The 227,870-nt window shown below is 64.3% G+C and carries 226 protein-coding genes, 3 tRNA genes and 4 pseudogenes (1 of these 233 running past the window's edge); 99 read left to right on the forward strand and 134 right to left on the reverse strand.

The genetic code is table 11. From position 1 onward, the window contains the following. Positions 1 to 103: 103 nt before the first annotated feature. The 7 genes from DFR67_RS05000 to DFR67_RS05030 all read right to left on the reverse strand — a co-directional run bounded on the left by DFR67_RS05000 (position 104) and on the right by DFR67_RS05030 (position 7,999). On the reverse strand, positions 104 to 976 hold the full coding sequence (locus DFR67_RS05000) for a Bax inhibitor-1/YccA family protein (protein ID WP_110468348.1): 873 nt from the start codon (positions 974 to 976) through the stop codon (positions 104 to 106). A gap of 147 nt (positions 977 to 1,123) precedes the next feature. Then, positions 1,124 to 1,885, reverse strand: a complete 762-nt coding sequence (locus DFR67_RS05005) for an SDR family NAD(P)-dependent oxidoreductase (protein ID WP_110468349.1) — start codon at positions 1,883 to 1,885, stop codon at positions 1,124 to 1,126. 30 nt (positions 1,886 to 1,915) lie between these two features. Beyond that, on the reverse strand, positions 1,916 to 2,632 hold the full coding sequence (locus tag DFR67_RS05010) for a TetR/AcrR family transcriptional regulator (protein WP_110468350.1): 717 nt from the start codon (positions 2,630 to 2,632) through the stop codon (positions 1,916 to 1,918). Beyond that, positions 2,583 to 4,871 (reverse strand): MMPL family transporter, encoded by a 2,289-nt coding sequence (locus DFR67_RS05015; protein WP_110468351.1) that lies wholly within the window; start codon positions 4,869 to 4,871, stop codon positions 2,583 to 2,585. Before DFR67_RS05015 ends, DFR67_RS05010 begins: the two co-directional genes overlap by 50 nt. Positions 4,872 to 4,956: 85 nt before the next feature. After that, positions 4,957 to 6,126: an SRPBCC family protein gene (locus DFR67_RS05020; RefSeq protein WP_110468352.1), complete on the reverse strand. Its 1,170-nt coding sequence runs from the start codon at positions 6,124 to 6,126 to the stop codon at positions 4,957 to 4,959. A gap of 4 nt (positions 6,127 to 6,130) precedes the next feature. Further along, positions 6,131 to 7,309, reverse strand: coding sequence for an oxygenase MpaB family protein (locus DFR67_RS05025; protein WP_110468353.1), 1,179 nt, complete (start codon positions 7,307 to 7,309; stop codon positions 6,131 to 6,133). A gap of 15 nt (positions 7,310 to 7,324) precedes the next feature. Further along, positions 7,325 to 7,999: a TetR/AcrR family transcriptional regulator gene (locus DFR67_RS05030; protein ID WP_110468354.1), complete on the reverse strand. Its 675-nt coding sequence runs from the start codon at positions 7,997 to 7,999 to the stop codon at positions 7,325 to 7,327. 150 nt (positions 8,000 to 8,149) lie between these two features. Between DFR67_RS05030 and DFR67_RS05035 the strand changes: the two genes are divergently transcribed. Continuing rightward, positions 8,150 to 8,223 (forward strand) — tRNA-Leu (locus DFR67_RS05035). A gap of 10 nt (positions 8,224 to 8,233) precedes the next feature. Here the strand turns inward: DFR67_RS05035 and DFR67_RS05040 are convergent. The 6 genes from DFR67_RS05040 to DFR67_RS05065 all read right to left on the reverse strand — a co-directional run bounded on the left by DFR67_RS05040 (position 8,234) and on the right by DFR67_RS05065 (position 14,360). Beyond that, positions 8,234 to 8,659, reverse strand: coding sequence for an ATP-binding protein (locus DFR67_RS05040; RefSeq protein ID WP_110468355.1), 426 nt, complete (start codon positions 8,657 to 8,659; stop codon positions 8,234 to 8,236). After that, complete coding sequence (locus tag DFR67_RS05045; protein ID WP_110468356.1) at positions 8,649 to 8,987, reverse strand: STAS domain-containing protein; 339 nt, start codon at positions 8,985 to 8,987, stop codon at positions 8,649 to 8,651. Before DFR67_RS05045 ends, DFR67_RS05040 begins: the two co-directional genes overlap by 11 nt. Continuing rightward, on the reverse strand, positions 8,987 to 10,966 hold the full coding sequence (locus tag DFR67_RS05050) for a glycosyltransferase (RefSeq protein WP_110468357.1): 1,980 nt from the start codon (positions 10,964 to 10,966) through the stop codon (positions 8,987 to 8,989). The genes DFR67_RS05045 and DFR67_RS05050 overlap by 1 nt, the downstream gene beginning before the upstream one ends. Further along, a complete protein-coding gene (locus DFR67_RS05055) occupies positions 10,963 to 12,207 on the reverse strand; it encodes a PP2C family protein-serine/threonine phosphatase (protein WP_110468358.1) in 1,245 nt (414 codons plus the stop codon). Before DFR67_RS05055 ends, DFR67_RS05050 begins: the two co-directional genes overlap by 4 nt. Then, positions 12,204 to 13,193 carry a glycoside hydrolase family 26 protein gene (locus DFR67_RS05060; RefSeq protein ID WP_110468359.1) on the reverse strand — a complete coding sequence of 330 codons (990 nt, stop codon included), beginning with the start codon at positions 13,191 to 13,193 and terminating at the stop codon, positions 12,204 to 12,206. Before DFR67_RS05060 ends, DFR67_RS05055 begins: the two co-directional genes overlap by 4 nt. A gap of 177 nt (positions 13,194 to 13,370) precedes the next feature. After that, positions 13,371 to 14,360 carry a hypothetical protein gene (locus DFR67_RS05065; protein WP_146240372.1) on the reverse strand — a complete coding sequence of 330 codons (990 nt, stop codon included), beginning with the start codon at positions 14,358 to 14,360 and terminating at the stop codon, positions 13,371 to 13,373. Between DFR67_RS05065 and DFR67_RS31550 the strand changes: the two are divergent. From DFR67_RS31550 to DFR67_RS05080, 3 genes and pseudogenes are all read left to right on the forward strand, one after another. Continuing rightward, positions 14,361 to 14,570, forward strand: a pseudogene (locus DFR67_RS31550) (AfsR/SARP family transcriptional regulator); the annotation flags it as partial. Between the two features lie 110 nt (positions 14,571 to 14,680). Next, positions 14,681 to 15,000 (forward strand): annotated as a pseudogene (locus tag DFR67_RS31045) (AfsR/SARP family transcriptional regulator); the annotation flags it as partial. A gap of 30 nt (positions 15,001 to 15,030) precedes the next feature. After that, positions 15,031 to 17,406: an ATP-binding protein gene (locus tag DFR67_RS05080; protein WP_245937794.1), complete on the forward strand. Its 2,376-nt coding sequence runs from the start codon at positions 15,031 to 15,033 to the stop codon at positions 17,404 to 17,406. On the opposite strand, the gene DFR67_RS05085 is transcribed toward DFR67_RS05080, so the two are convergent. Continuing rightward, a complete protein-coding gene (locus DFR67_RS05085) occupies positions 17,407 to 18,123 on the reverse strand; it encodes an LpqN/LpqT family lipoprotein (RefSeq protein ID WP_110468363.1) in 717 nt (238 codons plus the stop codon). A gap of 352 nt (positions 18,124 to 18,475) precedes the next feature. On the opposite strand from DFR67_RS05085, the gene DFR67_RS05090 reads away from it, so the two are divergent. Next, a complete protein-coding gene (locus DFR67_RS05090; protein WP_020108824.1) occupies positions 18,476 to 18,679 on the forward strand; it encodes a cold-shock protein in 204 nt (67 codons plus the stop codon). A 143-nt stretch (positions 18,680 to 18,822) separates the two neighbouring features. Here DFR67_RS05090 and DFR67_RS05095 read toward each other — a convergent pair whose 3' ends face one another. From DFR67_RS05095 to DFR67_RS05110, 4 genes are all read right to left on the reverse strand, one after another. After that, on the reverse strand, positions 18,823 to 19,026 hold the full coding sequence (locus DFR67_RS05095; RefSeq protein WP_110468364.1) for a hypervirulence associated TUDOR domain-containing protein: 204 nt from the start codon (positions 19,024 to 19,026) through the stop codon (positions 18,823 to 18,825). Between the two features lie 74 nt (positions 19,027 to 19,100). Next, positions 19,101 to 20,621 carry an amino acid permease gene (locus DFR67_RS05100; protein ID WP_110468365.1) on the reverse strand — a complete coding sequence of 507 codons (1,521 nt, stop codon included), beginning with the start codon at positions 20,619 to 20,621 and terminating at the stop codon, positions 19,101 to 19,103. Positions 20,622 to 20,833: 212 nt separating this feature from the next. Then, positions 20,834 to 21,763 carry a serine/threonine-protein kinase gene (locus tag DFR67_RS05105; RefSeq protein ID WP_342766711.1) on the reverse strand — a complete coding sequence of 310 codons (930 nt, stop codon included), beginning with the start codon at positions 21,761 to 21,763 and terminating at the stop codon, positions 20,834 to 20,836. 73 nt (positions 21,764 to 21,836) lie between these two features. Then, a complete protein-coding gene (locus tag DFR67_RS05110) occupies positions 21,837 to 23,516 on the reverse strand; it encodes a DUF7800 domain-containing protein (RefSeq protein ID WP_211324948.1) in 1,680 nt (559 codons plus the stop codon). A gap of 107 nt (positions 23,517 to 23,623) precedes the next feature. Between DFR67_RS05110 and DFR67_RS05115 the strand changes: the two genes are divergently transcribed. From DFR67_RS05115 to DFR67_RS05125, 3 genes are read left to right on the forward strand one after another with little or no spacing between them, the layout of a single operon-like run. Then, a complete protein-coding gene (locus DFR67_RS05115; protein ID WP_110468367.1) occupies positions 23,624 to 24,136 on the forward strand; it encodes a mycothiol transferase in 513 nt (170 codons plus the stop codon). 55 nt (positions 24,137 to 24,191) lie between these two features. After that, positions 24,192 to 24,638: a MarR family winged helix-turn-helix transcriptional regulator gene (locus tag DFR67_RS05120; RefSeq protein WP_110468715.1), complete on the forward strand. Its 447-nt coding sequence runs from the start codon at positions 24,192 to 24,194 to the stop codon at positions 24,636 to 24,638. Between the two features lie 26 nt (positions 24,639 to 24,664). Further along, positions 24,665 to 25,087 (forward strand): organic hydroperoxide resistance protein, encoded by a 423-nt coding sequence (locus tag DFR67_RS05125; RefSeq protein ID WP_110468368.1) that lies wholly within the window; start codon positions 24,665 to 24,667, stop codon positions 25,085 to 25,087. A gap of 55 nt (positions 25,088 to 25,142) precedes the next feature. On the opposite strand, the gene DFR67_RS05130 is transcribed toward DFR67_RS05125, so the two are convergent. From DFR67_RS05130 to DFR67_RS05150, 5 genes are all read right to left on the reverse strand, one after another. Then, positions 25,143 to 25,427: a hypothetical protein gene (locus DFR67_RS05130; protein ID WP_110468369.1), complete on the reverse strand. Its 285-nt coding sequence runs from the start codon at positions 25,425 to 25,427 to the stop codon at positions 25,143 to 25,145. A 22-nt stretch (positions 25,428 to 25,449) separates the two neighbouring features. Then, a complete protein-coding gene (locus DFR67_RS05135) occupies positions 25,450 to 26,181 on the reverse strand; it encodes an SIMPL domain-containing protein (protein WP_245937737.1) in 732 nt (243 codons plus the stop codon). Next, positions 26,175 to 27,104, reverse strand: a complete 930-nt coding sequence (locus DFR67_RS05140) for a serine hydrolase (RefSeq protein ID WP_146240374.1) — start codon at positions 27,102 to 27,104, stop codon at positions 26,175 to 26,177. Before DFR67_RS05140 ends, DFR67_RS05135 begins: the two co-directional genes overlap by 7 nt. Before the next feature lies 1 nt (position 27,105). Further along, entirely contained in the window at positions 27,106 to 28,608 is a 1,503-nt protein-coding gene (locus DFR67_RS05145; RefSeq protein ID WP_245937738.1) for a serine/threonine-protein kinase, read from the reverse strand. Between the two features lie 180 nt (positions 28,609 to 28,788). Further along, positions 28,789 to 29,526, reverse strand: coding sequence for a TetR family transcriptional regulator (locus DFR67_RS05150; RefSeq protein WP_245937739.1), 738 nt, complete (start codon positions 29,524 to 29,526; stop codon positions 28,789 to 28,791). A 126-nt stretch (positions 29,527 to 29,652) separates the two neighbouring features. Between DFR67_RS05150 and DFR67_RS05155 the strand changes: the two genes are divergently transcribed. From DFR67_RS05155 to DFR67_RS05175, 5 genes are all read left to right on the forward strand, one after another. Continuing rightward, positions 29,653 to 30,738 carry a ferredoxin reductase gene (locus DFR67_RS05155; RefSeq protein ID WP_110468373.1) on the forward strand — a complete coding sequence of 362 codons (1,086 nt, stop codon included), beginning with the start codon at positions 29,653 to 29,655 and terminating at the stop codon, positions 30,736 to 30,738. Positions 30,739 to 30,817: 79 nt separating this feature from the next. Then, positions 30,818 to 31,933: a fatty acid desaturase family protein gene (locus DFR67_RS05160; RefSeq protein WP_110468374.1), complete on the forward strand. Its 1,116-nt coding sequence runs from the start codon at positions 30,818 to 30,820 to the stop codon at positions 31,931 to 31,933. A gap of 53 nt (positions 31,934 to 31,986) precedes the next feature. Further along, entirely contained in the window at positions 31,987 to 32,187 is a 201-nt protein-coding gene (locus DFR67_RS05165) for a hypothetical protein (protein WP_110468375.1), read from the forward strand. Further along, positions 32,168 to 33,652, forward strand: a complete 1,485-nt coding sequence (locus DFR67_RS05170; RefSeq protein ID WP_110468376.1) for an MFS transporter — start codon at positions 32,168 to 32,170, stop codon at positions 33,650 to 33,652. The genes DFR67_RS05165 and DFR67_RS05170 overlap by 20 nt, the downstream gene beginning before the upstream one ends. A 64-nt stretch (positions 33,653 to 33,716) precedes the next feature. Further along, positions 33,717 to 34,238 carry a DUF4395 domain-containing protein gene (locus DFR67_RS05175; protein ID WP_110468717.1) on the forward strand — a complete coding sequence of 174 codons (522 nt, stop codon included), beginning with the start codon at positions 33,717 to 33,719 and terminating at the stop codon, positions 34,236 to 34,238. On the opposite strand, the gene DFR67_RS05180 is transcribed toward DFR67_RS05175, so the two are convergent. The 5 genes from DFR67_RS05180 to DFR67_RS05200 form a co-directional block, all read right to left on the reverse strand. Beyond that, entirely contained in the window at positions 34,221 to 35,174 is a 954-nt protein-coding gene (locus DFR67_RS05180; RefSeq protein WP_110468377.1) for a Ppx/GppA phosphatase family protein, read from the reverse strand. The genes DFR67_RS05175 and DFR67_RS05180 overlap by 18 nt on opposite strands. Continuing rightward, positions 35,171 to 35,707 carry a DUF501 domain-containing protein gene (locus DFR67_RS05185; protein WP_110468378.1) on the reverse strand — a complete coding sequence of 179 codons (537 nt, stop codon included), beginning with the start codon at positions 35,705 to 35,707 and terminating at the stop codon, positions 35,171 to 35,173. Before DFR67_RS05185 ends, DFR67_RS05180 begins: the two co-directional genes overlap by 4 nt. Further along, positions 35,707 to 36,261 (reverse strand): FtsB family cell division protein, encoded by a 555-nt coding sequence (locus DFR67_RS05190; protein ID WP_245937740.1) that lies wholly within the window; start codon positions 36,259 to 36,261, stop codon positions 35,707 to 35,709. The genes DFR67_RS05185 and DFR67_RS05190 overlap by 1 nt, the downstream gene beginning before the upstream one ends. Before the next feature lie 32 nt (positions 36,262 to 36,293). Then, entirely contained in the window at positions 36,294 to 37,580 is a 1,287-nt protein-coding gene (eno, locus tag DFR67_RS05195; RefSeq protein ID WP_110468380.1) for a phosphopyruvate hydratase, read from the reverse strand. A 127-nt stretch (positions 37,581 to 37,707) separates the two neighbouring features. Next, entirely contained in the window at positions 37,708 to 38,475 is a 768-nt protein-coding gene (locus DFR67_RS05200) for a lytic transglycosylase domain-containing protein (protein WP_110468381.1), read from the reverse strand. Positions 38,476 to 38,788: 313 nt separating this feature from the next. On the opposite strand from DFR67_RS05200, the gene efeU reads away from it, so the two are divergent. Genes efeU through efeB form a run of 3 tightly spaced genes read left to right on the forward strand, consistent with a single transcriptional unit; the run spans position 38,789 to position 42,281 of the window. Further along, complete coding sequence (gene efeU, locus DFR67_RS05205; RefSeq protein ID WP_342766714.1) at positions 38,789 to 39,676, forward strand: iron uptake transporter permease EfeU; 888 nt, start codon at positions 38,789 to 38,791, stop codon at positions 39,674 to 39,676. A 33-nt stretch (positions 39,677 to 39,709) separates the two neighbouring features. Next, positions 39,710 to 40,930 (forward strand): iron uptake system protein EfeO, encoded by a 1,221-nt coding sequence (efeO, locus tag DFR67_RS05210; protein WP_110468383.1) that lies wholly within the window; start codon positions 39,710 to 39,712, stop codon positions 40,928 to 40,930. 16 nt (positions 40,931 to 40,946) lie between these two features. Further along, entirely contained in the window at positions 40,947 to 42,281 is a 1,335-nt protein-coding gene (efeB, locus tag DFR67_RS05215; protein WP_110468384.1) for an iron uptake transporter deferrochelatase/peroxidase subunit, read from the forward strand. 77 nt (positions 42,282 to 42,358) lie between these two features. Here the strand turns inward: efeB and DFR67_RS05220 are convergent, their stop codons facing one another. Together DFR67_RS05220 and mfd are read right to left on the reverse strand one after the other, a co-directional pair. After that, entirely contained in the window at positions 42,359 to 43,033 is a 675-nt protein-coding gene (locus tag DFR67_RS05220; RefSeq protein ID WP_110468385.1) for a nucleoside triphosphate pyrophosphohydrolase, read from the reverse strand. Further along, positions 43,030 to 46,692 (reverse strand): transcription-repair coupling factor, encoded by a 3,663-nt coding sequence (mfd, locus tag DFR67_RS05225; RefSeq protein WP_245937741.1) that lies wholly within the window; start codon positions 46,690 to 46,692, stop codon positions 43,030 to 43,032. The genes DFR67_RS05220 and mfd overlap by 4 nt, the downstream gene beginning before the upstream one ends. Positions 46,693 to 46,837: 145 nt before the next feature. On the opposite strand from mfd, the gene DFR67_RS05230 reads away from it, so the two are divergent. Genes DFR67_RS05230 through DFR67_RS05240 form a run of 3 tightly spaced genes read left to right on the forward strand, consistent with a single transcriptional unit; the run spans position 46,838 to position 49,091 of the window. Continuing rightward, positions 46,838 to 47,731 (forward strand): SDR family NAD(P)-dependent oxidoreductase, encoded by an 894-nt coding sequence (locus DFR67_RS05230; RefSeq protein WP_110468386.1) that lies wholly within the window; start codon positions 46,838 to 46,840, stop codon positions 47,729 to 47,731. A 5-nt stretch (positions 47,732 to 47,736) separates the two neighbouring features. Next, on the forward strand, positions 47,737 to 48,252 hold the full coding sequence (locus tag DFR67_RS05235) for a GNAT family N-acetyltransferase (protein WP_110468719.1): 516 nt from the start codon (positions 47,737 to 47,739) through the stop codon (positions 48,250 to 48,252). A gap of 56 nt (positions 48,253 to 48,308) precedes the next feature. Beyond that, positions 48,309 to 49,091: a dioxygenase family protein gene (locus DFR67_RS05240; protein WP_110468387.1), complete on the forward strand. Its 783-nt coding sequence runs from the start codon at positions 48,309 to 48,311 to the stop codon at positions 49,089 to 49,091. A 78-nt stretch (positions 49,092 to 49,169) separates the two neighbouring features. On the opposite strand, the gene DFR67_RS05245 is transcribed toward DFR67_RS05240, so the two are convergent. From DFR67_RS05245 to fabG, 5 genes are all read right to left on the reverse strand, one after another. Continuing rightward, complete coding sequence (locus DFR67_RS05245; protein ID WP_110468720.1) at positions 49,170 to 49,856, reverse strand: TetR/AcrR family transcriptional regulator; 687 nt, start codon at positions 49,854 to 49,856, stop codon at positions 49,170 to 49,172. A 336-nt stretch (positions 49,857 to 50,192) separates the two neighbouring features. Next, positions 50,193 to 51,305: a DUF222 domain-containing protein gene (locus DFR67_RS05250; RefSeq protein WP_110468388.1), complete on the reverse strand. Its 1,113-nt coding sequence runs from the start codon at positions 51,303 to 51,305 to the stop codon at positions 50,193 to 50,195. A 440-nt stretch (positions 51,306 to 51,745) separates the two neighbouring features. Beyond that, entirely contained in the window at positions 51,746 to 52,027 is a 282-nt protein-coding gene (locus DFR67_RS05255) for a hypothetical protein (RefSeq protein WP_146240375.1), read from the reverse strand. A gap of 97 nt (positions 52,028 to 52,124) precedes the next feature. Further along, positions 52,125 to 52,196: transfer RNA gene (locus DFR67_RS05260), tRNA-Gln, on the reverse strand. Between the two features lie 67 nt (positions 52,197 to 52,263). After that, positions 52,264 to 53,073, reverse strand: coding sequence for a 3-oxoacyl-ACP reductase FabG (fabG, locus tag DFR67_RS05265; RefSeq protein WP_110468390.1), 810 nt, complete (start codon positions 53,071 to 53,073; stop codon positions 52,264 to 52,266). Between the two features lie 102 nt (positions 53,074 to 53,175). Here fabG and glmU point away from each other — a divergent pair, with 102 nt between their 5' ends. The 3 genes from glmU to arsC are packed head-to-tail and all read left to right on the forward strand — an operon-like array spanning position 53,176 to position 56,028. Beyond that, complete coding sequence (gene glmU, locus DFR67_RS05270; RefSeq protein WP_110468391.1) at positions 53,176 to 54,699, forward strand: bifunctional UDP-N-acetylglucosamine diphosphorylase/glucosamine-1-phosphate N-acetyltransferase GlmU; 1,524 nt, start codon at positions 53,176 to 53,178, stop codon at positions 54,697 to 54,699. After that, on the forward strand, positions 54,696 to 55,676 hold the full coding sequence (locus DFR67_RS05275) for a ribose-phosphate diphosphokinase (RefSeq protein WP_110468392.1): 981 nt from the start codon (positions 54,696 to 54,698) through the stop codon (positions 55,674 to 55,676). Before glmU ends, DFR67_RS05275 begins: the two co-directional genes overlap by 4 nt. A 10-nt stretch (positions 55,677 to 55,686) precedes the next feature. Then, on the forward strand, positions 55,687 to 56,028 hold the full coding sequence (arsC, locus tag DFR67_RS05280; protein ID WP_110468393.1) for an arsenate reductase (glutaredoxin): 342 nt from the start codon (positions 55,687 to 55,689) through the stop codon (positions 56,026 to 56,028). Positions 56,029 to 56,045: 17 nt separating this feature from the next. Here the strand turns inward: arsC and DFR67_RS05285 are convergent, their stop codons facing one another. Further along, positions 56,046 to 56,525, reverse strand: coding sequence for a limonene-1,2-epoxide hydrolase family protein (locus DFR67_RS05285; RefSeq protein ID WP_110468394.1), 480 nt, complete (start codon positions 56,523 to 56,525; stop codon positions 56,046 to 56,048). 243 nt (positions 56,526 to 56,768) lie between these two features. On the opposite strand from DFR67_RS05285, the gene DFR67_RS05290 reads away from it, so the two are divergent. Further along, positions 56,769 to 57,401 carry a 50S ribosomal protein L25/general stress protein Ctc gene (locus tag DFR67_RS05290; protein WP_110468395.1) on the forward strand — a complete coding sequence of 211 codons (633 nt, stop codon included), beginning with the start codon at positions 56,769 to 56,771 and terminating at the stop codon, positions 57,399 to 57,401. Here DFR67_RS05290 and DFR67_RS05295 read toward each other — a convergent pair whose 3' ends face one another. Continuing rightward, complete coding sequence (locus DFR67_RS05295) at positions 57,402 to 58,343, reverse strand: DMT family transporter (protein ID WP_110468396.1); 942 nt, start codon at positions 58,341 to 58,343, stop codon at positions 57,402 to 57,404. A 66-nt stretch (positions 58,344 to 58,409) separates the two neighbouring features. Between DFR67_RS05295 and DFR67_RS05300 the strand changes: the two genes are divergently transcribed. The 5 genes from DFR67_RS05300 to DFR67_RS05320 all read left to right on the forward strand — a co-directional run bounded on the left by DFR67_RS05300 (position 58,410) and on the right by DFR67_RS05320 (position 63,080). Then, complete coding sequence (locus DFR67_RS05300; RefSeq protein WP_110468397.1) at positions 58,410 to 59,015, forward strand: TetR/AcrR family transcriptional regulator; 606 nt, start codon at positions 58,410 to 58,412, stop codon at positions 59,013 to 59,015. Then, the gene (gene pth / locus DFR67_RS05305) at positions 59,012 to 59,587 is read left to right on the forward strand and encodes an aminoacyl-tRNA hydrolase (protein WP_110468398.1); all 576 of its coding nucleotides are present in this window, start codon (positions 59,012 to 59,014) and stop codon (positions 59,585 to 59,587) included. The genes DFR67_RS05300 and pth overlap by 4 nt, the downstream gene beginning before the upstream one ends. Positions 59,588 to 59,684: 97 nt before the next feature. Further along, positions 59,685 to 60,701 carry a beta-ketoacyl-ACP synthase III gene (locus DFR67_RS05310; protein WP_110468399.1) on the forward strand — a complete coding sequence of 339 codons (1,017 nt, stop codon included), beginning with the start codon at positions 59,685 to 59,687 and terminating at the stop codon, positions 60,699 to 60,701. Between the two features lie 145 nt (positions 60,702 to 60,846). Then, a complete protein-coding gene (locus tag DFR67_RS05315) occupies positions 60,847 to 62,442 on the forward strand; it encodes a peptide chain release factor 3 (RefSeq protein WP_211324964.1) in 1,596 nt (531 codons plus the stop codon). Next, positions 62,442 to 63,080, forward strand: a complete 639-nt coding sequence (locus DFR67_RS05320; protein WP_110468401.1) for a hypothetical protein — start codon at positions 62,442 to 62,444, stop codon at positions 63,078 to 63,080. Before DFR67_RS05315 ends, DFR67_RS05320 begins: the two co-directional genes overlap by 1 nt. 6 nt (positions 63,081 to 63,086) lie before the next feature. On the opposite strand, the gene DFR67_RS05325 is transcribed toward DFR67_RS05320, so the two are convergent. The 12 genes from DFR67_RS05325 to DFR67_RS05380 all read right to left on the reverse strand — a co-directional run bounded on the left by DFR67_RS05325 (position 63,087) and on the right by DFR67_RS05380 (position 77,390). Next, the gene (locus DFR67_RS05325) at positions 63,087 to 65,153 is read right to left on the reverse strand and encodes a neutral/alkaline ceramidase (protein ID WP_110468402.1); all 2,067 of its coding nucleotides are present in this window, start codon (positions 65,151 to 65,153) and stop codon (positions 63,087 to 63,089) included. A gap of 50 nt (positions 65,154 to 65,203) precedes the next feature. Further along, the gene (locus DFR67_RS05330; protein WP_245937742.1) at positions 65,204 to 66,520 is read right to left on the reverse strand and encodes a D-arabinono-1,4-lactone oxidase; all 1,317 of its coding nucleotides are present in this window, start codon (positions 66,518 to 66,520) and stop codon (positions 65,204 to 65,206) included. Next, positions 66,517 to 67,746 carry an alanine racemase gene (locus DFR67_RS05335; protein ID WP_110468721.1) on the reverse strand — a complete coding sequence of 410 codons (1,230 nt, stop codon included), beginning with the start codon at positions 67,744 to 67,746 and terminating at the stop codon, positions 66,517 to 66,519. The genes DFR67_RS05330 and DFR67_RS05335 overlap by 4 nt, the downstream gene beginning before the upstream one ends. Positions 67,747 to 67,772: 26 nt before the next feature. Then, positions 67,773 to 69,026 (reverse strand): MFS transporter, encoded by a 1,254-nt coding sequence (locus DFR67_RS05340; protein ID WP_110468404.1) that lies wholly within the window; start codon positions 69,024 to 69,026, stop codon positions 67,773 to 67,775. Continuing rightward, positions 69,023 to 69,673 carry a TetR/AcrR family transcriptional regulator gene (locus DFR67_RS05345; protein WP_110468405.1) on the reverse strand — a complete coding sequence of 217 codons (651 nt, stop codon included), beginning with the start codon at positions 69,671 to 69,673 and terminating at the stop codon, positions 69,023 to 69,025. Before DFR67_RS05345 ends, DFR67_RS05340 begins: the two co-directional genes overlap by 4 nt. Positions 69,674 to 69,793: 120 nt before the next feature. After that, positions 69,794 to 70,795, reverse strand: coding sequence for an enoyl-CoA hydratase/isomerase family protein (locus tag DFR67_RS05350; RefSeq protein ID WP_110468406.1), 1,002 nt, complete (start codon positions 70,793 to 70,795; stop codon positions 69,794 to 69,796). 14 nt (positions 70,796 to 70,809) lie between these two features. Then, positions 70,810 to 72,618 carry an ABC-F family ATP-binding cassette domain-containing protein gene (locus DFR67_RS05355; RefSeq protein ID WP_084834440.1) on the reverse strand — a complete coding sequence of 603 codons (1,809 nt, stop codon included), beginning with the start codon at positions 72,616 to 72,618 and terminating at the stop codon, positions 70,810 to 70,812. Next, the gene (locus tag DFR67_RS05360) at positions 72,615 to 73,553 is read right to left on the reverse strand and encodes a 4-(cytidine 5'-diphospho)-2-C-methyl-D-erythritol kinase (RefSeq protein WP_110468407.1); all 939 of its coding nucleotides are present in this window, start codon (positions 73,551 to 73,553) and stop codon (positions 72,615 to 72,617) included. The genes DFR67_RS05355 and DFR67_RS05360 overlap by 4 nt, the downstream gene beginning before the upstream one ends. A gap of 24 nt (positions 73,554 to 73,577) precedes the next feature. Continuing rightward, positions 73,578 to 74,441: a 16S rRNA (adenine(1518)-N(6)/adenine(1519)-N(6))-dimethyltransferase RsmA gene (rsmA, locus tag DFR67_RS05365; protein WP_245937743.1), complete on the reverse strand. Its 864-nt coding sequence runs from the start codon at positions 74,439 to 74,441 to the stop codon at positions 73,578 to 73,580. A gap of 34 nt (positions 74,442 to 74,475) precedes the next feature. Next, entirely contained in the window at positions 74,476 to 75,597 is a 1,122-nt protein-coding gene (locus tag DFR67_RS05370) for a resuscitation-promoting factor (RefSeq protein ID WP_146240376.1), read from the reverse strand. A gap of 49 nt (positions 75,598 to 75,646) precedes the next feature. After that, positions 75,647 to 76,546 (reverse strand): TatD family hydrolase, encoded by a 900-nt coding sequence (locus DFR67_RS05375; RefSeq protein ID WP_110468410.1) that lies wholly within the window; start codon positions 76,544 to 76,546, stop codon positions 75,647 to 75,649. Between the two features lies 1 nt (position 76,547). Then, positions 76,548 to 77,390 (reverse strand): PhzF family phenazine biosynthesis protein, encoded by an 843-nt coding sequence (locus DFR67_RS05380; RefSeq protein ID WP_110468722.1) that lies wholly within the window; start codon positions 77,388 to 77,390, stop codon positions 76,548 to 76,550. A 69-nt stretch (positions 77,391 to 77,459) separates the two neighbouring features. Here DFR67_RS05380 and DFR67_RS05385 point away from each other — a divergent pair, with 69 nt between their 5' ends. Further along, the gene (locus tag DFR67_RS05385; protein ID WP_110468411.1) at positions 77,460 to 78,494 is read left to right on the forward strand and encodes an alpha/beta fold hydrolase; all 1,035 of its coding nucleotides are present in this window, start codon (positions 77,460 to 77,462) and stop codon (positions 78,492 to 78,494) included. Here DFR67_RS05385 and DFR67_RS05390 read toward each other — a convergent pair. Beyond that, positions 78,482 to 78,892: a TIGR03668 family PPOX class F420-dependent oxidoreductase gene (locus DFR67_RS05390; RefSeq protein ID WP_110468412.1), complete on the reverse strand. Its 411-nt coding sequence runs from the start codon at positions 78,890 to 78,892 to the stop codon at positions 78,482 to 78,484. The two genes, DFR67_RS05385 and DFR67_RS05390, sit on opposite strands and share 13 nt — an antisense overlap. An 87-nt stretch (positions 78,893 to 78,979) precedes the next feature. On the opposite strand from DFR67_RS05390, the gene metG reads away from it, so the two are divergent. Then, positions 78,980 to 80,533 (forward strand): methionine--tRNA ligase, encoded by a 1,554-nt coding sequence (metG, locus tag DFR67_RS05395; RefSeq protein WP_110468723.1) that lies wholly within the window; start codon positions 78,980 to 78,982, stop codon positions 80,531 to 80,533. Positions 80,534 to 80,540: 7 nt separating this feature from the next. After that, entirely contained in the window at positions 80,541 to 81,716 is a 1,176-nt protein-coding gene (locus DFR67_RS05400) for an aminodeoxychorismate synthase component I (protein WP_245937744.1), read from the forward strand. 5 nt (positions 81,717 to 81,721) lie between these two features. On the opposite strand, the gene rsmI is transcribed toward DFR67_RS05400, so the two are convergent. Further along, positions 81,722 to 82,570, reverse strand: a complete 849-nt coding sequence (gene rsmI / locus DFR67_RS05405; protein ID WP_110468414.1) for a 16S rRNA (cytidine(1402)-2'-O)-methyltransferase — start codon at positions 82,568 to 82,570, stop codon at positions 81,722 to 81,724. Positions 82,571 to 82,640: 70 nt separating this feature from the next. On the opposite strand from rsmI, the gene DFR67_RS05410 reads away from it, so the two are divergent. Beyond that, positions 82,641 to 84,218, forward strand: a complete 1,578-nt coding sequence (locus DFR67_RS05410) for a dolichyl-phosphate-mannose--protein mannosyltransferase (protein ID WP_110468724.1) — start codon at positions 82,641 to 82,643, stop codon at positions 84,216 to 84,218. Between the two features lie 91 nt (positions 84,219 to 84,309). On the opposite strand, the gene DFR67_RS05415 is transcribed toward DFR67_RS05410, so the two are convergent. From DFR67_RS05415 to DFR67_RS05430, 4 genes are all read right to left on the reverse strand, one after another. Next, complete coding sequence (locus tag DFR67_RS05415; protein WP_110468415.1) at positions 84,310 to 86,031, reverse strand: BCCT family transporter; 1,722 nt, start codon at positions 86,029 to 86,031, stop codon at positions 84,310 to 84,312. A 107-nt stretch (positions 86,032 to 86,138) separates the two neighbouring features. Then, positions 86,139 to 86,513, reverse strand: coding sequence for a GntR family transcriptional regulator (locus DFR67_RS05420; RefSeq protein ID WP_110468416.1), 375 nt, complete (start codon positions 86,511 to 86,513; stop codon positions 86,139 to 86,141). Between the two features lie 2 nt (positions 86,514 to 86,515). Further along, a complete protein-coding gene (locus DFR67_RS05425; RefSeq protein ID WP_425451254.1) occupies positions 86,516 to 87,673 on the reverse strand; it encodes an arginine deiminase in 1,158 nt (385 codons plus the stop codon). Between the two features lie 136 nt (positions 87,674 to 87,809). Then, positions 87,810 to 89,012, reverse strand: a complete 1,203-nt coding sequence (locus tag DFR67_RS05430) for an MFS transporter (protein WP_110468418.1) — start codon at positions 89,010 to 89,012, stop codon at positions 87,810 to 87,812. 156 nt (positions 89,013 to 89,168) lie between these two features. On the opposite strand from DFR67_RS05430, the gene DFR67_RS05435 reads away from it, so the two are divergent. Both DFR67_RS05435 and DFR67_RS05440 read left to right on the forward strand, forming a co-directional pair. Continuing rightward, positions 89,169 to 90,002 (forward strand): oxygenase MpaB family protein, encoded by an 834-nt coding sequence (locus DFR67_RS05435; RefSeq protein WP_110468419.1) that lies wholly within the window; start codon positions 89,169 to 89,171, stop codon positions 90,000 to 90,002. 52 nt (positions 90,003 to 90,054) lie between these two features. Next, entirely contained in the window at positions 90,055 to 92,217 is a 2,163-nt protein-coding gene (locus tag DFR67_RS05440; RefSeq protein ID WP_110468420.1) for a molybdopterin-dependent oxidoreductase, read from the forward strand. Between the two features lie 23 nt (positions 92,218 to 92,240). Here the strand turns inward: DFR67_RS05440 and DFR67_RS05445 are convergent, their stop codons facing one another. Further along, positions 92,241 to 93,767 (reverse strand): MFS transporter, encoded by a 1,527-nt coding sequence (locus tag DFR67_RS05445; RefSeq protein WP_245937745.1) that lies wholly within the window; start codon positions 93,765 to 93,767, stop codon positions 92,241 to 92,243. Between the two features lie 70 nt (positions 93,768 to 93,837). On the opposite strand from DFR67_RS05445, the gene DFR67_RS05450 reads away from it, so the two are divergent. From DFR67_RS05450 to DFR67_RS05465, 4 genes are all read left to right on the forward strand, one after another. After that, entirely contained in the window at positions 93,838 to 94,413 is a 576-nt protein-coding gene (locus tag DFR67_RS05450; protein WP_110468422.1) for a TetR family transcriptional regulator, read from the forward strand. A gap of 186 nt (positions 94,414 to 94,599) precedes the next feature. After that, positions 94,600 to 95,475: a nitrilase-related carbon-nitrogen hydrolase gene (locus DFR67_RS05455; RefSeq protein WP_110468423.1), complete on the forward strand. Its 876-nt coding sequence runs from the start codon at positions 94,600 to 94,602 to the stop codon at positions 95,473 to 95,475. A 31-nt stretch (positions 95,476 to 95,506) separates the two neighbouring features. Then, positions 95,507 to 96,928 carry a dihydropyrimidinase gene (gene hydA / locus DFR67_RS05460; protein WP_110468424.1) on the forward strand — a complete coding sequence of 474 codons (1,422 nt, stop codon included), beginning with the start codon at positions 95,507 to 95,509 and terminating at the stop codon, positions 96,926 to 96,928. Positions 96,929 to 96,972: 44 nt separating this feature from the next. Then, complete coding sequence (locus DFR67_RS05465; RefSeq protein ID WP_110468425.1) at positions 96,973 to 98,061, forward strand: TIGR03842 family LLM class F420-dependent oxidoreductase; 1,089 nt, start codon at positions 96,973 to 96,975, stop codon at positions 98,059 to 98,061. Here the strand turns inward: DFR67_RS05465 and DFR67_RS05470 are convergent. Beyond that, the gene (locus DFR67_RS05470; RefSeq protein WP_158539901.1) at positions 98,039 to 99,043 is read right to left on the reverse strand and encodes a TauD/TfdA family dioxygenase; all 1,005 of its coding nucleotides are present in this window, start codon (positions 99,041 to 99,043) and stop codon (positions 98,039 to 98,041) included. The genes DFR67_RS05465 and DFR67_RS05470 overlap by 23 nt on opposite strands. Before the next feature lie 183 nt (positions 99,044 to 99,226). Between DFR67_RS05470 and DFR67_RS05475 the strand changes: the two genes are divergently transcribed. Beyond that, positions 99,227 to 99,682: a VOC family protein gene (locus tag DFR67_RS05475; RefSeq protein ID WP_110468427.1), complete on the forward strand. Its 456-nt coding sequence runs from the start codon at positions 99,227 to 99,229 to the stop codon at positions 99,680 to 99,682. A gap of 87 nt (positions 99,683 to 99,769) precedes the next feature. Here DFR67_RS05475 and soxR read toward each other — a convergent pair whose 3' ends face one another. Next, complete coding sequence (gene soxR, locus DFR67_RS05480; RefSeq protein ID WP_110468725.1) at positions 99,770 to 100,246, reverse strand: redox-sensitive transcriptional activator SoxR; 477 nt, start codon at positions 100,244 to 100,246, stop codon at positions 99,770 to 99,772. Between the two features lie 52 nt (positions 100,247 to 100,298). On the opposite strand from soxR, the gene DFR67_RS05485 reads away from it, so the two are divergent. Then, positions 100,299 to 100,832 (forward strand): NADPH-dependent FMN reductase, encoded by a 534-nt coding sequence (locus DFR67_RS05485; protein ID WP_110468428.1) that lies wholly within the window; start codon positions 100,299 to 100,301, stop codon positions 100,830 to 100,832. Position 100,833: 1 nt separating this feature from the next. Further along, positions 100,834 to 102,324, forward strand: coding sequence for a DHA2 family efflux MFS transporter permease subunit (locus DFR67_RS05490; RefSeq protein WP_110468726.1), 1,491 nt, complete (start codon positions 100,834 to 100,836; stop codon positions 102,322 to 102,324). Positions 102,325 to 102,379: 55 nt separating this feature from the next. Here the strand turns inward: DFR67_RS05490 and DFR67_RS05495 are convergent, their stop codons facing one another. Both DFR67_RS05495 and DFR67_RS30405 read right to left on the reverse strand, forming a co-directional pair. Next, complete coding sequence (locus tag DFR67_RS05495; protein WP_170135194.1) at positions 102,380 to 103,249, reverse strand: universal stress protein; 870 nt, start codon at positions 103,247 to 103,249, stop codon at positions 102,380 to 102,382. Between the two features lie 462 nt (positions 103,250 to 103,711). Further along, the gene (locus DFR67_RS30405; protein ID WP_158539902.1) at positions 103,712 to 103,870 is read right to left on the reverse strand and encodes a hypothetical protein; all 159 of its coding nucleotides are present in this window, start codon (positions 103,868 to 103,870) and stop codon (positions 103,712 to 103,714) included. A gap of 47 nt (positions 103,871 to 103,917) precedes the next feature. On the opposite strand from DFR67_RS30405, the gene DFR67_RS05500 reads away from it, so the two are divergent. Next, positions 103,918 to 104,373: a DUF5994 family protein gene (locus DFR67_RS05500; RefSeq protein ID WP_110468430.1), complete on the forward strand. Its 456-nt coding sequence runs from the start codon at positions 103,918 to 103,920 to the stop codon at positions 104,371 to 104,373. An 8-nt stretch (positions 104,374 to 104,381) separates the two neighbouring features. Here DFR67_RS05500 and DFR67_RS05505 read toward each other — a convergent pair whose 3' ends face one another. Next, positions 104,382 to 106,010 carry an AMP-binding protein gene (locus DFR67_RS05505; RefSeq protein ID WP_110468431.1) on the reverse strand — a complete coding sequence of 543 codons (1,629 nt, stop codon included), beginning with the start codon at positions 106,008 to 106,010 and terminating at the stop codon, positions 104,382 to 104,384. A gap of 84 nt (positions 106,011 to 106,094) precedes the next feature. Between DFR67_RS05505 and DFR67_RS05510 the strand changes: the two genes are divergently transcribed. After that, a complete protein-coding gene (locus tag DFR67_RS05510) occupies positions 106,095 to 106,955 on the forward strand; it encodes a helix-turn-helix transcriptional regulator (protein ID WP_170135195.1) in 861 nt (286 codons plus the stop codon). Here DFR67_RS05510 and DFR67_RS05515 read toward each other — a convergent pair. Next, entirely contained in the window at positions 106,952 to 107,878 is a 927-nt protein-coding gene (locus DFR67_RS05515) for an NAD-dependent epimerase/dehydratase family protein (RefSeq protein ID WP_110468432.1), read from the reverse strand. The genes DFR67_RS05510 and DFR67_RS05515 overlap by 4 nt on opposite strands. After that, on the reverse strand, positions 107,875 to 109,680 hold the full coding sequence (locus DFR67_RS05520) for an ABC transporter ATP-binding protein (RefSeq protein ID WP_245937746.1): 1,806 nt from the start codon (positions 109,678 to 109,680) through the stop codon (positions 107,875 to 107,877). The genes DFR67_RS05515 and DFR67_RS05520 overlap by 4 nt, the downstream gene beginning before the upstream one ends. Positions 109,681 to 109,780: 100 nt before the next feature. Here DFR67_RS05520 and DFR67_RS05525 point away from each other — a divergent pair, with 100 nt between their 5' ends. Continuing rightward, entirely contained in the window at positions 109,781 to 110,347 is a 567-nt protein-coding gene (locus tag DFR67_RS05525; RefSeq protein ID WP_110468434.1) for a TetR/AcrR family transcriptional regulator, read from the forward strand. An 11-nt stretch (positions 110,348 to 110,358) separates the two neighbouring features. Here the strand turns inward: DFR67_RS05525 and DFR67_RS05530 are convergent, their stop codons facing one another. Beyond that, entirely contained in the window at positions 110,359 to 112,602 is a 2,244-nt protein-coding gene (locus DFR67_RS05530; RefSeq protein ID WP_245937797.1) for a SulP family inorganic anion transporter, read from the reverse strand. A gap of 171 nt (positions 112,603 to 112,773) precedes the next feature. Here DFR67_RS05530 and DFR67_RS05535 point away from each other — a divergent pair, with 171 nt between their 5' ends. Next, positions 112,774 to 113,976, forward strand: a complete 1,203-nt coding sequence (locus DFR67_RS05535) for a trans-sulfuration enzyme family protein (protein ID WP_110468436.1) — start codon at positions 112,774 to 112,776, stop codon at positions 113,974 to 113,976. Here the strand turns inward: DFR67_RS05535 and DFR67_RS05540 are convergent, their stop codons facing one another. The 6 genes from DFR67_RS05540 to DFR67_RS05565 form a co-directional block, all read right to left on the reverse strand. Continuing rightward, complete coding sequence (locus tag DFR67_RS05540) at positions 113,977 to 115,203, reverse strand: MFS transporter (protein WP_110468437.1); 1,227 nt, start codon at positions 115,201 to 115,203, stop codon at positions 113,977 to 113,979. A 200-nt stretch (positions 115,204 to 115,403) separates the two neighbouring features. Beyond that, entirely contained in the window at positions 115,404 to 116,666 is a 1,263-nt protein-coding gene (locus DFR67_RS05545; protein ID WP_110468438.1) for an amidohydrolase family protein, read from the reverse strand. 51 nt (positions 116,667 to 116,717) lie between these two features. Beyond that, on the reverse strand, positions 116,718 to 117,362 hold the full coding sequence (locus DFR67_RS05550) for a GntR family transcriptional regulator (protein ID WP_110468439.1): 645 nt from the start codon (positions 117,360 to 117,362) through the stop codon (positions 116,718 to 116,720). Between the two features lie 20 nt (positions 117,363 to 117,382). After that, positions 117,383 to 118,438, reverse strand: coding sequence for an isopenicillin N synthase family dioxygenase (locus DFR67_RS05555; protein ID WP_110468440.1), 1,056 nt, complete (start codon positions 118,436 to 118,438; stop codon positions 117,383 to 117,385). Between the two features lie 26 nt (positions 118,439 to 118,464). After that, a complete protein-coding gene (locus tag DFR67_RS05560; RefSeq protein WP_245937747.1) occupies positions 118,465 to 119,349 on the reverse strand; it encodes an ABC transporter permease in 885 nt (294 codons plus the stop codon). After that, a complete protein-coding gene (locus tag DFR67_RS05565; protein WP_110468729.1) occupies positions 119,346 to 120,152 on the reverse strand; it encodes an ABC transporter ATP-binding protein in 807 nt (268 codons plus the stop codon). The genes DFR67_RS05560 and DFR67_RS05565 overlap by 4 nt, the downstream gene beginning before the upstream one ends. 215 nt (positions 120,153 to 120,367) lie before the next feature. Between DFR67_RS05565 and DFR67_RS05570 the strand changes: the two genes are divergently transcribed. Continuing rightward, positions 120,368 to 121,567, forward strand: a complete 1,200-nt coding sequence (locus tag DFR67_RS05570; protein ID WP_110468441.1) for a nitrate ABC transporter substrate-binding protein — start codon at positions 120,368 to 120,370, stop codon at positions 121,565 to 121,567. 32 nt (positions 121,568 to 121,599) lie between these two features. Next, on the forward strand, positions 121,600 to 122,568 hold the full coding sequence (locus DFR67_RS05575; protein WP_110468442.1) for a 2OG-Fe(II) oxygenase family protein: 969 nt from the start codon (positions 121,600 to 121,602) through the stop codon (positions 122,566 to 122,568). A 79-nt stretch (positions 122,569 to 122,647) separates the two neighbouring features. Here DFR67_RS05575 and DFR67_RS05580 read toward each other — a convergent pair whose 3' ends face one another. From DFR67_RS05580 to DFR67_RS05600, 5 genes are read right to left on the reverse strand one after another with little or no spacing between them, the layout of a single operon-like run. Beyond that, positions 122,648 to 122,974 carry a DMT family transporter gene (locus DFR67_RS05580; protein ID WP_110468443.1) on the reverse strand — a complete coding sequence of 109 codons (327 nt, stop codon included), beginning with the start codon at positions 122,972 to 122,974 and terminating at the stop codon, positions 122,648 to 122,650. Then, positions 122,974 to 123,339, reverse strand: coding sequence for a DMT family transporter (locus DFR67_RS05585; RefSeq protein WP_110468730.1), 366 nt, complete (start codon positions 123,337 to 123,339; stop codon positions 122,974 to 122,976). Before DFR67_RS05585 ends, DFR67_RS05580 begins: the two co-directional genes overlap by 1 nt. A gap of 23 nt (positions 123,340 to 123,362) precedes the next feature. Then, positions 123,363 to 124,547, reverse strand: coding sequence for a lipase family protein (locus DFR67_RS05590; RefSeq protein ID WP_146240378.1), 1,185 nt, complete (start codon positions 124,545 to 124,547; stop codon positions 123,363 to 123,365). 36 nt (positions 124,548 to 124,583) lie between these two features. Continuing rightward, positions 124,584 to 126,098: a bifunctional 3-(3-hydroxy-phenyl)propionate/3-hydroxycinnamic acid hydroxylase gene (locus DFR67_RS05595; protein WP_110468445.1), complete on the reverse strand. Its 1,515-nt coding sequence runs from the start codon at positions 126,096 to 126,098 to the stop codon at positions 124,584 to 124,586. Beyond that, positions 126,083 to 127,432: a nucleotide disphospho-sugar-binding domain-containing protein gene (locus tag DFR67_RS05600; RefSeq protein WP_110468446.1), complete on the reverse strand. Its 1,350-nt coding sequence runs from the start codon at positions 127,430 to 127,432 to the stop codon at positions 126,083 to 126,085. Before DFR67_RS05600 ends, DFR67_RS05595 begins: the two co-directional genes overlap by 16 nt. A gap of 345 nt (positions 127,433 to 127,777) precedes the next feature. Between DFR67_RS05600 and DFR67_RS05605 the strand changes: the two genes are divergently transcribed. Next, entirely contained in the window at positions 127,778 to 128,830 is a 1,053-nt protein-coding gene (locus tag DFR67_RS05605) for a type III polyketide synthase (RefSeq protein ID WP_110468447.1), read from the forward strand. A gap of 44 nt (positions 128,831 to 128,874) precedes the next feature. Here DFR67_RS05605 and yidC read toward each other — a convergent pair whose 3' ends face one another. From yidC to DFR67_RS05620, 3 genes are all read right to left on the reverse strand, one after another. Then, positions 128,875 to 129,801, reverse strand: coding sequence for a membrane protein insertase YidC (gene yidC, locus DFR67_RS05610; protein ID WP_110468448.1), 927 nt, complete (start codon positions 129,799 to 129,801; stop codon positions 128,875 to 128,877). 122 nt (positions 129,802 to 129,923) lie between these two features. After that, the gene (locus tag DFR67_RS05615) at positions 129,924 to 130,238 is read right to left on the reverse strand and encodes a DUF6412 domain-containing protein (RefSeq protein ID WP_146240379.1); all 315 of its coding nucleotides are present in this window, start codon (positions 130,236 to 130,238) and stop codon (positions 129,924 to 129,926) included. A 34-nt stretch (positions 130,239 to 130,272) separates the two neighbouring features. Then, complete coding sequence (locus tag DFR67_RS05620) at positions 130,273 to 130,632, reverse strand: ArsR/SmtB family transcription factor (protein ID WP_110468450.1); 360 nt, start codon at positions 130,630 to 130,632, stop codon at positions 130,273 to 130,275. Between the two features lie 64 nt (positions 130,633 to 130,696). Here DFR67_RS05620 and DFR67_RS05625 point away from each other — a divergent pair, with 64 nt between their 5' ends. Further along, positions 130,697 to 132,634, forward strand: a complete 1,938-nt coding sequence (locus DFR67_RS05625; RefSeq protein ID WP_110468451.1) for a heavy metal translocating P-type ATPase — start codon at positions 130,697 to 130,699, stop codon at positions 132,632 to 132,634. Between the two features lie 51 nt (positions 132,635 to 132,685). Here DFR67_RS05625 and DFR67_RS05630 read toward each other — a convergent pair whose 3' ends face one another. Further along, the gene (locus tag DFR67_RS05630) at positions 132,686 to 133,228 is read right to left on the reverse strand and encodes a CGNR zinc finger domain-containing protein (protein ID WP_110468452.1); all 543 of its coding nucleotides are present in this window, start codon (positions 133,226 to 133,228) and stop codon (positions 132,686 to 132,688) included. Positions 133,229 to 133,316: 88 nt separating this feature from the next. Here DFR67_RS05630 and DFR67_RS05635 point away from each other — a divergent pair, with 88 nt between their 5' ends. After that, entirely contained in the window at positions 133,317 to 134,402 is a 1,086-nt protein-coding gene (locus tag DFR67_RS05635) for an EamA family transporter (protein ID WP_110468453.1), read from the forward strand. Here the strand turns inward: DFR67_RS05635 and DFR67_RS05640 are convergent. Beyond that, the gene (locus DFR67_RS05640; protein ID WP_110468454.1) at positions 134,295 to 136,634 is read right to left on the reverse strand and encodes a transketolase-like TK C-terminal-containing protein; all 2,340 of its coding nucleotides are present in this window, start codon (positions 136,632 to 136,634) and stop codon (positions 134,295 to 134,297) included. The two genes, DFR67_RS05635 and DFR67_RS05640, sit on opposite strands and share 108 nt — an antisense overlap. Positions 136,635 to 136,785: 151 nt before the next feature. Here DFR67_RS05640 and DFR67_RS05645 point away from each other — a divergent pair, with 151 nt between their 5' ends. The 5 genes from DFR67_RS05645 to DFR67_RS05665 all read left to right on the forward strand — a co-directional run bounded on the left by DFR67_RS05645 (position 136,786) and on the right by DFR67_RS05665 (position 140,939). Then, on the forward strand, positions 136,786 to 137,481 hold the full coding sequence (locus tag DFR67_RS05645) for a type 1 glutamine amidotransferase domain-containing protein (protein ID WP_110468455.1): 696 nt from the start codon (positions 136,786 to 136,788) through the stop codon (positions 137,479 to 137,481). Between the two features lie 77 nt (positions 137,482 to 137,558). Next, a complete protein-coding gene (locus DFR67_RS05650) occupies positions 137,559 to 138,578 on the forward strand; it encodes an LLM class flavin-dependent oxidoreductase (RefSeq protein WP_110468456.1) in 1,020 nt (339 codons plus the stop codon). Between the two features lie 532 nt (positions 138,579 to 139,110). Continuing rightward, positions 139,111 to 139,473: a histone-like nucleoid-structuring protein Lsr2 gene (locus tag DFR67_RS05655; RefSeq protein ID WP_110468457.1), complete on the forward strand. Its 363-nt coding sequence runs from the start codon at positions 139,111 to 139,113 to the stop codon at positions 139,471 to 139,473. Positions 139,474 to 139,748: 275 nt separating this feature from the next. Next, on the forward strand, positions 139,749 to 140,183 hold the full coding sequence (locus tag DFR67_RS05660; protein WP_110468458.1) for a DUF6153 family protein: 435 nt from the start codon (positions 139,749 to 139,751) through the stop codon (positions 140,181 to 140,183). A 102-nt stretch (positions 140,184 to 140,285) separates the two neighbouring features. Next, positions 140,286 to 140,939 carry a DUF305 domain-containing protein gene (locus DFR67_RS05665; protein ID WP_245937748.1) on the forward strand — a complete coding sequence of 218 codons (654 nt, stop codon included), beginning with the start codon at positions 140,286 to 140,288 and terminating at the stop codon, positions 140,937 to 140,939. A gap of 63 nt (positions 140,940 to 141,002) precedes the next feature. Here the strand turns inward: DFR67_RS05665 and DFR67_RS05670 are convergent, their stop codons facing one another. Beyond that, the gene (locus tag DFR67_RS05670) at positions 141,003 to 142,475 is read right to left on the reverse strand and encodes an APC family permease (protein WP_245937798.1); all 1,473 of its coding nucleotides are present in this window, start codon (positions 142,473 to 142,475) and stop codon (positions 141,003 to 141,005) included. Between the two features lie 244 nt (positions 142,476 to 142,719). Here DFR67_RS05670 and DFR67_RS05675 point away from each other — a divergent pair, with 244 nt between their 5' ends. The 3 genes from DFR67_RS05675 (at position 142,720) to DFR67_RS05685 (ending at position 146,368) form a co-directional block, all read left to right on the forward strand. After that, positions 142,720 to 144,300, forward strand: coding sequence for an acetyl-CoA acetyltransferase (locus DFR67_RS05675; RefSeq protein WP_110468461.1), 1,581 nt, complete (start codon positions 142,720 to 142,722; stop codon positions 144,298 to 144,300). Beyond that, complete coding sequence (locus tag DFR67_RS05680) at positions 144,300 to 146,036, forward strand: DUF3556 domain-containing protein (protein ID WP_110468462.1); 1,737 nt, start codon at positions 144,300 to 144,302, stop codon at positions 146,034 to 146,036. Before DFR67_RS05675 ends, DFR67_RS05680 begins: the two co-directional genes overlap by 1 nt. Before the next feature lie 140 nt (positions 146,037 to 146,176). Further along, on the forward strand, positions 146,177 to 146,368 hold the full coding sequence (locus tag DFR67_RS05685; protein WP_110468463.1) for a ferredoxin: 192 nt from the start codon (positions 146,177 to 146,179) through the stop codon (positions 146,366 to 146,368). A gap of 85 nt (positions 146,369 to 146,453) precedes the next feature. Here the strand turns inward: DFR67_RS05685 and DFR67_RS05690 are convergent, their stop codons facing one another. Continuing rightward, positions 146,454 to 147,875 carry a DUF1254 domain-containing protein gene (locus DFR67_RS05690; protein WP_245937749.1) on the reverse strand — a complete coding sequence of 474 codons (1,422 nt, stop codon included), beginning with the start codon at positions 147,873 to 147,875 and terminating at the stop codon, positions 146,454 to 146,456. 240 nt (positions 147,876 to 148,115) lie between these two features. Here DFR67_RS05690 and DFR67_RS05695 point away from each other — a divergent pair, with 240 nt between their 5' ends. Beyond that, complete coding sequence (locus DFR67_RS05695; protein WP_245937750.1) at positions 148,116 to 149,228, forward strand: polyprenyl synthetase family protein; 1,113 nt, start codon at positions 148,116 to 148,118, stop codon at positions 149,226 to 149,228. A 51-nt stretch (positions 149,229 to 149,279) separates the two neighbouring features. Here the strand turns inward: DFR67_RS05695 and crtI are convergent, their stop codons facing one another. Both crtI and DFR67_RS05705 read right to left on the reverse strand, forming a co-directional pair. Then, entirely contained in the window at positions 149,280 to 150,863 is a 1,584-nt protein-coding gene (crtI, locus tag DFR67_RS05700) for a phytoene desaturase family protein (protein ID WP_110468465.1), read from the reverse strand. Then, positions 150,860 to 151,795 (reverse strand): phytoene/squalene synthase family protein, encoded by a 936-nt coding sequence (locus DFR67_RS05705; RefSeq protein WP_110468466.1) that lies wholly within the window; start codon positions 151,793 to 151,795, stop codon positions 150,860 to 150,862. The genes crtI and DFR67_RS05705 overlap by 4 nt, the downstream gene beginning before the upstream one ends. A gap of 105 nt (positions 151,796 to 151,900) precedes the next feature. Here DFR67_RS05705 and DFR67_RS05710 point away from each other — a divergent pair, with 105 nt between their 5' ends. The 7 genes from DFR67_RS05710 to DFR67_RS05740 all read left to right on the forward strand — a co-directional run bounded on the left by DFR67_RS05710 (position 151,901) and on the right by DFR67_RS05740 (position 158,775). Beyond that, entirely contained in the window at positions 151,901 to 152,860 is a 960-nt protein-coding gene (locus tag DFR67_RS05710; protein WP_425451247.1) for a pseudouridine synthase, read from the forward strand. Positions 152,861 to 153,053: 193 nt separating this feature from the next. Beyond that, the gene (locus tag DFR67_RS05715; protein ID WP_245937799.1) at positions 153,054 to 154,469 is read left to right on the forward strand and encodes an APC family permease; all 1,416 of its coding nucleotides are present in this window, start codon (positions 153,054 to 153,056) and stop codon (positions 154,467 to 154,469) included. Then, on the forward strand, positions 154,466 to 155,830 hold the full coding sequence (locus DFR67_RS05720) for an FAD-binding oxidoreductase (protein ID WP_170135196.1): 1,365 nt from the start codon (positions 154,466 to 154,468) through the stop codon (positions 155,828 to 155,830). The genes DFR67_RS05715 and DFR67_RS05720 overlap by 4 nt, the downstream gene beginning before the upstream one ends. A gap of 50 nt (positions 155,831 to 155,880) precedes the next feature. Continuing rightward, complete coding sequence (locus DFR67_RS05725) at positions 155,881 to 156,765, forward strand: pentapeptide repeat-containing protein (protein WP_110468469.1); 885 nt, start codon at positions 155,881 to 155,883, stop codon at positions 156,763 to 156,765. Positions 156,766 to 156,896: 131 nt separating this feature from the next. Beyond that, positions 156,897 to 157,277, forward strand: a complete 381-nt coding sequence (locus DFR67_RS05730) for an ArsR/SmtB family transcription factor (RefSeq protein ID WP_110468470.1) — start codon at positions 156,897 to 156,899, stop codon at positions 157,275 to 157,277. Continuing rightward, complete coding sequence (arsB, locus tag DFR67_RS05735) at positions 157,274 to 158,359, forward strand: ACR3 family arsenite efflux transporter (protein ID WP_110468471.1); 1,086 nt, start codon at positions 157,274 to 157,276, stop codon at positions 158,357 to 158,359. The genes DFR67_RS05730 and arsB overlap by 4 nt, the downstream gene beginning before the upstream one ends. Further along, positions 158,356 to 158,775 carry an arsenate-mycothiol transferase ArsC gene (locus DFR67_RS05740; protein ID WP_110468472.1) on the forward strand — a complete coding sequence of 140 codons (420 nt, stop codon included), beginning with the start codon at positions 158,356 to 158,358 and terminating at the stop codon, positions 158,773 to 158,775. The genes arsB and DFR67_RS05740 overlap by 4 nt, the downstream gene beginning before the upstream one ends. 9 nt (positions 158,776 to 158,784) lie before the next feature. On the opposite strand, the gene DFR67_RS05745 is transcribed toward DFR67_RS05740, so the two are convergent. Beyond that, positions 158,785 to 159,249, reverse strand: a complete 465-nt coding sequence (locus DFR67_RS05745; RefSeq protein WP_110468732.1) for an ArsI/CadI family heavy metal resistance metalloenzyme — start codon at positions 159,247 to 159,249, stop codon at positions 158,785 to 158,787. Positions 159,250 to 159,346: 97 nt separating this feature from the next. Here DFR67_RS05745 and DFR67_RS05750 point away from each other — a divergent pair, with 97 nt between their 5' ends. Beyond that, positions 159,347 to 159,706: an Rv2640c family ArsR-like transcriptional regulator gene (locus tag DFR67_RS05750; RefSeq protein WP_110468473.1), complete on the forward strand. Its 360-nt coding sequence runs from the start codon at positions 159,347 to 159,349 to the stop codon at positions 159,704 to 159,706. Here DFR67_RS05750 and DFR67_RS05755 read toward each other — a convergent pair. After that, entirely contained in the window at positions 159,703 to 160,560 is an 858-nt protein-coding gene (locus DFR67_RS05755) for a helix-turn-helix domain-containing protein (protein ID WP_110468474.1), read from the reverse strand. The two genes, DFR67_RS05750 and DFR67_RS05755, sit on opposite strands and share 4 nt — an antisense overlap. A 49-nt stretch (positions 160,561 to 160,609) precedes the next feature. Then, positions 160,610 to 161,047: a hypothetical protein gene (locus tag DFR67_RS05760; protein ID WP_110468475.1), complete on the reverse strand. Its 438-nt coding sequence runs from the start codon at positions 161,045 to 161,047 to the stop codon at positions 160,610 to 160,612. Between the two features lie 349 nt (positions 161,048 to 161,396). Between DFR67_RS05760 and DFR67_RS05765 the strand changes: the two genes are divergently transcribed. From DFR67_RS05765 to DFR67_RS05775, 3 genes are all read left to right on the forward strand, one after another. Then, positions 161,397 to 161,882 (forward strand): hypothetical protein, encoded by a 486-nt coding sequence (locus DFR67_RS05765; protein WP_245937751.1) that lies wholly within the window; start codon positions 161,397 to 161,399, stop codon positions 161,880 to 161,882. Beyond that, entirely contained in the window at positions 161,879 to 162,364 is a 486-nt protein-coding gene (locus tag DFR67_RS05770; protein WP_110468476.1) for a GreA/GreB family elongation factor, read from the forward strand. The genes DFR67_RS05765 and DFR67_RS05770 overlap by 4 nt, the downstream gene beginning before the upstream one ends. A gap of 522 nt (positions 162,365 to 162,886) precedes the next feature. Beyond that, on the forward strand, positions 162,887 to 163,354 hold the full coding sequence (locus DFR67_RS05775; RefSeq protein WP_146240380.1) for a hypothetical protein: 468 nt from the start codon (positions 162,887 to 162,889) through the stop codon (positions 163,352 to 163,354). A gap of 20 nt (positions 163,355 to 163,374) precedes the next feature. Here the strand turns inward: DFR67_RS05775 and DFR67_RS05780 are convergent, their stop codons facing one another. After that, positions 163,375 to 164,028, reverse strand: a complete 654-nt coding sequence (locus tag DFR67_RS05780) for a hypothetical protein (protein WP_110468478.1) — start codon at positions 164,026 to 164,028, stop codon at positions 163,375 to 163,377. Positions 164,029 to 164,410: 382 nt separating this feature from the next. Between DFR67_RS05780 and DFR67_RS05785 the strand changes: the two genes are divergently transcribed. From DFR67_RS05785 to DFR67_RS05795, 4 genes are all read left to right on the forward strand, one after another. Further along, complete coding sequence (locus DFR67_RS05785; RefSeq protein WP_110468479.1) at positions 164,411 to 164,644, forward strand: hypothetical protein; 234 nt, start codon at positions 164,411 to 164,413, stop codon at positions 164,642 to 164,644. Positions 164,645 to 164,731: 87 nt separating this feature from the next. Further along, on the forward strand, positions 164,732 to 164,899 hold the full coding sequence (locus DFR67_RS30410; protein ID WP_158539903.1) for a hypothetical protein: 168 nt from the start codon (positions 164,732 to 164,734) through the stop codon (positions 164,897 to 164,899). Next, positions 164,896 to 165,237, forward strand: coding sequence for a hypothetical protein (locus DFR67_RS05790; RefSeq protein ID WP_110468480.1), 342 nt, complete (start codon positions 164,896 to 164,898; stop codon positions 165,235 to 165,237). The genes DFR67_RS30410 and DFR67_RS05790 overlap by 4 nt, the downstream gene beginning before the upstream one ends. 5 nt (positions 165,238 to 165,242) lie before the next feature. Further along, positions 165,243 to 165,479: a hypothetical protein gene (locus tag DFR67_RS05795; protein ID WP_146240381.1), complete on the forward strand. Its 237-nt coding sequence runs from the start codon at positions 165,243 to 165,245 to the stop codon at positions 165,477 to 165,479. Positions 165,480 to 165,545: 66 nt separating this feature from the next. Here the strand turns inward: DFR67_RS05795 and DFR67_RS05800 are convergent, their stop codons facing one another. From DFR67_RS05800 to DFR67_RS31055, 13 genes and pseudogenes are all read right to left on the reverse strand, one after another. Beyond that, positions 165,546 to 165,833: a hypothetical protein gene (locus tag DFR67_RS05800; RefSeq protein WP_110468482.1), complete on the reverse strand. Its 288-nt coding sequence runs from the start codon at positions 165,831 to 165,833 to the stop codon at positions 165,546 to 165,548. Continuing rightward, on the reverse strand, positions 165,826 to 166,239 hold the full coding sequence (locus DFR67_RS05805; protein ID WP_110468483.1) for a hypothetical protein: 414 nt from the start codon (positions 166,237 to 166,239) through the stop codon (positions 165,826 to 165,828). Before DFR67_RS05805 ends, DFR67_RS05800 begins: the two co-directional genes overlap by 8 nt. Positions 166,240 to 166,446: 207 nt before the next feature. Beyond that, positions 166,447 to 167,295 (reverse strand): phage major capsid protein, encoded by an 849-nt coding sequence (locus DFR67_RS05810; RefSeq protein ID WP_110468484.1) that lies wholly within the window; start codon positions 167,293 to 167,295, stop codon positions 166,447 to 166,449. Positions 167,296 to 167,468: 173 nt separating this feature from the next. Next, complete coding sequence (locus DFR67_RS05815; RefSeq protein WP_110468485.1) at positions 167,469 to 167,969, reverse strand: hypothetical protein; 501 nt, start codon at positions 167,967 to 167,969, stop codon at positions 167,469 to 167,471. Beyond that, positions 167,962 to 168,300, reverse strand: a complete 339-nt coding sequence (locus tag DFR67_RS05820; protein ID WP_110468486.1) for a hypothetical protein — start codon at positions 168,298 to 168,300, stop codon at positions 167,962 to 167,964. The genes DFR67_RS05815 and DFR67_RS05820 overlap by 8 nt, the downstream gene beginning before the upstream one ends. Then, positions 168,293 to 168,469, reverse strand: coding sequence for a hypothetical protein (locus tag DFR67_RS30415; RefSeq protein WP_158539904.1), 177 nt, complete (start codon positions 168,467 to 168,469; stop codon positions 168,293 to 168,295). Before DFR67_RS30415 ends, DFR67_RS05820 begins: the two co-directional genes overlap by 8 nt. Next, a complete protein-coding gene (locus tag DFR67_RS30170) occupies positions 168,466 to 168,681 on the reverse strand; it encodes a hypothetical protein (protein WP_146240382.1) in 216 nt (71 codons plus the stop codon). The genes DFR67_RS30415 and DFR67_RS30170 overlap by 4 nt, the downstream gene beginning before the upstream one ends. Before the next feature lie 50 nt (positions 168,682 to 168,731). Continuing rightward, on the reverse strand, positions 168,732 to 169,232 hold the full coding sequence (locus DFR67_RS31050) for a hypothetical protein (protein ID WP_245937752.1): 501 nt from the start codon (positions 169,230 to 169,232) through the stop codon (positions 168,732 to 168,734). Between the two features lie 402 nt (positions 169,233 to 169,634). Next, positions 169,635 to 169,811 (reverse strand): annotated as a pseudogene (locus DFR67_RS31555) (helix-turn-helix domain-containing protein); the annotation flags it as partial. 130 nt (positions 169,812 to 169,941) lie between these two features. Further along, positions 169,942 to 170,247 (reverse strand): hypothetical protein, encoded by a 306-nt coding sequence (locus DFR67_RS30175; protein WP_146240383.1) that lies wholly within the window; start codon positions 170,245 to 170,247, stop codon positions 169,942 to 169,944. A 20-nt stretch (positions 170,248 to 170,267) separates the two neighbouring features. Then, positions 170,268 to 170,450, reverse strand: a complete 183-nt coding sequence (locus DFR67_RS05830) for a hypothetical protein (protein WP_110468488.1) — start codon at positions 170,448 to 170,450, stop codon at positions 170,268 to 170,270. Then, positions 170,447 to 170,635, reverse strand: coding sequence for a helix-turn-helix domain-containing protein (locus tag DFR67_RS31560; RefSeq protein WP_110468489.1), 189 nt, complete (start codon positions 170,633 to 170,635; stop codon positions 170,447 to 170,449). The genes DFR67_RS05830 and DFR67_RS31560 overlap by 4 nt, the downstream gene beginning before the upstream one ends. A 67-nt stretch (positions 170,636 to 170,702) precedes the next feature. Then, positions 170,703 to 170,906 carry a helix-turn-helix transcriptional regulator gene (locus tag DFR67_RS31055; protein WP_110468490.1) on the reverse strand — a complete coding sequence of 68 codons (204 nt, stop codon included), beginning with the start codon at positions 170,904 to 170,906 and terminating at the stop codon, positions 170,703 to 170,705. A gap of 193 nt (positions 170,907 to 171,099) precedes the next feature. Between DFR67_RS31055 and DFR67_RS05845 the strand changes: the two genes are divergently transcribed. Next, positions 171,100 to 172,335: a tyrosine-type recombinase/integrase gene (locus tag DFR67_RS05845; protein ID WP_170135197.1), complete on the forward strand. Its 1,236-nt coding sequence runs from the start codon at positions 171,100 to 171,102 to the stop codon at positions 172,333 to 172,335. A gap of 52 nt (positions 172,336 to 172,387) precedes the next feature. Here DFR67_RS05845 and DFR67_RS05850 read toward each other — a convergent pair. Continuing rightward, positions 172,388 to 172,460: transfer RNA gene (locus tag DFR67_RS05850), tRNA-Ala, on the reverse strand. Positions 172,461 to 172,506: 46 nt separating this feature from the next. After that, entirely contained in the window at positions 172,507 to 173,658 is a 1,152-nt protein-coding gene (sepX, locus tag DFR67_RS05855; protein ID WP_110468491.1) for a divisome protein SepX/GlpR, read from the reverse strand. A gap of 210 nt (positions 173,659 to 173,868) precedes the next feature. Between sepX and DFR67_RS05860 the strand changes: the two genes are divergently transcribed. From DFR67_RS05860 to DFR67_RS05870, 3 genes are read left to right on the forward strand one after another with little or no spacing between them, the layout of a single operon-like run. Then, entirely contained in the window at positions 173,869 to 174,426 is a 558-nt protein-coding gene (locus DFR67_RS05860) for a winged helix-turn-helix domain-containing protein (RefSeq protein WP_110468492.1), read from the forward strand. A 38-nt stretch (positions 174,427 to 174,464) separates the two neighbouring features. Next, positions 174,465 to 175,535 (forward strand): serine hydrolase domain-containing protein, encoded by a 1,071-nt coding sequence (locus DFR67_RS05865; protein ID WP_110468493.1) that lies wholly within the window; start codon positions 174,465 to 174,467, stop codon positions 175,533 to 175,535. Positions 175,536 to 175,578: 43 nt separating this feature from the next. Next, entirely contained in the window at positions 175,579 to 176,151 is a 573-nt protein-coding gene (locus DFR67_RS05870) for a dihydrofolate reductase family protein (protein ID WP_110468734.1), read from the forward strand. Positions 176,152 to 176,340: 189 nt separating this feature from the next. Here the strand turns inward: DFR67_RS05870 and DFR67_RS05880 are convergent, their stop codons facing one another. From DFR67_RS05880 to DFR67_RS05890, 3 genes are all read right to left on the reverse strand, one after another. Further along, positions 176,341 to 176,994 carry a GNAT family N-acetyltransferase gene (locus tag DFR67_RS05880; RefSeq protein ID WP_110468495.1) on the reverse strand — a complete coding sequence of 218 codons (654 nt, stop codon included), beginning with the start codon at positions 176,992 to 176,994 and terminating at the stop codon, positions 176,341 to 176,343. Between the two features lie 9 nt (positions 176,995 to 177,003). Further along, positions 177,004 to 178,269 carry a molybdotransferase-like divisome protein Glp gene (gene glp / locus DFR67_RS05885; RefSeq protein ID WP_110468496.1) on the reverse strand — a complete coding sequence of 422 codons (1,266 nt, stop codon included), beginning with the start codon at positions 178,267 to 178,269 and terminating at the stop codon, positions 177,004 to 177,006. Between the two features lie 183 nt (positions 178,270 to 178,452). Continuing rightward, on the reverse strand, positions 178,453 to 179,400 hold the full coding sequence (locus DFR67_RS05890; RefSeq protein WP_084835563.1) for a UTP--glucose-1-phosphate uridylyltransferase: 948 nt from the start codon (positions 179,398 to 179,400) through the stop codon (positions 178,453 to 178,455). A 29-nt stretch (positions 179,401 to 179,429) separates the two neighbouring features. On the opposite strand from DFR67_RS05890, the gene DFR67_RS05895 reads away from it, so the two are divergent. From DFR67_RS05895 to DFR67_RS05915, 5 genes are all read left to right on the forward strand, one after another. After that, entirely contained in the window at positions 179,430 to 180,077 is a 648-nt protein-coding gene (locus tag DFR67_RS05895; protein ID WP_425451248.1) for a 5-formyltetrahydrofolate cyclo-ligase, read from the forward strand. Between the two features lie 81 nt (positions 180,078 to 180,158). Next, complete coding sequence (locus DFR67_RS05900; protein WP_110468498.1) at positions 180,159 to 180,524, forward strand: FmdB family zinc ribbon protein; 366 nt, start codon at positions 180,159 to 180,161, stop codon at positions 180,522 to 180,524. Between the two features lie 95 nt (positions 180,525 to 180,619). Further along, on the forward strand, positions 180,620 to 181,291 hold the full coding sequence (locus tag DFR67_RS05905) for an SAF domain-containing protein (protein ID WP_110468499.1): 672 nt from the start codon (positions 180,620 to 180,622) through the stop codon (positions 181,289 to 181,291). Between the two features lie 99 nt (positions 181,292 to 181,390). Beyond that, positions 181,391 to 182,320, forward strand: coding sequence for a large-conductance mechanosensitive channel protein MscL (gene mscL, locus DFR67_RS05910; RefSeq protein WP_110468500.1), 930 nt, complete (start codon positions 181,391 to 181,393; stop codon positions 182,318 to 182,320). Positions 182,321 to 182,407: 87 nt separating this feature from the next. Beyond that, on the forward strand, positions 182,408 to 183,334 hold the full coding sequence (locus DFR67_RS05915) for an alpha/beta fold hydrolase (RefSeq protein ID WP_342766712.1): 927 nt from the start codon (positions 182,408 to 182,410) through the stop codon (positions 183,332 to 183,334). Positions 183,335 to 183,356: 22 nt separating this feature from the next. Here the strand turns inward: DFR67_RS05915 and DFR67_RS05920 are convergent, their stop codons facing one another. Beyond that, a complete protein-coding gene (locus DFR67_RS05920; RefSeq protein WP_110468501.1) occupies positions 183,357 to 183,602 on the reverse strand; it encodes a three-helix bundle dimerization domain-containing protein in 246 nt (81 codons plus the stop codon). Positions 183,603 to 183,724: 122 nt separating this feature from the next. Here DFR67_RS05920 and DFR67_RS05925 point away from each other — a divergent pair, with 122 nt between their 5' ends. Both DFR67_RS05925 and DFR67_RS05930 read left to right on the forward strand, forming a co-directional pair. Further along, positions 183,725 to 183,928: a hypothetical protein gene (locus tag DFR67_RS05925; protein ID WP_146240384.1), complete on the forward strand. Its 204-nt coding sequence runs from the start codon at positions 183,725 to 183,727 to the stop codon at positions 183,926 to 183,928. 179 nt (positions 183,929 to 184,107) lie between these two features. Next, on the forward strand, positions 184,108 to 185,154 hold the full coding sequence (locus tag DFR67_RS05930; RefSeq protein ID WP_110468503.1) for a zinc-dependent alcohol dehydrogenase family protein: 1,047 nt from the start codon (positions 184,108 to 184,110) through the stop codon (positions 185,152 to 185,154). An 86-nt stretch (positions 185,155 to 185,240) separates the two neighbouring features. On the opposite strand, the gene DFR67_RS05935 is transcribed toward DFR67_RS05930, so the two are convergent. The 9 genes from DFR67_RS05935 to DFR67_RS05980 form a co-directional block, all read right to left on the reverse strand. Beyond that, on the reverse strand, positions 185,241 to 187,112 hold the full coding sequence (locus tag DFR67_RS05935; protein ID WP_158539906.1) for an AAA-type ATPase lid domain-containing protein: 1,872 nt from the start codon (positions 187,110 to 187,112) through the stop codon (positions 185,241 to 185,243). 37 nt (positions 187,113 to 187,149) lie between these two features. After that, a complete protein-coding gene (locus DFR67_RS05940; RefSeq protein ID WP_158539907.1) occupies positions 187,150 to 188,922 on the reverse strand; it encodes an HNH endonuclease signature motif containing protein in 1,773 nt (590 codons plus the stop codon). Between the two features lie 167 nt (positions 188,923 to 189,089). Further along, positions 189,090 to 189,893 (reverse strand): siderophore-interacting protein, encoded by an 804-nt coding sequence (locus tag DFR67_RS05945; protein ID WP_158539908.1) that lies wholly within the window; start codon positions 189,891 to 189,893, stop codon positions 189,090 to 189,092. Positions 189,894 to 190,025: 132 nt separating this feature from the next. After that, positions 190,026 to 190,673: an MspA family porin gene (locus DFR67_RS05950; protein WP_110468507.1), complete on the reverse strand. Its 648-nt coding sequence runs from the start codon at positions 190,671 to 190,673 to the stop codon at positions 190,026 to 190,028. A gap of 76 nt (positions 190,674 to 190,749) precedes the next feature. Then, positions 190,750 to 191,355 (reverse strand): MspA family porin, encoded by a 606-nt coding sequence (locus tag DFR67_RS05955; RefSeq protein ID WP_110468508.1) that lies wholly within the window; start codon positions 191,353 to 191,355, stop codon positions 190,750 to 190,752. Between the two features lie 578 nt (positions 191,356 to 191,933). Next, positions 191,934 to 192,581 (reverse strand): MogA/MoaB family molybdenum cofactor biosynthesis protein, encoded by a 648-nt coding sequence (locus DFR67_RS05965; RefSeq protein WP_245937754.1) that lies wholly within the window; start codon positions 192,579 to 192,581, stop codon positions 191,934 to 191,936. A 60-nt stretch (positions 192,582 to 192,641) separates the two neighbouring features. Then, the gene (locus tag DFR67_RS05970) at positions 192,642 to 194,294 is read right to left on the reverse strand and encodes a S1C family serine protease (protein ID WP_110468736.1); all 1,653 of its coding nucleotides are present in this window, start codon (positions 194,292 to 194,294) and stop codon (positions 192,642 to 192,644) included. Positions 194,295 to 194,499: 205 nt separating this feature from the next. Then, the gene (locus tag DFR67_RS05975; protein WP_110468510.1) at positions 194,500 to 195,903 is read right to left on the reverse strand and encodes a sensor histidine kinase; all 1,404 of its coding nucleotides are present in this window, start codon (positions 195,901 to 195,903) and stop codon (positions 194,500 to 194,502) included. Positions 195,904 to 196,017: 114 nt separating this feature from the next. Continuing rightward, the gene (locus tag DFR67_RS05980) at positions 196,018 to 196,704 is read right to left on the reverse strand and encodes a response regulator transcription factor (protein WP_084838963.1); all 687 of its coding nucleotides are present in this window, start codon (positions 196,702 to 196,704) and stop codon (positions 196,018 to 196,020) included. Between the two features lie 151 nt (positions 196,705 to 196,855). Between DFR67_RS05980 and DFR67_RS05985 the strand changes: the two genes are divergently transcribed. After that, a complete protein-coding gene (locus DFR67_RS05985; protein ID WP_110468737.1) occupies positions 196,856 to 197,674 on the forward strand; it encodes a mycofactocin-coupled SDR family oxidoreductase in 819 nt (272 codons plus the stop codon). 10 nt (positions 197,675 to 197,684) lie between these two features. Here DFR67_RS05985 and bluB read toward each other — a convergent pair whose 3' ends face one another. The 5 genes from bluB to mrf all read right to left on the reverse strand — a co-directional run bounded on the left by bluB (position 197,685) and on the right by mrf (position 200,926). After that, a complete protein-coding gene (gene bluB / locus DFR67_RS05990; protein WP_110468738.1) occupies positions 197,685 to 198,308 on the reverse strand; it encodes a 5,6-dimethylbenzimidazole synthase in 624 nt (207 codons plus the stop codon). Positions 198,309 to 198,328: 20 nt separating this feature from the next. Then, positions 198,329 to 198,952, reverse strand: a complete 624-nt coding sequence (locus DFR67_RS05995; RefSeq protein WP_110468511.1) for a trimeric intracellular cation channel family protein — start codon at positions 198,950 to 198,952, stop codon at positions 198,329 to 198,331. 148 nt (positions 198,953 to 199,100) lie between these two features. Then, positions 199,101 to 199,274: a 50S ribosomal protein L32 gene (gene rpmF / locus DFR67_RS06000; RefSeq protein WP_110468512.1), complete on the reverse strand. Its 174-nt coding sequence runs from the start codon at positions 199,272 to 199,274 to the stop codon at positions 199,101 to 199,103. Between the two features lie 24 nt (positions 199,275 to 199,298). Continuing rightward, positions 199,299 to 199,565, reverse strand: coding sequence for a type B 50S ribosomal protein L31 (locus DFR67_RS06005; RefSeq protein WP_110468513.1), 267 nt, complete (start codon positions 199,563 to 199,565; stop codon positions 199,299 to 199,301). Next, positions 199,562 to 200,926, reverse strand: coding sequence for a ribosome hibernation factor-recruiting GTPase MRF (gene mrf, locus DFR67_RS06010; protein WP_245937755.1), 1,365 nt, complete (start codon positions 200,924 to 200,926; stop codon positions 199,562 to 199,564). The genes DFR67_RS06005 and mrf overlap by 4 nt, the downstream gene beginning before the upstream one ends. Before the next feature lie 107 nt (positions 200,927 to 201,033). Here mrf and rpmB point away from each other — a divergent pair, with 107 nt between their 5' ends. From rpmB to DFR67_RS06045, 7 genes are all read left to right on the forward strand, one after another. Further along, on the forward strand, positions 201,034 to 201,270 hold the full coding sequence (gene rpmB, locus DFR67_RS06015; RefSeq protein WP_110468514.1) for a 50S ribosomal protein L28: 237 nt from the start codon (positions 201,034 to 201,036) through the stop codon (positions 201,268 to 201,270). Continuing rightward, positions 201,271 to 201,435: a 50S ribosomal protein L33 gene (rpmG, locus tag DFR67_RS06020; protein ID WP_110468515.1), complete on the forward strand. Its 165-nt coding sequence runs from the start codon at positions 201,271 to 201,273 to the stop codon at positions 201,433 to 201,435. Beyond that, positions 201,435 to 201,740 carry a 30S ribosomal protein S14 gene (rpsN, locus tag DFR67_RS06025; protein WP_110468516.1) on the forward strand — a complete coding sequence of 102 codons (306 nt, stop codon included), beginning with the start codon at positions 201,435 to 201,437 and terminating at the stop codon, positions 201,738 to 201,740. The genes rpmG and rpsN overlap by 1 nt, the downstream gene beginning before the upstream one ends. Positions 201,741 to 201,790: 50 nt before the next feature. Beyond that, complete coding sequence (gene rpsR / locus DFR67_RS06030; protein ID WP_110468517.1) at positions 201,791 to 202,036, forward strand: 30S ribosomal protein S18; 246 nt, start codon at positions 201,791 to 201,793, stop codon at positions 202,034 to 202,036. 57 nt (positions 202,037 to 202,093) lie between these two features. Then, positions 202,094 to 202,558, forward strand: coding sequence for a hypothetical protein (locus tag DFR67_RS06035; RefSeq protein ID WP_110468518.1), 465 nt, complete (start codon positions 202,094 to 202,096; stop codon positions 202,556 to 202,558). Between the two features lie 13 nt (positions 202,559 to 202,571). Further along, positions 202,572 to 202,859, forward strand: a complete 288-nt coding sequence (locus DFR67_RS06040; protein ID WP_110468519.1) for a transcriptional regulator — start codon at positions 202,572 to 202,574, stop codon at positions 202,857 to 202,859. Between the two features lie 77 nt (positions 202,860 to 202,936). Next, a complete protein-coding gene (locus tag DFR67_RS06045) occupies positions 202,937 to 203,887 on the forward strand; it encodes an AEC family transporter (RefSeq protein ID WP_110468520.1) in 951 nt (316 codons plus the stop codon). A 4-nt stretch (positions 203,888 to 203,891) separates the two neighbouring features. On the opposite strand, the gene DFR67_RS06050 is transcribed toward DFR67_RS06045, so the two are convergent. Beyond that, positions 203,892 to 205,058 (reverse strand): serine hydrolase domain-containing protein, encoded by a 1,167-nt coding sequence (locus DFR67_RS06050; RefSeq protein WP_110468521.1) that lies wholly within the window; start codon positions 205,056 to 205,058, stop codon positions 203,892 to 203,894. A gap of 144 nt (positions 205,059 to 205,202) precedes the next feature. Between DFR67_RS06050 and DFR67_RS06055 the strand changes: the two genes are divergently transcribed. Continuing rightward, entirely contained in the window at positions 205,203 to 205,844 is a 642-nt protein-coding gene (locus DFR67_RS06055; RefSeq protein ID WP_110468739.1) for a DUF1707 SHOCT-like domain-containing protein, read from the forward strand. Between the two features lie 12 nt (positions 205,845 to 205,856). Here DFR67_RS06055 and DFR67_RS06060 read toward each other — a convergent pair whose 3' ends face one another. From DFR67_RS06060 to DFR67_RS06070, 3 genes are all read right to left on the reverse strand, one after another. Then, positions 205,857 to 206,903 (reverse strand): fatty acid desaturase family protein, encoded by a 1,047-nt coding sequence (locus DFR67_RS06060; protein ID WP_110468522.1) that lies wholly within the window; start codon positions 206,901 to 206,903, stop codon positions 205,857 to 205,859. Positions 206,904 to 207,069: 166 nt separating this feature from the next. After that, complete coding sequence (locus DFR67_RS06065) at positions 207,070 to 209,073, reverse strand: VWA domain-containing protein (protein ID WP_110468523.1); 2,004 nt, start codon at positions 209,071 to 209,073, stop codon at positions 207,070 to 207,072. 31 nt (positions 209,074 to 209,104) lie between these two features. Continuing rightward, complete coding sequence (locus DFR67_RS06070) at positions 209,105 to 210,520, reverse strand: sigma 54-interacting transcriptional regulator (protein WP_425451250.1); 1,416 nt, start codon at positions 210,518 to 210,520, stop codon at positions 209,105 to 209,107. Between the two features lie 145 nt (positions 210,521 to 210,665). On the opposite strand from DFR67_RS06070, the gene DFR67_RS06075 reads away from it, so the two are divergent. Beyond that, positions 210,666 to 211,898, forward strand: coding sequence for a CaiB/BaiF CoA transferase family protein (locus DFR67_RS06075; RefSeq protein ID WP_110468740.1), 1,233 nt, complete (start codon positions 210,666 to 210,668; stop codon positions 211,896 to 211,898). Between the two features lie 13 nt (positions 211,899 to 211,911). On the opposite strand, the gene DFR67_RS06080 is transcribed toward DFR67_RS06075, so the two are convergent. Both DFR67_RS06080 and DFR67_RS06085 read right to left on the reverse strand, forming a co-directional pair. Further along, the gene (locus tag DFR67_RS06080; RefSeq protein ID WP_110468741.1) at positions 211,912 to 212,595 is read right to left on the reverse strand and encodes a sulfite exporter TauE/SafE family protein; all 684 of its coding nucleotides are present in this window, start codon (positions 212,593 to 212,595) and stop codon (positions 211,912 to 211,914) included. A 156-nt stretch (positions 212,596 to 212,751) separates the two neighbouring features. After that, a complete protein-coding gene (locus tag DFR67_RS06085) occupies positions 212,752 to 214,563 on the reverse strand; it encodes a long-chain-acyl-CoA synthetase (RefSeq protein WP_425451255.1) in 1,812 nt (603 codons plus the stop codon). A 246-nt stretch (positions 214,564 to 214,809) separates the two neighbouring features. On the opposite strand from DFR67_RS06085, the pseudogene DFR67_RS06090 reads away from it, so the two are divergent. The 3 genes and pseudogenes from DFR67_RS06090 (at position 214,810) to DFR67_RS06100 (ending at position 217,501) form a co-directional block, all read left to right on the forward strand. Further along, positions 214,810 to 215,813: pseudogene (locus DFR67_RS06090) on the forward strand (methionine ABC transporter ATP-binding protein). Further along, a complete protein-coding gene (locus DFR67_RS06095; protein WP_110468525.1) occupies positions 215,810 to 216,526 on the forward strand; it encodes a methionine ABC transporter permease in 717 nt (238 codons plus the stop codon). The pseudogene DFR67_RS06090 and the gene DFR67_RS06095 overlap by 4 nt, the downstream one beginning before the upstream one ends. Positions 216,527 to 216,595: 69 nt before the next feature. Continuing rightward, complete coding sequence (locus tag DFR67_RS06100) at positions 216,596 to 217,501, forward strand: MetQ/NlpA family ABC transporter substrate-binding protein (RefSeq protein ID WP_110468526.1); 906 nt, start codon at positions 216,596 to 216,598, stop codon at positions 217,499 to 217,501. Positions 217,502 to 217,580: 79 nt separating this feature from the next. Here the strand turns inward: DFR67_RS06100 and purH are convergent, their stop codons facing one another. The 4 genes from purH to DFR67_RS30420 form a co-directional block, all read right to left on the reverse strand. Then, a complete protein-coding gene (gene purH, locus DFR67_RS06105; RefSeq protein WP_110468527.1) occupies positions 217,581 to 219,146 on the reverse strand; it encodes a bifunctional phosphoribosylaminoimidazolecarboxamide formyltransferase/IMP cyclohydrolase in 1,566 nt (521 codons plus the stop codon). Beyond that, a complete protein-coding gene (gene purN, locus DFR67_RS06110; protein WP_110468743.1) occupies positions 219,143 to 219,751 on the reverse strand; it encodes a phosphoribosylglycinamide formyltransferase in 609 nt (202 codons plus the stop codon). Before purN ends, purH begins: the two co-directional genes overlap by 4 nt. Before the next feature lie 80 nt (positions 219,752 to 219,831). After that, a complete protein-coding gene (locus DFR67_RS06115; protein WP_110468528.1) occupies positions 219,832 to 221,388 on the reverse strand; it encodes a cell division protein PerM in 1,557 nt (518 codons plus the stop codon). A 247-nt stretch (positions 221,389 to 221,635) separates the two neighbouring features. Next, a complete protein-coding gene (locus DFR67_RS30420) occupies positions 221,636 to 222,970 on the reverse strand; it encodes a DUF5336 domain-containing protein (RefSeq protein ID WP_158539909.1) in 1,335 nt (444 codons plus the stop codon). 163 nt (positions 222,971 to 223,133) lie between these two features. Between DFR67_RS30420 and DFR67_RS06130 the strand changes: the two genes are divergently transcribed. After that, positions 223,134 to 223,559, forward strand: coding sequence for an MmcQ/YjbR family DNA-binding protein (locus tag DFR67_RS06130; protein ID WP_211324952.1), 426 nt, complete (start codon positions 223,134 to 223,136; stop codon positions 223,557 to 223,559). A gap of 22 nt (positions 223,560 to 223,581) precedes the next feature. Here DFR67_RS06130 and DFR67_RS06135 read toward each other — a convergent pair whose 3' ends face one another. The 3 genes from DFR67_RS06135 to DFR67_RS06145 form a co-directional block, all read right to left on the reverse strand. Beyond that, positions 223,582 to 225,564: an acetoacetate--CoA ligase gene (locus tag DFR67_RS06135; RefSeq protein WP_110468531.1), complete on the reverse strand. Its 1,983-nt coding sequence runs from the start codon at positions 225,562 to 225,564 to the stop codon at positions 223,582 to 223,584. A gap of 95 nt (positions 225,565 to 225,659) precedes the next feature. Next, positions 225,660 to 226,469 (reverse strand): SDR family NAD(P)-dependent oxidoreductase, encoded by an 810-nt coding sequence (locus tag DFR67_RS06140; protein WP_110468532.1) that lies wholly within the window; start codon positions 226,467 to 226,469, stop codon positions 225,660 to 225,662. Between the two features lie 84 nt (positions 226,470 to 226,553). After that, on the reverse strand, positions 226,554 to 227,870 hold the 3' portion of the coding sequence (locus DFR67_RS06145; RefSeq protein ID WP_110468744.1) for a phenylacetate--CoA ligase family protein. It continues 93 nt past the right edge of the window; only the last 1,317 of its 1,410 coding nucleotides appear in the window; the start codon falls outside the window, past its right edge; the stop codon is at positions 226,554 to 226,556.

The raw sequence follows: 227,870 nt of genomic DNA on the forward strand, positions 1-227,870 counted from the left end.
CGGCGGACAAGGCATGGCCATGGTCCTCGAGCGCCTGAGCTGAACCTCAACCAAACAAAAGAGCCCGCGACCGAATGGTCGCGGGCTCTTCTGGTGTCGAATGCTAGTCCGAGTTGAAGTAGCTCAGCAGGCGCAGGATCTCGACATACAGCCAGACCAGGGTGACGGTCAGGCCGAGCGCGATGCCCCAGGCCGCCTTCGACGGAGCGCCGGAACGGATCAGCTGATCCGCCGCATCGAAGTCGATGAGGAAGCTGAACGCGGCGAGCGCGATGCAGACGAGCGAGAAGATGATCGCGATCGGTCCGCCGTCGCGCAGGCCCAGCCCGGAACCACCGTTGAAGAAGCCGATGATCAGGTTGCCCAGGATGAGCACCAGGACGCCGATCAGGCCGGCGAAGATCATGCGGGTGAACCGCGGGGTGACGCGGATGGCACCTGTCTTGTAGACGATCAGCATGCCGCCGAACACACCGAATGTTCCGAGAACGGCCTGGCCGATCAATGCACCGGCGCTGACGTCACCGGCGACCACCCAGTTGGCGAAGACGTACGAGATGGTGCCGACGAACAGGCCCTCGAGTACCGCGTAGCTGAGCACGATGGCCGGGTTGTCCTGCTTTCGACCGAAGGTCGCGACCAGTACGAGCGCCAGGCCACCGAGCGCGCCGACGAGCATCAGCGGCATGGCCAAGGACTCGTTGACACTGGTGAAGTAGTACGACAGGGCGGCCGACAGAATCAGCACACCGAGGGTGGCTGCGGTCTTCGTGACGACGTCGTCGATGGTCAGGGTTCGGGTCCCGGCCGGTTGCCCCGGACGCGCGTACGGATCGGCCTGTGGCTGACCCGCGTGCTGATTCCACTGTGCGGCCTGGCCGGCGCCGGCCGCACCAGCGCCAAAGCCGGCGTACCCGCCTGGGCCTTGGTTGCTGCGCACAACACCACGCATCACCGGATTGCTGCTTTCACGCACCGTTTCTGGTCCCTTCTCATGACTGACTGATGTTCGCTCAACGAGCGATGTGACTTTCGAGTTCCGACTTTACCTTCTCTTGACTCTTGCTGCAGACAGGCCGAGGCCCGTGGTCACGGCGCATCTGTCCGCTGCCGATCGCCGCGCTCAGCCCCAGCGACTGTGCCCGCCGTCCGCAGGGATCGTCACGCCGCTCAGGTAACTGGCGTCCTGGCTCGACAGAAAAACCGCAATCCGGCCGATATCGGCCTCCGCGTCCCCGATACGCCCGAGCGGGATGCTTTTGATGAAGGCGTCGGCCTCCTCCGGGTAGGTGTCGGTCCACCACTGCAGTGACGGCGTCATGGCGTGTGGCGCGATCGCATTGACCCGGATGTTGTCCTTACCCCACTCGCAGCCCGCAGCGCGGGTCAGCGACCTTGTCGCCTCTTTGACCGCGGCATAGGGCCCGAAGGTCGCCATGTCCCACCGGACGGCGGCGGACGTCACGAGATTGATGATCGATCCGCCTCCCCGAGCGACCATCAGCGGATGGCACGCCTTCATGAGCCGCAACACCGCCAGCGGGCCGGTCTGGAAAAACCGTGTGAAGTCGTCGTCGCTCACATCCAGCAGCGGGATGGGCATGGCGTCGTTGGCGTTGTTCACCAGGATGTCGACACCCCCGAGGCGCTCGGCACAGGCGGCAACGATCGCAGCGCAATCATCTCCGTCACTGACGTTGCCCTTGAGATATTCGGCGCGGACCCCGTTTGCCTGCAACTGTTCGGTCGCAGTTGCGAGCGGCTTGGTGTGCCGTCCGCAGATGAAGATGTCCGCGCCTTCTTTGCTCAGTGCCTGAGCGATGCCCAGGCCCACTCCCTTGCCGCCGCCGGTGATCAGTGCAACTTTTCCATCGAGTACGCCCATGCGGCAGACACTAGCGAAACTAGAACATGTTCACTCGGGATTCGGCAGTGCGATCCGGTCCCCGGCTCGTGACCGCTGCTCGAGGACGAACGTCCTGATCTCGTGCGGGCCCACGTCACCACCGATGACGTCTTTGATCGCCCGCCCCAGACACACCGACGTCAGGACCCGATCGGCGAGTTCGTAGTTCTCGCCCAGTGCGACATATGGCTTGGCGATCATGAGCGCTGCGACGCCGTGCGCCGCCGTCCACAATTCCATCACCACCGGCGTGGGGTCGCCCTTGTCGACGAAGCCCTCATCCATCAGGCGCTCGATGGTCTCGGCGAAGTGCACGAACGCCGATTGACTCAGCACTGCGTCGGCGTCGGTGCCCTCGGCACAGACCTTCATGGTGGCCACCCGGTACAACTCGGCGTTCTCGACGGCGAACCGCACGTACGCCATGCCCTGTGCGTGCGCGGCCTCCCAGGTGTTGTCGTGCTCGGCGCCTGCCTGCCTCATCACCTCGTCGAGCCGCGTGAAGTAGTGCGCGACGACCTCACCGATCAGGGCGTCCTTGTCCGCGAAGTGGATGTAAATGGACGGCGGCGTCACTCCCACCCGGTTGGCCACCGCCCGGATCGAGACCGCCGACTCGTCACCGCTGGAGAGCAGCAATTCCGTTGCCGCCTCGAGTATCTCCGTGCGCAGTTGCTCACCTGAGCCCCGCGGAGACCTCCGTCTTCGGAGTCGATCGACTGTCATGACCACCTTCTTCACTCAACCCGAATCTGTCGTGGAATCTGCGTAGCGGCGCGGGCGCCCACCAGTTTGCCCGGCCGGCGATCTTCATGAAGGCCGGAACGAGCAACATCCTGATCAGGGTGGCGTCCATCAGTACGGCCAGGGCCAGGCCCAGTCCGAACATCCTCATGAAGGACACCTGGGAAAACGCGATACCCGCGAAGACCACGGCCATCAGCAGGGCGGCCGCGGTGACCACCCGGCCGGTGCGGGCCAGTCCGTAGGCGACGGCGTGATCGTTGTCTGCACGCGTGCGGCCTGATTTGAGCCACTCCTCACGGATCCGCGAGAGCAGGAACACCTCGTAATCCATGGACAATCCGAACGCGATACAGAACATGAGCACCGGCATGTTGGCTATCAGCGTCCCGGTGGTCGTGGTCCCGAGTCCGCCGAGATTGCCGTCCTGGAAGATCCACACCATCGCGCCGAATGTCGCCGTCAGCGAGAACACGTTGAGCACCAACGCCTTCAGAGGCAGCACCACAGACCCGGTCAGCAGGAACAACAACACGAACGTGGTCACGACGATCACCGCGAACACCTCGGGCAGGTGATCGATGATGCTGTCGACATTGTCGACGTTCTGCTGCGCCAGACCACTGAACAGCGCGGTCGCATCACCCGGCGGCGACACCGCGCGCAGCGCGTCGAGTTGGTCACGTCCACTGTCCGAGAACGGGTCCACCGTGGATGACACGGTGATCAGCGCAGCGTCGCCCTCAGCCATGTTCGGACCGGGGCCGCCCGCGCCCTGCCCGTCGACAAAGGACCCGACGGGGGTACCTACGGCGGTCACGTTGGCGACCTGCGACAGAGCCTGCCCGTAGTCGGTGAGCGCGGCGTCGTCGAATCCCCGGGTGTCCGGGATGACGATCGTGACCGTGGCAGATGCATTCTGCGCATAGTCTTCGCGCAACTCATCTCCGAGCACATGGGTGGAGGCAGAGGTCGGGAGCACCCTGTCGTCGGGATAACCGAACTTGATCCCGAGGAACGGCGCGCCCAGCACGAGCAGCAGCACCACCACGGACAGTCCCACCGGTACGGCGTGACGCAACACGAACCGGGTCGAGCGATACCACATGGATTCTTCGGGCTCGGGAACCTTTGGTTCGCTGCGCCCCAGCCATTTCCGGATCGGTTTGCGTACGTCCAGTGCATCGATCCGGGGGCCGAGCAGAGCGATGATCGCCGGGGCGATGATGAGCGCGGCAGCAGCGGCCAACGCCACCACCGCCAGGCCTGCGTACGCGAACGAGCGCAGGAAGTACATGGGGAAGATCGCCATGGCAGCCAGCGAGAGCGCCACCGTCACTGCGGAGAAGAGTACGGTCCGTCCCGCGGTCTTCACGGTCACCGTCAACGCGTCGTCGCGGTCCCGCCCGCCCTGCACCTCTTCGCGATAACGGTTGATGATCAACAGGGTGTAGTCGATCGCCAGCGCCAGACCCAGGGCGGTGGTGAGGTTCAGCGCGAACACGGACACGTCCGCGAACACGGTGAATCCCCTCAGCACAGCGGTGGTTCCGATGATCGCGAAGATGCCGATCGCCAGCGGCAGTACTGCCGCGATCAACCCGCCGAACACCCAGATCAGCAGCAGGAAACTGATGGGGATCGCAATCGCTTCGGCGATGAACAGATCATGGCTCGTCTGTTCGTTCACCTGCGAATAGACCAGGGCCTGACCGCCCACCAGCACGTCGACGCCGGGGTACTGCGCGGCGAAGGACCGGTCGGTGAAACGGTCGTCGATCTTTTTCCCGTTTTCTTCTGCCTCTTTGTCGCCCCCGGACACCGTGGTGACGACCAAACCCGAAGCGCGGTCACGGGAGACCAGAGCCCCCGCCGCTTCCGGGTTGGTCCAGGCGGACACGATGGGATCCTCGACGAAGCTCATCTCATCCAGTTCTCGGACGATCGCCTCGCCCGCCGCACGTGCGGTGGGGCTGTCAACGATGTCCGCGGTGCCGTCCTGATGCACCCGGATGACGACCTGCAGGCCGCCGCGCGCGAAGGTGTCGCTCAGGACCTGATTGGCCTGAGCCGACTCGGAGTTTGGATCGGAGAAGCCGCCGCCCGAAAGATTGGCCGCGACAGATGAGCCCAACACGCCGCAGATGATGAGCACCAGCAGCGCGCCACCGAGAACACGTTTGGGTGCGGAGATCACACCACGAGCAAGTGACGACAGCACTGGGACTTCCCTTCGGTGAATTCCTGGGTGATCGCCGTTAAGTTAACAGCACTATCTTAGGGTCGTCAATCAGTGCGTCGACCGATCATGGGCCAGAGGAGAGGTCGATCTCACCGACGGTCTTCGGCGCTTCCAGGACGATGTCGTAGCCGTGGCCGAACGCGGCGAGTCGATGTTTAGGGATGTCGAAGGTTCGCTTGTTGAGCAACGCCGACCGGATCTGCGCCGGAAGGCGAACCGAGGCCCGCACCCAGAGCGGCTTGAAGTCTTGCGGCATCTGTTCCAGCAAACGGTCCGAGGCGATCCCGAACACCTGCGCCATGGCTAGGTAGTCAGCGCGGAAGTCTTTGTAATGGTGAGTATTCCGATAGTTCTGGAGATATACGTCTGAGAGCGACCTCGGCAGGTCACTCTCGATGTGCGCACGCACTCCCGCGAGCATGCCGCCGATGATCGGCACGATGGGTCGCCTCGAATCGGTCTGCTCGCACCGCGACCAGGCCACCTGCCACGGCTTGTCGACCACGCCGCCGCACCTGTAGTTCTGCAGATTTCGCGCATAGTGGATGTGGAAGTCGGGGATGAGACGCAGTGCCCAGTCGGGGTACTGCAACACACCGCGGTCGACGAGACCGATCATCTCTTCGGTGACGATTGCGTACACCCTGGCGAACCACTGTTTCGGATCTTCGTCAACGCGCAATTCGGCTGCGATCGACTGTTGTTCGGCCAGCGTCGAGATCGCTGTCGCTCGTAGCGGTTTCAGATCAATGCAGCGAATCTCGCCGGCTGCGGCGGGAGATGGGGCATCCGCCGGCGGCCGGATGGCTTCGTCCGCGAGGTCGCGTAGCGATTTCTCCAGTTCACCGCGGAGCCCCCGCTCGACGAGAGCGCCGATTCCCGGAACGACGAAGTCCATCTCGACTGTCCATGTGATCCGGCACCCGGCGTCGATGCGGGAAAAGTCTATGCGGCCCTGATGATGTCGGACGGTCGCCGGACCGGCGTACACGTGGTACTCGAACCACTCCGGCTGCGCCGCAGCGACCACAACCTCCCGAAGCACCGACCGCACCGGCGCCGGGGTGATCACCGTACGCAGTGCACCTGCACGGTCGTAGCGATCGTCGACGCCGGGATCGTTCCCGACGATCTCGGCGCTCGACCACCGATTCATCTGGTCCGGATCGGTCATCAGCCGCCAGGCCTGCTCGATCGTGCAGGGCAGATCCTGGGTCAGCTCCAACGTCCGCACCGGGTCAGGCCACCGTTCTGACTCTGTCGATCTCTGCGGAGTTCATTCCCAAACCGCGCATGACCGTGCGCATCTCCCGATTCACCACCTGATCTTCATCGCCGAGCAACCCGATCGCCCGGACGACCTCCCGCAATCGCACAGCAGGACGTGCCACATCCACCAGATGATGCAGCGGCGTGCGACGCAGACCCATCTTGCCTGCAGCAGGCCTGCCCACCCACCGGGTCGAGATGGACGAGAAAGACATGGACAGCATCGGGCGCAGCATGACGTTCAGGACGTCGGTGACCGAGCCGGGAACGAGCGGGAGCTCGATCCGGTAGCCCTCTCGCAGCAGAGCCCTGGTCAGGGTCTTCGAGGACTCGTCGGGCTCGAGCTCGAATTGGGCCCCGATCTCGAACAACTGCCTCGCTGCAGCGAAGCTCTTGGGCAGCAACGCATCGTCGACACCGATCACCCATCCGATCCAGCGCCACAGATGCGCAATCGCCTCACGCTCGGCCGCTGAATACTTGATTCCGAAGTCGCCGGCCACCGTCATCGGCAGCGCCAAGAACCCCCCTCCGATCGTGAGCGCGCAGTAGGTCTGATTGATGGGGACGCCCCACTCGGCGACGTTCCACTCGCCATCGGCCAGGAGGCTGTGCCGCACCATGGCGTGGATGAGGCGGATCTTCAGCGTCTGTGACCAACCCTGACCACCCGGGGCCATCTGGCCTGGTGCGGTCGCGAGGGCAACCCAGCGACCGGTGCTGAGCACTCGGTCATAGGTGTGGTCGGCGAGCTGACCCGTGGCCACCAAGGGTCGGACGAATCCCCGGGCCTGATAGCCGTAGATCAGCGATTGGTACAGCGTGCTCGACTGCAGGGTTCCGAACTTCCACCACGCGCGCCCACCTGCCTCGGCGACCGCCTCGTCGAACCAGGGCGGTGGTGACGACGCTGCGTCGAGAAGTGCGCGCAACGCTGGCGGTGCCTCATCCATACGACCGAGAGGATCGTCGAGAATCCGCACGACGTCACGCCATCCGAAGTCAGCGAGACCGACCATTTCCGATATCGCCGCTTGGGCGAGCGGATCGCCCCGACTCAGCCCGCCGTCGAGTTTGTCCACGAGCTCGGGGTGGCGTGCCCGGACACTGTCCCAATTCAGTGCACCAGTGATATCGGAAGCATCCATAAAGACATGGTGTCTTTATTGTTCCAGCACGTCAAGCATCCGCACTTCGTTCGAGATAGGTAGCTGCATCTCCGGCAACCGGATGCCGGCCCCGCCGGCGCCCGCGAACCCCTCCCAGACCAGATCGGTCACGTGATCGACGAGTTCGGCACGGTCCATCGTTCTCGCTTTTCCCCACCAGGCGACCGTCGTCCAAATGGCCCCCACCAACGCGCGCGCCCACGGCGCTGCCGCCCGCGGATTCCCACCGACCTGCTCGAATCCGACCTGAAGGACCTGTTCGAGGAAACCTGTGACGTGCGAGTCCCCTACGCCAGACTGCATTCTGGGCGCCAGGACGGCCGCGAGCCTGCTGTTCTCTTCCATCCAGCGGGCAAGCACGTCGACCGTTGCCCGCGTCTGCGCGCGGGGCTCCTCGACGTCGTTGAGCGCCGAAGCGATCCCCACGATGATGCGATCGGTGTGCCGTCGGGTCAGCTCGGTCAGGAGATCGTCACGATCTGCGAAGGCGGCGTAGACCGCCGACCGGGTCAGCCCGGCCCTGCTCGCCACTCCGGCCAGACCAAAATCGGTTCCATGAGTGGCGATCTCGGCTTCGGCGGCGTCGAGCAACTGCTCGCGGCGAGCTTCGGGGTCGACCCCGGGACCCGGTGGTCGGCCTCGGCTACGTCGGGAAGAAACGTCAGACATGGCTATGAGTCTGCCATTCCATAAGTAGGTCTATGGCACGCGGCACCCATCTTGACCATGGTCGATGTCACGTTTCTCGGGTGTTGTGGCGCCCCATCCCACGCGCGGTGAAACGGCCATGAGATTCTGTTGAGGTTCGCCGAACGGCTCGCCCCCATAGCCCAATCGGCAGAGGCAGCGGACTTAAAATCCGCCAAGTGTCGGTTCGAGTCCGACTGGGGGCACTGAGATCAGTCACAGGGTGCGATGCCGAACCAGCGTCCACTGATTGCGATGACCCGCCCGGCGATACGACAGTTCGTCGAGCACGGTGAGAGCAATCGCGAGACCGCGGCCGCGCTCGGACAACTCGTCCGGCAACTCGACGGATTTCAGGTCCACCCGGGCCTGCTCTCCATCGTCGGAGAGGTTCGCGTAGAGGCTGTCCGGGCGCACTTCCAACTCGACACGGAGCGACACCTGTCCCCCATCGGTCTTCGTCGCGTGCTCGATGATGTTGGCGGCGATCTCTGCCAGAGCCAACTCGAATTGCATCGCATCCATATCGTCCACCGGAGCTGCGGTCAGCAGCTCCGACAGGAGCTGATGCACCCGTTCCACCGTTTCCGGCTTGGCGAACTCTTCGAGCACCCGCACCACGGGCGGCGTGTCAGCTGACATCGAACGCGCTGTCGGCCGACGGATGCGAACGCAGCACGCGATTGAGATTGGTCAGCGACAACACCGACTCGACCTGACTGGACGGCGCGGCGATACGCAGATCACCGCCGGCCTGCCGAGCCACCTTCAGACCGGAGATGAGCGCGCCGAGGCCTGATGAGTCGATGAAGTCGGTCGCCGACAGGTCGATGACGATCTTGGTCGACCCCGACTCCACCAGCTTGTGCAACTGTTCGCGCATTGCCGGAGCGGCGACCATGTTGAGCCTGCCCTGCGGCCGGAGAACCACGGCACCCCCGGCGGTGGTGCGCGTTTCGTAGCTGGTCATCATTCTCCTTCTGTGGTCGACCCGCGATAGCGGACCGCTTGGATCACGACACTGAGTACAACGAGGTCGAACAGCACCCAGAAGAGGTTCACGCCGACACCGAGCACCGAGACCGACCCGCGGTACAGCTGCACGATCCCGATGAACGACGCCACCACCAACACGGTCATGGCGACGAGCTGAGGCCTGATGAGGTGCCACGGCACCGCCTCCTGGTTCTGCCGTGTCTTCGGCGTCACGGCGAATCCGAGTGGGCGTTTGAAATAGACGTTGCGAAAAGCCGTGGTGCACGACTTGATCCATACCGGGAACAGCGCAAGGCTGTACTGCTGACCACGCCAGGTGGACTTACCGCGCCCGATGATGAAGAACAGCAATTGATTGAGCAGGAGGAATGGGATCAACCGGATGAAGAAGTCGAAGCTCAACGCCTGCACGGGAAGAATACCGAGGATGAGGTAGACCGCCGGTGCCGCAATGTATGCCACGGCCGCGAACCCGGCGAGATAGCTCCACATGGTGGCCCAGTACATGAGCCGCTGCGGGATCGACAGACCCTTCTGCACCAGCGGGTTCTCCCGCAGCATCACCTGGATCGTGCCCTGTGCCCACCGAAGCCTCTGCGTGATCATGGTCTTGGCGTCTTCGGGCGCAAGTCCGAGCGCGAGTACCTCATCGTGGTAGGCCGACCGCCAACCCATCCCGTGCAGTCGCATGCAGGTCGCCATGTCCTCGGTGACCGAGATCGTCGCCAGCGGCAACATCGGCTGCGCTTCGTCGTCCCGACCGACGTCCACCGCGCGGATCATCGCCCGGATGGACTCCAGTGCCCCGAGCGGGGACCAATCACGACTGGCCAGGGCTGCGAACGCGTCCTCGTCGAGAGGCGCTGCACCCGACTCCTGCTCGGCGAGCTCGGTGAGAGCGGCGATCGCCTCGAGGTCTGCCCGGATCAACTCCATGTCGGATTCGACCAGTCCCCTCGCCGCCACGTCCACCCGCTGCTGGAAGTCGTAGGTCACGTCGGCGAGTGGCTTCTTCGCCTTGAGGTCGGCGCGAGCGATCCGAACTGCCTCGTCCACCGCGTCCAATGCGACGATCGTTTCGAGGTTGCCTTTTCCCACCTGCTTGCGGGTCTTCTTGATCACCGCTTTGGCTGCACGCAGCGATTCCTCGATGCCCTCCTCGATGGCGCGCACGTACCCGGTGATGCCCAGTTGCATCAGTGCCTCGCGCCGCAACACCGCGTTGGAGCCGCAGAAGAAAGCAGCATTCCAACCGTCCTTGCCTTGCTGGATCGGCCCGTAGAACAGCGGCGCCTGGCTACCGAGCGGATCATTGGGCGGAACGTTGACGAAGTACTGCGGGGTCTGCACCAACGCCATCAACTCGTCCTCGAAATAGCCGAGGGTGCGGTCGAGAATTTCCGGCTCGGGAATCTGATCGGCGTCGAGGATGAGAATGAACTCGCCATCTGTCTGCAGCAGTGCGTTGTTGAGATTGCCTGCCTTGGCATGTCGCGGTTTGTCGACCCAACTCTCGGTGCGGGTCAGATAGCCGATGCCGTGTTCTTTGGCCACCTGAGCCAGCTCGGGTCGGTCACCATCGTCGAGTATCCACGTGGTGTGCGGATACCGGACGCGCAGAGCGGCACGTGCCGTGTCCATCACCATCTCGATCGGCTCGTTGTAGGTGGTGATGAAGATGTCGACTGTTGCACCCTGCGGCGGCGGGCCTGGGTCGCCGCGCCGCCGCAGACGCCACATGGTCAACCCGAACAACAAAGAGTCGATGAGGCTGTACGTCTCGGCGACCACGAGTGGTACTGCGATCCACCATGCTTCCCAGTTCACCGAGACGAGCCAGCGCCAGACCACGTAGTTGATGCCGAGGATCGCCGTCACCACGATCAACAGTCGGAGCCACGGCGACGGAGTGGTCCCGAGGTCATGTTCGGCCTGCACGCGGCGCTGCGTCATCCGGAGTCGTCCCGGCGTACCGCCACCACCGTCACGTCGTCGAGTGGAGCACATTTGGCCGCGAGGCTCGCCACCGCGGAGCACAGAATCTGCGGGTCGGAATGCCCGCGGGCGAAGTCCCCAACCGTGCCGGCGTCGCTGTCCTCGGACAGCAGGTCCAGGAGACCGTCGGACACGATGATCAGCATGTCGCCGGGGTCGAGGGTGACGGCCTCCGATGTCCACTCGTCGTCGATCAGGACGCCCAGCGGCAGGCCGCATCCGGGCAACGCTTCGACATCCCCGTTCTTCCGGGAGACGAGGGCGAGCCCGTGCCCGGCATCGATGTATTCGACCTTGCCCGTCGACCGCTCGAGTCGGGCGTGGAACAGCGTCACAAAACTCTCGGTGCTGGTGAGGTCATCAGCCACATGGTTGGCCACCAGCGAGACCGCTTCGCCCAGACTCGTTCCCGGACAAGCGTGGTCCAGCGCCTTGGAGGCGCCCCTCAATGCGGATCGGACGCTCGCCGTCAGGATCGCCGCGCCCAGCCCTTTCCCCATCACGTCCGCGACCGTGAACACCACGCCGTCACCGGTGAGGTAGTGATCGTAGAAGTCGCCGCCGACGGCATAGGCGGGCGCACACATCGACCGCACCGAATACCCGTCCACCCCACGCATCGGGGCGGGTAGCAACTGCCGTTGGACGGCGGCCGCGCGCTCCAGATCGTCGGCACGCTCGAGTTCGCGTTGTGCCCAAGCAGCCAGTTCGCGAAATGTCGCCTGCTGTGAGTCGTCGAAGTTCCGGGGTGAGGTGTCGTAGACGCAGAACGTTCCGACCGGTTGATGACCCGGACCGTACAGGGGGTAGCCGGCGTAGAACCTCACACCGCCATCGCCACCGACTCCCGGTAGCCGGGCGAACTCGGGTACCCGCGCCAGGTCGTCGACGATCAGTGCCGGATCAGCGGGCTCGGTGTAAGTGCGCGCCACCGTTGTCTGACAGACGGTCTCGGCGCGCGGCACCTCTGACAACGGCAGTCCCTCCACCATCTTGAACCACAATCGATCTCGATCGAGAAGCGCGACCGACGCCATCGGCACCCCGAATACGAGCCGGGCCATCCGGGTGACCCGTTCGAATCGGTCTTCGGGCGGAGAGTCCAGAATCTGCAGCTGATCGAGAGAGCGCAATCGCCTTTCCTCGGCTTCCGGCGGAAGGACGAGCTGGATCTCTGCGATCTGGGTGTCAATACTCATCGGTTCAACGCTTTCTGCAGTGCCTCGGTCATGGCCGCCGCCGATCCGGGAGAACTCGCGATCCTCCAGTCGGCTTCTTTGTCGAAGTCGAACCACACAAATCCTGAAACGTTTGCCGCTCCTTCCAAATAGTCGACGAGGTCCGCGATCCAGCCGGGTTTGGAGCCACCTTGCTCCGCGCTGCCCACTTCGGTGACGAGAATCGGTTTATCGGGGGCAAAGCCTCGAATCTGGGCAAACGATTCACCGAACAGGTTTTTAGGTGAGGTCCATTCTCCGCCGGGAATCGACGTACCCCAGTTGTATCCGTCGATGCCGATGACGTCGACGACATCGTCACCGGGGTACCACTGCACCAGATTCTCGCCGGCGACGATCACGTTCGGCGCCCATATCCATCGCACGTTCCGCACGTTCTTCGTGGCGAAGATGCCATGCACATGCCGCCACGCCTGCACGTAGGTTTCGGGCGAGGTGCCTCCGGCCGGACTCCACGGATACCAGGTGCCGTTCGGTTCGTGGGCGAAACGCAGATACACCGGTTGCCCCCAGGCAGCGAGTTCGTCGGCCCATCGGTACAGGTAGTCGTCGTGCGCCCCCGAGATGAGCGACGCCATCGTGAACGCAGATCGGTCATAGCTGTCACCGCCGAGATGCTTCCAGGGTTCCCAGGTGACGACCGGGTCGGCGCCCGCGTTGCGCACGACATCGAGACCTGCGATCGGAGGGGCCGTCGTGAAGTCGGCGAAGGCCAGCACGATACTGGGCCGTTCCCCGACCAGGTCGGCCACCGCGGCCACCTCCTGACCCGCAGACAGTCCACCCGGAGTACCGACTCCGAACCGCAGGCACGTGGACGCGGAACTATCGACGGATGTCGTGTCGACCGTGCACGGCGACTCCGTGGAGCATGCGAACAAGCCTGTGGATGCAGCCAGCACGCTGCAGATCACCGCAGTCAACCGAAACGCCGGAAACGATCGCATTCTCACCCCCTGTCGATGATCACCACCCACCGCGCGCGATTATGCGGTGCGGGCGACGTCCTTTTCCCGACAAGACGCATCTGCCATTGTTCCCCATTTGATCCGATCAGGTACGAGCAACTCGGCTCGCAGGCAATTTCGGCACTCAAATGAACGCGACACAGACCTCTGTCGGGCTCAGCCGACGTCCTGAATTCCCAAAGTCGGCAGGAAGTAGCAGGTACCACTCGAATGGGTCACAGACCCGAGGACCAGTGACAGCACCGTTCCCGAACCGGTTTTGACGATTGCTGCCCTGGTTCCGGCCTGCGGAAGTGCTTCCAGAGCAATTTCGAGTGGCGCGATCAGCGCATTCGCCACCGGCCTCAGCAATACCGGGAGCTCGGCGATCTGAGACTTGATCGGGTTGAGAACTGCGCTGGTCAAACTACCCATCGGCACAAACCCACCCTTGAATGTGTCGACATTGAACCAGGCGACATTCATACCGGATTTATCGCCGCTGTCATTGACTATGCCTGCCGGAACGAAGCCGTACAGCACCTCACCTCTCTTGACCGCGTTGAGGTCGAAAGGATTGTCTGGATCGAGGGGGTTGGGCAGCGAGAGATCACCTATGGGCGGAGTCGTCGGACCCGGCGCAGCACCTGCAACCGCAGGTACGAGGCCCAGCGGCGTGCCCGGGACCTGCGAACAGTTGAGTGCGGCGGTCGGCCACAGGAATGGATCGATGCCCAGTTCGGACAATTGTTCATTCGCAGTCTCGATGAGTCCGAGAATATCGGTCGGCAGCGCCGCCTCGGTCGACTCGATCGCTGCCAACGGGTCAGGTTTGGCTTCCGGTTCGGCCTGCGCAACCGGCGTTGCCACCAGCGCAATTGCCGCCGCACCCACTGCACCAACCGTTATGAACCGCCGAAAACTGGCAAGCATCAAAACACCCCTATCTTTCGCTTCTACGATGACGAAATTCAGCAGAACACAAATTAGTTGACGAATTGCGAAAACGTGCGACACCGATTCAAAGCGATATGTACTCGAGTTCCGCCTGTGTCCGCGGTGAAGCGACCGGCTACTCCGGACGCCGGTACGATCGGGCTGCGAACCATCACGCCGATCACATAACGCGCATAGAATCCGCGCGTGGAATACCTGCTGCTCGGGCACATGGAAGTCGGCGACGCCGGCCGCCCGCTGCCGCTCGGAGGAACAAAACAACGCGCCGTCCTGGCGATCCTCGTTCTCAACGCCGGGACCTGCGTGGACGTGGATCGACTGACCGAATTGGTGTGGGATGACAACCCACCGGCCAAACCGATCACGTCACTGCGCGCCTACGTCGCGAATCTGCGCCGTACCCTCGACGGGGGTGCCCGCGCAGGGCGTCTTCTCACCGATGCCACGGGTACCGCCTCGAAACCCACGCCGACAACGTCGACATCACGCAGTTCGAGAAGCTCACCGCTTCCGGACGTAAAGCACTCACGGTGGCCGATCCGGTTGCCGCCGAGCGCCACCTGCAGGCGGCCCTCGATCTGTGGCGCGGACCAGCGCTCGCCGACTTTCGGCATCAACGTTTCGCCGACAACGAGGTCCACCGGCTCAGCGCGTTGCGGTCGGTCGCCATCGAGGGCTTTTTCGAAGCAGGACTGCTGCTCGGCCGCGACTCCACCTGATCGCCGGACTCGAGGACCAGCTCTCGACGGATCCCCTTCATGAACGAATCTGGGGCCAGTTGATGCTCGCGCTGTATCGATCGGGACGCCGGGCCGAGGCGCTACGCGCTTATCACCGCGCCCACACGGAACTCGATACGGAGCTCGGCGTCCGGCCGGGCATGGCCCTCGAACGACTGCGCGACGACATCGCACGCCAGTCCCCCGATCTCGACTACGCCCCGCTGCGGGTCGAGATCGCGCCTGTGAACGGCGACACCGATCTACGCCACGGTGTCATCGGCCGGTCCACCGAACTGTCGCGACTGCAGGGCCTCCTGGACCGGACGACGCGCGGTCATGGTGCGGTAGCGGTGATCCGCGGAATCTCCGGGATGGGCAAGACGACACTGGCCTCTGCAGTGATCGAGGACGGCACGCGTCGAGGCATGCCGTCGGCGTGGTCCGGACAACCGGCCGACGTCCGCGAGCCTCCGATGTGGGCGTGGCTACGCATCATTCGCCGCCTCGCCGAACGCGCTGACCCTCCGGCGCTCGAACGGGCGCGGGCGATGGCTCCGAACATCTTCGGTGCGCCCAGCGGGCACGAGACGACACCCCCTGTCCACACGACCGCAGGCTATGTCGAATCCCGCTTCGAGGCGCCCGCGGAGATCGCTTCGGTGATTGCCCGGTTGATCGGCGACACCCCGACCATCGTCGTGCTCGACGATCTCCACCGCGCAGACAAAGCCAGTCGTGCCGTTCTCGACGTGGTCACGGGCAGCCTCCAGGAGATCCCGCTCCTCATCGTCGTGACGTGGCAAGACGGGGCAGCGGATCGTCCGCTGCGGCCCCGCGTGTTCGACCGGCTCCTGAGCAGGTCCGACGTCGTGGTCATCGGTCTCGGGCCCCTCAGCGACGACGCTTCGGCCGACCTGGTGCGCGCGGAGACGGGCGTTCAAGCGACCCCGGTCTTCGTCGAGTCGCTGCAACGACGCACCGGCGGCAACCCCTTCTACATTCGCGAACTGGTCCGCCTGCTGCACAGCCAGGGGCATCTGCACCCGACAACCACAGAAGTGGAGATCGACGGGATGCCGGACGCTGTTGTGGGAGTGGTGCGCCGACGTATGTCCGACCTGCGTGGGCGCACGCGCGAGGCCCTCGGGGTCGCCGGGATGATGGGCGTGACGGTCGAGTCACGGTTGCTCGCCGATGTCCTCCAGACCACCCGGAAGGACCTGCGTGGGCGTCTGGCCCCGGCATGCCGATTCGGCCTTCTCTCGGTGAGTACCGACTGGCCCCAGCGGTACTGGTTCAGCCACGACGTCGTACGCGAAGTGGCCGCATCCGAGTATCCACCGGATCGAAAAAAGCTGGCACATGCGCGGATTGCCCGAACATACGCCGGTCTCGCAGACACCGCAGGCTATGACCGCGCCATCGCTGCCGCCGAGCACGCCTGGCGCGCAGGCGGCGAACTCGAGCCCGAAGTAGCGTCCGATCTGCTCGACACTGCCGTGCGCCTTTCGGTCTCGCGGTCGGAGTATGCAGAGGTCGCAGAACTCACCGAGCGCGCCCTGGAGATGACACGAAGGCTGCCGGAAGGTGACTCTCGATTGGAGCGCCAGGCCCGGTACTGGCGACAGCGGGCATCGGTGCTGGCGGTACTGCGAGGCCATGGTTCCGAAGACGCCACCGCCGCGCTCACCAACGCGTTCGATGCCGGTCTTGCGATGTCCGGCAACAGTGGGTTCACAGCAGCGGTGGCGCTACGGTGCGCACTGCTGGTCACCACTGCCAACTACGCCGAGGCCGGCGCGCTCGGCGAAGGATTGCTCACGCTCTACGCCGGCACGGGCGATCCGATCGCGGGTGCCGCAGGCTATTACAACCGCGCGGTCGCCGCGTTCATGGCCGGTGACCTCGATGCTGCCCTACGGGCTGCAGATGACCTGGTCGACGAGGTGCCCGCACAGACGCAGGACAACATCCTTTCGTTCGACGTACGTGTGTTCGGGGTGGCCGCGGAGGTGTACGCGTTGCGCGGCGATGTCGATCGTGCCCGCGCCGTGGCGCAGAACGGGATCGACATCGCCCGCGCACGCGGTAACGGCTTTGCGGCGGCGATACTGTCGGTGAATCTGCTCCAGGTGAGCGCGATTGTCGGTGACGTCGCGGGAACGGGACACGCTGCTGCCGAACTCATCACCGACTTGCAACAAGTGTCGGGAACGGCAGATCTGCTGGGGTCAGCCCACCTCATCCAGGCCTGGGCACGCGCGCTCGAACCCGGCGGGCCGGACACCACATCGCAGATACGTGACGCGCTACTCGAACACACCGCCGGCGGCACCAGGATATTCGTGCCGCTCTACCTCATGCTGCTCGCCGAGGCCGAGGCCGAACACGGTCATCTCGAGCAGGCCCGGAGCACCCTGCACCGCGCTGCGATGACGGCCCGGGCGTCGGGCGAGCGGGTGTGGGAACAGCGGTTGCCCGCACGCCGGGGTATCCGGCCTGCGGGCAACCGCCTCACCGAGTCGACAGGCTGATCAGGGTTCGATGGTCGCCGTGTCGATGGTGTTGGCGGCATCTCCCAGGATTTCGGCTTGCGCCTGATCGCTCGTTCCGTTGAGTTGCAAGATGTAGGTGGCCCCGTCGGCGGTGGTGATGACCACGGTCTTCTGCGCGCTGAGCGCCGCCGTGCCCTCCAGGTCGTAGGTCGCCGCGATCTCGTAGGCCGGGAAACTCGACAGGGTGGCTTCTCGTTCGTCGACGATCTCCGCGCTCGGCAAGTTCTTGAGTTCACCACCTGCTGCCTCGATCAGTGCTGCCCCGTCGACATTCCCCCCCAACCTCGACAGCAACGCCACGAAGTTGGGTGTGTAATCCGACCCTGAAGCGTCGTCTCCGGTGTAGACGATCGCGGCGTAGGCGTAGTCCGGGGTGTCGTCCCCGGCCGGCGACCATCCCTCCGGGATCGGCAGATCGATGGCAGGAGCGTCCGGATCACCCATCTTGATGGGCGTCTCGGTGATGTTGTTGTCCTTGATGTAGTCGGCGATCGTGTAGTTCGTACCGGCAGCGTTCTCGAGGTCCCGCGGTTCGAGGGATTCACTGGTGGTTTGCGACGAACTCGTGGCCGCAGCCGACGACGTGGTCGAGGACGCGCTGCCGTCCGAGCTGCTGTCGCTGCCGCACCCGGCAAGAGTCAGCGCGAGCGCCACAGCCACGACAGCGGTGGCCGATCCGATCTTCGAGAGGTTCATCGCTGCAAGATAGCGATCTCGGATTGGAACGCGATTGGATCACACAAAACAGCGTCAAGCATCCCCGCCAGCAGCGAATGATATTCGGATCGTCTGCGCCACAACCGAAGTCGGCGACCTATAACCGAACGCACCGACAGCCCCCGCAGACATCGACGGCGACGCTCCGGGCTCCGAGCGGCTCGCGACCTCGAGGCCGCGTCACCGACGCGGCACGCCCGACATATGCCCTCTCACCTGCGACGAAAAAATCAATGTCGATCAGCGCTATCGGTTTCGCCCGATCCGTGCAACACTATGTGCAGGGGCGTGTTCATGCGTTCTGCAGGAAAAAAGAGAGAAGTACTTTAATATGGCACAGGGAACTGTGAAATGGTTCAACGGCGAAAAGGGCTTCGGCTTCATCGCCCCCGATGGCGGTTCGGATGACGTCTTCGTTCATTACTCCGAGATCCAGGGCGGCGGCTTCCGCACCCTCGAGGAGAATCAGCGAGTCGAGTTCGAGATCGGCCAGGGCGCAAAAGGCCCGCAGGCCACCGGAGTAACCGCGATCTAGATCGCCAAACTTCAAAAAAGTGAGCTGGCTGAGCGAAGCAATCGCCGCCAGCTCACTTTTTTTGTCTTTATAAGACCCCGGCACCAAGCACCGTCAACGGCGTGAAGATCCGGTGACCAGGGGACTCTCGACTCGTCGTTCGATCACTTCGCCTTCAACGACGACTCTTTGTGAGCGGCCTGCTTGCCCGATTTCGACGACTCCACGATCCAATAGGGGTCGTCATCGCTGGCTTTGAACTTCTGACCATCGAAGGTGAACTCTTTGGTCCGTTTCTCGACGGCCTTGCCCTCAGTAGCGCCCTGCGACGTGTTCCACGACACGGTGTCGTTCTTTTTTATGCCCATGAACCCGAGGGTAGCGATACCGCCACCCCCGGGCCAGGCGTTGTCACCACCGAGTCAGGCCTTGCCGCCTCAGTTCACTTGCCACCGTCGTCGTCACGAGGTGTGCGATCGTGCTCGGGAAACGGGACCGGCGGGACGATACCGGGAACAACCGGATACTCGCCGGTGTAACCCACCCGAGCCTCCGCCATGGTCAAAACCTTTCCGCGTACCGCGAACCAACCACCGATGAGAGACGGGATGATCACCACGATGGCGACGATGTTCCAGTAGTTGTCGTAGCACATCAGCACCGTGACGGCGGTGAGGAATATGAGCGTCGCGTAGCTCGTCCACGGCGTCCAGGGCAAGCGGAAGGCGGGCCGCTGCAAGATGCCTTTCTTCTCCCAGCGGTAGAGCTGGATCTGGCACAACACGATCATGCCCCAGGTGGAGATGATCCCGAGTGCGGACAGATCCAGAGCGATGTTGAACGCCTCCTCCGGCACAACCAGGTTCAGCAGGATTCCGAGCAACGTCAGCACACCCGTGAGTGCGATGCCGCCGAAAGGTACGCCGTTCTTGTTCATCTTTCCGGTGAACTGCGGAGCACTTCCGTTCATCGCCATCGAGCGCAGGGTGCGGCCGGTCGAGTACAGGCCTGCGTTCAGGCTCGAGAGTGCGGCGGTCAACACCACCATGTTCATGATCCCGCCCGCAGCGGGCATACCGATCGCCGCAAAGAACGTCACGAACGGACTCTCCCCCGGCGCGTAGTCGGTGTACGGCAACAGCAACGCGAGCAGGATCAACGAACCGACATAGAAGATCGCGATGCGGAAGATCACCGAGTTGATGGCCCGCGGCATGATCTTTTCCGGATTCTCTGTCTCACCGGCCGCCGTGCCCACGAGTTCCACTGCGGCGTAGGCAAAGATGACCCCCGAGGTGACGAGCACCAACGACCACAGGCCCGTGGGGAACAGTCCCCCGTTGTCGCTGAGAACACTGAAACCCGTTGCCTTGTCGTTGATCTCGAAGCGTCCCGCCAAGAATATGGTGCCCACGACCAAAAATGCCACGAGCGCGAACACCTTGATGATCGATGCCCAGAACTCCATCTCGCCGAACCACTTCACCGAGACCATGTTCAGCAGAAGCACGAAGATCAGCGCGACCAAGGCGATCGACCACTGGGGAACGCCGTCGAACATGCTCCAGTAGTGGACATAGAGCGCAATGGCCGTGACATCGACAATGGCGGTCATCGCCCAGTTGAAGAAGTACAACCAGCCGGTGACGAAAGCTGTTTTCTCACCGTAGAATTCGCGAGCATACGAGACAAAGGATCCCGACGACGGGCGGTGCAGCACCAATTCGCCGAGGGCACGCAGGATGAAGAACACGAAAACACCACAGATCGCGTACACGATGAACAGTCCTGGTCCGGCGTCTCGCAGGCGACTGCCCGCACCGAGGAACAGTCCCGTGCCGATGGCACCGCCGATCGCGATCATCTGGATCTGCCGAGGTTTGAGACCCTTGTGATAGCCCTCGTCTTCGTGGGCCAGGGCGGAGTTGTCGTAACCCGAACTCTCTACCGGAGTAGTACTCATCGTCGTAATCCTCACGATTGTCGGCAGCACGACGGGGTCGCACGGCTCAAGGTTCTTCAGAGCGGCGATGGACCGAACCTGAAGGTGCGTCTCAGTTGTCTATCCAACTGTTTAGATAAGACGTGTGCAACGTTAACCGCGGTGCGCAATTCACGACACTTGAGGCTCGTAAACACTGCGTAAGATCGGACATCGCGCTACGCGAACCGAGTTCAACGACCTCTGCCCCGAAATCGTGACCACGCGAACGGGCGGGCCGAGTCCGGTGGCACCGGCACGTCCCGCAGCGCATTCTCGATCAGACCGATGAACTCCGAGCACCTCTGGTACCGCTCGGCCGGTTTCTTGGCCAGCGCCTTGGCGACGATCGAGTCGACCGCCACCGGTATCCAACTGCGCCGCTCGCTGAGCTTCGGAGGAATGCCGGCGATGTGAGCGTGCACGATCCCGAATGTCGTGGGATACGGGAACGGCGGCCTGCCCGTCACCAGCTCGACCACGGTGCAGGCAAGCGCATAGACATCCGTGGCGGTCGACAGCTGTTGCCCCTGAAGCATTTCGGGCGCTGCATACGGTATCGACCCGACGATACGTCCATTCTGCGCGACCGGACGGGTGTCGTCCAGGAACCGCGCGATACCGAAATCTGTGAGCACAGCAGATATTTCGTCATCGTGCCCGATGAGGATGTTCGACGGCTTCACATCGCGATGGAGTACGTCCATGCGATGCGCATAGTCCAAGGCGTCCGCAATCTGGGTGAGCACCCGCAGCATCAGCGGCAGTCGTACCTGCCCATGGGCTGTCGGAACGAGCACCGCCGCGGTGGTCCCCTCCACGTACTGCATCGTCATCCACAATGCACTGTGACCGCGGTGCGGCCCGAGGACCTCGCCCGTCATCTCGCCGCTGCGGTACATCGCCACGATGTGGGGATGCTCGAGGGCGCGCGCGATCTCGAACTCTCGCTCGAACCGCGTTCGCGCGACCTCGACGTCGGTGAACTCCGTGTCGAGGATCTTGAGGGCTTCGATCCGGTCGGCCACCGGATTGTGCACTTTGTAGACCTCGCTGGTCCCGCCGCTGCCCAGATGGGCACGCACGGTGAGACCGGCAACTCGGGTACCCGGAACGAGGATCACCGGCACAGCGTAGAGCCCCGCTGCCCGTACGGCGCGTTGAAGCGATCGTGGGGTCAGGCCTGCGGAGAAGCCATCAGGGCGTCAGCTCCATCTCATGGGTGCGGGTGAGGCGTTGCGCGCCGTCCGTGCCGGTCGACGCGTGATCGATCTGCACCGACGCCCGTTCGCCGTCGAGCCGCAACGACATGACGCCGTTGTCGAACCACGGGCCGGCTTTCGCCTGCCAGGTGATCGGGACGTCGCCGACGCCGGCACGTCGGGCGAGGAATCGCATGAACTTCACGATGGGTTTGCGGATGGCCACCCGATTCACCGCACGGATCGGCCGCTCGAGCGGGTTCCGGAACGGGGACATGGTCAGCTGATACAACGCGGTCCGCTCGGTTCCCCGATCGGTCAGATCGGCTTCGGCGACGTACGAGCAGTGCACATCTCCCGACAGCCACAGAATGCTGGCGGGAGGCTGTGTGTGGTCCACGAGTTCGTCGACCAAACCGACCATGTTCCGGAAGGAGTTGCCGAACGCGGCCCAGTGTTCGAGATCGAGTTCGAGTCGCAGCTTCTCCCCGACCTTCGCAAACCGCCTTCCCCACGCACCTTGAGCCACCGCCTCGTTCCACTGCTCGAGATGGTGCAGCGCAGGCAGCATGAGGTACGGGAGCGAGGTCCCGAAAACGATGTGCCGCGCCGAGGTCTCCTTCGCCCGATCGCTGAGCCAGGCCCATTCGACGTCGTCGAGCATTGCCCGGCGGTCGGGATTCAGATCGCGAGAGCAGCGCGAATCGATCATGATGATTCGAGTGTTCCCCAGATCGCGCACGTAACTCCAGCGCGCCGACTCGGGCTCACTGTCAGCGCGAATCGCGAAGTCCGCCAACATCTTTTCCCGCTCGGCACTGTTCGCTGCGCCCCGGATGGCGCCGTAGAGGTCGTCCTTGGCGAGCTCGTCCGGTGAGAGATTGCCCAGGTGCTGATAAATCCAGTAGGAAGAGAACGCGCCGATCACACGTCGTCGCCACCACGATTTCTGCTCCATGGTCTTGCGCCAGTCCAGCGACGAGTTCCAGTCGTCTCGCAAGTCGTGGTCGTCGAGGATCATGCAACTCGGGACCGATGCCATGAGGCCGCTGACCTCATCCACGCCCCACGACTCGCGATAGAGCCACGTGTATTCCTCGAAATCGCAGATCTCCTCGGCGACCTCATCCCCGAGCTCGGGATCATTCTGGGTGGCACGCCGATCCCGGAGGAGCACCTTGATCTCGGGCGACGGGTCATCGGCGTAGACCTGATCGCCGAGCAAGAGCAGCAACTGCGGCCACTGATCCGGGTTTTGGCCGGCCACCCGATCGGCCAATCCGGCGAGCCCATCGGCGCCGATCGCCTTGAGCGTCTCGTCGTCATAGGTGTCCCCACGTCGACACGAACCGAACGCCACCGTCACGGGCTCGTCGACCGCCGCGGTGCGCAGGCGACCTCCGGAGCGGACCGTCACGGACGCCTCACCCACATCGGCGGCCGCAGACAATGTCACCGAGTAATCGATGAGGGCGCCCGACGGCAGATTGATCAACTGGACGATCGCGAAGTGATGACCCTTGACCTCCCAGGTCTGTTCCATCCCGGACTGGCCGGTCGATGCGGTGACCTCCACGGCACACTCACGATCTGTCTCGACCCACACCGTGGCACGCGTGGTGTCGACGAAACGCAGGATGGGGCCGAGGACAAGCGCAGGGCTTTCGATACTCACGGCTACCACGGTCGCACGCGCGTGCCCGCCGCGCACTGTTTGCCGGTCAGGGGTGCGTAGTGGAGCACGAAACGGGTACTCGGTGACTTTCAACGGGAAGGAAACCGGTGAAGCAGTCCGACATCTTGGTCGACGCATTCGACCGAATACACGAAGTTGTCCATGCCGTCTTCGAGGACCTGCCACCTGAGGCCCTGACGTATCGCATCGATCCTGACGCCAACACGATCGCGTGGTTGGTCTGGCACCTCACCCGGGTGCAGGACGATCACGTCGCAGGTGTCGCCGGTTCCGAACAGGTGTGGACCTCCAACGGGTGGGCCGAGCGCTTCGGGCTGCCGTTCGACTCGTCTGATATCGGCTATGGCCAGTCGTCAGCCGACGTCGCCGCCGTCCCGGCCGAGCGCGAGCTGCTTCTCGGCTATCACGATGCGACGCACAAGCGGACGCTCGAGTACCTGCGTTCGCTGTCGCCCGCGGATCTCGACGTCGTCGTCGACGAGAACTGGACTCCGGCGGTCACCCTCGGAGTGCGACTGATCAGTGTCATCGCCGACGATCTGCAACATGCGGGTCAGGCCGCGTATGTCGCGGGCGTGTACCGAAGACTGCAGAGCTGATGAGCTGATCAGCATTTAGCTTGTGCACAACTGAATTGTGGGCTATCTTTTGGTGGTGACCGCACTTCATCTCGATCGCCAACTGTGCTTCGCGCTGTACTCGGCCTCGCGGGCCACCACCGCCGCCTACCGTCCGCTGCTCGATCAACTCGGACTCACCTATCCGCAGTACCTCGTCCTGCTCGTGCTGTGGGAAGACGAGCGGGTCACCGTCCGCCGACTGGGCGAGCGGTTACACCTCGATTCGGGCACGCTCTCGCCGCTCCTGAAGCGACTCGAGGCCATCGGATTCGTTCAGCGCCAGAGGTCCGTCGCCGACGAGCGGTCTGTCGAAGTGACACTCACCGAGTCCGGTCGTGAACTCGAATCCCAGGCACTGTGCATCCCCGAAAACCTGTTCGGGGCATCAGGTCTCACGGTCGACGAGATCGAAAACCTTCGAGATGCGGTCCAGCGACTCACACATGTCCTACGCGACGCCGGCACATCCGCCGACTCGTGAATGATCCACGACGAAAGGCACCACCGATGAAAGCGATCTACACCGCCGAAGCACTGGCAACCGGCGAAGGCCGCGACGGCCACGCACGCACCTCCGATGGCAAGGTCGATCTCGACCTGTCGATCCCCAAGGAGATGGGCGGCAACGGGATCGGTACGAACCCCGAGCAACTCTTCGCCGCCGGTTACGCAGCGTGCTTCCACTCGGCCCTGCGTCTGGTCGCCGGCCAGGAGAAAGCAGACGTCACCGACTCGACCGTCGGCGCACGGGTGTCGATCGGGAGCCTGGACAACGGAGGTTTCGGTCTCGCCGTCGAGCTCGAGGTGACGCTGCCGAATCTGGACCACGAAACCGCCCAGAAGCTGGCCGACAAAGCGCACGAGGTGTGCCCCTACTCCAACGCCACGCGCGGCAACATCGACGTCGACGTGGTTGTGACCGACGACTGATCGCCACGCCGCGAACTTCGGCCCGCTTCACCGCTTGGGTGGGGCGGGCCGACTTTCATTTTCCTGCGGCCGAGCGCACCTCGGCCACCAGTGCTTCGATGGCAGACTTTCCGATCTCGTCAACGGTGAGGCTCATGAACGACGACATCGCCAGCAGAACGTCGAACTGCGGGGGCTTCTTCGGTTTGCCCAGCAACGACGTCTTCTCTTTGATGGTGCACTCACGGAACGTGGACACCGGGTTGCGTGCCGCCTCGTCTTTGCCATAGTGACGGAATTTCGCGACCGTCGCGCCGTCGAACACGATCGACTCGCCGTTCATCCCAACAACTTCACTCATCGCCCCCACCTCTCGCGCACTGTCATTTGAGTTGCCACTTCACCGTGACCGCAAAACTCACGGTCTGCTGACCCGGTTCGAGTGGGACGGCACTGCTGTCCATGGTCGACCGTTGTTGCTCACTGACCTGCACCTGCTGCCCTGACGAGGTCTCGTCGATGGTCAGCACCTTGCCCAATTCGTCGCCCGACAGTCCGGCGTATTGATTCGCCCGATCGCGGGCGTCCTTGAACGCCTGCTCCCGGGCGTTGACAACCAGATCCGAGTCGTCGTCGATGACAAACGCGACGTTGCTGATCCGGGTCGCGTTGCCGCCGGCCTCGACAGCGACCTCGAGGACATTCGAGGCCTTGGTGAGGTCGGTGATGTCGACGCGCAACGAGTTGGTCGCCCGGTACCCGGAGATCTCGCTGGACCCACCCGGCAGCGGATTCGAGTAGTCAGGACTCAAGGTGACCTGCTGCGTCTGGATGCTCTCGCGTGGAACCCCGGCGTTCACCACCGCCTCAGTGATCGCTGCGATCTGCTGATTGGCCGCGTTGATGGCGGTCGAGACGTCGCTGCCGGTGGTCTCGACGCCGAGGTTCACGCGCAGGGTATCGGGCGTCCCCTCGACCTCGCCGTTGCCGACGACCGTCACCGACCGCTGATTCCCCGGGTCCGACGGCTCGTCGTCGCCGCAGCCCGCCAGCCCTGCGATCAGGACGACGGACCCGGCGAGAGCGATGGCGGTCCTGCGCGCCCGGCTCAACACTGCCCCGCAGGCAACTCGTCGAGATTCTCGGCGATCCACGCGCCGACATCGTCGAGGACGGCGGTCCCGTCTTCGAAGGTCCCGTTGTCAGGTGTTGTGGCGAGGGTGACCACAACATCGCCGGATCCGGCAGGAACGACGGCCATCTGACGCACCAAGTAGTTCCCTTCGGCGTCGGGTTGCGGTCCCCACCCGCCCTTGACCGCGGTCCCCTCGATCGACTGGGCACCCCATTGCTGAGTTCCACTGACCTCGCGCATCAATGCCAGGATCCCCTCGCTGTCGGGCATACACGGGAACTGCGACGCGAACTGCGCCTGATCAACCAGACTCCACTCGGTTTGCCCGAAGGCCGTGAATCCGGCCCGGACCTTCTGCGACTGCACCACCGTGGTCGTATCGCCTGCCTCACGGAGCACCTCGGTCACCGCGGCCGCGGCCTCGACCGGCGTGCCCAACATGCCCCAGAGCCGTTCTGCGGCAGCGTTGTCCGAGTTCATTATCGCCAAGTCGATGTCGGGCTGCGCAGCCGCGCCGTTCTCACGCAAGGCCGCATACGCGAGTGGGACCTTGATGGTCGACCACGACACCTCAGTCGGCAGATCACCGAAATACTGGGCGGGCGCGGTCCCGTTGACCGGCCCGATCGCTATACCGACGGAGCCGGGTTGCTCGTTCAGCATCGCCTGCAGACTCTGCGTCAGCCGCCGCGAGAACCCCGGTACATCGGCGGCGATCGCCGATGTCCTGGTCGCCGGGTCTGCCGACGGGTTGGGGCTGGGCACGGTGACGGTGGTGGTCGACGTCGAGGTCGAGATCGACGCCGGCGGGTCATCGGAACCGGTGCAGGCCACCGATGACTGAGCCACACAGACAGCAGCGATGGCGAGTACGGACGCTCGCATGCCACGCGATCCCGTCACGTCAGAAAAGATGGACAACAGCGTTCTCTCCGCCCGTGCAGGTGACCGCAGGACCGGCCGGCGTGCACATCATCACATACGTGACGCCCGTGACCGGGCTGGTCGCCAAGATCTGCCGCGGCTGCGCCGGTGCCCCGCTGCCCGCATAGCTGATCCGGACTTCCTCCGCGAAAGCGCAACTCGTCACCGCTGACCCGATCGCCGAACCGGTGAGCGTGCCGACCTGGCCGTAGACCGCGGGACACGGAGTGGAGCCAGGCGGCGGGCCGGCAGGTACCGGAGCGGGGGCCTGAGTGTTCTGGACCTGACCACCAGCGGTCTCGGTAACCGTGCTCACCGCGACCGCAGGATCGCCGTCGGCATCGTCCTTGGAGCCCGTGTACCAGAGGAGCAGAGCCGCAAGCCCGCCCAGGGCGAGCACGATCAATCCCACAAGCACGCCGATGATGACCTTCGACTGGGATCCGTTTCCTGACCCGCCCTGCTGCGGGCCGGTGAAGTACTGCTGCTGACCTGTCCCGAAGGTGGGTGGTGGGGCCACCGGGCCGCTGTACACGGTCGGGTTGTACTGAAGGCCAGCCCCCGCAGGCGCCATACCGGCGACCGTCGGCGGCGCGTACGGAAATCCGGCACCCGAGTACCCGGTCGCGATGGTCTGCGGCGCCGGGATACTCGAACCGGTGAGTGCGGCGCGAGCCGCGGTCGCGAGCTGACCGGCGGTCTGGTAACGATGCTCGGGCTGTTTCTCGAGCCCCTGCGCGATGACCTGATCGAATCCGGTAGGGACCCCTGGGCGGACCCGAGAAGGCTGCGGCGCCGGGTTCAGCACATGTGCCTTGACCGCTGAACTGATCGTGTCGGCCTGATACGGCGTGGAACCCGTGAGACATTCGTGCAGCACGCAGGTCAGCGAATACACGTCCGCCATCGGGGTGAGCCGGGCATTGTCGAACCGTTCCGGTGCCATGTACCGATAGGACCCGATGGCGAGCCCCGCGGCAGTCAACTGAGAATCGTCACCGGAGTGGGCGATCCCGAAATCGACGAGGTAGGCGAAGTCACCTTCTGCCAAAATGATGTTCTCGGGCTTGACGTCACGATGGATGAGCCCGTCGGCATGGGCGGCGTCGAGGGCGCCGGCGACCTGCTCGACGATCGTGACGGCGCGAGCGGGGTCCATGGCGCCGCCCTCGCGCAGCGCCGCCCGCAAATCCTGACCCGCCACGAGGCGCATGTCGATGTAGAGGACGCCGTCGATCTCGCCCCAGTCATGGATTGGGATGACGTGCGGTTCCTGCAACCGCGCCGCAGCATGGGACTCGCGGCGAAAGCGCTCCTGGTACGTCGGATCTTGCGCCAGGTCCAGGTTCAGCAGTTTCAAGGCGACCGTACGGTCCTTCGCGGTGTCGTAGGCGCGGTACACCTCACCCATACCGCCTCGACCGATCAGGGCATCGAGGCGGTACGCCCCGAATCGAGTGCCCGTCCGCGAACCTTCGACCATTGGTTTGCCTCCCAGCATGTCTGGTCTAGCTTCGCTGCGCTTCGTCTCCGAAACCTGCGCGGCCGGCTCTGGCTGCTCAAGGGAAACAATGTTAATCGGGTACGACACCGCACGCAGCCCTGTGGTCTGAACAGATGGCACCCGCTCCGACCCTTGCGGACCTGAGTCGGCTGCGTCCGCTCACTCGTGCGAGGGCTGCCAGCGACCCATCCCGAGAAAAGCGATGACCAGCTGTTTTTCCGTTCGAAGAATGAGCTCGTCCTCTTCTCTGGTGTTGCGGCGGTCGAGCTCGACCAGTTCCGCGACCGCGTGGAGCATCACCGTGACGATGAGATCTCCGGCAACCTCCAGATCATCGGCAGGCCATTTGGCCAGTTCCGGTATCCGAGACAGGTCGATGGCCAGCTCGCGGGAAAACAACTTCAGCTCCGTGTCGATCGCTCGGCGAACCTCACTGATCCCGCCGTACTGTTCGCGCACCAGAAAGCGGAACTGCGCCTCGTTGGCGCGAGCCTGCCGCACCAGCACCGCCAGCGACTCCTTCGCCGTGGGTACAGCCGCCCGGGCCGCGAGGTCGCGCCTGCCGTCGCGCAGCATGCGGCGCAACGTCCGCATCGAATCCTCGACCAGCGTGACCCCGACCTCCTCCATCGACGCGAAATGTCGATAGAACGCGGTAGGGACGATTCCGGCGCGCTTGGTGACCTCGCGCAGGCTGATCGAGGCGAAACTGCGCTCGCCCACGAGTTCGAGGGTCTGATCGAGCAGAGCCTGGCGGGTCCTGCTCTTCTGTTCAGCCCTGGTGCGGGTCGCGTCGTCGAGTCGCTCGACCGACGGTGGAACACGCCGGGTACTGCGAGTCCCCGAGCTGTGGTGTTTCGACGTCCGCGACACGCAGGTCAGTGTACGTCTGTGCACCCGCTGGGCTGCGGAGGCACCAAGCCGGACGTGATGGCGGTTACACATTCATTCCTTGACTTCATGGGGTCAGGTGATGCCACACTGTCTGTGTACAGATGTGCACTGAAATGAAAGGACACACGGATGACCAAGTCGCTTTCCGGATTCTTCGGTTCGGTGCTCGAAGCAGCCCTGACACCTCACCCCGTCGACCGCTATCTCGAACTCGTCGATCCGCGCATCACCTGGACCGACCTGCGCGCCGAAGTGATCGCGGTCGATCGCCGGTCACCCCGCTCGGTCACGATGACCCTGCGTCCGACCCGGCAATGGACCGGCTTTGATGCCGGACAGTTCGTGCAGCTCAGCACCGTTATCAAGGGCGTTCGGCACAGCCGTTGCTACTCGCCCGCAAACAGCGCCCACAGCCCTGACACCATTGAATTGACCCTCACCAGCCACGAAGACGGCTTCGTCTCCAAGCACCTGCGCGAGACCGTCAGGACAGGACAGGTACTGGGCCTGCAGCCGGCAACAGGCACCTTCACGCTTCCCGCCGAACGCCCCGACAGCCTTCTGTTCATCAGCGGCGGCAGCGGCATTACACCCGTACTCTCAATGTTGAGAACACTTGTAGCCGAGAACCACCGCGGAGACGTCACCTTCGTGCATTACACGCGAAGCGAAGACGACCACCCGTACGCGGCTGAACTGGCGGACATCGCCTCGGCCCGTCCCGATTGGACCATCACCACCCACTTCACTCGGCCCACCTCCGATGCGGATACCGATGGCCATTTCCGGTCCGATCATCTGAGCGGGATCGATCTGAACGCGACACAGGTGTTCCTCTGCGGGCCACCCGCTCTGCACGAGTCGGTCTCGGACCATCTCGCCGCTGCCGACGCCGAGGCCAATCTGCACACCGAACAATTCGTGCTCGTCACACCGGCAGACGTGGACGACGACGCTCCGGCGCACGGGCAGCTCAGCTTTGCCACGAGCGGCAAGGACGCCGAGAACGACGGCACGTCAATTCTCGAGCAAGCCGAGAACGCCGGTCTCACACCCGAATTCGGCTGCCGCATGGGTATCTGCTTCTCATGCACCGCGGTGAAGAAGTCCGGTCTGACCAAGAACATCCTCACCGGTGAGACCGACACCGAATCCGACAAACACATCCAGCTGTGTATCAGCAAGCCCGTCGGCGACTGCGTCATCGACATCTGACGCTCGTCGACATCTGACCGTCGTCGGACGTTTTCAGTCCAGCCCCAGCACCACCTCGACAGCTATCCAAGGAGTCACCATGACAACCACGGAACTAGTCCTCACCGAAGATCAGGTCGACGAGCTCGGCCGCGAGCTCGACGCCCTCAAGGCCCGCGTGGTCGCCGACCTCGGCGACAAGGACCGCGACTACATCTACTCGATCATCAAGGCCCAGCGCACCCTCGAGGTCGCAGGCCGCGCACTCATGTATTTCCCGTTCATCCCTCCCGCGTGGTTGGCAGGCGTGGGCGCGTTGAGCGTGTCGAAGATTCTCGACAACATGGAGATCGGCCACAACGTCATGCACGGCCAGTACGACTGGATGCGTGAGCCGAGCCTCAACTCGCGCGAATTCGAATGGGACACAGTCTGTCCTGCGGATCAGTGGCGTCACAGCCACAACTACATGCACCACACCTTCACCAACATCGTCGGCCAGGATCGCGACATCGGGTACGGGATCCTGCGCATGGACCGTGACCAGAGCTGGAACCCCTACTATTTGGGCAACCTCGTCTACGCCAGCGCGCTGATGATCCTGTTCGAGTGGGGCGTAATGCTCCACGACCTCGAGGCGGAGAACATCGTCCAGGGCAAGCGCAAGTGGACCGACATCAAGGGCCTGGCCAAGGGAATGTGGCGCAAGGCCAGCCGCCAGGTCCTCAAGGACTACGTTGTGTACCCGGCTCTCACCGGCCCGTTCTTCGTCACGACCCTCGTCGGCAACGCCAGTGCCAACATCGTCCGTAACCTGTGGACCTTCTCGATCATCTTCTGTGGCCACTTCCCCTCGGGTGTACAGACTTTCACCCAGGAGGAGACGGCCAACGAGACCCGCGGCCAGTGGTACCTGCGCCAGATGCTCGGCTCGGCGAACATCACCGGCACTCCGCTGTTCCACATCATGAGCGGAAACCTCTCGCACCAGATCGAACACCACCTGTTCCCCGACATCCCGGCCAACCGTTACCCGGAAATCTCGGGTGAGGTCAAAGCGCTGTGCGAACGGTACGGATTGCCTTACAACACCGGCAGTTTCAGTCACCAGATCGGTTCGACCTGGCGCAAGATCGCGCGCCTGTCGCTGCCGAATTCCTGGGTGGCCGACGACGCGCAGTTCAGTGTTAAGGTCGAGTCGAAAGTTGCCGCCTAGGGGGCCGCTCGGGGGGTCCGGGTCGGGTGTCGGCATCGGAACGGAAGGCTCATATGGTCTCGCAGTTCGAGCGGAACAAGGACATCGCCCAGGAGTTGATCGAGTCGACCGCCCACCGGGTGGGCCGGATCGCCTCGATCATCACCGGGGCAGTCATCGACGTCACCCATGAGATCGGTGATCTGATCACCGACGGGATCGAGATGCGCGAAGCGGCTCGTAAGGCGCGGCGCGATGACACCACAGACGTTTAAGCGCCGGAACCTGGCGATGGCGATCCTCGCCTTCGCCATGTTCATGGACTTGATGGATGTGACGATCGTCAACGTCGCGATCCCCTCCATCCGCGATGATCTCGGCGCCAGCCCGGCCCAGATCGAGTGGCTGGTCGGCGGATATGTGCTGGCGTTCGCCGGCGTCCTGATCACCGCAGGCCGACTCGGTGATCGCTACGGCAGGCAACGGATCTTCCTGATCGGCATCGTCGGCTTCACCTTGGCCTCGGTGCTGGCCTCGACCGCACAGACCGGCAGCATCCTGGTCGCCTCCCGCGTACTCCAGGGATTCTTCGCCGGCCTGATGGTCCCGCAGGTCCTGGCCAACGTGCAGGTGCTCTATCGCCCGAAGGAACGGGCGCCGATCTTCGCGATCCTCGGTGTGATCACGGCGATGGCCGCGGTGATCGGTCCGGTGCTCGGCGGCTGGCTGGTCACCAACAACCCCCTCGGCGGCGAGTGGCGGTCCATCTTCTTCATCAACGTCCCGATCGGCATCATCATCGCCGTCGCCGGATATTTCCTGGTTCCCAACACCAAGTCCGAGAAGGTCACCGATCTCGACCTCGTCGGGGTGGTACTTGCGGTCGGTGGAGTGCTGCTGCTCGTGTATCCGCTGGTGGAGGGACGACAGCTCGGTTGGCCTGCGTGGTCCTTCGTGATGATGGCATTGTCCCCCGTCGCGCTGACGGCGTTCGTCCTGCAGCAGAAGCGGCGGACCGCCGAGGGCAGCGCACTGATCCCACTGCGGCTGTTCGGCAACCGAGGGTTCGTCGGCGGCTCGGCCATCCAGTTCCTGTTCCAGGGGTCCATCACCTCGTTCTTCCTGATCCTTGCCCTCTACGTGCAGGTGGGCCTGGGCTTCGAGGCCATCACCGCCGGTGCGATGACCCTGCCGTTCAGCATCGGTGCCGTACTGGCCGCCGGGGTTGCAGCGGCGCTGACGACGAAGCTGGGCCGCAGTCTGCCCCTCATCGGCGGAGTGATGATGAGTGCCGGCACGGCATGGACCATCCAGGTCATCCGGTCGTCGGACGCGGCCTTCTCCAGCTGGGACACCGTCATCCCCATGGGCCTCGCCGGTCTGGGATTGACGATCATGCTCGTGCCGCTGCTCGACATCGCCCTCTCGACCGTCGACGTCAACGATTCCGGCGCCGCGTCGGGCACCTTGAACACCTTCGCCCAGGTCGGTGGAGCGGTCGGGGTTGCGGTCACCGGCGTGCTGTTCTTCGGTGAGGCGGGCAGATACTCCCAACCCGAGCTACTGCACGCATTGTCCGTCGCGGCCTGGGTGCCCATCATCGGCTATGCCCTGTGCGCCCTGGCGAGTTTTCTGCTCCCGGGCCTCGGCGCCGTCCGCAAGCACGCCGAAGAACAAGAACGGATTGCCGAGATCGAAGAGGCTCGGCTCGCCGCCCAAGCCCCTGCCGCCGCCCCATGATGGGGTTCGGGTCACGGTGAGTTCAAAGGTGGGAGACGAAGGTTTTGGTGCGTAGCGTGTGCCTGTGCTGACTTTTCCGAACCCCGTCAACGACTACGCTGCGCGATCCACCGCTGGTCTCGTGGTCCTGCTGGCCGTGGTCGCGATCGTTGTGGACAACCCGTTGGTCTACGCGGTGCTGGCCATCGGCTTCGCGCTGCGCGTGGCGTCGGGTCCGACACTGTCGCCCTTCGGTCAGCTGTCGGTCCGGGTGATCGTGCCGCACGTGATCAAGAAGACCAAGCTCGTTCCCGGACCGCCGAAGCGCTTCGCGCAAACGATCGGGCTTCTCGTCAGTGGAACAGCGCTGGTGCTCTCACTGCTCGGCTACGGCCTGGCCGCCCAGATCACGACCGGCGTTCTGATCGTCGCGGCGCTGCTCGAGTCCGTACTGGGGTTTTGTCTGGGCTGTGCTGTCTTCGGCTTTCTTCAGCGGCGGGGAGTCATCCCGGACAGCGTGTGCGAGGCATGCAACAACATCTCGCTGAGAGATTCTGACCCGGGCATTTCTGAGCCGGCGGCCCGCGGGTCAGTCGTCAGCGAGTAGCGACAGCGCGATTCCGTCGAGTATGTCGTGCTCCGAGACGACCAACTCGGTGATCGACGTCTTCTCCGCGATGATGCGGGCCAGTTCCAGAGTGATCAGCGACCCTCCACCGATCACGTCGACACGACCTTCGTGCATGGGTCCGAGGGCCGCCCGCTCGCTGCGGGGCATCCGGACCAGACGCCGGCAGACGTCCGCCAGCGTCCCGAAGTCGACGCGCGAGAGGTGGATCAGCTCGGGGTCGTAGTCGGGTAGGTCGGCGGCGAGTGCAGCCAGCGTGGTCATCGTGCCTGCGACTCCGACGAGGGTACGGGCACCGTCTACCTGGACGCGCGAAAAAGCCTCGCCGAGAAGTTCTTCGATGATGGACCGCGCGGCGGCAATCTCTTCATCGGTCGGCGGATCGCTGTGCAGGCATCGCTCGGTGAGGCGGACGCAGCCGATGTTCGCAGAATAGGCGGCGTGAACACCGTTCACGTCCCCGAAGACGACCTCCGTGGAACCTCCCCCGAGATCGACCACCACGAACGGGCCTTCGGCCTGGTCCAGATCGCCGACGGCGCCGGCGAACGACAGCCGCGCCTCTTCATCGCCGGTGATCACTTCGGCGACGGTTCCCGGCACCACCTGTCCGAGCAGATCGCGGGTCATGGCGAAGAACTCGTCGCGGTTGGCGGCATCTCGGGACGCCGACGTCGCCACCATCCGGACTGCGGTGACGCCATGCTGCTTCATCGTCGCCACGTAGTCTGCGAGGGCGACGCGGGTTCGTTCTATCGCCTCGTCGGCGAATGAGCCTGTGGCGTCGACACCCTGACCGAGTCGGACGACCCGCATCTCGCGGTGCAGGTCGACGAGCCCCGAGTCACCTGCGCGCGCGACGAGTAGCCGGATCGAGTTGGTACCGCAGTCCACTGCGGCGACGATCTCCGTCATTCTTCGACCGGTGACCGCGTGGGCGGCCAGTCCGCAGGTATCGCCGTACCGCGCAACCCGGCGTCCGCGGCCAGCGAGACCGCCTCGTCGCCGAGAGGATTCACTCCTGGGCCCTTCGCCAGCGAGTGCGCGATCAGAACGTGTAGGCATTTGACGCGATCGGGCATACCGCCGCCGGTGAAATCGGTTCCGAGTTCCTCGATGGCGTCGCGTTCTGTCAGATACGACTCGTGCGCTCTCCGATAGTGCGCCGCCAGTTCCGGATCGTCGAGGAGCCGGGCACTCATCTCCCGCATCACCCCACCCGATTCTTGGCGACTCGCCTCGGCGGTCAGCCGCGGGTCGGTCAGATAGAACAGCGTCGGGAACGGCGTCCCGTCCGGCAACCGCGGGGCGGTCTTGACGACCGCGGGCTGCCCATCGGGGGTCCGGTAGGCGATCTCGAGCACACCACGCGGTGCGCGCCCGAGCTGCCGCGCCACGACATCGAGATCATCTTGCGAGACAACAGACTTCGGTTCGGGAGTAGACATTATTTCTCGGGCACCGATACCGAATTCCACAGGTTGGTGTACCAGGGGTTACCGGCCTGCTTCTCTGCCTTGCGTTCTTCGTCCGATTTGCCCGGCGGCACGGGGTACTGCATCAGCAACGGCTTCTCCCCCGGCATCACGAACTGCAGGCGTTCGCGCGCCTGCGCCTCGATGTACGCCGGATCGTTTTGCTCGGCGACCTTTTCCTCGTAATCCCGCACCTCGCTCTGGAGTTGCGCATTGCTCGAGCGGAGCTCGTCGAACTCGGTCTGCTGAGAGAAATAAGTGCGCATCGGAACGGCGAGGGTCAGTGCAAGCAGGCTCAACACCGCCGCCAGCACCACCGCGCGTTTGGGGTTGATGCTCTCCCATTTCGACGACAACGCAACGGCCCCACGTGGCAACGTCATCGACGGCTTCGCGGACGTCCGAGTGGACGCCCGCACCCGGGACGCGGCCGGCCGGGCCGCACTGCGCCTACCGGAACGGGTGGGCGTACCGGAACGGGTGGGACCGGTGGCCCCATCCCGCTTCCGGTTCCGTCTCTCAGCCATCACTTGGCGACCATCGACTTTCGGAGTTCCGCTCAGCCCTCGAACGAGAACCGGGGGAAGGCGAGGTCGCCCGCATACCGTGCGGCGTCACCGAGACCTTCTTCGATGCGCAGCAGCTGGTTGTACTTCGCGACGCGCTCGCTGCGGGCGGGGGCGCCGGTCTTGATCTGGCCACAACCACACGCCACGGCGAGATCGGCGATGGTGGTGTCCTCGGTCTCACCCGATCGGTGGCTCATCATCGTCTTGTAGCCGTTGTTGTGGGCCAGGGCCACGGCATCCAAGGTCTCGGTGAGCGTGCCGATCTGGTTGACCTTGACCAGCAGCGCGTTGGCGGCGCCGCGGTTGATGCCGTCTTCGAGCCGCTCGGGATTGGTGACGAAGAGGTCGTCGCCGACGAGCTGGACCTTGTCGCCGATGGCCTCGGTCAAGGCGACCCAGCCGTCCCAGTCGTCTTCCGAGAGCGGATCCTCGATCGACACCAGCGGGAAGTCGTTGATCAGCTGCTCGTAGAACGCCGTCATCTCCGCAGCGGTGCGGTTGGTGCCCTCGAACGCGTAACCGGTTCCCTCGGTGTGGAACTCGGTGGCTGCGACGTCAAGCGCGAGCGCGACGTCGGTGCCCAGTTTGAGGCCGGTCTTGCCGATCGCCTCGCTGATGAGCTCGAGTGCCGCCTTGGTGCCCGCGATGTCGGGGGCGAAACCGCCCTCGTCACCGAGGCCCGTCGACAGTCCCTTTGCCTTGAGAACGGACTTGAGTGAGTGGTAGACCTCGGCACCCCAGCGCAGCGACTCCTTGAACGTCGATGCCCCGATCGGCGCGACCATGAACTCCTGGACGTCCACTCCGCTGTCGGCGTGTGCGCCGCCGTTGATGATGTTCATCATCGGCACGGGCAGGATGTGCGCGTTGGGTCCGCCGATGTAGCGGAAGAGCGGGAGACCCGCCGACTCGGCGGCACCCTTGGCGACTGCAAGGGAAACGCCCAAGAGCGCGTTGGCGCCGAGGCGTGACTTGTCCGGGGTGCCGTCCAGGTCGAGCAGCGCCTGATCGACCAGACGCTGATCGTCGGCCTCGATGCCGATCACGGCAGGTGCGATCTCGCCGAGCACGGCCTCGACCGCTTTGGTCACGCCCTTGCCGCCGTAGCGCTCTCCACCGTCACGGAGTTCGACCGCTTCGTGTTCACCGGTCGACGCACCCGACGGCACTGCTGCACGAGTGAACGTGCCGTCATCGAGCACCACTTCCACCTCGACTGTTGGGTTGCCCCGCGAATCGAGGATCTCGCGCGCTCCGACCTGATCGATGCTGGCCACGGCATAACTCCTTCGGGTCTTGAACTCACCGCCGACAACGCAGGTGGTCTCGGCTTATCGCTACAGAGCCTAATGCCCAACACTGTCCGCCATCGACTGACGCACCGGTAGAGCCGTCAGTTAACGATCAGTAGGCGACGTTGACCGAGTACGCATTGGCATGATCACGCACGTCGAGGACGTACTGCATGGAGTTGTTGTAGACCTTGACCGCCTTCTCCCAGCCCTCCGGCGTGGTGAGGTCGCCACCGGAGACACAGAGGTACCGGGCCGCCGACAGCGCGGCGTCGTCGATGTTGTCCATGTCGGCGCGACCGTCCCCGTTGGCGTCGACCCCGAACCGCTCCCAGGTGGCAGGAATGAACTGGAACGGACCCATGGCGCGGTCGAGCTGATCGTCGCCGTCGAGGGTGCCGGAATCGGTGTCGGCGATGCGCGCGTTTCCGGAGGTTCCGTCCAGTGGTACGCCGCGGATCTCCGGGGAGACGTCGCCATTTGCAGCGATCTGCGAGCCGCGGTAGGTCCCGTGCTTGCTCTCGACTCCGGCGATGCCTGCGAGTGTGGTCCACGAGATGCCGCATTCGGGATGCTGCTGCCGCTGGATCTCTGCCGCGTTGCCATAGGCCTCGAGCGATACCAGAGGGATCTTCGTCTGCTCCGCGATCGGGGTCGCCCAATCCCGTAACAGCTCAGCCGTCCGGCCGGGGGTGTTGATGTCGAAGTACGGAAGCGGCGCGCCGGGGTTGGGCGGGATGCCCTCCGGGATGGCCACCTTCGGCTTCGACGGAAGGTCGAGGCAGCTCGTGGTCAGCAGCACGCTCGACGCCAGTGCGATCGACGCCGCAACCCGACCGATGAACGAACTCCCGCCACCGATCGCCTTTCGACGCTCCATTGCCGCCACCGTGATCCTCACCGTCTCCAAGACTGGAGTACTTTTCCTCGTGCGCGTTCGGCCCACCTGATGTGGCCGTCGTTCCACTGTGCCTGATGGATGCGTCGATTACGGGTATCGAATCGCCGTCGTCGGCCAAAGCGGATACAAGACCCCATGTCCGTTATGTACGAATTTGCAGGTCAGCGCGAAATCTGGACATTCTCCCCAATACGGACCAACTCCCGGGCGGACGCAATGGTTCCCCGGTTTGCGCGCTACGATCGCCCGGTTAGGCAATGCGACCCTAACGATCCGTAAAGGAGCTGACGTGTTGAACATTGCTGCTGGCAGCTCCGGACCCTCGGTCGCGACCCAGCTCTTCGGCAGCGGCCTCATCGGCGTCCGAGAGGGTCTTGAAGCCGGCATCGTGGTGATGATCCTGGTCGCGTTCCTCGTCAAGTCCGATCGGCGCGATGCACTGAAGTGGGTCTGGCTAGGGGTCGGCGCCGCGATCGCGATGGTGTTGATCATCTTCGCGGTGATCCACTACGGAACCTCGACCGTCACCGGGCTGACCGCGGAAGCGATCGCCGGGGTCTCCTCGCTCGCGGCCGTGGTGATCGTGACCTTCATGGTGCTGTGGACGAAGCGCGCGGCGGCATCGATTTCCGGCGAACTCAAGGAGTCGATGGCCCGGGCCCTGGAGGTAGGCGCCGGCGCGGTGGTGCTGCTCTCCTTCCTGGCCGTCGGTCGCGAGGGTGTGGAGACCGCGCTGCTCATGGTCGGTTACGCCGAGAACACCTCGGGCAGTAGTTGGCCGCTCGTGGGTTTGATACTCGGTGTCCTGATCGCCGTGGTCCTCACGGTGCTGCTCTATCAGGGCACCGTCCGGATCAACTTCCAGAAGTTCTTCACCTACACCGGCATCTTCCTGGTCTTCGTCGCCGCCGGCATGCTCGCCTACGCCATCCGCGCCCTGCAAACCGTCGGCTGGTTGCCCGGCATGTCGAACACGGCGTTCGACCTGACCTCCTGGTACGACCAATCATCCTGGTACGGAACCGTTCTTGCCGGGATCTTCAATTTCCGCCCCGACCCCACCGTGCTGCAGGTGGTCGGGTGGGCGGCCTACGTCGCCGTCGTCATGACCGCGTTCCTGTGGCCGCGACGGACAAAGCCTGCACCAGTTCGACCAACTCCCACGTCGGCCGTCGCCTAGCTCCGGTCACCTAAGAAAGGCAGTACTCCCCACATGAAACGAACCCGATCGACGAAGGTCGTGGCGCTGATGTGCGCGGCGGTCGCCGGCCCACTCGTCTTGGCGGCCTGTACCGACAAGACCGAGGCGTCCGAGGGTGACATCGCCGTGTCCACCACCGACGACAGCTGCGATCTCGCCAGCACGGACGCGGAGACCGGCAACGTCTCGTTCAACGTCACCAACAACGGCAACAAGGTCACCGAGTTCTACGTCTACGGCAACAACAATCGGGTCCTCGGCGAGGTCGAGAACATCGGGCCAGGCCTGACCGGCAAGCTCACCGTCGAAATCGTCGAGCCCGGAAAGTACGAAACCGCCTGCAAGCCGGGCATGGTCGGCTCCGGCATCCGCACCGAACTCAACGTCACCGGTGAGACCAAAGAAAAGGCCAAGACTCCTGCGGACGTCGAGCAGGCCAAGGCCTCCTACCTCGATTACGTCCGAGGCCAGGTCAATGGGCTGGCGGCGCAGACCGCGACCTTCACCGCCGCGGTGAAAGCAGGCGACCTCGAGGCCGCCAAGAGCCAGTTCGGTCTGACCCGTACGTTCTACGAGCGCATCGAGCCGGTGGCCGAGTCGTTCCCCGACCTCGACCCCGCGATCGACATGCGGTGGGACGATACCGAAGACGGCGCGCAACCCTTCACCGGTTTCCATCGTCTCGAGCGCTTCCTGTGGGCTCCGCAGCAGGCCGACATCGGCGACAACCCCGGCGATGTGACCCAGGCCGACTTCGACAACGCGATCGCGACCGACAACAAGGCGGAAGCGGACAAGGCCGCGGATGCATTGCTGGCCAACGTCAACACCCTCAAAGAAGAAGTCGACAAGACCGACTTCACCTTCGAGACCGGTTCGTTCGTCAAGGGCCCGCAGGCGCTCATCGACGAGGTCGCGGCCACCAAGGTCGGTGGCGAGGAAGACCGTTACAGCCACACCGACCTGTGGGACTTCGCGGCCAACGTAGACGGCTCTGAAACGCTGATCGCGGCGATGCAGCCGATCATCTCGGCGAAGAACCCCGAGCTCATGGACAAGATCACTGCGCAGTTCGCGGAGGTCCGCACCTCGATCGAGAAATACCAGACCGCCGACGGCTTCCAGTCATACGACCAGGTCCCCGAGGAGGCCCGCAAGACCTTCTCCGATCAGATCGATGCGCTCTCGCAGAGCTTGAGCCTCGTACCAGGACTGGTGATGGGCCAGTCGTGACCCAGGCAGCACACTCATGACCGAACCCGGGGGCACCGGCCCCGAAGAGACCGCGCCATCAGGCGCCGAGCACCGCACTGGCGTGACCCGCCGGGTGGTGCTCGGCGCTGCCGGCGTCGGTGTGGTCGCTGCTGCAGCGGCCGGAGGTGTTGCGGTGGGCAGGTCGACCGCAGCCGAATCCGCAGCCGATGCAAGCGCCCACGTCGTCCCCTTCTACGGGACACGGCAAGCGGGCATCATCACCGAGGCACAGGACCGGCTGCACTTCGCCTCGTTCGATGTGATCACCGACAACCGCGACGAGCTGATCGACATGCTCAAGCGATGGACCGCCGCAGCCGAGCGGATGACCCGGGGGCTGGACACCGTCGAAGGCGGCGCCCTCGAGCTGGGTGACTACACTCCCCCGGCTGACACCGGAGAAGCGCTGGGGCTCTCGGCGGCTTCGCTGACCCTGACCATCGGCTTCGGGCCAGGGCTGTTCGGCCCCAGCGCAGCCAACCCGACGGGCGTCGACCGCTTCGGTCTCGCGGACCGCAAACCGCCTGCCCTGCAGGATCTGCCGGCCTTCGTCGCCGACGCGATCGAACGTCCACGCAGTTTCGGCGACATCGGCGTCCAGGCGTGCTCCGACGATCCCCAGGTGGCGGTGCACGCCATCCGCAATCTCGCGCGTATGGGATTCGGGGTCGTCAGCGTCCGCTGGTCCCAACTCGGCTTCGGCCGGACCTCCTCGACCACCACAGCGCAGGCGACACCGCGAAACATGTTCGGGTTCAAGGACGGCACCTCGAACATCAAGTCCGATGACACTGCAGCGCTCGACCAACACGTCTGGGTCGCAGGCGCGGACAATCCGCCAGGGGCACAGTGGATGACCGGTGGCTCGTACCTGGTGGCCCGCCGGATCAGGATGGACATCGAACCGTGGGATCGGGCGATGTTGCTGGAACAAGAGCAGATCGTCGGACGATTCAAGGGCAACGGCGCACCGCTCGGCAAGGTCGACGAGTTCGACGACCCCGACTTCAACCTCGGCGACGGCACCGGACCATTGATCGGCCGCACTGCCCACGTGCGACTGGCACATCCGGACAACCTCGGCGGTGTCCGGATCCTGCGGCGCGGATACAACTTCACCGACGGATCAGACGGGTTCGGTCACCTCGACGCCGGTTTGTTCTTCATCGCCTACTGCCGCGACGCGCACACCCAGTTCGTCCCGATGCAGCGGGCGTTGGCGAGCAAGGACGCCATGATGGAGTACCTCATGCACACCGGGACGGCGTTGTTCGCCTGTCCCCCCGGGCTGCAAGAAGGCGAGTACTGGGGCCAGCGACTCTTCGAATGACCCGCCCGACCCCGGTTTTGGTGGGTTGTGGCGACTGAACTCCCAGGTCAGCTTCGCCGGAACCCACCAACATCGGGCTAGCGGGGATAGTGGGTGCGCCAGAAGTCCGCGTTCTTGAGTTCACCGGGTGCAGCGGCGGTTTCAGCGAGTCGGATCTCTGCCATGAAGGCGAGCACCGACTGACGGAGGTCATCCTCGATGCTCGGCCCTTCTGCGGTGACCCGGATGTCGGTGACGTTCCGCGGCAGGAGGTCGCGCGGAAAATGCGCTGCGTCAAGACGTTCGAGAACCTTCTGGGCCAATGCGAGTGACGGCTGACCGGTCGCGATGCCGTCCAACACCGATCCCCGCGCCTTCTCCGCAGCCTTACGTGTCTCCCACTCCTCGAGTTGCGTCTGCAGATCGATCTCGCTGCCGCTGAGAACACCTTGCGTGCGTGCGGAGATCTTCGTGGTGAAAGCCCTTGCCACATCATCGATATCGAAGGGCCGGTCGGCGCGGTCGGCGGCTATCCGGGCGTGGAAGAGCACCTGCAGGAGGATGTCGCCCAATTCCTCGAGCAGGTGATCGCGATCGCCCGAATCGATGGCGTCGAGGAGTTCGTAGGTCTCCTCCACCAGGTAGCGCCGCAGAGATTCGTGGGTCTGGTCCCGCTCCCAGGGTCCGTGGCGCCGCAGCCGGTCCATCAGCTCGACCGCTGCCAGCAACTCGTACCCGTTGGGCTGCCCGACGCCGCCGGACTCGTCGGTCATTTCTTGCCCGCGGCCTCTGCCGTCGCCTCGCCGGGCAGGCGCATGTTGACCGAACCCGGCGTGCGGCCGTCCACCACCAGCATCAGGTCGGCGACCACTTGCACCAGGTCGACGTCGCGCACCCTGTCGCTGCCGATGCCGCCGGTCCGTGGAATCGGTAGCCCGACCACTCCCGTGGTAGCCCGGTAGACGACGCTCGGGTACAGCCTCTTGAGCCGGACCTGTTGCGAATCGAGGAGCTTGAGCGGCGAGACCTTGATCTGGCTGCCCGCAACACCGACCTCGGTGACACCGAGTTCACGCGCGAGTTGCCGCAGCTTCGCGACGGAGACCAGCCGCGAGACCTCGGGCGGCAGCGGACCGTAGCGGTCGACGAGTTCATCGACGACGCCGGCGATCTCTTCCGCGGTGTCGGCCGACGCGAACTTCCGGTACGCCTCGAGGCGCAACCGGTCGGAGTCGACGTAATCAGGTGGGATGTGGGCATCGACAGGAAGGTCGATCCGGACCTCGCGGTCTTCTTCTGCGGCGATCGGCCTGCCATCGGCTGCTGCTCGATAGGCTTCGACGGCCTCGCCCACCAGCCGGACGTAGAGGTCGAACCCGACGCCCGCGACGTGACCCGATTGCTCCGCGCCCAGCACGTTTCCGGCGCCGCGCAACTCGAGGTCCTTGAGGGCCACCGCCATGCCGGCGCCGAGCTCGTTGTTCTGCGCGATGGTCGCGAGGCGGTCGTACGCGGTTTCGGTCAGCGGCTTGTCACCGTTGTAGAGGAAGTAGGCGTAACCGCGTTCCCGGCTGCGGCCGACGCGGCCACGCAGCTGATGGAGCTGCGAGAGTCCGAGCACCTCGGCCCTGTCGACGATCAGGGTGTTGGCGTTGGAGATGTCCAGACCCGTTTCGATGATGGTGGTACACACCAAAACGTCGTACTCGCGGTCCCAGAAGCCGGTGACGGTGCGTTCGAGCAGATCCTCGCCCATCTGACCGTGCGCCACCACGACCCGGGCCTCGGGAAGCATCTCCTTGATCTGGGCCGCGGTCTTGTCGATGGTGCTCACGCGGTTGTGTACGTAGAAGACCTGTCCGTCGCGGAGCAATTCGCGACGGATGGCGGCCGCAACCTGCTTCTGCTGATAGGCGCCGACGTAGGTCAGCACCGGATGCCGCTCTTCCGGAGGGGTCAAGATCGTTGACATCTCACGGATTCCGGCCATCGACATCTCGAGCGTTCGCGGGATCGGAGTCGCCGACATGGTCAGCACGTCGACGTGGGTACGCAGCGCCTTGATGTGCTCCTTGTGCTCGACACCGAACCGCTGTTCCTCGTCGACGACAACCAGACCGAGGTCTTTCCAGCGGACACCTGACGCCAGCAGTCGGTGGGTTCCGATGACGATGTCCACGCTGCCGTCGGCGAGTCCGTCGATGACCTTGCGCGATTCCTTGGTGTCGGTGAAACGCGACAGCCCCGCGACCGTGACCGGGAACCCCTGCATGCGTTCGGTGAAGGTGGCCAGGTGCTGTTGCGCGAGAATGGTTGTCGGCACCAAAACAGCGACCTGCTTGCCGCTCTGCACGGCCTTGAACGCGGCGCGCACCGCGATCTCGGTCTTGCCGTATCCGACGTCGCCGACGACGACGCGGTCCATCGGTACGGGTCGTTCCATGTCGGCCTTCACCTCACCGATGACCGTCACCTGGTCCATCGTCTCGGTGAACCCGAAAGCGTCTTCCATCTCGCGCTGCCAGGGTGTGTCGGGCTCGAAGGCGTAACCGGGCGCGGCGTGCCTGGCAGCGTAGAGCTGCACGAGCTCACCCGCGATCTCCCGAACAGCTTTGCGCGCTTTGCGTTTGGTGTTCTGCCAATCCGAGCCGCCGAGCTTCGACAGCGACGGGGTCTCGCCGCCGACGTAGCGCGAAAGCTGATCGAGCGAGTCCATCGGCACGAACAATCGGTCGCCGGGATGGCCGCGTTTGCTGGGCGCGTACTCGATCACCAAGTACTCGCGGCGCGCGCCGCCGATGGTCCGTTCGATCATCTCGACGAACTTGCCGATGCCGTGCTGGTCGTGCACCACCATGTCGCCGGCGGTCAACGCCAACGGGTCAACCTGGTTGCGGCGCTTGGCGGGCAGCCTGCGACCGTCTTTGGCCCCGGTGATCCGCGCACCGGTGAGGTCAGGCTCTGTGGCGATCACCAGTCCGGCGTCCGGCAACACCAGCCCCGAGGTCAGTGCACCGCGCAGGACGGAGACGATGCCGGGTTCGGGCAATTCGCCGGCCTCGCCCAGCTTTGCCGCGACATCGGCCTCACCGAGGCGTTCGACGATACGTTCGGCGGTGCCCGCTCCGGCCGCGACGATGGCCGCACGATTTCCGGCGTTGATGTGCACACGCAGCGCAGCAAAGGTTTTCGCGACCTCGCCCTCATCGCCGCGAGGCGCGGGGCCGGCAGCGAGAGTGAGTTCCGTGCCGATACCGATCGGGCTCAGCGTCCACCACAACCGGTCGGCAGCGACGGTCTGCGCGTGCACCTCGGTGAGTGACCGGTAAGCACTGTCCTCGAGATGCAGGACCTCACCGAGGTCGATGGGTGCCTCCGCGCCGCCACCGGCGGCAGTCCAGGACGCCTCGAGGAACTCTGCACCGGTCCGGGCCAGATCCGAGGCGCGGGTCCGGACCTTCTCGGGATCGAGGACCAACACGTGGGTGCCCGTGGCCATGACCTCGGTCAGCAGTTGCATCTGCCCCGGCACCAGCGCCGGGATGAGGGCTTCCATGCCCTCGGTCGCGATCCCGTCGGAGAGTTTGGTGAGCATCTCCACCAGCGGGCCGGTGGAACCCTTCTCGGCGTCTGTACCCGACGCGGACACCCGCTCGGCGAGGTCGGCGGCCCGCATCCGGACCCCGTCGGTCAGCAGCAGTTCACGGCACGGATGAATGTGGACCAGCTTCATGTCCACTTCGGGCTGGCTGCGCTGATCGGCAACCGAGAACGCACGCTGCTCAGTGATCTCGTCGCCCCAGAACTCGACGCGCACGGGGTAGTCCGTCGTCGTCGGGAACACGTCGAGGATGCCGCCGCGGACGGCGAACTCACCCCGTTTGCCGACCATGTCGACGCGGGTGTAGGCGAGTTCGACCAGCTTTGCGATCAGGTCGTCGAAGTCGACTTCGGCTCCCTCGCGCAGCGTGATCGCATCGAAGTCGCCCAAACCGGGCGCCATTGGCTGCACGAGCGAGCGGACGGTGGTCACCACGACCTTCAGTGGTGGACCGTAGCTCTCGTCTTCGGGGTGGCGGAGACGGTGCAACACACGCAGGCGCTGACCGACGGTGTCCGCTGACGGGGACAGCCGCTCGTGCGGCAGTGTTTCCCAGGACGGGAACTGACTGACCGTCTTGCCGATCATGTCGCGTAGTTGGGCGGTGAGTTCGTCGGCCTCGCGCCCGGTGGCCGTGACCACGAGGATCGGGCCCGGCGCGGCGGCCGCCATCGCGGCGATCACGAACGGCCGCGCGGCGGGCGGTCCTACGAACTCTTGTTCCGGCGTTCCGAGCTTGGCCACGAGACCGGTGAGCGCGGCGTCGGACGCCGCGATCTGTGCCAGTCCCGACAGCTGTCCCGTGAAAAATGCAGCAGAGGGCCCAGTCACAACAACCAGTTTACGGGTGCCGTCCGACACCCGACCACGCAGTGTCTCCCCTGCGTGGACGGTCCTGAGGTGACCGGGCTTGGTGAAGCGGCGAGGCCGTAGTCCACGACCCCGCCGAGGCCGCGTTCTCCACTAAGCTGGCGGGATGACAACACGCTGGTCTGCGGCGAACCTGCCTCGGATGGACGGCAAGCGCGTCGTCGTCACCGGCGCGACCAACGGCATCGGCTGGGAGACCGCGCGTGGCCTCACGCGGGTGGGTGCTCAGGTGGTGCTGGCCGTCCGGGACCTCGAACGGGGCAAGGAGCGCGCCGCCCAGCTCGCGGCCGAGACCACCGGAGCCCGTACCGAAGTGGTCGAACTAGACGTCGCCGATCTGGCATCGGTCAGGCGGTGCGCCGAGGGGCTGGGGAAAGTCGACAGCCTCATCAACAACGCAGGCGTGATGGCGCGCGAACACACACAGACCGTCGACGGATTCGAAATGTGCTTCGGCACCAACTTTTTGGGGCCTTTCGCGTTCACCAATCTGCTACTGCCGAACATCGCCGAAAGGGTGGTGATCGTGGGGTCGACCTCACACAAGACCGGAACGATCAGACTCGACGATCCACATTTCGAGCGACGCGGGTGGAGCCGACCGAAGGCATATTCGCAGTCGAAGCTCGCAGACATGCTGTGGGCCCTGGAACTCGACCGCCGACTGCGGGCCGCGGGGTCGCGGGTCTCGACGGCGATCGCCCATCCGGGCTGGGCAACCACAGGCATTCTCGGGGTCACCGGCATCGGCCCGATCGACAAGATCATCGAGGGGGCGGGAAACGTTCTGGCGAACAGCCCTGCCCAGGGCGCGGCGATGACGCTCTATGCCCTCACTCCTGAGGTGCCCTCGGGTGCGTACGTCGGACCTGACGGCAGGTTCGGTCTGCGCGGTGGACCCGTCTTTGTCGGGCGCACCCCAGCCGCCTGCGATTTTCGCACCGCGGGTCTGCTCTGGGAGCACGCAGAGGACGCAACGGGCACCAGGTTCGCTCTGTGACGATCATGATTCGCCCCGCTACAGCGCCCGATTGCGTCGCGGTGGCCGAGATCTACAAGTACTACGTCGACCACACGGTGATCACCTTCGATTACGACGCCCCGACTGCGGCCGACTGGAAGATCAAACGCGCCGACCTCCATGCCGCACGACTGCCGTTCCTCGTCGCCGAGGACGAAAACGGAACCGTCGTCGGCTTCGCCTACGTCGGTCAGTATCGGGTGAAGCGGGCGTACGACTGGACGGTGGAGAACACCATCTATCTGAGCCCGGATCACACCGGAAAGGGGTACGGCAAGACGCTGCTGCGGGCCCTTCTCGATGCGGTTGCCGCCACCTCCGTCCGCCGGGTCATCTCGGTGATTGCCGACAGTGCAGGCACCGGATCTGTCGCACTGCATGCCAAGGCCGGCTTCGAAGAGGTGGGCCGACTCAAGCGGGTGGGTTACAAGCACGGGATCTGGGTCGACTGCATCCTGATGCAGTTCGACCTCGACGATTCGGATGCGCCACCGACCTGAGCTGCGCCTGCGGTTCACCACGGAATGAAGCGGACCGCGGTCCTGTTAGTAAGATCATGACCATGACGCGTATGCCGACCCTGTATCTGAGCCACGGGGCTCCCCCGTTGGTCGACGACGCCTTGTGGGTGTCCGAGTTGAAGCAGTGGTCCAAGGAGTTGCCCGTCCCCAAGGCGATCCTCATGGTGTCGGCACACTGGGAGTCCGCGCCGCTGACCATCGGCGCAACAGACCCCACTGTGCCCCTCACATACGACTTCGGCGGGTTCGCGGAACACTACTATCGGGTCCGGTACGACGCTCCCGGCGCCGTCGAGCTCGCGGCCACGATCGCCGCGCTGATGCCGGATCAGCAGGCAGTGCATCATGATTCGCACCGCCGGCTCGATCATGGCGCATACGTTCCGCTGACTGTCATGTACCCGGAGGCGCAGATCCCGGTCTTGCAGATCTCGTTGCCGACGCTCGACCCGGAGAAGTTGCTCGACCTGGGCCGACGACTTCGGCCGCTGAGGGATGAGGGCGTCCTGATCGTCGGGTCGGGGTTCACCACGCACGGACTGCCATTCCTGCGCGATTGGCGACCTGATGCCGTCGCACCGACGTGGTCGAAAGAGTTCGACCTCTGGGCCGGCGAACGCTTCGCGGCCGGCGACGTGGATTCGCTGATCCGTTTTCAGACGCTGGCCCCGGGGATGCCCTATGCCCATCCCACCGCCGAGCACTGGTCGCCGCTGTTCGTCGCACTCGGTGCCAGCGACGACGCCGAACAGGCCGGCAAGCAGGTCATCGACGGCTTTTGGATGGGCCTGAGCAAGCGCAGCCTGCAACTGACCTAGTAGACCGCCCCGGGCCTCCCGATTTTGGTGGCTTCTGGCGAGCGTTTCCGCAGGTCGGCTTCGCCAGGACCCACCAATTCAGGACTCGGAGGTCGCGTCGTCCTGCGGTTCGTTGGGTCCCACCAGGTGCGGATCGAGCTCGAGGTGCATCAACCCGTTCCAGCAGAGGTTGACCAGATGTGCCGCGACCACCTCTTTCGAGGGTTCCCGTACGTCGAGCCACCACTGTGCGGTGGCCGTCACCATCCCGACCAGCGCCTGGGCGTAGAGCGGGGCCAACGCCGGGTCGCGGTCACGGCGCTGGAAGTCACTGGCCAGCAGGTGCTCGACCTGACTGATCGCGTCGGTGAGCAGACTGGAATAGCGGCCCGAATCCCCTGAGGTCGGGGTGCCTCTCACCAGAATCTGAAAGCCTTCGGTGCGGTCTTCCATGTAAGTCAGCAATGCAAGCGCAACTTGTTGAACGCGGTATCGGGATCTGTTCTTGGTCAGGGATGAGGTGACCATCTCCAACAGCGTTTCCATCTCGCGGTCGACGACCACGGCGTACAGCCCCTCTTTGCCGCCGAAATGTTCGTAGACAACAGGTTTCGAGACTCCTGCTCGCTGTGCGATCTCTTCGATGGACGTACCCTCGAAGCCGCGCTCGGCGAACAGTCCCCTGGCGACCTCGATGAGCTGGTGCCGACGTTGGGTACCGGTCATCCTCGCGCGCGGTGCGCGCTGGACCTTGTCTTCCTGTGCGGTGGGACGGTCGACTGTCACCACTGTCCCTCCTGTTACGAACGCTGACCTGTGCGGCTCACTATAGGCCGCACGTCGGTTCTGGATCCGAACCGGCAACTGCTCAACCGCGCTATCGGCAGTGTGCGCCGTTGACGAACTGCGTCAGGACATTGAGCGCCGATCGACTACGGGGACCTTAATCGCCCACATATCTGAGGCCGCCTCGGTGCTGCCCACCCGACCCGTTCGAGCAGGCAGCACCGTGCGCTTTCACACTATGGAGTTGTCAAGGTTGCATGCGCGGTCCCGGAGTGAGCCGGGTGCGACTGGGCCGAAAGTCTGTAGAGGTCAATCAGAGTCGTTCAGTAAGACGATTCAGGCGGCGAGCGTCATGGTTCTTCGGTTGTAGGCCGGTAACGGTCGCTGCTGTGGGTCCATCTCGACCGGGGGAATCAGCCACGGGTGCCCATCGGATCCCATGATCACGTCCCCCTGCGTTTTATTGTTCGCTCGTGGGTTGGGCCTCATTGCGCGCTCTTCGCTCGTCACGTGGTCGCTGCGCGCCCGCGTTCCTCGCTGCATCGCCCGCGGCCCAACCCTTCGCTCACGGGCATCGAGGGTGATCGAGGTGAACGTCGAATCACACGCCAGCTCTGCTGCTGTTGCTTCGGTGATCGGGCCCATCCACCGCAGCGACGCCAGGTCAGGGTGATCGGCTGGCACGGTCACAGTGACCTCGGTCCGCGGCGCGGACACCAAGCCTTGCCCGCCACCGCCGCAGTCGAGCAACTGATGCAACGCATCGGCCCTGGCCTGCGTCGGTGTACGCGCATCCGGGGACCCATCAGGCTCCGGACGTGGTTTCGACCAGAAGTCCAGGGCCGAGAACAACTTCTCCCCGATCTTTACGTCCAGGTCTAACCTCCCGACGCAGCGGCCGTCGCTACTGACCGCATAATCGAGGCTGTTCAGCGATGAATCTTCCGCGGGCGGTTTCCCGCCGGTCTCTGCGGCGTGTTCGTTACCCACAGCCCGGGCAGTGGCGCTGATCTCAGACGGCGGCGCTCCCGACACCGCCGCATTGAGCAACTGACTTTCGAACCCATACCGCTGGGCGTCGGTCACCGGCTCCACCGAGCGTCCCTCGATACCGGCCAAGCCTTTGACCACCGCGTCAACATGCTCGGACGACAGATACCCGTCGCGAGCCCATCCTGCTGTGCGATCCAAACCCGCAAGGCCGGCGCCGATCCGCACCCACCGCTGCGCCGACGCAGGTGCGGAACCATTGGCCTGCAACAACTTCGAGGTCGTTGACCCCGCCTTCCGCGCCAGGCCCAACTCGTCGATCACCGCCGCACACACCGACACCTGATGCTCGGTCGCATTGCGCAACGTGATCAGATTCCGAACCAGCGCCAACACTCCCGGCGCATCCCCTGGCACCGCCAGATCAACCAGCTCCGCCACTACCTTGCCTACGTCCACCGCGACCCCCTCGCGTCCGATCGATCGATTACGACCAACCTTACCGGCTCGAACACATGTTCGCAACCATATGAACAGACGAATGATATTGGTGCGCAGCGAGTTACGTAGTTGTGCTCACGAGTAAGTCAGCAGCACAGCACTTTCAGTGCAAGAATATCAACACCCTAGGACAACTGGCTTATCCGCCGACCCCCTGAACACGTTGGACACCGAAGGCTGCCGAGAAGGCCGACCGATCGAATTAGGCTCGCACTCAACGAATTCAATGAGTTCAACGAACTCAACGACACGCTAGGCGGCGATAAGGGCACGCTCGGCGTCAGCAAAGGCACGATCGGCGACAACAGGGGCACGATCGGCGGGCGCTGCTGCGAGCCCCACCGGTCAGAACGCTAGGGACCGTCCATCCAGATACCCGGCTCACCGTTCGGGCCCGGCTAGCACAGCAGAGCCTGTCCCTCCGGGGTGCGAGCCGTCGCCTGGGTTGCCGGATCGCACTGACCTCCGAGTTGGCCGGGTCCTGATGATGGCGCGATGTTTACCCACCTGTAGCCGCCGTTGGCGCCCATGTACTGACAGACGAGTTCAGTTCCTGAGGCATCGAATCCCACATAGCCAGGGGTATCGCACGTTGCGCCGAGGGCTGCTGCAATCTCCTCGACCGTGGGCTCCGCGACTGGCGGGACGATCGGGGGTGGCACCGGTGCTTGCTCAGTCACCGTCTCGGTCACCGGCGGGGGCAGGGTGACCGTGGTGATCGATGCTGTCCGCAAGTCCGTTCTCGAGGACAATTTCTGGTCTTCACCAGCGTGTTTGCTCCGCCACCAGGACTCGAACCTAGAATACCTGAACCAAAATCAGGAGTGTTGCCGATTACACCATGGCGGATTGTGCAAAACGATTGTGCCACGAGTGGTGGGTGCGCGAGAACACGCACCCACCACTCGTCTGCGAATCAGTCTTTCGGGCCACCCGCAACGTAGATGACCTGGCCTGACACAAAGCCCGCCCCCTCGCTGACGAAGAACGCCGCGGTGTTGGCGATGTCGTCGGGCTGGCCGACGCGTGCGACCGGGATCTGCGAGGCAGCAGCCGCTTTGAAGTCCTCGAACGAGACGCCGACGCGTTCCGCGGTGGCGGCTGTCATCTCGGTCTCGATGAACCCCGGCGCGATTGCGTTGGCGGTGACGCCGAACTTGCCCAGTTCGATGGAGAGAGTCTTGGTGAAGCCCTGCATTCCGGCTTTGGCTGCCGAGTAGTTGACCTGTCCGCGATTGCCCTGCGCCGAGGTGCTCGACAGGTTGACCACGCGACCGAACTTGGCGGCGACCATGTACTGCTGCACGGCGCGCGTCATCAGGAACGCACCACGCAGGTGGACGTTCATGACGGCATCCCAGTCCGACACCGGCATCTTGAACAGCAGGTTGTCCCGGGTGATACCCGCGTTGTTGATCAGTACCGTCGGATCGCCCAGTTCGTTGGCGATCTTCTCGACTGCGGCGGCAACAGAGTCTTCGTCGGAGACGTCGGCGCCCACTCCGAGCGCCCGGCCACCGGCGTCGGTGATCGCCTTGACGGTGTCAGCGGTGCTGGCCTCGTCGAGATCCAGGACCGCGATCGCCAGACCATCAGCAGCCAACTTCTTGGCTATCGCGGCCCCGATCCCTCGCGCCGAACCGGTGACTATCGCTGTTCTCTGCTCGCTCACATCAACTCCTTTGTCGAAGAAACCCGGATCAATCGCCGCAGACACCGTGAGCATCCCGCCAGGTGTCGCAGGCGAACCCCACCAGTTGTATCAAGTGCCCTCCGGAGGTGCGTAGGATCGGGCCGTTCCCCCGCTTCCAACCGGCAAGGGAGTCCTATGTCCGTGGCAACCCAGTCCGCGGCAACCGCGTCTGTCGCACCCCGTTCAGGGCCGACCGCCGTCCTCGTCCTCGCGGCGGGCGCCGGCACCCGGATGAAATCGGCGACCCCGAAAGTTCTGCACGAAATCGGCGGGCGTTCACTGCTCTCCCACGCGCTGCATGCGGCCGCCGACATCGAGCCCGATCACCTGGTGGTGGTAGTCGGCCACGATCGCGAAAAAGTCGGCGCGGCCTGCGCAGACGTGGCCGCCACCCTCGATCGCGACGTCCTGACGGCGGTCCAAGAGCAACAGAATGGCACCGGCGACGCTGTGCGCGCGGGGCTGGCCTCCCTGCCCGCCGACTTCGACGGCACCGTCCTCGTCACAGCTGCTGACGTCCCACTGCTCGACGGCCCCACATTGCGGGATCTGATCGCCGCCCACACCACGTCGCCTGCCGCCGCCGTGACGGTGCTGACCTCCACCGCTGCCGACCCGACGGGCTACGGCCGGGTGCTGCGTACCCAGGACGGCGCCGTGACGGCCATCGTCGAGCAAAAGGACGCTACGGAGCAGCAGCGCCGGATCACCGAGGTCAACTCCGGGGTCTACGCCTTCGACGCCCGCAACCTGCGTGGGGCGCTCGCTGAGTTGTCCCCCGACAACGCCCAGCACGAGCTCTATCTCACCGACGTCGTCGAGATCGCGAACCGCCACTCGAAGGTGGTGCGCGCCAAACATATTGTCGACGCCGCGCTGGTGGCCGGCTGCAACGACCGGTTGCAGCTTTCCGACCTCGGAGCCGAGCTCAACCGCCGCACCCTTGCGCGCCACATGCTCGCGGGTGTCACGATCATCGACCCCACCAGCACCTGGATCGACGTCGATGTCGTCATCGCGGCAGACGTCACCATTCTGCCCGGAACGCAGTTGCACGGCGGGACGAGTATCGAGACGGACGCGCGGATCGGCCCGGACAGCACCTTGACCGACGTGACGGTGGGGGCAGGAGCCACGATCATCCGTACGCAGGCCAGCGAGTCGGTGATCGGCGCGGGCACGCAAGTCGGTCCGTTCGCCTTCCTGCGCCCGGGAAGCGTGCTCGGTGACGACGGCAAGATCGGCACGTTCGTCGAGACCAAGAACTCCGACATCGGGCGCGGGGCCAAGGTTCCCCACCTGACCTATGTCGGCGACGCCACCATCGGCGAGGGCACGAACATCGGTGCGTCCAGTGTCTTCGTCAACTACGACGGCGTGAACAAGACCCGGACCGTGATCGGAAAGCACTGTCGCACCGGCTCGGACACCATGTTCGTCGCGCCACTCAACGTCGGTGATGGCGTTTACACCGGAGCAGGTACGGTTCTCACGCAGGATGTGCCCGCAGGCGCCTTGGCGGTCTCCGGCGGCAAACAACGAAATATCGACGGCTGGGTGCAATCCAAGCGACCCGGTACGCCCTCAGCCCGGGCCGCTGCCGAAGCACTCGACGCACCACTTGCCGAGAACAAGCAACCAGAAAGAGACACCCAGTGACCTGGACCACGACAGACAACCAGAAGAGCCTGATGCTGTTCTCTGGTCGCGCACATCCCGAACTGGCCGACGCCGTCGCCCGCGAGCTCGACATCAAGGTGACCCCGCAGACCGCGCGCGACTTCGCCAACGGCGAAATCTTCGTGCGCTTCGAGGAGTCGGTCCGCGGTTCCGATGCGTTCGTGTTGCAGAGCTGCCCGGCACCGCTGAACAAGCACCTGATGGAACAGCTGATCATGATCGACGCGCTCAAGCGCGGATCGGCCAAGCGCATCACCGCGATCCTGCCGTTCTACCCATACGCTCGCCAGGACAAGAAACACCGTGGCCGCGAACCGATTTCGGCTCGCCTGGTCGCGGATCTGCTCAAGACCGCCGGCGCTGACCGCATCATCACCGTCGACCTGCACACCGACCAGATCCAGGGCTTCTTCGACGGTCCGGTCGACCACATGCATGCCCAGGGTCAGCTCGCCGAATACGTCAAGGACAAGTACGGCACCAAAGACATCACCGTCGTCTCCCCCGATTCCGGCCGGGTGCGCGTCGCCGAGAAGTGGGCCGACGCACTCGACGGGGCGCCACTGGCATTCATCCACAAGACCCGTGACCCCCTGGTCCCCAACCAGGTCAAGTCGAATCGCGTGGTCGGCGACGTCGAAGGCCGTACCTGTGTCCTGATCGACGACATGATCGACACCGGCGGCACCATCGCCGGAGCGGTCAAGGTCCTCAAAGACGCCGGAGCCGGCGACGTCGTCATCGCCACGACTCACGGTGTGTTCTCCGACCCGGCCGCCGAGCGTCTCGCCAACTGCGGCGCACGCGAGGTCATCGCCACCGACACCCTGCCGATCGGCCCGGACAAGCAGTTCGAGAATCTGACCGTGCTCTCGATCGCACCACTGCTGGGTCGGACGATCCGCGAGGTCTTCGAAAACGGTTCGGTGACCAGCCTTTTCAACGGTAACGCGTAGGAGTTCGCACATGGCTGCGACGATCTATCACAATCCGAAGTGCTCGACGTCGCGTAAGACGCTGCAACGCATGCGCGATGCAGGGATCGAGCCGACGATCGTCAAATACCTTCAGACGCCGCCGAGCCGGAGCGAACTGGAGAAGATGATCTCCGACGCCGGGATCGAGGTCCGCCAAGCGGTACGCACACGCGAGGCGCTGTACAAAGACCTCGATCTCGCCGACGCCTCCGACGATCAGTTGCTGGACGCGATGACCGCCAACCCGATCCTGATCGAGCGGCCCTTCGTCGTCACCGACAAGGGCACCCGGCTCACGCGGCCGGTCGAATCGGTCGACGAGATCTTGTAGGGAGCGGTCCGTCTGCCCTATCCGCCGAACGGCGCGATGGCGGTCAAGGTCGGCTTCGACAGCCGTCGCTGCAGTCGCGGCACAGCGATGGCTGCGAGTCCCCGTAGCGCGCCCTTCGTCATGTCGAAGAAGTCGAAGTAGTCTCGCCACACGGTGACCAGGCCATTCTCGACCTCGAACCGGCCACACACCCAGAATTGCATCGAGAACCGGCCGAAGGTGAGTTCATCGATGCGTTCGGTCAGCACGACGGGGCCGTCGCTCGTGACGTTGATGAATTCGACGCCGAAATCTGCGCGCGGGTTCTCCATCACCTTGAGAACCTTCGCGACGCGGGCCTTACCGCGGATCGTCGAGACCCCGACGTTGGTGTACAGGATGTCGGGGTGCGCCAGTTCCATCGCGGCGTCGAGGTCCCCTAGTGCGAACAACTCGAGGAACGATCGGGCGACCTCGGCTTCGGTTCTGTCGGTCTCTGTGTCGAATGCGTCTGCCATACCGGCGACGCTACCTGCCGGGGCAAGGTTGTTGTCGCCGAGTGGTTCGCGGCCCGTCCATCAGCGCGAATCGGAGCTGCGGCGCAGGTGCGGTATAGTTTGGCCCGTTGTCTCGGCGAGGGTGACCTGTGGTCACCGTGATCGGCGCGGCGTGGTCTTCCTCGCAGGGTGGACTGTGGCTGTCACCGATATATGCCGTGACCCGCAGAACTCAGACCCGCATCACCAGAGGAGACATCCACCATGGCATCTGCCAATCAGGCCAGCGTCATCAACGTCGCGCTTCGCACCGAAAGCGGAAAAGGTGCTTCACGCCGCGCCCGCCGCGAGGGCAACGTGCCCGCCGTGCTCTACGGCCACGGCTCCACCCCTCGCCACCTGCTCGTCCCGGCCCGCGACTTCGCAGCCGTCCTGCGTAACAACGGCCTCAACGCCGTCGTCGACCTCAAGATCGAGGGCGAAGGCGAGCAGCTCGCGCTGACCAAGCAGGTCGACGTGCACCCGATCCGCAACTACATCGAGCATGCCGACTTCGTCGTCATCACCCGCGGTGAGAAGGTGACCGTCGAGGTCGCGATCGTGACCGAGGGCGACGCCGCTCCGGGCAACCTGGTCACCCAGGACGCCAGCTTCGTGGAGATCGAAGCCGACGTGCTCTCGATCCCGGAGCAGATCGTCGTGTCGGTCGAAGACGCCGTCGCCGGGTTCTCCGTCACCGCCGCAGAACTCACGCTGCCCGAAGGCGTGACCCTGGTGTCCGATCCCGAGACGCTCATCGTGGCCGTCAACGAGGCCCAGAAGGCCGAGACCGAGTCCGACGCCGACCCTGAGGCTCCGGCCGCAGAGGGCGAAGAGGCCCCCGCCGAGAGCGAGTAGTCACCCGCGTTCATTTCGTATCAACTCCGGTCCGCACACTTCGGTGTCGCGGGCCGGAGTTCGTTGTGGCGCAGATTGCGCGTTCTCGGCATGCGCGCGCCCGCCGACGAGTTTGATGGCGACGCCGAGGGCACTGACCACCACACCGACGATCTCCCAGGGGCCGACCGCATCGCCGAACATCGGCCAGGCGAGCAGGATCGTGGTCGGCGGCACCAGCAGCAGCAGGGTGCTCACATGCATGGGCCCTGCTTCTCGGTTGACCCACATGTACGCACCCCAGCCGCCGAAGGTCGCAAATCCGATCGCCCAGGCCAACGACCACGCGAAGTCGAACGTCATCGGGGGAACCACGTCGGCGACAATGACATTGACCACCCAGAAGATCGCGGCGCCTACCACACACTGCACCGCGAGGGCGGCGGCCATCGGTTCAGGAGCGTTGATCCGTCGCTGCGTCAGCGTGCCGAAGACCAGCGCGAGCATGCCGCCCACGCACATGAGGTAAGCCCACCACGGGGCGCCGCCGGAGTTCATCTTGCCTCCGACGACGAGCCCGACGCCGACGATGCCGACGGCAAGCCCGAGCCATTCGCGGGGCCCTATCCGCTCACCGAGGATCGGCACCGCAACAGCCGCGACGACCAGAGGTTGTAGCGAGCAGACGAGGGCGGTGATCCCCGGGCTGAGGCCGGCACCCACCGCTGCACTGATCGCACCGAGGTAGAGCCCCTGCATCACAACTCCGATGCCGACCTGGCGCGCGATCCCGGCACGGGTGATGCGTAGACGTCTGACGAGGCAGAACCCGATGAGGAGGACGGCCGCGACCGCGAACCGGCAACTGAGCAACATGTGCCACGACGAGTATCTGGCCGCCATCTCGGCTCCCAGATATCCCGAGCTCCACATCAGGACCAGAATCACCGAAGCTTTGAACATGTAGACAGGTAAACACACCGGTCGGTATACTTGCAGTGTATTTTCCGGCGACCAGGAGAGACCACCATGAACGCTGCCGCCACACTGTCCTTGCCCGTCGAAGCCCCGATGACCCCAGCCGCCGAACGCATTTTGTCTGCGGCGGGCACGTTGTTCTACCGCCACGGGATTCGAGCTGTCGGGGTCGAGTCGATCGCCGAGGCTGCCGACACCACCAAGAAGACCATCTACGACCGGTTCGGCTCGAAAGACGGTCTGATCGTCGCGTATCTGCACCGACGCAGTCTCCGCTGGCGCACGCTGGTCCTCGATGTCATCGCCGACAAGGCAGTCGGTGCCGAGCAGTCCCTCGCCGTGTTCGATGCCACCGATCAGTGGATGGCGTCATGGGGTCGCGGTTGCGGGTTCGTGAACGCATACGCAGAGCTCGGTGGCACCGAGCACCCCGGCGTCCCGATCATCGTCGAAGAGAAGACCTGGGTTCGAGATCTATTCGAATACACTTGCACTGCAGCCGATTACCCGAATCCAGCTTTTCTGGCAGGCCAGCTGACGTTGCTGCACGAAGGCAGCATCGTCGCGCGAACGGCGGGTGCACAGCGCGACGCCGCCGACATCGCCCGACGCACCGCGCAGGTGCTGCTGGGCATGGATGACAGAATGGCCGCGTGACCGATGCGATCGTAATTGTCGGCCTGGGAAACCCCGGCAGCCGATACGAGAAGACCCGCCACAACGTGGGCGCGATGGCGGTCGATCATCTCGCGGGAAAGCTCGGCGAGAAATTCAAAACCCACAAGAAGTCCGGAGCGCAGGTCGCTGTCGGGCGGCTCGGCGGCACTTCTGTGGTCTTGGCGAAGCCGACGTGCTTCATGAACGAATCCGGTCGTCAGGTGGGTCCGCTGGCTGCGTTCTACTCGACGGGACCGGAGTCGCTGATCGCCGTGCACGACGAGCTCGACATCGACTTCGGTGCAGTCCGGCTCAAGCGGGGCGGCGGCGAAGGTGGCCACAACGGCCTGAGGTCGATCTCGCAGGCGCTCGGCAGCAAGGACTACCTGCGGGTCAGGCTCGGTGTCGGACGTCCCCCGGGCCGCCAGGATCCCGCCGATTTCGTCCTCAAACCCTTCTCGAGCACCGAACGTCCAGATGTCCCGCTGCTGCTGGAGAACGCAGCCGACGCGATCGAACTGCTCATCAGCCGCAGCCTCGAAGATGCCCAGAATCAAGTCCATGCGTGGTGACCTGTTCGCAGATTTCGCAGCCGCCCTGAACTAACCTGTTACAAGCTGCGCCGGCCGACCGATACACCGTGCAAGCCGCAATGAGAAGAGGAACGCTATGCCTGTCATCGCTGACAAAACCGGGATCAACAACGTCGGGATTCTCGGGATCGGCGCCTACCGACCGGACCGCGTTGTCACCAACGACGAGATCTGCGAGCAGATCGACTCCAGCGATGAATGGATCTACACCCGCACCGGCATCAAGACCCGCCGGTTCTGCGCTCCCGAGGAATCAGCGACCACCATGGCCATCGACTGCGGCCGGAAGGCGATCGCCAACGCACTGCTCAGCGGCTCGGACATCGACGCCGTCATCGTCGCGACCAACACCCACCTCCTGCTGACCCCGGCTGCGGCGACAGCCGTCGCGACCGCTCTCGGCGCCAACGGTGTGCCGGCCTTCGACGTCACCGTCGGCTGCGCGGGCTTCGGCTACGCGATGGGCCTCGGCGCCGACATGATCCGCGCAGGCAGCGCCAGCAACGTTCTCGTCATCGGCTCCGAACAGCTCTCTGTCACCCTCGACCCCACCGACCGCAGCAACTGCTTCATCTTCGGCGACGGCGCAGGCGCAGTGGTCCTCGGCGCAGCCGAAGAGCAGAGTGTCGGCCCGGTCATCTGGGGCAGCGACGGCTCGCAGTACGACGCGATTCGTCAGGACATCGACTGGATGACCTACATCAACAGCGACCACAAGCAGCGCCCGTACCTGCGCATGGAGGGCACCAGCGTCTTCCGCTGGGCGGCCTTCGAGATGGGCAAGGCCGCGCAGCGCGCCCTCGACGCCGCCAAGATCGATGCCACGGAACTCGACGTCTTCATCCCCCACCAGGCGAACTCGCGCATCAACGAACTGCTCGCCCGCGGACTCAAGCTGCGCGAGGACGCCGTCGTCGCCAACGACATCGAGCACACCGGGAACACCTCGGCCGCCTCGATCCCGCTCGCCATGGAAGACCTGCTCTCTCGTGGCAAGGCCAAGCCCGGTGACACCGCGCTGCTCCTCGGCTACGGCGCGGGTCTGAGCTACGCGGCGCAGGTCGTCAAGCTCCCGCCGGTCCCCTTCGAATAGGCGGCCCCGGTCGGTTCGGCACGGTCGGCGGTCGGTTCGGCACGGTCGGTGGATTAGTCCCTGCTCGGGGTGGGTCTGTAATCTTTCCCAGGTGAGTTCCGACGTTGCCGCGACCCCCAATGCAGCATCCTCTGCTGTCCGGACAGTGGTTGCCCGCGAGGTCGCGCGCCGGCGTACCTTCGCGATCATCTCCCACCCCGACGCCGGTAAGTCGACGATGACCGAGGCGTTGGCGCTGCATGCCCGCATGATCAGCGAAGCGGGCGCCATCCACGGCAAGGCCGGCCGCCGCTCGACGGTCTCCGACTGGATGGAGATGGAGAAGGCGCGCGGGATCTCCGTCAGCTCGACCGCCTTGCAATTGAACTACCGCCTCGACGGCCCCGACTCCGACGACATCACGGTCATCAACCTCGTCGACACACCTGGTCACGCCGACTTCTCGGAGGACACCTACCGCGTCTTGACCGCGGTCGACGCCGCAGTGATGTTGATAGACGCCGCAAAGGGCCTCGAGCCTCAGACCCTCAAGCTCTTCCAGGTCTGCCGGCACCGCGGAATCCCCATCATCACCATCGTGAACAAGTGGGACCGGCCGGGCCGTACCCCGCTCGAACTCATCGACGAGATCTCCGAGCGCATCGGCCTCACCCCCACCCCGCTGTACGTGCCGGTCGGTATCGCCGGAGACTTCAAGGGGCTGCTCGATCGCACCACCGGCAACTACATCCGTTTCACCCGCACTGCAGGTGGAGCGACCATCGCGCCCGAGGAGCTCCTCGACGCCGACGCCGCTCTGGCGAAGGAGGGCGACGACTGGATCAACGCGGTCGAAGAGAGCGAACTCCTCTCGGAGATGGGCCAGGATCACGATCAGGAGATGTTCCTGGCGGGACAGACCTCCCCGATGATCTTCTCGTCAGCGATGCTCAACTTCGGTGTGCGTCAACTACTCCAGACGTTGGTCGAACTGGCACCGCCCCCACAGGGCCGTGCGGCGATCGACGAGACCGTCAGAGAGGTCACCGACCCCTTCAGCGCCGTGGTGTTCAAGGTGCAGGCCGGGATGGATTCATCGCACCGAGATCGACTCGCGTACATGCGTATCGTCTCCGGTGAGTTCGAACGCGGCATGGTGGTCACCCACGCCCAGACCGGTAAACCCTTCGCCACCAAGTACGCCCAGGCGATGTTCGGTCAAACGCGCGCGACAGTCGACACCGCCTACCCCGGAGACGTCGTGGGTCTCGTGAACGCCATGGCTCTTGCGCCCGGCGACACCCTCTACGTCGACACCAAGGTGCAGTATCCGCCGATCCCTTCGTTTGCACCTGAGCACTTCTCGATGCTCCGCGCGGAATCTGCGGGCAAGTACAAGCAGTTCCGCAAGGCCATCGATCAACTCGATTCCGAAGGCGTTGTGCAGGTGCTGCGCAACGACATCCGTGGCGATGCCTCCCCGGTCCTGGCCGCGGTGGGACCCATGCAGTTCGAGGTCGTCACCGCCCGCATGAAGACCGAGTTCGGTGTCGACACCAGTTTCCAGCCTCTGCCCTACACACTGGCGCGTCGCACAGACGCAGCCAGCGCAGATGAACTGGGCCGGCAACGCGGTGTCGAGGTGTTCACCCGCACCGATGGCGCGATGCTCGCCCTCGTCAGCGACAAGTGGCGCCTGCAGTACATCGAAAAGGAACACAGCGACCTCACCCTCGAACCGTTGGTGGCGACGGCGGATTGATGCAGCGGCACGGTCTCCTTCGCGTGGCCACCGCCGTGGTCGTCGCTGCGCTCGCCCTCGGTGCGTGCAGTGATCACTCGGACCCGCCCGATACGGCGAAGGTCTCGTCCTCGGACCCGGCACCGACGCCCGCTCCCAACGCCAAGGTGGCGACCAGCGAATGCGGACGTGAACCCCCGAACGCCACCATCGATCACAGCCTGCAGGACTTCACCTTCGGTAAAGGGTCGGCGACAGTCCTCGTCAGCGGAGCGACCGGGCAGGCCGACTGCTACAGCTATCAGCGCTGGGGCAACGCCGATCCCGCGGTCCCACTCGACAGCCTGCTGTTCCTGTTCAAAGGTCCTACAGCAGACGGTGTCACGATCGACATGCTCGTCGGCGACCTCACCGTCGCGACGCGGGTCAATGCCCGGGTGGCGATAGCCCAAGGCGACACCACGTTCCAGGGCGACAGCTGCTCGATGACGATCACCGCGCTCTCGAGCAGCGGCGTGGCGGGCAAGTTCACCTGCCCTACCGCCACTCGGGTCTTCGGCAATCCCTTTGCGCCACTGGACGATGCCGAGCCTGAACCGAGCCAGTCAGCGCCGCTACCCACGGTGGCACTGTCAGGGTGGTTCACCACCAGCCGCTGACCGCACTCAGGCGGTCACCTCGAAGGCTCGCGACGTACCGGCGAAACCGGTGACCACTCCGGCAGGATTCTTCCAATCACCGAAGTATCTGATGCGGAAGGTCCCAGAGGTCCCCACCGGAATGGCCCAGATGACCTTGATGACCGACGCGTCGAGACTCCCCTCCGGCCGTGACCAGTGAAACTCCGTCGACCACGAATTGTCGTCGAACACCCGGATCCATCCATCAGCCGAGCGCCGCTCGACCGACACGTATGTGTCCGACCGGCGCAGATTGTTGTTCGGGTGTGCCCCGACGAACTCGGCAATCGCGCTCTCCCCTGCGCGATAGCCGGACTTCGGGGCGAGGAGAACGTCGCCGAACCGACGTCCCGCCGGCGGCGCATCGGGTGGAGGGGGTGGCACCAGATCCGGCTGGATGCCCGACTTGTCGAGAGGCGCCGGACCGCGACCCAGATCGGTACCACGGGCGAGCGCGCTCGCGAGCTTGTCGAAGCTCTGCATGTACGCCGGCAGCGTCCACCGCCCGAACTGGGTTTCGCCGCCCTCGTACTGTTGCGACACATACTCTTCGGGGGTGGTGACGTACTGGCTGTAGCCGTTCGCGAAACCCTGCAGCAGTACGTTGTCCATGGGTATGCGGAGGGCGTTCGCAACCACCCGCCGGACCCGCAGCCCGGACACGATGGTGAACTCGGCGGGTGCTGCGGCGAGCACCAGGTCTCCGATGCGCATGATCTGCACCGGCATCACTTGCGGGATCCACGGCCACGGCGGCAGCAGCCCGAGCGGGAAGGCGATCAGCTTGGGGGCCTGCACATCCCGTATCCACGGCGAGACCGGTGCATCGAGTCCTCCGAGAGCCGCGACCAGCGGGTTGACCTGACCTTCGTAGAAGAACGGCAACGGCTGCTCGAAGTTGTCCTCGGTGCTGGTGGCCACAGCACCGGCGCCCATCATCGCCGGGCTGGTCCTGGCCGCCTTGCCGTCGAGAGTGTACGAGCCGTCGATGGCCACGTCGGAGAAGTCCACGTAGTGGACCACCGAGTCGATGCCGCTGCGGGTCATCGCCGAACTGTCCGCCAGTGCCTCGCGTCCCGCCTGGTATTGCCGCTCGCCGATGATCGCGCAGTTCGCCCTGTTGTCTTTCGTGGGACCTGACGGGCTGAACGGCACCAGGTTCAGATTCGGCGACATGTCTCCGGCGTTGGTCTGCGGAAATGCCGCGATCAGCCCGGGTTGATCGGTTTCCCACCGATGGCTCGCGTAGCCCTTGTTGTCGACCGTGATCAACCGGTTGTGATCGGCGATAGAGGTGCCGTGGGTCGAGAACCACGTGATCACCCCGATGTCCTTTCCGCTCTGCGCCAGTCGCAGCACGGTCACCGCCGGATCCACCGCACCCGGGAACACCTTCTTGTCCTCGGCGGGGTTCAGATCGAAGGCCGCTCGTGATCTTTGAGCGCTGGCATTGTGTAACTCGCTGCGGCCCAAACTGATCGTTCCCGGGGCCAGCGAATCGTGTGCCCGCGCGACGGCATCGACAATGCCGCCGACCTCGGCGTCGTACGAGTTCTTTTTGAATCCGAAAGCCGCCAGGGAGTACGCGTAATCCCAAGCCGTTCCCCCACACGAGTTGTGATTGTGGGTGGCATTCAAATTCACGTTCTTCGCGGTGTACAGCGAGCCATACCTCTTCTGGAGTGCGCGCAGCACACCGAGGTGGATCGACTCGAACAGGCATGCCGAATCGGCGGTGACGAACACGACCCGATTACCCGTGGCGTTGTCGACGATGATGAATGCTCGTGCCCAATAACGCATATGCAGTCCCTGTGCGATCTGCTGAGGCTGCGAGTACCCCATCATCCCCTGTCCGGCAACGGCGCCGGTCATGTCCGCCCGGCCCGCACCCACCAGGTACACCGGCGATGCAGCGCCCGCGGTCCCGGTCGCCCCCAACCCGAGCGCGCCGGCCGTTCCCGCAACCACGGTGCCGGCCGCCGCCGCGCCGAGCAGTGTCCGACGCGAGATCTCGGGTCCGCGTGCCCCTCTGGATTCGGGATGGTCCATGGTCGCGCTCCCCCTGTTGTGATTGCTGCCTGTCCCGCGACGTGCCGGTGTCATGGTCCGAGTACCGATCGCAGGTACGGATTGTCGAACACGCGATCCGGATCGAAGTCAGCGCGTACGGCAAGGAACTCGTCGAACCGCGGGTACACCGTGCGCAGGTACTCCGTCCCTGCGGTGTGCATCTTCCCCCAATGCGGTCTGCCTCCATGGGACATCATGATCTCTTCGACGTCATCGAAGTAGCCGTCTGCTCGATCCCCGTGGTACCGGTGAACGGCGATGTAGCCGGTTACGCGGCCACTGGCCGTCGACAGCATCAGGTCGTCAGCGGCGGCGGCCCTCACCTCCAGCGGGAAGCTGATCTTGTATCGGCGACGAACGATCACCTCGCGAACCTGCTGCAGGGCCTCCGGTATCCGCTCGATCGGCAGCGCGTACTCCATCTCGCGAAATCGCACGGTTCGCGACGACACGAACACCCGAGTGGACGAATCGGTGTAACTGCGCGCCGACAACGCCCGGGATGCCAGTGAATTGAGCGTCGGGACCACCTTCGGAGTCCGCGCCCCCACTGCGCACAACACCCCGAACAGACCGTTGCTCAGTAATTCATCGTCTATGTAGCGACGCACTGTGCCCGGTCCATGCGCCGGCACATCGGCGCCGACCCTCGCGTTCTTCTTCGTGAGGGCGATCGCGGTGTGCGGAAACCAATAGAATTCGTAGTGGTCGTGCGCAGCAACAGAATCGAGAAACGAATCGATCACATCGTCGATGGGCTCAGGCCCCTCCTGCGCATGCAACCCGAAACTCGGCACACACTGCAGGGTGATCTCGGTGACCACTCCGAGGGCGCCGAGGCCGAGTGCGGCAGCAGAGAGCAACGCCGGCTCATCGCTACCGACCTTTCGCACCTCACCTGTACCGGTGACGATCTCGAGACCGACGATCTGGGTGCTGATCCCGCCGAAACCACCACCTGTGCCATGCGTTCCTGTCGACGTCGCACCAGAGAGCGTCTGCGCATCGACGTCGCCCAGATTGGGCATCGCCAGTCCGTGCGGCGCCAGCAGGTCCGGGACCTCATGCAGGGTGGTGCCTGCCCGGAAGGTCGCCTGTGCGGTACCGGCATCCACCGACACGAGTCCGCGCAGGGCGGACATGTCCAACTGGATTCCCGCCGCCACCGCGATCGCACTGAAGCTGTGGCCGGAACCCACCGGTTTGACCGTCAGCCCCTCGGCGCGGGCGTCGGCGATGGCCGTAGCGATGTCGCCGGCCGAGCGGGGCGTGCGCACCTGCGCCGGGACCACCGACTCGGTGCGGCCCCAATTGCGCCATGTCCCCGGAGCCGATCGCGCGCTCACAGGAAACACTTCCCCTCGCCGCGGTACGTGGGCAGCTCGCCCACGACTGTGTCGCCGTCGACCACCAGCACTGCGTTCACATGCTCACTGAGCTCACCGGACTTCGTGTGCCGCAGCCAGATCCGGTCGCCTACGGTGAGTCGACGCGCCTGAGCTCCCTGCAACGGCGTCTGAACCTCTCCGGCCGCCTCACGGGTGACGTACCCCAATCCTGGTGGCCAGACGGGCAGCGGCAGTCGGTCGGCTCCGGGCGGGCCGGAAGCGATCCAGCCGCCACCCAGACAGGTCACCATGCCGCGCGTCGGGACCCGCGCGACCGACAGCGCAAACGACATCGCGGGTGCCGGTTTGAAGTGTGCGTAATTGTCGAACAGGTGACCACCGAAGAATCCGCTGCCCGCGGCGATGTCCGTGATCGAGGGATCGAGCGCGGTTGCCTCGATCGAACCCGTGCCCCCGGCATTGACGAACTCGAGGTCGGCGATGTCTCGGATCGCGGCCACGACCGCCCCACGGCGCTCGATGAGCTCGGTCATCGACCGACGCTGCATGTCGCCGATGATGCTGTTGCGCAGACGCTTCCCCGGCACCTCGTTTCCGACCCCGGCGACCTGCGCCTCGTACGACATCACACCCACCAACGTCATCCGCTCACAGCCGAGGATGGTGCGCGCGAGTTCCACGGCCTGGGCCTCGGTGCGCACCGGCGATCGCCTCACCCCGATGTGGCCGAGCAATGGCGTCTTGTACGAGGCGTCGAGGTCGATGGCAATGCGCACGCCGCCGGCCGCGCCGGCAATCGCTCTCCCGATCAAGCCCAATTGCTCCACCGAATCGACGAGCAGGGTGACCCGCGCTGCCGCGACAGGATCGGCCACCAAGGCCGCGATCGCACGGGGATTCGGAGACGGGTATCCCACGAGCACATCGGTGATCTCCCCGGCCGTCGCCAGCCAGTGTGCCTCGGCAACGTCGTAGGCGAGCACGCCGGCAAATCCATCGACGGCCACGATCTGCTCGATGACCGAGCGCACCCGCAGCGACTTGGACGCGACCCGGATCGGCACTCCCCCAGCCCGAGCCCGCAGGTCCGCGAGGTTGTGCCGTAGCGCCGACAGCTCGAGTACGGCCACCGGACTGTCCACGGCGCCGTACTCACCGACGGCGTGTTCTATTGCGCCCCAGTAACTCTCCGGATCGGCATCCCACGGCCACTGCGGCCGCATGACCGCGCAGCCGAGATCGAGATCGGTCACCGCACACTCCTGACCTGCAACACCGAGAGACCGCCGAGTACGCCGAAAATCGCAGAGGCGACGAACAATCCGGTGAATCCCGCCGTCGCCTGCACGATCCAGGCACCGAGCAGTGGACCCAGTGCCTGCGGTACGGCCATTGCTATGTTCATGATCCCCAAATCTTTTCCGTAGTGGTCGGCGTCGGGCAGAACCTGGGTGGCCAGCGCCTGGTCGACGGCAAGGAAGCTCCCGAATCCCGCACCGAGCAGGGCCGCGGCGATCAACGTCGTCGACAGACTCGGTACCACCGCGATGATCACGGCTGCGACCCCCTGCAGCACACCGGAGATGAGCACGAATGGTTTGCGCCTGCCGATCCGGTCGCTGAGTACACCCGACATCACCGACGCCCCGATGACGAACACCATGTAGACAGCAGTCAGCGCGAGCAGTGACACTTCGGGGTCGGAGACCTCGAGTCCGAACTGCAGGTAGAAGAACAGTAGTGACGTGCCCAGTGCGTTACCGATGTTGACGAGGATTCGGCCGAGCAGCGTCCAGCCGAAGTCGGGGTGCTCGCGTGGTGAGATCCACAACTCGGACAGCAACTGCCTGCCGGTGAGCCGTGCGCGATCATGTTGCGGCACAGCCGCATCGTCGACGAAGTACACAAACGGTGCGACGAGGAGGATCAGCAGGACCGCGAGCACCGCATACCCGGCGAAGAACCCGAGCGCGAGAACGGACAGTACCGCGATACCGATGATGGTTCCGATTGCCTGCGGCGCGGACACCCAACTCGAGACGACCCCACGCTGATCGACAGGGACCTGGTCGCTGATCATCGCGGTCAGCGCTGACGAGGCGGCACTGAAACCGGTGAGCGCCAGACACCAGCAGAACGCCAGCCCCCAGTAGGTGTCTTGCAGACCGAGCAGGATGAGCCCGACCGCGAAAGCCAGCACGCCTCCGAGAATCCATGGCCGACGCCGGCCGAACCGGCTGGTGGTGCGGTCGCTCAGTGCACCTGCCATCGGGAAGGTGATCAGTGCGCACAGCGCCGACATCCCCGAGATCGTGCCGAATGTGGTGACGCTTTCTTGCCAATTGTCCTGCCGGAGTTCGGACCCGAGCCCGAGCCAGTCGTTGATCTGCTCGGGCAGCGACAGTTGAAAGGGAGCCAGTTGCGCCATCCAGATCCCGACCCACGCGAGCGCGAACAGACTGATCCAGCGGTTCGAGACCCTGGCCGGGGTGAGCACCGTCATCGGGCCGCCACATGGCCGCGCAGCATGGCGACCGTCGAGTCGATGATCCGCTCGGCGATCTCCCGGTCGCCGGTGTTCAGATATGCCAGCGTCAAGCCGTCTGTCGCGGCCACCACCAGCGGCGCCAGGTCCTTCGGATCTGTTGCCCACGACAGGTCCATCGCCGCCGCGGCCGCTTCTAGCGAGGCCTGGGCGATCTCGTAGTAGCGCTCGTACAGGCGCCGCGCGAAATGCTCGAGTCCCTCGGTGCGACGTGCGTATTGGGCAAGGGTGATCATCGCCGCCTCCCGACCGGGGTCCGCGATGACGCTGTCGAGGTATGACATGAGGCCCGCCTTGAGCAGCACGCCGATGTCATCCGGCAGTGTCCACGATCCGTCCGACGACGTCGAGGATCCGCCGGGCTCGGCTACCGGTGGTGTCAGCGGTGCGGTGATCGTCGCGAACTCGTCGGAGGTCCCACGGGCGACCAACTCCGCCAGCAGTTCATCGCGGGATGCGAAGGCATAGTGGAAGCTGGCCAGGGACATCTCTGCCTCAGCGCTGATCCGGCGAGTTGTCGCAGCTTCGACACCGTGGTCGGCGATCACCCGGAAGGCCGCTTGGACCAGCAGGTCCCGGCGCCGCTCCACAGAGATCCTCGCCATGACTGCGCACCTCCGCCCACACCAGAACTGGGTCAAACGACCCACTTGATCACCGAGGGTAGGGCACGGTCACTCCCGGCGCTGCCTGAATCGCGGTACTGCGTCGCGACAACGAACCGATCAGCCGATGATCCGGTTCACCACATCAGGGTCGACATCGAGCAGGTCGGCCGGACTGAACGACGGATTGCGATCTTTGTCGACCAGCACAGCACGCACGCCTTCGGCGAAGTCGGGGGTCCTGGTGATCTGCTCGGCGGCGTGCAACTCCCTCTCGAGGCACTCGTCCAGAGTGGATCGGGCCCCTAGTTCGATCATCGCGGCGGTGACCACGAGACTGGTCGGTGAGGCCTGCTCGAGCAACGTCACCATCTCGGCCGCCCAGTCGTCGCCCACCGCTCCCCGCAGCCCACCGAGGATCGCGTTCACCGGATCGTCGCTGAAGTACTCGGCGATCTTGGCCAGCGGGAGGTCGGTGCGGGACGCGTCTTCGGCGCGCCCATTCAGCGCCTGGGCCAGCGGGATCCCGGAGCGGATTGCGTCGGCCAGCTCTCCGATCTTGGCACTGGGCACATAGTGGGTGGCCAAGCCCACCGCGACGGCGTCGGCGCCGCGCACGCGGGCGCCGGTGAGACCCAGCCAGAGTCCGACTCCGGCAGGCAGTCGCGGAAGGAAGTAGGTCGAGCCGATGTCGGGCATGAAACCGATGGCCGTCTCCGGCATCGCGATCATGGCCTTCTCGCTCACCACCCGCACCTCCCCGTGCACGCTGATCCCGAGGCCACCACCCATCGCCGCGCCGTCGATCAGCGACACATATGGCTTGGGATACTCCGCAACCAGTTGATCGAGTTCGTACTCCGCGCTGAAATAGCGGGTCACGGCCGCGGTGTCACCGGCGATCGCGGCATCCCGGATCGCTCGGATGTCACCGCCTGCGCAGAACGCGCGATCGCTGGCCGAGGTCACCAGTACCAGTTCCACCGACGGGTCATCCGCCCACTCGGTGAGGATGGGGAACATGTCGTCGACCATCGTCTGATCGAGCGCATTGAGCGCCTTCGGCCGGTCGAGGATGATCTCGCCGACACCGTTTCCCACCGACGTGCGGATGAATGACACGGACCTTCTCCTTCTCAGCCGACTTCTTCGGCCAGTTCGAGCCACGACTCTTCCGCGGCTTCACGCTCGGCCACCACGGATTTGAGCTCCACGCCCAGCTCGATCAACCGATCGGCATCCGTGCCTGCCGTTGCCAGCTTCTCGTGCAATTCCTTCTCTTTCACAACAAGACGCTGCACCTGACGTTCGACCTTCTTGAGCGCCTTCTCCATATCCCGCTGGGCTCCGGAACCTTTGCCACCGGGGCTCTTCGCGGCCGAACCCTCTGACCGAGTCGACGGCGCCGCCGACACCGCAGCGGGTCCGGAGGCCAGCTTCTTGAGGTACTGCTCGATGCCGCCCGGGAGATTGGTCAGCTTCTTGTCACCGAACAACGCCCAGGTGCTCTCGCAGATGCGCTCGATCAGGAATCGGTCGTGGCTGATGACCACCAGGGTTCCGGCCCAATTGTCGAGCAGGTCCTCGAGTTGTTGCAGCGTGTCGATGTCGAGGTCGTTCGTCGGCTCGTCGAGAAGCAGCACGTTGGGTTGGGCCATCAGCACCCGCGTCAGCTGCAACCGGCGACGCTCGCCACCGGACAGATCGCCGACGGGGGTGCGCTGCCGCGCTGGGGTGAAGCCTAGGCGTTCGGCCAGCTGGCCCGCCGAGACGTCTTTGCCACCCAGCTCGATTCGGCCCGCGACGTCCTCCACGGCCTCGATCACACGCATGTTCGTGGGAAGATCGTCGAGTTCCTGCCGGAGCCAGCCGATTTCGACGGTCTGACCCTCGATACGCTTGCCCGCGGCAGGTGGAACCTCGCCGGCGAGGGCGCGTAGCAGCGTCGTCTTGCCCGAACCGTTGATACCCACCAAACCGATCCGCTCACCGGGGGCGAGTCGCCAGGTCAGATCGTCGACCAGAACTCGACCATCCGGGGTCGTGAGGGTGGCGTCTTCGAGCTCGATCACGACCTTGCCGAGTCGGCGCTTGGCAAAGCTGGCCAATGCCACCGAGTCTCGAGGCGGCGGTACGTCAGCGATCAACTTCTCGGCCGCCTGGATGCGGTACTTCGGCTTCGAGGTACGGGCAGGCGGGCCGCGACGCAGCCAGGCGAGTTCTTTTCGGGCCAGGTTCTGACGACGCTCCTCCGCGGCATCGGACAAGCGTGTCCGTTCCGCACGGGCGTAGACCCAGTCGTTGTAGCCACCCTCGTAGCTCTCGACCGTCCCGTTCTGCACTTCCCACGTGGTGGTGGCGACGGTGTCGAGGAACCAGCGGTCGTGTGTCACGACCACGAGTGCGCTACGTCGATTCACGAGATGATCCGCCAGCCAGGCGATGCCCTCGAGGTCGAGGTGGTTGGTCGGCTCGTCGAGGATCAGCAGGTCGAGGTCTTGCACCAGCGCGGCCGCCAACGCGACGCGACGGCGCTGGCCACCCGAGAGGGAGGTGACCGGAGTGTCCAAACCCAGTGCGCCGATGCCGATTCCGGCGAGCACGGAGCGAATCCGAGCGTCGCCCGCCCATTCGTGCTCGGCGACGTCGAGCGGACCCAGCACGATCTGCCCGATGGTCGACTCGGGCGGCAGATGTCCCCGCTGGGTGACAACAGCCATACGCAGACCGCTGCCGCGGGCAACCCGGCCGCTGTCGGGTGGCTCCAGTCCGGCCAAGATCTCCAGCATGGTGGTCTTACCGCCACCGTTGAGGCCGACGACACCGATGCGGTCGCCTTCCTGGACGCCCAGACTCACGGACTCCAGCAGAGGTTTGATACCGAACGACTTGCTGATGTTCTCGACCGAGATCAGGTTGGCGCCTTGTTTACGTGCCGATGTCATAGTGAACCGTCGATCAGTCGGGCGCCGGCCACCGGGCCGGTCGCGGTACGTACCGCGCGGCACACGCCGGCGCCGGACAGCTCTGCTGCGGTCGTGACCGCAGCGTCGGAATCGGTGCACAGGAATGCGCAGGTCGGTCCCGAGCCGGAGATGATGCCAGCGAGGGCGCCTGCATCCACTCCCGCACGCAGGGTTCGGCGCAGCGCGGGGCGCATGGACAGCGCCGCCGGTTGCATGTCGTTGTGCAGCAAATCCGCAACTCTCCTCGGGTCCCCGGATGCGAGCGCCTGTAGCAACTCGTCGGGTGATTCTGTGTAGGTGCCGGTGTCGTCGGCGGACGAATAGTTCTCTCGCAGGTGATCGAGCTCGCGGAAGACCTCGGGGGTACTGAGTCCTTCTTTCGCCACCGCCAGCACCCAGTGGTATTCGCCGCGGGAGAGCACGGTGGTGAGTTTTTCTCCACGGCCGGTGCCCAGCGCCGTCCCACCACGAAGCGAGAAGGGCACGTCGCTGCCCAATTCGGCTGCCAGATCGCGCATCTTGTCGCGTCCGATCTCCAGATGCCACATCCGCGCCAGCGCCACCAGCGTGCCCGCGGCATCGGCACTGCCACCGGCCATGCCGCCGGCCACCGGGATGCCCTTGGCGATCGTGATCGCAACCGCAGGCTCGCGGCCCGCGATCCTGGCCATCAGTTCAGCCGCCCGCCACGCCAGGTTCGTCCCGTCGACGGGAACCTCGCGAGCGCTGTCACCGGTGACGGTGATCGACAATTCGTCGGCCGGAACCACCGAGATGGTGTCGGAGAGCGAGAGGGCCTGGAACACCGTCGTCAGTTCGTGATAGCCGTCACGGCGCGGCAAACCCACGCCGAGGTGCAGATTCACCTTGGCGGGTACCCGAACGGTGACGGGGCGAGGGACGACAGACAACACGGTGTCCTAGTCTATGCGGCCCGCCTAATCGAGTTGCGCGGCAAGCGCCACATAGTCTTCGATCGCCAGCCGTTCCCCACGCAGACCAGGGTCGATACCCGCACCGCGCAGCCACTCCTCCGCCTTGACCGGAGAGCCGGCCAGACCGGACAGGGCCCCGCGTAAAGTCTTGCGACGCTGCGCAAATGCCGCATCGACGACGGAGAACACCCGCTTACGGTGCGCCTCGTCGACGGGCCACGGGGCCTGCGGATAGCGGCGGATGCGTACCAGCCCGGACTCCACCTTGGGTTCGGGCCAGAAGACACTGCGGCCCACCGAACCGGCCTGCGAAACCTCACCGAAGAACCGCGCCTTGACGCTCGGGACGCCATAGATCCGGCCGCCGGGCCCGGCGGCGAGACGTTGTGCGACCTCCAATTGCACCATCACCAAAGCGGTCTGGATGCTGGGCAGTTGGGACATCAGGTGGATCAGCACCGGGACTGCGACGTTGTACGGCAGGTTCGCCACCAACGCGGTCGGCATGGCGGGCAGATCGGCTGCTGTGATCTTGAGCGCATCTGCGCCTATGACGGTCAGTGCAGCCGCCTGATCCGGAGCACGATCGGCCACCGTCTCCGGCAGCCGTCCGGCGAGGACGGGATCGATCTCGACGGCAAGCACCTGATGAGCGCTCGCGAGCAATCCCAGGGTGAGCGAGCCCAGACCCGGACCCACTTCCAGCACGACGTCGTCGCTGCCGACACCCGAGGCGGTGACGATGCGGCGCACGGTGTTCGCATCGTGCACGAAGTTCTGGCCCAGCGTTTTGGTGGGCCGGATGTCGAGGTCGGCCGCGAGCTCACGGATTTCCGCGGGGCCCAGGAACAACGGCGTGGCGCTCACCGCGCGACTTCGGGTGCAGCGTGGGGAATGGTCGTCAGCCCAAACCGAGTTTTGACGAGCAGGAAGGCCATGCGCCCCATCCTTGCGCGGCCTGGGTCTTCGTGGCAATTGCGATCTGCTCTTCTCGGGTGGCCAGGTCAGCGCGCGGCGCATATTCTTGGCCGCCCCAGCGATCCCAGGTGTTCTGATCGAACTGCACACCACCGTAGAAACCATTGCCGGTGTTGATGGCCCAGTTGCCGGTGGCCTCGCACTCGGCGAGCCGGTCCCAGACAGAACCCGGCGGGACATACGGCGCGCCCGGCTTGGTGCCGACAGCAACTTCCGCGGCGATCGGCTCCACCTGCACCTCGGCAGCCAGCTTCGTCTTCTCGGTTTCTTCGCCGTTGACCGTGGTCACCGAGTACGTGACCTCCTGCGAACCGGGTGTGCCCGGCTTCTTCACGATCTTGCGACCGGTGATCAGCTGGGGGTCATCAATCGTGTTCTCGGGAGGCGCCACCGGTTCGGTGACGGTCACCTCTGCGGTGCGGATCCGCGTCACCGTGATGGTCATGTTGTCGGTCACCGGGGCGTCCGCGGCAGGTGAGACCTCATCGGTCGGCGCCAGCGGATTGCCGGTGTCCTCGAGCAACTCGGCGACGGTCTTCGCAGCGATGTCCTTGGTGGACTTCTCTTTGCCGTCGGTGAGCGTGACCTTCTTCGGGAGCACGACGTTCACCGTGCCGCCCGAGACAGGCAGCTGGTCTGTGGCCGGGCCTTCGATGTCGTTGGCGTCGGAGTCGAGGTTGACCTCCGCCAGCGCTTGCTCGACGGTCGTCGCAGTCGTCTTGATCTCTTTCGGCTCACCGTCGACGTTCACCGTCAGTGTCTTGAGCCGGTGCAGGGTGATGGTCTCTCCGTCGCCCACACCGGAGTCGGGAGCCGGCGCGACGAGATCGCCGTCGGCCGGATTCAGGCCCTGTTCGTCGAGAATCCCGTCGACCGAGCCCCGCATCGTGGCGACCTCGACGACCTTGCCGTCGACATCGATTTTGACGTTCTTGTACATCGCGGTGCCCATGACGCCGCCTGCTATCAACACGATCAGGATCAGAGCGACGGCGATGCGCGGGGTGCGCGAGGTGGATTCGTTGATACGAGAAAGCACAGACATGATCACAACAAGATAACGAGATGGTGTTGGTCGTGCAAAGTAAGTTGGGTTACCGCAGGTCCAGGCCATACGCACGGATGGCGTTTTCGGTAACAAACCGGGCAAGGCGCTCTGGCGGGCACCCCCGGACCTCCGCCAGCGCCCTCGCGGTGTAAGGGAGGACGTACGACTGGTTCGGCTGTCCCCGGTACGGGTGCGGGGTCAGAAATGGTGCGTCGGTCTCGATCAGCAACAGGTGATCGGGCACCAGCCGTGCCGCAGCCTGCAGGGTGGTCGAGCTCCTGAAACTCACCGTTCCCGCGAAGCTCAGCAGGTACCCACGCTCGACGCATTCGGCCGCGACCTTCTCGTCACCGGAAAAGCAGTGCATGATCACCGTCTCCGGACTGCCCTCGCGCTCCAGCACATCGAGCAGGTCTCGGTCGGCTTCACGGTTGTGGATCATCAGCGGCTTGCCGACCCGCTTGGCGAGATCGATATGCCACGCGAACGCCTCGTGCTGTTGCGGCAACGTCGCGCAGTCGTCCGACTTTCCCGGCCAGTAGTAGTCGAGGCCCGTCTCCCCGACCGAGACCACCCTGGGGTCGCCGAGCATCTGCTCGAGTTCGGCCTTCGCGGCGTCGTCGAGTTGATGGGCGTGGGTCGGATGCAGCGCGACCGCCGCGTAGGCGCGGTGATCCCAGTGCGCCGCATCGACGGCCCAGCGGGCGTCGACCATGTCATCGGCGACCGTCACCACCGCGTGCACGCCGACCGCCTCGGCGTGGTCCAGGATCTGTTTCACCGACTCGGGGTCGCGGCCACCGCAGGCAGCAAGATGGGTATGGGCATCGACCAGTGGTCCCACCGGCTCCGGATCGGGCGGAGGCGTCCGGCGACGTTCCTTCTTCAGCTGCTTGTTGCTCTTCTCTTCCGCATCGGGCTGTTGCGCCGGGCTCTGCTGGGTCATGTCAGAGATCGACCTCGCCCGCGATGATCGTCGTGCTGCGGCCGCCCACCCAGATGTTCGTGCCGTCGTCGTCGATGAACACCCGTCCGGCCCTGCCCAGCGCCGTGCCCTGCGACGCGACATAGCGCGCAGGCGCTACCTTCTCGGCGCGCAACCAGGTCGCGAGGCCGGCATTGAGGCTCCCGGTCACCGGGTCTTCGGGTACGCCGATCTCCGGGACAAACGCTCGGACCTCGTAATCGGGACGGTCCTGCGGTCCACTGTCCCGGTACGGGCCGATCAGTCCGACATGCAACGACCCCAGGGCGGCGAAATCGGGCCTCACGTCGAGGACTCGCTGCGCCGAGGTCAGCAGCAGACCGATCCACCGGGGCCCGTTGTCCACCCAGTTGGCCGCGACCACATCGGACGGCCGCAGATCCAGCGCGCGTTGGATCACGTCCAGGTCGGACGCGTCGACGGGACCAGACCTGATGAGCGGGGGCGCCGCGAAGGCAAGGGCGTCACCGTCGCGGCGGATGGAGACCAATCCGACGCCGCACTCCTGGATGATGGTGCCGGCTTTCGGTTCACCGCCTGCTCGCAGCCATGCATGTGCCGATCCGAGAGTCGGATGGCCGGCAAACGGCAATTCTTCCCCTGGAGTGAAGATGCGCAGACCGTAATCAGCCGATGGGTCGCGTGGCCTGGTGAAGAACGTGGTCTCCGACAGGTTGGTCCACCGGGCGAACGCCGCCATCTGCTCGTCGGTCAGACCTTCCGCATCCAGGACCACGGCCACCGGATTTCCGGTGAGAGACCCGGACACGAACACGTCGACTTGCTGGAATGAGCGGGAAACCATGACCAGATTGTGCCTGCCAGGCGTCGTCGGAGGTACTCGGGTCTCGAAGTCTGCATTACTGTCGGGCGGATGAGTGAGACCCAGCAGCATCCCGAGGATGCGACCAGACATCGCGGAGACGAAGCGCAGCGGAGCTCGACCAGACATCGCGGAGACGAAGCGCAGCGGAGCTCGACCAGACATCACATCGGTACCGCGCAGGTCGGTGAGATCACCATTGCTTATGAGGACATCGGTGATCCGGAAGATCCGGCTGTTTTGCTGATCATGGGCCTGAGCGCTCAGCTCACGTTCTGGCAGACCGAGTTCTGCATGTCGATCGTCGAGCGGGGCTATCGCGTGATCCGGTTCGACAACCGTGACATCGGGCTGTCGACGCATCTCGACGGCGCCCGTGTCGGCGGGAATGCACTGACCGGCCTGGCCCGACTCGCCAAACACGAACTCGGACTGCCGAGTGATGTGCCGTACACGCTGGTGGACATGGCCGGTGACGCCATCGGACTCCTGGATGCGCTCGGTATCGAGCAGGCTCATGTCGTGGGCGGTTCGATGGGCGGGATGATCACCCAGGTCCTCGCGGGCACGCATCCCGATCGGGTGCTGTCGGTCGCGATCCTGTTCTCCAGCACCAATGAGGCATTCCTGCCGCCGCCCGATCCACGGAAGCTGAAGGCGCTGCTGACCGGACCCGGCAAGGGCGCGACCCGTGAGCAGTACGTCGAGAACGCGGCGAAGGCGATGCGGACCATCGGTAGCCCCAAGTACGCATTGCCGTGGGAAGAGTCGTTGCGCCGTGCGGGGCTCGCCTATGACCGCGCGCATGACCCTGCCGGGATCGTGCGGCAGACCGCTGCGGTGATGGGTACGGGAAGTCTCAAGAAATACACGACCGCGATCACGGCGCCGACCGTCGTCATCCACGGCAAGGTCGACGGTCTGATGCGTCCGTCGGGCGGCAAGGCGATCGCTCGCGCGGTCAAGGGGTCCAAACTCGTTCTCATCGACGACATGGGTCACGACATCCCCGAACCGTTGTGGCCGCAGATCATCACCGAACTCACGGAGAACTTCGCCCGCGCCGGGGTGGCTCAGCCGGAGTAGCTCCACGACGACCACCGGGTCACGGTGATGGCGATGACCTGCCCGGCGAGTGACACCGATTCGTACTGGTCGTACTTGGCTCTCAAGAGTTGCCGGGCCCGGTCGGCTCGTTCACCGTCGGTATGCACGGTGGCCACGCCGTCGACCCGGACCCACCAGAGTTGTTGCCAGTCGTCGTCGTAGTGGTCGACGAGCACGCTGACCTCGGGCTGCGCCTCGATGTTGGCCAGTCGCCGGAGCCTGATCGTCGACTTGGGCTTTCCGTCGACTGCGGTGTAGACGACGTCGCCCTCGCAGGCGAACACGATCGGTACCAGATGCGGTTGACCGTCGGACGCGACTGTCCCGAGCACCGCAGAGCGGGCGTCGGTGAACCGGATCCGCGCAGAGTCGTCCATATGAGACGACAGTAGCGACCTGGCTCTGTGGTGACCGCGGCAGCCGGGTCCGCGGCCATTGCGTGGGCCGATAAGCTGTCACCCACCATGGCTTCTGCATCGAAACCGCCGTTCTACATCACGACGGCCATCGCTTACCCCAACGGCGCCCCACACATCGGGCATGCCTATGAATACATCTCCGCGGACACCCTCGCCCGTTTCAAACGGCTCGACGGCCACGAGGTGCTGTTCGTCACCGGCACCGATGAACACGGTCAGAAGATGCAGCAGACAGCCGAGAAGGAGGGCATCGAGACCCGCGCGCTCGCCGACCGTAACTCTGCGGCCTTCCAGAAGTTGCAGGAGACCCTCGGCAGCAGTTTCGACCGATTCATCCGGACCACGGATGCCGATCACCACGTCGCGTCGAAGGCGATCTGGGAGAAGATGGCCGCGAACGGCGACATCTACCTCGACAAGTACTCGGGGTGGTATTCCATTCGCGACGAGGCGTTCTACGCCGAATCCGACACCAGGGTCCTCGAGGACGGCAGCCGCGTCACCAACGACACCGGCACCGAGGTCGAGTGGACCGAGGAAGAGGCCTACTTCTTCCGGCTGTCGGCCTACCAGGACAAGCTGCTCGCGCTCTACGAGGAGCATCCCGAGTTCATCGGACCGGTGACCAGGCGCAATGAGGTCGCGAGCTTTGTTCGCGGCGGACTGCGCGATCTGTCGGTGTCGCGCACCACCTTCGACTGGGGTGTCAAGGTGCCCGGACACGACGACCACGTGATGTACGTGTGGGTGGACGCGCTGACGAACTACATCACCGCGGCCGGCTATCCCGACACCGAGTCCGAGAAGTGGAAGAAGTTCTGGCCCGCCGATCTGCACATCATCGGCAAGGACATCATCCGTTTCCACTGTGTCTACTGGCCGGCGTTCCTGTTGAGCGCCGGGATCGAGTTGCCCAAACGCGTGTTCGCGCACGGCTTCCTGCTCAACAGCGGCGAGAAGATGAGTAAGTCGGTCGGCAACGTCGTAGACCCCTACGTGCTCGTCGAAGAATTCGGTCTCGACCCCATCCGGTTCTTCTGCCTGCGTGAGGTGCCCTTCGGGCAGGACGGCTCGTACAGCCACGAGGCCATCGTCGCGCGGGTCAATGCCGACCTGTCGAACGAACTCGGCAACCTGGCCCAGCGCACCCTGTCGATGGTGGGCAAGTACTTCGACGGCGTACTTCCCGAACCGGTGAACCTCACCGACGCCGACAACGAGTTGCTCGCCAAAGCAGACGGGTTGCTCGACCGTGTGCGCGTCGAATTCGATCAGCAGGCGATTCATACTGCGCTCGAGGCGATCTGGGAAGTTCTCGGCGACACGAACAAGTACATCTCCGTCGAGCAGCCGTGGAAGCTGGCCAAGACCGACCTCGAACGTACCGGAACGGTGCTCTACATCTGCGCCGAGGTCGTCCGGATAACCACCTTGTTGGCGCAGCCGGCCATGCCGGAATCCACCGGTCGCCTGCTCGATCAGCTGGTCGTCGGACCAGATGCCAGGACGTTCGATTCCATCGGTACACGCCTCAAAGCCGGCACGACGCTACCGAAGCCCACCCCGATCTTTCCCCGGTTCGAAGTCCCGAAGGACTGATCGTTCGTTGCGCAGCGTTGAGCTCGGTCCGGCGGCCCCAGCGGATGTGTTGCGCGCCCTCGACTTCCACACCCGGCGACTCGGCATACCCGGCCCCGCGGCACTGATCGGCGATTGGCTCGACACCGACGCGGTGATCGCCCCGTCCATCTCGCTGCGCGCCGGTGTCGACATACCGGACGACCCGCAGGAATTCTGGTTCGGGTATCGGAGCTTTTCCGATCGCGCCGACGAGGGCCCGCTGCCGCCCACCGCGGGCGGTACGACCGACAGCGTGCTGCACCTCGATCGCACCGGCAGCTGGTGGTGGACCTCGCTGAGCGGTCAGACCTGCCCCGACTGGGTCCGGGCCTGTCTCACCGAACACCACAGCCACATGTGGTCCGTCAACTGGCAGCTGCCGCCGCAGCGCCCACACGTGGAGGCAATTGCTCTGTGTCTGGACGCGATACGTGCAGGCGAGGTCTACCAAGCTTGCATCTGTACCCGGTTCTCCGGACGAATCGTCGGGTCGGTCGCGAACTATTTCGCCGACGGAGTCGCGGTCACCCGCCCACGCAAATCTGCTCTGCTGCAGGGCGACTGGGGATCCGTCGCGTCTTTCTCCCCCGAGACGTATCTGCGGCGACGAGGCAACGTTGTCTCATCGAGCCCGATCAAGGGAACCCTCCCGATCGATCTCGACCCGCAGGTTTTGCGAAACTCGGCCAAAGACGTTGCCGAGAACATCATGATCGTCGACCTGGTACGCAACGATCTCGGCCGGGTGGCCGTCCCGGGTACCGTGATCGTCACCGAACTCCTCGACGTCCATCCCGCACCCGGAGTCTGGCACCTCGTGTCCACGGTCCAGGCCACCACCGCGTCAGCAGTGACCAACACCGACCTCATCGAGGCGACCTTCCCCCCTGCGTCGGTCACCGGAACGCCGAAAATGCGCGCTCAGGAACTGCTTTCGAGCTGGGAGCCCTTCCCTCGGGGGGTGTACTGCGGCGCGGTCGGCGTCGTCTCCCCCACTGCAGGCCTCGATCTGAACGTCGCCATCAGGACGGTGCAGATCACCCCGAACGGTGCGGCATACCTTGGCGTCGGTGGCGGCATCACCATCGATTCCGACCCGCTCGCCGAATGGCAGGAATGCCTCGACAAGGCCGCAGCCATCATCGGCCTGCAACCGACCTGACTCCCCTATTCCTGTCGCGCCGCCAGCACCGCTTCGTACAGCTCGCGTTTGGAAGCGCCGGTGGATGTCGCGACCGTCGCACATGCATCCTTGAGCCGGATGCCTTCGGCCACCAACCGTTCGACGCGTGCAATGAGGTCGTCGATGTCGGGTTCGCCTACCACCGCACCTTCGAGGACGACGGTGATCTCACCGCGCACACCGCCCGCCGCCCAGTCGACGAGTTCGGCCAGCGTCCCGCGTCTCACCTCCTCGTAGGTCTTGGTCAGCTCGCGGCAGACGGCCGCGCGCCGATCCGGTCCGAGGACCTGAACCGCATCCGTCAGACACTCGGCAAGGCGATGAGGTGCCTCGAAGAACACGGCCGTCCGCGCTTCCTCGACGTATGCCGCCAGCCAGGTCTTCCGCTGCCCCGACTTCCTCGGCGCGAACCCGTCGAAGCAAAATCGCTCGACCGGCAGTCCGGACACTGCCAGCGCGGTCGTCACAGCGGAGGGTCCGGGCAGGCACGTCACCGCCAGCCCTGCCTCCACACAGGCCACCACGAGCCGATAGCCGGGGTCGGAGACCGACGGCATGCCTGCATCGGTGACGACCAGCACGGTGGCACCTGAGCGCACCTCGTCGACGAGCGCGGGTGTCCGCTGGGCCTCCACCTGGTCGTAGTAGCTCACGATGCGACCGCCGATGCTCACACCGAGCCCGGTGGCAAGGGCTCGCGTCCGGCGGGTGTCCTCGGCGGCCACCACATCGGCGGTGGCCAACGCGTCACGTAGGCGGGGTGAAGCGTCGTCGAGGCGACCCATCGGGGTCGCGGCAAGTACCAGTAGGCCCTGCGGTTGCGGAGAGTTCATCACTGCACAGCCTACGATTGGCTCCGTGACGTTTGCCCCGCCGCTCGAGATCTCCGCACCGGAGGACTCGATCTCAGCTCGCCGCGCAGCCGAAGAGCTGCCCGGCACCTACGCCGAGGACCTCGGTACCAGTCCTGGGGGCGCCCGCACGATCCCGGCGCCGGTGTTCGGTGCCACCGATCGGCGTCGCGGCTGGATCGTCGCGCTGGTCCTCACGGCGATCGGTGCCCTCACCCGGTTCGTCAATCTCGGTTCGCCCACCGACAAGGGCACCCCTGTCTTCGACGAGAAGCACTACGTCCCGCAGGCGTATCAGGTGCTCACCGGCGACAACTGGCTCGAGGACAACCCTGCCTACGGCCTCGTCGTCCATCCGCCGGTCGGTAAATGGATGATCGCGGCCGGTGAGTGGATCTTCGGCTACGACGCGTGGGGCTGGCGTTTCATGTCGGCGGTCTGCGGGACGCTGATGATCTTGATCGTCATCCGGCTGGTCCGGCGGCTGACCAGGTCGACGCTCGTCGGCGGCATCGCGGGCGTACTGATGATCTGCGACGGGGTGGCGTTTGTCAGTTCACGGACCGGCTTGCTCGACATCTTCCAGATCTTCTTCGTCCTGGCCGCGCTCGCGGCGATCGTGTGTGACCGCGACCAGATGCGTGCGCGGATGCACCGGGTATTCGTGGAAGGCCGGATCGATGATTCGCCGTACGGACCACGCCTGGGCTTCCGGTGGTGGCGCTTCGGCGCCGCGGTTCTCCTGGGGCTGGCCTGCGGTACGAAATGGTCGGGGATCTACTTCGTCATCGCCTTCACGGTGCTGTCTCTCGGCTTCGACGTCGCGACCCGCCGGGCCTACAAGGTTCGTCGACCGTGGCGCGGAGTCCTGGTCCGCGACCTGGTCCCCACCGGTTTCTCTCTGGGAATCACGCCTGTCCTGGTCTATCTGGCCACCTTTGCTCCCTGGTTCGGTTCGGAGACCGCGGTCTACCGCTATGAAGTCGGTAGACAGATCGGCACCGGCGGCCCGTTCGCGTGGGTGCCGGACGCGTGGCGTTCGCTCTGGTATTACGAATCGGGTGTTCTGGACTTCCACTCCCACCTGACGAACTCGGCGGGCAACCACCATCCGTGGGAGTCCAAGCCTTGGACCTGGCCGATGAGCTTGCGGCCCATGCTCTATTACATCGAGTACGGCCCCGACAAATGCGGTGAGTCCGAGTGCGTGCGGGCGATGATGTTCATCGGGACGCCCATCCTGTGGTGGCTTGCCCTGCCGATGCTGGCCTGGGCGCTGTGGCGGATGGTGATCCGCCGCGATTGGCGCTACGCCGTCGTCCTCGTCGGCTACGGCGCGGCTTTTCTGCCCTGGTTCACCAACCTCGACCGCCAGATGTATTTCTTCTACGCCGCGGCCATGGCCCCATTCCTCATCATGGGTGTGGCGCTGTGCGCGGGCGACATCCTCGAGGCGGGGCGCCGGGCCAGACGCAACGGTTACGAGTGGAAGATCGTCAGCACGGTGGGCGTCAGCATCTATCTGGGGCTGGTGGTGCTCAACTTCATGTGGATGTGGCCGATCCTGACGGGTGAGCCCATCTCGAGGGAGATGTGGAACATGCAGATCTGGCTACCGAGCTGGAGTTAGAAACGAACAAACCCACCTGTTCTGGTCACACCCACGGGCCGTGGACCCTTGGGTGTGACCGGAACGAGTGGGTTTGCCAGTCGAGCGCGAGCTACTTGTCTTTCGGCTTCCGAGGTGAATCGATCGCGTCGGCCTGAGCAAGTTGCTCCGGGGTGATCGCGGAGAACTCACCCGACGGCAGCACATCGTTCGAATCGTCTTCGATCGCAATGATGTTCGCGTGGGTCCGCAGATCGCGGTCGAGGTTGCCCTCGTAGTGCGTCTGCGCCACGATCAGTGGATCCTTACGCAGGTCCATGAACAGCGACACGCACATCAGGATCATGACGATCACGAAGGGCAGCGCCGCGATGATGGCCATCGTCTTGATGCCTTGTAGCGCGTCATCGCCACTGACCCAGAGCAGCAGAGCGGCAACAGCACCGGTCAGTGTGCCCCAGAAGATGGTCACCCGCTTGGTGGGTTCATGCGCTCCCCGTTCCGAGAGCGTTCCCATCACCAGCGATGCGGCATCGGCTCCCGAGACGAAGAAGATCGCGACCAGGATCATGACGAGCACCGAGGCGATACCGGCCAGCGGCATGTTGCCGAGCATGTCGAAGAGCTGACTCTCGGGTGTCTCGATGTCGGCCAGGTTCTTGCCGTCCATCTGCTGCTTGATCGCAGTCCCACCGAAGATCGCGAACCAGACCAGCGAGACGATGGTCGGTACGAACAGCACTCCGACCACGAACTGGCGGATGGTGCGGCCACGGCTGATCTTGGCGAGGAACATGCCGACGAACGGGGTCCAGGACACCCACCACGCCCAGTAGAAGATCGTCCAGCCGGCGAGCCAGGTTTCGCCCTCACTGTCGACGGTGGCGCCGGAGCGGGCGGAGAACGAGGTGATGTCGTTGAGGTAGGTGCCGATCGTCGTAGGCAGGACGTTCAGGATGAAGACGGTCGGGCCCACCACGAAGATGAACAGCGCCAGCACGATGGCCAGCACCATGTTCGTGTTCGACAGCCACTGAATGCCTTTGGCGACACCCGAGACGGCCGAGGCGACGAATGCGGCGGTCAGTACAGCGATGATCGCGACCAGCAACAGCTTCGACGGCTCGTTGAGCCAACCGATCTCGACGAATCCCGAACCGATCTGTGCAGCACCGAGTCCCAACGATGCGACCGTGCCGAAGAGGGTCGCGAAGATCGCCAGGATGTCGATGACCTTGCCGCCCCAGCCGTTGGCGCGGTGACCGAGGATAGGAGCGAAGACCGCACTCACCAACTGACCCCGACCGCAACGGTAGGTGCTGTAGGCGATCGCGAGACCGACCACGGCGTACATCGCCCACGGATGAAAGCCCCAGTGGAACATGGTGGTTGCCATCGCCACGCCGACGTCGTCGGCGCTCTGCCCCGGTGGGGCGTTGACGTAGTGCGTCAGAGGCTCGTTGGCGCCGTAGAACATGAGTCCGATACCCATGCCGGCGCTGAACATCATGGCGATCCAGCTGATGGTGTTGTATTCCGGCTTCTCGCCGTCGCGCCCGAGCGGGATCTTGCCGTACTTGCTGACGGCGAGATAGATCGCGAAGAGGACGAAGAACGTGGCCGAGAGGATGAACACCCAGCCCAAATTCTCGGTTATCCAGGCGAGAACGTCCTGGGTCCTGGTGTTGAGGCTCTCCTTGTCGACGATGCCCCAGATCACAAACGCGATCACGGCGGCGGCTGTCACCCCGAATACCACCAGGTCGATGCGCGGTTTCGGCCCCGGCACGTCAGGGGTCGGAACCGCGTCGGATGTTTCGGTCTTCAATGCCATGAACTCAATAACATCAGTGTTGGGTCTGTTTGTTCAACTTTTGCCGAACATTAACTACTTGCTCGTAACCTTTTTGCCGACTGGTCTGAATTCGGACAATGGTCTGCTCACCTGCGCAAAGCCTGGTCGAGCAACGACTTGATGTGACTGTCGTCGACACGCAATTGTCGCAGCGCGGCAACATGCTCGACAGTCAGGAGGGCGGCGCGCTGGAGGGTCGAATCGGAGTGGGCCTTGATGAATGAGCCCTGTCGTCCTCGGGTCTCGATGACGTCCTCGGCCTCGAGCTCGCGATAGGACCTCGCGACGGTATTCGGCGCGAGCGAGAGTTCTTGTGCCAGCGCCCTGACCGTGGGCAACCGGCTTCCGGCCAGGAGGGATCCGGTGTTGACCAGTTCGATGACCCCGCGCCGGACCTGCTCATAAGGTGCGATGTCCGAGTCCGGATCGAGTGTGAGGCCGAGACCGTTGCCGATCGTCATGCTCACAACCGATCACGAGACACCGGACACGACATACAGCGGGGACCACCTCGTCCCGACCCCAGCTCGCTGCCGGCGATGGTCAGTACTTCGATACCCGAATCCTCCAGTCGGCGATTGGTTTCGACGTTGCGGTCATAGGCGACCACCACGCCCGGCGCCAGAGCCAGCGTGTTGTTCCCGTCATCCCACTGCTCACGCTCGGCGGTCACCGCATCCAGCCCGGTGTCGATCACCCGCAATTTCTCGATACCCATCGCTTCGGCCGCTGCCTCGACGAACGGCTGGGGTCCGGTGACGGAGACAGATTCACCGCTGTGGATGGTGAAAGCAGACAACGAATCCTGAATGACCGGGTACATGACGACGGCGTCGGTGTCGACCATCGTGCAGACGGTGTCGAGATGCATCGACGCCCGACGCTGCTCGATCGGCACCGCCAGCACCGTGTGCGCCAGGTTGTCGTCGAACAGGCTGCGTGCCAGCGCCTCGGCACCCGCGGGAGTCGTGCGCTCACCGACTCCGACGGCGACCACACCCGGCGCGAGCAGCAGCACATCGCCGCCCTCGACCGGCGCGGTGTGGGACTCGTACGCGCGGCGCACCCCGAGAAATCTGGGGTGGTGGGCGTAGATGAGATCGGTCAGCGAGGTTTCGCGGACCCGGGCCGGCAGCGCCAGGGAGGTGATCGCGAAACGATCGCCGATCCAGAACGAACTGTCTCGCGTGAACAACAGGTTCGGCAACGGGTCGATGGCGAACTCCGCACCGTGATGCATGCGCCACACCAGCGAGGACCGGACCGTGGCAGCTGATTCGGGCATCTCGTCGAAGGTCATACCCGCCATCAGCACGCGGGCCAGGTCGTCCGCCGACAGGCCCCGGAGTTCGGTCGACAAGTCCTGCGCGAGGTGGTGTCCGAGTCGGCGCGGGCTGACTGCGGCCGCTATCCCCTGCATCCGAGCCGCGCCGCTGCTCTCGAACGTCTCCTTCAGCAGGTCTCCGAGGAGCAGGACCTCGACGCCGCGACCGGTGAGCACGTCCGCGAATGCGTCGTGTTCTTCCTGTGCGCGATCCACCCACGGCAGTCCGTCGAACAGCAGTTGATCGCTGTTCCGAGGGGTGAGTCGCCGCAGTTCGTCGCCAGGACGGTGCAGCATCACCGTGCGCAGCCGGCCGACCTCGGAATCGGCTCCCAACAACGGTCCCGCTGAACTCGACACGCCTGAACTCGGCACCCCTGAACTCGAAACCTCAGAACTGGAAACGTCGGACATGAGCACAACGGTAGTGCCGTCAGCTCTCGTTCGCCCGTAAGTTGTCGGTCCCGCGCGGTGGGAGCGTCTCGCGCGCGAACATCCAGAAGATCGTGGCCACGAATGCGACTGCACCGGTCACCGCGAACGCGGGGCCGAAACCCCACTGCTGCGCAATGAAACCCGCGATCACGGGCCCAGTGATCGCACCCAGGTCGGCAACCATCTGATAGGAGGCCAGCGCAGGCCCGCCCTGTCCGCGACCGGCCAGTACGTCGGCGAGCGCAGCCTGATGGGTGGGCGCGAACAGTCCCGACCCGATGCCTGCGACGAACGTCAGCGCACTCGCGACCCAGATGTTTCCGCTGTAGCCGAGTACCGCTGTGGAGGCACCCATCAACAGCAGCCCCGGTAACATGATCGGCCTGCGTCCCAGGGAGTCGGACAGCCTGCCCGCTGCGATGATCGCGATGACGTTGCCCGCCGAATACACCGCGAGCACCACCCCGGAGATGGCGGCCGACTCGCCGAGGCCGTCCACGATGAACAGGGGCACCAACGCCACCCGCACGCCCATCGAAGCCCAGCCCTGGGTGAAGGCCGACGACAGAATCGCCCGATAGGCGCTATCACGCAGCGCTTCTGCGAAGGGCATCGCGACCTGGCCGTCGCCGCCGGGCAACGGACGCCCGCCGACGCTGCGCAGCTGGGTGGCAACCACTGCCGACGCGATCAGCAACGCGATCGCGTAGACGACAAAGGGCATGCGGAGGCCGAAACTGACCAGTGCGCTGCCGACCAGCGGGCCCATGATGTTGCCCATCAGGAAGCCGGCACTGAAGTATCCCGAAACCCGTCCCCGGATGTCCGGTGGCGCCAATCGGATCATCAGGGCGGTCGCCGAGACTGTGAACATCGTCGAACCGATTCCGCCGAGTCCGCGGAAGACAAGCAGTTGCCAATATGTCTGGGCGAAGGCGCACGCCAGCGTCGAGGCCGCGACCACCAGCAGTCCACTCAGGTAGATCCGGCGCTCGCCGAGAATGCGGACCAGCCGCCCGCTGGCGGGTGCGAACAGCAGTCGCATCACGGCGAACGCGGAGATGATCACCGACGCCGCCGTGTAACCGACGTTGAAGCTGCGGGCGAATGCCGGCAGGGCGGGCGCAATCAGCCCGAATCCGAGGGCGATGACGACGTTGGCACTGAGCAGGACCCATATCTCGCGGGGTATCTGCTTCACGTGGCCAAGCTACCGCCGCGGTGCACCGAATCCCGAATCGCTCGGTGGCACACGTCGGCGACGCACAGGTGCCGCGAAGCCATACCGATCCCGGTGAGACCGCGTTACCATCTGACAACAATCGTTATCAGAGCCGCGCACCGCCGAGGAGCCCCGATGCACAAGAATCCGACCCGAACGGCCGATCTGATGACGGCGCTCGGCACCACGATGGGGGTGGCGAATGTGATCATGCAGCTCACGCCGCCGGAAGTCGGCTATGGCGTCCTCGAGAGCAGGGTCGACAGCGGCAGCACCTTCGAGCACCCCTTCAAACGGGCGCGCACGACCGGCCAGTATCTCGCGGTGGCGGTCCAGGGCAACGACGACGACGCGGCATACGTGCGCGATGCGCTGCGCACGGTCCATGACCAGGTCACCTCGACCCCGGACAGCCCCGTCCGTTACAGCGCCAACAATCCGCGACTGCAGTTGTGGGTTGCTGCGTGCCTGTATCGGTTCTATGTCGACCAGTACGAGTTCATGTACGGCCCGCTGAGCGTTTCGTCCGCCGACGCCGTCTACGCCGACGCCGCCAGGCTCGGGACGACCCTGAACGTTCAACCCGACATGTGGCCCGCGGATCGAGCGGCGTTCGAGGTCTACTGGGGCGAGCAGACCCGCGAACTCACCATCGACCCACCCGTCCGGGACATGCTGGTCTCGCTCGCCGACCTCAGTTTCCTCCCACGACCTCTCGGTCGATTCGGGACAGTTCTGCACCGGCTCTTCGGACGGCAGCAACTGTTCATGACCAAGGGAGCGCTGCCCGAACCGTTTCGCCGCGCCATGGGTTTCGACTGGACGGCAGCCGACGACATCCGCTACCGCAAGGCGATCGATCGCTACCGACGGATCGACCGCGTCACGCCCGGACTGCTCAAGGGCTACAACGAGGTCATGCTCGCCGGCCTCCGAATCCGGCGCCGATTCGGCATCAGGGTGTTCTGAAGTCCGGCGTAATCGACCGCGACAAAGCCGGAGAGGGCTAGCGTGAACTGATATGACCCCCATCACCACCCGCAGCGTGTGCAACCTCTGTGAGGCGATCTGCGGCCTGCAGGTCACCGTCGACGCGGGCAAGGTCACCGATATCCGCGGAGATCGGGACGACCCGCTCTCCCGTGGGCACATCTGCCCCAAGGCAACCGCACTGACCGACCTGCACCTCGACCCCGATCGGCTGCGCACACCGCTGCGCAAGACGGCGGACGGGGGCTGGGAGGACATCAGCTGGAAGGCCGCGGCGACCCTGGTCGCCGACAAGATCGTGTCGACACAGGAGAAGTACGGGCGCGACGGCGTCGCCGTCTACACCGGCAACCCCAACGTGCACAGCCTCGGATTCGTCACCCACGGTGTGCCGTTCCTCGGTGCGTTGGGCACCCGAAACATGTTCTCGGCCACCTCCGCCGACCAGTTGCCGATACAGCTGACCGCACATCTGATGTACGGCCATCAGTTGCAGATACCGATTCCCGACCTCGACCACACCGATCATCTGCTCATCATCGGCGCCAACCCCGTCGTCTCGAACGGGTCGATGATGACGGCGCCGGATTTCCGCAACCGGATGCGTGAGCTGCGTCGCCGCGGCGGCAGGTTGGTGGTGATCGACCCGCGCCGCACCGAGACCGCCGCCATCGCCGACGAGCATCACTACGTTCGCCCCGGCACCGATGCCGCCCTGCTGCTCGCGGTGCTGCACGTGCTGGTCCACGAAGCGGGCGTCGACGACAAGCGCATCGCGCACCTCCCCCTCGCCGGACTCGATGAGCTCGAGGCCGCATGTCGCAGTACGACCCCGGAGTGGGCCGCACCCCTCACGGGTGTCGACGCCGAGGACATACGCTCGATCGCCACCGATTTCGCCGCGGCCGAGCGCGCAGTCGCGTACGGGCGGATGGGGGTCTCCACCCAGCAGTTCGGCACCTTGTGCCAGTGGGCGATCCAGGCCATCAACGCGGTCACCGGCAACCTCGACCGTGTCGGCGGAGCCCTGCTGACCGATCCGGAGATCGACCTGGTGGCACGCAAACTCAGCGGCCGGGGACATTTCGACAAGTGGCGCAGCCGGGTTCGCGATCTCCCGGAGTTCGGCGGAGAGCTCCCGGTCTCGACGTTGGCCGACGAGATCTCCACGCCGGGCGAGCGGCAGATCAAGACACTGATAACCGTGGCCGGAAACCCCGTGTCGTCGTCACCCGGCGGCAGCGGCCTGGACGAGGCGCTCGCCGGCCTCGACTTCATGGTGTCCATCGACTTCTACGTCAACGAGACGACTCGGCACGCCGATCTCATCTTGCCACCGACGATGATCTTCGAACGCGACCACTATGACCTGATCTTTCACCAACTCGCAGTGCACAATTCGGCTCGCTTCTCCCCCGCAGTCGTCGAGAAGTCCGCAGGCGCGAAACACGATTGGGAGATTTTCCGCGATCTGACCTCGGCGATCGCACGTCGACGAGCGACCTCGCATGGTCGGGGGATCAACGCCCTCAGACGCCGGGCCGCGGGAATGCCGGCACAGGTCAAGTCGAGGGCCCGATCGCGTGCGACCCCACGCACCCTGCTCGCGCTACTACTGCGGACCGGACCGGGCAAGCTCACCCTGTCGGCCTTGCTCCGGTCACCGTCCGGTGTCGACCTGGGCCCGCTACGGCCAGGGCTGCGAGGCAAGCTGGTCGCCAAGTCGGGTGCAGTGCAGTTGGCACCGCCCCTGCTACTGGCGGATCTGGACCGCCTGCACACCGACCTCGTCAGCATCGCCGACGGACAGTTGCTGTTGATCGGCCGCAGGCACCTGAGGTCGAACAACTCTTGGATGAACAACTCGCCGAGGCTGTCGAAAGGCCAAGCCCGACATCACCTGCTCATGCACCCCAAGGACCTCGCGGGGTGTGGACTGAGCACGGGCGATCGCGCGGTGTTGCGTTCGCGCGCAGGCAGTGTCACCGTCACGGTCGCCGAGACCGACGACATCATGCCCGGCGTGGTCAGCCTGCCCCATGGCTTCGGTCAGCGACGGTCCGGTGTCCGTCTGGCCGTGGCCGGGCAGGTCGACGCACCATCGGCGAATGATGTCACCGACCCCATGCACCTCGACACGGTCTCCGGCAACGCCGTCCTCAACGGCGTGCCGGTGACCGTGTCCCCGTCCTGACAGGTCGACGCGGTGCGAAAGCCTCAGCCCATGTGTGCAGCCGTCATCGACTGCAACTCGTCCTTCTTGACCCGGACCAGGATCAGCACCACCGGTGTCGCGAGGATCAGCAACCCGGCCGCCCAGGCGAACGCCGTGGTGTAACCGGATACCTCGGCGGCGACGAACGCCACCCGTCCTTCGGTGAGCGGATTGGCGGACAACGAATCCGACTTCGCCGACGTGTAGACGGTGGTCAGCAGGGCGGTCCCCAGTGCACCACCGACCTGCAGCGTGGCGCTCGACAGTGCGCTGGCGGCACCGGCATCGTGATCGGGCACTCCGATCAGTGCCACGTTCTGCATCGGTACCATCAGCAGACCCATGCCGAACCCGAAGACGGCCAGGCCCGGGAAGACACCGGTCCAGTACGAGCTGTCGACATCGATCTGTGCGAGCAACAGCAGGCCGGCGGCCGCGACCACGGGGCCGATGGCCAGCGGTATACGCGCTCCGACGGTGACCGTCAGCCGGGCTGCCAGTCCTGAGGCGAGCACGATGAAGACGGTGATCGGCAGGCATGCGACACCGGCCATCATCGGGCTGAATTCGAGGATCGCCTGCAGATAGATCGCGAGATACAGGGTGCTACCGATGATCGCGACGCCGGCGAGCGTGATGCCGATCAGCGCCGCGCCGCGATTGCGATCCCATGGAACCGACAGTGGCAGAAGGGGATTCGCAGACCGATTCTCGACGAGCACGAACACGGCCAGGACCACCAGCCCGCCGATGATGAAGCCGAGGGTGTCGGCCTCGAGCCAGCCGTGTTCTGCGCGGGTGAAGCCGTAGACGAGCGATCCCAGACCGATGGCGACGAGCAGCGCGCCCGGCAGGTCATAACTGGTGTCGCCGTGCGCCTTCGTCTCGACGATGACCGGGACCGCAGCCGCGATCGCGAGCGCGGCGATGGGGATGTTCACCAGCAGGCACCAGCGCCAGTCGACGTACTGGGTCAACGCTCCACCGAGCAGCAACCCGATTGCCGCGCCGCCACCCGAGATGGCACCGTAGACGGCGAACGCTTTGGCACGCTCTTCATTTCGGGTGAAGGTGGTGGTGAGGATGGCCAGCGCAGCGGGTGCGACCAGTGCCGCGAACACGCCTTGGCCGGCGCGTGCGATGAACAGTTCGATTCCGTTCTGCGCGATGCCGCCGATGCCGGACATCACGGCGAAACCGACCATGCCGACGACGAATGAGCGCTTGCGGCCCCAGTAGTCGGCGATCCGTCCGCCGAGCAAGAGCAAGGCGCCGAACGCCAGGGCGTAGGAGGTCACCACCCAGGCGCGGTCGCCGTCACCGATACCGAGTTCGGCCTGGGCGTCGGGTAGTGCGATGGACACGATCGTGGCGTCCAGCACAACCATCAGCTGCGCGATCGCGACGATGGTCAGGACGAGCCACCGCCGCCGGTGGTTCGGGTTGTCCCGGTGGTTCGAAGTATCGGGGTCGAGGCCGGGATGAACCGGTCCCGTGCTCGCCGGGGCGTCAGAAGGAGATGAAGTCACGAGGAGCAAAGGTATGGCAGCCCACCCCCAAGAGTCAAACGAACTAGTTCGTTTGGTTACGCTGTGAGGCATGAGTGTCAAAGATGTCAGCGCGACCAAGCAGCGGATCATCGATGCGGCCCGCACGGAGTTCGCTGATCACGGCCTTGCCGGGGCACGTATCGACCGAATCGCCACCACCGCCAGAGCCAGCAAAGAGCGGCTGTACGCGTACTACGGCGACAAGGAGTCACTGTTCCACGCGATCCTCGATGAAGACTTCGGCCGTTTCCTCGACTCCGTCCCTTTCGACTCGGACGACCTGCCGGGGTATGCGGTCGCGGTGTTCGACGATCTCCGCCGCACACCGCACATACAGCGGCTGATGCTGTGGGGCCAGCTACAGGGCCAGTCCGCTCGCGCACAGCGGCTGGCAAATGCGAATCCGCGCTGGGATGTCCGCCTCGAAGCAATCCGGCGCGCCCAGTCCGCTCAGATCATCGGGCCCACGTGGGACCCCACCGACGTACTGACGGTGATCTTCGGGATCGTCTCCAGTTGGGTGATCACGCCCGGGTCCGATGGGAACATCGACATTGCCCCCGAAGAGTTGGAGCGCAGGCGCGAGATCGTCCGGGACGCCGTTCGCGCGATTTTTCAGGGCTGAATCGCCATATCGAGGTGGAAATACGAGTTTTCCGCCCAGACAGTCTCCGCCCAGACAGTTTTCCGCCCTGAGAGTTTTTCGCCCTGACAGTTTCCGCACTGACAGTTTCCGCACTGACAGTTTTCCGCTTCAACAGTTTTCACCGAAGCAATCGCACGGAAACGTCGCCGCGAGCATCATCAACAGATGAGCGCACAGGAAGCCGGCGGGGCAAACGAGGGGCGCACATCCGTGCGGGCCGCCATCGTCCAGACCAATTGGACCGGCGATCGCGAATCCATGGTCGCCGCCCACATCGATCATGCCCGTGAGGCCGCGGCCCAGGGTGCACAGATCATCGGCTTCCAAGAAGTGTTCAACGCCCCCTACTTCTGCCAGGTGCAGGACTCGAGATACTACGAGTTCGCCGAGTCCATCCCCGGCCCGACCATCGACACGTTCTGCACACTTGCCAGAGAACTGGCGATGGTGATGGTGGTTCCCATCTACGAACGCGAGCAGGACGGAGTCCTTTACAACACCGCGGCGGTGATCGATGCCGACGGCGCACTTCTGGGCAAGTACCGCAAACATCACATCCCCCAGGTCAAGGGATTCTGGGAGAAGTTCTACTTCAAACCCGGCAATCTCGGTTGGCCCGTCTTCGACACCGCCGTCGGGAAGGTCGGGGTGTACATCTGCTACGACCGCCACTTCCCTGAAGGATGGCGGGCCCTGGGGTTGGCAGGTGCGCAAATAGTCTTCAATCCCTCTGCCACCAGCCGAGGCCTGTCGAGCTATCTGTGGAAGCTGGAACAGCCCGCGGCCGCCGTCGCCAATGAGTATTTCGTCGCGGCGATCAACAGGGTGGGCATCGAATCCGAGTACGGCGACGACGACTTCTACGGAACAAGTTATTTCGTCGACCCAGAGGGGAAGTTCGTCGGCGACGTCGCCTCTGACCAGGATCCGGAGTTGGTTGTCCGCGACCTCGACCTGAGTCTGATCAGAACTGTGCGTGACCGCTGGGCGTTCTATCGAGATCGCCGACCTGACGCGTACGGAATCCTCACCGAACCTTGAGCACGACCACCGCATACACCGAGGAGTAGCTGTGTCGACCACATTCATCCATGGCGGCACCGTCGTGTCGCCCACCGGTAGCCAACTGCTCGACGTCCTGGTCGACGACGGCACCATCGTGGCTGTGCTGCAACCTGGTTCGACGGCACTGGCCACCGATCTGGCCGGGTCTGCCGACATCGCGATCGACGCCACCGGCAAATACGTGATACCCGGCGGAGTGGACGGCCACACCCATATGGAGATGCCCTTCGGCGGCACCTTCGCCTCGGACACCTTCGAAACCGGCACCCGGGCCGCTGCCTGGGGCGGCACCACCACCATCGTGGACTTCGCGGTGCAGAATCCGGGCATGCGCATCCAGGACACCGTCGCGGCCTGGCACGACAAGGCTGCGGGCAACTGCGCCATCGACTACGGATTCCACCAGATAATCGGTGGCGTCGACGCCGAATCGCTCAAGGGGATGGCCGAACTCGTCGACGAGGGCATCACGAGCTTCAAGCTGTTCATGGCCTACCCTGGCGTCTTCTACTCCGACGACGGTCAGATCGTGCGGGCCATGCAGGAGGCCGCGGGACTCGGCGCGCTGCTGATGATGCACGCCGAGAACGGCATAGCGATCGACGTGCTGGTGGAGCAGGCACTCGCGCGCGGCGACACGGCGCCCTACTTTCACGGGACATCTCGGGCATGGCAACTGGAGGAAGAGGCCACCCATCGCGCGATCATGCTCGCCCAGCTGACCGGCGCCCCGCTCTACATCGTTCACGTCTCGGCGAAGCAGGCCCTCGCCCAGATCGCGGAAGCACGGGGTGAAGGACAGAACGTCTTCGGGGAGACGTGCCCCCAATATCTCTATCTCTCACTCGAAGAGCAGCTGGGAGCACCGGGTTTCGAGGGCGCCAAGTGGGTGTGTTCCACCCCGCTGCGGTCCCGCGAAGAAGGCCACCAGGACGAACTCTGGCGCTATATCCGGACCGGCGATGTCGCGACCGTCGCCACCGACCACTGCCCGTTCTGTATGAAGGGTCAAAAAGACTTGGGCGTCGACAATTTCGCAAACATCCCGAACGGGATCGGGTCGGTGGAACATCGCATGGACCTGATGTTCCAGGGCGTGAAGGACGGCCGAATCTCACTGGAACGCTGGGTTGATGTCTGCGCGACGACGCCGGCCAAGATGTTCGGGATGTACCCCCGCAAAGGCATCATCTCACCGGGTGCCGATGCCGACATCGTGATATATGATCCCAACGGACACACCAGCATCGGGCTCGAGAAGACCCATCACATGAACATGGACTACTCGGCCTATGAGGGTTACGAGATCGAGGGTCACGTCGACACAGTGCTCTCGAAAGGCTCCGTGATCATCGATCGGAACGAGTACCTGGGAACCAAGGGACACGGCAGCTTCGTCAAACGCGGATTGTCCCAAAACCTCATCTGAAGGCGCGACCTCACCCGATTCACCGACCGGACCCCGGAGAAACCATGGATATCGGCGTAGTACTGCAGTGTGATCCACCGGCCCTACGACTCGTCGACCTCGCCGTCCGCGCAGAGGCCCTCGGCTTCTCGCATGTGTGGACCTTCGACTCGCATCTACTCTGGCAAGAACCGTTCGTGATCCACTCGGCCATCCTCGGGGCGACCAGAAAGGTCACGGTAGGGCCGATGGTCACCAACCCGGCCAATCGCGATTGGACCGTCATCGCAAGCACTTTCGCTACCCTGAACGACCTGTACGGCAACCGCAGCATCTGCGGCATCGGACGCGGAGACTCCGCAGTACGGACCCTCAACGGCAAACCGGCGACCCTGGCAACGCTGCGCGAGGCCATCCATGTCATCCGGGAACTGGCCAATTCTCGTTACGCGGACTACGGCGGTCGCAGGCTCCGATTCCCGTGGAGCCACGGGTCCGAACTCGAACTGTGGGTGGCCGCGTACGGGCCCAAGGCCCTCGAACTGACCGGCCAGGTCGCCGATGGCTACATCTTGCAGCTCGGCGACCCCGACATCGCGGCATGGACCATCGGGCGGGTCCGCGAGGCTGCCGAGGCCTCCGGCAGGGATCCCATGGCGATCAAGTTCTGTGTTGCCGCACCGGCATACGTGACCAAGGACAACAGCCCCGAGTCGATGGCGCTGGCTCGGGATCAGTGTCGCTGGTTCGGCGGGATGGTGGGCAACCACGTCGCCGACCTGGTGAAGCGTTACGGTACGGAGGGCGAGGTACCCGCCGCGCTGACCGACTATGTCGTCGGCAGGGCAGGATACGACTACAACGACCACGGAAAGGTCGGGACGTCGCACACCGACTATGTTCCCGACGAGATCGTCGACCGGTTCTGCATCCTCGGCACCCCTGCCGACCACCTCGCCAAACTCGAAGTGCTCCGGCAGATCGGTGTCGATCAATTCGCGGTGTATCTCCAGCACAATGACAAACGCGCGACCTTGGAATCATACGGGGAGAACATCATTCCAGCACTGCACCCACCCGTGCAGGCGATCGAGGACATCACCTCGACGCACCTTCAGTCGGAGGCGGCGATCAGCAACCCTCACTCTCGATGATCGGGGAACCCTCCAGCCGCGCGAAGCGCGAGACCGCCAGATTGCACAGACCCTGCAGTCGGCAGAGCCAGCGGTCGGTACCGTCCCATCTCGCGGCGAAGGAACTGCGGCCGTGGATGGCTCGGCTGTTGTCGATGATGAACAGGTCGCCGGGACCGAGCACGACCTTGCTGCGGTGGGTCGCCCACACGCCCTTGACCGCGGCCAGCGCAGCGGCGTGTTGTGGACTGTCGGTCGACATGAGATCTTCGTCGTAGGTGATGACAGGGTCGTTCCACGAGCCGCTGAGCACCGGGATGGGTCCGCGGACCTCGTCCGGCACACCGCCGTCGACGAACGAGCCGTCGACGCGTGTGTGGAAGACGGGATCACGTAGCAGTCGAGCGGTCTCAGCGGGCAGCTGCCGTTGCAGCTCGCGGGCCGACAGCAGGTACGTCGCGGCATTTCGGTCGCCGCGTAGACAACCGAGTGCGATGAAATCCGGACGCGACACCATGTTGTGGCACTGCTCGGTATGGCTCTCAAGGTCGACCGCGCTGCCGGTGGAGGTCTGTCGGCGCTGGTGGCTGCGGATCGGCACCAGGGTCTGGACGAGCTCTCCGCGACATTCCGGCCGGTATCCCACCAGATGCACGATGCTCGACAACAGCACCGCCGACTGTTTCGCCACGTCCGTATGGCGCGTCGGGGCGTCGACCGGCGAGTCCGGCGTCGACGAGATCGCACCGACCTCCAGGCCGCTGAGCATCAGACCGCCATCGCCGTCGACCAGGAAATCGAGCAGCAACTCGCGAACGGCTGCCGGCAGCAGCGCCGCCGCGAGTCTGGCCTGCCTGGCGAAGGCTTGCGGATCGTCCAGGGAGTCGGCTTGGACATTCTGCGCGATCATGCCGATGACCTGGCGGTATTCATCGACGGGGACATGTTTGACGGTTGGCCAGGACGCCCCTGGGTTCCATCCTGGATTCGTGTGTGCACTCATCATGAGATTGCCCTCCGATCCGTAGGTCGACGCATTACCAACAGCGTAATGCGCAACACCGGTTCGCACATCGCAACAAATGCGGCGAATTGGTCACCGCGATGAGTTCATGTCGCCGTCGGGGTCTACCTTTCGACCGCCACCGAACCATCGAGCGCACGGCACCAACCCGAGGAGCCCACCATGACCGAGATCATCCCGTCACTCTGGTTCAACCAGAACATCGAGGAGGCGATGAAGTTCTACACCGAGACATTCCCCGATTCGTCGATAGACAACATCACCGAGAATGACGGAAAGGTCTTCGCTGCGGAGTTCACCGTCTCGGGCCAGAAGTTCCACGGCATCAACGCGGGCCCGGAGTTCACGTTCAACGAGGCCGTGTCGTTCATCGTCACCTGCGCGTCGCAAGACGAGGTCGACCACTACTGGAACACCCTCTCCGCCGGCGGCTCGGAATCACGCTGCGGTTGGCTCAAGGACCAGTTCGGATTGAGTTGGCAGGTCGTCCCCACCAGACTCTATGAACTGGCGTCCGATCCCAACCCTGCCCGGGCCAAGGGTGCCATCGACGCCATGATGACAATGGCCAAGCTGAGCATCGCCGACCTCGAGGCCGGCGCCGACGCCGCAGGCTGAGTTATCACGCAAACCCAGGTATCCCAGGCACAACCAGCTGCTGCAACACGTGGTTTTGCCTGGGATACCTGGGTTTGTGCCGCTGCGCTACTCCGCCGCCTCGAGTTTGCGCTCGCAGGTGTCGGTGATGAGGCGGTTCGAACCCAACCCCTGCTGGGCATAGGCATCGTCCGGGTTCAGCAGGTGACACGCCTTCATCGACAGGCAACCACAACCGACGCAGGAGTCCATGAGGTCGCGCATGCGTTGCAACAGCGCGATCCGCTCGTCGAGGTCATCCACCCAGCGCTGTGACGCCTTGTGCCACATGGACTTCGTCGGCGACTCGTGCTCACCGAGCGCCTCCAGGACCGACCCGATGGTGGCCAGCGGGATTCCCGCGGCCTGGGACGCCCTGATGAAGGCCACGCGCCGGAGCATGGCCCGGTGGTACCGCCGCTGATTCCCTGTCGTTCGCCGACTGAAGATCAGGCCACGGTCCTCGTAGTAACGCACGGCAGAGGGAGCCACCCCTGCACGGATCGCCAGCTCCCCGACCGTCAACTCCAACTTCTTCAGACCCATGCGCACATGGTACTTGACTTCAAGTTCACTTGAACTTGAATACTCAGGAACCATGAAACCGACCCCACTGAATTTCGTATCGATCATCGCAAGTGTGCGCACCGGCAGGATCGGACCCGACATCGCACGCTGGTTCCTCGAACAAATAGATGCCGGTGGCCCGGAGTTCGAAGTCATCGACCTCGCCGAACCCACCGGAGCAGGCACCACCCGAATGCTCGAACACGCTGATGGATTCGTCATCGTCACCCCGGAGTACAACCACTCCTACCCCGGCGAGCTGAAGATACTGATCGACGCTCATCGCAGCGAATGGAAGCACAAGCCGGTCATGTTCGTTTCCTACGGTGGCATGTCCGGCGGCCTACGCGCGGTCGAGCATCTCCGCACGGTGTTCGCAGAGCTCTACGCGGTGGGGACCCGCAACGGTGTTGTGATTCACGCACCATGGAGTCACGTCGACGACGGGATCCTCACCCTTGACGACACCGCTGCCGCCTCAGCCCGGCAGGCAATGGATGAATTGATCTGGTGGGCAGAGTTGTTGAAGCCTGAGCGCCCCGCCCGCGCCCGTGGGGTGGCGTGAGATGAACCGACTGGCCAGACAGGTCGCAGCGATCTTGGCACTGGGCACTCTCATGGTGATGCTCGACGTCACGGTCACCGTGGTGGCCATCCCCCGGCTCGCCGAGTCCTTCGACACCAACCTGTCGACCGTGCAATGGGTGACCACCGCCTACGCACTTGCTCTGGTCGCCGTCATGCCGACCGCAGCCTGGGCCATCGCAAGGTTCGGCGCGGCCCGGGTTTACATCACGGCCCTGACCCTCTTCGTCGCCGGTTCGGCACTGGCGGGGCTTGCCTGGAATATCGAGAGCCTCATCGCATTTCGTGCAATCCAGGGTCTTGGTGGCGGCTACCTGCAACCAGTCGGCATGACCATCGCCCTGCAGCTCGTCGACGAACGCCATCGAGGAAAGATGATGGGCTGGCTCGGGTTGCCGCTGATGATCGGCCCGGTACTGGGTCCGGCGCTCGGCGGTTTCCTGATCGACAGCGTCGGGTGGCGTTCACTGTTCCTCATCAACGTGCCGCTCGGACTGATCGCAATACTGTTGGCCGGCAAGTTGTTTCCCCAAGCTGCCGGCAGTGGCCGCAAGCCCCTCGATTGGGTGGGTCTCCTGCTCCTCGCGCCGGGCGGAGCGTTGGTCGTCTACGGCCTGTCCCGGGCCGGCGATCACGGCGACCCATTGACGCCGCAAGTGTTGGTGCCTGGCGTGCTCGGGGTCGGACTGCTCTGCCTGTTCGTGCTGCGTACCAACAGGTCTGCACGGCCGCTGCTCGATCTACGACTGCTCGAACGACGCTCGCTGGCTGTCGGGGCGACGAGCATGTTGCTCGTCGGAGGTGCCTACTTCGGTTCGATGATGATCCTGCCGATCTATGTACAGGCGGTTCGGGGCGACAGTGCCACCACCGCGGGCCTGCTCATGATCGGCCAGGCGTTGACCACGGGCGTGGTGGTGCAGATCGCCACGCGCCTGGTCGACCGGATCGACCCTCGGAAGATCGTCTGGTTCGGTATCGGAGCCACCGTGGTCGCCATGTCGCTGATGACCTCGCTGCTCGCTGCAGACACGTCGTACGCCGTGATCGCGGGGATCGGCGTCCTGATGGGCGTCGGGATAGGTTCCACATTCATGCCGATCATGACCGCCGCCCTGCGAGGAATCACCGGCCCCGACCTCGCGTCGGGAACCACCATCCTCACCACCGGCAACCAATTCGCCGCAGCGATCGGCGCGGCGGCGAGCGCAACGCTGTTGACCGCCTATTTCAACAGCCGGGTACCGCTGCTCGCCGACGGCGGTATGGCGGCAGCACTCGGACTTCCTGATATGGCGCGGCTGCAGGCGGCACCTGGGCTGGCCGGCGCGGTTGCCGACACCTACATCCTCACCCTGGGGATGCTCATAGCCGGATTCGGTGTCTCATTACTGCTACCGGGGTCGGGTTCAGACCCGAAACCAGGCGATCCACGTCAGTCGACGCATCCGGAGACATCCGACGTCGGCTGAGCATGCCGGTCGCCGCCTGCCGACCTATTCCATCGGCAGGCGGCGAGGGCTCAGATCACTCGTGCGGCGTCTTCACGACCAACACGGGGCAGGTGGCCTTGTGCAGGACCGCCTGACTCGTCGATCCGAGCAGCAGACCCCTGAACCCACCGCGGCCACGGCTGCCGACCACGAGCAGCTGCGCGTCTGTGGAGTGTTCGACCAGCTGGGCGGCCGGGCCGTCCGGCACGATGACCCGCTCCACCTCGACATCGGGATAGTCGGCGCCGAATCCGGCGACGCGTTCGGCCACCACCTCTTGCGCCTCGTCAGCGAGCCGCTGCACCTGCTGCGGCTCCAGCCCATACCCGTAGAGGGCGTCCGACGACAGATCGGTCCAGGTGTGGACCACCCGGACGCCTGTGCCCAGCTCCGCCGCGTATGCGAAGGCAGCTTTGAGGGCACCTTCACTGAGCGGCGAGCCATCGACCCCGACCACGACCGGGCCCTGACCACCGGCTCCGGCATGAACCAGCACCGGGCTCTTGGCGTGGGCGGCCACATCGACCCCGACGGAGCCGAGGAACAATCCGCGCACGCCGCCCAGACCGCGGCTGCCGACCACGACCAGGTCTGCGCCCTCCGATTCTGCGATCAACAGCGAAGCCGGCCGACCTTCCTCTGTCTTGATCTTGACCTTCACCCCGGGCGCGACGTCACCGGCGGCCGCAAGCGCCTTCTGCACGTTCGATTCGGCTTCGGCGCGAATGACGTCGATGACGTCCTGCGGGATCACCAGTGCCGGCGCGTACGCAGCGGTCTGCGTTTCATAAGCACCGAGAATCGCCAGCGATTTTCCTTGCCGGTCTGCGGTTTTCGCCGCCCAGATCACTGCCTCGAGAGCAGATTCCGAACCGTCGAACCCGACCACAATTGTTGAGCTCACCCTTGAACCTCCTTGTCCACGTTCCCCCTTCAATGCTTTCCCTGTTGGGTGGACACGTCAATGCGACAGGCGGGTCTACTGCGCCACATCTGGGTGAACGTTGCCCTGGCGAGAGTCGCCCTCGGCAAACGCTCGGCGTGGCTTATGTGCCCGTTACCACCAGCGAGAACGTGTTACCCGTACACTTGAGGCGTCGGACACATTCACCGGCCGGTAACCTTCCCTGAAGAGACCCTCACGATGAGGCTTCGAGAAGCCGGGTCCGGATGGACGATGCAACCACGCGAGCGGCAACGAAAGGCCGATCCTCACCGCTGCGACGCTGACCAAGCCCTGTTCCGGGCCTCCAGGCAGCAGTGTGGTTCCAGCCGACAGCAAGATACAGATACCTCCCGCCCCGGCCGTCAGAGCGAGACACCACTCCCTGACCGCCCGGCACATACTTCGGACGCCACGTGGCGTTCACTGCAGGAAGAAGACAACATGCAACAAGATCGAGATCTTTTCTCGCATCCAGAACGAAGCCATTCCGAGGATCCCCAGAAAGCTGCCGACAGCGGCCGGATACCGCAGCCGGTGTTTTCCGATCTGGTGACCGATCCCGCCGCCAAGCGCCAACAAGCTCCGTCGGTATCGGTTTCGGATCGGGCCTGACGATGAGCAGACCGATGTCGGCGCCAATACGCTTCACCCTCGCAACCGAGCGGGGCGCCAACATCGACGGAGCCTGGTGGCCGGAGACGGCACGGGTCGGCAATGAGTTGCCGCTGCTGGTCAGCGCCCTCAATCCACTGTTAGGGGTTGTCCGCGACGTCTCGGTCAACTGGTCACGCTCCGACGCTTTTCCCGATCTCGATGCTGTCGAATATGACGGCATCAGAAACTCGCTCGTGCCCGTCGCGCAACGCATCATCTCGCTGACCGGTTTGAAAAGGACCGCCACTCTGCTCGTGATCCCCTATCGCACATCGTCGGCTCTGGCGGTGGCAATTCTGGGAGAAACAGCCGGAATTGCCTCCGCCGGAAACTCGTCGGCCAAGGCTCGAGTATCGGCACGCCGAATCGTTCGCGAAGCCACCAAACAGTTCTGCGGCACGATAGTGCCCGCAAAAACGCCTTCCTGACGCAGATTTCACTGCTTCCGGAGCAAGAACCTCTGAACCTTTCCGCTCGGCGTCTTGGGCAACGCATCGATGAAATGGACCGTCCGCGGGTATGCGTGCGCAGCGAACTTCTTCTTCACGAGTTGTTGTAATTGCGCCTCCAGCTCAGGTGAACCGCTCACCGAGTTACGCAACACCACATAGGCTTCCAGAACCTCGCCGCGCAACTCGTCCGCTTTCCCGACGACAGCTGCCTCGACGACGTCGTCATGCATGACGAGAACACTCTCCACGTCGAAGGGCCCGATGCGGTACCCGGCCATGATGATCACGTCGTCGTCGCGGGAGGAAAAGAAGAAGAACCCATCCTCGTCCACCGCGCCGGAGTCACCGGTGAGGTACCAGCGCCCGTCGTCGGAATAGCGCTCCGCTGTCTTCTCGGGCGCATCGACATAGGCGGTGAACCAGCGCAGTGGGCTGGCGGGGGTGTCGATCGCGACTCGACCGACGACGCCTGTGACTGCCTGCTCATCGGAATCCTCCTGCAGCACAGTCGAGGACCACCCCGGAAGCGATCGGCCCATGGAACCCGCCGGCACGTCGGTACGAAGTTCGTCGTGCCAGGCGTTGACAATGAACATGCCGTGCTCGGTCTGACCGTAGTGGTCGCGAACCGCCACGCCGAGGGTGTCGGCGGACCAACTCACCACATCCGGCGTCAATGGCTCACCGGCGGAGGAGGCCCTGCGCAGGTTGATCTCCGGAACGGGACCATCCCCGGCCCGCAGCGCGCGATACACCGTCGGCGCCGCCGCGAAATTGGTGACACCGAACTCGTCGAGAACTCGCCAGGTGAGTGCGGGTGAGAACCCTGCATGCAGGAACAGCGATCGCGTTCCCGCCGCCATCGGCCCCAGCAGCGCGTAATAGAGGCCATAGGCCCACCCTGGATCGGCGGCGTTCCAGAAGACGTCGTCGGGACGGACATCGAGGCCGAACTCCTGATAGGCGTGGAACGACGCCAGCGCGCGTACCGGCACGGGCACCCCCTTTGGCGTCCCCGTTGTGCCGCTGGTGAACAGTTCGACGAGCAGCCCATCGCCGCCGACGGCGACTGCGGCACCGGCCGGATCATCTGGCTGGTGGGCGGCGATCAGCGCCGGGAGCTCGAGTTCGTGATCAGCAGACCGGCCCGCCGCGATGACTCGCCACGGCGCATCGGCAGGCATGTCCTCTCCGGCCGCCAGCTTGGGCAGCTGATCGAGGTCCGAGATGACGAGCTTCGCCCCGCTGGCCTGCAAGCGGAACGCGATGGCTCCGGGCGCGAACGCCGTGAACAACGGGACGTAGACCGCGCCGCGCCGCCAGATCCCCAATGCGGCGACGACGAGATCCGCAGACTTGCTCATCAGGGTCGCCACCCGATCCCCCGGTTCGACGCCGAGTCCGGCGATGGCCGCGGCGAAACGGGACGACTGCTCGCGCAGGTGCCCATAGGTCAGGTCGAGCGACACCAGGTCGCCCGCGGCGTCGGTCTCGATCACCGTGAACGCCACCGCGTCGGCGGGGTGCCGGTCGCACAGCAGGTCAGCGGCACAGGCATCGGGACGGTCGTACTGCGCGAGCAGTTCATCGACACGGTCGGTGGTGGTGGTCATGTGCTCCTCGGTTCTGTCGGCGGTCTCTGGGTAGGATCCATGTCACAGTTGCCCAACCGCTACCCCCGAAAAGGGGTGAGAACGATGACAGGCCGGAATGCGTTGCTCCGACCGCGCGACACCGACGCGCTGCGCGACGAGATGCGCCGCCTGTCGAAGGCACTCGAGGTCCCGGTCCTGTTCGGTGGCGAGGTCCACGCGGGGTCGCTTCTCCTGACGGAATTCGCCGGCACCCGGACGAATGGCCTGCGCGGACTCGCCGTCAGTTCGCAATCCGGGCTGGGCGGGCGGGTCATCGACCGACTGCGCCCGGCGGCGGTCTCCGACTACCGCAGCGCCGACGCGATCACCCACCACTACGACCGCCCGGTCCTCGGCGAAGGGCTGCGGTCCGTGCTGGCCGTGCCGGTCGTCGTCGACTCCATACCTCGCGCCGTGCTGTACGCCGCCCGAAGAGACTCCACGCCGATGGGTGGGAAGACGGCCGACGCGGTGGTCGCGGCGTGTCGACGCCTTGCCGCAGAAATCGCCATCAGGGACGAGGTCGATAGACGCACCGAAATGCTCTCGCTCGCTCGGACCGGCGCCCGGAGCGCGCCCGACGCGGCGTCGATCGAGGAGCTCAGGAGCATTCATGCAGGACTTCGTGAGCTCGGTGCCTCGCTCGACTCCGTCACGAGCCGACAAGCACAAGCTCTCTCAGATCGTCTCGCCCGAGTCATCGGTGGAGACACCGAGGTCCGAGACCAGGCTTGCTTGTCACGCAGGGAGATCGACGTTTTGGCCCTTGTCGCCGTCGGATGCGCGAATGCCGAAGCCGCCAAGAGGCTTTCCCTCGGCGCCGAAACGGTGAAGAGCTATCTCCGCAGCGCGATGCGCAAGCTGGGCGCACATTCACGGGCCGAAGCAGTGGCCAACGCGCGACGGATGAACCTGCTCCCCTAGCGACCGGTACGAATGTGGATGTCCCAGTGCGTGAGTCCGTGGGACTCGAGGACGTCAGTGGTGAACAGCACCGGGTCGATGCGGTTCTCGGCCGCCTCCACCGCCGCGACCGTCATGGTGGCCGTCGCCTCCGACTGGTTGTGGCCTGACGTATGGGACCACCGCCCGGTGGTGCGGTTCCGGATGAGCACCGACCACTCGTCGGTCCCCGGAAGGTGCAGTCGACGCAGCATCGGGCCACCAACGGCCGGCAGCAGACTTGCTGCCCGCAACGACCACGTCGCTACGGCCGAACTCAGCGCCAGGTAATTCTCGATGAGTCGACCGTCTTCGCCGGCGACGAGATGGTCAGGAAAGTCGGCCCGGACAAACCGCTTCCGGCTCCCCGGCGGCCCTTCGATGGTTCTCGGACGCGTCAGGTTACGGATCATTGCGTTGCTCGCACCGTCAGGGAACTTCGTCCCCAACAGACCAGCAGTCCATTCGACTGCGGCACGGCCATGCCTCTCACCCGTTCCCAGGGTCAAGGCCACATCGATGTGATCCCCCGATTCGGCCGGGAGTTCGCCGGCCATCAACGTGGTGAGACCGGGAGCCAGCCCGACGAATGCCAGCACACCACCTGCGGCCGGCGCCGCGATGATCTTCTCCAGGTAACCGGCGGTCGCGCTGATATCGACGAATCTGGCCGTCCCCGCCTGCTGGGCGAGCGCGGGATCCTCCAGGCCTGACGCGTTGATGACCGTGTCCACGTCTGCGATTGCCGATACGTACTCCGACTTGTCGGCGGCACCGAGGTATACGAGCCGATCATCGGCCGCGGCCCGGCGCCCCACCCTCACGACGTCGTGGCCGCGACCGGACAAGGTGGTCACGATCCGCGCGCCGACAGCACCGTTGGCACCGAGCACCGCGACCTTCATCGCACCGCCTCATCCAATTGCGCTGCCGGAAGATCGAAACCGCCGGCGTGCACCATGCGCCGGTACAACTCGTCGCTGTCCATCAGATGTTCATGATCGCCGGTTGCCCGTACCCGGCCTGCCTCCATCACCACGATCATGTCGGCGTGACGCACGGTGGAGAGTCGGTGGGCAATGGTGATGACTGCGCCTGTCTTCGCCCGCTTCTTGATGGATCCGACGATTGCCGCCTCCGTCAGGGTGTCGACCTGCGATGTCGCCTCATCCAGGAGCAGAATCGGTGAAGGCCGAATCATTGCGCGCGCCATGGCGATCCGCTGACGCTGACCACCGGACAGGTCGGTGTCGCGAATCGGCGTGTCGAGACCGCGGACCTGCGCTGCGACCACCTCGTCGAGCTGCAACAACGTCAGCACCTCGGCCAGTTCGTCGTCGGTGGCGCCGGGATGGATGAACCGGAGGTTCTCACCTACGGTCCCCGGGACCAACGGCGACTCCTGCTCCACGTACGCGATCCTCGCCCGAACCGATTCCACACTCAGGTCCGGGTACCGCGCACCACCGAGACGAACCACTCCCGAAGCGGGCTCGACGAACCTGAGCACGGTGGAGAACAACGACGTCTTGCCCGCGCCGGAAGGCCCGACGATCGCGGTGTGCCCGATGGCCGGGATACGTACATCGACCCGATCGAGCGCAGGGTCGAGTTCGGCACCATATCGGACGGTGACATTGTCGAACTCGATGGCAGCGGTATCGGCCCTCGACAGTGATTGCGGTTCGGCGCCTTCGGCCGGTACGGCCTCTGCTTCCAGTGTTTCGAGTTCGCGGATACGCATCGCTGCCGCGATACCCGACTGTAGGGCGGTGATGTTTGTCGTCAGCTCGCCCACCGGGCCCATCAACGTAAACGCATACAGCAGGAACGCGATCAGGGCAGAGACCTCCAGGGTTCCCGAATCCACCCGCCACGCGCCCAGCGCCAAGATCGCGATGATCGCTCCTTGCACCCCCGTCCAGGCGACGGTCCACGCCCCGGCCGAGATGCGCACGCCTGAAATGGCATGCACCCGCGCCTGCATTGCGTTCTTGCCGATGAGCGCCCCGACCCGGCCCTCGGCCCCGGCTGCTTTCACCGTCCGCACCGACCGCAAACTGCCCTCCAGCACACCGCCGAGATGACCGAGTGATTCCTGGGTCAGGGCCTCGGCCTTGGCAATCCGCGGCATCAGCACCGCGAAGATCGCGCCCACGATGACGATCGCGGCGAGCGTGACACCCAAGAGCATCAGATCGAGAACACCCATCAACACCACGGTGCCGATCGTGACGCAGGTCGCGTTGATCACCCCGACAGCGGCTGTCGATGCGGCTTCACGCAACAGCACGGTGTCGGAGGTGACCCTGGTGACCAGTTCACCGACGGGCCTCGATTGCACCGACGGCACCGTGGAGCCGAGTAGGCGTCTGACCAACGACGCACGTGCATCGAACACGATGTGTTCGGCAGTGGTCCCCAGCACCACCCACTGAGCCCATCCGAGTACGGCTCCGACGATGAGCAGTGCGATCAACACCCAGACCGGCCCCTGCATCGACGCCCCTGTGCCGAGAGAGTCCAGGATCCACTTCGTCACCATCGGTGTCGCGAGCACGGTGACCGAGCCACTCAGTGCCAACACCAGCCCCAATAGGATTCTGCGCTTGTGCGGTCTCGCGAAACCGATCAGAACTTTGACGTTGCGCAGCCCACCGGCCTCGGATACGGGGGGTTGTTCGCTCAACTCGACGGAGGTATCCACCCTCATAGTGGAACACAGTTGTTCCAGTTCGGGCAAGGATTATTCCGTCATAAAACAACAGTGCACCAGTATGGGCCAGAAGTGCACTAAACTCGCTGTCATGACTGCGACGCACCCCGCCGCCGAAACCGGCGCCCGCGAACGTACCCGCCGCGCCATACTCGACGCCGCGGTCGTCGTCCTCGCGAAATCACCCACCGCGCCGTTGTCGGAGATCGCCGACCGCGCCCGGGTGGGCCGCACCACGCTGCACCGCTACTTCCCGGAACGCGGCGACCTACTCGCCGCCGTAGGACGCTACGGCGAGCAGGCCATGGCCGAGGCAGGCGCCAGAGCCGATCTCGCCTCCGGGGACGGTCTCGACGCCGTGCTGCGGCTCTGCCAGGAGTACTTCGAACTCAGCGATGTGCTGACGGTGGCGTTCTTCGCCGCCGGGATCAACGACCAGGACATCTGCTTCTCCGACAGCACCGTCGTCGACGCGGTCGAACGCGGGCGCCACGACGGATCCATCGACCGCGAACTCGATGCGGCCTGGATCATCAACATGATGTGGGCTGTGCTCTACGCCTCGGTCGACCACGTCAACACCGGCGCTGCCGGCCGAATGAAGGTGCAGTCGATGACACTGCGGAGCGTGCGTAAAGCCATTGCAGCCCAGCAGTAGTCATCAACCGGCTACGTGATCGCCCGACGGGGCACACCGTCGGGTTCACCCACCTCGACCCCGCTCGTGGTCACTCTCACCACGCGCGCGGTATTGATGTCGAAGAACAGTCCGGCCACCCGCATGCGTCCATCGGCGACGGCTCTGCCGACCACAGGATGCCGCTGCAAGGTCTGTAACTGCACGGCCACGTTGACGATGCCGAGCTGATCGACCTCGTCGAATCCGGCCACCGCGGCGCTCAACCCCGCAGGATGGCCGGAGCGGAAGGCTGCCAGGGACGGTTGCGCGTTCTGCAACCAGCTGGCGACGGGTCCGCTGCCGTCCGACGCATCGCCCGCGATGAGTGCCTTCATCGCCCCGCACGACGAATGTCCGCACACCACTGCCGAACTCACGCCGAGTTCGTCGATCGCGAACTCGATGGCGGCCTCGACAGAGGTGTCCGTCGCAGGGGCGGCCGGCACCAGGTTGCCGACGTTACGCACCGTGAACAGATCCCCTGGGCCACTGGAGGTGATCACATTCGGCACCACCCGGGAATCGGCGCACGTGACGAAGAGCGTGTCCGGGTCCTGCCCGTCGGTGAGATCGGTCAGGTAGCCCAGCAGTTCATCTGCGCCGTTCCGATGGTATTCGTCGACACCGTCCCTGATCGGCTGCAGTGCCCGCGGCGAGTCCGTCGCCGTGCCGGATTGCCAGAACTTCCACGGCACCAATCCCAATCCGCGGCCGAAGGCAGCGCGGCGCGCAGGCGGGGCCATCGGGGCGTCTTCGATCATGGCCCCGCCGGTCTGCTGGATCAGCACGGTTCCGCCGTTCGCCTCATGGGCTCGCTTCCAGTCCTCGATCATGTCCGCTGCGGCATGGTCGAGATAGTCGGTGTCGAGTTCGAGGCTCACATGCGCGTCGGCAGGAACCGACGACAGCGTCTTGGTCAGCCGCGGCAACGCGAGAAAGCTCAGTGAACCCCTGACGCTCACGCGCCACTGTCGCGATTCGTCGGTACCGAACTGTTCTGCGCTCATCTCCGCCCGGACCACTCTCCAGATGAGCACCAGGACGGCTACCGCGAGTCCGATCCCGACGCCCTCGAGCAGGTTCAGGAAGATCACCGACAGCATGGTGATCAGGTAGACCCACAGGTCTCCGGTCCGCAGCGCCAGCCGCATGTGGGCAAGTTTGACCAGCTGGATACCGATCACCACGAGTAGACCGGCCAAGGCGGCCGTCGGGATCTGCTGCACCAGGCCCGTCAGCAGGACCGAGAACACCAGCAGCCAGACCCCGTGCATTACCGTTGATGCACGAGTCCGGGCACCGGTGGCGACGTTCGTCGAGCTTCGCACGATGACGCCGGTCACCGGCAGTCCGCCGAGCATGCCCGACGTGATGTTGGCGCTGCCCTGTCCCAGGAGTTCCCGGTTGAATTCGGTACGGGGACCGGTGTGCATCTTGTCCACGGCCACGGCCGAGAGCAGCGACTCCACACTGGCGATCAGTGCCACGGTGATGACGCCGAGGACGACGGCGCTCCAGTTGCCGGTCGGGAGTTCGGGCAGCGCAATCGAATCAAAGAAGTTGCCGCCGAGTTCGATTCGCTCGGCGTCGATCGGGGCGGCAATGGCGACCAGTGTCGCGGCGACGATGGCGACCAACGGCGCCGGTACCTTGCGAACGTTTTCCGGTAGCAGCGGCCAGGTGAGCATGATGACAACGACGAGTCCACCGACCAAGACGTCGGCAGTCCGGAAGTCGACGATCTGGCCGGGTAGGGCCGTCAGGTTCTCCCAGGCGTCACTACGTGAGGATCCACCGAGCAGAACGTGAATCTGTTGCAGCGCAATGGTGATCCCGATCCCGGCGAGCATCGCATGGACCACGACCGGTGCGATGGCCAGAGCCGACTGTGCCACCCGGCTCAGTCCGAACACTATTTGCAGGACGCCCGCCGCGACGGTGATCGCGCAGGTGACCTTCCAACCGAAATTGGCCACCAACTCGGCGACGACGACGGTCAAACCCGCTGCCGGACCACTGACCTGCAGCGGGGATCCACCGATCATCCCGGCGACGATGCCACCGACCACGCCTGCGATGAGACCCGCCATCACCGGCGCGCCCGAGGCGATGGCGATACCGAGCGAAAGTGGCAGTGCTACAAGGAAAACCACCAGCGACGCTGGTAAGTCATACCGAAAGTTCTCCCTGAAATATTTTCCCCGACGACTTAGCGATGAGTTTTCACTGAGCATCTGCATGATTTACAACCGTAGGGACGTCACGTTAACAACGCCTTAGATTTTTGTTACTTCGTACTATTTGTGACATATGCAACCAGTGCCGGATATGTCCCGATCAGTTCACTTATGGTTTTCGCCGAATCACTACCGGGAACTCCGGGCGCCCAGTTGTAATCTGATGCAATGGCCCGCCCTGATAACGACATCCCGTCCACCCTCGCCTTCGGTAGTCGCGCGGTACACGCCGGCAACACGGTCGACAAGGGTTCCGGCGCAATCCGCACCCCCATCGTGATGGCGAACTCCTATGCCTTGCCGGACGATCCGTCGAACGTCAGCTGGTCAGGCACCGACATACCGCTCTACACCCGCAACTCCGGCGCCAATCAGATTGCGCTGCAAGAGAAGATTGCCGCACTGGAGGAAGCACAGGACTCTGTCGCACTCGCTTCCGGTGTTGCCGCGCTGCATGCGGTGTTCTTCACCTATTTGAACACCGGCGACCACATCGTCGTCGCCGACGTGACCTACGAGGCCACGTGGCGCCTGTTCACCGAACTGCTACCGCAGAAGTTCGGCATCGAAGCCACCTTCGTCGACGCCGCCGATCCCGAGTCGGTCCGTGCGGCCCTGCGCACCAACACCCGGATCGTCCATGTCGAGGCCATTGCGAATCCGACCACGAAGGTCACCGACATCTCGGCAATCGCCGACATCGCGCATGCCGGTGGCGCTCTGTTGTCCGTCGACTCCACGTTCACCCCGCCGCCGCTCTATCGCCCGATCACCGATGGCGCAGATCTGGTGATCCACTCGTTGACGAAGTATTACAACGGCCACGGAGATGCGATGGGCGGTGCGGTGGTGGGCTCGCGAGCGATGATCGCGCCCATCAAATCGAATGCGATGGTCGATGTGGGAGGGGTGATCTCGCCGTTCAACGCGTGGCTGATCAGTCGCGGCGCGATCACCCTGCCGTTGAGACTCACCCGCCATCTCGACTCGGCTCAACAGGTGGCCGAGTTCCTCGAGGCCGATGACCGGGTCGCATACGTCGCGTACCCCGGCCTGCCGTCGCACCCCCAACACGAGGTCGCAGTCCGGCAGTTCGGCGGTCGCGGGTTCGGCGCCATGATGGCCTTCGCGGTCCGCGGCGACTCCGACACCCAGAACCGTTTCGTCGCGAACCTGCGGATGATCACGTCTGCGGTGTCGCTCGGACACGACGAGTCGCTGATCGTGCATGTGGGGACCGACGGCCCTCGCGTCGTCGCCTATCCCGAGCCCTTTCGGACGTGGGGACACCTCCGGTTCTCGATCGGACTCGAAGATCCCGCCGACATCATCGCCGACCTGAGCGCGGCGCTGGACGAGACGGTCAGGTGATCAGATCGCGTCCTTCGGCCGTCTCAACAATCCGATGAGACTACCTATCGAGACCACCCCGATCACCGCAGCGAACACCACTCCCGCGGTCGTCAGACCCCAAGCCTCGGCGGCAAATCCCACCGCGATGATGGGTACCGAGATGGCCAGATACGCGATCACGAAGTAGGCGGACGTCGCATCGGCTTTGCGGTGGGGTTCCACCCGGGACGCGATGGCCGCGATGCCCTTGCTGAACAGCAGACCCTGGCTGGCCCCGGCGATGACCGCGCCCACCACGAGACCTGGTAACGACGATGCCTCCAGGCTCACGATCAGGACGATCATTCCTGCGGCGAGCGCGACATAGCCGATCATCAGGGATGTGCGCACGGGTGCCTTGGACGTCAGGATCTGGGTCAGTGCCGATGTCGCGAACAGGGTGAAGACGACCAGGCCGGTGATGGTGGGCGACGACACGTCCAGGACACTGCCCATGAAGTTCGGCGCCACCGCGGTGAACAGACCCGCAACCGCGAACCCGGCCACCGCACCGACCGCGGCCTGGGTGAAAACCCCCCGCACGGACGGCGGGATGCTCACCCGCTGCAACTTCGGCCGAGCACCCTTGAGGACCTTCACGGTCTCCGGCACGACCATCAAACCGATCCCGGCGATCACCAGCAACACTGCGTGGACCACGAAGATCGTGCGGGTCGGGTACGGCGCGAACTCGGTGACGATGCCGGCCACCAGTGGCCCCAACCCCAGGCCACCTATGTTGGCTGCCGTCGCCACTGCGGTTGCCATCTTGCGGCGGCCTTTCGGGGCGGCCTCGATGACGGCCACCGTCGCGGTACTGGTGAAGATGCCCGCCGAGAAGCCCGAGATCAGTCGGCCGACGAACAGGATCTCCACACTGCCACCGACCAGGAACAGCACCGCGCTGAGCAGGGACAGGATCACTCCGGCGTAGAGCATGGGGCGCCGACCGATGGTGTCGGAGAACTGTCCGACCCCCACCAGTGCCGCGATGACACCGACGGCGTACGTGGCGAAGATTATCGTCGTCATCAGGCTGCCGAAACCGAACTCCCGCTCATATTCGGGATAGAGCGGGGTCGGCAACGTCGTCCCCATCATGACCACCGCGAACGCGTAGACGACCGCCGGGAACGCCAGCACCTTCACGCGCCCCGGACGCGCGAGTTCGGTGTCGTCCGTGAGCTGGGTTCGATCGTCGGTCATGACCTACCTCGTTCAGTCGCAGGACCAGCGGGTCCGGTTCTTCGGTGTGCTCGGGTACTCACCTCACAAGCCTCTCAGGCGCCCCGTTGTTCCTGCGGCGTTCGAGGGTCGAATTCCGGCTCCCCGGTAGAAAGATTGCGGCTACCTGGTAGAGCTGCGCCACCGAGTGGGCCTGACCGACGCTCTACCGCGGTCAGTGGCTAGGACGCGGGCGCGGCCGTCCAGGTCTGGGTCTCGCTGACCGACACGATGGTGCCGTCGTGGATGACGATGCGATCGGAGGGTGCATTGGCGATGACATCGAGCACGCTTGTTCCGCGTACCGCGAGAAACTCCGCCCTCGCGCCCACCGTCGCGCCCGCTTGCGGAAGACCCATCACCGTCCTCGCATCGTCGGTGACCATGGCCAGCGCGACGTCGGGGTGGACGTGCGCGGCGGTGATGGTCAGGGCCGCGGTTTCGAGGGCGTCGCTGCGCCCGATCGGATTGAACGGGTCGCGCACGTTGTCGGCACCGGCCGCCACACGGACACCGCCGGCTCGCAGCGGTTCGATTGCGGTGATACCTCGGGGCATCGATATCGGGTGATCGCGGCCCTGTAGGTAGAGATTGGTGATCGGGTTCGTCACCACCCCGATCCCGCTCTCGGCGATACGCGGGATCAATTCGTCCAGCTCGTCCCGTTGCATGGTCCCGAGCCGGGTGCAGTGCCCGGCGGTCCGGATCCGGTCGGCAGGCCACCCCCGGACCCGCTCGGCAAATGCGGCGATCGTGTGATGGTGGCCTTCGAGGAACTCGTCGGTGTGCAGATCCACCCCGACCCCTCTCGTTTCGGCGACGTCGAGCAAGCGGTTCAGGTCTCCGATCGGATCGGGAGCGCTGTGCGGCGATCCTCCGACGAGGTCGGCGCCGGCATCCAGTGCGGCGTGCAGCAGCTCATCGCTCGAATAGGCCTTGCACAGAGCGGCGATCTCGATGTCGATCAGTCCTCGCAACTCGCCACGAACCTGCGCGACGGCGCGGATGCCCCGCAGCGGATCGTCGCCGGCGAGGATGTCGACATGCGACCGGACCGCTGTCGTTCCGTTGCGCACCAGGGCAAGTGCGGCTGCCCGCGCCCGTACGCGGAATGATTCGGTATCGAACGACGCGCTCCCCTGCTTCCAGTTAGCGATGGCGTCGTGAAGATCACCCAGCGGTGGCTGCAGAGCATCCCACGAGAGGGCTTTGTCGAGGTGCGCATGTGGCTCGGCGGGCGCGGTCATCAACACGAACCCTCTCAGGTCGACGGTCCCAGCTGTATCGTCTGTCTCCGCTCTCTCCGCTGCACGGTCGTCGGTCGATCGCACTGCGGCGACCACGGCGTGGTCACCATTGCGCACCACATCGACGTCGACGACGGAGCCATCGGGCAACGTCGCGCCGCGAAGCCGCGAAACCGGCCGGGGAAGTACATGTTTCATCAGGTCTACTCCTCACAAGGACTGCCGATGGGCAGGGGGCGGAACGGTGGGTCAGACCCGCTGGGTACGCACGAAGATGCCCGCGACGTGGGCACAGGCCGCGCTGCGGGCGCCCTCTGCATCGCCTGCCTCGATCGCCGCGACGATCCGCTCGTGCTCGGACACCGCGAGGCGCCGATTGAGATCGGCAGTCCACACGTCCGACCGGAACAGATGGGACTGCCCGTCCAACCTCGACAGCGCCTCACCCAACGGGCGGTTTCCGGCCGTCTCCCGAATCAAGGTGTGAAATTGCAGGTCCAGTTGAGAATCACGCCGTTGATCGGCCGGCTCGTCGAGCAGTTCATATTGCATCTGCACCATCGCGCGCAGCTGCGCGACGGTTCCGTGCGTGGCGGTTCGGGTGGCGGTGAAGGCGGCGAGGCCATCGAGGACCTCACGCACGTCGAACACGGCTTTGAGCGTCTCCGCATCCAGCGACGCAACCCGGGCGCCCGCGTTCCGCGTATGCCATGCCAGTCCCTCGTAGATCAGCTGCTGCACCGCTTCCCGGACGGGAGTGCGGCTGACATTCAACCGCGCGGCCAGTGCCGGGACACTCAGCGGGCTACCTGACGCCAGTTCGCCCGAAAAGATCAACTCCCGCAGTGCGTCATGCACGGAGTCGGTGAGCAGTGCACGCTCGGTTGACGCCACGTCGCTTGTCCTGTCCCGTACTAGTTTCCGGCCGCCGCTACCCGCGCGGTTTCACGCAGGTCGACCGCCGGTGCCACACCGGTCCGCAGACCGGCCACTTTCATGGCGATGTTCTCGGCCACCGTAATCGGAGCGTAGCCGGTCTCGCCGTCCGAGAGGGTCCCGGGAAGGGCTTCGATCACGGCGTCGTGGTTGCCGTCGAAGAAGAACGCTGCCGAACGTCGCCTCCGAATCTGCCCGTTCACCACCGGCGGATTCACCCGGTGGATCGTCGACATCCAGCGGTCGTTGGTCCAGCGGGCCATGGCGTCGCCCAGATTGACGAGCAGGGCGCCGTCAGCGAGCTCCACGTCATGCCAGCGACCGCCGCGGTCGAGCACTTGCAATCCCGGCACCTGATCGGCCCACAGGACCGTCAGAATTCCGAAATCCGAGTGCGCGCCCATGCCCTGGAGATCACCGGTGAACTCGGTATCACCTTCGGGCAGGGCATAGTTGTTCATCTTGAGGACCTCGATCGAATGATCGACCATGCTGCCGAAGTGGTGCGGCTCGAGTCCCAGGGCATCGGTGAACGCCGTCATCAACGTGCGCGACAATTGCTGCGCGGCGGCGAAATACCGCCTCACCCGGGGCTCGAATCCGGGAACTGCCCCCGGCCAGTTGTTGGCGGCATAGCTGATCTCGGGGAGGTCGAGGCCTGCGAAATCCGCGGCGGCCGTACCCACGGTGAATGCCTCGTAGAAGTCGTTCATCTGGTTGGCGGTCGGGATACCCAGACTCATGCTGAGCGACTCGGACTTCGGCGGGGAGTATCCCCGGTTGGTGGCCGGGTCGCGCCGATACTCCTTCTTGACCGCCAACGGCAGCGCAAAGAACTCATCGAGCGCATCGGCCAGGTCAGCGGTCAGTGCGGTGTCGATACCGTGTCCGACGATCTGTACGAAACCAACCTCCCGACAGGCGTTGTCGAGTCCAGCGGCGACGGCGGCGCACTCCGCGCTGCTACCGGCATCGCGTCCGTGCAGATACGGGCTGATGTCGATGATGGGTACGTGGAACGGTGTCGTGAACATGGTGATGCTTCTTTCGCCGAAGGTTCTCAGGATTTGTTCGCGGACTCGTGCCAGCTGCCGACCGCCGCCTTGGACACCAGGCCCATCAGCGCGAACACGGCCACACCGAACACCGAGGCGAGCACGATGGCAGCGATCAAGTCATCGGACTGCAGCCGGCCCCGGTAGACATCGAGCAGGGTTCCGATGCCGGGTTGGCCCTTGGCGAAGAACATGTCGCCGATGATCGCGCCCACCACCACCAACCCAGAAGCTGTGCGGATACCGGTCAAGATCGTCGGAAGTGCGGCGCGCAGTTCGAGTTTGACCAAGCGATCCCAGCGGGAGGCGTGTGACAGTGCGAACAGTTCGTGGAGACCGCGATCCACCGATCGGATACCGAAATGGGTGTTGGTGATGATGGGGAACGCAGCGATGAGAACACATACGAGCGTGCGCGACGACATCCCGTAGCCGAACCACAAGCCGATCAGCGGCACGATGGCCAGGATCGGGATCACCTGGATCACCACGGCGTAGGGGTAGATGATGCGTTCGATCCACTTGGCCTGGCTCATCAGCACACCCGTGCCGACCCCGACGACCACGGCCACCAGGAATCCCACGAGCGCCACTTGTGCGGTGACAGCGAGGGCCGCCAGCATGGGTTGCAGGTGCGACCACTCGAGCAGAGAGTTGGTCAGCACCTCCGACGGCGGGGGCAGCAGAAACCGTCGTTCGGGTGCGAGCAGCCAGTAGCTGACCGCGGACCATGCGGCGAGGGCCCCGATCAGCGAGAGCAGCGGATAGAGCAGCGCAGCCGCAAATCCGCGGACGCGACGGATGTTCCGGTTCCGCGCCTGAACTCCTGTAGCCGTCTTGCTGCGTGGGCGGGTCCGGGCAGGCATACCGGTTGTGGCGGTGAGGGTCATCGGATGCTCCCATGCAAGGTCGCGGAGATATCGGCAACGTATTCGTTGAACCGCTGATCGAATCGCAGTTCTGGGTCACGCGGGTACGGCAGGTCGATGTCGATCACGGCGGCGATCTTTCCCGGGCGGTGGGTCATCACCACGACCTTGTTGGCGAGATACACCGCCTCCGACACCGAGTGGGTGATGAACATGGCGGTGAACTTCTGTGCGGTATAGAGCTTCTGCAGCTCGGCCTGCATCTCCAGGCGGGTCATCTCGTCAAGGGCCCCGAACGGCTCGTCGAGCAGCATGATCTCCGGAGACAGCGTGAGCGCGCGGGCGAGCGACACCCGCATCTTCATGCCACCCGACAAGGCGTTCGGCAACTGGTCCGCGAACTGATCGAGCCCGACCGCTGAGATCGCCTCCGCGGCACGACGTTTGTAGTCTGCTCGATAGCCTCGCCGGTCACGTCTGAGTTCTCCCCCTTTCAGTTCTGCCGACAATTCCACGTTCGCGCGGACGTTGCGCCACGGGAGCAGGGTCGGCTCCTGGAAGATGAAGCCGACGGATTCGCCGGCCACCGCCACCGAACCCTCCGTAGGGCTTTCGAGCCCGGCCGCCATACGCAGCAGCGTCGACTTCCCGCAGCCCGACGGTCCCACCACCGCGACAAAATCACCGCGCCGCACCTCGAGGTCCGCCTTCTCGATGGCAACGGTTCCGGTGTCGAACTGCTTCACCACATCTGCAAACACCATCTGCAGATCTTTGGTGAGCCGCCGAGCGTCGGTTCCCCGCGTCGTGTCGGCTAGTTTCATGGTCATCTCCAAGAGCTTGGCTGTACATGTAACGGCTGGGCTGACTTCCGATTCTCATCTTTGATTACATGCATGACGTTCTCGTTGCACAGAGTTACAACTTGATGACATCACCGCGGTGAAAGTAGGGAAAGACGACCTCAACCGCGCCTTTACGCAACTCCCCATCGTGCAGAACCCCATGCTTAACACCATCGCAACAGAACAGTGATTACATGCAATTGTTCGAACTCACCCCAAGGAGAACCGTGAAAGCACAACGCACCCGGCGCATCGGTGTCACCGTCGTCGCCCTCACCACACTCGGTCTGTCGGCCTGCGCCTATGGCTCGGACGAGGCCGCAGAGTCCGTGTCCATCGAGCCGGCCGCGGCAGCACAGAGTCTCGCCGATGTCTGTCCCGCGAATGTCGGCGTCCAGCTACAGTGGCAACCGCAATCGGACATGGGTGGCCTGTTCGGGTTGCTGGGACCCGGATACGTCGTCGACACCGACGACAAGTCGGTCACCGGCCCCCTGGTGGCGGGCGGTAAGGACACCGGCGTCGACATCACGCTCAAGTCCGGTGGCCCCGCGATCGGCTTTCAGTCGGTGACCTCGCAGCTGTACGTCGACGACTCGGTCATGCTCGGCGTGGTGCACGGCGATCAGCTCGTGTCGGCAGCGGCCGACCAGCCTGTGGTGGGCGTGACGCCTCTGCTCAAATACAGCCCCGCCATTCTCATGTGGGATCCCGCGACCCATCCGGAATGGAAATCCGTCGGCGACGTCGGCACCACCGACGCCACGGTGGTGGTGTCCAAGGATCAGATTTTCCCGCAGTGGATGGTGGCGAAAGGACTGCTCAAGCAGTCGCAGCTCGATACCAGCTACGACGGGGCGCCGTCCAGGTTCGTCGGGGACCCCGCAATCGCTCAGCAGGGCTTCGCCAACTCTGAGCCGTACACCTACGCCGAGGAAACCCCTGCCTGGGACAAGCCCGTGTCGTACGGACTGGTCAAAGACGCCGGTTACGACATCTACGCGTCAAATGTCTCTGTGCGCGCCGACAAGGTCGCCGAGTACTCCCCATGCCTCGATAAACTGGTACCGATCATCCAGCAGTCCGGTGTCGACTACATCGGCTCGCCCGAAGCCACCAACAAGGTGATCGTCGACGTGGTGTCGCAAGATCAGACGTACTCCCCCTACAGCGAGGGTGAAGCTGCCTTCAGCGCGAACCTGCTGAAGGACAAAGGATTGTTGGCAAACGAAGACAACGGCTCGTTCGGTGTCTACGACGAGGCGCGCACGCAGCGCAACGTCGACGACCTGCGTCCTGTCCTCGCTGCCGGCGGCAACCAGGTTCCCGACGCCATGACCGCCGAGCAACTGTTCACCAACCAGTTCACCGACCCCTCGATCACGATCCCCTGACCGAGCACTCTTCACCGGAAGGCACTCTCCGCATGACAAACGACATGAAAGAACTCGAGCGCGAACGCCGTATGGGGGCCCTGGGCACCGAGAGCGACCGTGAGGTGCGGCGAATATCGCTCGCAGACCTGGACAGTCGACGCTCAGACATCGCCGATGAACTCTGGTCCGCAGCAGTCGACATCGGCTTCTTCCAGGTGATCGACCACGGTATCGATCTTGCCGATGTCCGCCACGCGTTTGCAATGGCCGAAGCGTTCTTCGCGCTGCCCGAAAGCGTCAAAGCCCTCCGTCCCAAGCGCTACAACTCGGGATGGGAGAGCCTGACCCAGGTACGACCGTCGGTGGGAACTCCCGATCAGAAGGAGTCATACCAGGTCACCTTGTCGAATATGGACGGGCTGTGGCCGACGGACGCCGAGCTCGCCGGTTTCGAGAAGACGATCCTCGACTTCGAACGCCGCTGCTGGACCCTCGCGATGGAACTGCTCTCGCTGTTCGCCGACAAGCTCGGGTTCGATCGCGACTTCTTCACCCGCGCACACGATCCCGCGTCACCGAGCTACCAGAGCACGCTGCGGCTGCTGCACTATTACGCGTTGCCGGCGGACGCCGATCTCACCGGCGTGTGGCGGGCCGGTGCACACACCGACTTCGACTGCTTGACGCTGCTTTTCCAGCGCAGCGGGCAGGGCGGACTACAGGTCTGCCCGGGCAAGGAGATGGACGATCAGGTGTGGACGTCGGTGGAACCGTCAGACGATGCCATCACCTGCAACATCGGAGACATGCTGATGCGGTGGAGCGACGATGTCCTGCCGTCGAACTTCCACCGGGTACGCAGCCCGGGACCCGACGATCATCGCGGTTCCCGCTACAGCATCGCATTCTTCGCTCAGGCGAACCGAGAGGTGCCGATCGAGGGCCCGCACGGAAAATACCCTGTCATCACTGCCGAGGACTACCTGCAACAACGCATCAGCGCGAACTTCGCCACCTAGCCCGTACCGACCCATCCTGGTGGGTTCTGGCGAGCGTGACCTGGGTCGATACTCGCCAGAACCCACCAGGATCGGGGCCTCAGTGGTGCGCAGCCCCGAGTTCGATGATCAAGACCCCGCCGGCGATGGTCACGATGCCCAGACCCATCAGCCAGGTCAGCGGATCATCGAAGAGGATCTTGGCCACCACCGCGGTGATCGCGACACCGCACGCCGCCCAGATCCCGTAAGCGATGCCCACCGGCATCCCCTCGGCCAACGTCAGCGCCAGCATCCCGAAGGCCAGCAGATAGCCGATCGCCGTCGGGATGAGCCACACGGCTTTCCGAAAACCGTCTGATGCCCGCAACGACATGGTCCCGGCGACTTCACTCACGATCGCGATGGCCAGATACACCCACTGCATCAGGGTTGCTCCGACTCTGGGTCCGTGGACATCGTCACCATCTCGGCCCTGTGGGACCCCAGTTCCACCAGCAGGACCCCGACGATCACGACCCCGATCCCGAGCGCGATCACCCAGGTGAACGGGTCGTCGAAGATGATGGCCGCGAGTACAGCGGTCAACGCGACGCCGCATGCTGCCCAGATCCCGTAGGCGACACCGATCGGCATGCCCTCACGCAGCACCAGCGCCAGGCAGACAAATGCACCGCTGTAGCCGAGCACGACGAGGACGATCCAGGCCGGATGATCCACGGCCGCCCGTAGTGCGAGAGTCGCGGTGACCTCCATGACAATTGCGCCGCACAGCAGCAACCACGGTTTGATCGAGCGGGACTGCGCGGAAGTGCTCATGACCGGCAATCATCCCGCACGGGCGCCCCGGCGAGGCGGTCGATCAGATACGGGAGGATCCCGCCGGTGTTCACGGTGCCGTGACCGGCAGTGGGTTGCAGATCGACAGTCACCGAACCTCCCAGAACACACTGGTCCCGGATGGACGCTGCCGTCCACGCGGGGTCATTGAACTTGTCCTGCCCGCCGTACAGCACGAGCAGCGGAGCAGTGAGGGCTGCCTTGGGCAGCGCCATCTGCTGGATCAGCTCGCGTAGTCGAGCGGTGGCGACGGGCGACGCAGGCACGAAGTCGGGCCCCGAGATCTGAGTGACCGCCTTCTCCCGCACAGACGCCTCGGCGCATGCGCTCAGTGCATCCCAGTGCTGGGCGAGTCCACCGCGCCGATAGTCATCGCGGTTCATGTCGGGGTTGCGCCGCGCGAGCGATTCCTCCATCCACTGCAGGCTTCCCTGCTGTTCTCTGGTGAGCGCGCCGGCCGCGGCCAGGTCGACCACCGGTACCTTGCTGGTGGGCGGCACCTGGGCCACCGCACCTTTCAGGTGCAACTCGGGCGCATACGACGCGGCCATCTCGTCCGCGGCCCAGCTCGCGCCGGCACCCTGCGATATCCCGTAGGTCACCCAGGTCGTCGACACCTGCGGGTACACCTGCCGGACCGCACGGACCGAGTCGATCATGGTGCGCGCGGCAGAATAGGGATCGAGGTACGGGTGCGGGCCGCTGTCCGACCCGAGGCCGGCGAAGTCGGCGAGGGTCACTGCCATACCCGCGCGCAGATACGTGGTCACCAATCGGGCGAGCCCATAGAGGTTGCCAGTCAGCGATGGCGCACAGTTGGTGTTGATCCCGGTCGACCCGTGTCCCAGCGCCAGGACGGGCCAGCCGCCCTCGGGCGGTGTGCCCTCTGGTTCGAAGACCGTTCCCGACACGACATTCGGCTTGCCAGTGGTGTCGGTGGACCGATACAGCATCCGGACGCCACGCAGGTCGGGAGCGAGGCCGGTGGTCGACACCCAGTCGCGCCTGTCGACGACGTCACCGGGAGCCGGATAGGCGATGGACGACGTCGTCGGCATCGGCTCATCGGGTGGCGTGGCGGGCTGGGCCGTGCCGCACGCAGCGAGAACCAGCGACACGATCGCGGCAATCGCCACAAATCCGTGTCTTGTGAACGTCACGGGCACGAACTTACCAGCGGCCGGGTACTGCTCCGCTCACGTGATCGGCACCGCCGCAGACACCACCCGATCGGGTCGGATCAACACTGCCCGGGCTCCATTGGTGTTCAGCCATCGGCGCATCGCAGGTGTGAACGGCCCCAGGTCGCCGACCTCCACCTCCCGCGCACGCACCGATCGGGCGCGCCGCAGCAGCGCCGCATCAGCGTGCCCGTCGACGAGGAGAACGTAACCGCAGCCGAGGATTTCGTCGGACCGCCGAGACTCGCCGCCTGCATCGGGCGACGTGAACTGAGGAACCGGCCGTCCTACGATGCCCCGCGGACGACGTGCCCATGCGCGGAATCGGGAGCCCCGACGACCCACCGGCGGATAGATGAAGGCGGGGCCGACCGCCGCTGCTCCCGGTACGGAGTCGACCAGACGCATCGCTGCGTGAGCCACCGTCTGCGCGGGCATGCCGCGAACGCTCATCAGCGTTCCCACCACGGTCGCCGCGGCCACCGACCGCAGCACATGCGGCCTGCGTTCGGATTGATACGTCTCCAGTAGCCGCGCGTCTGCGCGGCCCCCGATGACCGCCGCCAGCTTCCACGCCAGGTTCATCGCGTCACGCTGACCCGCGCCGAGGCCCTGCCCGATGAACGGCGGCGTGAGATGCGCCGCGTCCCCGAGGACGAACAGCGGACCCGAGCGCCAGCGCCGACGGACGCGAGCGGCGTGCCGGTAGGTCGCTGTCCGGAGTATGTGCACGTCGTCGACGTCGGTCGGCAGGTGTGCGCGTACTGCCTTCAGCGCCCACGCCTCGTCCAGGTCGTCAACCTCGTCCGAATCGTCCATCTCATCCAGGTCGTCGCCACGATCCGGGAGCCGGAACTCCCAGCGGTATCTGTCTCGTCCGATACGCATGAACGTCGATGCCTGTGCTCCCGTACAGACCTGGTGCACGCCGGGCCACATGTGCAGTTCGGCGGCACAACGGACATCGACGACGAGCCAGCGTTGCCTGAAGCGAAGGTCGAACGCGTTGCGCCCGATAGCAGTTGACACAACGCTCGAGGCGCCGTCGCATCCCAGGACGAATCGCGGGGTGAGGATCTCGCTACCGTGCTCACTGCGCACCCTGAGTGTGGTCACCCCGTCGACGACCTCAACCGATTCGACGTCGACCCCCTCCCGGACGGTGATGGCGGGTTGCCGAGACACCGCGACGCGCAGCGCCCGCTCGAGGTCCGGTTGGTCGAACATCGTGCTCTGGCGCCAGCCGTGATATCCGTCGGGAGAGTCACGAACAAACCTCATCAACACCCGCATCTGGGCATCGACCAGGCGCATCCCCTCGGCGGGCCTGCCGTGCGGACCGAAATCGTCAGCCGCCCCGGCGCACTGCAGGATTCGGTACACCTCGTCGTCGATGTGGACGGCGCGAGGCAACGGGTACACCCCGCGGTGACGTTCGAGTATCGTGCTTTCGATTCCGTATCGCGCCAGCAGCGCGGCGGCCGTCAGACCGGTCGGGCCGGCGCCGACGATCACTACCTGGGAGGACACGACACAGTGGTTCCGGCAGTGGGCTCGGGTGGGTTCTGTTCGGTGTGAGTATGTTCGGGCTCAGTATGTTCGGGCTGAATATATTCTGGCGGAATGCGTGTGGGGCCGGCATTTTTGGGCGGGGCGTTCAGAGCCTTACTGATGCCCCTCGCTCCGTCCAGTCCCGACAGTTCTTTCGCCAACGCCCGCGCCCTCTCCCGGTAGCCGGGGTCGTCGAGGACTGTGCGCACTGCTCGGCGGATGGCTGTCGGCCTGGTCGACCGCAATCGAATTCCGGCGCCCGACCGCACGATGCGGGCCGCAACTTCGTTCTTGTCCTCCGTCGACCCCGCGACCACGATCGGGACCCCGTGTCGCAGCGCGAAGTGCACGCCACCCCAGCCGCCATTGGTCACCAGGACATCCGCGCGCGGCAGCAACGTGTCGAATGGAACGAACTCCGCGACGATGGAGTTGGCGCCGGGGGCACGCACCGTCTCGGCGGCGGGGCCACCCGTCGTCGCGATCACCAACGTACGAGTGTGCGCCAGCGCCGACAGTGTCGGTTCGATCAATCTGCCCATATCGCCGTTGTCGAGTGTGCCCTGTGTGACGACCACAACCGGGTCCGCACCGTCGAGCCGATGCCACCAGGCGGGAGCGGGAGCAGTTGTGCCGGCGGTGTCGAGCACCGGCCCGACGTAGTCCAGCCGGTCGTCGAGATCGCGCCGCGGATACTCGAACGACGGCGCGGTGAGGACGAAGATGTCATCGGCGAGCAGCGGCCAGTCGAGGATGAAAGTTCCCGCGTCGCGGCCGACGGCCTCCTGCACCGCGGCGTCGGCTTTTCGCTGTACCCGGCGCAACACCAGCGCTCGGGCAGCCGCGCTGAGCAGTTGGTTCCGACGCATCCCCCACCGCGTGCTCGACGGGGGCAGGCCTGGACCGAACGGCGCGGTGTCGCGGCTCGACGCCATCAGCGGCGAGGTGCACACAGTGCCTATGCGGGGCGTGTGGCCATCGCGGGCAGCCAAGGTGGGCAGCAACCCGAGGAAGAGGTTCTCGGCGAGCACCACGTCGATGGCCCGCTCGGAGAGAATTTTCGACACCGCCCGATGTTGATCGGCGATGTTCTCGACGAACAGGTTCTCGAGATCGTAGCGGGATCGAAGAATGCCGGGCAACCGGGATCGACCTGGGAATTCTCCGTCGAGGTCGCGATCATCGAAGTCCGAAGACACAGGCAGCGCAATATGTTCCAGCCCGGCCCTGCGAACCTTCTCCCGAAACCGGTTGCCCGTCAGCATCACAACCGTCGAACCGTCATCGACAAGTTGTTTACCGATGTTAATCATCGGTTGAACATGTCCGGTCAGCGGAGCGCTGCACAACAACACATTTCGCATCTGTCTACGTCATTCTCTTCGGGGAGTGACCCGATTGTCACATGACAACGGGCGTTTTCAGAATGCCGGACAGCACCTTCCGGCGTCGCCGTCGGACGAATGACCGACATCTCACGTCGATACGTGCTGTTCTCGACGGCTCACGGGTTGCCGAATCACATAAACGGACCTACGTTGGCGTCAGCCAAGTTTGCATCGAGACGAGACTAGTTTGCATCGCGGCGAGACTAGTTTGCATCGAGGCGAGACAACGGTTCTGCCAAGCATTTTGAGACGAGATTCGGAAATCATCCCATGGTCACCGCTTACGTAAACCAGATCAGCACCGCCGTTCCGGAACTGGACGTCCACGAGACCTTCGTCGAGTTCGCTCCACAGCTGATCGACGCGCGCGGAAAAATGCTCCTCTTCAAGAGGATGGCCGAGCGCGCCCACATCTCCCACCGCTGGTCTGCGGTCGAGGATCCGGTGACGTTCTACGGAGACAATCCGAGCGACATCGACACCGAGACCCGCATGATCGAGTACGAAGACAAGGCCCCCAAGCTCGCCCAACGTGCGGTGGACGGCCTCGACCTCGGGGCGTCCGCGGGCGACATCACCCACTTGGTGATCGTGACCTGCACCGGCTTCTACTCGCCCGGCATCGACTACGACATCATCGAGAACTGCGGAATCAGCCCCAACGTCGACAGGACGCAGATCGGCTTCATGGGGTGTTTCGCCGGAATCACCGGATTGAAGACCGCCAACAACATCGTCCGGGCCGACCCGAGCGCAAAAGTACTCCTGGTCAGCGTCGAGCTGTGCTCCGTGCATCTGCAAAAGCCCAAGTCCCTCGAATCCATGTTGTCATTTCTGATCTTCGGAGATGGCTGCGCGGCCGTTGTCATCTCCGCCGAGACCACCGGGATCGCACTCGACTCTTTCAAACAGGTGATGGTGCCGGACACCCGCGACCTCATCACCTGGCGGATCGGCAACGCCGGATACGACATGGTGCTGTCCGGCAAGGTGCCCGGCCAACTCGGTAGGGCGCTCAATCCCGAGAACCTGAAGCTGATCCTCGCCGGACGCACCCCGGACGACATCGATCTCTGGGCGATCCATCCCGGCGGCAGAACAATCCTCGATGCGGTCGAGAATGCCCTCGAACTCGACTCCGACGCACTCGCCGTCTCGCGCCATGTGCTCGACAATTACGGCAACATGTCGTCGGCAACGGTGCTCTTCGTTCTCGCCGAGATGATGAAGCGAGCCGCCGCTGGTGGCCCCACCGGCTTGGGCAGCGCCATGGCTTTCGGTCCCGGACTCACCGCAGAAACGATGCTGTTCCGGTTGGAGTGACCAACCTACCCCCGCCGACCGTGTCCTGATCACCACTCACTCACTCACCGCTTGCGGCGCCGTCCCTTACCCGGGTCGGGGCGAACCCTGTCTGCAGTCTCGACAGACTTCATGACGACCGCTTGTGCCGCAGCGTCTTCTGCGTCGAGCCTTCGCAGAACGATGTGCTGCTGCGCCAGTGTCCAGCAATTGTTGGCCAGCCAATAGAGCAGGATGGCAATCGGCAGGAACGGGCCTCCCACGATCGCTCCCGCCGGAAAGGCCCACACGGCAAGCCGATTGATCAACACCGACTGAGGTGAGTCGGACGCATCCGCGCCGCGGGCGCGGTTCGCCCGAGCGGTGATGTGCGTCGCGACTGCCGCCGCCACCATCAACGGGATCGCCACCAGCGCAATTGCCAGACGGCTCACGTCACCGAATGCCTCGAGTTGCTCACCGGGCATCGTGATCATTGCGGACAAGGGTGCTCCGAACAACTTTGCATCGAGAAAAGACTGAACATCCGACGCCGAGAAGATGTAGTTCGGCGTGTCGACGTTCTGCTCGATCGTCATCGGATTCGATCCGAAAAAGGGCAGGTAGGCGCCGCCGGCTGTCTGGTCGAACGAACGCAGGACGTGATACAACCCGAAAAAGACAGGGATCTGGATCAATACGGGCAGGCATCCGAGCATGGGGTTGACGCCGTTGGCTCGCTGCAACTCCTGCATCTTCGCCGCGAGCTTGCGCCGGTCTCCTCGGTGCGTCCGTCGCAACTCTTCGATCTGCGGTTGCAGCTTCTTCATGTCGCGTTGGGTGCGCATCTGTTTGACGAAGGGGCGAATCAGTGCCACCCGAATGGTGAACACCAAGAAGATCACCGCCAGCGACCACCCGATTCCGCTGTCGGGGCTGTGCAGGATGAAGGCAAAGATCTTGTGCCAGAACCACAAGATGGCGGACACGGGATAGCAGATCAGATCGAGCATGGAAGGAACCTCACTATGAGGCGCGCGTGGCTGGGCTCCGGAGCGAGCACGGATGCACTGCGACGACGCGGCGATGGCCTACGAGGAAGAAAGATCTCGCGTCGACCGGCCGCACAACGAAATTAGGCCGGTCGCAGGCAACTTCCGGGTGCTCGAGGCCGTGGACGGCCATCGGTGTCAGGATTGGTCTGCCGCCGGAATGAGCCCCGCAGGCACCGCTCGTCACTGGCCGGACCGGTATGTCCGACGACAACGAGCACCAGCACATCGCGCATCCGATGCAGTGCAATGGCAGAGACCAGAAGAAGGGCCACCGAGGCGCCGACGGCAACGAGGCCTGCCTGGTTGTCCAGCGCGATGGGGGCGATCACAGCAAAGAACGTCCCGATGACGAAAGCGAGCATCCACCTGCTCAGCGCGCTCGCCCCATCGGTCATGGATGAGAACATACCGTATGGGCCAGATCGGCAATCACGTCTCGTCGACTCCGCGTGCACCTAGACGAAGATGTTCGATGTGATAGATCGCCTCGTCCAGCAACGCCGCGACGTGATCGTCGTACAGCGAGTAGACGACGCTGCGGCCCGCCCGGGTCCCACGGACCAGTCCCAGCGCCCTGAGCAGCCGGAGCTGGTGCGACACCGCGGACTGCTCCATCCCGACGGCCTCGGCCAATTCACCAACAGAACAGTCACTCTGGCGTAGACGCGTCAGCATCATCAGCCGACTCGGCGTTGCGAGGGCCTGCAGGGTCTCGGCCACGGTCGCCGCATTTGCCGCGTCGAGCGCGGTCGCCGGGATGACGGCGTTGTGCAACGGTCCGTGTGCCATGTCGACATCTTAGACTCTACCGCATATATGAATAGCTCATCATATGTGCGGTAGTCTGCACGACATGAATGTTCTCGCACCCACGAACGTGGCAACTGCGCTCGCGCAGCGAGTTCGCACACCCCGCTTCGATCGGCTGTGGTCGGTCACCGAGTTTCGCTGGGCAACCGCATCCCTCGCCCTGTGCATCGCCGGAGGTGTTGCACAACTGTCCGGGTCCGCGCCTTGGATCTGGTGGACGCTCTACCTGGCCTGCTACGCCGCGGGCGGGTGGCAGCCCGGCTTGGAAGGGTTGCAAGCTCTGCGTCATCGAGTACTCGACGTCGACCTCCTGATGGTCGTCGCCGCGATCGGCGCGGCCGGCATCGGCCAGGTGTTCGACGGCGCACTGCTCATCGTCATCTTCGCGACGTCCGGCGCGCTCGAAGCGGTGGCTACCTCACGAACTGCCAACTCTGTCCGTGGACTCCTCGACCTCGCGCCGCAGCAGGCCACCCTGGTCACCTCCGATGGCGCGGAGGCACGCGTGTCGTGCCGCCGGCTACGCGTCGGCGACCACATCTTGGTCCGACCGGGTGAACGCATCGGGGCCGACGGACACGTGATCGAGGGTGCAGGAGAGGTCGATCAGGCCTCGATCACCGGAGAACCCATGCCGGAACGAAAAGGACCTGGCGACAACGTGTTCGCAGGCACCCTCAACGGGAGCGGCGCCCTCCGGGTCGAGGTCGGACGCGATCCGTCCGACACCGTCATGGCCCGGATCGTGGCGATGGTCGACGCGGCATCCGCGACGAAGGCGACCACCCAACTGTTCATCGAGAAGTTCGAGCAACGGTATTCGGTCGGCGTGGTGGTCGCCACGCTGGCGCTGTTTGCAATCCCGTTGTCGTTCGGTGCCGACCTGCAGCCAACCCTGCTGCGCGCCATGACCTTCATGATCGTGGCATCACCGTGTGCCGTGGTGCTCGCGACCATGCCGCCGCTGTTCTCGGCCATCGCGAACGCCGGCAGACACGGGGTGCTGGTCAAATCCGCAGTGGTGATGGAGCAACTGGGATCAGCCACCGTCGTGGCATTCGACAAGACCGGCACGCTCACGAAAGGCGCACCGGTTGTGGTCGATGTCGTCGTCGACGCCGGATGGCCCCGCGACCGGGTGATGACGCTTGCCGCTGCGGCCGAAGCATCCAGCGAACACCCGGTAGGGCGGGCCATCGTCGCAGCAGCGCGCTCTTCCGATATCCCGATCCCCTCGGCGACCGCCTTCCTCGCACATGCCGGCCTTGGCGTCACCGCGACCGTCGGCGACCACCGGGTCGAGGTGTCACACCCGCGCCGTTCCCTTCCCGAGACCTTGCGACACGCCGTCAGCGACGCCGAAAGAAAAGGCCACACCGCGGTTCTCGTCTCGATCGACTCAGCGCCACGCGCTGTGGTCGCACTGCGGGACGAGGTGCGCGCCGACGCGGCAACCACCGTGTCGCGGGTGAAGAAACTGACCGGCAACGACCCCATTCTGCTGACCGGGGACAACGTCGTCGCGGCCCGGGACCTGGCTGCAGCGGTCGGGATCGTCGACGTGCGAGCGGAGTTACTCCCCCATCACAAGGTGGAGGCCGTCGCCGACGCTGTCGAGGCAGGCGAGCAGGTTGTGGTGGTCGGCGACGGAGTCAACGATGCCCCGGCGCTGGCTGCCGCGCACTGCGGAATTGCCATGGGCGGCAGCGGTAGCGATCTCACCATCGACACCGCCGACGCGATCGTGGTCCGTGACGATCTCAGCGCCGTGCCGGCAGTGATCGCGTTGTCACGCAAAGCACGCCGGGTGGTGTTCGCCAACCTCGCGATCGCCGCCGGGTTCATCACATTTCTGGTGCTCTGGGACGTGTTCGGCCATCTGCCGCTGCCACTGGGCGTCGCCGGACACGAAGGCTCCACCATTGTGGTGGCACTCAACGGCCTCCGACTGCTACGCGACAAGGCGTGGGAAGACAACTGACCGGATCGCCTGGCCCGGGCCGGCGAAAGGAACGCCCTCGAGTGCGGCGGGTCAGGCCTCGGACAGGCGACGACGATACGCCGCCACGTGGGCCCGGTTGGCGCAACCACCATCGCTGCAGAACCGTCGTGATCGGTTGCGCGAGAAGTCGACGAACACCGATTCGCAGTCATCGCCGGCACAGGTCTTGAGTCGTTCGAGTTCGCCGGTACGGATGAGGTCGATGAGCGCCATGGCGTTCTCCGCCGCCATCCGGTCGGCCAGTGGAGCCTCGGCGTCGGTCACGTGGATGTGCCAGTCCCAGTTGTCATGCCGACTCAAGTACGGACGGGCGTCGGCTTCACGGAGTATGTCGTTGACCTCTCGAGCCACATCGTCGACCTCCATGGACCACAGGGTGTCGAGGCGTTTGCGCAGCTTCCGCACGGCCCCCAGCTCGGCATCGTCACCGTCGCGTCGACCCGAATAGCCCTGCTCATCGAGGTACTCACTGAGCTGCGACAGGCTGGTCATGGTGTCGCCGTCGTTGCGCCCGGTGTTGATCAGCGCGGCTGTTGCGACCAACGCAAGATCGGTGTCATGAGCAAAAAGCATTTGACTCCTTACGGGCGATCGGCTTCACTGTAAGGAGTGTAATCGATATTGGTACTGACTTGCCACCGACTGCCCCGAGGAGAACCAGGTGAGCGACCCATCCCCACCGGGAACCGCCCGAAAACCTGCGTACGGCGTGCTGGTCGCGGTCACCTCTGCCGTCTGCTTCGGCACCTCGGGCCCGCTCGCCAAAAGTCTCATCGACAGCGGATGGTCATCGGCCGCGGTGACCGCAGTCCGCCTCGGTCTGGGTTCCCTACTGCTCGTGATACCGCTTGTTCTTCTGCGGCGCAGACTCTTTCGTGAACTCGCCAAATCTCCTCTGCTGGTGATCGCATACGGCGTACTGGGCGTCGCGGTGGTGCAACTGAGCTTCTTCAACGCCGTCCGCTACCTCGACGTCCCCGTCGCACTGCTGATCGAGTACTCCGGGCTGATCCTCGTCGTCGCCTACGACTGGCTGATCCGCGGCCGGACACCCACCATTCTGACCAGTTTCGGTTGCGTCACCGCACTCGCGGGCCTGGTCATGGTCATCCTCGGGGGCAGTGGGATCGGCGACATCGATCCGGTCGGTCTGATCTGGGCGATCGTCGCAGGTGTGGGCTTGGCAGGCTACTTCATCCTTGCCACCGAAGACTTCTCGCGTTCCGGCGGGAGCGTTGATCCGCTCGCACTCGCCGCGGGCGGACTCATGCTCGGCACCGTCGTGATCGCCGTCGCGGGGGCCGTCGGCCTGCTGCCGATGTCGATGAGCACCACCTCCCCCGTACTCGCCGACACCGCGGTGCCGTGGTGGCTCGTCGCATTGGCCATCGCGGGGATCTCGACGAGCCTCGCGTACGTCACCGGCGTCACGGCGGTTCGCCTACTCGGGGCGACCCCGGCATCGTTTGTCGCATTGATCGAGGTGGTCGCATCGGCGGCAGCGTCGTGGTGGCTGCTCGGCCAGACGATGGCCGCCGCTCAACTGGTCGGCGCCGCAGTCTTGCTCGCAGGACTCGTCGCGGTCAACTTCGGCGGCAGACCTCGCGCCACCTCTGACGACCTGTCACTCGACAACCCCTCACTCGACAACATCGAGGGCGGCCGCGACGATGCCGTCGGCATCGATCCCGTGATAGGCGTAGACGTCCGCGAGCGACCCGGTCTGACCAAAACGACTGACCCCTAACGCAGTTCCCGCTACGCCGTTGATGGTCGGGAGAAAGGCGAGGGTGTGTGGATGCCCGTCCAGCACGGTCACCATCGGCGCCGCGCGGTGTGTGGCAAAGATCTGGTCGAGAATCCAGGTCGGCGCATCACCATGACCGCGACGGGCCTGCAGCGCCTCGAACAACAGACCCGGACTGGTCACGCAGATCACCTCGGCGGACACTCCCTGTTTCTCCAGACGGTCCGCTGCCGCAAGGGTTTCGGTGATCACCGCACCCATCCCGACCAGGGTCACCGCAGGCTGCCGCACGTGTCGCACGATGTAAGCGCCTGCCACCACCTGACGACGCCGACGCTCGCGGGCCGCCGGATCGTCCGGCACCGCGGCGAGCGCCTGACTCACGGGGCGAGTCGACAAGCGCAGATAGGACGACAATCCGCTCGGTCTGCCCAACCGCGCGATACACGACAAGAGCACCCACTCCGCGTCGAGCGCGAACGCCGGTTCATAGCTCACGCAGTCGGGCTGCTCGAGGCCGATCGACGGTGTGGTGATCGATTGATGCGCACCACCTTCAGCGGCAAGTGTCACCCCAGACGGAGTGCCGACCAGGATCGATTGACCGCCCGCGTAGATACCGTACGACCACGGTTCCAGCGCCCGTCCGACAAACGGGTCGTACAACACCCCGATCGGGAACAGCGGCTGGCCCCACCTGCTCCACGTCGCGCCGAGTTCGCCGATCAATCCCACCAGATTTGTCTCGGCGATCCCGAGTTCCATGTGCTGGCCGGTCGGATTCTCGGTCCAGTGCATCATCGTCTGCGCGTCGTCAGCGAACCAGTCGCGTCGTTCACTGGTCGACCAGACACCCACCTTGTTCAACCAACCCGCCAGGTTCGTCGTCGAACTGACATCCGGACTGACCGTCACCACACGCTCGGCGACCGCAGGCGACTCACGGGTGAGATCGAGCAGTGCCCTGCCCAGCGCGGCCTGAGTCGTGGACGTTCCCGACGGAGTGCGGCCGAAATCGGTCGGCACCGGCGGAGGAGCAGACGCCGGAACCGGTTCACGCCGCAGGGCCTCTGCGGTCCGCACGCACAGTCGCCCGGCATCGCTCGACGCATCGAAACGGAGCCACGGCCGTTCCGGGTCCATTCCCAACTGTCCGGCGAAATCAGCGAATTGCTCGACCGTCAACAGTGAGGAATGGTTCTGAGGATGGCCCTCGGTGGGCAGCGCGTGCCCCTTGATGGTGTACGCGATGACAATCGTCGGCCTGGTGTCATCGATCTGCGCGAACGCCTGGCCCAACGCATCGAGATCATGACCACCGAGGTTGCGGATCGCACTGAGCAGCGTGGAATCGTCGAGGTCGGCGATGATCGTCGCAACCGCATCCGCTCCCGGACCGTCCCCCGGCAACCTGGAACGCACCGCCTCGGCGTCACACCGCAGCAACCGTTGGTACTCGGGATTCGACATCTGCACGATGCGAGCTCTCAGCGCGTCACCACCGGGTCGCGCGAACAGCGATTCGAGAATCGCGCCGAATTGAACGGTGATGACCTGCCATCCGGCCGCGGAGAACATCTTCTCCAATCGACCGGCAGCGATGTTCGGGACCACCCGGTCCAACGACTGCCGATTCATGTCGACGATCCAGACGATCTCGCCCATCTCCGCCACCGATGGATCACCTATCGCTTCCCAGACGGCGCCCTCGTCGAGTTCCGCATCACCCACGAGCGAATACTGCCTCCCCGTACCCGCACCGCCGAACGTCGTCTCGACGTATCTGCGCGCCATCGCGCCCCAGATGGGCGCGGTGGCACCGATCCCCACCGAGCCGGTCGAATAGTCCACCGGATCCGGATCCTTGACGCGACTGGGGTAACTCTGCAGGCCCCCGAACTCGCGCAAGGTCGTCAGATACTTCTCCTCGAGTTCACCCAGCAGGTAGTTGATCGCGTGCAACACCGGCGAGGCGTGCGGCTTCACCGAGACCCGATCTCCCGGGCGCAGGTGCTCGAACCACAGCGCTGTCATGATCGAGGTGATCGACGCGCACGACGCCTGATGGCCACCGACTTTCATGCCGCTCTCGTTCGGCCGAATCCGGTTGGCGTGGTGAATGATAGACGTCGCGGTCCAGAGCACCCGTTGTTCGATGTCCCGCAACGCCGCTGCGTGGTCGGAATCGTGTGACGACGTAGCGTCCACGGGGGCCTCGGCTTCGTCTGTCATACGGTGATCCTGCCCTGCCTCGAAGGACTCGGGCAAGGGCCCGGGCCTCGGACGTGCACTGGTTTGCGGTCGCCCTGGCCGGGTACACCCCAGTGTCATTCCCGCATGAACCGAAGCGGGAGTGCGTACGCGAAACCAAAGGAGCTCTATCGTGGCGAAAATTCTGTTCGTGGTGACCGGAGCCAAGCACTGGACACTGGCCGACGGCTCCCAGCATCCGACCGGCTTCTGGGCCGAGGAGTTCGTCGCACCCTACGATGCGTTCACCGAAGCCGGGCACGAGGTGGTGGTCGCCACCCCCGGTGGTGTCGTCCCGGTGGTGGACGAGGGCAGCCTGAGCGCCGAAATGAACGGCGGCAAGGAGAACGCCGATGCGATCGCTGAGAAGGTTCGATCGAACTCTGCCCTGAAACAACCGATTTCACTGGATGCGGTGGCCCTTGACGACTACATTGCAGTGTTCTATCCCGGCGGCCACGGGCCCATGGAAGATCTGGCTGTCGATCCGACCTCGGGTGCATTGCTGAACGACGTGATCGATTCAGGCAAGCCGCTCGGCGTGGTGTGCCATGCTCCCGCCGCGTTCCTGGCTGCGAAGCGGGCCGACGGTTCTCCTACGTTCACCGGGTACCAGGTCACCGGGTTCTCCAATGCCGAGGAAGATCAGGCAGGCCTGGCCGACAAGGCGAAATGGCTACTGCAGGACCGACTGGTGGAACTCGGCGTCGACTACCAGGAGGGCGAGCCCTGGGCACCGAAGGTCGTCGTCGACCGCACCCTCTTCACGGGCCAGAACCCCGCATCGTCGGCACCACTCGCCGAAAAGATCCTGTCGGCCCTCGCCTGACACCGATCGCGGCCACCGGCATGGCGGCGTCCCACCCCTCGCGGAATTAAACGGACCGTGGTTTCATTTAACCTGTCATGAAGAACATCGGATTCCTTTCCTTCGGGCACTGGTCTGACTCGCCCGGCTCGCAGACCCGGTCGGCGGGCGATACGTTGCTGCAGTCGATCGACCTCGCGGTCGCCGCCGAAGAGCTCGGCGCGGACGGTGCATATTTCCGTGTGCACCACTTCGCCCGGCAACTCGCCTCACCGTTTCCGCTTCTGGCGGCAGTGGGCGCGAAGACCAACCGCATCGAAATCGGCACCGGCGTGATCGACATGCGCTACGAGAACCCGATGTACATGGCCGAGGACGCCGGGGCCGCCGATCTCATCTCCGAAGGCCGACTACAGCTGGGCATCAGCAGAGGATCCCCCGAGCAGGTGATCAACGGCTACCAATATTTCGGCTATGTGCCGGGTGATGAGACCACAGATGCCGACATGGCGCGTGAACACACTGACGTCTTCCTCAAGGTCATCGAGAACGCGAAGTTCGCGCAGCCCAATCCGTCACCGATGTTCCCGAATCCGCCGGGAGCACTGGGCATCGAGCCGCAGTCCCCGGGCCTGCGGGACCGTATCTGGTGGGGCGCCGGCAGTCGCGCCACCGCAGAATGGACCGCCCAGCAGGGAATGAATTTGATGAGCTCAACGCTCTTGACCGAAGACACCGGGGTCCCGTTCCACCAATTACAAGCCGAGCAGATCTCCCTGTTCCGTGAGGCCTGGAAAACTGCGGGCCACGTGCGGGAGCCACGAGTGTCGGTGAGTCGCAGCATCTTCGCACTCACAGACGATCGTGATCGCGCCTACTTCGGCCGCGGTGGCGACGACGCCGATCAGGTCGGTGTCATCGACGGCGGAATCGCCAGGTTCGGCCGGAGCTACGCCGACGAGCCCGATCGGCTCATCGAGCAACTCCGAGAGGACGAGGCCATCGCGGCGGCCGATACCCTGCTGCTGACCGTCCCGAATCAGCTCGGTGTCGAGTACAACGCCCACGTCATCGAATCGATCCTCGAGCACGTCGCCCCGGCACTCGGCTGGCGCTGACGTCGGATCCCCGATTTGTCCGGGGAAACGCCGAACCCAACCGAGGCCTGAAGTTGCTCGAGCACCGAACTACTGTCCGTCAAATCTTCGAAGAGATGGCGGCGCAGTATTCGATTTGTTCCGGACGCCTTTCATGCTCATCACGTCTCTACCGCTGATGAGCGCAACGATCATGCCCGCGGCATCAGCGATGGAGCGTGAGCAACGACTCATCTCGGCATCTTGGCTGGATCCGAGCCTTCAGATGTCGTGTTTTGACGATCGGGAACTATCTTTCAATAGCGACATCAGCCGAGAAGGATCGTGTTATTCCGAATCGAAACCCCGCAGCGTACAACGATTTTCACACTCATTGAACGCTGCAGCTGGTTTCATGTTGCCGCGGGTCGATCTCATGAAGACTCACCAAGTCGATCTACTTACTCCACCGATACCCGGCCAGTAGACCGAACGTAGTACAGATCAACGCCGCGACCCGCTATTGTTGACAAAGAACCAGACAACCGCTAATCCAAAAGGACGTGCAGCCGAAGTGGCAACAGTAACTCGATTCGAATTCGTCGACGACATCGACGGCAAACCCCTCGACGTAGAAGATGTCAACGTCGTTCAGTGGGCCTGGCTGGGCGTCGAGTACGAATTCGAGACCAGCACAGCGAATCTCGATCGCATCGAAAACGGCCGCCTCCCCGTCTCCACTCTGCTCGCGAAGTCGCGTCGCACCGGCGGGCGCAAGAAATCGCCCTCTCAGAGTTCCGCATCGAAGCCGGCCACGTCGGCCGGCGGCACCGATACCAAAGCCATCCGTGAATGGGCCCAGCAGAACGGGTACGAGGTCTCCGACCGCGGCCGCATCCCTGCCAACATCGTCGAAGCGTTCACCAGCGCGCACTGATACACCCGCGTCTGGAATAAGCTGATCGACCACCGGCCGGCCGGTTCGACCCTGATGATCAGAGTCGGATCGGCCGGCTTTTTCGTGCGCCGAATGCGGATACGAGTACTCCGTTGACCCTCCGCCACAAAAGCACACCGTTGCGTTAAAAGCACACGATCAAACGTGTGATTGTGACTCAACGGTGTGCATCCGTGTCAGATGCCCTGGCCTGCCACCTTGCCACGGGTATACCCACTAGGGGTATATTCTGAGAACGGAGGAGGCTTATCGGCATGAATGACGCAACAGCACGATTCAGGAGGGCGAGCGCGGCAGTGGTCATCGCGTTCGGCGTTCTGCTGCTGCATTCATTGCCGATGACTCATCCTCCGGGAGGCCACAGCGCCGGCCAACAACTTCACGCTTCGGCACCTGCCGGCGAACAACCTGGCGCGGCGCCGGCAACAGTCACCCACCAGGCCGGCACCGCACACACCCTGACCGCGACGATGTCGTCCGGCGTCGAGAGTACGACCCACGTGCCCATGGCGATGTGTATGGCCATGGTGACAGCCGTCGCGGCACTGCTGGTCATCTGGCATCTCTCACCAGACAGTGACCAGAACGCCGCCGCCCGATCCCGGAGCACCGGGGTCGGACGGCACCTGTCCCGCGCTCCCCCGTGGGCAGGCCCCACGCTCGAGAAGTTGTCGATACTGCGGATCTGACAGGCGCTCACCGACTTCGGTGAGGTGCCACAGAGATGTACCTGCGGGCAGCCCTGCCCGCTCCACAACGCAGTTCCGCACTACTTTTCGAGGAGATCCACCATGCGTATGTCCTATTCCACCCGCGTCCGGCTTGCCGTTCCCGCTCTCGCCGCCACCGCACTGATCGTGGTGTCCGGTTGCAGTGATGATGGTGGCCACGACATGGACTCGATGACCAGCCATTCGATGCCCGATTCGGCGACCGCAGCACCGTCGACGGCCGACGATTCCGCCGAGTTCAACGACGCAGACGTCGCCTTCGCGTCCGACATGTATCCCCACCATGCCCAAGCCGTGGAGATGGCCCGATTGGTGACCGGCCGCAGCTCCAACCCCGACATCGTGAGCTTGGCCGGTGCGATAGCAGCCGCTCAGGCCCCCGAGATGGATCAGCTGTCGCGCTGGCTACAGGCTTGGGGTCAGCCCACCCCGACCTCAGCGCCGCCCGCAGACATGACCGGTACAGATCATGGGGGCCACGGCATGAGCGCGATGATGTCGGACCAAGACATGGCCGACCTGACGTCGAAGACCGGCACCGAGTTCGACCAGGCGTGGGTCGCCATGATGATCGAGCATCACGCCGGCGCCATCGATATGGCGAGGACCGAGCTGGCGAAAGGCACCAATCCGGACGCAAAGGCAATGGCAGAGAACATCATCCGCACGCAACAGTCTGAGATCACCGCAATGAGAGCGCTGCAGACCAAGTAGCAACGACATACTGACCGGCCGGGTGCCACATCCGTGTGGCTCCTGGCCGGTCGGTCGCCGACTTCAGTCAGACGGTTGCGCCTCCAGGTGCACCGCGTCGCCGCCCGAGGGTTCCGTTTCGAAAACCTCTCGGTTGAAGATCATCAATTTCACGAAATAGAGTCCGCCTGCGGCGACCAATCCGAGCACGATCAGGACGGGAACACGGGCTTCCTCCGGCGTCACGAGAACGAAGATCGCTGCTGCCACCCAGATCAGCGCCACAACCGCGACAGGCACTTCGAAACGGCCGAGGCTGAATCCGCCTTCTTTGACCTCCAGTCGTTTTCGTACCACGAGGTACAAGATGACGATCCCGCCGTAGATGATGGCCGGCAACACGGTGCCACCGACGAGCAGCTCGATCAGCGCATCACCCGGTAGCGCAACCATGAGGACCACACCGATCACCAGAACGAGGACCGTCGCGAAAATCGGGGTCTGCGTCCGGGGATTCACCCTCCGCAGCAACTTGTGTGCCGGAAAACGCGCGTCTCGGGCCATGGCGAACGCCTGCCTCGAGCAGGCTGCCAACACCACCATCCCGCCTCCGAATATCGCGAACACGATGACTGCCAGAAGGATTCGCTCAGCCACCGGTCCGAGCTGATCCCGGATGATGGCCGCTACCGGGGAACCATCGGCGCTCACCTTGGTCACGTCTTCGATCGCGACCGTCAGCGCGATCAGGAACACGAGGCCGGCAATGGCGGCTGCGAGGACTGATCCGACGATCGCACGCGGCACACTACGGAACGGGTCTTTCGCCTCCTCGGCAAGATTGGCTGCCGAGTCGAATCCGACCAGGGTGGTCATGCCCATCAGCATCCCGGCCATCAAACCGCCACCGACCGCGAAGTAGTTGGCCTCGCCCTCGGTGACCCCACGCGAGGTCAGATTGCCGACATCGCCGCTGCTGGTGAACACCACAACTGCGGCCAACGCGAGCACCAAGACCACGACGATCCCGATCTCCGCCGCCACCGCACCTGCGGTGATCATGCCGAGCAATCGCGTCGAGGCAATCACCATCACCACTTGGATGACCAGGACCACCACCGTGATGATGCGGGCGGTGTCTTCGTTCTCATCCATCCCGACCAGCGGCATGAACGCCTGACTCGCCAGCGCACTGTCCATCGCCACGACTGCGGTGGCCAGGTACCAGAACGTGAGCCACCCGAACAACCAACCGACCTTGGGATTCGCAAGACGGGAGGCCCACTGATAGGACGAGCCGCTCAACGCGATCCGGGCGGCGAACTGCGCCACCACCAGAGCAACCAGGGTCTGCCCGATTGCGGCGATCACCCACAGCCAGATGCCGACGGGTCCGGCTGTCGTCAACACCTGTCCGTACGTCGCGAAGACGCCCACGGCGACTGAGATGAACGCGAAGGAGATCGCAAAAACCTGGAACCCCCCGAGGGTTCGCTTCAATTCGGTGGCGGAAGTGCCGCCATGCGGCTCATTGCTCGAGTTCGTGTCGTCGGCCAGGGATTGTGCCACCGTGGGTACCTCACCTTGTCTTGTGGAGGGCATCCCGCGCCAGGCGCTCGGAACGTCGACAAAAGGCTAACCCGACTTATCCAATGATGTGCTGTTTTGGCGACGCTCAACTGGGCTTTTGTTCGCCACAACGACCCATTTCCGGAACACGCCAGCCTGGCGCCCACTCGATGGAATAGCCTCCAGACAGTCGTCCATCAACGAGGGGGCGTTTCGCCCAGACAGGAGAACGATGCCCGGAACCTTCACCAGCGGGCTGCATTCGAGCGTCGCCCGGTCGACCCCTGTGATCGTCGGAGTCGGCCAGTGGACCAGGCGGCCGGACAAGGACGTCATGCCCAGCGAACCCGCCGCGATGATGGCCGAGTCGCTACGCCGGGCGGCCGACGACACCGGCGGCGACCCGAACCGCATCCTGCGCGAGGCCACCGGATTGTGGACCGTGGAGACCGCGAGTTGGCAATACCGAAATGCGCCGAGCGCCGTCTCGGAGGCACTCGGCATTGCACCGCCACGCCATCTGGTCACCTCCACGACCGGCGGCGAACAGCCTCAGGCCCTGGTCAATCGAGCCGCTCTCGCCATCGCGGCCGGCGACCACGACATCGTTCTCATCGCCGGCGGCGAGGCGTTCCGGTCGATTCGCTCTGCGGGCACGGCCGGCATCGAACTACCGTGGACCGAGCAATCCAGCTCGGTTCGTGTGGCCGAGACCCACCCGGATCCTCGCCCCGAAGCTTCCCACCCCTGCGAACTCGCAGCCGGCGCCGTGCTGCCAACCGACTATTACCCATTGTTCGAGAACGCGTTGCGTGGCGCGTCCGGCAGGACAATCGCCGAGCACCAGTCGACACTCGGTGCGTTGTGGCACAACTTCTCGTCGGTGGCACAGTCGAACCCGCACGCCTGGAACGCAATCGATGCGAACGCCCGCCAGATCGCCACGGTGGGGGCCGACAACCGCATGATCAGTTTTCCGTACACCAAATTGCTCAATTCGAACATCTGGGTCGATATGGCGGCGGCCATCGTTGTGTGCTCCGTCGACAAGGCACGGAGCCTGGGCATACCGGCGGACAGGTGGGTGTTTCCCCTCGCGTCGGCCGAAAGCCACGACCACTGGTTCGTCACCGAGCGCGACCAACTCCACCGATCCGATGCGATCGGACTCAATGGCCGAGAGGCGTTGGCCAGCGCGAGTATCGACATCGACGACGTCTCCTACATCGACCTGTACTCCTGCTTCCCATCCGCGGTCCAGATCGCTGCCAACGCCCTCGGACTCCCCGTACTCGACCCCGACCGTCCACTCACCGTGACGGGCGGTCTCACATTCGGGGGTGGACCGGGAAACAATTACGGCACACACTCACTGGCAACCATGACCGAAACGCTCCGTAAGGATCCAGGCGCTATGGGATTGATGACGTCCACCGGCATGTTCCTCACAAAGCATGCCGTCGCCCTGTACTCGACGACACCACCCCGCGAACAGTTCAGGGTCACCTCTCCGCAGCAGGCGGTTGATGCATGTCCGAGGCGCGTGCCGGCCGAAAACCACAGCGGTACAGTTCACTTGGAGACGTACACCGTCCGACACGATCAACGGGGACTCCCCGAGCGGGCCATCATCGTCGGACTAACCGCCGACGGGGCACGAACCTGGAGCCGATCCTCGGACCAAGACCTGATGGCCGCCCTCGAAACCGAGGACCTACTCGGCAGCTCCGTGCGGCTGTCACATGGCCGGGTGACAGAGATCAGCGACCAGGTGGAGGAGACCATCTCAATGTCCCGAAAGGGGCTGCGCTGATGGGATTTCTCAAACCCGACCTGCCCGTCGTCGACCTGGCCGAGTGGAACAAGGGAACCAGGGCGGAAAAGATCCGTCCCATGGCGAAACACTGGGCCGAGATCGGCTTCGGCACACCGGTGGTGCTCCACCTGTTCTACGTTCTCAAGATCATCTTGTACGTTCTCGTCGGGTGGCTCATCGTCCTGAGCACCGCCGGTATCGACGGATTCACGAACGTCGGTTCGTGGTGGACCGAGCCGATCGTCTTTCAGAAGATAGTGCTGTACACCATGCTCTTCGAGGTCATCGGCCTTGGATGCGGGTTCGGACCCCTCAACAACCGGTTCTTCCCACCACTGGGCTCCATCTTGTACTGGTTGCGGGTCAAGACCATTCGGCAACCGCCGTGGCCAACCAGGGTTCCGTTGACGTCCGGCGACACCCGTCGTACGGTGGATGTGGCGCTCTACGCAGCGCTGCTGGTGATGATCGTGTTCGCGCTGTTCAGCAACGGCACCGGCCCGATACCCGCCCTCGACAGCGAGGTCGGCACGCTACCGATATGGCTGATATCGGCCATCCTGACCATTCTGGTGCTGGCCGGTCTCCGCGACAAAACCATCTTCTTGGCAGCTCGCGGCGAGGTGTACGCGACGCTGACCGTGACGTTCCTGTTCAGCGGTGTCGACATGATCGTCGCAGCCAAGCTCGTCTTCCTCGTGATCTGGATCGGGGCGGCCACCTCCAAACTGAACAAGCACTTTCCCTTCGTCATGGCGACCATGATGTCGAACAGCCCGGTTGTCAGAACCCGTCGCCTCAAACGACAGTTCTTCGAGCACTTCCCCGACGACCTGAGACCCGGCAGACTCGCGCGGACCTTCGCCCATGTCTCCACCGCAATCGAGATGCTCGTTCCTCTGGTGCTGTTCTTCTCGGGCGGCGGATGGCTGACAACCGTGGCCGCGACCATCATGATCTGTTTCCACCTGGGCATTCTCACCGCCATACCGATGGGAGTCCCGTTGGAGTGGAACGTCTTCATGATCTTCGGAGTGGTCACCCTGTTCATCGGTCACGCAGACGTCGGCCTGTCCGATGTCACCAATCCCGTGCCCGTTGCAATCCTGTTCGCGGTCATCGCAGGCATCGTCGTGCTGGGAAACCTCTTTCCGAACAAGATCTCGTTTCTCTTCGGCATGCGTTACTACGCAGGCAACTGGGACACCACCCTGTGGTGCATCAAACCATCCGCATCGAAGAAAATAGAAGACGGAATCATCTCCATCGCAGCCATGCCTGCCGCGCAGTTGGAGCGCGTCTACGGCAAGGACGGTGCGCAGATCCCCTTGTATCTGGGATACGCGTTCCGCGCGATGAACACGCACGGACGGGCGTTGTTCACTCTGGCTCATCGCGCCATGGCCGGTCATCCCGAGGAGCAGTACGTGATCACCGACGGTGAGCGCATCTGCAGCATGGCGATGGGCTGGAACTTCGGCGACGGCCATCTGGGCGACGAGCATCTCATCGATGCCCTGCAGGAGCGCTGCCACTTCGAGCCCGGTGAGGTCCGGATCGTGTTGCTGGACGCTCAGCCCATTCACAGACCGACACAGGCGTATCGGTTGGTCGATGCGGCGACCGGCGAGTTCGAACGCGGCTCGGTGCGGGTGTCTGACATGGTGACGCGTCAGCCTTGGGACGACACCGTCCCCGTACAGGTCGACAGCAGCACGCCCTCGACGCCCTGACAGCACTTGTACCCCGTCTCCCCGATACCCCTTCTCCACCGATACCTGGACACAAATGTGTCGCGGACGGCTAAGCTGTGCGAGTGCACAGCAATTCTGACGACCGTCAGAATACGGCGACGAAGGGGATGCGTTCACTCATGAAGATCAAGGCCGACTTCGACCTCTGCGAGTCCAACGGCGTCTGCGTCGGCATGGCGCCCGATGTGTTCGACCTCGACGAGGACGACTACCTGGTCGTCCTGCAATCCGACGTGCCGGCGCAGCGGCGCGAGGAAATGCGGCTCGTGGTCAGCAGCTGCCCGAAATCGGCGTTGACGACCGAGGACTGATCCGCCTTCGACTATCGCAGCGCTGTCTGCGCCAGCCGGGATTCGTCCGCACGAACGGGTGTCGACGACGGCCATACAGCCGTCCTCACACCTTGGCGATTTCGCCTGGTTGCCACGACTTGGCGAACCAAGCCTCGAGGGGTCCGTAAATCCGGAGCAGCGCAAACCAGCTCTTCCCGGGTACGGTCTGAATCCAGTTGTCCTCGTGCCCATCCGGTGCCGATGGCCCAAACCAGAGCACTATCGACCCGTCGGTTTCGGCTTTGACTGTGCCGCTCAGGCTCATCAGGCTCGGGTGCGGGTTGTCGGTGCACAGCAGAGACCTGGTCTGGGTGTCGTAGATGTCCAGCGACCAGAAGTTCTTCGCAGGTGGGTTGGGTGGCAACACGATGCGGTAGGTGTTGGCGCCATCGAGTATCCGGCCGTCGGAATCTTGAGCCGTATAGGTGTATGCCGACCCGGCTCCGACCTGTGCATGGGCCATCGCCGGCGTGATGACGGTTGCGGCATAGTGGAAAAGGGTTCGCGCATCGAGGAGCCGAGCGTTGTCTTTGATGAACTCGTGACTGCCACCGACGAATCCGTCTTTCCATGATCCTTCCGCGAAGGTGAAGTTCTCGCGGTCACGGGGAAAATACACGAGTGCCCGACTCATACCGGCCGCGGTCCGGGCGGAAGAATCAAGGATTGCCCGCAGTCGGTCATCCGGCTCGAACGTCTGCCCGTGGACGATACCGATGGCCGCGAGTTGCCCCGCTCGCTCTGGATCCAACGACCCGGCCGGTTCTTCCTGTACGAGCTCGTTGATCTCTTCGAAGAAGCTGAAGTCGTTGGAATGGACCGTGTTGAACGTCTTTTCCGCAATGTTCACGTGGACGAGGTCCGGAGGAGCCGACGCGTCGGCGAGACGATAGACGCGTGCTTGTTTGATCGCCTCGACACCCGCGAGGGCTCGCAGAACAGTCCAGATGGTGAAGGTCTCGCTGCGGTAGATGTAGTACCCGTCAGGTTCGTCGCCGTCGTATCCGGGCGGTAGGAACAGATACTTTCCGCCCTCCCCTCTGTCCGGGCCTGCCAACCCCATGTCCGCGATATAGCGAAACCAGAAGTCGTCGACGACGCATAGCGAATTGGTCGGCGGCTCGATGACAACCGGGCCGTCGCGAAGATCGATGAACATGACGCCATATGCCGTCGATGTGTTCGGGGTCAAGAAGAATGAACCCGAGTTTGCGCGCGGGTCGGTGATCCCGAGAACGTTGACGCCGTCGATACCGGCGTTGCGGAAACCACGGCGCATCGCAACGAGCGAGGCCCCGGGAACAGTGTTGAGAAACACGTCCACGCCGCGTAGGTAGTCCAGGCCGTCATAGAGGGCTCGGGTGGTCTCCGGCGTGGGCACCCCATCGAAGAAATCGTAAGTTCCCAACGGGGTCTCCACCCGATCGGGGACACCGATCGTCTCCAGAGCCGACTGCAGGTCGAGCGCATTTCCAGTGTCATTCATCGTTGTCGTGCCTCCTTGACGCCGCGTGAATCGCAAGGTCGAGCATGTGTCACGCCGGAGCACGCCGCCTCATCTCGAAGGGGTGAGATTCGAGCTCACGCGCGGCTGAGCAGCCGGCAGTCGCTCGGCGATCGGCAAATTCGTCGTCTCAGCCACCCATCCGATCCCATAGGCGGCTCCGAACTCATTGAGAACGCCTTTTGTAACTGGACTTACGCCGGACACGGAGAACGTCAGATGATGTCGATAGATCACCAGGCCGCGGCCCCGACCGTGGACGACCTGGTCCAGCACCGCAACCAGATGATCATGGGCTCCGTGAACGATGTGTTGTCGTCGCACGTGACCGATCACTCGGCGGCGATGGGTGAGTTGAGCGACGAGGTCACGTCGTTGACGGCAACGATCGCGAACACGCTCGACCGTGGGAAGCGGATCCGCGCCCAATTCTCCATGTGGGGGTCTTTCGGTGCGTCCGGGGGCGAATTGGTCGAGGGTGTTCCGGAGATCGCTGCCGCCATCGAGCTCTTCCACTTCGCTGCGCTGATCCACGACGATCTGATGGACAGCAGCGACACCCGTCGCGGACTGCCGACGGTGCACCGCCATTTCGCCGATGAGCACATTCGCGAGCAGCGACTCGGCGACGCCGACAACCACGGTTCCGCCGCCGCCATCCTCGTCGGAGACATGTGTCTGTCGTGGTCGGACGATCTGGCCGCGATGGCCACCGACTCCCTGGACTCGGCGGCACGTCGCACCGTCCGGGCCATGTGGTCACAGATGCGCGATGAGGCCTATGCCGGCCAGTACCTGGACATGCTCAGCCAGACCGAGGCCACCACCTCCCGGCGCCGCACCGACCTCATCCTCCGCCTCAAGAGCGCGAAATACACGATCAGTCACCCACTCTGCCTCGGTGCAGCGATCGCCGGCGGCGACGATGAACTGCTGCACCTCTACGACCAGATCGGACTGACGGCCGGCGCAGCCTTCCAACTGCGCGACGATCTCCTCGGCGTGTTCGGTGACCCTCGGGTCACCGGCAAACCGGCCATAGATGACATTCGCGAAGGCAAACGCACCCTGCTCATGGCGGTGGCGGAATCGAGAGCCGGCCAGTCGCAGAAAGAGATACTCCGCCACGCCCTGGGTAATCCGGCAGTCGGAGAAGACGATCTCGAGGCGGTCCGATCGGTGCTCACCGCCACGGGCGCCGATTCAGCGGTCGAGGACAGGATTCGCGAGCTCACGGGCAAGGCCATGGAGATCCTGGAGTACCTGCCGGTCGACGACGTGACCAGGTCCGCGCTGACGGGCTTGATCGAGCGGTGCGTGTGGCGCCAGTCCTGAGGCACTGAGCCACCGGCAGTGAACCGGTGCCGCACCCGCCTCACACCGGGTTCAGCTCGACGGCCCGACCGACCGATCCCCTTTCAGACGCTTGCGGATGAGTTCGGCGCTGATCAAACACATCGGCAGACCGATACCGGGACGGGTGCTCGATCCCGCGTAATACAGGCCCTCAACCTTGCGTGATCGGTTGGTGGCGCGCAGGAAGGCGCTCTGGCGCAGCGTGTGTGCCGGACCGAGCGCACCCCCCGACCACGAGTTGACGGTGTCGACGAAATCGGCAGGACCCACCGAACGCCGGACCACGATGCGTTCCGCGAGATCCGGTATGTGCGCCCACTCCGCCACCGTCGCGATCGCGTGGTCGACGACCTTCTCGACGTCCGGCGCACCGGTGCCGTCGATCCCCCCGTGCCCGAGGCCTGGATCCGGGGGTGAGGGCACCAGGATGAAGATGTTCTCGTGGTCGGCAGGTGCAACGGAATCGTCCGTGGCGGAGGGCTTGCAGACGTACAGCGACGCAGGATCGGGCATATGGGTCGGAGCCTCGAAGATAGCGTCGAAGTTCGTCGTCCAGTCGTCGGTGAAGAACAGCGAATGGTGGGCCAGTTCAGGAACGCTGCCCTGCACACCCAGATAGGCCAACACCGCACCCGGACCTGATGTTGCCTTGTCCCACCACTTTTCAGGGAAGGTCTGCAGCTTTTTCGGCAGCAGCCGGGTCTCCACATGGTGCAGATCGGCGGCACCGATGACGATGTCGGCGGAGAGGTCGCGCTGCGCGCCACGCTGGTCGCGCAGTCGGACCCCGGTCACCTCACTTCGCCTGCGTCCCTTGCCATGGCGACCCTGCCGGGCACGTGTGAGGATCGCGGTCGCCGAGGTACCGGTGTGCACCTTCACGCCGTTATCGGCGGCCAGCCTCGCCAGCGCGTCGACGAATGTCGTGAAGCCGCCCTGGGGATACCGCACCCCGTCAGCCAGGTCGAGCCAGCTCATCAGGTGGTAAATGGCCGGAGTACGCTCAGGTGACGAGCCGAGGAATACTGCTGGATACCCGAGGACCTGCTGCAATCTTCGGTCCGAGAAACGTTTCGAGACAAAGCCTTCGAGCGACTTGGTCAGCAACACCGCCAGCTTCGGGGCATTGCGGACCACGTCCAGTCCGAGGAACGCACGGGGCGAATCGAAACTGGTGTAGAGAAATCGTTTGACGGCGATGTCGTACGCCTCGCGTGCCGAGTCGAGGTATGAAGCCAGGCCGACGCCGGCGCCGGGTTCGATACTCTCGAACAGCGCGCGGTTTCGCGCCTCGTCTCCCTCGATGTCGATCTTGTCGTCGACGCCTTCGAAGAACACGCGATAGCCGGGGTCCAAGCGCACCAGATCGACCTGCTCCTGGGTGGTCGTGCCGAGTAGCTCGAAGAAATGGTCGAAGACGTCGGGCATCAGCCACCACGAAGGTCCGGTGTCGAAACGGAAACCTTCGTGTTCCCAGGAGCCCGCGCGGCCGCCGAGGTCGTCGTTCTTCTCCACGAGGTCGACGTCGTGGCCGTCGCGGGCGAGCAGAGCGGCAGTGGCCAACCCGGCCACACCGCCGCCGATGACAACGACTCTTTTCGATGATGCCGTCACGACTGGTGGTTCTCCCTCTTGGGGTCTTCGGTATCTGCGGGGTCTTGGGGCCTGCCACGGCGGAGTGCGGCTGCGGCTGCGATGCGCACTTTTTCGGGCGTGGGCACGCGCACGCGCTCTCGCCGGGCCTGCGCCGCCGAGGTCGCGCGCAGTCTCCGGGTCAACTCGGAGAACAGATCATGGGCCGTGCACACCGCGACGCGGCTGCCACGCGGTAGCCGGGTGATGGCCTCTGCGCTGGCGGTCAAATCCATTTCGATGTCATCGAGCCACCTGCTCCAGATGTCCTCGTCGAGGTCGTCCGGACGGAGCCCGATGAGGTACTGGCGTCCCAGTCCGTCGCTGTCGTCACCGAAATCCCGCAGAAAGTTGATCTTCTGGAAAGCGGCGCCGAGGCGCCGGGCGCCGGGTGCCAGTTCTTCGTAGCGCGCCGAAGGATTCGACTCTCCTGCGACAAAGGCACGTAGGCACATCAGGCCGACCACCTCCGCCGATCCGTAGATGTACGTGGCGAGGCTGCCGAAATCGTGCTTTGTGCGCTCGAGGTCAGTACGCATCGAGTCGAAGAAGGGGGCGATCAACGAATCGTCGATGCCGACGCGACGTGCAGTCCTGGCGAAAGCGTGGACAACAAGATTGGCGCTCGAGCCCGTTTCGATCGCGGAGTATGTCTCTTGTTCGAATTTGTCGAGCTCAACCAGACGGTCGGCGCTGTCCTGACCTGGCCGAGGCGCGTCCACCACCTCGTCGGCAACCCGGACGAGTGCGTAGATGTTGCAGACGTCTGTGCAGATCTGGCCGCGGAGCAACCGAGTCGCCAACCCGAACGACGACGAGTAGTGCCTGATCACCAGTGCTGCGCTGGCGTCCGCGGCTGCGTCGTAGCGCCGATAAGGCGCCAGCGCGTCCACGCGCCCTCGTGTTCGTATCATCCCGACCGCTCCTCACTGTCGTTCACCAGCAAAGCCACCCCTTGATCTGGATTCGGAGCTGTCAGCGGTTCGGATGGCTCTCATGCCGATGGAATGATTACCCATATGTCGATGCTTTCACCGCTACCGGTCAAGAACGGGATCGGCGCGACAAGGCTGCGCATCCCGGTCACCGGTCCGTGGGCGACCATCGCCGAGTACGTCATTGCGACGTTCAGCCACCTCGACGCGAACGACCTGTACCGCCGTTTCGACGACGGCGAGATCGTGGGCTCCGATGGCACTCCTGTGCGCCGGAGCACGAGCTTGGGCGCGGAGCCGTTCATCTGGTATTACCGCGACCTGCCGGCGGAGGCCCCGGTGTCGTCACAAGAGGAGATCCTCCACATCGATGACGATCTTGTCGTGATCGACAAACCACACTTTCTGTCGACCACCCCCGGCGGGCGATACCTACGAGAGACCGCGCTCGTGCGGTTGCGGACGCGCCTGGACAATCCAGACCTGGTACCGATGCATCGCCTCGACCGTGCGACCGCCGGATTGTTGATGTTCTCCGCCCGCAGAGCCACCCGCGGCGCCTACCAATCCCTCTTCGAGAAGCGTCAGGTCACCAAGGTGTACGAGGCGGTGTCTGCATTGCCGCGGGAGTGGGACGCAGACCGTCCCGCGCTCGGCGGTCACCCCGTGCCCGTCGTCTACCGAAACCACATTGCCTCGCGCAGCGGCGTCCTGCGGGTGGTCGTCGATGACGCACTCGAGCCCAACTCCGAGACCGTGATCACGGTGCGAGGGTTCGGAATCAGCACCTCCGGTCGCGCTGTGTTGCACACGATGCTTCACCCCCGCACCGGCCGGCGGCACCAGTTGCGGGTGCATCTGTCCGCACTCGGCATCGGCATACTCGGCGACAGTTGGTATCCCGATCTGCTGGCCGAGGCACCGGACGATCATTCTCTCCCGATGCAATTGCTCGCTCGCGAACTGGAATTCACCGATCCACTATCAGGACTTCCGCGGACGTTCACCACCCGTCGAACCCTGCTCGAGGCACCCGTCACCTGACGTCGGTAAGCGACCGAGCACAATGGTGAAGTTTGCAGCAGATCGCCGTAAGTCGGGTTAGCATTCTTTCGACGTTCCGGTCATCAGCCCGGAATGCCTTTCCCCCATGATTGAGGTATTCCGCGTGTCCACGCCCCTAACTGACAGCTCGCCTGCCGAGCCTCCCCCGTCCGCACCGGACTCAGGCCCGGAATTGCAGCGCACCCTCGGTGGTTTTCAGGTCTTCGCGATCTCCTTCGCGTTCATCTCCGTCGCAGTGGGCATCTTCGGGACCTACGGCGAGATGTTGGCGACAGCGGGGCCCGTCGGCATCTGGCTGTGGCTGATCGCTGTCGTCGGCCAAACTCTGGTAGCCCTGGTGGTCGCGCAGTTCGCGGCCCGGATCGCGCTCAGTGGCTCGTCCTATCAGTGGGCATCGAGGCTGGCCAACCCGAAAATCGGCTGGCTCTTCGGGTGGCTGACGTTCTGGTTTCTGGCCATTGCGGTGGTCGCTCTGGACAGCGCACTGGCCAGCCAGGCCTTCATGCCGCTGGTCGGAATGGACGAGAACGAGGACACCGCTCGCATCATCACCGTCGTCATCCTGATCCTGCAGGCGATTCTGGTCATCGCGTCCACTCGGCTGCTGGGCCTGATCACCTCCGGTGCTGTTGGTGTCGAACTCGCCATCGTCGCAGTCTTGGTGGTGGCGCTGATCGGAGTCGTCGTGTTCACCAGCAGCGGGGATGTCAGCAACCTCACCTCTCGCGGAGTCACCGAAGGTAACAGCTCCTACTACGCGATCGGCGGCGGTCTGACTGCCGGAATGCTCATGGGTCTGACCACCTTGGTGGGGTTCGACTCCGCGGCCAACCTCGCCGAGGAGGCCAAGGACCCGTTCCGAAGCGTGCCACGTGCCATCGTCGCCTCCGTGGTCGCTGCGGGCGTGGCCGGATTCCTGTTCCTGATCGCACTGACGGTTGCGATCGAAGACATCGATGCCATCAGTAAGAGCGGATCCCCGGTGGCCGCCATCATCCGCGACCAGCTCGGCCCGGTGATGGAGCGGATACTCCTGGCCGCCATCGTTTTTGCGATCTTCGGTGCCGGCATGGTCGTCATGGCCGCCTGCTCACGTCAGGCGTTCGCGATGGCCCGCGACCAACGCTTCCCGGCACACAAGCTGATGCGCAAGGTCAACCCGCGCACCCAGACACCGATATTCGCGACCCTGCTCATCCTCGTGGTCGGCGTCGTCTTGCTACTGGTCCTGCCCGGCGATGCGTTGCTCAAGCTGATCACGGCCTCTACGCTGCTGCCCGCCATCATCTACGGCGCGACCGTCATTCTCTACCTGGTCGTCCGAAAACGGCTGGAGCACAAGGAGGGTGGGTTCAGCCTCGGACGCTTCGAGATGCCGATCGCCGTTGCGGCCCTCATCTGGGTTGTCGTCGCACTGTTCGTTCTTGTCACCCCTGGCGATTCCACGGCGTCCAACGTCATCGTCGCCGGTCTCATCCTGTTGGGCGGTGTCTACTTCGCCAAGATGATGATCTTCAATCGAGAGGTGCTCGAGACCGAGCCGTCCGGTGGCGACGCCGTCGACGCTGTTGTCGAGTCGACCGAATGACGCCACAGAGTTCGTCCCCTGACACGTTGACCGGCAGGGTTGTCAGGCTCGGCGATACGGACCATCCGGAGGCGAGCGCCGGCTGGAACCTGCTGTTCACCCATGCCCCCCAGGTCATTGTGTATGCGCAGGAGACTGTCGACGTCGTGAATGCGATCACGTGGGCACGTCTGCACGAGGTGCCGCTTCGCGTGCGTAGCGGCGGCCATTGCCTCGAAGGCTGGTCGAATGTCGACGACGGCATGGTGATCGACGTCAGCGAGATGAAGTCGGTATCGCTCGACACAGACAGGCAGACGGCGACGGTGGGCGCCGGCCTCAACCAGCTCGAGGCCGTAACCGCCTTGGGAAGAGCAGGTTTCGCGGCGCCGACGGGTACCGAGGGAACCGTCGGCCTGGTCGGTGCCACGCTGGGCGGCGGATTCGGTCTGCTGACCCGCATCTTCGGGATGGCATCTGACAACTTGTTGGCGGCAGAAATTGTGGTCCCTTCCGAAGACGGCGGCGCCGAGGTCATCGTCGCCGACGAAACGCACCACGCGGATCTGCTCTGGGCGCTGCGGGGCGCAGGCAACGGCAACTTCGGAGTCGTGACTTCTCTGACCTTTCGGGTGCATCCGGTGGCGCAGACCATCTACATCACAGCAACCTGGCAAGGGCTCGACCTCTTGCCCGCGGTCTTCGAGGTCTGGCAGCGTTCGGCACCGGCGACGGACAGCCGACTCACGAGTCAGATCGAAATCAGCGGCGACGCAGTGCAGGTGCTCGGTGTGCTGGTGTCGGGCTCGAAGGCAGAAGCCCTGCAGCTACTCGCTCCCATCTTCGCGATCGGTGAGCCTGAGATCACCATGACGGACGCGAGCTGGGTGGAGAACTACACGGCGTTCCAGATCCCGACCGCAGACGAACCGGCCAACTGGAAGTTCCTGTCTCAGTTCACGTCGACACCCTTCCCCCGCGAGGCAATCGATCTGATCTGCACTTTCATGTCGAAGGCTCCCACGCCGCAGTGCAATTACTTCGCCAACGCCTTCGGCGGCGAAGTCGTGCGCACAGAACCGACGGGCGGGTCGGTGTTCGCACACCGCAATGCGCTGTTCTACGCCGAGCCGGGTGCGGGATGGGGCGTCCGGGGCGGGCCGTCCTCATCCGACGACCCGCTGGGATCGACGTGCTTGAAGTGGGTTGCAGACTTCCATGAGGCATTGGCGCCTTATGTGTCTGGGGCATACAGCAACGTCCCCAACGCCGACTCGGCGAATTGGCGAACCGATTACTGGGGCACCGGCCTCGACCGCCTGGACGTGATCAAGGCCCGGTATGACCCGCATCGGGTGTTCAGTTTCGAACAAGGTCTTTGAGGCGTCCAGCTACTGATAGCCCGAGCTTTCCGAACCACGGCAGGAACCTGATGAACAGTTCAGCCCAACCCCGTTCTACCTCAACCCGCTCGCATCTGCGACGCGTACGTCCACTGCTCGTCGCCGCCGCCGCGATTGCCCTGGCGGGGTTGACAACCCCCGCAGTCGCATCAGCCGATGTCGTGATCAAGGGCTGCACCATCGTCGCCAACCCCACCTACGACACTCACACGGTCTGTCGAAACATGGATCTGTCCGGGATCGACCTCTCGGAACAGTCGGACCTGGACTACGCCGACTTCACGGGTTCGAACATGTCGGGTCTCGCGTTGAGTTCGAGCCTGCTGGACCAAGTGACGTTCGCCGGCGTCAACCTTTCCGGCGCGGACTTCTCGTCCAGGACTATTTTTCGAACGGATTTCACTGACGCCGATCTCACCGGCGCCTCTTTCGCCGGCAGTTTTCTCGCCGACCCGATAGCGGTCGACGCCAGCTTCGTAGAGGTCGACTTGACCAGCACCAGGCTGATCTATGGCGACTTCACGAATACGGATTTCACCGGCGCCACATTATCTGGGACAAGATTCGAGAACAGCACGATGACCGGCGCGAATTTCAGCAAGACGATCGTCGTACCCGCCGATCAGCAGCTGACGAGCACGGGTCCAGGCACCGTCGCCGAATGGACCCTGCCCGCCGGTCTGGCCGATACGGTGGCGGCGACCGAGTGCACCCCCGCGTCGGGCAGCGCATTCCCGGCAGGCGCCACCACGACCGTGAGGTGCGTGGTCGCCGGCGGCGGTGATACCGAGGACGCCAACGAGGGAGAAGGCTTCGGCACCTTCACCGTGACCGTCAGTGCGTACGAACCACCTGAACCACCCGAACCGCCTGCAGGGTCCTCGGGATCATCGGTGGGCGGACTGTTCGGCTGACACGACAACCCGCAATTCGTCCTGGTTGGTGATTGATCGCCGGATGTGCTTTCCCCCGATTCTCGGGCAAACGAATCCGCTTCAAGAACTGTTCATTTGACCACTGATTCGGCGACCGTCAATATAGACGCATGTCGAATCAACACGCGGAGCCTGACGCTCCGTGCTGCACGCCCTTGGTGCGCGAACCGCTGACCGAGGACTGGGCCGGCGATCTGTCCCGCATGTTCAAAGCGCTCGGCGACCCGGTGCGTCTGCGGTTGCTGAGCTTGGTGGCCAGCCACGAGGGCGGCGAGGCCTGTGTGTGCGACATCTCGGAGTCCTTCGACCTGTCGCAACCCACGATCTCCCATCACCTCAAAGTGCTGCGGTCGGCGGGCCTGCTGGACTGCCAGCGGCGCGGGACCTGGGTGTACTACTGGGTGATTCCCGCGGCCCTGCAACAGCTCTCCGCTGTCCTCGGCGAACCCGCCATTGCTTTGCAGGCCCCCTCGGACGAGGTGTCGGCATGAGCACCACCACTGACCAACCGGCAGTTGTCGGCAAACTCTCCACCCTGGACCGGTTCTTGCCGGTGTGGATCGGGGTGGCCATAGTCGCCGGCCTGCTGCTGGGCCGGATGATTCCGGGCCTCGACGACGTGGTGAGTGCCGTCGAGATCGACGGCATCTCGCTGCCGATCGCGATCGGTTTGCTGATCATGATGTACCCGGTCCTGGCGAAAGTTCGCTACGACCGCCTCGACACCGTCACCGGTGACCGCAAACTACTACTCGGGTCGCTGGCACTGAACTGGGTCCTCGGGCCGGCCCTGATGTTCACCCTGGCCTGGCTCATGCTGCCCGACCTACCCGAGTATCGGACCGGACTGATCATCGTCGGCCTGGCCCGGTGCATCGCCATGGTCATCATCTGGAACGACCTGGCCTGCGGTGACCGTGAAGCCGCAGCCGTGCTGGTGGCGATCAACTCGGTCTTCCAAGTCGTCATGTTCGCCGTCCTGGGCTGGTTCTACCTCTCGGTCCTGCCAGGCTGGCTCGGTCTGGAACAGACCACCATCGACGCCTCCCCCTGGCAGATCGCCAAGTCCGTGCTGATCTTCCTGGGCATCCCACTGCTGGCCGGGTTCTTGACCCGCCACTACGGCGAAAAAGCCAAAGGCCGCACCTGGTATGAGGAGAAGTTCCTGCCCCGTATCGGCCCGTGGGCGCTGTACGGGTTGCTGTTCACCATCGTCATCCTGTTCGCACTGCAAGGTGACCAGATCACCTCCAAACCCTGGGACGTGGTGCGCATCGCCCTGCCGCTGCTGGTGTACTTCGCGGTCATGTGGGGCGGCGGCTACGCCCTCGGCGCGGTGATGGGTCTCGGGTACGAACGCACCACCACCCTCGCGTTCACCGCGGCGGGCAACAACTTCGAGCTGGCGATCGCGGTGGCGATCGCGACCTATGGCGTCACCTCCGGGCAAGCTCTCGCCGGGGTCGTGGGACCGCTGATCGAAGTCCCGGTCCTGGTGGGCCTTGTCTACGTCTCCCTGGCGTTACGCAAGCGCTTCACGCCGCACTCACCCGTAGGATCAGGAGTCCGATGAGTACGCCACCAACAGTTCTGTTTGTCTGCGTCAGCAACCGCGGCAAATCCGTGATGGCTCAGGGGTTGTCGAATCGGATGGCCGGCGCTGCCATCACCGCGATCTCCGCCGGCACCGATGCCGCAGTGGGTGGCCACGTCAACGAACTCTCCGCACAGACGCTCGCGGAAGTCGGCGTCAGCGTCGACGACCACCAGCCGCAGCAACTCACCGATGACCTGATGCGATCGGCCGACCTGGTCGTGGTTCTCGGCACGTCCGCGAAAGTCATTGCTCCGCAAGGCACGGTAGTCGAGGTGTGGGAGACGGTGGAACCATCCTCGCGCGGCGTCGACGGGCTGGACCGCATGCGGCTGATCCGCGACGACATCGCCGACCGGGTCACCGACCTCACTGCGCGCCTGACCAATTCCTGACGACAGGGATCAGCAGCAGGCGGACGTTCCGGCCGCGCCGCAACACACGGCACTGCCGTCCGGCTGAGCATCGTCGAGCGTCAACAACTTCGGACTCGTTCCGAAGGTGTCCGAGTCGGAGAGCACGGTGTACACCTCCCACTTTTCACCCGCCGGACCGGTCACCCACACCTTGTCCTGAGTGGCGAAACAACACGTCGCGTTGATCTCCTCCTCGGTGAACAACCCCGCAGCGCTCAGCCGCGCGATCTCCGAATGCACCACCTCACTGGACTCCACCTCCACCCCGAGATGATTGATGGTGCCGCCCTGGCCCGGGTTTTCCAGCAATACGAGCTTCAGCGGGGGCTCGACGACCGCGAAGTTCGCATAGCCTGGTTTCCGCTTTGCCGGAGCAACATTGAACAGCTTCGAGTAGAACTCGATCGCCTGCTCGAGATCGTCGACATTGAGCGCCAGTTGCATGCGGGACATCATTACCTCCACCTGTGAGACATATATCGAATTACTGCCAGTTGCCAGAGTGCCTACCTCTTCGACATATGTCAATAGAGTAGCTACGATCGATTCCATGCCCAAGTCGCTACCGGTGATCGACATGACCGCACCCATCTGTTGCGCACCCGTTTCTGCGACGCCGATGGACGATGCCGCGGCCCTGGAGGTAGCGCTTCGGCTCAAGGCTCTCGCCGACCCCGTCCGGATCAAGCTGATGTCGATCCTGCTCACCGACGACGCAGGCGAGGTCTGTACCTGCGATCTCGCCGCCGCAGTCGGCCTGTCCGAACCGACCGTCAGCCATCACCTCGGACAACTCAAGAAAGCGGGAATGGTCCGCCCGGAACGACGCGGCATGAACGTCTTCTACCGCGCCCACACCGACGCACTACAAGCGCTGCGACAAGTACTCGATCCCAACTGCTGCCGCTAGCCGGGCGTCTGTGACAGGGCACGCAGTGCTCGCAGGTACGCGCCCGGCGACATGCCGGTGACGCTGCGAAAGTCGTTGATCAGATGCGATTGATCTGCATAGCCGAGATCGTTGGCGACGGCAGCTGCATCCACTTCGGCGCAAGCATCTGATGAGGAGAACCGCCGCACCACTTCCTGAAGCCGTATTCGGCGGGCAACAGCCTTGGGCCCCATACCGAGCGTCAGGCTCAGCGCGCGCTGCATGGCACGTTCGCTCACGCCGATCTGGGCTGCCAACAGCGGTCCGGTTCGTGCCCGGACGCGCTGATCGAGTGCGTCGACGACCGTGTTCGCCAGCACATGCTCGGGCGATGGTGGCCGCCGGGAAAGCAAGCCCTCGATAACGGCATCGGCTCGACGAGCCCGGGCAGCGGGCGACCCCTCGCGGGCAATGGCTTCCACGAGTTCGAACAGTCCAGGATCCAGGGCCGCGGTGATGGGCTGCTCCGGTGGAAGCTTCCGCGGATCGAGGTCCGACACCACTGCAAGTCCCGCGGGCCGCAGGCGAATCGCGAAGACCTCACCACTCCCCTCGATCGTTCTCGTCCAAGCCCGCCGCTGGACGGCCGTCACCACGTACGGGAACGCTACCGATCCGCTCTCGATACTCACTGTGATTGCTGGGAACTCAAGAACCTTCTGCGAAATCGTTTGCCCTGCAGGCAGATGCCAGGACACGCTCCAGTACGTGTCGACCGCCTTCCGTGCGGCGTCCGCCGGATCGAACCAGTTCGCGGCAAACCGCTCGAGATTCGTCGGCGTCAAGACACCGGAACGCTCATCTGGCCGAATCGGCCTGCCGTCGTCGACCATGTCGCAATTCTGCAGTAAACAACTACCCCCTTCCCTCTGGTTCGGGCGATCAGCAGATTTTCGTCGTCGAGCTCTTCGCCGTTCGGTCCGATGTGCCGTCGACGGCGGCGGCTTCCAAGTCGATCGTGGTGTGAGCCAGAGCCAGGTAGCGCAGTGCCAACTCCACGCCCGCTCTGTATCCCGCGTCATACTCGGGATCGCGTTTGGTGGCGGTGCTGAGTTCATTGGTCAACCGAACTTCGATGGACTGCAGGCTCGCCCGTTCGCGACGGCGGTCGGGGCGTCCTCCGGTTACCGAACCGCTGGTGTGACCGACCTCCGATGTCAGTTTGTCGAGCACGCAGATCCTGGCGAATCGCATACCCGCCTCGTGACCGACTCGGAACAAAGACGCACGACGGTCCAGACGCGTAGAGGTGGAGAAATGCTCGTGCAGAGCGGCCAGTACGTCGGCGAGTGTCCGGTTGCGTCGACCGGGGTCAAGCATTCTTGCGCCTCGGTACGATCGTCCGTTCCGCCAGCGCTCTCTTCTGGTCGCGCTTTTCCTTGATTGCCAGACGCTTTTTCTTCGAACTCGAACTCTTTTCCGCCATCGTCCCTCAATGCCGTAGTTGAATCGCGGCTGTAAGGCCGCTCACCGACCGACCATAGCCCAGAAAAAAATAAAGTCCAGCCCGCACGGAAAAACACCAAGGAACCCTCAACGCAGCGCAGTGATCCCGACATCGTCTCTTCTGCAGTTGATTTCGGAAACATCTGGGAAAACTGGAGCGGACTGGCTTTTATTTTTTTTCGGGCTAGAGTCCGAGGTAACTGATAAACAAAGGAGTGTGGCCGTGAAAGCGGTTGTCATGGAGTGCAGAATTCGAGTGTGCGCGACGCCGGCGCGGTTTCTATCGTTTCGACGGCGCGCGGAGCAACTCGCCGACGCGGCGTTCTCGGGACGAACGCGCCGTTCGAGCGCGGCCGTCGATTCGGGGTCCCGGCTGCTGCTGCGCCAGTGGCACATGCACAACGACGTCACACGTCTCGGCGAGCCGCAGTGCCGGGAGGTGTGCTTGGCCTTCGCCGACAACCCGGCCCGGTTGACCCCAGCGAAACTCGAGGCCCTTTCCCGCAACATCCTGGCCACGCTCGAAATCGACACTGCGGGGTCGTCAACCGAGACCGTTCCGTGGATTCTGACGCTGACGACGGACGCCGACGCCGCGTACAGACGTCAGATGACTGACCGGCACCCGACTCTGCACACCAGCGCCGGCAGCGCTTCTGACGGCTTGGTGGCCCCTATGGTGTCAGCCGCACAGGACGTACTGCAATGACCATCGTGCCCACGTCAGGAAAACGCCTCGACACCAGGGACCGTCTAGACCAACAGTTGTCTCAACTGTGTCTGTTGAGAGCCGCGGTCAGCGCCGAGATGATCGACCATCGCTGCCAGGGAGATCTGGAGAACAACGACGCTTACCACCGAAGCGTGGCAGACCTCGAAGCCCTCGACGGCCAGATAGCTCGCATCCACGCTGCGCTCAAGACCATCGATGAGCCCGACGTAGGAGACGACACCATCCGACTCGGTTCCGTAGTCACCGTCGAGTTCGATCACGACCAGACCGACCGCACCCGATTTCTGCTCGGTGCACATGAGCAGCACGAGCTGGTCGATGTCGAGATCTGCTCGCCCGACTCGCCTCTCGGCCAAGCGATACTTGGTTCGGTGGTGGGCGACGAACGATTCTTTGTGCTGCCAACCGGTCGGATGTGCACGGTCACGGTGGTGGACTGCGTCCACCACCGCTGGTGACCCTCGCCGAGGCCACCAGAAGGCGCGTGTATGCGTTTTACCGATGAACTCGACGTTGCAATCCAACGCTGGCGAGAAACTGCTGGGAAGAACCGGACAAAAGAGGAAAGAGGCCCCACTCGACTGAGTCGAGTGGAGCCTCTGATCTTCTGTTCTTCTTGTGGAGCTAAGGGGAATCGAACCCCTGACCTTCTCGATGCGAACGGGACCGTAAGCCTCTGACCTGTGCGTTTAACTTTGCTTGAACTGTTGATCGATGCCTAGTTCGCGAGGTCAACACGTTTATCACGTTGAATCCGGTCGGCAGGTTGCGAACCTACTGCGGAACCGCTGCGGAACGCGAGTGGCCAATAACTGGTCGAATCCCGTTCGGGTCGCAGATATTCTCGAACAATGACCGGCACTCCCGCGCACGATGGCGCTGACCGTCTGACCCACGTCGACCAAGTCCGCGTTACCTATCATGAGATCCGGTCGCCCTGGTCTGAAGAGGACAGGACGCCGCAGCACAGCCTTCTGTTGATGGTTAGCCCGTCAGGACCCGTCGATCTCGATGAGCTAAGAAGACTGGCCGAGATGATCCCGGGTGGACCCGACTACATCTTGGACCAGAACGTGCACCACCACAGCTGGGGTGCCGACGCAACCGTCGTCGAGTTCGTAGTTCAGGCCGCTGCGAGCGGAGTTATCGGCAGCATTGGTTGGGAGGCTTTGAAGTCGTTCGCCAGGGCGGTCACCGGCGGGCGAAAGTCGGAACCTCCTCGCCCGCTAGAGGAAAGCGAGGCCCGTGGCTGGGCGGAACAAATGGCCGTGCGGCGGTTCCCGGACCTGGTACTCGATGACCTCGTCGTGCGACGAGTCGAGCTACGCGAACCGAACGCAACCGTGACGCTCGGCTGCCGAGACGGCTCGACAGTCACTGTTGAGCTTGAAATCCAAGACGGGCTTATCGCGCTGGGAGCAGTCGCGAGGGACTACCCCTCTCCCTAAGCAATCGCGACTGGCGCCGGTCAATCGGTCTTCGGCACCGCGTCGAGTGTTAGCAAGAGATGATTGATGACGTATCGCGCCGAGCTCGACTGGTCATCTGCGGGCCGCATCTCCGATGGAATGACTATCTTTGATTCGTTGATGTTGTCGATGATCTGCTTCGCGAGCGGTGAAATCCTCGTTTCGTACATCGCGTTCCTCAGTACCTCCACATGCTGGCGGAAAGCTGCCACAAACTCGCTATCGTCCTCCGGTCCTAGATCGATCCCAAGGACCAGATGTAGCGACGATGGAGTCGCAGACCCGTTGCGGAAGGCGATGACAGTCTCTGCTGACTCAAACTCGGCGCGTTTCCGGTGCGCGACGTGGCCGTGCCTCCAGTCCATGACGCGCTTGTGCATCGCGCTACCGCTGTCCCCCGTGATTTCCTGAACAAAGTTCTTGAACTGGATGTCACGCCTGTCTTTGCTCTGGTCTGCCCTTGCATACGCGACGACTGCAGATTCCCAGAGCGCTCGCCGCTGAAACAGTGATGATGGCCTTCTCGGTAGCTGCTGCCGTTCAAATAGAGCCATCCCAGCGTGCTGGAGATCGGCCCACGCCGATCCCCAACGCTCAAGTTCCTTCACTTTTTCGCCGCTCAAGGTCGACCAATTCTGGGGATCGTCAGACATGCGCCTGAGCCTATGCGGCGTGTACGAAAAGACGCGGTCGGGCGACGGAATTCATCTGTTCGGACTCTCAATTGCCCACTTTTGACCCACTCTAGGCCGCCGGGCGACTCCGCCACCTGCGTAGATGTGCCAGCTAAGCGGGTTTTTCAGCTATCGCTCACTGTCAGCACCAGAGCGCTGCGCAAACGCGTCCGCGCACGCGAGGGGGTCCCCGCCCCCAGGGGCGTCGCGTGTCGCGTACGAATGTTGTTGCAGGCAAACAGGTTTCGGACCTGCGCGTTTGACGGCGAGGCTCGGGTCGGTCTAGGTTTGTGTCAGTCGGCCACCACGTCAGCCGCTCCGAATCACATTCCCTCGCAACACCTTCCCCTGAGGAGTCCCCATGTCTGCACCCGTTTCGCTCGCCAAGTCCCCCGTTTCCACTGAGACCGACCTCGACCGCGTCTACCTTCGCTCGGCGTCGGAAGCATCGCTCAACCGTGAGGCTCGCAGTACCTACGCGGCCCTAGATCGCGGCACGGCACAGGACGGCGATGCGGAGTACTACCAGGCCTTGCGGTGCGAACTGGCTTGGCGCGGCATGGCCGCTGCTCACCCCATGTTCGCCAAGATTTAGCTCGAAAGGCCCTGAGTCCCTTGAGGGGTGCCGATCGTCATAGGTCTCACAGGGCGCGATCCATCAACCCACCGAAAGCAAGCAAACATGCGTACACACCTGGTCTCGGCCGTGGTCGAAGACGTTCCCGGCGATAGGCCAATCGTGGTCCTCGAACAGGGCGGCGTCGTACTCGTCGACCTCGAACTCGCTGACGCAACCCGACTGCGCTCCGAGCTAGATACGGCCATCGCGGCGATGGCGGTGTCGCGATGACCGGCTACATAGTGTTCGGCGCGATCATGATGGTCGGCCTACTCGGCGGCATCTTGGGCGATGGCACCCCGCGCCCGAACCGCGTCCGCCCTGGTCGGGGTGTTACAGCGTCGGCGCGTCGCCAGGATTGCGAACTGAAGATGCTCGAAGACCACTACTCGGCGCGCCGCGAGGAGGTGGACGCGGACCTGCGCGAGGCGATGCGCCGGTTGAATGAGGCGGCCAACGACCCGGACCCGCGTGACCGGCTCTATGCGCGGATGCGCGACGTCGACTGCGCAATCGAAGCGGTGCGTTACATCAAGCAGGGTCAAGCGAACGTCGCGGCGATATGCTGACTGTGATGAATGAAGCAGAGGAACTCGCACTGGCAGAGGCGTGGCTCGACCAACTTGACCCCGACACGGTCGAGGGGCGAGGCACTGAGCACTTCCACCGCATCCGGCAGGCCGTTAGATCCGGCGACCGCGATCGTCTAACCCGAGAGATTTCCCTTGCTCGCGAGGCGGGCGATTCGTGGGCAATGGTCGGGTGCGCGCTCGGTATCAGCGGGCGAGCGGCACAGTCTCAGTTCGGCTGAGCAACACCTAGTGCAAGACAGAGCACCCCGGCCACTGTGGTCGGGGTGCTCTTGTGTGCTGTGGGGTTACGGCCAAAACGGGCGCCTGTTTGCTCGGCCGATGCGGTGGCGTAGTTCGTCGTGGTCGAGACCGTGATCGTCGGCGTACATCTTGGCGTAGGCCCACCACGCCCGGCGCGCTCGGAGCATGATGTCGAATGCTTCGGCGGGGTCGGTGGGTTCATGGCCGCGATGTGCGGCGTAGTCGTCGGGTGCGAACACTGCAACGTTCGGGCCGTGGCACAACGGTTCTGGTAGGCGTGAACCGACGTCGACCTCGACCGGCGTCGGCTGCCGCTGGCGAACTCTAGCCATGGCCCACGATCCGCAACATCACGTCGCCTGTCGCGTCACCGGCGGGTGCGTAGGTGCCTCGGCTGCCTGTGCGTTTCTGAGCCTGCCTACCGGCCGTCCGGGTGCCGTCAGCCGCTTCAACGATTTCGGGCAGTCTCAGCGACCCGACCAACTTTGCAATGAGGCCACCGACCTGGCGAAGCTCGACCACGTGCGGGTGGTTCACCAGCTCACCGAAACGGTTCGCGACGGCCAGCGGTTCGCCGTGCATCGCGAGCGTAAGCGCGTCCTCGCGAGTGATCGCCCGCGCTAGAGACACGATCACAATCTCTTCGCCGTGGCTGAGGACGTAGTCGGCTTCGACGGCCTTGACGTAGTCTCGGGCGCGCTTGGACCAAGAAGTGCGTTCCTGGCGTGCAATGGTCATATCATCTCTCTCGCAATACTTTCGGTGCTTGAACCAACTCAGCCCTCACCGGGAAAGCGGCCGGTGAGGGCTGGTCGGGAAAGGGCACGGGGCACAACACCCGCGCTTCACGAACGGTGACTGATTTCCGTCGTGAAGTTCTGGCCCGGCCGGGCATCGTCACTCGGTTCGCCTGAGATTGGTTAGCGATGCTCGGCCGGAAGTGTTTTACGGTGCGTCGTAGGTGGCGACGGCGATTGCCTTGGGGTCGACCCACCCGATACCGACGCGCAGGTTTGCCTTGACGGCGACCCGGTCGGAACTGAAGTACACACTGGCGTCGGTGGTCAGGGTGGCTTCCTGGCGGACGGCGAGCACTATGCGCGAGGCGTCCACGACGTAGAGGGCGTCAGCCTTGACCGCCGGGTCTGCGACGACCGGCAGGCCTTGGATTGTTGCCGCCACGGGCTGGCTGGCGTCGGGGCCGTAGAGCTGCTGTGCCGACCCGGTCGAGACCTTGGTCTTCGCAGCGGTCGCGGCCAGGGCCGGACTCACCACGACGTGCGTCGCGGTGTTGCCGTTCGCCTTCAGTGCCGCGATGCCGTCAACGACGATGTCGGCGTCGGTCAGTGCGGTATCGCCCAGGTCGATGGTTCCGGTGATTGACTGGATGCCGTTCGGCCCTTCGGCGACGGTGTTGCCGAAGGCGGCGAGGTCGAGCTTGTTTGCGAGCTGGCGCACCAGCGAGTTTCCGACCAGGGTCAGCACTCCACCGCCCTCGGTGTGGGCGTCCGCGATCAACTCGGCGGTCACCGGCACGATCGCGGCGAGCTTCTTGAAGACGAGCGGAACCTCGGTGATGGCAAGATTGTCGATGTTGATCTCGCTACCTTCGGCAACCCATCCAGCGTTGGTGCCGTCGGTCACCTTGGGGATGCGCAGAGAGCTGCCCTTGACTGGTACGTATGTCGAAACCTGTCCGAACGCGGCCTCGGTGATGAGCGGCTCGATAATGAGTGAGCTGACTTCGGCGGATGACACTGCGCCGGTGCCGCCGGTGGTCTTGGAAATGGTCATGAGTGGTTGAATCCTTCGAGATACGAAGTGGATTCACGTTCAGCGTTCGGCCGTTAGTGGTGCCGCGAACCTGCGGCGATTCTCAGCAATCCGGCGAATCGAACGGACTCAAACCTTAATGCTCATTCCATTATCTGTCGGTGTTTTCTACCAATCCAGGCCATTCGGAGTGCTTACTCAGAGATGCCGAAAACCGTCGATGCGAAGGACGGCGACCGCTTGCCGCCGGGCGTTGCGCCACGTTGAAATTGGCCAGCGTTGGCATAGGTTCCCGGAACCGGCTTCTTCAGCTCTGCCCTGGCCAGACCCGGTCGTTGTTCGAGGAGTTCGGCCTGTGCGCGGGCGACAGCTTCAGGGTCGACATGGCCGGTCTCGACGTCGGTCACCTCGGCCAGGTCGAGATTGCCGTACTCGAACAAATCGGTCGGGTCCGCGAGGTCTGTTGCCAGTCGAGTGATCTCGGCGCGCTGCACGGCGGCGAGCTTGACGGCCAAGGCATCCCGTTCGCTCTCGGCCACCTGAGCGCGCTTGCGGTATTTACGCGATTCGATGGGGTCGGTGTCGTCGTCCTGGTCGTCGGTCTCGATGCCAGGGGTGCCGGTGTTCGGGTCGAGCGTCGTCGCGTCGTCTGCGTCGATCTGGGCGGCCGGGTCGGTGGTCGTGGTGTCAGTCATGTGTAGCGGTGTCCTCGGTCGTGAGTCGGGTGTCGATCAAAAGTTGCCGGCCGGCGGCGAACGTGTAGCCGGCGACGGGGCCGTACCAGTGAATCGCTGTCGTTACCGTGCGGTTGTCGGGATGGTCGACGTCCTCGGCGGGCAGCATTGCGACGTGGCGTAGCAGAGCAACTTCCAAGTCGGTCGCGGTTCGCCTCACCACCTGATTGCTGCGGTCGGCTTCTAGTCGCGAGTCGTAGCGGTCTTGGTGGATGCCCAGGTGACGGTACGCAATCGGCCCGCGTGGATCACCGGCCGGGAGACGCTCGCCGAGCGTGGAGAAGTCAGTCATCGGCGGCCACGAGTTCGTTGATCCGCTTGTTTAGGCAGATCAGTTGGCGTTGCTGAGTCTCGTACGCCGCGACGACGCCTGCGACCAGGTCGGTCAGGTTGTCGACCTGCAATGCAAGGTTCTGGACTGCGACGGCGTGCAGGCGGTCGAACGATGTTGGTTCGGTCATTGTGGGCCGCCGCCCGCCTTGACGTCAGCCTCGGCAAGCAGCGCCAGGGTGGCAATGTGATTGGCCACAAGCTGCTCGACCTGCTTGTGTAGCGAGTGGATCTGCACGCCCTGATCTTGGATCTGTCCGGCAAGCGCGTCGAGGGTGGCGAGCGCGTGCCGCTGTTCTCGGCGGGTGCCGTTCCGGTCACGGTATCGGTGTGGTGATGTCATTGTCGGTGTCTTGGATCCTGTTCGTGGAAGGTGGCGGGGCTGAGCGATTCTCAGAAGCCTGGTCCGTCGTCGTAGTCGGAAAGCTCCAAGGCATGCCCGGTGCCGACACCGGCGTCGGCGAACAGTCGCGTGATGCCCGCCGAGCCTTCAGATCGGCGGGTTGCAGTTGTTTCGGGGACTACAGCGTGGGTGTGGTCAGGCCGTGGCGCATTGGCGACTACGTGGTGTTCTCTGGTGCGGTACTCGGTGGCGAGGTACCAGTCATCCGGAAGGTTGAGGCATTCGGCGATGCTGTCGACGTGCTCGCTTGCTTCGAATACGTGGTCGACGCGGTCACCAGTGGTCATGCCCGCGATGGCATGCAGGATGTTGGTGAACGTCGCATCCCAACTCTTGCGAGCGATGCGTTCCTTGTGTGCCCAGCGTTTGAACGGGCCTGCGAGGGCACCGGCGTGGAGTCCGTATCCGGTAGCGATATTGACGTGGATTCCGTTTACGTGCCACCCGGCGTGGATCGTGGTTCCTACCTCGGCCACGTCTCCATCGACCATCGGAGTGTGTTCGTGCGTGGGGTGCGCGGTAGCGGACCCAGTCTCTAGATCTTTAACCTGATCTTCTTTTACCTGATCTAGAACCTGATAGGGGTCCAGCTGTGGACCCCGGTTCGTTCTGATTTGAACCCCGGTCAGTGCTGAATTGGACCCCGGTTCGGTTGTGCGGAGGTTCTCCGGAGTCTCTCGTACATGAGGGCTCACTGAGGACTCAGTGAGTGATTCGGCGGTCAGCTCACTGCAAGCGCAGCGCTGTTTGTGGGATCTCTTCCACGCGTCTTGGTTTCGGAGGAACGACGCGTAGCAAGGGGTCACCGGTACATCGGCGAGCTGGTAGGTGTTCGCATCGCCTCCCGACCCGCCGCCACCGGCTCGCGTGAGTTCAATGCAGCCCTTAGCCTCAAGAGACTTGAGGTGCCGCTTGACTGAGGAGCGGCTATGGCCGGTCGCCGCTCGCAGGTGGTCCACTCCTGGACGTGCGTTGCCGCCTCCCCCGCTACTGAAAGTGGCGAGCACGGCGAGAACGCGAAACTCACCGTCGGTAATGTCCGCGCCTCGGGTCGCTGTAAACCACGTCAATTTCTGGAACGGATTCTGTCCGGTGGAGCGGCCGCGCTCAATGTCATCTGATATGATTGTCGTATCCTTTTAGAAAGGAAATGCGTCGACTAGCCGGTCGGCGCATTTCGCGTTGATGGGAGCGATTCGCTTAGGTCATGTATGTTCCCGGCGCCCACTCACTAACCGGTATTTCGCGCAGATTGTCGGATAGATAGTGGAACTCCTCGGCCAACCAAGGATAATTGTGGTTCGCGTCATCGCGGGTGGTGTCGAGTTCCGCAGCTCGCAGCATTACCCCAAATGCGTCGATACCGGAAGTCTGGCAGACTTCACCACCATCGGCGGCGCGGCGCGAATGTTTACGCACCGTGAAGTCTGAGTTTATGCGAACGTCTTTGCCGCAGGTATTGCAATGCAATTTACCCATGGCTGAATTGACCTCGGAGATTGACACGACGAAAAGCCCTTTCAGATTTAATGTCCGGCGGATTTGCGCTCACGCTGGGCGAGCCACCACCGGACGGCCTCGGAGCTGTTCAGCAGCACCAGCGATCCGGTCAGCGTGGCGTCGAGGTCACCGGCGCGGATGGCTGTCTGAACCTCGGCGGCCTCGACGCGCAACGACCGGCAGAAGTCAGTTAGCAGGATCGGTCTCATATTCGCCGCGCCTCGACGAACGTGGCGAGATCGGTTCGTGAGATCCTGCGGTGGCCGCCTGGGCCGGTCGGCCGCATGACGGTGATCTGTGGATTTTGAGTAAGGATCCGGTTTAGCACCGGCCGCGAGATTCCTAGGTAGTCCTGCGCGTCGGCTGGCCTCAGCCATTCAGTGAGTTGCAACATGAGTCCTTCGAGTGAATTGGTCTAACCCAATTCTTCTCGAACAATGACAGAATGCAAGGGCTCTCGGTTACACGCGAATTCCGCCGCGAGCGGTGGCTACCTCTTGCGCAGCAATCCATTCCTCGATTGCCGACCGGCGATAGACAATGTTCCGACCCAACCGAAAGCACTTCGGACCCTCATTCTTGCTACGCCAAAACCGCAATGTCCCCTGCGGTATTCCATACTCAATAGAGACCTGCGGAGTGGGAAGAATTTCGTCTGCGGGCATGTCTAATAGACCCTTTCTATGGGGGTGTTTTTCCAATCTGATTGCGCTCTCAATACTACGATCGGCACCTACACCGTTGGCTGTTCGCGGACAGGAAACGAACGAACACGCTAGTGGCGTGCATCACAGACTCGGTGCGGCAGATTGTGGAGGATCTTCGCCCGGCCGGGGATCAGTGTGCAAAAATTTTCTGATGAGCACTGAAGCGATCGGGCAGAAACGCAACCAGCGCGCCGCGCAAGTAGTCGACCGTTGGTTCACAAAGCGCCGAGATAGCAATGGAAAACGAATCCCATCGGCCTACAACGGCAAGGGGAAGCGCTGGCACGTCCGGTACGTCGACCCTGACGGCCATGAGCAGTTCGGTGGCAGCTTCGCGACGAAGCCCGACGCAGAGGCGAAGGTTGCCGAGATCAACACAGCCATGACGACTGGCAACTATGTCACTCCACAAGCGGGCAAGGTCAGCGTCGAGACGGTCTACACCGGTTGGGCGAAGGCTCAGGGCCACATCTCGGCCAAGACTGAAGGAACCCGTAAGAGCGTCTGGATCTGCCACGTTCGCGACCAATGGGGACAGCGCAACGTAGTCGACCTCAAGACATCGGAAATCCGCCTATGGGTCGCTGGCTTGGCCGCCGATGAGGCAATCGGAACCACCACCATTGAGAATGCATTCGGGCTGCTCCGGCAAGTCCTCGGCGCCGCCGTCGAAGACCGACGACTCCCCCGTAATCCCTGCGATGGCGTGAAGCTGCCCAAGCGCGAGCACGCCGACCGTGGCTACCTGTCGCACGTGCAAGTGGCCGCTCTGACAGAGGCCGTCGAGCGCAATCCCGAGGTGGTTCGATTCCTGGCGTATACCGGGCTGCGATGGGGAGAGATGGCCGCGCTACGAGTCCAGGACTTCGACATGTTGCGACGCCGGGTCAACATCTCCCGAAGCGTGACGGAAGCGAAGGGCCTCACGTGGTCGACGCCGAAGACGCACGAACGCCGGTCGGTGCCGTTCCCGAAATCTCTGAGCGTCGAACTGTCAGCTCTGATGGTCGGGAAGTCTCGTGACGACCTCGTGTTCACAGACTCGCGAGGAAGCGTCCTTCGCGTGAGCAATTACCGGTCTCGCGTGTTCGCGACGGCCGTGAAGATGTGCCAGACCCGCGATGAGACCTTCCCGACGATCACACCGCACGATCTGCGGCATACAGCGGCCAGCTTGGCGGTGTCGGCCGGGGCGAACGTGAAGGCAGTCCAAAGAATGCTCGGCCACGCGAAGGCGAGCATGACCCTCGACACCTATGCAGACCTGTTCGACGATGACCTTGAGGCCGTGGCAGACGCCCTCGACATTGCCATCGGAAACGTTGCCGACGCCGGTAGTAAACGGAACCAAAGTGTTTCTACTGCGGAACCTCTGCGGAACGCTTAGAGATTGCTAACGGCTCGGCCTCGAATCTGAGGCTGTGACCTGGCGCTTTAAGTGGAGCTAAGGGGAATCGAACCCCTGACCTTCTCGATGCGAACGAGACGCGCTACCAACTGCGCTATAGCCCCTTCGTTACTTCGTGAGAAGCAACTCGAACAGATTAACAGCCCGGGGCTACTGCCCCACAACTCGACGGTAGGACGGCTCATGCTGGACCCGTTCGACCCGCTCGAACCTGGGCAAATGGTCGAAGACCGGATCCTCGTCGTCGATCTCCAACACGATCGCGCCGGGGCGACGGAGCCTGCGAGGAACCTCTGCACGCGGATCCTCTTCCTGATGCTCGCGGCGTTCTTCTTCCTGCCGCTTCGCGCGGGCCAGTCGCCGCATGCGCTGTTGGCGGATCCGCTGTTCGTTGCGAACGGCCCGCCGCAGGAAGCTCATGTACCCGAGCAGAGCGACGCCTACTACGGCCGCGGCGACCCAGCCGGCCGTGCCCAGGAGCACACCGGCACCGAGGGCGGCAACCAGCAACAACGCGAACACAGCCATCACGCGCTGACGGAAGCGGTACCGCTTGTCACTGCGTTCACGATCGGCCTCGGGGTCGAATCCACCTCGCCGGGCGCGCCGCTCGGACTCGGTTTCCGCTACCGGTTCGTCTGCCTCGTCATCGTCGAGGTCGTCGTCGTACTCGGCATCTTCGTCATAGTCGTCGTCGTACTCGGCGTCCTCGTCGAAGTCATCGTCAACGTCGTCGACGAGTTCATCGTCGGCGGCGTCGTCGTGATCCTCGGCAGCTTCGGCGGCCACGGTATCTTCGGCATCCGACTCGGCGGCCTCAGCCTCGACGTCATCGGTCTCGACGTCATCGGTCTCGGCCTCGGCCACCTCTTCATCGACGGTGCCCGCGGGCTCGACATCGCCGGATTTGTCGTCGTCTCTCGACTCCGCGTCCACCGCAACTTTTTTCAGCACGGGCGTCGACTCGGCGACTGGAGCCTTCTCGACGGTCGTCGTGGTGTCTGCATCGGTTTCGCCGGCCTCAGCAACGCTGTCGGCCTCGTCAACATCTTTGACGGCCGTCGCGGTCGCAGCTTTGCGGTACTCGCGCACGGGCGGCTCCCAGTCGGCATCGTGCGGATGACGCCCGGAAGCGATGCGGCGTTTGGTCCTCGCCATCGTCCGACCGCCGCGATGCAGCACGCGGGTCGACAAGGCGGTGTCGGAGGTCTTACGCACGGTCGGACGCGATTTCACAACCATCGGCACCAAGACAAAGAGCCAGATCGCCACCAGACACACCCACAGCAACGAGTTCGGCATGGGCAGCTCCTTTCTGTCGGCAATCTCAGCTCGACCGGTCAGCCGAGTAGCCGTTCGTCACACGCGTAACAGACGGTGAACCTAGGCTATGGCCAGCGCTGGTCCAACCAGCGGAGACGCGCCGACGCGGAGGCAAATATCAGCAAGCTTTCAGGGGCAGGCCATGGAAAACCCTTGCAAATTGTTCGAAATTACGTAAATATCGAACTCGTGCCCGGAAAACGACCCATCGATCCGCCGACTGCGGAACTGGCGGAGCGCCTGCGCGAGGTCGAAGCACGACTGACAGCACTGGAAGAGAAGACGCCTTCGGCAGACGCCGGCACGATGGACTCGAACCACCGAAAAGGCGCTCAGGACAATCGCTTCTGGGTTCTCGAAGGACTTCGCGAGCAACTCGGCGGCGCATCGGGCGGGCTGATCTACTCGGGCATCGCACCGACCGCCGCAGGACCTGTGGAGTGGCAGTACGGCCACACCGCCCAGGAAATCCTCGAACTGGACGACGACCATGCCGCAATCGTCGCCGATCGTCTCGCTGCGCTGGGCTCACCCATCCGGCTCCAGCTGCTGTTGGCGGTCCTGGGTGGCACCACCAGCGTTGCGGACCTTTCCGCGCTCGAGGCCATGGGCACCACCGGGCAGGTGTACCACCACGTACGCATCCTCTCCGCTGCCGGCTGGTTACGTCCGGCCGGTCGAGGGGCCGTTCAAGTTCCGCCCGACCGTGTGGTCCCGGCGATGCTCGCCCTCGCTTCTGCCCTGTAGCCCGAGACCCGACAGACCCAACCGAAGGGATCAGAACCATGCACCCGTCCATTCGACTGATCGCGCTGGTGCTCGCGACTACCTGTGCGCTGGCCATCGGTGACCGTCCTGCGATCGCATCCCCCAGCTTGCCGACATCCGGCGGCGACCCCACTCTCGCCCGAGAAGTAACGGAGCTCGTCGGACCCGGACACCCGGTTGTCGCCGCGGCGGTCATCGACGGGACAGATGTGCGCGTGACCGCTGCGGGCGCCGACATCAACGACCGGTTCGAGATCGGATCGATCAGCAAGACCGCCACGGGACTGCTTTTCGCTGAGGGGATCTCCCGCGGCGAAGTCCAGCCCGACACCACCGTGGGCAGTCTGCTTCCGGTGCTGCGCGGCTCCCCCGCCGAGCGCATCACGCTGTCGGACCTGGCGACACACCGCTCGGGACTGCCTGTGCAACCACCGACCGCCGACCAATACGTGCGTAACCAGTTGGCTCAACTGACCGGTTCGTTCCCCTATCGCGAGAGCACCGCAAACCGGCTGGCCCAGGTGCGCGACTACCCGCTCGACGCACCTCCCGGGACCTACTCCAACGTCGGATACGAAGTGCTGGGCGCAGCTCTGGCCGCAGCCGCGAGCACGGACTTCGACGCTTTGGTGCGCGAACGCATCCTGCAACCGCTCGGGATGGTCGGCTCCGACGTGTTGGTCAATGCCGAACAGATCACTCCGCGGGATCTGCGCGGCAAGGACACCACGGGACGCACCGTCGAACCGTGGATCGGCGAGTCGATGGCACCGGCTTCCGGTGTGCGCGCGAACATCACAGACATGGCCACCTACGCGAGCGCACTGCTGGCCGGTACCGCACCAGGGATGGACGCGCTGGTTCCGCGAGCAGATCTCGGGGCCTCGCGCATCGGCTGGGCCTGGATCTCCACGACCACCGACGACGGCCGAGAGATCACCTGGCACGACGGCCAGACGAGTGGCTTCGCGTCGTACATCGGAATCGACCGTCGCAACGGTGTTGCCACAGTACTTTTGACCGCAACCGGCGACACAGTGGTACCGCTGGGCGAAAAACTCCTTGCACAAGCAGTATCCGACCGCTGACCATCTAGAGGTGCGGCGGCCGGCCGCCGAGAAGGGTGACACCATGCGAAAGCTCGTCTACTACATCGGGATCTCGATCGACGGGTTCATCGCAGGCCCCGACGATGAAGTCGACTTCTTTCCCATGTCCGATGACTACCTGCAGTGGATGGGCTCGGAGTACGGCGACGCGTTGCCGGCACATGTGAGAGCCCAATTCGGTATCGCGGACGCGCCTCTCACGAAATTCGACACCATCCTGATGGGCCGTCGCACCTACGATCCCGCGCTCGCCGCCGGGATCACCAGCCCGTACCCACACCTCACGCAGTACGTGGTGTCACGCAACCACAGGTCCGGCGATCCGGCGATCACCGTCATCCGCGACGAACCCGACGTCGCGGTGGAACAGCTCAAAGCCGAGAACTCGGGCCTCGACATCTATCTCGCCGGCGGCGGCGCGCTCGCCGGGCAGTTGCTGCCGCTGATCGATGAGCTGGTGATCAAGACCTACCCGGTGGTGGCAGGTGCGGGCCTGCCGGCGTTCGTCAGTGGTTTCGCCCCGAGCCAGTTCGACCTCGCCGACGTGAAGACGTTCAGCGGCGGGAACGTCGTATCTACCTACAGCAGGAAGTGACCGCAGGCTTCCTCCGACTCCAGTTCCGGCACACAACCGGAGGAACCACGATCTCCTCCGACTTCGTGCAGGTCCTCCGACCGCAACCGGAGGACCTGGCCACAGCCGGAGGAACTGCGACTTCCTCCGACTTCAGCACCGACACCGACCAGCACCGACATCAGCGCCACCACCAGAAGCAGCCCACAATCAGTACGACGCTCGCCCCGCCCGCACCAGCGTGTCGACTGCGGTCCCGGTCATCTCTTCGATGGTGAGCGCCAGCAGGATGTGGTCGCGCCAGGCGTTGTTGACGTCCATGTAGCGCTTGAGCAGGCCCTCGTCGCGGAATCCGACTTTGTGGAGCACGGACAGTGAGGCACCGTTGTCGGGTTGCACGGTTGCTTCCAGCCGGTGCAGGCCGACGGTTCCGAAGCAGTGGTCGACGCCGAGGGCCAACGCTCCCGTGGCGACTCCGCGACCGGTGACGGCGACGTCGACCCAGTAGCCGATCCACGCGTTACGCAGTGCGCCGCGCTGGATGTTGCCGACGGTGAGTTGTCCGCAGTATTCGCCGTTGAGCTCGATGACCATCGGCAGCATGTTGCCTGCCTTGGCTTCGGCTCGCAGCACAGAATGCAGGCCAGGCCACGCCGCCGGATTGTGCCGCGCCGACCACATACCGACGCCGGTGGGCTCCCACGGCAGCAGGTTGTTCTGATTCTCTATCCGCAGCCGACTCCAGGCGCGCGCATCTCGCAGCCGTACCGGGCGGACCGTGAGTACGCCTCCGGCGACCGTGATCGGTCCCAGCTTCGCGGGCCAGCCACGCCGTCCCGCATCACCCCTGCTCCAGGCACGCACAGTGCAGTATCACCCCCGTTGCGCCAGGAACGCCACGTCGACCTCGTCGCCTGCCCGCAACTCGACATCTTCGGGTTCGATGATCACCAGACAGTTCGCCTCGGCCAGACCCGCCAGCAGGTGGGAGCCGCCGTCGGCCGCGCCGATCACCTGAGCCAGGTATTCACCGGTCTGTTCGTCTCGCATCAGCTGACCCCGTAGATACCCACGACGACCCTCCACCGAGGTGATCGGTCCGACGGTGCGGGCGCGCACTATCCGCCGCATCGGCTGCCGCTTGCCCATTGCGATACGGATCAGCGGCCGCACCATCACCTCGAACGCCACCAGGGCGCTCACCGGGTTGGAGGGCAGTAAGAACGTGGGGACCTCGTCGCGCCCGAGTTGTCCGAAACCTTGCACCGACGCCGGGTACATCGCGATGCGGGTGATCTCCAGGTCGCCCAGTTCGGTGAGTGCTTCTCGGATCGTCTCCGACGCCGCGCCTCCGACCGGGCCGGTGATGACGACGATCTCGGAACGGATCAGTTGACCCTCGACTAGTTCGCGCAGTTGGGTGGGCTCGCTGTCTGCGATCCCGACCCTGTTGACGTCGGCACCGGCATCGCGCGCCGCCGCGGCCAGTGCATAGCTGTTGACGTCATAGACCTGTCCGCCGCCTGCGGTCCGGTCGATGTCGACCAGCTCGCCGCCGATGGAGATGACCGACAGGCGGGGTCGCGGATGCACCAGCACCCGCTCACGTCCGACCGCGGCCAGGAGACCCACCTGGGCCGGACCGATGATGGTTCCGGTGCGCACGGCCACATCGCCGGGCTGGACGTCGTCGCCGACGTGTCGGACGTACTGCCCGCTGTGCACCGCGTGTCCGACCCGGACCTTCGGCAGGCCGCCGTCGGTCCAGCGTTTGGGCACCACCGCATCGGCCAGCGTCGGCAGGGGTGCGCCGGTCTCCACCCGCACGGCTTGGCGCGGTTGCAACCGGGTCGGGGTGCGCGAGCCTGCCTTCAACTCGCCGACCACCGGCAGCACCACAATCACCTGGTCGCCCGGCGACTCCGACTCCTCGTCGGCGATCGTGCCCGCCTCGGCCACGTCGACACTGCGGACGGCGTATCCGTCGATGGCCGACTGGTCGAATCCGGGTAGCGGCCGTTCGGCCGTCACTTCCTCAGCACACAGCAGACCCTGCGATTCGGAGATCGCAACCCGTACCGGCCGGGGCGCCACCGCTGCGGCGGTCACCCGGCTCAGCTGATCTTCCACCGAACGCACTGATCGCCTCCTTCAATCACCATTGCTCGGGCCGCAGCGGCACTATCCGCGGCGACCCGCGCTTCCACGATGACTGACGTTAGCTGTTTTGTCGGGCGCAACCCGGCACCTCGTCGGCAGTTCGCAGCATTGGGATGCTCATGCGGCTGATAACGTGCTCCGGCTCACCACCGGACCCGCCACTTACAGACCCAGACGCCCGACGAGCCACTCGCGCAATTCGGGGCCGTAGTCTTCGCGGTCCAGCGCGATGTCGACCGATGCCTTGAGATATCCGCCGGGGTTGCCGAGGTCGTGGCGGGTCCCGTGATGGACGACCACGTGCACCGGATGGCCCTCTTCGATCAGCAACGCGATGGCGTCGGTCAACTGCAACTCGCCACCGGCGCCGGGCTTGATCCGGCGCAGAGCATCGAAGATGGCGCGATCGAGGATGTAGCGGCCGGCGGCGGCATAGTTCGACGGCGCGTCTTCGGCCTTCGGCTTCTCGACCATGCCTTTGAGCTTCATGACATTCGGGTTGTTGGCATCGGGGAGTTCCTCGACATCGAACACGCCGTATGCACTGATCTTGTCTTTGGGCACCTCGATGGCGCACAACACGGTGCCGCCGCGCTTGGCACGGGTACGGGCCATCACCTCGAGAACACCGGACGGCATCACCAGATCGTCGGGCAGGAGAACAGCTACGGCGTCTTCGTCATCGTCCAGCTTGGCCTCCACACAGCCCACGGCGTGGCCGAGTCCCAGGGGCTTTTCCTGGATGACCGAGGCGACCTCGAGCAGCGACGGTGCATTGCGCACCTTGGCGAGCATGGTGTCTTTGCCCCGCGACTCCAGCGTGTGCTCGAGCACGAGGTCCTCGACAAAGTGCGCTACCACGCCGTCTTTGCCCGGCGAGGTGATGATCAACAGGCGCTCGGCACCTGCAGACTTCGCTTCCTCGGCGACGAGTTCGATACCTGGCGTGTCGACGACCGGTAGCAATTCTTTCGGGACGGTCTTGGTGGCCGGCAGAAATCGCGTACCCAGGCCCGCAGCAGGAACGATCGCTGTGCGCGGAATGGGAGGCGTGCCCGGTACCGATTCGTACTCGACTTCAACAGCCGGGCTGATCTGCGCTTCAGTCATCTATCCCACCCTCAGTTGCATTTTGACGTTTGTGGATAACCTATCGGCACAAAGCCACTTACGAGAGAGATGTACCCATCGATACCGCCAAGAACACCTGGCGCCGGCGCCTCCGTACCCGAAGAGACGTTATGTCTGACCAGGTGAAGGACGACGCCGATCATCGACTTGTGATCTCGCTCGCGAAAATTGATCTTCACGATCACTTTAGCGCGTCGCCGGGGGCTGACGTCGCGGCGTATGTGCCGGTGGGCGCCGAACCGGGTTCTCTCGTCATGCTCGACGCACTCGTGGGCAACGGATACGAGGTGCTGCTGCCGGTGGTCGTCCCCGGCCCACCCGCTCCCCTGCGGTGGGCCCGGTATTCGGGCCCGGAGTCGCTGACCACCGGGCGATTCGGCCTCCTCGAGCCCACCGGGCCGACGCAGCCACCTTCGACGGTCGATGACGCCGAGCTCATTTTGGTTCCGGCACTGGCCGTCGATCGACAGGGCGTACGACTCGGACGCGGCGCCGGATACTACGACCGCAGCATCGCCGGCGTCCCCCGGAATCGGTTGGTTGCGGTGGTCTACGACGAGGAGCTGGTCGACGTACTGCCGGCGGGCGAATTCGACGTCGCGATGGGCTGGGCATTGACACCGACGGCGGGCTTCACCCGGCTGGGAACAACCTGACCCTGGCACTCGTTTACGTAGAGTGCCAGTTCGACGGTAGAATCCACAACGTTCTCGGCTAAACACTCCCGGAGGTCCTCGGTGCCAACTTATTCGTATGCCTGCACACAGTGCGACAACCGCTTCGACATCGTGCAGTCGTTCACTGATGATTCGCTGACGGAATGCCCCCAGTGTGCCGGTAAGCTGCGCAAACTGTTCAACAGTGTCGGCATTGTCTTCAAGGGCAGCGGCTTCTACCGCAACGACAGCCGCTCGGCGTCCTCCAGCAGCGAGGCCGGCAGCAGCTCGAGCGATTCTTCGTCGAAGTCTGATTCGGGCAGCAAGGATTCGGGGAGCAAAGACTCGGGCAGCAAGGACAAGGCCGCCGCGAGCACCTCGAAGTCGAGCGACTCCAGCAGCAGCTCCTCGTCGAGCAGCTCGTCGACAGCCAAAGCAGCTTCCTGAGACGTTCTCCACAGTTCCGGGCGCCCTCCACAGGCGCCCGGTTTCTTGTGCTGTGAGCCGGTGATCGGTCGCCCGTTGTTCCTAACGTCCTCGGTATGCCTGCCCGCAATCGGTTGACCCCGACCTTCCTGGACCGCATACGCCGAGCCCTCCGTCCGGGATGGACGCGATCACTACTTCTGCGCAGAGTGTGCGCGGGCGTGCTGTTGCTGATCGCGGTGGTCGCCGCGGCATCCGGCGGCCGGGACAGCGATGTGTCGCCGGTGATCGTGGCCGCCCATGATCTGACTCCGGGCAGCCGCCTGACCTCCTCGGACGTCACCACCACGCAGGCGGATCCGGCCGTGATCCCCGCAGGCGCCATCACTGATCCGTCCGCACTCATCGATTCGACGGTCACCGGGCCCGTGCGTTCCGGCGAGATGCTCACCGGTAGCCGGGTTCTCTCGAGTCGCCTTCCGATAGAACTCTTGGGCCGGCCGGACGCCCGCCTGGTACCGGTCAAATTGTCAGACACCGCGATCGTCGAGTTGCTGCGCGAAGGCGACGTGGTGGACGTGCTGAGTATCAACGATTCAAACGGTGATCAGAGCGTCAGAGCCGCAACCGTTTTGGTGAAGAACGCGGTGGTTGCCCTGGTGTCGGAGCCGGCTCAGATTCGCCGCACCGACGGCTCCCGACTAGCGCTGCTGGCAATGCCCGAGCGCGACGCGCACACCGTCGCCAGCGCCACGTTGGCCTCACCCATCACAGTTGTTTTCCACTGAAATGCATGTTGCATCCACCAATGTGATCTCCGCCTGGTTAGGATCGACGCAATCCGTGATCGAGCAAAGGCACGTTTCCCAGGCAGGAAGGGCCGCTTTATGTTAAAGGGTTTCAAGGACTTCCTCATGCGGGGAAACGTCATCGACTTGGCGACCGCAGTTGTGGTCGGCGCGGCGTTCACCGCGATCGTCACCGCGTTCACCACCAACATCATCGAGCCACTCATCAATTCGATCGGTGGCACTGATCAGGCCGCTGGGCTCGGCTTCACGATCCGCTCGGGTAACCCTGAGACCTTCGTCAACATCGGCGCTTTGATCACCGCGATCATCAACTTCCTGATCATCGCGGCCATCGTCTACTTCGTCATCGTCATGCCGTACGAGAAGCTCAAGGCGCTGGCGGCGAAAGACGGCGACGATGCGACCGCTTTGTCCGAATCCGAGTTGCTCACCGAGATCCGCGACATCCTGCAGGGCAAGGATCCGATCGAGGAGAAGGCCAAGATCGCTGCGGCGAAGAGCGAGAAGGATCAAGCCGAGATCGATCGTCGACAGAACGAGGGCCCGCCGTCCGGGCCGCTCTACTCGGGCCCGATCTCCGGTGGTGCCGTCGGCGCCTCCGCCGCAGGTACCCAGCAGTTCTCGGCGCAGCCGTCGGGACCGATCGGTGGCGCGAATCCCTATCCGCACCAGGGTCAGTCCGCGGGCGGCTCCGGTCCGATCGGACAGCCGTCGCATAACCCGCCGCCCCAGGGTGGCGCGCCGCAGGGACAGTCGCCGCTGGGTGGTCCGCCTCCCGGCTACCAGCAGCCGTCCGGTCCCCCGCCGGGATACAACCCCGCTCCGCCGCAGCGCCCGAACCCGCCGCAGTACGGAGCACCCGACCAGGGTTCCGGCTACCGCCCCGATCCGCTCACCGGACCACTTCCGGGCCACGACCCGCTCACCGGTCCCCCGCCGAACTACGGCCCGCCACCGGGACGTCCCGATGACTCGAACGGCGGCGGCAGGCACAGCAGCCCGTAAATCGAGGCGTGCGGCCCGGCGAGTTCTCAGGCACCGGCGAGTTCCCAGGCACCGACTAGTTTTTGAGGCCACGCGAGTCTGAACACCATGAAGACTCACACAGTTACTGTTCCCGGAGCCACGCTGACCTATGACGTCCGGGACGGTTCATCTCCCGACGATGTTCCGTTGGTGCTCATCGCATCGCCGATGGACGCCAGCGGATTCACGAGCCTGGCACCACACTTTCCCGAACGCACGATCGTCACGTACGACCCCCGCAACACCGGCCGAAGTGTCCGGGACGATCCCACCGCGCCGGTCACTCCGGAACAGCATGCAGAAGATCTGCACGCTGTCCTCGGCGCTGTGGGTGCCCAAGGAGTGGACGTGTTCGCCTCGAGCGGCGGCGCGGTCAACGCACTCGCGCTCGTCGAGCGCTACCCGGAGGACATCCGACTCCTCGTCGCGCACGAACCACCTGCCGGCGGAGTGCTTCCCGATCGTGACGCGGTGCGCGCTGCGTGTGACGACATGGTGGAGACCTACCTGCGGTCCGGGCAGGGACCTTCCACGGCGAAGTTCATCAACTTCGTGATGCAGCGAGGCGAGATTCCCGCCGACTACCTGGCACAGCCAGACCCGGATCCTGCTGCATTCGGCCTGCCGACCGAAGACGACGGTGATCGCACCGACCCGATGATGACGAACATGCAGGGCGGCGTCGCCCAGTACACCCCGGACGTGGACGCGCTACGCGCCGCGACGACCGAGATCGTCATCGCCGTGGGAGAGGAGTCAGGCGGACCGACGGACGGCGAGATGGCCGGCCGGTCCGCCTATGCCGTCGCAGCACTGCTCGGACGAGAAGCTGTGGTGTTCCCGAGCCATCACGCAGGCTTTCTCGGCGGCGAGTTCAGGGCAGACGGGCAAGCCGGTCGAGTTCGCCGAGAAACTGCGAGCAGTGTTGAGCCAGTTCTCGAAGTCTTGAGACGACAGATCGCCCCGGCCTCGGCCGGGGCGACACTCGTATAAGGGTTGAAAGAAACTTGTGAAGCTAGCTCTCCTCGAGCGAGGCGGGCGCGGCCGTCGCGGTGCCGCCGAGCAGCTCCTGCGCACGGCGCTCCACCAGCAGGGGCACGAAATCACGGATGGGCTGACCGTCGAACCGGCGGTAGGCCTCGTCGACAGCTTTGTTGACCGTGTCCGCGGGAATGGTGTCGTGCTTCGTTCTCAGGACATCAGCAATCATCGCGATATGCTGCTGCTCTTCTTGCTGCTGCTTATCGATTTGTGTTGTCATGTAGTCCAACCTAGCTACAAACTGGTTGCACCCTCCAGTTAGTTCATTCGCTGTTTGCCAGCCGTTCGCCAGTCGTTCATATGACTAAGCAGCTGTCCACTTTTGGCTTAGTATCAACGACCATGACATCCTCGAGCCGCTTGTCCGCGGACGTCGCACAAGCCCGGTATCTGGCCTCCGAGCTGGAGCGGTGGATTGATCAATTGGCCGACGACGCAGACATAGACGGCCCATCCAGCGCAGCACAGGCCAAACGCCGCGAACTGTACGAGGTGCAGCGGCAATTGAAAGCCCTACGCGACAGCTTTCCTCAAGCGTTCAGCTGACCTGCAGATCGCACGTCCGCGATCAGCCGTTCCCACTTCCGGGACACCACAGACTCCTCGGCTCGGGGGCACCGCCGGCAGCCGTCCCGATTTCGGACACATGCACGAACGGCAGTGCGACCGACCTAGCGTCGAAGATGCATCACCCGCTGCGTGTATCGATCTAGGAGTTGGCATCAATGAAAGCACTTGTCTATCACGGACCCGGCAAGAAGCAATGGGAAGACGTTCCCGATCCCACGATCGAGGATCCCACCGACGTCATCGTCCGTGTCGACACCACCACCATCTGCGGCACCGACCTACACATCCTCTCGGGCGACGTCCCCGCGGTGACCGAGGGACGAATCCTTGGACACGAAGCCGTCGGCGTGGTCACCGAGATCGGTTCAGCAGTCACCGGATTCAAGACCGGCGACCGCGTGCTGGTTCCCGCAGTGACCAAATGCGGCAGGTGTGACTACTGCCAGGCCCAGATGCCGTCACACTGCCAGACCGTCGGCGGGATCGGCTGGATCTTCGGACACCTGATCGACGGTACGCAGGCAGAGTTCGTCCGGGTACCGTTCGCCGACACCTCGCTCTATCTGGTGCCCGACGGTGTCACCAACGATCAGGCCATCTTTCTGGCCGACTCGCTCCCCACCGGATACGAGGTCGGAGTCCTGGCCGGCGGTGTCCGACCGGGTAGCACGGTGGCGGTGGTCGGGTCGGGTGCGGTCGGACTGTCGGCCATCCTGACCACGAGCTTGTGGGGCGCCTCGCGCACCATCGCCATCGACTCGAACAAGTTCCGCCTCGAGAAGGCGTACGAGTTCGGCGCCACCGACGTCGTCGAGGTCGGCCCCAATACCGTCGCGGATGTACTGGCACTGACCGATGGACTCGGTGTCGATGTAGCGATCGAGGCCGTCGGCTATCCCGAGACCCTGCTGACGGCAGCGTCGCTGGTCCGCCCGGGCGGCACCATCGCGAACGTCGGCGTACACGGCACGCCGGTCGAGTTGCCGATGCAGGACATGTGGATTCAGAACCTGACCTTGACTATGGGGCTGGTCGACACTGTCTCGATTCCCACCCTGCTCAAGATGGTGGCGTCAGGGCGATTGCCCGCCGAGAAGATGGGAACTCACCACTTCACGTTCGATCAGATCGACGAAGCGTATGACGTGTTCTCCCATGCCGCCGACAACCAGGCGTTGAAGGTGGTCATCAGTCCGAGCTGACGTCGGAGCATTTCGGCCAGAGCGACCGGGAGCGATGTTGTTCCCGGTCGATCTGCGTTGTGGGCTCGGGAGCTTCACCCGACGGGTCAGCCGATATAGCTGATGCCGAAGGAGTCGATCTTGCGGTAGAGCGACGACCGGCCGATACCGAGTAGTGCCGCGGCTTTGTAGCGGTTGCCGTTGACCTCGTACAGCGCGTGGATGATGGTCTCGCACTGAGCGACTTCCAACGGCGTGAGTTTGCGCGGCGCACTACGAAAGTAGGTGGCGGGCAGATCGCGGACGGTGATCTCCCCGAACGGCTTGTGCGCCACCACGTAGCCGAGTACGTCGACCAGTTCGTCGATGTTGCCTGGCCACGAGTACCCCTCCAGCACCCTGATCACGGACAGGCTCAGTCGCAGCGAGTGCCGCGGCGAGATGGTTTTCAGGATGGATCGGCAGAGGTCGGCGATGTCGTCGGGGCGGTACCGCAAGGACGGGATGCGGGTCACGCCGTGGAAGTGTCTGCTCAGCATGGCGTAGGGGCGGGTTCGGTCGACCGTGGTGGCGTCGACACATCCGATCACCAACGGTGATGTCGCTCTGGTGGCGAGCGAGCGCAAGACGGCGTCGACCTGCCGCGCGCCCATCGCATCGAGTGAGTTCAGGGACGAGAGCAGCACGAGTTCAGATGCGGTGGAGGATGAGTGCACCACTGAGGCCAGCGGCTGCGTGTCACCCCATCGGGAGTCGCCGCGACCGGTGTCGAGTACGGAGCAGTCGACGGGGTGGATGACGCCGTCAGGATGCTGCGCCTTGAACTCAGCGACTGCCAACGTGCGTTTGCCGACGCCCTTCTCCCCCGTCAGCAGCCGATTCGAGTGCTCACCGATACTCAGGGCCAGTTCGCTTCTCGTGGAGGTCATCGGGGTCAGCAGTGCCTTGTTGCGGGAGCGCCCGAGTTCGCCGCCTGCAGCTCCCACCAAGGGCATTCCGGCGGTGTAGTCCCGCGGACCGACTGGCGCCACATGCGCGCCTTGCCTGGCCATCGCCGACGAGTACTGCGAGGCGGGCGATTTCGTCCAGGTTCCCACCAGTACGCAGCCGACGACGTCACCGGCCACCTCTACGGATTCGTACTCGACCTCGACGGGTGACCCCGAGGGCAAGGTGAGGGACGTCGGTTCGAAGCGGCAGTCGACCAGTGCGGCACGTACCGCCTCTGTCAGCACTGCGCTGTCGGATCCGTCGAGCGCGTTGGCGCGCGGATCGAAGATCGTGTGATCACCTGCGGCGCCGATCGCGAACGTGCCGGTGCCGTGGACCCTGGCCGCCAACCGCGCCGAGGTTGCGCTCAAGGCAGTGGATGGCCCCGCGATGAGGTCGGCGCCGACCTGTGCGGCCAGCGTTCTGGTGACGGCGGCAGCGAACTCGGCGACCGGCTGATCGGACACCAGGACGATCGCACCGATCACCGCACCCGCGTCATCGATGACGGGTGCGGCGGACTCGTGGAGGCCGACGAGGTCGGGGTGGAAGTGTTCGGGGCCCGAGACCAGTGCAGGCCTGCCCAAGCTGAGGGCAAGAGTGCCTGCGGACGTGCCGAACTCGCGCTCGGTGATCGAGAAGCCCTCGGCTACAGGCCAGGTGTCGAGGATCGCCGCTACGGCAGACGTACCATCGTGCCGGCAGCGGACCACGGCGTGTGCGTCGATTGCGAGAATCGACGCCGGGATGGGCCCAGCTGTGGCGGACCACTGCGTCACCACCGCGCGTGCGACTCGGGTCAAGGGGGCGCCCGGGATGTCTCCGACGAAGCTGAGTTGCTTGTCGAGGCGATTGCCTTGGTGTCCGTTGTCGACGCACCGGAGCCAGGAGTCGGCGATCTCTGGACTCACCTGGTCGGCCCACCGGCCGAGATCACCGTTTTCGACAACACTGAGTCGCGCAGCAGTGATCGCGGCATCGGAGTGCACCACGCAAGCATAGGCTTCGTGGTGCACTCCGGCCGTCTCATTGTGAGAGCGGATCCGCGTCCGGCGGCGACTCATCCGGCGACGGTTCGCCTGGAGGATCTGGACTTTGACCGCTCAGTTCTCTGGTGCGTTGTTCGAGTTGGGCTTTGCGGCGTGCGAGCATGGCCTGCCGTGCTTCGATCAAGGCCTCGTCCGGGTGATGGGCACGGTTGACCCTCGGTGTGCGCTCGGGGTCCAGGAACGCCGGCGGTATCCAGGCACACCGGCCGGCGTCGGGCCCTTCGGTGATCATCACCGTCTGCCACTGATGCTCCCCCGGCCCCACCAGCTTGTGGTGCTGCGGGCACGCCGGAGCCAGATGCGAAATATCGGTCAGCCCACCCAGCGCCCATTCGACGGTGTGGTGAGCCTCGGCCCACATCGCCGGGTTCGAACACCCACCGAACGAACAACCCCGGTGCGCAGCGAACATCGCGATACGTTGCGCTTCACTGGCCAACCGTTTCGCCCGACCCAGATACAACACTTCGTTGCTGTGGCTGGCGAACACCGCCAACGCCTTATCGCTACGCGCAGCGAGCTTGATGGCATCGCTGATCGGCAGCACCGTCCCGGTCGCGGTATAGACCAGCTCGTGGCCGTAGGGACGCGACGACCCACCAGCCAACGTCGGCAACCACTCCGGATCCTCCCAATGCGTCTCCGGGTCGGGATACGCACGCTCAGGCTCAGGCTCAGGCTCGGGCTGCGGCTCGGGCTCGGGCTGCGGCTCGGGCTCGGGCTGCGGCTCGGGCTCGGGCTCGGGCTGCGGTTCGGGCTCGGGTTTTGGCTCGGGGCGGGCGTCTGCTTGCTGCTTGCGTAGAGCCTGATCGAGTTGGTCTTTGGTCATGTTGATGATCAACTGCACCGGCAACCCACGATGAGTCTTACCCAACTGCCCCGACTCAAGCAGATACATGAGCATTGCTTTGAGCGCATCATGATTGCGCTGCGACTGAGTACGAAGATCGTTGTCGGCCGCCGCCTGCAGAACCGCTGGGTCCACTGCTGGATCATCAGCGGCACCGGACGGGGACAGCTCATCGTCGGGGTTGTTCATCCCCGGCGCCGCCCACACCGCCAACATCACTTCCATCAGCGCTGTGGTCGTCGGATCCAGATGCCCGGCCACCTTCGCCATCAAATCCGTCGCCGGCCGACCCAAAGCCACACCACGCTTGCGCGCCCGATCACCATCATCAGCGAGGGTGCCGTCGGGATCGAAATAGTCCACGATCCGCTCACCGATCGTCTTGACCTGCCCCGGCGGATACTTACTGCACAGATCCGCCAACGCCACCTCCGTGTTCGCGCGCTGCTCGGCACCGATCTTGTGCGGAATCGACGCCATCACCTCGATCACCACACCGACATGATCAAGATCAATCACACCCGCAGCGAACAACTCAGCCGTCTCCGGGAACCGCGGGGCGATGACCTCACCACTGGGGGTCACCGACGGAGTCAACGCATCCATCGCCTCCACCCGCGCCCGCGCCGCACCCGGACGCATCCGCGTCAACGACGTCAACACCGCCGCTGGAGAGGAACACCCCACCGTCGAATACGCCCGCCGCACAGACACATCCCGCAACACCGGCAAACTCGCTGACTGCAACCGCCGCGCCGCGATCTCCAACCGCTCAGTCAACCGCACACACTCAGAATCAGAGAACGCCGTCGAATCCAGCTCGGCCAACAACGCGATCGCAGCATCAAGCCCCGACACCGCAGCAACAACCGGCGAATCAACAACAACACCCTCCGACACAAAGACCCCCTCCCCAGGGAACCGAGAAACACACGCAGACAACAACAACCACTGATTGATTCGCCGTTCGATGAGTTTCTCTACTCGCTACTATACCCGGCAATCGCGAAGTTGTCGAACGCATGTTCGAATACGTTCGTTGTCCTCAGCAATGTTTGATGAACGTGTCAGTTCAACTCGATGTCGGCTGCGACGTTCGGGTCCGAGATGTCGCGCCCAGCTTCGGCCGCCTTCTGATAGCGGCGATACAGATCGTAATCGAACTCGTCCCGGGTACGGCCGCGCGCCCAATATGGCAGTGCCAGAATCTGTTCCGTGGCGAAGCCCGCGGCGAGCGCTTCACGACGCAGCCGCGCCACCTCAGACACCTCTGCGCCGATCCAGATCGTGGTGTCAGCCGGACTGGCATCGGCTTCGGCGGCGATGTCGCCCCACGGCCTTTCCTGTTGTTCCACGAATGCAGACACCGTGACACCCACCGGCGCGTTCGATTTGATCGAGTCGATCGACGGACGCGCCGACAGATCGCCGATGGCGACGATCTTGGTGTGCGTAGAGGGAACCTGCAGCTCGTTCTTGAATCCGATGAGTCCGATCCGGTCCCCGACCGCGACTCGATAGAGCCAGCTACCCGGCAGGTCCAAATCGAGCACGTCACAGGCGATGCGGCCTGCCTTCCGATCGACCTCGCTTGCCGTGTACGTGCGCAGAATCGGGCGCTTGGGATCACTCTCCCAGCCGGAATCCGCGAGATTGTTCGAGTCGAAGCCCGGCAGCGTCACGGGGTAATCGGGCGCCCGCGGGACGAACAGCTTGAGAGCCGGCGCCATACCTGTGGTCGTCACGATGTCTCGAAGCTCGGGCGCCTGCACGATCAATCGGTGGAAGCGCGAGTCGATCTCGTCTAGTCCCTCGACGGTCACCATCGTCATGACCATGCCATTGGTGAGCCTGTGCGTCTGTGTTGTCATGTGGCCTCCCAAGCAGGCAACCTCATGGACGTCTCCACCATGGGAACACGCCCGGAAACGACGAAAGCCGGAACACCTTGCGGTGCTCCGGCTTTCGCCAATCATGCGGTGATTACAACAGCAATGCTGCTATCAGCCGATGCTGAAAGGCTTGCCGTACAGGGTCACGATGCCCGTGGTGGACTCCGTCTCGACGGTGACCTTCACGAAGGCCTTGGCCTCGGCGAATCCGGCACAGCTGTCGATCTGGAAGGTTTCCTGGCTGTATGCCAGGCCGCCCGTGGCGCCTTCGAAGTCAAAGCCGGTGTTGTTGCCATCTTCGTCCGAGAAGAACGCAACGTAGGTGGCCTCACCGGGAGCAAGCGAGAAGCCCGCCTCGGCTCCGGCTTCGGGTTCGCCGACCGCGATTCCCGTTTCGGTCAGCGCGCCGCCGATACCGCCCGTTGCACCGGCGTTTGCGCCGAAGTTGAGCTGGCAGCCGACGATGTAACCGGCTTCGATGTTGCCGCCTTCGGCGCCACCGGCGACGTCGACCTTGATCTTGCCGTTCAGCCACACGTTACGGCTGGTCGGGATGGCAGCCATCGACGGAGTGATGTTGACCGACTCGCCGAACAGCGACACGGTGACCGCGGTGCCGTCGTCGAGGACCTGGGTGGTCTTGCCACCAGGCAGCGGGCCCGCAGCAGCAGCGCCGGCTCCCATGGTTGCGAGCGCAACAGCCGTGACGCCGCTGATGGCGGCGGCGGCGGCGATACGACGCGAAGTGGTGTTCTTCATGATTCCCCTTACGGAAATATCAATCTGCTTGCGGCAGATAAAGTTCAAAGATTTGAGGGTGGGTTATCTGCCGAAATCAGTTCAGGCTGAACGGAGCACCGTACAGGGTCGACTTGATGACGTAGTCACCGGAGGTCGTCACCGTCGAGAACGCACGAGCCTGGGCGTAACCGCCACACTGCTGAACGTCGATGCCCTGGTTCTTGTACTGGATCGAAACGTCGTTGCCGTCGAACTCTTTGCTTCCGAGGGAAACGAAAGCTGCCTCGCCCGGGTTCAGCGGCACCGAGATCGAGCCGGCGAGTCCGCCTGCTGCGCCGAGGATGTCGAGGCTGCCGCTCAGGCCGCCTTCGAGTCCGGTGATGTCGATCTGGCAGCCGACGATGTAGCCGGTGGTCAGAACGCCTGCAGCGCCGCCCGAGTAGACCTTCACCTTGCCGTTGACCTCAGCCGCACGGCCAGCGCCATTGTTGGCGACCGACGGGACCGGGTACGCGCTCTCGTTGCTGCGCTCGAGCTTGATGACGGTGCCATCGACACCCTCGGTCACCTTGCTGTTGCCGGGCAGCGGTCCGGCGGCGGCATTGCCGGCGCCCATGCTTGCCAGTCCAAGGGCCGCAACGGCGGTAATGGCGCCAACACCGACGACTCGGCGCAGGCCGAACATGCTCATCTTGCTCATTCGTTCCCTCTCACAGGATTGCTGTGTAATCCAAGCTCAACCAAATCGTGAGCTTGAAGTGACCAACTGGTTCGACGGAATCCTCTATGGGAATAGTTAACGGGCGGGTATGCCCGAGGTTTCCCAATTGTTAATTCCAGCCGAACTTTTGGCCACACCGCGATCGCCATTGGGGACGAGTCACGGGACACGTCCAGCCCCCGCACTGGTACTGGAAGTATCGAGCCGAACGTTAGTGTGCTGACCGACCGCAAGCAACAGTTAGCGAAGAGCGTGTTCAAAAAGCAAAGATCCGCTGTACTGGACAGCGGATCTTTGGTAGTGCAGAACATTCAGTGATTTATCAGGAAAACCCCAGGACCGGCCTGTAACCGAAATGCTATTCAGCCGTGATGCGGTGGGCGATTCTCCAAAAACCATTCATCGCTTTGCATATCCTCACCTGTGTGACCTTCGTCACTGCGACCGAGTGATCGCTCATCGCGCGTGGTCGCGGGCAGATCGTCGCCAAAAATCTTCTCTAACTCCGCGCGTTCCTTACTTCGCTTGGCTATCGAAGGATCTGGCATGACGGTCTCTCAGAAGTCGCTGATCGAGGTGATGACGTGCTTGGCCATGGGCGTGATGGTGGCCATCCCATCCCGGACCGCAGCCCGGGAGTTCGCCAGATTGACCACAATTGTTTGCCCGGAGATGCCCGCGAGACCACGAGACAGACCCGCGTCCATCGCACCGGCGGCCAAACCCGAACTGCGCAACGCCTCTTCGATCCCCGGCAGCTTGCGGTCGAGCAGATCCGCAGTGGCCTCAGGGGTCACGTCGCGTCCGGCAACACCGACGCCACCCACGGAGATCACGAGATCGACACCTCCGATGACGGCGGTGTTGAGGGCGTTGCGGATCTCGACCTCATCGGACTCCACCGCGACCACTGCGTCGACGTGGAAGCCCGCTTCTTCGAGCAATTCCTTCACCAACGGCCCGATCAGACTCTGATCCTCACCGTGCGCCGCACGATCGTCGACGATCACGACCAGGGCTCGGCCCAGGTCCTCGTCAGCCAGGTTCAATGACCTCATCCGCAATCCTTCCGCTTCGATCTCCTCGGCGCGGACAGCGAGCTGTTCGGCCGCAGCATCTGCGGCCACAACATCCGCCTCCCCGATCACCATCGCGGAGATGTCAACATCTCCGAAAGGAACTGTATCGGGCGGGGTGATGGTCACGGTCCTCAGTCGGGTTGCGACACCATCACGGGATTTTTCAGAGTCTGGCGATTTCACGGGCTAACGTCCTCCGGTGTCCAAGGTGTCGAGCGTGACTTGAGCGGTCTTTTCCTGGCCGTTCACCTCATAGGTGATCTCCACACTGTCGCCGGGCGCGTGTGAGCGCACAGCAGCGATGAGAGCGTCACCTGATGGGATGACCCGGTCGTCGAGTTTGGTGACCAGCGCACCGTTGGGGATGCCGGCCTTCGACGCGGCTCCCCCCGAGGTGACCTCGCTGATCAAGGCGCCGGGATCATCGGCCGACGGTGCACCCGAGCGCACCGAGACCCCGAGACCGGCCTGCGTGGCCTTGCCGTTCTGTTCCAGTTCGTTGGCGATACGCATGGCCTGATCGATGGGGATCGCGAAGCCGAGGCCGATGCTGCCGCCGGTCTGTCCTTCGGAGAGGCTGGCGATGGCCGAGTTCACGCCGATCAGCGCGCCGTTGGCGTTGACCAGTGCGCCACCGGAGTTACCGGGGTTGATGGCCGCGTCGGTCTGGATGGCGTCGATGACCGACGCCTGTCCGTCGCCTTCACCACGGGTGGACACCGGGCGGTTGAGCGCGCTGATGATGCCGGTGGTGACCGTGCCGTTGAGTCCGAGCGGCGAACCGATCGCGATGACTTCCTGTCCCACGGTCAGGTTGTTGGACGTGCCGACCTCGATCGGGGTCAGCCCGGTCTTGTTGACCTTGATGACCGCGATGTCCGAGATCTGGTCAGCGCCAACTATTTCTGCGTCAGCAGTGCTGCCATCGCTGAAGGTGACCGTCAGCTTCGGCGAGCCGCCCGCACCCGAGACGACGTGGTTGTTGGTCAGGATGGTGCCGTCCTCGGTGAGCACGATGCCCGAACCGGAACCGGACGCCTGGCTGCCCTGCACCTCGATGGAGACAACCGACGGCGTGACCTTCTGAGCAACCGCCTGAGTAGACCCGGCGGGGGCCTGCACCGGCTGGGTGTTGTTGCGGTCGCCGCCGAGCACGCTGTCACTGTTGGAGCTCGAGTTGGAGGCGTTGTCGCTCACATTGGCGCCGACAACTCCGCCGACACCGCCGGCCACCAGGACCAAAGCGACTGCCGCAGCGACCAATCCGGCCTTCGCTCCACCGGTGCGTCCGGTTTTCGGGTTGGACTGGGCCGGCGCGTAGGTCTGCGGTCCGCCGCCGTACGGATTGCTGTCCCCGGCGCCGAGGCTGGGGAACGAGTTGGTGCCGGGTCCCGAGGTGCCCTGGGTGTAACCGGAGTAGGGCGTGGACTGGCCGTACCGACCCGCATAGGGGTCCTGGGCGCCGTAGGCGTACCCGGCCTGCTGGCCCGGGGCCGACTGCTGGCCGGTCGCCGGGCGGCCGTACGGGTTCTGGGTCGACTGGCCGAAGCCCTGCGTTCCGAGATTGGTGGTCGGCTCCCCGGCGGCGGGCTGCTGGCCTGCCGGGCGGGGGTCGAACGACGACGTCCGACCGTAAGGGTTGCCTGGCGCAGACTCGGCAGCATCCTCGTGCCTGCCGAACTGCTCTGTGGGATGCGGCTGCCCCTGCTGTCCGGGCTGTCCCTGCTGTCCGGCCTGTCCCGGCTGTGCCTGCTGCCCCGATTGTGCCTGCTGTCCAGATTGTGCACCGAACCCTTCGCCGTCACCGGTTCCGCGCTCGTTGTCGTTGTTGCCGACCATGTCCTCCGCTTGCTTTCTGCCATGCGCACCGTTGCGCGCTCTCCGCTGCCGCAACATTTCTCGGCACTGGTGAATACCTTGCTGTGTCGTCCTGAGATGGGGCTGAGATAGCGCTGTTGGTTTACCCCTCAATTCTCTCACCAGTCACTACGAGCGGAAGGGAGGTCGACTCAACGAATGACCGCAAGCCGCCGGACGCGGGGTGTCACTGCTGCACGACGCGCGGGGCGATCTCCGCCGGCGTCGGCGATCCGGGCAGGCTGATGGTCACCAGGGCGCCACCGAACTCGGATTGTTCGGCCCACACCGATCCGCCGTGGCGGATCACCACCTGCCGCACGATCGCCAGGCCGAGCCCTGACCCGGGCATCGACCGTGAGGCGGTGGACCTGTAGAAGCGCTCGAAGACGAGTTGGCGGTCTTCGGGTGGGATACCGGGGCCGGCGTCTGCGACGGCCAGTTCGGCCCTGCCGGGTTCGACCTGCGTCAGCCGAACCACCACGGGCTGATTCGGCGGGCTCCACTTCGCGGCGTTGTCCAGCACGTTGAGGACCGCACGCGAGAGTCCGGCGCTTTCACCGAACACGAACCACGGACTGACCTGCACCGAGAAGTCGACGTCGCTGCGACGCCGGCGCACCCTCTCGAGACTGCGGTCGACCACTTCGGCCAGATCGATCTCTTCGTGCACCACCTCGGGCGCGTCTTCGCGGGCGAGGTCCACCAGGTCACCCACGAGGGTCGACAACTCCCCGATCTGCGCCATCACATCCGTCCGCAGCTCGGCCATGTCGGACTCCGGGATCGGCCGGGCGCCGGGTTCGCTCGACGCGATCAGCAACTCGAGGTTGGTCCGCAGTGAGGTGAGAGGCGTACGCAGCTCGTGTCCGGCGTCGGCCACAAGCCGGCTCTGCCGGTCTCTCGACTCGGCCAGCGCCCGCAGCATGAGGTTGAAACTTTCGGTGAGCCTTGCCAGTTCGTCGTTGCCGATGACAGGGATGGGGGTCAGGTCGTCGGTTCTGGCCACCCGTTCCGCGGCTCGGGTCAACCGGGCCACCGGTCGCAGCCCGGCTCGGGCAACCGTCGTCCCTGCCACTGCGGCCAGGATGACGCCGCAACCTCCGATGACCCCGAGCACCCACGCCAACCGATGGAGCACCTCGTCGGTGTCGCGCAGGCCCTGCGAGATGATGATGGTGTTGCCATCGACGAGTTTGCGCGCCAGCACACGCTGGTTCTTGACGGTGCGCAGCGAATACTCGGCCTTCCCGTCGACGACTTCCTGTTCGGACGCCCCGAAGGGGACACTGCCGAGCTGGAATCCGCGTCCACCGGGCATCACCAGGGCCACCGAGATGTCGGTCGAGTACACCGTGCCGGCGACCAGGGATTCCGGTGAATCGTCGAGGATCCCGATCTGAGCTATTGCGGTCAGCCCGTTGGCGCGATTGTTGAGCTGGGAGTCGACGTCGGCGTACATGGCGCGATAGACCACCGCGAAGGCAGCGGCGGCCATCACGGCGACGGCGATACCGACCACGGTCGCGGCGAGGATGGTGATACGCCAGCGCAGCGAGATGACCCGCGTGACCGGGGTGGGCTTACGCATCTCCCGCGGCACGGGGCCGGGGTCGAGTTGCGTGGGGCGCTGAGGCGTCAGTGTGCCCGGCGCGGACGACTGTTCGGCGGGTGCGGAGGCGTGACGATGATAGAAACTCACGGTTTACGGCGGGGTCTCCCGCAAGACGTAGCCCACGCCCCGCACGGTGTGGATCAACCGGATCTCACCTTCGGCCTCGGTCTTGCGACGCAGATATCCGACGTATACCTCGAGGGCGTTGCCCGACGTCGGGAAGTCGTATCCCCACACCTCCTCGAGGATGCGACTGCGGGTGAGCACCCGCCTCGGGTTGGCCATCAGCATCTCGAGCAACGCGAATTCGGTGCGGGTCAAGCTGATCGACCGCTCGCCCCGGGTGACGTCGCGGGTCACCGGGTCCATCGTCAGATCCTCGAACGTCATCGCCTCCGAGTCGGGCAACGGCTCCGCGGTCGCGCGACGCATCAGCGCCCGCAGCCGGGCCAGCAACTCTTCGAGGGCGAAGGGCTTGGGGAGGTAGTCGTCGGCGCCGGCGTCGAGGCCGGCAACCCGCTCGGACACCGAGTCCCGGGCGGTGAGCACGAGGATGGGCAGATCGTCGCCGGTGCTGCGGAGTCGACGGCACACTTCGAGTCCGTCCAGCCGCGGCATCATGACGTCGAGAACCACCGCCTCAGGACGATCCGAGGTGATCTTTTCGAGTGCTTCGACACCGTCGCCCGCGGTGGTCACCGTGTACCCGTTGAACGTCAGGGACCGGCGCAGGGACTCGCGAACGGCACGATCGTCGTCCACAACAAGAATGCGCATGCCAACAGTCTTACGTGCATCACTGAGAGCGCGCTAAGGAACCCCGTACCCGGCGTGTCCGAGATGCCCAATTCTGCGGTTACGCGATGACTTCTGCGGGTCGATCGAGTCCTACTTCTCAGGAGTGGAACTGTTCCGAATGGAGGTTTCGATGGCTGCTCTCGACGGCAAGGTCGCGTTGATCACCGGGGGTGCACGGGGTCAGGGTCGCGCACACGCGGTGACGCTCGCGCGGGCCGGCGCCGACATCGTCGTGTGCGATTCGGTGACCCAGTTCGAGGAAGTCGACTACGACCTGCCGACGCCTACAGATCTGGAACAGACGGTGCGGGACGTCGAAATACTGGATCGACGTTGCCATTGCGTAGTTGCCGACGTCCGCGATCTGCCTGCCATGCACAGCGTTGTCGGGGAAGCTGTAGCGAGGTTCGGGCAGATCGACATCGTCGTCGCCAACGCCGGTATCGCGAGCGCCGCCCCGATCGCCACCATGTCCGCCGAACGCTGGCAGACGATGATCGACGTGAACTTGACCGGCGTCTTCAACACCTTCCGGGCGGTACTCCCCCATCTCATCGAGCGCGAATCGGGACGGATCGTCGCCACGTCATCGTCGGTCGCTCCCACAGGGGCCACCAACTCCGGGCACTACGCCGCGGCCAAAGCGGGAGTCCTCGCACTGGTGAAGTCGGTGGCGTTCGAGGTCGCGCAGCACGGGATCACTGTGCACGCGATCATGCCCGCCGGGGTGAACACCCAGATGATCCACAACCCGACGACCTATCAGATGATCCGGCCCGACGTGGAAAACCCGACCCGAGACGACGTCGAGGAGATGTTCCGTCAGGGTCGACCTCGGCCGGGGTTGCTGGAACCGGCGGATGTGGCCGATGCTGTGCTGTTCTTGGTGTCCGGACAGGGACGCTTGCAGTCAGGTGAAGCCATGCTGCTCAACAACGGGATGAACTGACCCGGGTTTCTCAGCGAGCGCCAAACGACTCCCGGTGCACGACGTCGTCGAGTGAGCGTCGGTCTCGCCATCCGAACCGTTCCAGATCAGGAACGGACTGCAATTCGCTGACCGGCCCCAGACACAACCACGCCACCACCTCGATGCCATCTGGGATGTTGATCAGCTCCCGCAGAAAGGGTTCGGTGTAGAACGACACCCACCCGACCCCGAGACCCTCAGCGGTGGCCGCGAGCCACAGATTCTGGATGGCCAGCCCCACCGACAACCGTCCGGTCTCGTCGATCGTGTGACGGCCGAGGATGTGCCGTCCACCGCGTGCCCGGTCATAGGTCACCACCACGCCGGTGCCCGAACTCTCGATTCCTTGGACGTTGATCGGCTTGAAGGTGTCGGCCCGATCAGCGGGCAACGACTCAGCGAACTTCTCGCGCCGCTGCGCCACATGATCGGCAAAGCGCCGCAGAACATCCCGATCCTGGACGATCACGAAGTTCCAGGGCTGGGTGTTGCCGACGCTGGGCGCCGCATGAGCGGCGGCAAGGATGCGCCGTAGCTGCTCGTCGGTGACGACGTTCCCCGTGAACTCGTTACGTACGTCGCGGCGCGCGGCGATGGCTTCATAGACATCCATCAGGCGACCCTCCACCACATCTACCGCCGACCGAGCGAGCGCTGCGGTGCAGTCGGCAGTTTCCACTTCCACTGCAGACTCGCCAGTCGCAGCCCGGTCGCAAAGATCCCGCCCACCACGAGTCCGGTCCAGTCGGGCCAGCCGACGCCGTCGACGATCACCACGGCCAGCGCCCCGCACATAGCCGGAACCGCGTACAGATCGGCCGGCCGAAGCAGCAGCGGCACCTCACCGGCAAGAACATCACGGATGACGCCACCGCCGACAGCGGTGGTGATGCCGATCAGGACGGCGGCGATCGCACTCGACGAATGCTCGAGGGCGAGCAACGCACCGGAGACCGCGAAGACCCCCATGCCGATGGCATCGAGGAAAAGTACCGCCGGGTAGAGCCGCTTGAACGCCGGGTGCAAGAAGAACGTGAGGAGGCCGGAGACCACAGCGATGGTCAGGTTCGGCCAGTGCTGGACAGATGTCGGCGGGGTGATGCCGAGCAGGAGATCGCGGACGATGCCGCCGCCGACGCCGGTGGCTGCACCCATCGAGAGGATTCCCCAGAGATCGAAGTCCTTGCGGACCCCGACGAGGGCGCCCGAGCAGGCGAAGACGGCGATGCCGGCGAAATTGAGGACGTCTTGCAGCACCGCGGCCTCCTGTCTGTCCGATCACCCCGAGAGCGCACATCACCCCGAGACCACACGTCTGCCCTGAGAGAGCGTCCCCGGGCACAACAAAAGACTGACCGTCGGTGACGATCAGTCTCTGTTGAGAATTACTGGAAGGGCTGAGGCCCTAGCGCCGATCGAGATCGACGATGCCGAGCTTGACGGCCTTGACCAGACGACGCGGCACGCGATGTGCAACACCGCCGACCTTGACCTCTTGCAAAGCCGGGTTCTCAGCTTTCCACTGCGAACGGCGGCTACGAGTATTCGACCGCGACATCCGGCGCTTCGGTACAGCCATGATTCAGCCCTTCATTTCTTTCGTTTACGTTCCGGGGGTTGTGCGTGTCCGCTTGCCGTAGCGGCGCTCGAACTTCTGCACTCGTCCTGCGGTGTCCAGTACCCGCTGCGCCCCGGTCCAGAAGGGGTGCGAGTCGGACGTGACATCGACAACCACTAGAGGGTACCGGTTACCGTCCTCCCAATCCAAAAAGGCCTCGGAAGTGAGCGTCGACCGGGTGAGGAACGCCTTGCCCGTGGACGCGTCCTTGAAGATGACCGGCTGGTAGTCGGGATGGATGTTTGCCTTCATGACTTGTCCTCTCTTTCCGGGTTCTGCCCGGGGTTGTCAGGCTTTGGACCAGCCAAATCCTGTACTTCTAGGAACCATTCGGAGGGTGGTTCTGTTCCCTCGAGAAGGGCTCGTTCGTCGAGCATGTCGTCACACGGATCGGCGTGGGTGACGCCGAACGGATCGGATAATCCGTGCCAGCCCGATTGGCCCGCAGCGAGCTCATCGTCGGTCAGCACGGCGGACGCAAGGGTCCGCCGGATGTGGCCCGGGTCTGCCTCCACCGAGACCGCGACGATCGAACTGCTGCGATCGCCGTAGAGCGGATCCCACCGCAACGACGCCATCGCGAGCCGCTCGGGATCGACCTGGGCGACCTGATCGTCGGTCATCGCGGCAATCCAGGTACCACCGGTGGCGATCCGCAGACCTCCGCCCGCACTCTCGAGCCAGAGGGCTTCGTCGGGCTGGGTCGCCAGCCACAGTCGGCCCCGAGCCGCCACCACTCCGTCGAGCAGGACGTCGATGGCGTCGTGCAGCCGCTCGGGATGAAACGGGCGATCGGTTTCGAACTCCACCACGTGCACCCCGCAGTCCGGGGTCAGCGGTGGCTGTCCGCGGAGCAACGGGTCATGCGGGCCGGTGATGGCACCGCGGCGCGCTCCTGCCGGAATCGACGTCAGGAGGTTGCGCATGATCGTCGGTCCGAGCTGACGCTGCGGTAGCTCCATGATGATCGGCGCAGTCGGGTTGAGTCGCTTGAGGACGGCGAACAACTTCGCCCCCGACCACCCGTTCGCAGCCTGGCCGTGCACCACCAAAGCGTCCGCGAAGCCGACATGGCCGACCGCGAGCTGCGCGACCGTACGTTCATCGCCTTCGGGACCTCTTGGATCTTCGTCGAGCACCGTGTCTCCAGTCGCGTCCTCGAGCCAGGTGCCCTCGTGGATGCACCCGATGACGGCGTCGATCTGGACGTCGAGGCCGGCGGGGCCGTCCACCTGCCCGGGAACGTCCGCGACGACGACGTTGGAGATGGCCCACGAGAGCGGTTCGGGTTCCAGCGCGGGGTCGAGGGCGAGCACGATGCGGTCGACGTTGCCACGCCGGTGCAGCGCTCGGAGCAACGGCAGCACGTCCTCGCGCATGGCGCAGGACAAACATCCATGGTCCAGGGCGCTTTGGGTTGTCCGTGAATCTGTTTCACCACTGAAGTCGGTGGTCGACACCGTTCGGACGATCGTTCCCGCCCCGACGAGCGACAGGTCGTGATGGACCACCGCGGTACCGGGCACCGCGAGGGCCTCTGCGCTGCGGATGGTTGCCCCGCGATCGAAACCGGTGACGATCACCAGCGGGGTCTTGTTGACCAGGCGGGCCACTGAACACACTCCTATCGGGAATCGTTTTCATTTGCTGTGTGTTGAAGGTACAGTCCAACTCGTCGGTTGTCGACAACCATTCCCATTAAGCAAACGAGGAGGGCCCGATGTCCACGCACTGCCAGGTCACCGGCCGCAAACCCGGCTTCGGCAAGCAGGTGTCGCATTCACACGTGCGCACCAGTCGCCGCTGGAATCCCAACATCCAGCGCCGTCGCTACTACCTGCCCAGCGAACACCGGACCATCACCCTGACGGTCTCGGCGAAGGGCATCAAGACGATCGACCGCATCGGCATCGAGGCCGCGGTCGCCAAGATTCGCGCGCAAGGAGAGAAGATCTAGATGGCACGCAACGAAATTCGCCCGATCATCAAACTGAAGTCGACCGCGGGCACGGGGTACACCTACGTCACCCGTAAGAACCGGCGCAACGATCCGGACCGGATGGTGCTGCGCAAGTTCGACCCACGCGCCCGCCGGCACGTCGACTTCCGCGAGGAGCGCTGATGGCCAAGAAGTCCAAGATCGAGAAGAACGAGCAGCGCAAGCTGATCGTCGCGCGGTACGCCGAGCGTCGTGCGGCCCTCAAAGAGACCATTCGCAGCCAGAAGTCGTCCGATGACCAGCGTGCCGAGGCGCAACTCGCCTTGCAACGACTCCCCCGCGATTCGAGTGCCACCCGCATCCGCAACCGCGACGCGGTCGACGGGCGCCCGCGCGGTTACGTCGGCAAAGTCGGCCTCTCCCGTATCCGGCTGCGCCAGATGGCACACAACGGCGAGCTCCCCGGCATCACCAAATCAAGCTGGTGACAACAGCGTTCACCTCCTGACAACTTCGACCAACACAGAGGGACATCATCATGGCCAGGCGCCCTGCCAAACCCGACCTCCCGGCCAAGCGCAAGCGCAACATGCTGCTCACGGCCGGCGTCACCACCGTCGACTACAAGGACACCGCGCCCCTTCGCCAGTTCTTGTCCGATCGCGGCAAGATTCGTAGCCGTTCGATCACCGGACTCGACCCGCAACAGCAACGGCAGGTCGCCACCGCCATCCGCAACGCCCGCGAGATGGCGCTACTGCCCTACCCCGGCTCGTCCCGATAGTCGCAACGGATCGCTTTCCACTTGCATAAGTGGAAAGCGATCCATAAACTTTCCAACATGGAAAGTGATGAGGCACGCAAGCTGCTGCGGGTGGCCGAGCGAGCAGAAGCCGCCCCGTACCTCGACTATCCACCGACGCCCTGGTGGTACTACCCGGCGATCGGTGCCTGGGCGGCGGGAATGATCGGCGCGTTCGCCTGGTGGCGCGAGAGCATTCCGCTCTTCGTCGGAACGCTCACAGTCCTGATCGTCCTCGAAATCGCATTCATCAACTGGATGCAACGCCGCCACGGCTCTTTGCCGCAACCCGGCCGCGGGCGACCACCTGCAGAGATCGGCGTCCTATGGCGCAGATACTTCATGGCGCTACCCGCGATTGCGGGGCTGGTCGCGGTGTCGTGGTGGCTGGGTGGGGTCGCGACGGCTGCCGCAGTGGCTTTTGTACTGGTCACCGGCGGATTGGTGATCTACGAAAAACGATACGAACTCGCCGCGGAGGCGACCCGAGCCCGGCTCTCATGATGGCCCAGCGCTCATGATCGAAGGTCTCGATCCAGTCATCCACGCCCCGAAACGATTGGCGGCCATGGCCATTCTCGTCAACAGTTCGTCGACATCGTTCCGATTTCTCAAAGAACATCTGGGCCTGACCGATTCTGATCTCTCGAAACAGATGTCGGCTTTGGAGTCGGCGGGGTACGTCCGCGCGTCGAAAGAAGGCCTCGGACGAGGCAGCAGCACCACCTACCGGGTCACCACCACCGGACGGCGGGCGTACGAGGCACACTCGAACGCCCTCCGCACCCTGCTCGACCCCCGATGATGGGTCGTTCTGGCGAACAAAACGCCAGGTGGGACCCGCCAAAACAACCCATCATCGGGGGTACCTAGACTGCTGAGGTGTCAGGCGTAATCCAGGGTTTCACGGTGATCTTCATCGTGGTGTTCGTCGGGTTCATTCTCGGCCGCACCGAAGCGCTGGGCCCTGGCGCGGTGATCGTGTTGTCGCGCTTGGTGTTCTTCGTCTGCACCCCGGCGTTGCTCTTCTCCTCCCTCGCCAAGGCAGACCTCGCGGACGTGTTCTCCACGACGCTGGTGGTCGCCGGCGGCAGCGCACTACTCGTCGGAGCGATCTATTTCGTGATCGCCCGGTGGCTGCTGAAACGGCAGGTACCCGAAGCCACCATCGGCGCGCTGTCCGCGTCGTACGTGAACAGCGCCAACCTGGGTATCCCGATCGCGATCTTCGTTCTCGACGACGCGTCCTTCGTGGCACCGCTACTGCTGTTCCAGATCATGGTCTACTCGCCGCTGGCGCTCACCGCCCTCGACCTCACCGCCGTGGGTCGCACCGATGCCGACGGCGCCACCCGTCGAATATCGTTCCGCGACACCGTCGTGACGCCGTTCACCAACCCGATCGTGTTGGGCGGCGCAGCAGGTCTGCTGATCTCCGTTCTCGGGGTCACCCTCCCCGAAGCCGTGATGGAACCGTTCGACATGCTGGGCAACGCTTCGGTCCCGGGCGCTCTCCTGGTGTTCGGGCTGTCGCTGACCGGCGTCAGCGTGCTGCAGAAGGGGCAGAGTCCGCGCCGCGACGTCGCACTGGCCGCTTTCCTGAAGATGGTCGTCCAGCCCGTGCTGGTCTATTTCCTCGCCCGGTTTGCCTTCGGCGCCACCGGACACGAACTCTTCGCCCTCGTCGTCATCGCCGCGCTACCGACAGCCCAGAACGTCTTGGTGTACGCCACGCGCTATCAGCGTGGCGTGGTGCTGGCGAGAGACTCTGCGTTGGTCACGACGCTCATCGCGATACCGGCGATCGCCTTGATCGCCTTCTTGCTCGCCTGAGTCGCTACGCGATCGGGTGATCCGGTGCGATCAACTCCGCGATGTCGGTGGCAAGCGGATATGCGATGTTGCCCTCCTGCGTCCCCTTCACGGTAGGGGTCGCCGCCACCGCGACGGTCACGGTGCCGATCTTCGATCGGTGGGCAGGCAGTGTCAGGACCGTCGAGGTGTACCCGTTGAAAAACGGGTTCGCATAGAACCAGTCGTTGTTGATGAACACACCCAGACCGTACGAGCGCGCAGTCGTCAGAGTCGCCGAACCGAACGGTAGCCCGGCCAGCCCCTGGTCGGTGAGCTCGCGATAGCCGTTCTCGCCGAGAAACCGTGAGGATCCCAGCAGCGCATCGAAGCTCGAGGCGGCGTCGTCGATGGTGGTCGTCTGCACGGAACCGTTCGCGATGGTCCACGACGGACTCCAGCTGATGGTGTCCTCATAAACGCCGCGATCGGTGCTGAATCCGTGCAGTGCAGGCGCCGGAATGGCCGGTCCCTGATTCGACACCGTGTGGTCGAGGCCGAGTGGATTCGAGATGTAGGTGCGCAGCAGCTCGGCCAGCGGCGTGCCGGTCGCCTTTTCGAGGACCAGACCCAGGATGACGTAGTTGCTGTGTGAGTACCCGAACTCTGTTCCGGGTTCGAAGGTGCGTTCCTGCGCGAAGGAGAACGACAGCAGCTCGTCCGGTGTCCAGTTCTTGTGGACATCGGCGAGGTTCTGCTCGTTGAACGACTCGTCGGTCACGTAGTCGGGGTAACCCGCGGTCATCGACGCCAGTTGGCGTGGGGTCACCTTGTCGGCATACGGCAGGTCGGGACGCCACTTCGAGATCGGTTCGTCGAAGCCGACGATCCCTCTCTTTGCCAACTCGACCAAGAGCGCGCCCGTATACGTGATCGCGATGGCTCCGTTGCGGAAGTGATCTCGGGTGGTTGCGGGCACCCCCGGCGCGGCCTCACCGAACGCGATGTCGGCGATGACCCTGCCATCCACCCGGACCTGCACGATCGCCGAACGCAGGTTGCCGTCGCCGATCGTGTCGAGAATCAACTCGTCGACCGCGGCCGGCAGGTCGATGTCGGCGGTCGCCGGGGCGACGCCGCTCGTCAGACCGGCCACCACCGCAGCCGACACGGCGACCGCAGACATGGTTCTGGCCAGGCGGAACAACTTCATGGGGGTCCTCCGGTCTCGACTGAGAAAACACTATCCCGGCACCTGTCCGTACGGGCGGCGAACGAGTCGATGGTCGTTCCGGCGACAACCGCCGGGCTGTGGTCGCGACCACGGGCACCGGCTAACCTCACAAGGGTGAGTGAACTGATTCCTTCCGATGACCCTGATCAGGGGCGCAGCCGCCTACGCGCGAGCGACAGCGACCGAGACTTCGTTCACCAGATCTTGTCCTCTGCGATGAGCCAGGGCCACCTGAGTCCGGCCGAGTACGAGGAACGGGCCGAAAAAGCGGTTGCTGCCAAAACTTTCGGTGAACTCGATTCACTCACCGACGATCTGCCCGTCAACCAGCTGACGACCGCGGCGGTCGCCACCTCGCGTCGGGTGAATCAAGCATCGGCAGGTGTCGAGGTGATCACCAGCCGCGTGGCCGTGATGAGTGGCTCCGAACTCAAGGGGCGCGTCGCCGTCGGCGAACATCTCAACGCCTTCGCCATGATGGGCGGCATCGAGATCGATCTGCGTGACGCCGAGTTCACGTCTGATCAGCTGACGATCCGGGCGAACGCCATCATGGGCGGCATCGAGATCGTCGTACCCCACGATGCGACGGTGCGCATCACGGGGATGGGCATCATGGGCGGGTTCAGCGGCAGCCGCAACGCCGAAGGCAAAGGCGTCCCGGGTGCTCCGACGATCACCGTCAGTGGGCTCGCCATCATGGGTGGTGTCGAGGTGGTGCGTCGCAGCCCGCATGGCCAGGGGAAGATGTCGCTCGACAAATGACCTGGGGGTCGCTCAGCGATAGGCCGCGACGAACGGGCACTCGAACGGGTCGGCGTAACCCATGCCCACACGGTTGAGGTATTTGATGACGATGCCGTACGACTCGACCAGGCCTGCTTCGGTGTACGGGATATCGTTCTCGAGGCAGTAGCGGCGGACGAGCGGCCGGGCCTGTCGCAGGCTCGCACTCGGCATGCTCGGGAACAGATGGTGCTCGATCTGCAGGTTCAGACCGCCCATCGCCCAGTCCATCGCCCGACCACCGCGGACATTGCGTGAGGTACGGACCTGCCGCTCGAAGAAGTTGACGCGCACGTCCTTCGGAACGATCGGCATGCCCTTGTGGTTGGGGGCGAAACTGGCGCCCATGTAGAGCCCGAAGACCACCGACTGCACCACCAGGAAGACCGCGCCGACGCCCCAGCCCATGGCACTGAACACAATCACCGGGAAGCCGATCAACCGGATCGAGAGCAGTGCGAGCTCGAGGCGACGACGGCTCGGGCGGCTGCCGTCGAACAGCACCTTCAGGGACTCGAAGTGCAGGTTGACACCTTCGAGCGTGAGCATCGGGAAGAACAGCCAGCCCTGGTGCGCACGGATCCAGCCTTTGAGACCACCGGTGTCCTCGAAGTCCTCGGGCACGAACATCAGCGCTCCGGTCGCGATGTCGCCGTCCTTGCCGATCTTGTTCGGATTCGCGTGGTGCTTCGAGTGCTTGCCCTGCCACCAGCCGTAACCCAGGCCCACGATCAGGTTGCCGATCAGGCGGGCCGCCCATTCATTCGCCTTGCCGGAGGCGAACACCTGCTTGTGAGCGCTGTCATGCGACAGAAATGCCGTCTGAGTGAACAAGATTCCGAATACTGGAGCAATCGCTATCTGCCACCAACTCGAACCGAGGGCGAAGACGACACCGAACGTGGCGAGAAACGCACCGAGCAGTAACGCCAACCTGCCCGCATACCAGCCGACCCTGCGTTCGAGCAGGCCAAGAGCTTTTACCTCGGAAATAAGGTCCGCATACAGTCGAACCTGATCGTTCCGAGTCGTGTCCATGCCTGAACAGTATGGTGTGCAGCCCATTCGTGCATCCAACTCCGGACGGAGTGGCGACCCTCTACTTCAGGACTAGGCCCGGGTGTCCCACCCGCAAACGCTCCACATATACGAAGACGCGCCACTTATAAGTGGCGCGTCTTCGCAAAGGTGGAGCGTGTGCAGCTCAGCGCCGGCCGCGACGGCGTTTGCCACCGAGGTAGTCGCCGACCACCGCAGCGCCGAGTCCATCGAGATCAGGGGCGACCACGCGCCCCGATACCCTGCGTGCCATCTGATCGACGAACTGTACGAGTCCCGGGTCGTCGCCGAGCCGGAAAATGCTCACCTGAGCGCCCATCCTGGCCACATTGTCCAGCTCTCGGACAGTCGCTCCGAGTGTTGCCGGATGCGGTGGGTAGTAGAAGAACGGCTCACCACCGGGCAGCAGATGCGCGGTCGGCTCACCATCGGTGACGATGAGTACCACGGGCTGGGCGTTCGGATGCTTCCGAAAATGCCGCTGTGCCAACAGCAGAGCGTGATGCAGGTTGGTGCCCTGCTGCCGCATGCCGTCGAGACCGATCAGCTCACTCATCTCCAGGGTGCGCGCATAGTGCCCGAACGAGATCAGTTCGAGCTCGTCTGAGCGGAAACGCGTCGATATCAGGTGGTTGAGGGCCATCGCGGTGCGCTTCATCGGGGTCCAGCGATTCTCCAGCCACATCGAGAACGACGTGTCCACCAGCAGTGCGACCGCGGCCTGGCTACGAGCCTCCGTCTCGCCCACCTCGACGTCGCGCACGTTGATCTTCACACCGTCGCGGAGCATGCCGTTGCCGGCGTGCAGTTTGTCCGGATCCTCGGAGATGGTGCGCAGCACCGCATTCGAGACCGTTCGCGTGACATCCCAGGGCTCGGTGTCGCCGAACTCCCACTCTCGAGAGGACCCGGTGGGCTCCCCCGCCTGACCCGACCGTCGCGTCTGCCGATCACCGCCACGGCCCGAGAGCTGTTCTGCGACGTCTTTGAAGATCGACTGACCCAGCTGCCTCATCGCCTTGGGTGACAGGCGCAGTTGACCGTCACTGCCTTTCTCGAGCAGCCCCTGATCTTTGAGAGCTTTCTCGAGTTCGGACAAGGTCCTGGCGTCGACGGCCGCATCGGCTCCGAGCTGCCGGGCGAGCGCATCGAGGTCGACGTCGTCGAGATGCGCACCCGAATACTGCTGCGACAGTTGCTCTGACAGCGATTCCAGCTCGGCCAGATCCTGCAGGGCACCGGCGCCTTCGCCCATGCCCATGCCCTGACCGCCTTCGAAGTCCTGGCCTTCGCCCCACCCCATACCCGGACGGGCCTGCTGCAACTGCGAATCCATCTGCGCGAGCTGATTCATCAGATCCGGCGACCCGAAGGCCTGCTGCGACAGCTGATCGAGCTCGGCTCGCTGTTCATCCGACAGCGAGTTGTAGAACTGCTGCGCGGCAGCGGCTCGGGCGGCCAGCGAATCGATCAGCTCATCGGTGTTCTTCGGGTTCTCCGGGAAGAATTCGCCGTGCTTGTCCATGAACTCACCGAACTGCTCGGTGGTGTCCTCGCCACGGTTGTGCGCCGCCAGCAACTCGTTGAGATCTTTGAGCATGTCCGCGATGCGCTGCCGGTCTTCCTCGGTGGCGCCCTCGAGCGCCTCCTTCATCCCCGCGAAGCGCTGGTCCAGCAATTCGCGCCCCAGCAGATCTTTGATCTTGTCGTACTTCTCCTTCGCCTCAGGACTGCGCCAGTCGTAGTTGGCGAGGTCCTGAACCGCTTGCGCGGTGGACGTCGGCAGATTCTGGATCTGCATCTCGGCGAACCGGGCCTCGTCGTCGAGGTCGCGGGCGAGTTGCTTACGCTCGTCGAGCACCGCGTCGTCGAGCAGCTGCCGGATCTCCTCGAACGTCCCGTTTAAATTGCGCGACTTCAGGATCTCTTCGCGACGCTTGTTCACCATCTCGCGGAGTTCGTCGAGTCCACGCATGTTCTCGCTGCCCCGACGCAGGTATTCCCGCATCGCGGCCTGTGGTGAGCCACCGGCCATCACATCGTCGCCGATGGCGTCGAGTGCTTCGCGCAGATCGACGGGCGGTGCGAGCGGGTCGGGCCCACCGGTGTAGCGCAAATAGCGTGCGCGATGAAAGTTACTGCGGGCCATAAGTGTTTCCCGTCGAAAGATCTAGTGGTCTCTAGCCATAGATGGTCTGGCCTTCTTCGTCGGCCTCTTTGCCGATCCTGCGCGCCAAGAACAGCCCTTCAAGGGCGAGCTCCAACGCGCTGGCCCGCTCACCGTCGTCGGTGATGTCGAAGCGTTCGGCGATCTTGTTGACCACCGGCTCCGTGCCCTCGGGCATCGAACTGAGCAGCTGCGATGCCGATACCCGATCACCGGTGACGATCGGTTCGCTGGCCTCCAGTGCGGTGACGAGCGTGGCGAGGTCGACTCCGCCGAGATGCGCACGGACGGTGTCGGCGGTCGACTTCCGGAGGAGGTGTTCGAGGATTTCGAGTTCACGACCCTCCTCACCGGATTCGAACTCCACCTTGCCGCGCAGGACCTCGATGACCGACGAGAGGTCGACGATGCGGGCCACCGGGAACTCCTCGCCGAGGACCGCTGATCGGTGCAACGCCGCCGCCGCGACCGTCTCGGCACCGGCGATGGCGAAACGCGCCGACACACCGGACCGCTGGTCGATCGCCGGATGGTCGCGCACGTGCCGGGTGAACCGGGCGATGATCTCGATCAGGAACGTCGGCACGGTGGCCATCAGATCGGCTTCTTGCTCGATGACCGCGATCTCGTCGTCAAGCTCGATCGGGTAGTGAGTGCGGATCTCGGCGCCGAAGCGATCCTTCAGCGGGGTGATGATCCGCCCGCGGTTGGTGTAGTCCTCGGGGTTGGCACTGGCCATCAGGACGACGTCGAGCGGCAGGCGCAGGCTGTAGCCGCGGACCTGGATGTCGCGTTCCTCCATCACGTTGAGCATCGCCACCTGGATCCGCTCGGCGAGGTCTGGCAACTCGTTGATGGCGACGATGCCGCGGTGTGCCCGCGGGATCAACCCGAAGTGGATGGTCTCGGGGTCACCGAGGCTGCGCCCTTCGGCCACCTTCATCGGATCGACGTCGCCGACGAGGTCGCCGACCGAGGTGTCGGGGGTCGCGAGCTTTTCGCTGTATCGCTCGCTGCGGTGCAACCAGCTGATGGGCAGGTCGTCCTGCAGATTCGCGGCCTTGCGGATGGACGCCGGGGTGATCGGCTCGAACGGGTGCTCGGCCAGTTCGGAGCCGTCGATGACAGGCGTCCATTCGTCGAGGAGCCCGGAGATGGTGCGCAGCAGTCGGGTCTTGCCCTGACCGCGCTCGCCGAGCATGACGACGTCGTGGCCGGCCAGCAACGCACGTTCGAGCTGCGGGATGACGGTGGCCTCGAAGCCGAGGATGCCGGGCCACGGATCGTCGCCCGAACGGAGCTTGGTCAGCAGGTTGTTGCGGATCTCGTCTTTGACGCTGCGCTGCACGTGACCGGACGCGCGCAGCTCCCCGAGGGTGCGCGGCGAGGGGTGGGCAGTGGTGATATTCGCGGTGTGGGGTGTGCTCACCCCTTCCACGCTACGAGCACTCCCGCGGAAACGCACTCCTTTACGCCTGCAGAGGAACCGGCGGCGTCGTTCGGGGGTCGGCGTTTGGGGTCGTCGTTCGGAGGGTGTCGATCGGTCCGGCCGGCCGATGCGTGAGACTGGATCGATGGTGGAGAACACAGCGCAGGACACACAGCTGCCGACAGGTGCCCTCGACGGAGTGCGGGTACTGGAGTTGGGTTCCCTGATAGCCGGCCCGTTCGGTGCCCGCCTCATGGGTGACCTGGGCGCTGACGTCATCAAGATCGAGGCACCCGGAAAACCGGACCCTCTGCGCGGCTGGGGTCAGGCCGAGCGCGACGGCCATCGGTTCCTGTGGACCGTCTACGCCCGCAACAAGCGCGCGGTCACGCTGGACCTGCGCAGCGACCGGGGCCGCGAACTGTTCCTGCAACTCGTCGACTCGTCGGACATCATCGTGGAGAACTTCCGCCCGGGGACGCTCGAGAAGCTCGGACTCGGTTACGACGTACTCCACGAACGCAATCGCGGGATCATCCTGGTGCGGGTGTCGGGGTACGGGCAGACCGGACCCGACGCGGGTCGAGCCGGGTATGCGTCGGTCGCCGAGGCCGTCAGCGGCCTGCGCCATCTCAATGGATATCCCGATCAACCGCCGCCACGACTCGCGCTGTCGCTCGGGGACACGCTGGCGGGCATGTTCGCCGTGCACGGTGCCCTGGCCGCCCTCTATCGGCGCACCATCACCGGGGAGGGCCAGATCATCGACACCGCGCTGAACGAGGCCTGTCTGGCCATCCAGGAATCAACGATCCCTGACTACGACCAGGGCGGGATCGTCCGCGGGCCGTCCGGCACCAGACTCGCGGGTATCGCCCCGTCCAACATCTACCCCACCGCGGAGGGTCGGATGGTGGTGATCGGCGCCAACCAGGACACCGTCTTTACCCGACTGTGCGCGGTCATGGGACAGCCGGAATTGAGCAGTGACCCCCGGTTCGCCACGCACGCCGCGCGCGGCGAGAATCAGGACGAACTCGACGAGCTCATCGCAGCCTGGACCGCCGAACAACCGCACGACAGTCTGATCGAGCGGCTCAGCGATGCCGGAGTGGTTGTGGGGCCGATCAACACTGTCGCCGAGGTGATCAAGGACCCTCAGTTGATCGCGCGCGGCATGATCGCAGACCACTTCGACGAACGGATCGGCGAAAACGTGCGCGGCCCCGGGATCGTGCCGCAATTGACGGGCACCCCTGGCCGAATCCGGAACGCCGGGTCGGCCACCCCTGGCCAGCACAACTCGGAAGTCTATGGCTCGCTTCTGAACTTGAGTGAGGACGAGCTGGGCACGCTGGCGGAGGACGGCGTGATCTGACCGCCCGCCGCACCTATCGGAATGCGAGCCAGATCGCGAGCCCGAAGCCGCTGAACGCGATGGCGATCCGCAGTACCGACACCGGTATCCGCGCGACGATGGGTGGTCCGATCCACCCGCCGGCCAGGCATCCGATACCCATACTCGCCGCGGCGAGCCAGTCGATCGAGAAGAAGAATGCGAAGGCCACCGCCGCAACCAGATTGGACGCGCACAGCAGCAGCGATTTGAGCAACGTCGCCTGGAACATCGTCTGACCGGTGGCCAATAACGCCAGGGCCATGAAGATGATCCCGGCTCCGGCACCGAAGTAGCCGCCGTAGATCCCGATCACGAAGACACCGACCCCGAACACGGTCGGCGCATCGCGGTGGCCGGAGAGCCGCCGGATCAGCGGTTGACACAACACCGCAAGCGCGGCGAACGCGACCAGATAAGGGACCAAGGCCTCGAACGTGGCCGCCGGCGTGAGCAGCAGCACCACCGAACCGACGAAACCGCCCGCCGCCGCCGCGCCCAGCAGGAGACCGAGCCTGCGGTCGAAGGTGATGGAGGCGCGCGCCTGGGTCGCACTTCCGATGCCCACCGGGATCAGCGCGACCGTGTTGGTGACGTTGGCCGTGATGGGCGGTAGACCCACCAGAAGGAGCGCCGGATAGCTCACGAGTGAGGCGATGCCGGTCACGTAACCCACCATGCCGGAGAAGAATCCGGCGACAACGAGGAACGCCGCTTCTGCCACAACGCCGAAACCTACCGCACACCCGCCGAGCGTGCCCTACCGGACGACGACAGTAGGGCCCGGTCGGCGACAGTAGGGGCACGGTCGACGACGGTGAGGGCACGGTCGGCGTTACTTACGCGGGAGGGTTCCTGCCGCGACCTCACCGGCGTAGTCGTCGTAGAACGGGACGTAGCCGTCGCTGCCTCCGACGAACACGAAGACGTCGTCGCCGGCGTGCGAGTATCCCTCATCCCGCAGGGCGACCTTGACGCTCTTGAAGGTGGAGGTGTGCGCCAGCTCCTTCACCACTCGGATGAACAGCGGCGTCGCATAGGCGGGCAACTCCCGTGTGATGTGTACGCCCAATGCCCGGGCATCAAGCGACTCGCCGCCGTTCAGGGTGATGGCCGCCATGCCTGCTTTGCCGTCGGTGCCCGGTATCTCGACCCCGAACACCACCGACTGCGCCACCGGACCGAATCCGTCGAGCACGCTCTCGACCTCGGTGGTGGCGACGTTCTCGCCCTTCCACCGGAAAGTGTCACCCAACCGGTCGACGAACGCGATGTGCGAGAACCCCTGCGAGCGAACGAGGTCGCCGGTGTTGAACCATCGGTCACCCTTCTTGAAGGCATCGGTGACGATCTTCTTCGACGACGCCTGCGGATCGGTGTACCCGTTGAACGGCACTCGTGTGCTGATCTGAGAGACGAGAAGTCCCGCATGACCTTTGGGTACTTTGATCAATCTGCCGCCGTTGCCTCGAAGCGGCTCACCGGTGTCGGGGTCGTACTCGACGATCTCGTGGGGCAGCGGGCAGAATCCGACGGTTTTCGACGCGTTGAACATGTTGATGAACCCGATGTTCGCTTCGCTGGCCGAGTAGAACTCGACCACCCGCGAGATCCCGAACCGTTCGGTGAACTCATCCCAGATGCCCGGACGTAACCCGTTGCCTGCCATCAGCCGAACGGAATGCTGTCGATCTGCGGGCGACGGCGGTTGCGCCAGCAGATACCGGCACAACTCACCGATGTAGCAGAATGCAGTGGCCTGATTGAGCGCGATGTCGTCCCAGAATGTCGATGCCGAGAAACGCTTACCGATTGCCAGGCAGGCACCGCTGGCCAGCACCGACGCCAGCGACACCGTCAGGGCGTTGTTGTGGTAGAAGGGCAACGACGCGTACATCGTGTCCTCCTTTCTCAAACGTATTCCGACGCCACCGATTCCGGACATCGCCGCCAGCCACCGCGAATGCGACATCACGCTGGCCTTCGGCATACCGGTGGTCCCAGAGGTGAAGATGTAGAACGCCGTGGTGGAGGCGGGTAACTGCGCCGTGATCGAGGGATTGCGTTCAGAGCGCCCGGCGGACTCCTGTTCGAGGTCGAGGAAGCTCACAGTGGTGCGCGGCAACGCATCATCGGGCACCGAGTCGAATACCTCGCAGACGTCGGGATCCACGAGCAGGATCTTCGCCTCCAGCAGCCCCAGGCTGTGCGTCAGCACGTCGCCGCGCTGATTGTGATTGAGCATGCCTGCCGTCGCACCCAGCTTGACGGTGGCGAGCATCGCGAGCACGATGCCGGGCTTGTTCTGAGAACAGATGGCGACCACGTCGCCGGGTCCGACGCCGTGCGCGGTGAGCAATGCCGCGTAGCGATTGACTGTCCGGTTGGCCTCGTCATACGAAATGGATTCGCCTTCGAACCGCAGGAATGGCCGATCGGAGTGGGCCGCCGCAACCTGCTGAAATCGCTTGCCGATGGTCATCCTCCGCGAGCGCCGATGGTCGGCCAGAGCGGGCAGACTCCGCACGATCGAGGGCAGGTCGTGTCGCATCTGCGCGACTCCGGAGAGCAGTTCACGCACGCCGACACCGCCGCCGTGTTCCTCGCGACCCGACTTCTCGGCGCCGACTCCGCTCCCCTCGCCCACTGCCTTGCCGACCACTCTGCGCTCCCCTGTGTCCGCCGAGTCGTTCCACACCGTGGAGCAACACTAACGCAGAGAACTGACGTCGGGTTCAGCTTTGCGTTCATTCGACCGCAGACCGTGATCAGAAGCGGGCCCTTTGCGGTCACCGTGATCGCAAAGCTGTGCCGATCCGCCGGCGATGGCCAGGATGACTGGCGTACCGACGCGCCTGGCGTCGGAGGAATATGGCTGAGGAAGACACACTCCGTGATCGAAGTAGAAAAGCTCGGGAAGATCTATGGATCCGGACCCGCCGCAACCACCGTTCTCGACGACGTGAGTTTCACGGTCGACCCTGGCGAGATCTTCGCCATCGTCGGCCCCAGCGGTGCCGGAAAGAGCACGCTCGCGCACTGCTGAATCTGCTGGAGCGGCCGACATCCGGGAAAGTGGTGGTGAACAACCAGAATCTCACCGAACTCGGGAGCGGAGAACTACGGGACGCGCGCCGACGTATCGGAACGGTCTTCCAGTCGTCCAGTCTGCTGTCCCGCCGCACGGCAGCCGAGAACGTGGCCCTGCCGCTGGAGTTCCTGGGCGTCACCAAGGGGCAGACCCGCAGTAGGGTGGCCGAGCTTCTCGACCGCGTTGGCCTGACCGATCGCGCACACCTCTACCCACATCAACTCTCCGGTGGCCAACGCCAACGAGTCGGCATCGCCCGCGCACTGGCACTGCGACCATCGGTGCTGTTGTCCGACGAGGCGACATCCGGCTTGGATCCGCAGACCACCGACTCGTTCCTCGAACTTCTCCGCGAGGTCCGTCAGGAACTCGATCTGGCCGTCGTGTTCATCACACACGAGATGGACACCATCGTGAAGGTTGCCGACAGCGTCGGCAGACTCGACGCCGGACGAATTGTCGAAAAGGGTTCGCTGATAGACCTTCTCACCGATTCGTCCTCGGTACTCGGTCGTTCGCTTCGACCTCGGGGCACATCCGCAGACCCCGAGCCCGGGCAACGATCCATCGAGTTGACCTACAACTCGGCGAACGTTCCCACCGACTGGATCACCCGCATCGGCACCGAACTGGCGATTCCCGTCGCCGTGCTGGGGGCCGCCGTGCAGGTTGTCGACGGGGTATCTGTCGGCTCGGTGACGGTATCGGTCCCCGACGCAGCGGCCGCGGCATTCATCGAGAGCGCCGCCCGCCACGGGCTGTCCGGTACGGCGGCCACGGCGTTCGGTGTCGAGGTGGCCGCATGAGTACCACCACACATCTGGCGGCGATCACGGTACCCACCAACGAGATCCCCGATCTGCTGATTCCGGCGTTCGTCGACACGCTGACCATGGTCTCGATCGTGATGGTCATCGTCCTGGTGATCGGAGTACCTCTCGGTGCAACCATCCACAACCTCGCCCCGGGTGGCCTGTATGAGAACAAGCTCCTGCATTCTCCGCTGTCCTGGGTGATCAGTATCGGACGTTCGCTACCCTTCCTGGTGCTGATGACCTCCATCATCCCGCTGACCCGCCTGATAACCGGCACGAACATCGGCATTCCGGCTGCGGTGGTGCCGATGTCGCTCGCCGGTGTCGCCTTCTTCACCCGGATCGTCGAGAACTCCCTGCGGTCGGTGCCGGCTTCGGTGATCGATGTGGCCAGGGCGTCCGGCGCATCGAACAGTCAGGTGATCTGGAAGACCCAGATCCCGGAAGCCCTGCCGAACATCGTTGGTGGACTGACGATCAACACCATCGCGATGATCGAGTACTCCGCGATCGCAGGCACCATCGGCGCGGGAGGTCTCGGGTACATCGCCGTCACCTACGGCTATCAGCGCTTCGACCACGGCGTCATGATCGCCACCATCGTGACCCTGGTCATCACCGTTGCGCTGATCCAGATCGTCGGTGACGCCCTTGTGCGCCATCTGACACCGGGACAGAGCGTGCGGACCCGCGCCACAGTCTGAACCACCTTGCCCCGAACGACCGAAACGGGGCTCAGCCCTGCCATTTTCATCAATCCAGAGGAGTCCAAAATGACCACCACGACGCCCCGACCCACCGGCGACCCCGGCGGGTTCGACATCAAGACCCGAAAGCGGCTACCGCTGTTCATCGCGATCGGTGTGATCGTCGTCGTGGTCCTGGCCTTTGCCGGCTGGCGATTCTGGGGCGGCTCGGATTCGAAATCTCCCAACGAGACCGCAGGCGCCACCCTCGAGATCGCCACCGCGGAAGGCAATGCCGCCGAAGAGGCGCTCGTCAACTTCATCGCCGAGAAGGTCGCGCCCAACTATGATCTGAAGATCAAGTTCAAGGGCCTTGCGGACAGCACCACCATCAACCGGGCTGTCAGCGACGGTGAGATCGCCGGCACCATCTACCAGCACAAGCTGTGGCTCGGACAGGTACTCGAAGCCAACCCGGACTTCAAAGAGGAAGCCGCGACGCCGGTGTTCCGCTGGGGATTCGGCATCTGGTCCGACAAGTACGCCGATCCTGCCCAGCTACCCGACGGCGCCACCGTCTCGCTGTACTCCGACCCCGCCAACGAGGCCCAGGGCCTGTGGTTGCTCGAGCGCGCCGGTCTCATCGGATTGAACCCGACCGCAGACAAGTGGAAGGCGACTCAGAAGGACATCGTCTCCAACCCCAAGAACCTGCAGTTCAAGCTGCTCGACTTCGCAGCCCAGTCGCGAGCACTGCCTGATCTCGACGCCGCTGTCGGGTACACCGAGTACTACCTCGCCGCGGGAATCGACGTCACCAAGCAGATGTTCGCGCCACCGGCTCCGGACGAGTTCGCCGGCCAGCTGACCATCGGCAGCAAGTGGAAAGACACCGAGAACATCAAGAAGCTCATCGAGGTCTTCAAAGACCCGGCTGTTCAGGAGTACCTGGCCACCGATCCGCAGGTGAAGAACATCCTTTTGCCCATCTAGACCAACCGGAAGTGGTGGCTTCTGGCGAGGCCCACCTGGCGTTTCACTCGCCAGAACCCACCACTTTCGGGGTTTGGGGTCAGTGGGCGAAGTGGCGGGCGCCGGTCAGGTACAACGTGATCCCGGCGTCATGAGCCGCGCCGATCACCTCGTTGTCACGGATTGATCCACCAGGCTGTACGACAGCTTTCACGCCGCCGTCGATGAGCACCTGCAAACCGTCGGGGAAGGGGAAGAACGCGTCGGACGCGCCCACACTGTTCATGGCGCGGTCGCCGGCCCTGTTCACTGCCAGGTGCGCAGAGTCGACCCGGTTGACCTGACCCATGCCCACTCCGACAGACGCCCGGTCGGACGCCAGGAGAATTGCGTTCGACTTGACCGAACGGCATGCGCGCCAAGCGAAGACGAGGTCGGCCAGGGTGGCATCGTCGGCCGGATCCCCGGCCACGAGCTGCCAGTTCGCCGGGTCGTCACCTGCGGCATCGAGGATGTCCCGCTGCTGGACGAGCAATCCGCCCGACACCGGCTTGAACTCGGCCCCGCCTCGCTGCGGCGGCTGCGCGAGCAGCACCCGGACGTTCTTCTTGCGCGTCAGCACCGACAGAGCGCCGTCCTCGAAACCGGGAGCGACGATCACCTCGGTGAAGATCTCGGCGACCTGCTCGGCCATCTCCGTACTGACCGGACGATTCGACGCGATCACGCCGCCGTAGGCACTGACCGGGTCGCAGGCGTGCGCGCTGCGGTGCGCCGCAGCGACGTCGTCGGCCACCGCGATGCCACACGGGTTGGCGTGCTTGATGATCGCGACGGCCGGATCGGTGAAGTCGTAGGCGGCGCGCCAGGCGGCATCGGCATCGGTGTAGTTGTTGTAGCTCATCTCTTTGCCGTGCAGCTGCTGCGCCTGCGCGAGCCCGGGCGCGTCAGAGGTGCTCACGTACAGCGCGGCACTCTGGTGGGGGTTCTCGCCGTACCGCAGCACCGACGATCGCTCCCACGTCTTGCCCATCCAGACCGGGAAAGGACTGTCGGCGTCATTCGCAACCACCGAACCCATCCACGACGCAACCGCGGTGTCGTAGTCGGCGGTGTGGCGGAAAGCCTTTGCTGCCAACGCTTTGCGTTCATCCAGCGTGAATCCACCCGCTTCGACGGCAGCAAGAACGGCCTGGTAGTCACCGGCATCGACGACCACGCCCACCGAGGGGTGATTCTTCGCGGCGCCCCGCACCATCGACGGACCACCGATGTCGATCTGCTCGACGCACTCGTCCGGGGTTGCACCAGAGGCCACGGTGTCGGAGAAGGGATAGAGGTTGACGATGACGAGCTCGAATGCCGCGACACCCAGATCTGCGAGCTTGTCGACGTGTTCGGGCTTACGCGTGTCGGCCAGGATGCCTGCGTGGACAGTGGGGTGCAGCGTCTTGACCCGGCCTTCGAGGATCTCCGGGAATCCGGTGAGCTCGGAGACCTCGATCACCGGCACCCCGGCTTCGGCGATCTTCTTCGCCGTCGATCCGGTCGACACGATCTCGACGCCACCGGCGTGCAGCCCCTGCGCCAGCTCGGCGAGGCCGGTCTTGTCGTACACACTCACCAGTGCACGACGAAAAGGCTTGCGCTGCAGGTCATTACTCACGGGATGTAGGCCTTTCGTCCTTCGATGACAACACCTTTGACAGCGATCGAACGCACCACTGCAACCAGCAGCACCCGTTCGACCATCTTGATTCGTTCGTGCAATGTGATCTCGTCGTCGGCGGGGTTCACCGCGACGGGCGCCTGGGCCAGGATCGGTCCGGTATCGACGCCCTCGTCCACCAGGTGGATGGTGGACCCGGTGACCTTGACGCCGTGGGCCAGCGCGGCCGGCACCGCGTGAGCGCCCGGAAACGACGGCAGCAGCGCCGGGTGCGCATTGATGATCCGACCACCGAAGCGGGCCAGGAAATCGGCTCCCAGGATCTTCATGAAGCCCGCGGACACGACCAGGTCGGGGTGATGGCCGGCGACGGTGTCGGCGAGGGCGCGGTCCCATTCGGCCCGGTCATCCGTCATCGGCACCACGGTGGTGGGCACGCCTCGACGTTCTGCCGCTTTCAGCGCGGGGCATTCGCGATCTGAGACAACGGCCGCGACGGTCGCCGGGTACTCGTCGTCTTCGACGGCGTCGAGCAGCGCAGAAGCCAGCGACCCGGTGCCCGACGCGAGGATCACGACGGTCAGCGATTCGGCAGACGGGATGGCGTCCAGGGCTGGGCTCCTCGAACTCGGATCGGAGATGAAGTGCCGGTAAGGCAGATTTGAGCGTAGTGGCCGCGACTTCAGCGGGTACGCCGGGTACCGAAGTCGTCGGTGGACACCAGTTCTTCCCCGTCGACCGCAGGCGCGATCGGGGCGGTGCCGGCATCGCTCCAGTCGGCGGAATCGTCGGTGGAGTCCTCGGACGCTCCGTCCCATTCCAGGTCGACGACCCAATCGTCGGCATCCCAGCCATCGATTGCGGGTCCGGAGTCCACCTCTGCGGCGGCATCCCGGAGGGCGCCGGCGGTCTGCCGGTACTCGATCTCGGGTTCGGCGGGTGTGAGCACTTCGACCTCGGGTCCCTGCTCATCCTCGAACGCATCGTCCTCGAACTGCTCGTCGGAGACGTTCCCGAACTGCTCGTCGGAGACGTTCCCGAACTGCCCGTTTGCAATGTCGTCGTCGTAGTGGAGGTTTCCCACCAGCGCGGCCCTCGCACGTCTGGTCTTGGGCAGCGCGCTGTACGCGAGCGCCGCCACGGCGCCCACCACCGCTATCCAGCCGAAGGTGAACACGCCGACCACGGGGAGGTTCACGCCCACCCCGCCCAAGATCCCGAGGTCTCCACCGGCCAACGTCGCCAACACGACCACCAGCAGCGACGCCGTCGCCGCAGCGACCGCGACCATGCGGATGTTGCGCAACAGGGACAGGTCGAGGCACAGCCGCGCCACACCCAAGGACACCACCGCGACGAAGACCATGAGCAGCGCACTCCAGCTGCCCGCCCCGCCGTCGGGCAGCACCGCCAACACCGGCAGCGGAGGTACCTGTCCGCCGTGCGAGCCGAACAGATCCACCAGGGCGCCACCCACCTGCACCGGCGCACCGATGAGGGCTGCGGCCGCCCCGATCAGGACGTTGGGCAGGTAGAGCACCGAGAGGACGGCAAGCCCGAGCGCGCCGATCCAGCCGTTTCCGGCTTCGAACAACTCCCCGGCGACCGACCAGTTGATCATCAGCCGCACGGCGACGAGCATCGCTGCCACGCTGAGGAGCGCGACCACTGCGATCAGGCCGCACCGCACGCCCTTGAGCACCCACGTCGGGACCCCGAGCCTGACGACGATCGTGGACCACCACTTGTACCCGACGCCGATCACGGCGCCGGTCAGCTGCAGGACGAACGTGCAGGCGAACGCCAGCAGCGCATCGGGGCTTTGCACGGTCATGACTGTGGAGGCGTCCATCAGAACGGCAAGCGAGAGGATCGTCGCCAGCAATGGGCCGCCGACAGCCGACAACACCACCGCCGTGACCTCCGATTGCGGACGATCGACGTCGGTGGCGCGTGCGGTCGCCCGGGCGGTGAGCCCGACCATCACGAAGGAGGGGGCCAGCGGCAGCACACCGAGTGTGACGTCGCCGATGGTCAGGGGAACCTGATGGATACCGAGCCACATCGAGGCGACAGTGGCAGGAACGCTGCCCACACCGTCTCCGACGGCGAGCAAGATGATGGTCGCCGTGATCGCCAGCAGCAGCAGGGTCGCGGCGGTGGTCCCGAATGCCAGCCGGACCAGTGCACGGGCTGAATCGGCCGCGCCCGCTTCGGCAGCGCGCCGTGATCGGCGCATCTCCCTCAGACGCGCAGCAAGATTCTCCCCAGAAAGATTCTTTCCGGGAGAGGTTTTCCCAGAAGGGTGTTCCGCTGTAGAGCTGGCCACCCTTGTCAGGGTGTCATTCGCCCGGCGAACGGCACGGCAGGCGCGCCGGTCGATGCGCAATCAGCCACAACGTAACCGTAATTATATGAAGCGGGCACCGCCGTCGGGGTCGACGGCGGTGCCCGCTTCAGATGCGGGTCGGACCCGCATCACACGCCTAGCGCTCGGGCGACTTGAATTGCGTCGTCTGGTCGCCGTAGGGATTCTGCTCGGCACTGCTGCCCGTGGCCGGGGTCTCGTAGGGACTCGGTGTGCTCGGCTGCGCGCCGTATCCCGGGGTGCCCGAAGGCGGGGTGCCCAGCGACGAAGTGCTCGGCGACGAGGTGCCCGAGCCGCTCGACGGCACGGCGGTCGTGGCGTCAGAGGCGTTCGAGTCCGAGGCCTTGCCCCAACCCACCGACGGTGAGTCCGGGGTGTTGCTCTGACCGTAAGACGCCTGCGCGTACGGATTGCTCTGGGCTGGATTGCTCTGGGCGGGTGCCGCGGCCTGGTGACCACCACTGTGTTCGGTGTGCGCCGACTGGCCGGCAGCAGCCTGACCATAGGACGCGCCGTATCCGCCACTCTGTCCGTAGCTGGTGCTCTGCTCCCCGTAGCTGTTGCTCTGATCTCCAGCCTGGGGCGAGCCGCTCTGCTGAGCTCCCGTGTGGAGCGATCCGGTGTCGGTGCCGACCGCTCCGGCCGCACCGGACGGCGGGCCCGTCTTGATGATCCCGGAATCGACCAGCAGCCACACCACGGCGACAGCGGCCTGGATGAATCCGAAGACGAGAAGCAGGATGAATCCGATGGCAGAGTCGCCGAAGATGTCGACACCGGTGATCAGGTGGAACAACAGGAAGAGCGCTGCTACCACGGAGGTCACCGCGACAGCCCCGCTGACCTTCGCCGTCTGGTTCGGCAGCAATGTGGTCGCAGCGGTCAAACCGGCGATCGCCAAGGCGACCAGGCCGATGGCGGGAAACCAACCGAAGTTGTTGGGCGCTTCATCACCGTCGAGGGCGGGTGCGAAACCGAGAAAGAAGTTGATGAGCCCGAGTCCACCGAGTGCGTAGATGAGGTAGGTCCCGAGAGCGGCGGGCAGCCCCTGCGGTGCGCGGGCGGCAGACTGGCCGTAGCCCTGCTGTCCGTAGCCCTGGGCCGGTTGCTGGCCGTACTGCTGTCCGTAGCCCTGGGCCGGTTGCTGGCCGTAACCCTGCTGGCCGGCAGCGGGCTGTTGACCGTAGCCCTGCTGGCCATAGCCCTGCTGGCCGTAACCCTGGGCCGGCTGCTCGCCGTAACCCTGCTGGCCGGCAGCGGGCTGTTGACCGTAACCCTGCTGTCCGCCAGAACCCTGCTGTCCGCCAGCCGGCTGCTGGCCGTAGCCCTGCTGACCGTATCCCTGCTGCCCGTAACTCTGACCGCTCGCTTCGGGTTGTCCTGCGCCTGGGTACTGGGGGCCCTGGTACGGCTGCTGCGAACCGTAGCCGGACCCGCCGGGTTGATAGCTCATGTTCACTCCTGCGTTCGAGGGTGTAGTCCCATTCGATATTCACGGACCTGTTGTTCGTCGGGCACCACGCTAGTACATACGGCTGTGGCGACAAGGTCCGATTTGGCCGCAAGACGGTCCATCCGGCGCCGTCATGTCATCTGTCGGAACTACGGTTGACAACGTGGACAACGCGGGTGGGGCCGGGACGGGCGACGGCGGAGCAGCGGACTTCGACCAGGTCGTGGAGATCCTTCACGCCCGCGCCCTCGCGCTGCCGGAGGTGTACTCCGAACCGGCGTGGGTGGGCGTCCGCTGGCGTGTTCGCGGCCGTACATTCGCGCACGTCCTCGACATCATCGGCTCCCATCCCCCGTCCTACTCGAAGGCCGCGAACACTGCGGGTCCCGCGATAGTGCTGATGTTCCGTTCGGCGGGCGATGAATTGGAGGCTTTGCGCCACGCCGGGACACCGTTCTTCCCGACGCCGTGGCGCGCCGACGAGATCGGACTGCTGATCACAACGGACACCGATTGGAGCGAGGTCACCGAACTCGTGACGGAGAGTTATCGGGTGCTCGCGCCGCCGACACTGGGTGCACGTGTCTAGGTCCCGCGGGTGAGGCCACCGTTCAGCCTCGGCTCCAGGTGTGCGCCGCGCCCTGCCTGCGGTACCACTCGAGCAGGTCCGGATCGTCGACGGACCGAGGGTCCACCGCGACATCGGATCGCCCTGCGAGAATCGCGGTCACCGGGACCTCGAGCTTCTTCCCGGTCCGCGTGTGGGGGATGCCGGGCGCGACGATCACCTCGTCGGGGACATGTCGCGGGGACAGCCGGGCGCGGATCTCGGTCCGGATCTCGGTGATCAGCCGCTCGTCGAGGTTCGACCCCGGCGTCAGTGTGACGAACAAGGGCATCCAGTAGGCACCGCCGGGACCATCGACCCCGAGCACGAAGCCCTCTGAGATCTGTTCGATTCCCTCGACGACCTCGTATATGTCCGCCGATCCCATGCGGATGCCGTTCCGATTCAGCGTCGCATCGCTCCGTCCATGGATGACGATGGAACCGCGCTCGGTGAGCGTCACCCAATCGCCGTGGCGCCACACGTCCGGCCTCGGACCGGTGGACCACTGATGGTCGAAGTAGGCCTTTCGATACCGCTCACCGTCGGGGTCGTCCCAGAAGCCCACCGGCATCGACGGCATCGCGGTGGTGATCACCATCTCACCCACCTCTCCCACCAGAGGCGTGCAGTCAGGACCCCAACTCTCCAACTCCACGCCGAGGTAGCGGACCGACAATTCACCCGGAACGACGTCGATCCCGGGAGACCCACCTGCGAACGCCGTGACCACGTCGGTGCCCCCGCTGATCGATGACACACCGATCCCGTGTCGCACGTGGTCGTCGACCCAGACGAAGAGGTCTGCCGCCAGGGTCGAACCCGTGCTACCGATCGTGCGCAGCGCACCGAGATCGTGATCGGCACCCGGGTTCAGATTTGCTTTACGAGACGCCTGCAGTTGTCCGGGGCTCGTTCCGAAATAGCTGACCTTCTCCGACTCGACGACCTGCCAGAGCCGGTCGGCATCGGGATAGAGAGGATGGCCGCTGTAACAGATGATCCGGGCGCCGACGAGCAACCCGGCGATCTGGTAGTTCCACATCATCCAACTCAGCGCGGTCTGCCAGAAGAACACGTCACCGGAGTCCATGTCGCCGTGCAGGCCAACGGCTTTGAGGTGTTCAACCAGGACTCCTCCGTGGCCGTGCATGATGCCTTTGGGCTTGCCTGTGGTGCCCGAACTGAAGAGCACCCAGAGCGGATGGTCGAAGGGGACCGATTCGGTGGTCAGATCTGCCGACCTGCTCACTGCGACATCGAACTCCACCGCAGTGGTGGCCATCTCGTCATCGGGGGGTCGGCCTTGCGCCTCCTGACCGGCGACCCTCACCACCAACTGCCCCACCAGGGTGGGCAGCAACGCCGCCAACTCGGCACTGTCACTGCGCTTGTCGATCCACTTGCCGCCATATCGGTAACCGTCGGCCCACACCAGCACCTTCGGCTCGAGTTGCGCGAGACGGCCCGCGGCGCCGGCGGGTGCAAAGTCCTGCCCGCACCCCGAGAACACCGCACCGAGCGCTGCGGTCGCGAGGAACAAGATCACCGCTTCGGGCACATGTGGAAGATAGGCGACGACCCGGTCACCGCGCCCGACACCGAACTCTCGCAACGTGGCCGCGACCCCGGCCACCTGCGGTGCGAGTGCTGACCACGCGATCTCGGTGCGACCACCGTCCTCGGTCAACCCGACGATCGCCGCCCCCGGCAGCCGGGTGTGGTTCATCACCTGATCCACATAGTTGAGCGACACCCCGGGAAACCAGCGAGCACCCGGCATGGTCGGGTCGACAAGGATGTCCTCGTCCGACTCCCCCAGCACCGTGCCTCCGGTCGGAGTGAGCGCATACAGATTCCACAGATCACGCCAGAACTGCTCGGGATGGTCGACCGACCACCGCCACAATGCCTCGTAACCCGTGAGGTCGAGACCACGCTCAGCACTGACGCGGGCGGCGAAATCTTCGATTGCGCTTGTCGTCACGGCTCAAGTATTGCCCACCGAGCGAGCACGTATCCGGTGTTTGTCGACCTGCGTCACCAGGGTGGAGTCCGGTCGGGACTGCCCTCAGGTCGAACTCAGACCAGTCCCTGCGCCTTGGCCACATCCCAGTAGGAATGCAATCCACGAACGTGCTGGCCACCGTCCACCGGGATGAAGTGCCCGGTGACACGTTGGGCGGCGTCGGATAGCAGGAACAGGGCCACGTCGGCGATGTCGGAGGCTTCCTGGTGCCGCACCTCCGGTCCGACCAGGACGCGGTCCAAGAATTCCTGGCCCATCTGACCGACCGTGAAACCCTCACCGAGCGGCGTCCTCGTCGTCCCGGGGCCGATGGCGTTCGCCCGGATCCCGTACCGACCGAACTCGCCGGCGCAGACCTGGGTGAACTGGTTGATCCCAGCTTTCGCCGCGCAGTAATGACCGAGGCCGTCGGTGGCCGCCACCGCGTTGAGTGACGAGATGTTGACGATCGCCCCGGGCAAGTCCTTGGCGATCAACCTCTGCGCGAAAGCCCTGCTGCACAGGAACGTGCCCTTGAGACACGTGTTAACGATCTTGTCCCACTGCTCGACCGACGTGTCGACGATCAACGAGAGTGCGGCAGTCCCTGCGTCGTTCACCAACATCTGGACAGCACCGAACTTGTTCTCGGCAGCCGCGAAAGCCTGGTCGACGTCTTTCTCGAGCTCCACGGTCCCTACGGTCCACGACAGTCGATCGGCCCCGTACTTCGCCTCCAGGTCCCGCCTGGTCAGGTCACCGGTCTCCGCATCGATGTCGAGGACGGCGACCCGGATGTCGCGTTCGAGCAGCTGGGTGACGATTTCTTTGCCGATACCGCTCGCACCACCAGTGACGAGTGCTGTTTCTCCGTTGAATTGCATGCACGTACCTCAGTTCGGTTGAGAGACTGGCTGTTCGGACATTGTCTGTAGGACACCAGCGCACGCGTCGTCGATCGCGCCGGCTCAGCGAGTGGCGCGCCGATCGACCACACGCCTGGCCTTGAATACGGTCCGGTCGAGGGTCCCGGGCTCTACCAGGGTGATCGGTATCCGGATTCCGTTGACCTTCTTCATCGTCTTCTCGCCTTCGGCGACCAGCTCGGCCAACGCGGCGCCTTTACCCGAAGAGTCCCGCGCGTTCCCGGCGAGCCACACCGGATCGTACTCGGCACGAACCTCGATCTCGTCGAGCGCGCCTTCGGTGCGCACGTGGATCTCGAACTCGACGTCGAAGCCCTCGACACTGCGCAGACACGTCTCGATCGCACTGGGGAAGATGTTGGCGCCGCGGATCAGCAACATGTCGTCGAGTCGGCCGAGTACCCCTTCGGGCATTCTCGGGTACGTTCTGCCGCAGGAACACACCGAGTTGTCCAGGAAACTCTCGTCTCCCGGGGCGAACCGGATCATGGGTTGCGATTCACGCCACAGATGCGTGTAGACGATCGCGCCCCTCGTACCTTCTCGCAGAGGGGAATTGTGATCGGTCGGAGCGACGATCTCCGGGTAGACCTCGTCCGAGATGATGTGGGTGCCGGTTCCGGATTGGCAACCGACATTCGTCTGGAACGGATACATCTCGGAAGTCGAGCCGGCATCGATGGCTCGCGCACCCCAGCCTTCCTCGAGGAGTCGCTTGGTTCCGGGCAGGCTCCCGCCGGGCTCGCCGCCGATCAGCAGGGTCTTGACCGAGCTCTCCCGGAGCGAGATCCCCATCTTGGACGCCACTGAGATCAGATGCAGGCAGTAGGACGGAGTCGCACTGAACACGGTCGGCTGCAACCGACGGATGAATTCGAGATGCTTCTCCGAGTCGGTCACCCCGAGCGGGAACAGGGCTGCACCGATCGCCTCGACTCCCTGCACCACGCCCCAGCCGCCGAAGAACAGTCCGAACGGGAATCCGACCTGCACCAGATCGTCGGGACGCACTCCCGCACACCATTGCGCCATCGCGTGAACCTCGGCGGCCCGGTCCCAGTCCGCCTGGGACACCGCATACATCGTCGGGGTACCGGAGGTTCCGGACGAACCGTGGATACGCGCGATGCCCTCATACCCGTCGAACTTGGTGTAGCTACCGAAGATCGGGTGGGCCGCCTGGTCCGCCACCAGCATCTTCTTGTTGATGGCGGGCACCTTCGTCGCGAAGTCCTCGAGACTTCCGACCATGTCCGGCGTGAACCCGTGTCGATCGTAATGTTCACGATAGAAGGGCAATTCGTCGTACACATAGTGGAGCTGGTGCACGATGCGCTCCAAGATCACCTTGGCGCGGAC

The sequence above is a fragment of the Williamsia limnetica genome, assembly GCF_003217475.1.
Lineage (GTDB): Bacteria > Actinomycetota > Actinomycetes > Mycobacteriales > Mycobacteriaceae > Williamsia > Williamsia limnetica.

Bases quoted from the DNA above. Each gene is read 5' to 3' on its own strand.
- DFR67_RS05005 (WP_110468349.1), bottom strand. From the start codon at position 1,885: ATGGGCGTACTCGATGGAAAAGTTGCACTGATCACCGGCGGCGGCAAG.
- DFR67_RS05010 (WP_110468350.1), bottom strand. From the start codon at position 2,632: ATGACAGTCGATCGACTCCGAAGACGGAGGTCTCCGCGGGGCTCAGGT.
- DFR67_RS05025 (WP_110468353.1), bottom strand. From the start codon at position 7,309: ATGGATGCTTCCGATATCACTGGTGCACTGAATTGGGACAGTGTCCGG.
- DFR67_RS05030 (WP_110468354.1), bottom strand. From the start codon at position 7,999: ATGTCTGACGTTTCTTCCCGACGTAGCCGAGGCCGACCACCGGGTCCC.
- DFR67_RS05040 (WP_110468355.1), bottom strand. From the start codon at position 8,659: ATGTCAGCTGACACGCCGCCCGTGGTGCGGGTGCTCGAAGAGTTCGCC.
- DFR67_RS05045 (WP_110468356.1), bottom strand. From the start codon at position 8,987: ATGACCAGCTACGAAACGCGCACCACCGCCGGGGGTGCCGTGGTTCTC.
- DFR67_RS05050 (WP_110468357.1), bottom strand. From the start codon at position 10,966: ATGACGCAGCGCCGCGTGCAGGCCGAACATGACCTCGGGACCACTCCG.
- DFR67_RS05055 (WP_110468358.1), bottom strand. From the start codon at position 12,207: ATGAGTATTGACACCCAGATCGCAGAGATCCAGCTCGTCCTTCCGCCG.
- DFR67_RS05060 (WP_110468359.1), bottom strand. From the start codon at position 13,193: ATGCGATCGTTTCCGGCGTTTCGGTTGACTGCGGTGATCTGCAGCGTG.
- DFR67_RS05080 (WP_245937794.1), top strand. From the start codon at position 15,031: ATGGCCCTCGAACGACTGCGCGACGACATCGCACGCCAGTCCCCCGAT.
- DFR67_RS05085 (WP_110468363.1), bottom strand. From the start codon at position 18,123: ATGAACCTCTCGAAGATCGGATCGGCCACCGCTGTCGTGGCTGTGGCG.
- DFR67_RS05090 (WP_020108824.1), top strand. From the start codon at position 18,476: ATGGCACAGGGAACTGTGAAATGGTTCAACGGCGAAAAGGGCTTCGGC.
- DFR67_RS05095 (WP_110468364.1), bottom strand. From the start codon at position 19,026: ATGGGCATAAAAAAGAACGACACCGTGTCGTGGAACACGTCGCAGGGC.
- DFR67_RS05100 (WP_110468365.1), bottom strand. From the start codon at position 20,621: ATGAGTACTACTCCGGTAGAGAGTTCGGGTTACGACAACTCCGCCCTG.
- DFR67_RS05125 (WP_110468368.1), top strand. From the start codon at position 24,665: ATGAAAGCGATCTACACCGCCGAAGCACTGGCAACCGGCGAAGGCCGC.
- DFR67_RS05130 (WP_110468369.1), bottom strand. From the start codon at position 25,427: ATGAGTGAAGTTGTTGGGATGAACGGCGAGTCGATCGTGTTCGACGGC.
- DFR67_RS05145 (WP_245937738.1), bottom strand. From the start codon at position 28,608: ATGGTCGAAGGTTCGCGGACGGGCACTCGATTCGGGGCGTACCGCCTC.
- DFR67_RS05155 (WP_110468373.1), top strand. From the start codon at position 29,653: ATGACCAAGTCGCTTTCCGGATTCTTCGGTTCGGTGCTCGAAGCAGCC.
- DFR67_RS05160 (WP_110468374.1), top strand. From the start codon at position 30,818: ATGACAACCACGGAACTAGTCCTCACCGAAGATCAGGTCGACGAGCTC.
- DFR67_RS05165 (WP_110468375.1), top strand. From the start codon at position 31,987: ATGGTCTCGCAGTTCGAGCGGAACAAGGACATCGCCCAGGAGTTGATC.
- DFR67_RS05170 (WP_110468376.1), top strand. From the start codon at position 32,168: ATGACACCACAGACGTTTAAGCGCCGGAACCTGGCGATGGCGATCCTC.
- DFR67_RS05180 (WP_110468377.1), bottom strand. From the start codon at position 35,174: ATGACGGAGATCGTCGCCGCAGTGGACTGCGGTACCAACTCGATCCGG.
- DFR67_RS05185 (WP_110468378.1), bottom strand. From the start codon at position 35,707: ATGTCTACTCCCGAACCGAAGTCTGTTGTCTCGCAAGATGATCTCGAT.
- DFR67_RS05190 (WP_245937740.1), bottom strand. From the start codon at position 36,261: ATGGCTGAGAGACGGAACCGGAAGCGGGATGGGGCCACCGGTCCCACC.
- DFR67_RS05200 (WP_110468381.1), bottom strand. From the start codon at position 38,475: ATGGAGCGTCGAAAGGCGATCGGTGGCGGGAGTTCGTTCATCGGTCGG.
- efeO (WP_110468383.1), top strand. From the start codon at position 39,710: ATGAAACGAACCCGATCGACGAAGGTCGTGGCGCTGATGTGCGCGGCG.
- efeB (WP_110468384.1), top strand. From the start codon at position 40,947: ATGACCGAACCCGGGGGCACCGGCCCCGAAGAGACCGCGCCATCAGGC.
- DFR67_RS05220 (WP_110468385.1), bottom strand. From the start codon at position 43,033: ATGACCGACGAGTCCGGCGGCGTCGGGCAGCCCAACGGGTACGAGTTG.
- DFR67_RS05230 (WP_110468386.1), top strand. From the start codon at position 46,838: ATGACAACACGCTGGTCTGCGGCGAACCTGCCTCGGATGGACGGCAAG.
- DFR67_RS05235 (WP_110468719.1), top strand. From the start codon at position 47,737: ATGATTCGCCCCGCTACAGCGCCCGATTGCGTCGCGGTGGCCGAGATC.
- DFR67_RS05240 (WP_110468387.1), top strand. From the start codon at position 48,309: ATGACCATGACGCGTATGCCGACCCTGTATCTGAGCCACGGGGCTCCC.
- fabG (WP_110468390.1), bottom strand. From the start codon at position 53,073: ATGCTCACGGTGTCTGCGGCGATTGATCCGGGTTTCTTCGACAAAGGA.
- glmU (WP_110468391.1), top strand. From the start codon at position 53,176: ATGTCCGTGGCAACCCAGTCCGCGGCAACCGCGTCTGTCGCACCCCGT.
- arsC (WP_110468393.1), top strand. From the start codon at position 55,687: ATGGCTGCGACGATCTATCACAATCCGAAGTGCTCGACGTCGCGTAAG.
- DFR67_RS05285 (WP_110468394.1), bottom strand. From the start codon at position 56,525: ATGGCAGACGCATTCGACACAGAGACCGACAGAACCGAAGCCGAGGTC.
- DFR67_RS05290 (WP_110468395.1), top strand. From the start codon at position 56,769: ATGGCATCTGCCAATCAGGCCAGCGTCATCAACGTCGCGCTTCGCACC.
- DFR67_RS05295 (WP_110468396.1), bottom strand. From the start codon at position 58,343: ATGTTCAAAGCTTCGGTGATTCTGGTCCTGATGTGGAGCTCGGGATAT.
- DFR67_RS05300 (WP_110468397.1), top strand. From the start codon at position 58,410: ATGAACGCTGCCGCCACACTGTCCTTGCCCGTCGAAGCCCCGATGACC.
- DFR67_RS05310 (WP_110468399.1), top strand. From the start codon at position 59,685: ATGCCTGTCATCGCTGACAAAACCGGGATCAACAACGTCGGGATTCTC.
- DFR67_RS05320 (WP_110468401.1), top strand. From the start codon at position 62,442: ATGCAGCGGCACGGTCTCCTTCGCGTGGCCACCGCCGTGGTCGTCGCT.
- DFR67_RS05325 (WP_110468402.1), bottom strand. From the start codon at position 65,153: ATGGACCATCCCGAATCCAGAGGGGCACGCGGACCCGAGATCTCGCGT.
- DFR67_RS05335 (WP_110468721.1), bottom strand. From the start codon at position 67,746: ATGCGGCCGCAGTGGCCGTGGGATGCCGATCCGGAGAGTTACTGGGGC.
- DFR67_RS05340 (WP_110468404.1), bottom strand. From the start codon at position 69,026: ATGACGGTGCTCACCCCGGCCAGGGTCTCGAACCGCTGGATCAGTCTG.
- DFR67_RS05345 (WP_110468405.1), bottom strand. From the start codon at position 69,673: ATGGCGAGGATCTCTGTGGAGCGGCGCCGGGACCTGCTGGTCCAAGCG.
- DFR67_RS05355 (WP_084834440.1), bottom strand. From the start codon at position 72,618: ATGACATCGGCACGTAAACAAGGCGCCAACCTGATCTCGGTCGAGAAC.
- DFR67_RS05370 (WP_146240376.1), bottom strand. From the start codon at position 75,597: ATGTCTGTGCTTTCTCGTATCAACGAATCCACCTCGCGCACCCCGCGC.
- DFR67_RS05375 (WP_110468410.1), bottom strand. From the start codon at position 76,546: ATGACCCAGCAGAGCCCGGCGCAACAGCCCGATGCGGAAGAGAAGAGC.
- DFR67_RS05380 (WP_110468722.1), bottom strand. From the start codon at position 77,390: ATGGTTTCCCGCTCATTCCAGCAAGTCGACGTGTTCGTGTCCGGGTCT.
- DFR67_RS05385 (WP_110468411.1), top strand. From the start codon at position 77,460: ATGAGTGAGACCCAGCAGCATCCCGAGGATGCGACCAGACATCGCGGA.
- DFR67_RS05390 (WP_110468412.1), bottom strand. From the start codon at position 78,892: ATGGACGACTCTGCGCGGATCCGGTTCACCGACGCCCGCTCTGCGGTG.
- metG (WP_110468723.1), top strand. From the start codon at position 78,980: ATGGCTTCTGCATCGAAACCGCCGTTCTACATCACGACGGCCATCGCT.
- rsmI (WP_110468414.1), bottom strand. From the start codon at position 82,570: ATGAACTCTCCGCAACCGCAGGGCCTACTGGTACTTGCCGCGACCCCG.
- DFR67_RS05415 (WP_110468415.1), bottom strand. From the start codon at position 86,031: ATGGCATTGAAGACCGAAACATCCGACGCGGTTCCGACCCCTGACGTG.
- DFR67_RS05420 (WP_110468416.1), bottom strand. From the start codon at position 86,513: ATGACGATCGGCAACGGTCTCGGCCTCACACTCGATCCGGACTCGGAC.
- DFR67_RS05425 (WP_425451254.1), bottom strand. From the start codon at position 87,673: ATGCTGCACCGTCCTGGCGACGAACTGCGGCGACTCACCCCTCGGAAC.
- DFR67_RS05435 (WP_110468419.1), top strand. From the start codon at position 89,169: ATGCACAAGAATCCGACCCGAACGGCCGATCTGATGACGGCGCTCGGC.
- DFR67_RS05440 (WP_110468420.1), top strand. From the start codon at position 90,055: ATGACCCCCATCACCACCCGCAGCGTGTGCAACCTCTGTGAGGCGATC.
- DFR67_RS05450 (WP_110468422.1), top strand. From the start codon at position 93,838: ATGAGTGTCAAAGATGTCAGCGCGACCAAGCAGCGGATCATCGATGCG.
- DFR67_RS05455 (WP_110468423.1), top strand. From the start codon at position 94,600: ATGAGCGCACAGGAAGCCGGCGGGGCAAACGAGGGGCGCACATCCGTG.
- DFR67_RS05465 (WP_110468425.1), top strand. From the start codon at position 96,973: ATGGATATCGGCGTAGTACTGCAGTGTGATCCACCGGCCCTACGACTC.
- DFR67_RS05470 (WP_158539901.1), bottom strand. From the start codon at position 99,043: ATGAGTGCACACACGAATCCAGGATGGAACCCAGGGGCGTCCTGGCCA.
- DFR67_RS05475 (WP_110468427.1), top strand. From the start codon at position 99,227: ATGACCGAGATCATCCCGTCACTCTGGTTCAACCAGAACATCGAGGAG.
- soxR (WP_110468725.1), bottom strand. From the start codon at position 100,246: ATGGGTCTGAAGAAGTTGGAGTTGACGGTCGGGGAGCTGGCGATCCGT.
- DFR67_RS05485 (WP_110468428.1), top strand. From the start codon at position 100,299: ATGAAACCGACCCCACTGAATTTCGTATCGATCATCGCAAGTGTGCGC.
- DFR67_RS05490 (WP_110468726.1), top strand. From the start codon at position 100,834: ATGAACCGACTGGCCAGACAGGTCGCAGCGATCTTGGCACTGGGCACT.
- DFR67_RS05500 (WP_110468430.1), top strand. From the start codon at position 103,918: ATGTCGGCGCCAATACGCTTCACCCTCGCAACCGAGCGGGGCGCCAAC.
- DFR67_RS05505 (WP_110468431.1), bottom strand. From the start codon at position 106,010: ATGACCACCACCACCGACCGTGTCGATGAACTGCTCGCGCAGTACGAC.
- DFR67_RS05510 (WP_170135195.1), top strand. From the start codon at position 106,095: ATGACAGGCCGGAATGCGTTGCTCCGACCGCGCGACACCGACGCGCTG.
- DFR67_RS05515 (WP_110468432.1), bottom strand. From the start codon at position 107,878: ATGAAGGTCGCGGTGCTCGGTGCCAACGGTGCTGTCGGCGCGCGGATC.
- DFR67_RS05525 (WP_110468434.1), top strand. From the start codon at position 109,781: ATGACTGCGACGCACCCCGCCGCCGAAACCGGCGCCCGCGAACGTACC.
- DFR67_RS05530 (WP_245937797.1), bottom strand. From the start codon at position 112,602: ATGCTCAGTGAAAACTCATCGCTAAGTCGTCGGGGAAAATATTTCAGG.
- DFR67_RS05535 (WP_110468436.1), top strand. From the start codon at position 112,774: ATGGCCCGCCCTGATAACGACATCCCGTCCACCCTCGCCTTCGGTAGT.
- DFR67_RS05540 (WP_110468437.1), bottom strand. From the start codon at position 115,203: ATGACCGACGATCGAACCCAGCTCACGGACGACACCGAACTCGCGCGT.
- DFR67_RS05545 (WP_110468438.1), bottom strand. From the start codon at position 116,666: ATGAAACATGTACTTCCCCGGCCGGTTTCGCGGCTTCGCGGCGCGACG.
- DFR67_RS05555 (WP_110468440.1), bottom strand. From the start codon at position 118,438: ATGTTCACGACACCGTTCCACGTACCCATCATCGACATCAGCCCGTAT.
- DFR67_RS05560 (WP_245937747.1), bottom strand. From the start codon at position 119,349: ATGACCCTCACCGCCACAACCGGTATGCCTGCCCGGACCCGCCCACGC.
- DFR67_RS05565 (WP_110468729.1), bottom strand. From the start codon at position 120,152: ATGAAACTAGCCGACACGACGCGGGGAACCGACGCTCGGCGGCTCACC.
- DFR67_RS05570 (WP_110468441.1), top strand. From the start codon at position 120,368: ATGCAATTGTTCGAACTCACCCCAAGGAGAACCGTGAAAGCACAACGC.
- DFR67_RS05575 (WP_110468442.1), top strand. From the start codon at position 121,600: ATGACAAACGACATGAAAGAACTCGAGCGCGAACGCCGTATGGGGGCC.
- DFR67_RS05580 (WP_110468443.1), bottom strand. From the start codon at position 122,974: ATGCAGTGGGTGTATCTGGCCATCGCGATCGTGAGTGAAGTCGCCGGG.
- DFR67_RS05600 (WP_110468446.1), bottom strand. From the start codon at position 127,432: ATGATTAACATCGGTAAACAACTTGTCGATGACGGTTCGACGGTTGTG.
- DFR67_RS05605 (WP_110468447.1), top strand. From the start codon at position 127,778: ATGGTCACCGCTTACGTAAACCAGATCAGCACCGCCGTTCCGGAACTG.
- yidC (WP_110468448.1), bottom strand. From the start codon at position 129,801: ATGCTCGATCTGATCTGCTATCCCGTGTCCGCCATCTTGTGGTTCTGG.
- DFR67_RS05615 (WP_146240379.1), bottom strand. From the start codon at position 130,238: ATGACCGATGGGGCGAGCGCGCTGAGCAGGTGGATGCTCGCTTTCGTC.
- DFR67_RS05620 (WP_110468450.1), bottom strand. From the start codon at position 130,632: ATGGCACACGGACCGTTGCACAACGCCGTCATCCCGGCGACCGCGCTC.
- DFR67_RS05625 (WP_110468451.1), top strand. From the start codon at position 130,697: ATGAATGTTCTCGCACCCACGAACGTGGCAACTGCGCTCGCGCAGCGA.
- DFR67_RS05630 (WP_110468452.1), bottom strand. From the start codon at position 133,228: ATGCTTTTTGCTCATGACACCGATCTTGCGTTGGTCGCAACAGCCGCG.
- DFR67_RS05640 (WP_110468454.1), bottom strand. From the start codon at position 136,634: ATGACAGACGAAGCCGAGGCCCCCGTGGACGCTACGTCGTCACACGAT.
- DFR67_RS05650 (WP_110468456.1), top strand. From the start codon at position 137,559: ATGAAGAACATCGGATTCCTTTCCTTCGGGCACTGGTCTGACTCGCCC.
- DFR67_RS05660 (WP_110468458.1), top strand. From the start codon at position 139,749: ATGAATGACGCAACAGCACGATTCAGGAGGGCGAGCGCGGCAGTGGTC.
- DFR67_RS05665 (WP_245937748.1), top strand. From the start codon at position 140,286: ATGCGTATGTCCTATTCCACCCGCGTCCGGCTTGCCGTTCCCGCTCTC.
- DFR67_RS05675 (WP_110468461.1), top strand. From the start codon at position 142,720: ATGCCCGGAACCTTCACCAGCGGGCTGCATTCGAGCGTCGCCCGGTCG.
- DFR67_RS05680 (WP_110468462.1), top strand. From the start codon at position 144,300: ATGGGATTTCTCAAACCCGACCTGCCCGTCGTCGACCTGGCCGAGTGG.
- DFR67_RS05685 (WP_110468463.1), top strand. From the start codon at position 146,177: ATGAAGATCAAGGCCGACTTCGACCTCTGCGAGTCCAACGGCGTCTGC.
- DFR67_RS05690 (WP_245937749.1), bottom strand. From the start codon at position 147,875: ATGAATGACACTGGAAATGCGCTCGACCTGCAGTCGGCTCTGGAGACG.
- DFR67_RS05695 (WP_245937750.1), top strand. From the start codon at position 148,116: ATGTCGATAGATCACCAGGCCGCGGCCCCGACCGTGGACGACCTGGTC.
- DFR67_RS05705 (WP_110468466.1), bottom strand. From the start codon at position 151,795: ATGATACGAACACGAGGGCGCGTGGACGCGCTGGCGCCTTATCGGCGC.
- DFR67_RS05710 (WP_425451247.1), top strand. From the start codon at position 151,901: ATGTCGATGCTTTCACCGCTACCGGTCAAGAACGGGATCGGCGCGACA.
- DFR67_RS05720 (WP_170135196.1), top strand. From the start codon at position 154,466: ATGACGCCACAGAGTTCGTCCCCTGACACGTTGACCGGCAGGGTTGTC.
- DFR67_RS05725 (WP_110468469.1), top strand. From the start codon at position 155,881: ATGAACAGTTCAGCCCAACCCCGTTCTACCTCAACCCGCTCGCATCTG.
- DFR67_RS05730 (WP_110468470.1), top strand. From the start codon at position 156,897: ATGTCGAATCAACACGCGGAGCCTGACGCTCCGTGCTGCACGCCCTTG.
- arsB (WP_110468471.1), top strand. From the start codon at position 157,274: ATGAGCACCACCACTGACCAACCGGCAGTTGTCGGCAAACTCTCCACC.
- DFR67_RS05740 (WP_110468472.1), top strand. From the start codon at position 158,356: ATGAGTACGCCACCAACAGTTCTGTTTGTCTGCGTCAGCAACCGCGGC.
- DFR67_RS05745 (WP_110468732.1), bottom strand. From the start codon at position 159,249: ATGTCCCGCATGCAACTGGCGCTCAATGTCGACGATCTCGAGCAGGCG.
- DFR67_RS05750 (WP_110468473.1), top strand. From the start codon at position 159,347: ATGCCCAAGTCGCTACCGGTGATCGACATGACCGCACCCATCTGTTGC.
- DFR67_RS05755 (WP_110468474.1), bottom strand. From the start codon at position 160,560: ATGGTCGACGACGGCAGGCCGATTCGGCCAGATGAGCGTTCCGGTGTC.
- DFR67_RS05760 (WP_110468475.1), bottom strand. From the start codon at position 161,047: ATGCTTGACCCCGGTCGACGCAACCGGACACTCGCCGACGTACTGGCC.
- DFR67_RS05770 (WP_110468476.1), top strand. From the start codon at position 161,879: ATGACCATCGTGCCCACGTCAGGAAAACGCCTCGACACCAGGGACCGT.
- DFR67_RS05775 (WP_146240380.1), top strand. From the start codon at position 162,887: ATGGTTAGCCCGTCAGGACCCGTCGATCTCGATGAGCTAAGAAGACTG.
- DFR67_RS05780 (WP_110468478.1), bottom strand. From the start codon at position 164,028: ATGTCTGACGATCCCCAGAATTGGTCGACCTTGAGCGGCGAAAAAGTG.
- DFR67_RS05785 (WP_110468479.1), top strand. From the start codon at position 164,411: ATGTCTGCACCCGTTTCGCTCGCCAAGTCCCCCGTTTCCACTGAGACC.
- DFR67_RS30410 (WP_158539903.1), top strand. From the start codon at position 164,732: ATGCGTACACACCTGGTCTCGGCCGTGGTCGAAGACGTTCCCGGCGAT.
- DFR67_RS05790 (WP_110468480.1), top strand. From the start codon at position 164,896: ATGACCGGCTACATAGTGTTCGGCGCGATCATGATGGTCGGCCTACTC.
- DFR67_RS05795 (WP_146240381.1), top strand. From the start codon at position 165,243: ATGAATGAAGCAGAGGAACTCGCACTGGCAGAGGCGTGGCTCGACCAA.
- DFR67_RS05800 (WP_110468482.1), bottom strand. From the start codon at position 165,833: ATGGCTAGAGTTCGCCAGCGGCAGCCGACGCCGGTCGAGGTCGACGTC.
- DFR67_RS05805 (WP_110468483.1), bottom strand. From the start codon at position 166,239: ATGACCATTGCACGCCAGGAACGCACTTCTTGGTCCAAGCGCGCCCGA.
- DFR67_RS05810 (WP_110468484.1), bottom strand. From the start codon at position 167,295: ATGACCATTTCCAAGACCACCGGCGGCACCGGCGCAGTGTCATCCGCC.
- DFR67_RS05815 (WP_110468485.1), bottom strand. From the start codon at position 167,969: ATGACTGACACCACGACCACCGACCCGGCCGCCCAGATCGACGCAGAC.
- DFR67_RS05820 (WP_110468486.1), bottom strand. From the start codon at position 168,300: ATGACTGACTTCTCCACGCTCGGCGAGCGTCTCCCGGCCGGTGATCCA.
- DFR67_RS30415 (WP_158539904.1), bottom strand. From the start codon at position 168,469: ATGACCGAACCAACATCGTTCGACCGCCTGCACGCCGTCGCAGTCCAG.
- DFR67_RS30170 (WP_146240382.1), bottom strand. From the start codon at position 168,681: ATGACATCACCACACCGATACCGTGACCGGAACGGCACCCGCCGAGAA.
- DFR67_RS31050 (WP_245937752.1), bottom strand. From the start codon at position 169,232: ATGGTCGATGGAGACGTGGCCGAGGTAGGAACCACGATCCACGCCGGG.
- DFR67_RS05830 (WP_110468488.1), bottom strand. From the start codon at position 170,450: ATGAGACCGATCCTGCTAACTGACTTCTGCCGGTCGTTGCGCGTCGAG.
- DFR67_RS31560 (WP_110468489.1), bottom strand. From the start codon at position 170,635: ATGTTGCAACTCACTGAATGGCTGAGGCCAGCCGACGCGCAGGACTAC.
- DFR67_RS31055 (WP_110468490.1), bottom strand. From the start codon at position 170,906: ATGCCCGCAGACGAAATTCTTCCCACTCCGCAGGTCTCTATTGAGTAT.
- DFR67_RS05845 (WP_170135197.1), top strand. From the start codon at position 171,100: ATGAGCACTGAAGCGATCGGGCAGAAACGCAACCAGCGCGCCGCGCAA.
- sepX (WP_110468491.1), bottom strand. From the start codon at position 173,658: ATGCCGAACTCGTTGCTGTGGGTGTGTCTGGTGGCGATCTGGCTCTTT.
- DFR67_RS05865 (WP_110468493.1), top strand. From the start codon at position 174,465: ATGCACCCGTCCATTCGACTGATCGCGCTGGTGCTCGCGACTACCTGT.
- DFR67_RS05870 (WP_110468734.1), top strand. From the start codon at position 175,579: ATGCGAAAGCTCGTCTACTACATCGGGATCTCGATCGACGGGTTCATC.
- DFR67_RS05890 (WP_084835563.1), bottom strand. From the start codon at position 179,400: ATGACTGAAGCGCAGATCAGCCCGGCTGTTGAAGTCGAGTACGAATCG.
- DFR67_RS05905 (WP_110468499.1), top strand. From the start codon at position 180,620: ATGCCTGCCCGCAATCGGTTGACCCCGACCTTCCTGGACCGCATACGC.
- mscL (WP_110468500.1), top strand. From the start codon at position 181,391: ATGTTAAAGGGTTTCAAGGACTTCCTCATGCGGGGAAACGTCATCGAC.
- DFR67_RS05915 (WP_342766712.1), top strand. From the start codon at position 182,408: ATGAAGACTCACACAGTTACTGTTCCCGGAGCCACGCTGACCTATGAC.
- DFR67_RS05920 (WP_110468501.1), bottom strand. From the start codon at position 183,602: ATGACAACACAAATCGATAAGCAGCAGCAAGAAGAGCAGCAGCATATC.
- DFR67_RS05925 (WP_146240384.1), top strand. From the start codon at position 183,725: ATGACATCCTCGAGCCGCTTGTCCGCGGACGTCGCACAAGCCCGGTAT.
- DFR67_RS05930 (WP_110468503.1), top strand. From the start codon at position 184,108: ATGAAAGCACTTGTCTATCACGGACCCGGCAAGAAGCAATGGGAAGAC.
- DFR67_RS05945 (WP_158539908.1), bottom strand. From the start codon at position 189,893: ATGACAACACAGACGCACAGGCTCACCAATGGCATGGTCATGACGATG.
- DFR67_RS05950 (WP_110468507.1), bottom strand. From the start codon at position 190,673: ATGAAGAACACCACTTCGCGTCGTATCGCCGCCGCCGCCGCCATCAGC.
- DFR67_RS05955 (WP_110468508.1), bottom strand. From the start codon at position 191,355: ATGAGCAAGATGAGCATGTTCGGCCTGCGCCGAGTCGTCGGTGTTGGC.
- DFR67_RS05970 (WP_110468736.1), bottom strand. From the start codon at position 194,294: ATGGTCGGCAACAACGACAACGAGCGCGGAACCGGTGACGGCGAAGGG.
- DFR67_RS05975 (WP_110468510.1), bottom strand. From the start codon at position 195,903: ATGCGTAAGCCCACCCCGGTCACGCGGGTCATCTCGCTGCGCTGGCGT.
- DFR67_RS05980 (WP_084838963.1), bottom strand. From the start codon at position 196,704: ATGCGCATTCTTGTTGTGGACGACGATCGTGCCGTTCGCGAGTCCCTG.
- DFR67_RS05985 (WP_110468737.1), top strand. From the start codon at position 196,856: ATGGCTGCTCTCGACGGCAAGGTCGCGTTGATCACCGGGGGTGCACGG.
- bluB (WP_110468738.1), bottom strand. From the start codon at position 198,308: ATGGATGTCTATGAAGCCATCGCCGCGCGCCGCGACGTACGTAACGAG.
- rpmF (WP_110468512.1), bottom strand. From the start codon at position 199,274: ATGGCTGTACCGAAGCGCCGGATGTCGCGGTCGAATACTCGTAGCCGC.
- DFR67_RS06005 (WP_110468513.1), bottom strand. From the start codon at position 199,565: ATGAAGGCAAACATCCATCCCGACTACCAGCCGGTCATCTTCAAGGAC.
- rpmB (WP_110468514.1), top strand. From the start codon at position 201,034: ATGTCCACGCACTGCCAGGTCACCGGCCGCAAACCCGGCTTCGGCAAG.
- rpmG (WP_110468515.1), top strand. From the start codon at position 201,271: ATGGCACGCAACGAAATTCGCCCGATCATCAAACTGAAGTCGACCGCG.
- rpsN (WP_110468516.1), top strand. From the start codon at position 201,435: ATGGCCAAGAAGTCCAAGATCGAGAAGAACGAGCAGCGCAAGCTGATC.
- rpsR (WP_110468517.1), top strand. From the start codon at position 201,791: ATGGCCAGGCGCCCTGCCAAACCCGACCTCCCGGCCAAGCGCAAGCGC.
- DFR67_RS06035 (WP_110468518.1), top strand. From the start codon at position 202,094: ATGGAAAGTGATGAGGCACGCAAGCTGCTGCGGGTGGCCGAGCGAGCA.
- DFR67_RS06040 (WP_110468519.1), top strand. From the start codon at position 202,572: ATGATCGAAGGTCTCGATCCAGTCATCCACGCCCCGAAACGATTGGCG.
- DFR67_RS06050 (WP_110468521.1), bottom strand. From the start codon at position 205,058: ATGAAGTTGTTCCGCCTGGCCAGAACCATGTCTGCGGTCGCCGTGTCG.
- DFR67_RS06060 (WP_110468522.1), bottom strand. From the start codon at position 206,903: ATGGACACGACTCGGAACGATCAGGTTCGACTGTATGCGGACCTTATT.
- DFR67_RS06065 (WP_110468523.1), bottom strand. From the start codon at position 209,073: ATGGCCCGCAGTAACTTTCATCGCGCACGCTATTTGCGCTACACCGGT.
- DFR67_RS06075 (WP_110468740.1), top strand. From the start codon at position 210,666: ATGGTGGAGAACACAGCGCAGGACACACAGCTGCCGACAGGTGCCCTC.
- DFR67_RS06080 (WP_110468741.1), bottom strand. From the start codon at position 212,595: ATGGTGGGTTACGTGACCGGCATCGCCTCACTCGTGAGCTATCCGGCG.
- DFR67_RS06095 (WP_110468525.1), top strand. From the start codon at position 215,810: ATGAGTACCACCACACATCTGGCGGCGATCACGGTACCCACCAACGAG.
- DFR67_RS06100 (WP_110468526.1), top strand. From the start codon at position 216,596: ATGACCACCACGACGCCCCGACCCACCGGCGACCCCGGCGGGTTCGAC.
- DFR67_RS06115 (WP_110468528.1), bottom strand. From the start codon at position 221,388: ATGCGCCGATCACGGCGCGCTGCCGAAGCGGGCGCGGCCGATTCAGCC.
- DFR67_RS30420 (WP_158539909.1), bottom strand. From the start codon at position 222,970: ATGAGCTATCAACCCGGCGGGTCCGGCTACGGTTCGCAGCAGCCGTAC.
- DFR67_RS06140 (WP_110468532.1), bottom strand. From the start codon at position 226,469: ATGCAATTCAACGGAGAAACAGCACTCGTCACTGGTGGTGCGAGCGGT.